Here is a 230686-nt window from a genome sequence, read left to right on the forward strand (position 1 = left end):
CCTGGAGGTCACCTACGCCAACGGTGACAAGGAGGTCCTGTACTTCCGGGACTTCAACTCGGGCGCGATGATCCAGAACATCGTGGACCGGGCCAAGAAGGCGGCCATCAAGAGCCTGCTCGACACCAAGCAGCCGGGCCTGTCGGTCCGCCACCTGCTGGACGCGATCGTGGACGAGTTCGCGGAGAACGAGGACCTCCCGAACACCACGAACCCGGACGACTGGGCGCGGATCTCGGGCAAGAAGGGCGAGCGGATCGTCTACATCCGCACGCTGGTGACCGGCAAGAACCAGGAGTCGGGTCGGGCGATCGACACCGCCACCAACACCGGTCAGTACCTGTAGGAGCACGACGGGTGGCCCGGAACCGGGCCACCCGTCGTGGTCAGCCGGCGGTGACCACGCCGGCCTCGTAGGCGGCGATGACAAGCTGGGCCCGGTCCCGGGCCTGGAGCTTGTGCAGCAGCCGGCCGATGTGCGTCTTCAACGTCCCCGTCGACACCCGCAGTTCGAGCATGATCTCGGCGTTGGACAACCCCTTGGCGATCAGCACGAGCACCTCGGCCTCCCGTCCGGTCAACCCCTCGACCCCGACCGGCCGGGGTCGGGACGTGCGGGCGAACTCGGTGATGAGCCGACGGGTCACCGACGGCGACAGCAACGCGTCCCCGGCCGCCACGACCCGGATCGCGGCCAGCAGGTCGGCGGGCGGCGTGTCCTTGAGCAGGAAACCGGACGCCCCGGCGCGTAACGCCGCGTAGACGTACTCGTCGACGTCGAACGTCGTCAGCACCAGCACCCGCGCGGCGGAGAACCCGGAGATCCGCCGGGTCGCCTCGATCCCGTCGACCCCCGGCATGCGGACGTCCATGAGCACCACGTCCGGCGCCTCGCGGCGGACGACCTCGACCGCCTCCGCCCCGTCGCCGGCCTCGCCGACGACGCGCAACCCCGGCGTGGAGTCGATCAGCACCCGGAAACTGCCGCGCAGCAACGCCTGGTCGTCCACTATCACCACGGAGGTGTCGGCCGAAGATTCCACGTACCGATGGTGGCAGGCCCCAGCGGAGTGGATCACGTCAGGACAGCGGAATGCGGGCCTTGACCGCGAACCCGCCGGCGGGGCGGCGGTCTGCCTCGAAGTCGCCGCCGTACATCGCCACGCGTTCCCGCATGCCCATCAGCCCGTGGCCGCCGCCCGCCCGCGCCGCGCGCGTCCCGTCGTCGACCACCTCGATCCCGACCTCGTCGTCGGTCACCGCGACCCGTACCGAACACCGGGCGGGCGCGGCGTGCTTGACGACGTTGGTCACCGACTCCTGCACGATCCGGAACACGGTCAGCCCCACTCCGTCCGGCAGTCCGCCGCCGGTCACCTCCAGCGTCACGTCGACGCCGGCGTCCGCCGCCCGCTCGACCAGGCCCGCCAGGTCCGCGAGACCCGGCATGGGCGCGGTCCCGGTCGCGTCGTCCGAGCGCAGCACGCCGAGCAGCCGCCGCATCTCCACGAGCGTGTCCCGGCTGGTGGCCTCGATCACCGCCAGCGCGTCGACCACCTCGTCCGGCCGGGTGCGGGCGACGTGCGCCGCCACGCCTGCCTTCACCGTGATCAGGCTGAGGCTGTGCGCCACGACGTCGTGCAGCTCACGGGCGATCCGCAGCCGCTCCTCGGTCACCGCCCGCGTGGCCCGTTCCGCCTCCTCCCGTGCCGCGAACGCACGGCGTGCCCGCGTGAACCGGCCCAGCGCCCAGGCCGCCGAACCGTAGAGGCCGACGAACGCCACCAACCCGATGTCGTCCGGCGTCGGCTGGGAGACCATCAGCGCCGCGCCGGACATCACCACCGTCGCCACCAGGGCGGTCACCGCGGGTCGGCGTGGCACCCACGCCCCCACCGCGTACAGGGCGAACGCCGTCGGGCTGTGCGGTTCGAGCGGCATCTCCAGCACGGTCGCCACGCACAGGGCCGTGACGACCACCGCCAGCACCGGCAGCGGGTACCGGCGGCGGACGGCGAGCGGCAGGCCGATCAAGGCGGCCAACGGGTAGCCGAACCACGGCGAGAGGGACGAGATCCCGGCGAAACTCGCGTAGACCGCGGTCGCGCAGAGCGCGAACGCGGTGTCCAGGACGACCGGGTACGCGTTCGGGAGAAGTCGGAACAGGCGGTTGGACACGTGCCGACGGTAGCCGGCGGGTCCCGCGTCGACATCGGACCCGGGTCCTATCCGGGACGGTGGCCGATTTGGTCCATTGTGGACGAATCCGGGGCGCGGGGTACCCGAGGATGCGGCCACGTTCCCCGACCGGTAGGGTCGAGGTGAAGGTCTTCCTTCAGGCAACTCTGTGCGTCGCATCCGTTCGCGCTGCGTCCAGGGACTCGGTCTCGACGCGCGGAGGTTCTGTTGCGGCTCGTCCTCGCCCTTCGGGAAGCGGCGGCGCGCGATGGATGAGCGTGGGGACGGGCGGGAACTCTCCGCACTCGTCCAGGCCGCGTTCCTCGCCGCCGCCAACGGCGATCCGCCCGGGATCGGCCACGACCCCCTCCGGCTGCTGTGCCGGACCTGCGTCGAACTGCTCCCGGTGGACGGCGCCTCGATCTCGGTGATGACCGGTGCCGCCGAGTGGGAGACGCTCTACGCCGGCGACGAGGTGTTGGCGCGCGCGGAAGCCTTCCAGTTCACCCTGGGCGAAGGGCCGTGCCTGGAGGCGTTCGAGCACCGCCGGCCCGTGCTGCTCCCCGACTTCGGTGTCGACGCCGCGCGGCGTTGGCCGGTGTTCGCGGCCCAGGTCGCCGCCGAGCCGATCGGCGGGTTCTTCGCGTTCCCGTTGCTCAGCGGCGCCCTCGGCATCGGGGTGATGGCGTTGTACCGCCACCACACCGGGTGGTTGGCCCCGGCGGAACTGGCCGTCGCGCTGCATCTCGTCGCCATGGCCACGGGCGTCGTGCTCGGCATGCGCCTGGACCGGCTCGACGCCGACTGGTGGGCCGCGCTGCCGCTGCACCGGGAGCAGGTGCACCAGGCCACCGGGATGCTCATCGCGGCGTTCGGCATACCGCCCGACGAGGCGTTCGCCCGGCTCCGCGCACACGCGTTCGCCACCGGGCGCCTGGTCGAGGAGATCGCGCGGGACCTCGTCGTCCGGCGGATCACGCCCGCGGACCTGGACCGGTGAAACCCCAGGACCGGCCCGTCCCGCCGCACCCGCGGACGGCGGCCGACGACCTACCCTGTGACCGGGAGAGAAGGGAGAACGAACCCATGTCGGGTTCTTCACCGTCCGCCAGCGAGCGGGAATCGCGGTTGGTGGGTGCCTTCGTGCAGCTTGCCGACACGCTGGTCGACGACTACGACATCGCCGACGTGCTCCACGACCTCGTGCGCCACTGCACCGACGTGCTCGGCGCGGCCGAGGCCGGACTCCTGCTGTCCGACCAGCACGGCACCCTGCGCGTGCTCGCGTCGTCGACGGAACGGACCCGACTCCTGGAACTCCTCCAGCTCCAGACCGACGAAGGACCGTGCCTGGACTGCGTCCGGTCGGGCCGACCGGTCGTCGTCCCCGACCTCGCGACCGCGTCGGCGCGCTGGCCGCGTTTCGTCCCGGCGGCACTGGGCGAGGGGTTCACGTCGGTCCAGGCGATCCCGATGCGGTTGCGCGGCCAGACCATCGGCGCGCTGAACCTGTTCGGCCGCGACGCCGGTCCGATGTCCGATCGGGACCTGAGGGTCGCGCGGGCGCTCGCCGACACCGCGACGATCGGCATCCTCCAGGAGCGGACGATCCGCCGGGGCGAGATCCTCACCGAACAGCTCCAGAGCGCGCTCAACAACCGGATCACCATCGAACAGGCCAAGGGCATCCTGTCGTACGCCGGGAACATCACGATGGACCGGGCCTTCGCGGTGTTGCGCGCCCACGGACACCGCAGCGGCGTGCCGCTCACCGAAGTCGCGCACCGGCTCGTGACCGGTCTCCTCAAACCCGCCGAGGTGCTCGCCGAGCGCCCGGACTGAGATCCGCCGTCCCGGTCGCCGCCGCATTCGGGTGAAGCGGATGTGCGCGTCGTCCGTGAGTGGGGAATAGTGATGTCCACGCCCCGGACCCCGGCGCCGGCACGTTCGGCGACAGCGACGGGGTGATCCACATCACGGAATTCTGCATCCGGTGTCATGGGTGCGCCGGCCGGCGGGCCGGTGCGCCGATGGAAAAGTGCTTTTCAGGGTATTTCGCGCCCTCTCTTTTTCCGTGGACGACCGGTTTCGGCGATTCACGCGAAAAGAGCAGTCTTCGGTCGGGTGCTGAGGGCAACCATTGTGGCCGCGGTGCCGGCGCGGCACTGTCGGACCGGACACGGTTCCCGTGTCGCGAGGCACCGGCAGGGGGTGCCTCGCCCGGCATGAGGGCGTCGGTGGTGGCGGCGCGATCCGAGGGGGTGCGCGACGCGCCTCGTGCGCCCTCATGCCACCCCCACCGTCGGCCCGGGGTTCCGCGATGACCGGAGAATCGGTTCCGCTGACCCCGGACCAGGCATGGCAACGCTGCGTGCGCCGCCGGGACCGGCTGCGCCGCACGGTCGAGCGTTTCGGTCTGACCGAGCACGCCGACGACGTGGTGCACGACGTCTTCGTCTCCGTGATGGGGAAGCCGGTTCTGCACCGGGACGGTTTCGACGCCCTGCTCGACACCGCGGTGTGGCGGCGCTGCCTGGCCGTCGCCCGCAAAGAGGACCGTCGGCGCCGACTCGTCCACGAGATCGGGTCGGTGCCGGTGGTCGGCGACCACTCCGATTCCGTGGTCGACCGCATCCATGCGGAATGGCTGTTGCGCGGTGGCGGTGTGCTCGTCCGATCCGAAGCGCGGCTGCTCGCGTTGACAGGGCTCGGCTACAGCCGCGGCGAGATCGCCCGTCGGGTCGGTCGACCGGTAGTGGAAATCGACCGCGTGATTCGCGCCCTTCGGCGGCGAATGCGTTACCGGTTGGGCGGGGGTGCGCGTTGACACCGTATTCACGCCCATTCGGCACCGATGTACGCCACCGCGGCGCGACACGCGTATCCGGCGGGCCCGAGTCACTCCGAGGCCGCTGATGTCCGACCGCGATCCCCTGCCACCGGAGGAACCATCCGGTCGACCATGGCAGACCTCCGGCCCGGTGGCCGAGGCGGACGTCGTGGCACTGCGGGACTTCACCCACGACCTGCGGGCCCTGGACCACCGGTACGGCGGTCTGAGGTCGTGCGCCGAGGTGACCGACCGACTCCCGTCGGCGCTGGCCCTGCTGTCCAGACCCGCGCACGACCGGATCGTCGTGCCACTGCGCACCGCGGTCGCCGACCTGTTCAACCTGGTCGCCTGGACCAGCTTCGACGTCGGCCGGGTCGGCGATTCGCTGGCGCACTTCGGGACAGCGTTGAAGCTGGCGTCCTCGATCGGCCACGACGCGCTCATGGCCAACATCTACTACCGCCTCGGCCGGGTGTGGCTGCACCACAACGCCCCCGGGCCCGCGCTGGCCGAGTTCCGGCTCGGCGAACGCGCGGCCCGCCGCGCCGGCTCGGCGCTCGCGCTGGCCGTGGTGAACGTGAACCAGGCATGGGCGTACGCGCACATGGGAATGGAGCACGAAGCCTTGGCGCTGTTGTCCGACGTGCCGACGACGTTCGCCCACGCGCAAGGGGAACCGGTGTCGGATTGGGCGGCGTTCTTCACACCCGCGGACCTGTCGGGCATGACCGGAGTGATCCACACCCAGCTCGGGCAGTCGGTCGATCCCCGCTTCGTCGAGCTCGCGGTGCCCGCGCTGGACTCCGCGTGGGAGTCTTACCCGGCGGAGATGGTGCGCAGTCGTGCGTTCTGCCTGGTGGCGCTCGCGACCTGCCACTTGCTCGACGACCAGGTCGACACCGCGATCGAGCTGGGCGGCCGGGCGGTTGCCCTCTGCGAGGGTTTGGAGTCCGCCCGCGTGGTCGAGCGACTGCGACCGTTGCGCAACGAGGCGCTACGCCGGCGGAACCGGACCGATGCCGCTGCGCTCGTGGAGCGCATCGGACGGCTTCGCGCCGTGGTGGTCGGGCTGCCGAGACCACCCGCCGGGCCCTGGATACGCACCAGACCCCGGCGGTGACCGGGCCGGTCCACCACTCGCGACGCCGCATGCCGTCCCCCGGCGGGGCACCGCGCACCCGAGAGAAGGACCGATGGACCACGACCTGGCGCAGGACACCTTCATCATGCTCGCCGACACCCTGGCGGCCGATTTCGACACCACCGTCGTGCTCGGACTGCTGGCCGAACGCTGTCGGGACCTGTTCGACGTCGCGGCGTGCGGACTCCTCCTGGCCGACGAGAACAACGACGCCGTCGACCTCGCCGCGGCGTCCGATCGGGACGCGCGCACACTGGAACAACTCCAACTCACCACCTGCCAGGGGCCGGCGCTCGACTGCTTCCGGGCCGGCAGCGTCGTGGTGTGCCACGACCTGGTGGACGCGTGGCAGCGGTGGCCGAGGTTCGCGCCCGTCGCCGTGGCCGACGGCTTCCGCGGCGCACACGTGCTGCCGTTGCGCCTGCGCGACCAGGTGCTCGGCACCCTGGGTCTGTACACGATGGTGCCCGGACCGCTGGAGCGGCGGGTGCTGGCCCTCGGGCAGGGGCTGGCCGACATGGCCGCGATCGGCCTGGTGAACTGGCGCATCCTGCGCGGGTACGAGACGACCGCCCGACAACTGCGGACCGCCCTCGACAGCCGCATCCTGATCGAGCAGGCCAAGGGCGTCCTCGCCGAACGGATGCGGATCGACGTCGACGCGGCGTTCGCGATCCTGCGCGCCCACGCCCGTGCCACCAACCGCAAGCTGGTGGACGCCGCGGCCGGCGTCGTCGACGGTTCCCTGCCCCTGCTCGGCGCCGTCGTCGAGCGGCGGGGGAACGACCCGTCCTGACCTCAGGCCGGGTCGTCGCGTTCGACGGTCAGGCGGACCTTGCCGGAGTCCAGGTCGACGGGACCGCGCGGCGGCGCGCCGTCCTCCTCGTCGTCGCGCAGCATCAGCGACATGCGGCGGTGGTCGATCTCCTGCTGCTTGGTCGCCTGGAAGATCAGCGTGAACTCGTCCATCGCCACCGACGACAGGACCGGGTGGCCCTTGCGCCGCCGCGCCCACTTCCACACCCGCTCGGCCACGGCGAACACGACCAGCCCGATCGCCAGGCCGGGGATCGTCATCGCGACGAGGAAACCCATCGGAACCACTCCCGGATCAACGCCCGGCCGTCCGGTACCACCGGCCAGTCCGGGTCCTCCACCCGTGCGCGCACCTCGTCGACGGTCAGCCACCCGCCCCACGCGACTTCCTCGGGCTGGAGGGTGAACGGACCGTCGGTGCGCACGACGTAAACGCTCGCGAAGTAGCGGATGGTTCCGTCCACGAAGGAATTCGTGAACAGCGGCACGGGTACCTCCCGCACGCCCAGCTCCTCGGCGAGTTCGCGTCGGGCGCACTCGTCCGGGGTCTCGCCGGCGGCCACCACGCCGCCGCACATGGGGTCGTAGAGGCCCGGGTAGACGTCCTTCGTGTCGGTGCGCCGGTGCACGAAGATCCGCCGGCCGTCCCGGGACAGCACGACGATCGCCGCGCACGCGTGCCACAGTCCCTCCGCGCGGACCCTGGCCCGCGACGCCGACCCGGCCGGGGTCCCGTCGGGGCCGAACAGCGCCACGTCCTCGCCGGTGTCTCCCACGGGGAGATCCTCCTCAGGTCGTACCCGCGGTGCTACCGCGGGGCGACGACCGCCGACGACCGCGCTCCCTAACTTCGGTGACCTCGTAGTCATCAGGAGGAGTCGTGCCCACATCCCTGCGGCTCGCGGTCGCCGAGTTCCGCGAGCGCCCCGGACGTTCGGTCCTGCCCGGGGTCGCCCTGGTCGTCGGCGTCGCCTGTCTGTCGGCGGCGCTGATGCTCAGCGACGCCATGGTCTCGGCGACCGCGCGGGGCGCCTCGACCGTGCCCGCCGGGGTGTCGACGGTGGTACGGCCGACATCCGACGGGGAGGTCGCCCTGGACGCCGCGGTCCTCGACCGGGTCGTCGCGGTGCCCGGCGTGCGCGACGTCGTCCCCGTGCGGCAGGTGCGGGCCGACCTGTTGCTCGACGGTGGCCGGGCCGGTGCCGGCCGGGCGGTCGCGGAGATCGAGTCCACGCGCGAGGACCTGCGCCGGGTCCCGATCGGCGAGGGCCGCGCACCCGGCGCGGACGGCGAGATCGCCGTCGACCGGGTCACCGCCTACCGCCACGGGCTGGCGCCGGGCGCGTCGGTGCGGGTGGCCGACGCCGAGGGGCGGCCGATCGACGTGGTCGTGCGGGGCGTGACCGTGCGCGGCGGCTTCGGGAACGAGCCGCTGATCGTGGTCGGCGAGGAGTTGGCCGCCAAGCTCGGCGGCCGGCCGGAGATCACGGCGCTGTACGTCTTCGGCGGGGACCGGGCGGCGGTCTCGGCGGCGGCCGGCGCGGGCATGCGGGCGCAGGCGGCGGCGGTCGTGTCCGCCGAGCGGCCCGGCAACGAGCTGATGATCGTGCTGCTGCCGTTCAGCATCCTGGCGTTGGCGACGTCGGTGTTCGTCGCCTCGGCGACCTACCGGGCGGTCTACCTCCAGCGGCAGCGGCACACCGCGCTGCTGCGCTGCCTCGGCGCGCACCGGGGGCCGCTGGTGTGGGCGAACCTGATCGAGGCCGTCCTGACCGGCGCGGTCGCCGGTGCCCTCGGCGGCGTGGCGGGCGGCAGCGTCGGGTGGCTGCTGGCCCGGCTGTTCGACGCCGCCGGGCTGTCGGAGGTGCTCGGCGCGGTGCGGCTGGACCCGCCGTTGCTGCCGACGGCCGGGCAGTTCGCGCTCGGTGTCGGCGTGGCGGCGGTGCTGAGCGGGTTCGCCGCGGTACGTCCGTCGTTCGCGGCGGTGCGGGTGGCGCCGCTGGCGGCCCTGCGCACGTCCGAGGGGCAGACGCCCGACCGTGCGGTGGTGCGGCGGCGGTACGTGTTCGGCGTCGTGGTCGTGGGGTTCGCGGCGGCGCTCGCGGCCCTCGGCCTGATGGCCGGTGGGATCGGCGCGGTCTTCCTGGTGCTCTTCTCCTGCATCGCGGCCGTCGGCGGGTTGTTCGGGGTGCTCGGGCCGGTGGTGGTGCCCGCGCTCGGACGGGTGTTCGGCGTACTGGCCGGCCGGATCGGCGGCGCGCAGTGGCGCCTCGCGGCGGCCGAGGTGCGGCGGGTGCCGCAGCGGTCGGCGTCGGTGGCCATGCCGCTGCTGCTCGCGGCGGCGATGGTGACCTTCTTCGCCGTGACGGTGGGTGCCGTGCGGACGGTGGAGGACAAGTTCGAGGACGAGCCCCGACCCGACGCCGTCGTGGTGGACGCCGGGCACCGGGTGGTCGACGCGGGCACCGTCGCGGCGGTGGACCGGCCCGAGGTGCGGTCGAGTCTGGTCGTGCACACCGCCGAGGGGAGCCGGCAGGTGCGGGGCGAGCCCGCGCCCTACCAGGTGCTGGGCGCGGACCCGGAGCGGCTGCGGGCGTGGCTGGCCGACCGGGGGACCGCGGTGCCCGGGTTCGGCGCCGGGTCGGTGCTGCTCTCGGAGTGGCTGGTCGAGGAGTTCGGCGCGCGGGTCGGGCAGCCCGTGACGCTCGACGGGGTGCCGGGCGGACCGGTGACCGGCACGTTCACCGGGACCATCCCGTTCGAGCTGCTCGACGGCGCCAACGCCGTGGTCGGCGCCACCGGGTTCGCGCCCGCGTCCAAGGTGCTGGTCACCCTGCGGGACGGCGCAGACCCGGCCGCCTTCCGGGCCGGGGTGCTCGACGCGCTGGGGTCGGCGCCGACCGTGCTCGTCCGGACCAGGGCCGACGTGACCGCGGAGAACCAGCGCATGATCGACATCGGCATCACCACGATGATGGTGCTGCTCGGCCTGTCGGTCGCCGTGGCGGTCACCGGCATCGGCACCGCGTTGACGATCTCCGTGCAGGAGCGGCGCAAGGAACTCGCGCTGCGGCGGGCGCTCGGGGTGACCAGGGGCGGGATCAAGCTCGGCGTGGTCGCCGAGGCCGTGCTGCTGTCGCTGGTCGGGGTGGTCGGCGGCGGGGTGTTCGGGTTCGCCTACGCCGAACTGACGCTGATGAGCCTCGGTGTGTTCGCCGTACCGTCGGTCGCGCTCGTCCCGCTGCTGGTCGGCGGGGTCGGCGTGGTGGTGCTGGCCGTGCTCTCGGCGTTCGGCCCGGCGAGCGGGGCGTCGCGCATCCGGCCCGCGGCGGGCCTGGCCTCGGGGTGAAACGGGCGCGGATCGGCACGGGTTGTCGGGGTCAGGTCCTAAGCTGCCAGGTATGCGGAGGATCATGGGAACCGAGGTCGAGTACGGCATCGCGGTGCCGGGTGACGCGACGGCCAATCCGGTGCTCACTTCGACACAGGTGGTGCTCGCGTACGCCGCCGCGGCCGACATCCCGCGCGCCCGGCGGGCCCGTTGGGACTACGAGGTCGAGTCGCCGTTGCGGGACGCGCGCGGGTTCGACCTCGGGCACCCGGGCGGCCACCCGGGCGGCGACGGGGACGTCGAGGACCTCGGCGCGGCCAACGTCATCCTCACCAACGGCGCCCGGCTCTATGTCGACCACGCCCACCCCGAGTACTCCGCGCCCGAGGTCACCAACGCCCGTGACGCGGTGATCTGGGACAAGGCGGGTGAGCGGGTGATGGAGGAGGCCGCCCTGCGCGCCGCCACCGTGCCCGGCCAGCCCCGCCTCCAGCTCTACAAGAACAACGTGGACGGCAAGGGCGCCAGCTACGGCACCCACGAGAACTACCTCATGAAGCGCGCCACGCCGTTCACCGCGGTGATCGCCGGGCTGACGCCGTTCTTCGTCTCGCGGCAGGTCGTCACCGGTTCCGGCCGGGTCGGCATCGGGCCGGCGGGCGAGGAGGCCGGGTTCCAGCTGTCCCAGCGGTCGGACTACATCGAGGTCGAGGTCGGCCTGGAGACCACGCTCAAGCGCGGGATCATCAACACCCGCGACGAGCCGCACGCCGACGCGGACAAGTACCGCCGGTTGCACGTGATCATCGGCGACGCCAACCTCGCCGAGTACTCCACCTACCTCAAGGTCGGCACGACCTCGCTGGTCCTCGACATGATCGAGGCCGGCCTGCGCTTCGACGACCTGCGGCTGCTCGAACCCGTCCGGTCCGTGCACCGGATCAGCCACGACCCGACCCTCAAGACCCGGGTCGAGCTGGCCGGCGGTCGGAAGTTCACCGGGCTCGACCTCCAGTACGCCTACTACGAGCGGGCCGCCGAGTTCGTCGACCGGGAGGGCGTCGGCGACCGGGAGGTGCTGCGCGTCTGGGGCGAGGTGCTCGACGCCCTGTCCCGCGACCCGCAGGAGTGCGCCGACCGGCTCGACTGGGTCGCCAAGCTGCGCCTGCTGGAGGGCTACCGGGCCCGGGACGGGCTGGCGTGGGGCTCGCCGCGGCTGTCCCTGGTCGACCTCCAGTACTCCGACGTCCGCCTCGACAAGGGCCTGTACAACCGGCTCGTCGCGCGCGGCTCCATGAAGCGGCTGGTGAGCGAGGAGGAGGTGCGCGCCGCGATCCTGGCCCCGCCGGAGGACACCCGCGCCTACTTCCGCGGCCGGTGCCTGGAGCGGTACCCCGCCGCGGTGGCCGCCGCGTCGTGGGACTCGGTGATCTTCGACCTGGGCCGCGAGTCGCTCGTGCGCATCCCGACGCTCGAACCGCTGCGCGGGACGAAGGCGCACGTCGGAGCCCTGCTCGAAGCCTCCGACACGGCCGAGCAGCTCGTCGAGGCGCTCACCAGGGGCTGATCGACGCACCCCGGACGGAAGGCGCTTTTCCGGCTTCCGGATGGGTAATGTTGCAGTGCAGGACCCGTGAAGACCGGGAGGTCGAGATGGCCCAGGAACAGGTTCAGCGCCAAGGCGGCGGTGACGGCGACGACAACGGCGACGGCGCGGCGGCGGGTCAGGAACGCCGGGAGAAGCTCGGCGAGGACGTCGACGCCATCCTCGACGAGATCGACGACGTGCTGGAAGAGAACGCCGAGGACTTCGTCCGCGCCTACGTGCAAAAGGGCGGCCAGTAGGCGGACGGTCGACGTCAGGCGGACACCGGCGGACAAGGGAGAAACACCGCGTATGGACCACAGCTCGACCGGGCGCTACCCGGCCGCGTCGCTGCCCCCGGCCTACCTCAGGCCGGGGTCGTCGTCGTTCACCGACTTCCTCCGCGCCCAGGCGCCCGAACTGCTGCCCTCGAACCGGAGTTTTCCCGAGGGCGCGGTCCAGGTGCCGCACGGCACCACCATCGTCGCCCTGACCTACCAGGGCGGCGTCGTGATCGCCGGCGACCGCCGCGCGACCACGGGCAACGTCATCGCCCAGCGTGACATGAAGAAGGTCTTCATCACCGACGACCACTCGGCCGTCGGCATCGCCGGTACCGCGGGCCTCGCCCTGGAGATCGTCCGCCTCTACGCGGTCGAGCTGCGGCACTACGAGAAGATCGAGGGTGTGTCGCTGTCGCTGGACGGCAAGGCCAACCGGCTCTCGGCGATGATCAAGGGCAACCTCGACGCCGCGCTCGCGGGCCTGGCCGTGGTCCCGCTGCTCGCCGGCTACGACGTCGACGCGCCCGACCCCGACCGCGCGGGCCGGATCGTCTCCTACGACGTCACCGGCGGCCGGTACGAGGACACGCAGGGCTACCAGGCGGTCGGCTCCGGCTCGCTGTTCGCCAAGTCCGCGCTCAAGAAGCTCTACGACCCCGACGCGGACCAGGACACGGCCGTGCGCACCGCCGTCGAGGCGCTCTACGACGCGGCCGACGACGACTCGGCCACCGGCGGCCCCGACGTGATCCGCCGCATCTACCCGCTGGTCGTGACGATCACCGCCGAGGGGGCGGCACACCTGCCGGAGGACCGCGCGGCCACCGTCGCCGAGGCGGTCGTCGAAGGCCGCCGGGTCTGAGGGCGCCCGTGCCGAACCCCATCCGCACCACCCAGGAGCCGCACCCGTGACGATGCCGTTGTACGCCTCACCGGAGCAGATCCTCCGCGACCGTTCCGAGTACGCCCGCAAGGGCATCGCGCGCGGGCGCAGCGTCGTCGTGCTCCGCTACGCCGACGGCGTCCTGTTCGTCGCGGAGAACCCGTCCAGCACCCTGCACAAGGTGTCCGAGATCTACGACCGTATCGGGTTCGCCGCGGTCGGCCGCTACAGCGAGTTCGAGAACCTGCGCCAGGCGGGCATCCGGTTCGCCGACGTCCGCGGCTACCAGAACGACCCGCGCGACGTGACCGGGCGGTCGCTGGCCAACGTGTACGCGCAGACCCTCGGCTCGATCTTCACCGAGCAGATCAAGCCGCTGGAGGTGGAGATCTGCGTGGCCGAGGTGGGCGTGCGCCCCGCGGACGACACGCTCTACCGGCTGACCTACGACGGCTCGATCGTCGAGGAGCCGCAGTACTCGGTCATGGGCGGCCAGGCCGACGCGACGTCGACCGCGCTCAAGGACGCGTACGCGGAGGGCCTCGACCTCGCCGACGCGGTCCGGGTCGCGGTGAAGGCGTTGAGCGCGGGCAGCACCAGCACCGGCAACGGCAAGGAGCTGCTCGGCTCGAACAAGCTGGAGGTGGCCGTCCTCGAACGGGACCGGCCGCGTCGGGCCTTCCGCCGCATCGGGGGCGACGCGCTGGCGTCGCTGGTGGCGCCCCCGGAAGCCGACGGGGAGGCCGCCGAGGAACCCGTGGCGGACAAGCCGGTGACGGACGTGAACCTGCCGCCCAACGACGACGAGAAGTGACCGAAGGGCCCCGGCGGACGACGCCGGGGCCCTCGTCGTCGAGGGGCTCAGTCGCGGTAGATCGCCAGCGCCGCCGGGCGCGACACGAAGTCGAACGAGGTACCGATCGGTCCGACCTCGCCGTCGGTCGCGATCGCCACCGGGCGGCCGAGCACGCGCACCCGCAGCCGCCGCACCTCCATGTGCCGGTAGGTGCGGCTGCGGTGCAACGACCCCAGCGCCGCGCCGACGAAGAACCGCAGCCGGGACAGCCGGGTGTCCGCCCGGATGAAGCGCACGTCCATCACGCCCGCGTCCAGCGCCGGGCGCACGGTCGGCGCGAACCCCTTGGGCCGGTACGGGCCGTTGCCCACGAACAGCATCCACACCAGGTGCGGTTCGTCGTTCAACTCCACCCGCAGCGGTTTCGCCGACCGCAGCACGCGGCCCAGTGCGATCGCCGCCGCCGGCCACTTGCCCCACCGGTTCCGCAACCGCTCGCGCAGCCGCACCATGTCCGGGTAGCCGCCCAGGCTCGCGGTGTTGACGAACCAGCGCGGGTCGGCGCCGTCCACCGACACGGTGGACAGGTCCACCAGCACGCCGTTGCCCTCGCCCACCGCGTGCGCGGTGTCGGCCAGGTCGAGGATGCCCACGTCCCGGGCGAAGTGGTTGAGCGTCCCGGCCGGGATCAGCACCAGCGGCAACCGGTGCTCGGCGGCCAGGGCGGACACCGCGGCCACCGACCCGTCCCCGCCCGCCACGCCGAGCGCGCGCGGCGAGTGGTCGGTCATGACCGTGTCCAGGTCGGCGATGTCCACGACCACGGCCTTGGGCAACTCCTCGCGGATCCGGTCGGCCGGGCTCGCGCCACCCGGAAGGGGTCCGCCCAGCCCCGAACCGGGGTTGACCACGACGACGAGCCCCTCGCCCTCCTCCAACGCCTCCAGGTGCGCGTGCTCCCGGGCCGACGCGGCGTCCTCGCGCCCGGCCGGCCACCAGCGCCTGGTCAGCAGGCCCGCGCCCACCCCCGCCAACGCGCCGACCGCCACGTCCGACGGCCAGTGCACGCCGGTGTGCACGCGCGAGTACGCCACCGCCGCCGCGATCGGCGCGATCACCAGCGCGGTCGCGGGCGACTCCAGCGCGATCGCCGTGGTGAACGCCGCCGCCGACGCCGCGTGCCCGGACGGGAACGACGACGACGTGGGCCGCTTGGCCAGCCGACGGGGCAGGTCGAGCAGCTCGGCGGCCGGTCGGCGGCGGGGGAACAGCGTCTTGCCCACGAGGTTCGCCCCGGCGCTGGCACCGGCGATCGCCGCGACCCCGCGCAGCGCCGCCCGGCGTGGCCGGCCCTTGCGCGCGGCGAGCAGCGCGGCGACGGCGAACCACAGCACGCTGTGGTTCGCGGCCTTGGACAGCCGCTTCATCCCCTCGTCGAGACCGGTGGGTCGGATCGCGGCCGAGCGCCGCATCAGGGCCTGGTCGAGTCGGTTCACCCGTCGGAGCACGTCGAGAACGTTATCCGGGAAAATCCCGCGCCGCCCGATTGGATCACTGAGGAAACCGCCGGATGCGCCTACTGTTGAGGGATGCAGCGGCGGATCTTCGGCATTGAGACTGAGTTCGGGGTGACCTGCACCTTCCATGGGCAGCGCAGGCTGTCCCCGGATGAGGTCGCGCGGTATCTGTTCCGCCGGGTCGTGTCGTGGGGCCGTTCGTCGAACGTGTTCCTGCGCAACGGCTCTCGGCTCTACCTCGACGTCGGCTCCCACCCCGAGTACGCGACCGCCGAGTGCGACGACCTCGCCCAACTCGTCACGCACGACAAGGCGGGGGAGCGCATCCTCGAGGACCTCCTGGTCGACGCCGAGCGCCGGCTGGCCGACGAGGGCATCGGCGGGGACATCTTCCTGTTCAAGAACAACACCGACTCCGCCGGCAACTCCTACGGCTGCCACGAGAACTACCTGGTGGCGCGGGCCGGCGAGTTCTCCCGGATCGCGGACGTGCTGCTGCCGTTCCTGGTCACCCGGCAGCTGATCTGCGGCGCGGGCAAGGTGCTCCAGACGCCGCGTGGCGCCGTGTACTGCCTGTCGCAGCGGGCCGAGCACATCTGGGAGGGCGTCTCCAGCGCCACGACCCGGTCGCGGCCGATCATCAACACCAGGGACGAGCCGCACGCCGATGCCGAGCGCTACCGCAGGCTGCACGTGATCGTCGGCGACTCGAACATGTCCGAGGTGACCACGCTGCTCAAGGTGGGCAGCGCGAACCTCGTGCTGGAGATGATCGAGCAGGGTGTGCAGTTCCGGGACTTCAGCCTGGACAACCCGATCCGCGCCATCCGCGAGATCAGCCACGACCTCACCGGTCGCCGCACCGTACGGCTGGCGGGCGGCAAGGAGGCGTCGGCCCTGGACATCCAGCGCGAGTACTACGAGCGCGCGGTGGAGCACGTGGCCAAGCGCACGCCGGACCCGATGGCCGACCGGGTGCTCGAACTGTGGGGCCGCACGCTCGACGCCGTCGCCGCCGAGGACCTGTCGAAGATCGACCGCGAGATCGACTGGGCGATCAAGCACCGGCTGATCGAGCGCTACCAGGCCAAGCACGACATGGACCTGTCGAACCCGCGCATCGCGCAGCTCGACCTCGCCTACCACGACATCCGACGCGGTCGGGGCATCTTCGACCTGCTCCAGCGCAAGGGCCAGGTCGACCGGGTCACCGACGACGGCGAGATCGAGGCCGCGAAGGACACGCCGCCGCAGACCACCCGGGCGAAGCTGCGGGGCGACTTCATCGCCGCCGCGCAGGCCGCCGGGCGTGACTTCACGGTCGACTGGGTGCACTTGAAGCTGAACGACCAGGCGCAGCGCACCGTCCTGTGCAAGGACCCGTTCCGCGCGGTGGACGAGCGTGTGGAGCGGTTGATCTCGTCCCTCTAGCGGTGTCGGTGGGAAAGGCTCTTCGTGAAGCTCACAGCTCATGAAGAGCCTTCTCCTCGCCGCGGCCCTGGTGGTCGCGGTCGTGTTCTCCGGGGTCGCACCCGCCACCGCGGGCCATGAACCGACCTGGCAGCTCAAGCCCACCGGCGTGACCGCCCAGTTCCGCGGCCTGTCCGCCGTGGACCACCGCGTCGCGTGGGTCGCGGGCAGCGAGGGCACGGTCCTGCGCACCACCGACGGCGGCGCCTCCTGGGCGTCGGTCGGCCCGCCCGACACGTCGACCCTGGAGTTCCGCGACGTCGAGGCGTTCGACGCGCGCACCGCCGTGGTGCTGTCGATCGGTCCGGGTGCCGCCTCGCGGATCTACCGGACGTCCGACGGCGGGAAGACCTGGGCGCTGACCTTCCAGAACGCCGAGCCGGCCGCGTTCTACGACTGCGTCGCGTTCTTCGACCGCTTCCGGGGCCTGGCGATGAGCGATCCGGTCGACGGGAAGTTCCGCGTCCAGCTCACGCGTGACGGCGGGCGCACGTGGCGGCAGGTGCCCGAGGAGAACTTCCCGCCCGCGCTGCCCGGCGAGGCCGGGTTCGCCGCGAGCGGCCAGTGCGTGGCCACGGCGGGTCGGTCCGACGCGTGGATCGCCACGGGCGGCGGCGCGAAGGCGCGCGTCCTGCACTCGGACGACGGCGGCCGGCACTGGACCGCGTCCGACACGCCCCTGTTCAGCTCGGTCTCGGCGGGTGTGTTCGCGGTGGCGTTCCGCACGCCCGATCAGGGTCTGGCCATCGGCGGCGACTACGCGAACCCGACCGGGCGGGTGGCCAACCTGGCGCTGAGCCGGGACGGCGGCGAGCGCTGGAAGGCTGTGGAGTCCGGGCCGGTCGGCTACCGGTCGGGGGTGGCGTGGCACCGCGGGTCGGTGATCGCGGTCGGGCCGAAGGGCAGCGACGTGAGCCGTGACGGCGGGCGGACGTGGCGGTCGATCGACTCCGGCAGCTTCGACACCGTGGACTGCGCGGACGTGTGCTGGGCGTCCGGTGAGAAGGGCCGGGTCGCGGTCCTGACCAGGGGCTGAGTTCTCCCACGACCGGGGTCGGCCGCCGCGCGGGCCATTGACAAAAATGTTTTGTACGTTCAAACTCGTTTTCGCGATGAGGGACGTCATCTACCTGGAGCGGATCGAGCAGGCCGAGGCACTGCTGAAGCCACAGCGCATCGAAGTGCTGCGGCAACTGGCACAGCCGAGGTCGTGCACCGAGGTCGCGACCGTGCTCGACCAGACCCCGCAGCGGGTCTACTACCACGTGAAACGCCTGGTGGAAGCCGGGTTGGCGACCCAGGTCGACGCCCGGCGGGTGCGCGGCGTGACCGAGGGCGTCTACCAGGCGGCGGCCCGGTCGTACTGGCTCTCGCCCGGACTGGTCGGCCGACTGGGACCGGACCGGGTCCGCGACGAGTTGAGCCTGGGACACCTGCTCGACCTGGCCGAGCGGGTCCAGTCCGACATCGCGGCCCTGGACCGCACCCGGCCGGAACTGCCGTCGCTGGGGGTGTCGGGGGAGATCAGGGTGCGTCCCGAGGCGCGCGCCGAGTTCTTCGCCGAGTTGAGATCGACGTTGCAAGACCTGTTCAGCCGTTACGGCGCCCCGGAAGGCGACGCCTTCCGCCTGGTCGTCGCCTGCTACCCGAAGGACGAGTCCGATGAGTGAGACCCTGACCCTGCGCATCCGCACCACCGCGTCGCCGGAGCGCGTGCACCAGGCGCTGACCACCGCCGCCGACCTGGAGGCCTGGCTGGCCGAGCACGCCTCCGCCGCGCCGTTCGGCTTCTGGGGTCGCTACACGCCCGAAGGCGACGCGCCGCACCAGGAGGTCGTGCACGTCGACGCCCGCACGCTGCGGTTCACGTGGAAGGTCGGCGGCGAGACGACCGACGTCGCGTTCTCCCTGACGCCGTGGGAGTCCGGCACGCTGATCACCCTGGAGCAGAGCCACTTCCCGGGCTGGGAGTCGGCCGTGGCCGAGGACTCGGTGCTCGGCCACCTCTACACCTACTGGACGCTCGGCCTGGCCAACCTCGTCGACCACGTCGAGGGTCGCCAGGTGGCCAACCGGATCGACTTCACCTCGGCCGAGATGCGGGGCACGGTCCACATCGCCGCCGAGCCCGAGGTCGTGGCTCGGTCGCTGGTCGACGCGGAGAGCTACGAGCGCTGGTTCGGCGCGCGCATCGACATCGAGGCGTGGGTCGGCGGCCGGGTCGCGATGGGCGGCCTCGACGCCAACCCGCACCCGGCCACGGTGCTGGTGTACGAGCCCGGCAAGCGGATGGACGTCGACTGGCACGGCATGGTGTCGGGCTGGGAGCTGGAGGGCACCGACGGCGGCACGCGACTGACGTTCGTGCAGAGCGGCTTCGACCCGGCGAACCCGCCGTACAGCGCGTGGGGCGGCTGGCTGGCCGGCGTCGTGGAGCTGCGCCGGTTCCACGAGCTGGCGGACTGGCGGCCGATGTGGCTCGCGCCCGACGTCCCCGGCCTGCCCGAGGGCATCCTCTCGCGCTGAGGTCCGGGTGGAAGGACCGTTCTGCCGGACTCGTGGCCGGGGAGGGCGTCGCGCCCGCCCCGACCGGGGATAGGGTTCTCCTGTGGCCACCGCACGTGCCGAGCGGCTCGTCAACCTGGTGCTGTGCCTGCTGTCGACCCGCCAGTACCTGACCGCCGAACGCATCCGCAGCATCGTCCCCGGCTATGCCGAGGCGGCGTCCGACGACGCCTTCTTCCGCATGTTCGAGCGCGACAAGACAGAACTGCGCGACCTCGGCGTGCCGCTGGAGGTCGGGAGGTCGGACGTCTTCGACGGCATCGACGGGTACCGGATCGCGCGCCGCGACTACGAACTCGGCGACATCGACCTCGAACCGGACGAGGCCGCGGCCGTGGCGCTGGCCGCGCGGCTGTGGGACTCGCCGCAGCTCACCGGCGCCGTGCACGGCGCGTTGCTCAAGCTGCGGGCCGCGGGCGTCGACGTGGACCAGGACGTGCGCGTCCCGGTCGAGCCCAAGGTCCGGGCCACCGAGCCCGCGTTCCCGCCGCTGCTCGCCGCCGTGCAGCAGGGCCGGGTCGTCGAGTTCGACTACCGCCGGCCGGTGCCCGCGGAGGTGCGGACCCGGACCGTCGAGCCGTGGGGCGTCGTGGCGTGGCGTGGCCGCTGGTACCTGGTCGCCCACGACCGGGACCGCGCCGCGCCGCGCTGCTTCCGGCTGTCGCGGATCGTCGGCGACGTGCGGCCGGTCGGCAAGGCCGGGGTGGTGCGCCGACCCGACGACGTCGACCTGCTCGGCTTCGTGGCGACCAACATCCGCCAGGCCGACCCCACGCCCGCCACCGCGCGGTTGTGGGTGGCCGAGGGCCGGGCGCACGGTCTGCGCCGGCGGGCCAAGCACGTCGGGCGGCGGGAGTTCGACGGGGAGTGGGGCGACCTGCTGGAGATCGCGCTGCGGTTCCCGGACTCGGCCGCGTCCTGGATCGCGGGCTTCGGCGCGGACGTCGTCGTCCTCGAACCCGAACTGCTGGCCAAGACCGTCCGGGAGAAGCTGCTCGGCGCGGTGCGCGGTGCGGGGGTGCGCGCGTGAACAACTCGTCGGCCAACGAGCGGCTGCCACGCCTGCTCGCCCTGGTGCCCTACCTGCTGGCCCGGCCCGGCATCCCGGTCGAGGAGGCGGCGGCGGACTTCGAGGTCACCCCGCGCCAACTGCGCAAGGACCTCGAACTGCTGTGGATGTGCGGCCTGCCCGGCTACGGTCCCGGCGACCTGATCGACCTGTCCTTCGAGGGCGACACGATCACGGTCGTCTTCGACGCGGGCATGAGCCGGCCGTTGCGGCTCACCGCCGCCGAGGCGACCGCGCTGCTGGTCGCGTTGCGCGCGCTCGGCGAGACGCCCGGCATCGCCGACCAGGCCGCCGTGCGCCGGGCCGTGGCCAAGATCGAGGCCGCGGTCGGCAAGGCCCAGCCCGCCGGCGTCGCGGTCGGCCTGGGCCTGCGGGAGGCACCGGAGACCACGCCCGTGCGCGACGCGGTGTCGGACGGGGTGAGACGCGGTCGCGCGCTGCGACTTCGGTACTACACACCGTCGCGCGACGAGATCACCGACCGGGTCGTGGACCCGATGCGGATGCTGCTGGTCGACGGGCGCAACTACCTGGAGGCGTGGTGCCGGACGGCCGACGACGTGCGGCTGTTCAGACTGGACCGGATCGACCGGGTGGTCGTGCTCGACGAGGCCGCCACGCCGCCATCCCACGCGACCCCGACTGATACGTCGGAGGGGTTGTTCCAGCCGGACTCGTCCCAGCGGACCGCCGTGCTCGTCCTGGAGCCGGACGGCCGCTGGATCGCCGAGTACTACCCGGTGGAGGACGTGACCGAGCTGGGAGAAGGCCGCATGCGGGTGCGGATGCGGTACGCCGACACCGCGTGGATGGTCCGCCTGCTTCTGGGCCACGGGGGCGAGGTGTCCGTGGAACGACCGGCCGAGCTGGTGGCCGCGGTGACCCGTCAAGCCGAAGCCGCATTGCGCCGGGCGGATCACCTTCCGGCAACCGGACCGCAGGGAGGGTGAGGTGTACTACCTGGCTACCGCACTGTCGGCTTTCGGAGTGGTGTTCTTCGCGGTCATCGTGGCCAAAATACGTGCACGACTGCGTGGCCTGCGGTCTCAAGCCGGGCGCACGTCCGCGCGGATGAAGGATCGGATCGGCTTGATTCGCGCGCGGTCGGCCGCTCTCAAGGTGGCACTCGCCCAACGTCGGACCCGTAACTCTTGACACCTGTTCGTCGGCCACCCGCGACGCGCTACTCTGGGAGGGCGCTCGTATTGCGCTGCTTGGCTCATGCGGTGGGCCATTCGGGCGGTCTTTCGAATTGGCAAAAAGTCTGGTCTTGCCTTGTGAGTTTCCGATCGATAGTTTCGTGCTGTACCACTTAGCGGTAGCCGGGGGGCGCCACAGGGGGATTGAAATTCACTGTAGTGCTTCCTGGCTTGTCAAGACCAAGTCGGAAACGGTGATCCGGGACGATTTCGTGCGGGCCGTTGTGCCGATGGTCGATAACTCAGGGGTGGAAATGAAAATCCTGTTAGGCCTATTATCTCGCATGGTCGCCATTCTGGCCGCAATGGCGTTCATGCTTTCGATTCCGGTTGCCGCTGCCAACGCCGCTGGCGGCGACTTCGTGGCGCAGGATGCGTCGGCTGTGCTGGATCGCTTGTCTGCAACGGGTCGGTTGACTGCGGGCGATCGGGACATCCTGCTCAAGTATCCGCGTTTGGCGGCGCAGGTGGAGGACCCTGACCAGGCGACTTCTGGGGGAAGTGTCAGGTTCGACGCCGAACGGGCCAAGCTCGTCGGTGCGCAGGGTTGCTGGATTAGCGACTGGTACCACCACGCGAAGACGGCCTTGGGCAACACCTTTTACAAGTTCCATCACCGTGCTGACTGGTGTCAGGACGGCAATCGGGTGCTCGGCGTCCACTATCGCAGCCATCATTTCAGTGAGGTCAGCGCGTTCGCTTACCCGCGCCATGTCGAAAGTGACTATGTAACTCCGACGCCTTCATGGGAAGTCAAGTCTCGCAAGAGTCATTTGGTCGACAACTGCATTCCGTTGAAGGGGTGCCTTTGGGCAAGTCATCCTTGGGTTGAGCACACCATGAGGGGTAATGCGGAAAATTGGTCGGCGGACGGCGAGCAATAATTTCGCAGGCTGAACTGTAGATGGTTGGCGCCGGGTAATCGACGGAGGTGTGCTTGCCGTCGATTACCCGGCGTGACGATGGGCCGAACAGTGTTCATGTCAGCTCGGGTGGATCATGGCGTTGTCGCGGGTACGCTCAGGGGGACACGGAAGCGGAGGGTGTACGAATGAACATGCCCGGAGCCACTGAGTTGATCATCATTGCGGTGGTGCTCATCCTGCTGTTCGGCGCGAAGAAGCTCCCTGACATGGCTCGCTCGATCGGCCGCTCGGCGAAGATCCTGAAGGCCGAGACCAAGGGTCTGCGTGATGGGGATGACCAGACGCAGCCCGCTTCACATCCGCCGGTCCAGGTCCAGCAGCTTCCGGCGGCGCAGCCGCAGGTCGCCCAGCAGCCCCCGGTCGTGCCGCAGGCGCAGGTCGCGCAGCCCATCGAGCAGAGCGCGCAGAACCTGCACAACAAGCAGCACTGACCACTCGCCACTAGACAAGGACGGTCCGCACGGTGGGGACAAGTCCGTCCCGGTGGTCGCAACGCCGGGAGCGCCGCAAGCTGACAAGCCGTCGGGGCAACCCCGACGGCACCATGTCGCTCAAGGAACACCTGTACGAACTGCGCCGCCGGCTCGGGATCGCGCTGGCGATCATCGCGGTCGGCGCGGTGTTCGGGTTCTTCTGGTGGGGCTGGCACATCTTCGGCCTGCCCAGCCTCGGCGACGTGGTCATCGCGCCGTACTGCGGCATCCCGGAGTCCGACCGGTTCAGCCAGGGGTCCTGCCAGCTCTTGCAGACCAAGGTCTTCGAGGGCTTCATGATCCAGCTCAAGGTCGGTGCCGCCGCGGGCATGGCGATCACCGCGCCCCTGTGGCTCTACCAGGTGTGGCGCTTCATCGCGCCGGGTCTGTACGCCAAGGAGCGGCGGTTCGCGCTGACCTTCGTCGGCGCGGCGTCCGTGCTGTTCGTGCTCGGCGCGGCCCTGGCGTTCTACATCGTGCCGCAGGGCCTGGTGGTGCTGGTCGGGTTCGGCGACAGCCAGTTCCTCACGGCGCTGTCCGGCGGCGACTACATCGACTTCGTGCTCGCGCTGCTGCTGATCTTCGGCGTGAGCTTCGAGCTGCCGCTGATCGTGGTGATGCTCAACCAGGTCGGCGTCGTCAGCTACGAGAAACTGGCCAAGTGGCGGCGCGGCATCGTGTTCGCGCTGTTCATCTTCGCGGCGATCGCGACGCCGGGCACCGACCCGATCTCGATGGTGGCGCTGGCGGTGGCGTTGACGCTGCTGTTCGAGCTGGCCATCCAGGTCGCGCGGGTGCACGACAGGCGCGCGGCCCGGCGGCGCAAGGCCGAGGGGCTCGACGACCTCGACGACGACGAGGCCGCGCCGTTCGACTACACGCCGACGCAGATCGAGGAGCCCGAGCCGCCGATCACGCCCACGCAGCCGCGTGAGCGCGTGCGCTACGACGACGCCACGTAAGCGTTCCGGTACGGACGGGGCGGCACCGGTCGGTGTCGCCCCGTTGTCGTATCGTGTGCCCCCGATCAGGGGAGACGCATGACGCACGCGGCACTGCTGGTCTGCCCGACGTCCGGCAGCGGTCGTGCGCGGCGGCTCGCCGGCACGGTCGCGGACCGGCTGCGCACCGCCGTGGACCGGCTCGACCCGCACGTGGCGTCGTCGGCCGAGGGCACCGCCGCACTCGCCCGCCGGGTGGTCGCCGAAGGCGTGGACGTGCTCGTGGTGCTCGGTGGCGACGGTGGCGCGCATCTGGCCGTGCAGGCGTGTGCGGGCACGGCGACGGCGTTGGCCGTGGTCCCGGCGGGCACCGGCGACGACCTGGCGCGGACGTTGGGGGTGCGGTCGGTCGAGGACGTGGTCACGGCCCTGCGCGCGGGTGCGCGACGCCCGTTCGACCTCGGCCGCCTCGACGACGGCCGGTGGTTCGCCACGGTCCTGTGCGCGGGTTTCGACTCGGCGGTCAACGAGCGGGCCAACGCGATGCGGTGGCCCGCCGGTCCGCGCCGCTACGACCTGGCGATCCTCGCCGAACTGGCCCGGCCGCGGCCGGCGCGGCTGGTCGTGGAGACGGGGGACCGGACCCTGGAGCTGGAGGCGTTGTCGGTCGCGGTGGGCAACACGGCGCACTACGGCGGCGGCATCCCGGTGTGCCCGGACGCGCGGGCCGACGACGGCCTGTTCGACGTGACCGTGGTGTCGGCCGTGCCGCGACGCACCCTGCTGCGGGTGCTGCCGACGTTGCGCTCGGGCCGGCACGTCGACCACCCGGCGGTGCGGACGCTGCGGGCCGCGGCCGTGCGCCTGGCGGGTCCGGACTGGACCGGCTACGCCGACGGCGAGCGCCTGCACCGGCTGCCGCTCGGCACGACGTGCGTGCCGGGTGCGTTGAGCATAGTCGGCTCTATTCCTTCAGTGTAGACGGAATACATAGCTCGACCTGGGGTTTTCCGGATCAGGAAGCCAAGGCGCCGGGAATCGGTGCGCGAACCCGGCCAAATGGGACCGCCGATTGTCGTACCCATGTGACAGCCTGGAAGGGTGTCAAGCGCTTCGCGGTCCCCGGCCGACGCCTACTCGGACGCCCGCCGTCGGCAGTCCCGGCCCCACCTCGCCGAGTTCCTCTCGGTGCTGTCCTTCGAACTCGACCCGTTCCAGCAGCGCGCGTGCGAGGCGCTGGCGGACGGGCACGGCGTGCTCGTGTGCGCGCCGACCGGCGCGGGCAAGACCATCGTCGGCGAGTTCGCCGTCCACCTGGCTCTTTCGGAGGGACGCAAGTGCTTCTACACCACGCCGATCAAGGCGCTGTCGAACCAGAAGTTCACCGACCTGGTCGCGCGCTACGGGGCTGACAAGGTCGGCCTGCTGACCGGCGACACGTCGGTCAACGGCGGCGCGCCGGTCGTGGTCATGACCACCGAGGTGCTGCGCAACATGCTGTACGCGGGCTCGTCCACGCTGGACAGCCTGGCGTACGTGGTGATGGACGAGATCCACTACCTGGCGGACCGGTTCCGCGGCCCGGTGTGGGAGGAGGTCATCCTCCACCTGCCGGAGTCCGTGCGGCTGGTCGGCCTGTCCGCGACGGTCAGCAACGCCGAGGAGTTCGGCGAGTGGCTGGTCGAGGTGCGCGGCGACACGACCGTGGTGGTGGACGAGCACCGACCGGTGCCGCTGTGGCAGCACATGCTGGCGGGCAACCGGCTGCTGGACCTGTTCGCGGGCGAGACGCCGGACGGGTCGACCCGGATCAACCCGCAGTTGCTGCGGCACACCGACGACCTCCAGCGCTACCACGTGCCGTGGAGCCGGGGTCGGGGTCCGCGCAACGGCGGCCGTCCACCGCGCGGCTCCGGGTTCAAGCCGCCTTCGCGGGTGGACATCGTGCAGCGGCTGGACCAGGCGGGGCTGCTGCCGGCGATCGACTTCGTGTTCAGCCGGGCGGGGTGCGACGCGGCCGTGGCGCAGTGCGTGCGCTCCGGGCTGCGGTTGAACTCGGCGGACGAGGTGGAGGAGATCCGCGAGGTCATCGAGTCCAAGACCCGGGACCTGCCGCAGGCGGACCTGATGGTGTTGGGCTACTGGGAGTGGCGGGAGGCCCTCGAGCGGGGTATCGCGAGTCACCACGCGGGTCTGCTGCCGGCGTTCAAGGAGACCGTGGAGGAGTTGTTCGTCCGGGGTCTGGTGAAGGTCGTGTTCGCGACCGAGACGTTGGCCCTGGGCATCAACATGCCGGCGCGCACGGTCGTGCTGGAGAAGCTGGTCAAGTACAACGGCGAGGCGCACGTCGACCTCACGCCGGGCGAGTACACGCAGTTGACGGGTCGGGCCGGGCGGCGGGGGATCGACGTCGAGGGTCACGCCGTGGTGCTGTGGCAGCCGGGCGTGGACCCGAAGGCGGTCGGCGGGTTGGCGTCGACGCGCACGTACCCGCTGCGGTCGTCGTTCCGGCCGGGCTACAACATGGCGGTCAACCTGGTGCACCGGTTGGGCGCGGCGGCGGCGCGGGACCTGTTGGAGCAGTCGTTCGCGCAGTTCCAGGCGGACCGCTCGGTGGTGGGCGTGGCGCGGCGGATCGAGCGCAACCGGGAGGCGTTGGGCGGGTACGCCGAGGCGATGTCGTGCCACCTGGGCGATTTTCCCGAGTACGCGTCGTTGCGGCGGCGGATCGGGGACCGCGAGAAGGCGTTGTCGCGGCAGAACACGTCGGCGACGCGGGCGGAGACGGCGTCGTCGTTGGAGAAGCTGCGCAAGGGCGACCTGATCGCGGTGCCGTCGGGCCGGCGGACGGGGTTGGCGGTGGTGATCGACCCGGGGTTGACGCCGTTGGGCGAGGCCAGGCCGTTGGTGGTGACCGAGGACCGGTGGTCGGGTCGGTTGTCGGCGGCGGACTTCCCGGTGCCGGTGGAGGTGTTGGGGCGGTTGCGGTTGCCGCGTCAGGTGGACGTGCGGTCGCCCCGGTCGCGGCGTGATCTGGCGTCCGCGGTGCGGGATTCGGGGGTGGTGGCGCCGCGGACGGTGCGGCGTCGGTCCAACCCGGACGACGACGCGGAGCTGGCGACGTTGCGGCGGGCGTTGCGGGCGCACCCGTGCCATGGGTGCGAGAAGCGCGAGGACCACGCGCGGTGGGGCGAGCGGTACCACCGGTTGCTGGGCGAGACCGAGCAGTTGGAGCGGAAGGTCGCGGCGACGACGCACTCGTTGGCCCGGGAGTTCGACCGCATCCGGGGTCTGTTGCGGGAGCGCGGCTACCTGCACGCCGCGGAGTCGGGTCCGGGCGGCGAGGTCACGGAGCACGGACTGCGGTTGACGCGGTTGTACAGCGAGTCGGACCTGTTGGCCGCGGAGTGCCTGCGGCACGGGGTGTGGCAGGGGTTGGACCCGGCCGAGTTGGCGGCGGTCGTGTCGGCGCTGGTGTACGAGGCGCGGCGGGACGGGCCGGTGGAGTCGCGGTTGCCGCCGGGCCGGGTGGCGGACGCGATGACGGCGACGGCGCGGTTGTGGGCCGAGTTGGAGGAGGACGAGCGGCGGCACCGGTTGGACCGGACGCGGCAGCCGGATCCGGGTTTCGCGTGGCCGGTGTTCCGGTGGGCGCGGGGCGAGTCGTTGGAGAAGGTGTTGTCGTCGGCGGAGGAGTACGGCACGGAGTTGGGCGCCGGTGATTTCGTGCGCTGGTGCCGGCAGGTGATCGACTTCCTGGACCAGATCCGGGACGTGGGCGGGAGCGGTGATCCGGTGGGCGCGGTGGCCCGTAAGGCGGTCGAGGCGTTGCGCCGGGGAGTCGTGGCCATGGCCACCGTTTGAGAAAGCTTCGCGGGGTGGCTGGGTGCGGTCGGCGGACCTGTGGTTTGATCGCGCCCGCAACCCTTGCACGCAGATTTGTCCAGACCGACCGTCGGAGGCCGAGCATGACCAGTCCGTACGGACCGTCCGGAGGGAACGACCCGCAGCAGCAGTGGGGCCAGCAGCCCTACCCCGGCGGGTACCCCGGCACTCCGTCGGGTGGTTTCCCCGCTCAGCAGCCCGGCTACGGGCAGCCCGACCCCAATGCCCAGCAGCAGGCGCAGTGGGGTCAGCAGCAGCCGGGGTACCCGCAGCCACAGCAGTTCCCGGGCGGCTACGACCCGAACCAGCAGCAGAACCCGTACGGGCAGCCCGATCCCAACGCGCAGCAGCAGTGGGGTCAGCAGCCGGGCCAGTACGGGCAGCAGCAGAACCCGTACGGCCAGCAGAATCCCTATGGTCAGCAGGGGTACGGGCAGCAGCCGCCGCGCAAGAAGTCCGGCGCCGTGGTGTGGGTGATCGTGGCGCTGGTGGTGTTGGTGGTGGCCGCGTTCGGCATCACCGGGTTCGTGACGCCGGGCTTCCTGAAGACGAAGGTGTTCGACAACGTCTCGGTGCAGAACGGTGTCGTCCAGATCCTGAAGGACGACTACAAGCTGTCGGACGTGGAGGGCGCGACGTGCCCGGCCGACCGTGAGGTGAAGCCGAACACCACGTTCGAGTGCACCGTGAAGGTCGGCGGCACGCAGAAGAAGGTGAAGATCACCGTCAAGACCGAGGACGGCGAGTACGAGGTCGGTCAGCCGGCCGGCTGAGTCGTCGTGGTGGAAGGGGTCGCGCCGGTCGGTGCGACCCCTTTTTCGTGCCCTGGTTTTTGGTGTGCGCCGACGGTGGCCGGCGGGGCAGGATGCGGTCGTGACCACTCACGACATCCGTGTTCTCGACGACGAATCCGACCACCGCGCCGCGCACACCCTGTTCCGCCGCACGTTGCACCGCGGTCCGGCGCCCGACGGCCCGTGGGCGTTCCTGCGTGACGCCTACGAGCCCGGCCGGGCGTTGGGTGCGTACGGGGACGGCGGGTTGGTGGGGACGGTGCAGTCGTTCCCGTCGTCGTTGGCGGTGCCCGGTGGTGCGGTGGTGCCGATGTCGGCGGTGAGCCGGGTCGGGGTGCGTGCGGACTGGACGCGGCGTGGCGTGCTGACGGCGTTGCAGCGGGTGCAGTTGCGGTCGTTCCGGGAGCGGGGTGACGTGGCGGCGACGTTGCGGGCGTCGGAGGCGGGGATCTACGGCCGGTACGGGTACGGCGTGGCGTCGCGGTTCCGGAAGGTCACGATCGACCGGCTGCGGATGGGGGCGTTGCCGAAGCCGACGGGCCGGGTGCGGTCCGTGTCGGCGGCGGACGGCACGGACGTGCTGCGCGAGATCTTCGAGCAGGTGTCGCCGGTGCGGCCGGGCACGATCGGCCGCTGGCCGGGGTGGTGGGCGCAGAACTACGCGCGGGTCGTGGGCACGGACGAGGAGCCACAGGTCGCGGTGCGGTCGGGGGAGTCGGGCGACGACGGGTACGTCGCGTACGTCGTGGACTCCGGCGGGCACGACGACGGCGAGGACCGGCCGGCGACGTTGACCGTGGCGGACCTGTGGGCGCGCACGCCCGAGGCGTGGGTGGACCTGTGGCTGTTCGTGCTGGGCGTGGACCTGGTGCGGACGGTGACGGCGGCGGACCGGCCGGTGGACGAGCCGTTGGAGTGGCTGGTGGGCGACCGGCGCGCGGTGCGGACGGTCGACGTGGTGGACGAGACCTGGTTGCGGTTGGTGGACGTGCCGGAGGCGTTGGCGCGGCGGACGTACGCGCCGGTCGACGACACGGTGGTGCTGGGGGTGCGGGACGCGTTCCTGCCGGAGAACGACGGCGCGTACGTGGTGGGCCGGTCCGGGGTGGAGCGGACGTCGGCCGCGCCGGAGCTGGTGCTGGACGTGGACCGGCTCGGGTCGGTGTACCTGGGCGACCTGTCGTTCGCGGACGCGGCGGCGGCGCGTCGGGTCGAGGTGGTCGACCCGACGGCGCCGGCGCGTGCCGACCGGTTGTTCGCGACGGCCGAGGTGCCGTGGTGCGGGACGTTCTTCTAGGCCCGTTCGAGGGCGTTGAGCAGCCTGGGCAGTGAGCTGCCCAGGCCCCAGCGCCGGCCGAGGTCGGCGACCCGGTCGGGGTCGACGGGTGCCGCGGGGACCTGGTCGGGGCGGTCCTGGACGATCGGGGCGTCGGTGGCGACGTTGACGACCGTGGGCGCCTTGGCCAGGTAGTCCTCGGCTTCGATCAGGGCGGTGCGGGCACGGGTGGTGAGCTTGCGGTCGCGGCCGTCGTGCACGGCGGCGAGGAGGGCGTCGAGCGAGCCGAACTCGGTGATGAGCTTGGCCGCGGTCTTCTCGCCGATGCCCGCCACGCCCGGCAGCCCGTCGGAGGGGTCGCCGCGCAGGAGGGCGAGCGCGGCGTAGGCGGCGCCGGTGTCGGTGGTGGGCAGGGCGTACTTGGCGGCGAGTTCGGCGGGGCCGAGCAGTTCGGCCTTGGCCCAGCCCCGGCCGAGGTAGAGGACCTTGACGGCGGTGGGTTCGTCGCGGACGACCTGGAACAGGTCGCGGTCGCCGGTGAGGACCTCGACCGGGTCGGTGCGCTCGCGGTGCGCGAGCGTGCCGATCACGTCGTCGGCCTCGTAGCCCGCCGCCTCGGCGGTGGCGATGCCGACGGCGTCGAGGACGTCGAGGATGATCGGGACCTGGGGGGTGAGGGTGTCCGGCACGTCCTCCTCGCCGTCCTGGTCCGCGGCGACGCGGTGGGCCTTGTAGGAGGGGAGCGCGGCGACGCGGAACTCCGGGCGCCAGTCGGCGTCGAGGCAGGCGACGACCCGGGACGCGTGCCGGTCGGCGACCACCTTGGTGATGGTGTCGAGGAAGCCGCGCACGGCGTTGACCGGTGTGCCGTCGGGCGCGGTCATCGAGTCGGGCAGCGCGTAGAACGCCCGGAAGTAGAGGCTGGCGGCGTCCATCAGGACGAGTGGACCACTCACCCCGGAGAGCTTGCCAGATCCCGTCCGCGAGTCCGCCGCTCAGGCACCCCGGAACACTCGCCCGGGCACCGCGAGTTATGCGTTCAGGCACCGCGAGTTGTGCGTTCGGACACCGCGAGTTGTGCGTTCGGGCAGTCTCGACCGGTCCGGAGGCCGAGTTTGTCCACAGGGGTGCCGGTTGTCCACAGGTCCGGGCCGCGTGGTGTCCGACCGCCGGACTCGCGACTACGCTTCGCGGACATGTCGACCCATGTTGGACCCATTGACGTGGAAGCACTCCGTGCTCGCCTGGGCCGGGCCACCGCCGCGGCCGCCGAAGCCGGAGTGGACGCCTTGCTGATCTCGCCCGGTTCCGACCTGCGCTACCTGCTCGGGATCGGCGGGTCGTCGTTCGAGCGGCTCACGTGCCTCGTGCTGCCGGTGGGGGGCACGCCCGTGCTGGTGCTGCCCAAGCTCGAGCAGCCCGGCTACGCGGCCGTGCCGGTGGGCGAGTTGGGCGTCGAGTTCGCGCCGTGGGTCGACGGCGAGGACCCGTACGCGTTGGTGCGCAAGGCGTTGAAGCGGACGGACCGCGTGGCGGTCGCGGACATGATGCCCGCGTTGCACAACCTGCGGCTGCGGGAGGCCGTCGGCGGCGACCAGGTGCTGGCCGGTCCGGTGCTGCGCGAGCTGCGGATGCGCAAGGACGCGGTCGAGGTGGCGGCGTTGCGGGACGCGGGCGCGGCGATCGACCGCGTGCACGCCCGCGTGGGCGAGTGGCTCAAGGTCGGGCGGACCGAGGCCGAGGTGGGTGCGGACATCGCGGCGGCGATCGTGGCGGAGGGCCACGAGCTGGCCGAGTTCGTGATCGTCGGCTCCGGGCCGAACGGCGCGTCGCCGCACCACAGCGTGTCCGACCGGGTGATCCGGGCCGGTGACGTGGTGGTCGTGGACATCGGCGGGCCGCTGGCGGGCTACAACTCCGACTCGACGCGCACGTACGTGTTGGGCGAGCCCGAGTTCGAGGACGTGCGCGAGACGTACGCGGTGCTGGAGGCCGCGCAGCGGGCGGCCGTCGAGGCGGTGCGGCCGGGTGTCACGTGTGCCGAGGTCGACGCGGTGGCCCGGCGGATCATCACCGAGGCCGGGTTCGGGGAGTACTTCATCCACCGCACGGGTCACGGCATCGGTCTGGACGTGCACGAGGAGCCCTACATCATGGGCGGCAACGACCTGCCGATCGAGCCGGGCATGGCGTTCAGCGTCGAGCCGGGCATCTACCTGCCGGGCCGGTGGGGCGCGCGGATCGAGGACATCGTGGTGGCGACCGAGGACGGCGTGGAGTCGTTCAACAACCGGCCGCACGACCTGGTGGTGCTGCCGGCGTGACGAACCTGGAGCCGACGGACCGGGCGATCCTGCGCGAGCTGGCCGCCGACGGCCGGTGCAGTTTCACCGATCTCGCCGAACGGGTGGGGTTGAGCGTGTCGGCGGTGCACCAGCGGGTGCGCCGGCTGGAGCAGCGCGGCGTGGTCAAGGGCTACGCCGCGCGGCTGGACGGCGACGAGATCGGGTTGCCGCTGACCGCGTTCATCTCGCTGACCCCGATCGACCCGGCGGCTCCGGACGACTACCCGAAGCGGCTGGAGCACCTGCCGCAGATCGAGGCGTGCTACTCGGTCGCGGGGGACGCCTCGTACGTCCTGCGCGTCCGGGTGGCCTCGCCGACGGGTCTGGAGGAGTTGCTCAGACAGATCCGGGAGGCGGCGAACGTGTCCACGCGCACCACCGTCGTGCTGTCCACACCGTACGAGGACCGCCCGCCCGCCGTGTGAGACCGGACCCGCGTGGCGGGTCCTGTTCGTCAGCGCGGTCGGCGTGCGGGTCGGCGTGCGGGTCGGCGTGCTCGACGGCGATGTGCGGCCGGCCGCGGCGGCGTCCTCCGGCGACGGGAAGTGGACACCGACCGGTGGTGGTCCGAGCACGGAGAGCCGAGCACGGAGAGCCGAGCACAGGGACCGACAGCGCGAGGGCTTGAGGACGTGCGGTCGGAGGACGTGGGGTCCGAGGGCAGGTGACGGAGTGCCGCCCGGCCCGGTGGTCCGGACCAGGTTTCGACCCGGTGGCAGAGGAAGCCGGACTTCACCGAGGTCGAATCCGGCGTGGTGGGCAGCGCCGAGGCCGGCGCTGCCGCGGTCGGACCGGATCGGCCTGTGCCGGACATGTCCGCACCCGAACGCACCCGGCCGTCGGCTACGACACCGGCTTCGCCATGCCCCTCGACTGGCGCACGCTCGTCCCGAGTCCCGAGTCCCGAGTCCCGAGTCCCGAGTCCCGAGTCCCGAGCCCGGTTCACCACCGTCCCGGCCGGCATCGGGTTCCGCCCGCCGGGCTGTCCGGCGTAGGTGTGAGCCGGTGGCGGGCGGTCGTCGCGCCGTCCGGTCGTGGGGCTGTCGTGTCGCGCCGGGTCCGATCGGCCTGGCCGCCGGGCGGTGTGGGACGGCGGCGGGTGCGTACGGTCGTGGACTGCCGATCCTTCGGCGGCTTGTCGGTGCGTCCGCTGTGGATCGTCGGTCGTGGCTCTACGGCTGTGGACGCATGCTCGCGGATACGGGGCTGGGGGGATGTCGGATCCGGGCGAGGGCCGGGTCTGGCAGTAATCGAGGGTGGCGTGTCGTTGCCGCCGGCGCGGCCGGGTCGGAGGGTGGAGGTCGTGGAACGCGAGGTGCTGGTCGTCGGCTACGAGGACGCCGTGCTCACGGACCTGGCCGGGCCCCTGGACGTGTTCGAGGGCGCCCGCCGGGTGCGGGGTGGCTACCGGGTGCGGACGGCGGCCGTGGGCGGCGGGTTCACCGCGTCCGGAGTACGGCTGCGGGTCGAGGACCTGCGGGACGTGGTCGGGCCGGTGGACACGGTGCTCGTCGTCGGCGGGCAGGGGTGTTGGGCGGCGGCGCGGGACCCGGAACTGCTGGGTCACCTGACCCGGATGGCGCGGGGCGCGCGGCGGGTGGCGTCGGTGTGCACGGGCACGTTCGTGCTCGCGGCGGCCGGGTTGCTCGACGGCGCGCGGGCGACGACGCACTGGGCCTACTGCGCCCGGCTGGCCGCCGAGTACCCGGCGGTGGAGGTGGTGCCGGACGCGATCTTCGTGCGCGACGGCCGGACCGCCACCTCGGCCGGGGTGACCGCGGGCATCGACCTGGCGCTCGCGCTGGTCGAGAGCGACCACGACGCGGCGTTGGCCCGGCTGATCGCCCGGTGGATGGTGGTGTTCCTCCGGCGTCCGGGCGGCCAGTCGCAGTTCAGCGTGCGGTCGGACGTGCCCGCGGTGCGCGACGGCGGGTTGCGGGCCGTGCTCGACGAGGTCGCCGCCGACCCGACCCGGTCGTGGACCGTGGACGGCATGGCCCGGCTGGCCGCGATGAGCCCGCGCCACTTCGCGCGGGGTCTTCCCGGACCGGGTCGGCCTGTCGCCCGCGCGCTACGTCGAACGCGTCCGCGTCGAGGCGGCGGCCACGCTGCTGGAGTCCGGCGACGCCGGGCTCGACGCGGTCGCCCGCCGGTGCGGTTTCGGGTCGGCCGAGACGCAGCGCCGCGCGTTCCTCCGGGTGCTCGGCATCACGCCGGGCGGGTACCGGGACCGGTTCCGCACCACGGGTGCGGCCTAGCCATGAGGGGGATCGAGTGGACCTGGCATTCGTGCTCTACCCGCGGATGACCGCGTTGGACCTGGTCGGGCCGTACGAGGTGCTCGCGCACCAGCCTGGCGTGACCGCGCACTTCGTCGCGGAGACGACGGAACCCGTCGTGACCGACGCGGGGCTGGTGATCGTGCCGACGACGACGTTCGCCGCACTCGACCGGGCCGACGTGATCGTCGTGCCGGGATCGAGCGACTACGAGGGCGTGCTCGCGGCCGGTGTGGTGGCGCGGTGGCTGCGGGAGGTGCACCCGAAGGCGACGTGGACGACGTCGGTGTGCACGGGGTCGACGTTGCTCGCGGACGCGGGTGTCCTCACCGGACGGCCGGCGACCACGCACTGGGCGGTGCGGGAGTTGTTGGGCCGGCTGGGCGCCGAAGTGCGGTCCGAACGCGTCGTGCGCGACGGCGACGTGATCACCGCCGCCGGGGTGTCGGCGGGCATCGACATGGCGTTGACGCTCGTCGGCCTGATCTGGGGCGATCGGGTCGCGATGGCGTCGCAGTTGGCCATCGAGTACGACCCGGAACCGCCCTACGACGCGGGGTCGCCCGAGTCGGCGCCGCCGGAGGTCGTCGCGGCGGTGCTCGGCAAGGTGTGAATTTCCGCCGCGCCCGGGATCGGTGGATACCCGGCGCGTGCCGTGCCGCTGCTTGTACCGTGACGCCCCCGGTCGACGGCACTTTTCGGCGGAGGAGCATTGGGCACGGGTTTCCGGGCGGCGTTCGCGGTGCCCGAGTTCCGGGTGTTGTGGTCGGCGGCGGCGCTGTCGACCATCGGTGATCAATTGGCCAGGGTCGCGCTGTCGGTCCTGGTGTTCGAGCGGACCGGTTCGGCGGCGTGGACCGCGTTGACGTACGCGCTGACGATGCTGCCCGCGTTGGTGTCCGGCGTGCTGCTGTCCGGGCTGGCCGACCGGTTCCCGCGGCGGACCGTCATGGTCGTGTCGGACGCGTTGCGCGCGGTGCTGCTGGGCGTGATGGCCGTGCCCGGCGTGCCCCTGTCGTTGGTCGCGGCGTTGCTCGTGGTGGCGCAGCTGGCCGAGGCGCCGTTCTCGGCCGCGCAGGGGGCGTTGCTGCCGACGGTGCTGGGCGACCGGTACGAGGCCGGGCAGTCGGTGCACCTGATCACCCACCAGTCCGGGCTGCTGCTGGGGTTCGTCGGCGGTGGCCTGGTGGTGGCGTGGCTGGGCACGTCGGGCGCGTTGGCCGTGGACGCGGCCACGTTCGCGGTGTCGGCTTTGGTGCTGCGGCTGGGGTTGGTCCACCGGCCGGTGTCGGGCGTGGTGAAGCGGACCCACGTGCGCATCCGCGAGGGCGCGGCGCTGGTGTGGCGCGACCGGCGGTTGCGGCTGCTGGTCACGTTGGGCTGGCTGGCGTTGTTCACGGTGGTGCCCGAAGGGCTGGCGGCGCCGTTCTCGGCCGAGTCCGGGATCGGTGTCGAGGGCGTGGGCCTGCTGCTCGCGGCCGACCCGGCGGGCATGGTGCTGGGGACCGTGCTGCTGCGGTTCCTGCCGACCGACCGGCGGGTGCGGTTGCTGGGGTTGCTGGCGGTGGCGACGGCGTTGCCGCTGGCCGGGTACCTGCTGGCGCCGCCGTTGGCGGGCGCGGTGGCGTTGCTGGCGCTCAGCGGGGTGTTCAGCGCCTACCAGGTGACGGCGGGGGCGACGTTCGTGCGGCTCGTGCCGGACGAACAACGCGGCCAGGCGTTGGGATTCGCGCGCAGCGGGCTGGTCGCGGCCCAGGGCGTCGGCGTGGCCGGCGGCGGGCTGCTGGCGACGGCGACCGGGTCGGCGGGGACGGCGATCGCGGTGTCCGGTGTGGTCGGTGCGGTGCTGGCGGCGTTGGTGACGCTCGCCTGGTCGCGGGTGTCGGTGCCGGCGGCCTGACCGGTGGCGGAAGCCCGAACGCGGGTTTCAGGGTGCCCGAACGCACATTTCGCGGTGTCTGAACGTACAACTCGTGGTGTCCGAACGTATAACTCGCGCGGGTGGGGTGGAGCGTCGGGCCGGTGCGGCCCGACGCTCGGTCCCGGGGTGGTCCGGTCGGCTGGTCACCAGATCTTGTCGCGCATGGGGACGCACCTCCTCTCGATGTGGCGGCGGTTCCGACGGGGGACGGTGAGGATGTACCAGATCTTGTCGCGCACCGTGGTCACCCCCTCCGGATGTGGGATACGCGATCAGGTGGCATTCCCGCAGGGGAACGCCCGATCTTGCCGCGCATCGTCGTCTACAGTGTGGTTTCCGTCACCCCGGTAGCGGCTGACAGCGGTGGAGGTCACAATTACTGTGACGCTCCGTCGGGGAGCGTGTGCTGTCCGGGGCGGACGGTCGTGAGGAACCTATGGGCGGATCGAGGTCGGCGTCGCCGGGTGACAGACACCTGCTGCGACTGCGCACCTTGTCCCGCCCTGCGCTCGTCTTCGTCCTGACCGTCGACCTGCTCGCCGTCGTCGCCATCGCGCTGTCCGCGACGCGTCCGGTGGGCGACGGTGCCTGGACCACCTTCGGCGTCCTCGCCGTCTCGGCCGCGCTGCACCTGCACTGTTCGCGGTGGATCGAACGCATCCGCCGCGACCACAGCCACCACCCGCACGTGGACCTGTGCAGCATCTGGATCCTGGCCGGCGCCCTGGCGCTGCCGCCGCTGCCGGCCGTGCTGCTGGTCGTGTTCATCTACCTGCACCGCTGGTGGCTGGTCGGCCGTTGGGACGCCTCCCGGCCGCCGCACCGCAACGTCTTCACCATGGCGATGATGGTGCTGGCCGCGCTCGCCGCGAACACCGTCGTCGGGCTGACCGGCCTGCGCGAGCACCTCGCCGCCCGCGCCCCGGAGGGCCCGCTCGACCTGGTCGGCCTGCTCGGCGCCGGGCTCGCGCAGTGGGCGGTCAACACGTTCCTGGTCGCCGCGGTCATCCTGCTCACCGTGCCCGTCCGGTCGCTGCGGAACGCGTTCGGCACGGCCGGGGACAACTTGCTGGAGGCCGCGCAGCTCGCCCTGGGCATGTTCGTCGCGCTCGCCGTCGCCTGGTGGCCCGGCTTCGCGGTGCCGATGGTCGTCGCGGCCGTCGCCCTGCACCGCACGGTACTGATCCACCAGCTCGAACTGGCCGCGCGCACCGACGCCAAGACCGGCCTGCTCAACGCCGAGGCGTGGCACCTCCAGGCCCGGGTCGAACTCGACCGCACCCGGCAGCGGCCCGGCGGCACCATGGGTCTGTTCATGGTGGACGTCGACCACTTCAAGGGCATCAACGACACCCACGGCCACCCGGCGGGCGACGTGGTGCTGCGGCGCATCGCCACCGCGCTCACCGCCGTGGTGCGCCGGGGCGACGCGGTCGGCCGGTTCGGCGGCGAGGAGTTCGCCGTGCTGCTGCCCGACATCGAACCGGCCGAGGCACTCGACGTCGCCGAACGCATCCGCGAGCAGGTCCACGGCCTGGTGATCGAGACCGGCGGCGGCACGGTCGCCGGCCTGACGGTCAGCATCGGCATCGCGGTGTACCCGTTCGTGCCCGAGGACACCATCGAGGGCATGCTCGCCGCCGCCGACTCCGCGCTCTACTCGGCCAAGCGGCTGGGGCGCGACCAGGTGCGGTTCGCGGGCACGCGGCGGCGCACGCCGTGGACCCCGGCGGCGCGCACCGAGGCGCCCGACCGCCTGACTTCTTGATCGACACAGCGTTTCGGTCCGCGAGTTCACCCACCAGGGTCTGTTTCGAGACCTGCGTGGCGTAAGTTCGGCCGGCCACCTCATCGAACGTCCGGCAAGGGTGTGAGTCCGTGGACCTCGGTGCCCCACATGGAATCCGGTTCCGCTTCGAGTCGGGGCTGCTGCGCGCGGTCCTGCTCGACGTGCACGGCAAGCCGCCGCTCGCCCTCGGCGAGCACCTGTCCGCCTCGGGCGGCGCCCGCGACCTCGTCGTGTCCCCGGGCGAGCCCGTGCCCGGCGACGGCGGTGTGCACGCCGTGCTCACCCTGCGGTTCGACCTGCCCGAACCGGCGCGCTGGCTGCTCACCGCCGACGCGCCCGCCGAGCGGGCCGGCGACGGCGTCGCGTTCACCGCGCCCGACGCGGTGCGGCTGTCCGTGTCGGCGACGCGACCGTGCGAGGTCGTCGAGAACGGCGTCGCGGTGGAACTCCCCGCCGGCGTGTCCGAAGTGGACATCACGGTCGCCAGCGCGCCCGTGTACCCGATCGCGGACACGGCCGTCGTCTGCCGCCCGGACCAGGTGCTCGAAGCCGCGGTCGTGCTCTCGTGCCTGCCCGGCGACCGGTTCACGCCGCTGCTGACCACCGACGACCGGGAGGCCGGCGACCTGGCCGTGGCGATGGGTGTGCGCCGCGTCGTCCACCTGACCGGTGGACCCGACCTCGTCGGCACCGAACGCCTCGACCTGCGCTGCGACGACCTGTCCGTGCTCACCAAGGCGGCCCGGGACCTGCTCGACGTGGACGGCCCCACGCTCGACGTCGCGCCCGACGCCGACCCGGCCACCGCGCTGCTCCTCGCCCGTCGGACCGGCGCCGTGCTGCGCGTCGTGGAAGGCGCGGCGCCCGTACCGGCCGTGCCCGACGCCGGGACCGACGAGGCCGTGCTCGTCGAGGACACCGGCACGACCGACGTCCTGGTCGCCGCCCTGTACGCGCACCACCGGGGCGCGCGGCTGGTCGTGACGCCGGTGCCCGACCTGACCGTGCTGCACGACCTGCTCGCGCACGACCACGCCGCCTACGACGACGCCTACCAACGCCACCTGGTCGACGCGGTCGCCGACGCCGTCACCGCGCAGGTGCCCGCGCACGTCGTGGACGCGGTCGGCGACCGGGCGCTCACCGCGTTCACCACCGGCCTGCCCTACCCGTTCGTGCGGACGTGGGACTCCGACTGGGCGCGCAAGCCCGTCGGGCACGTCCTGGACCGGGCCGCGCTGGTCGTGCTCACCGAGTTCCACGCCGCCGCCGGCCCCCGGCCCGCCGCCACGTTCGCCGTGGTGGTCGACGCCGACTGCGAGCCCGCCGCCGACCCCGGGACCGCCCACCACTTCACCCACCCGCTCGTGCTGACCCCGGACGAGGCCACGCCCGAGGCCCTGCGGTGGCTGACCACCGCGCTGCCGGTCGAACTCGTGCACCTGGGCCCCGACGCCGACGAGCCCGGCCCGCTCGGACACCGGCCCCTGGTGATCACGCGGGCCGCCCGGCCGTGGGCCGGCACCGGACGCCGCCGGTTGCGCGCGGGCGCGCGGGGCGCCGTCGTGGCCCTGTGGCCGGTGTCCGACGACCTGGCCGACGCGTTCGCCCGGGTCGTCGTCGACCGGCTCACCGCCGGTGAACAACCCGCCGCGCGGGCGGTCGTCGGCACGGGCACGCCCGGCGACGTCGAACGCGCCCACGTGTGCGTCGGCACGGTCGACACCCGGCTCGACCCGTGGCGCGACCGGTCGACCACCGCCGACGAGGCCGCGGCGGCGCACGGCGGACTTCTCGCCGCCGCGTTGCCCGACTGCCCCGACGGGCTGGTCCCCGTGCTGCGCCGGGAGCTGACCGTCGTGCGCGTCGCGGCCGAGGCGGGCGACGTCACCGGGTCGGTCGCCTACGTCGACCTGCTGCTCGCCGAGTCGGCGCACAGCGACGACGTCCCGGCCCTGATCGCCCGGCTGGACGCCGTGCTGCCCGACCTCGACCTGCCCGACGACGCCCTCGACCGCCGCCTGGCCCGGCGGCACGAACTGCTCGGCGCGTACTACGAGAGCCGGGGCGACGACGTGGCCGCCGCCGACGAGTACGAGCGCTGCACGGCCCGGGGCGGCGGGCCGCACGTCCTGGTCCGCGCCGCGCGGACCCTGGCCCGGTCGGGGGAGTCCGACCGGGCCCGGCACGCCGCCGCGCGGGCGCGGGCCGAGGGCGACCGGGCGACCGTGCTGGAGGCGACAGAGGTGCTGGGCGGCTTGAGCGAACGAGCGGACGACCACGACGAGTGGCTGCGGTACACGTCCGAGGGCCGGGAGCTGGCCGCCGAGGACGGCGACCGGGCCGCGCTCGCCCGCTTCACCTTCGACCGGTGCCGGGCGCTGCACCGCGGCGGCGACCTCGACGCGGCCATCGCCACCGGCGTCGAGGCGGCCGAGCTGTTCCGGGAACTGCGCGACGAGCACGCCGAGCTGGGCGTGCTGCGCGTGCTCGGGCTGTGCCACCAGGACCGCGGCGACCTGGACACCGCCGGCTACTACGCCTCGGCGGCCCTTGCCCAGGCCGAACGCCTCGGCGCGCACGTCGACGTCGCCGAACTCCACGGCGATCTCGGTCGCCTGTCCACCGCGCGCGGCGAGCACCCGCAGGCGTTGGAGCACTACCGGCACGCGGTCGAGAAGACCGTGGCGCACGGCGCGTGGGAACCGGCCGCCCGGCTGCTGCCCGACCTCGCGGTCGGCGCGGTGCGCGCGGCCGACACGCACGCGTTGTGGACCACGGCGTTGTGCGGCGGCCTGATCTGCGAGACCGCCGAACGCGACGTGTGGCAGTCGCTCGTGCCGCTGGTCGTCGACTCGCTCAAGCGCGCGATCGAGACCGGGCCGGTCGAGCTGACCCAGCGGGGCATGACCGACTTCGCGGGTGCGGTGACGACCGGTGAACGCGCGGACATGCCGGTCCAGGTCGGCATGCTCGCGGACGTCGTGGTCGTGCTGCTGGCCTGGCTGATGGACCGCGTGGACGACCACATCCTCGGGTTCGCCCACGAACTCGACCGCGACACCGGCGGCGTGCTCGACCTGGTCGGCTACGTGTCCGTGCCCTACCGGCAGCGGTTGCGGGGCTGAGCGGGGATCACCAGTGCCGGCCGGTGGCCAGGTCGGCGAGTTCCGGTCGGGACAGGTGGGCCACGCGGTAGCGCACGCCCTCGTCCGGTGCCTCGCCGGCGTACAGGGTGAAGCGGACCAGTTCCCAGCGGCTCGGGTCCACGGCCACCGCGACCGAGTGCACGTCCGGCGTGTGCTCGGCGGCGCGGGCCAGTGCCCGGTCCAGGGCCTCGGCCGGGTCGGCGTCGGGCGCCAGGGTGTCGACCACGCGGGTGGCCGCGGTGGGCGTGCCGTCGTGGGCCGGGCCGCGGTCGAAGCCGGCGCCGACCCAGTGCCGCACGACCGGACGGCCGAAGTCGGCGCTCAGGCCCCGGAAGCCCGCACCCCACAGGAACGAGTTCATGCCCTCGGCCGTGCGCCACAGGTAGAACGGCGCGTAGGCGTTGACCGGCGACCCGGCTTCGCGTTCCCGCACCAGGTACGCCTTGAGCGCCAGGCCCGGGAACGCGTCGAGCAGGTGCCCCTTCGTCGCGACGCGGTCGCGGATGATCCCCATGTCGTAGTCGGCGGGCAGGGTGATCTCGTACTGCATGGCGTGCATCGTTCCCCCATGTCCACAGTGGACGGCTAGCGCCCGGACAGCCGGGCGCCGATCTCCTTGACGGTACGCACGAGCAGGTCGATGTTGTCGGCGGTGGTGCGCCAGTTCACGATCGCGGGCCGCAGTGCCACCCGGCCCCGGTAGACCGTGGTGCCCGCGTACACGCGGCCGTCGTCGAGCAGTTCGGCGCCCAGGCGTCGGTTGAGGTCGTCCAGCTCCGGTTCGGACAGTCCCGCCGGTGCGTAGCGGAAGCACACCACGAAGACGGTGACCGGGGCGAGCGACTCCAGGTCGGGATCGGCCTCCACCGCGTCGCCCAGGCGGCGGGCCAGGTCCTGGTGGCGTTCGACCATGGCCCGGTGCCCGGCGCGGCCGTACGCGCGCAGCGTCGCCCAGATCGGGAACGCCCGCGCCCGCCGCGACGACTCGGGGCCGAGGTTGTTGTAGTTGACGAACTCGTCGTCGGGCTCGGGCAGGTAGGGCGCGTTCCAGCCGCCGAACGCCCGGCCGAGCAGCCCGGCCTCGCGGACGAACGCGAACCCGCTCTCGTACGGCACGTTGAGCCACTTGTGCCCGTCGGCGGCCACCGAGTCGGCGCGGTCGACGCCCGCGGTGAGGTGCGCGGTGCGCGGCGACAGCGCGGCGAACAGGCCGAACGCGCCGTCGACGTGCAGCCACGCGTCGTGCCGCGCGACCACGTCGGCGATCGCGTCGACCGGGTCGAAGTCGCCGGCGTTGACCTCGCCCGCGTTGGCGATCACCACGGCCGGGCCGGAGGTGCCCAACTCCCGGTCCAGTGCTTCGAGGTCGATGCGGCCCGCGTCGTCGCGGCTGAGCGTGCGCACGTGGTCACGGCCGACGCCCAGCAGTTGCAACGCCTTGCGGCTGCTCGCGTGCACGTAGCCGCTGGAGAACACGGGCATGCGCGGCAGTCCGGCCAGACCGTCGGCGGTCACGTCCACGCCGTGCTTGCGGCCCCAGTCGAAGCGGGCGCACGCCAGGCCGGTGAGGTTGGCGAACGTGGCGCTGGGCGTGAGCACGCCGCCGTGGGACGCCGGAAGTCCGAAAAGCTCCTTGAGCCACCGCAGGACCACGGTCTCCGCGCGGGTGGCCAGCGGCGAGGTCAACCACAGACCGGCCGGCTGGTCGAGCAGGGAGGTGATCCAGTCCGCCGCCTGGGCCGCCGGGGTCGCGCCGCCGACCACGAAGTGGAAGAAGCGCGGCCCGGACGAGTGCGTGGCGGCCTTGGTGCCGATGCGGAGCAGTTCGGCGACGGCGGTGAGGGTGCCGTCGCCGTCCTCGGGCAGCGGACCGTCGAGGTCGTCGAGGAGGTGTGCGTGCGTCGCGTCGCGCACCGGCAGGTGCGGCAGTGCGTCCAGGTAGGGCCGTGCGGCCCGGTCGACCATGCCCAACGCCTCGACGGCGTCGTCGGCGGCGTGCAGTGGATCACCCATCACCGCACGGTAATCCGTTGATCCGATCAGCGGAAGGCCGTTTCCGCCCACGCGTGTCCTCCGCTCAGGCACCCCGAGTTACGCGCTCAGGCATCCTGAAACACGCACTCGGGCACCAGGCGTCCGGGACTCGGACTCCCGATGCACGTCCGACACACGCGAATCTTGAGCACACGCTCGGGAAGCCGACCACGCACTCGGCCCGGCAGGACCGGGTGGCCGCCGAACACGGCCACCCGGTTCGCGTCAGCGCTGCTCGTCGCGCTCCCGGCGCACGGTGACCTTGCGGCCCTTCACGGTGGCGCCGCGCAGTGCGACGATCACCTGCTGGGCGGCGTTCTCGGGCACCTCCACCAGGGAGAAGCGGTCGGCGATCTCGATCGCGCCGATCTCGCGGCCGTTGAGCCGCGCCTCGCCGGCGATCGCGCCCACCAGGTCCTGGGGACGGATGCCGGCACTGCGGCCCGCGTTCACGAACAGCCTGGTCATGCCGGCCGTCGGCGGGCGGCTGCGGCGTTCCCGGCGGGGCGCGCCGTCGCCGCGGCGGTCGGTGCGCGGCGCCACCTCGGGGATCTCCTCCTCGTCGGAGGCCGCCCCGGTCGCCTCGTGGGCCAGTTTCACCGCCGCCAGGGCGATCTCCATGACGTCGAACTCGTCCGCGAGGGTCTCGACGACCACGCGGAAGCCCTCGAGTTCGTCCTCCAGCAGGCTCTCGTGCAGCGCCGCCCGGGTCAGCTCCAGCCGCCGCGCGCGCAGGTCCGCGATCGTCGGGACCTTCTCCATCTGGATGCGCTGCTTGGTCACGCGCTCGATGGTCTTGAGCATGCCGTGCTCACGCGGTTCGGCCAGCGTGATCGCGACGCCCTCACGCCCGGCCCGACCGACCCGGCCGATGCGGTGCACGTAGGACTCGGGCGCGGACGGGACGTTGTAGTTGACCACGTGGGTCAGCTGCTCGACGTCCAGGCCGCGCGCGGCGACGTCCGTGGCCACGAGCAGGTCCGCCGTGCCGTTGCGCAGGCGCGCCATGACGCGGTCGCGCTGCTCCTGGCTGATGCCGCCGTGCAGGGACTCCGCGCGGTAGCCGCGGCCGTTGAGCGTCTCGGTGAGCTGGTCGACCTCGTCGCGGGTGCGGCAGAAGACGATCGCCGCGGTCGGCGCCTCGACGTCGAGCACCCGGCCCAGCGCGGCGGGCTTGTGCGCGCGGGGGACGACGTAGGCGACCTGCCGCACGCGCGGTGCCTCGCCGGGCTCGGTCTGCTCACGGCTGATCGTGATGCGGACCGGGTCCTTGAGGTGCTGGTTGGCCAGGCGGTTGATGCGGGGCGGCATCGTGGCCGAGAACAGCACCGTCTGACGGGCCTCGGGCGCGTCGGCCAGGATCGCGTCGATGTCCTCGGCGAAGCCCATGTCGAGCATCTCGTCGGCCTCGTCCAGCACGACGATCTCGAGGTGGTCCAGGCTGAGCGTGCCCCGGTTGAGGTGGTCGATCGCCCGGCCGGGCGTGGCGACGACGACGTCGACGCCCTGCTCCAGCACGCGCAGCTGGCGGCCGATCGGCTGGCCGCCGTAGATCGGGAGCACGCGGGCGCCCAGCTCGCGGCCGTAGCGGTGGATGGCCTCGGACACCTGCACGGCCAGTTCACGGGTGGGGACGAGCACGAGCGCGAACGGCGCGCGTTCGGTGCGCTCGCCCTTCGCCATGCGCTCCAGGACGGGAAGGGCGAACGCGGCCGTCTTGCCGGTGCCGGTGGCGGCCTGGCCGAGCAGGTCACGTCCCTCGGACAACGGGGGGATGGCCTCGCTCTGGATGGGGGTCGGTTCCTCGTAGCCGAGTCCGGAGAGCGCCCGCAGTAGTTCCGGGCGTAGCCCGAGTTCGGCGAAGCTGGTCCGGTCATCGGGCGCGTCGGTCATGGGTCAAGTTTCGCTGATCGGCTCCGAACCGCTCGGCGAGGGGGTCTCGCAGGTCAGGAGAGGGCCTCGGCGCCGGTCACCAGCTTGAGGCAGAGATGGCGCAGCAGCACCACTTCCTCGTCCGTGAAGTCGCGGAACAACGCCGCCATGGCGACCTCCGACGGCTTGCGGAACGCCTCGACCCAGCCCCGGCCCGGGGGCGTGATCGCGACCCGGACGGCCCGCCGGTCGGCCGGGTCGGGGGACCGGCGGGCGAGCCCCTCGCGTTCGAGGGTGTCCACGAGGCCGGTCGCGTTGCGCGGGCTGATGCCGCCGGACGCGGCCAGGTCGCCGATGGTCAGGCCCGGCTCGCCGGCCACGCCCAGGCGGACGAGCAGGTCGAGGGCCGCCGGGCTCAGGCCCCGGCTCTCGGTGCCGCGCGACCGGAGTCGGTCGACGGCGTGCGCGGCCACGCGGACGGCGGCGGCGGCCTCGAACGGCGCGGTGTCGCCCGAGGTCAGGTGGGTCATGGCGGTGCGGGTGGCGGGGGAGAAGTAGTGGCCGTTCACATCGAAGGAGTTCATAGTGAAGCAGTACATTACTACGTACTTCCATAAATGGAAGGCCCCCGTCGCCGGGGGCCTTCCGCGCGATCACGCCAGGGCGTCGCGCAGCGACTTCGGGCGCATGTCGGTCCACACCTCGTCCACGTGCGCGGCGCACTCGTCCTTGGTGCCGGTCTTGCCGTCCGGCCGCCACCCGGCCGGCACCTCGTGCTCCGCCGGCCACAGCGAGTACTGACCCTCGTCGTTGACCAGGACCTGGTAGCGGATGTCGTCCCTCATTGCTGTCCCTTCTCGGGGTAGTGGCGCAGGGTCGGGCTGACCGTGACGTACGCCGTGACCAGGGCGATGCCCACCGTGCACACCACGACGGCGGGCACGGGGTCGAGCAGTTCGGTGAGCAGGCCGCCCAGCACCGGCCCGACGGCACCGGCGGTGCCGACCGCGACGGCCAGCACGCCGCTGAGCCGGCCGCGCAGTTCGTCGGGCGTGAGCAGGAGCTGGTGGGTGCCGATGGTGGTGTTCGCGGTGGGCACGAGCAGCGTCATGCCCGCGAACAGGACGCCCATGAGGTAGCCGTCGTCGATCAGCAACGCGACCGGGGTCAGCGCGGTGGCCACCCAGAACACGATCGCGATCGAGCGGTACGGGCCGAGCACGCGGTGCAGGCGCGGCGCGATCAGCGCGCCGACGACACCGCCGACGCCGAGCATCGACGCCATCACGCCGGTCTCGGTCGACGGCACGCCCCGCCCGGTCGCCAGCACGATCACCACCAGGTAGTACGCGCTGAAGAACAGGTTGAGCACGACCGCGCACAGCGTCGTCACCCGGATCTCGGGCCGGGACCACACCCAGCGCAGCCCCTCGCCGATCTCGCGGACCAGGTGCGTCTTCTCGGCGGTCTCGGGCTTCTCACGCGGCGGCAGCCGCAGGAACGCCAGCGCCACGAACGCCACGCAGTGCGTGACCAGGTCGAACAGGAACGGCAGCGCACGGCCCAGCGAGTACAGCAGGCCGCCCAGCGCCGACCCGCCCATCTGCCCCAGCGACGACCGGGCCGTGTTCATCGCCACGGCCGTCGCCAACTGGTGCTCGGGCACGATCCGGGGCAACGAGGCGTCCTCGGCCGGTTCGAACAGGGCACGCGCCGCGCCGAGCACCGCCGCGACCGCGACGAGGTGGACCACGGACGCGGTGTCCGTCCACAGCACGAACACCAGGCTCGCCAACGCCACGACCTGCGCCGCCTCGCAGGCGAGCATGATCCGCTTGCGGTTCCACCGGTCGACCAGGGCGCCGGCGGGCAGGCCGACGAGGAGCTGCGCGGCGGCGTCCACCGACAGCACCAGGCCGGACACGCCCGGCGACCCGGTCAGCGCCAACGCGAGCAGCGGCAGCACGAACAGGGTGGCGCCGAACCCGGCCTCGGCCAGCGCCTGCCCGCTCCACAGCAGCGTGTAGTCGCGGTTGCGCGCCAACGAGTCCTTCTTGGCCGCCACGTCGCTCATCGGCAGTCCTCCGCGATCGCCCGCAGCGCCGCCGCGAAGTCGTCCGCGACCGCCCGGATCTCGTCCTCGGGGTGCACGTCGGGGTGGAAGTACCAGGTGAAGCCGAGCCGTCCGCCGCCCGCCTCGCCGACGACGTCCACGAGGTGGTCGCCCACGTCGGCCGGGTCGTGGTCGCGGCCGACCGACGGCAGCACCGACCGGTAGAGCCCGAGGCCCGCTTCGTCGCCCGCGTCGAACTGGCCGAGGTAGTTGAACGACACGGCGGGCGTGCCGGTCGCCGGGACCCGGCCGTGCTGCCGCAACGCGCCGTAGCCGAACCCGTTGCCCGGCACGGCCCGCAGGCGCCGTCGCACGGCCTTGACGCGGTCCCGCCACGACCCGGCAGGCAGGGCCAGCACCACCGGGAACATGGTGGTGAACCAGCCGACCGTGCGGGACAGGTCGACGCCGTCGAACACGTCTTCGCGGCCGTGGCCCTCCAGGTCGACCGCCACCTCGTCGCGGCCGGTCCACCGGGTCAGCGCGTACGCCAGCGCGGTCAGCAGCACGTCGTTGATCCGCGTCCGGTAGGCCGCCGGGGCGCCGCGCAGCAACGCCTCGGTGTCCTCTTCGGACAGTTCCACGACGACGCCCTCGCTCGGCACCCGCGAACGCGGTGGCACCGGCAGGTCGAACGTCCAGTCCTCGATCTCGTCGTCGAACCCGCCGGCCTCGACGTGCGCCGCCAACGTCCGCGACCACTCCTGGTAGGACGTGGTCTTGGCGCCGAGGTCGGCGCCCCGGTAGGCGGTCTCCAGGTCGTCGAGCAGCACGCGCCACGACACGCCGTCCATCACGAGGTGGTGCGCGACCAGCAGCAACGCCGGCTTCGGGCCGGTGAACAGCACGGCCCGCAGCAGCGGTCCGGCGGCCAGGTCGAAGCCCGCGTGCACCTCGTCCGCGACCGCCTCCACGTCCGCGCCGGGCGGCCGGACGTCGAGCACGTCCACGGCGTCGGGTGCCGCGTGCTCCTGGTGCCAGCCCGACCCGTCACGGGTGAACCGCAGCCGCAGCGCGTCGTGGTGTCCGACGACGACCGCGAACGCCCGCCGCAACGCCGCCACGTCCACGTCCGGGTCCAGCTCGACCAGGTGGGACTGGTTGAAGTGGTGCGGGTTGTGCCGGTCGCCGTGCAGGAACCAGTGCTGGATCGGCGTGAGCGGCACCGACCCGGTGACCGCCTCCGTCGTCGACGCCGCCTCCTCGACCCGGACGTGCGGTGCGAGGTCGGCGATCGTCTGGAACCGGAACAGGTCCTTGGTGGTGAACCGGTGCCCGGCCTGCCGGGCGCGGGCGACGACCTGCATGCTCAGGATCGAGTCGCCGCCCAGCGCGAAGAAGTTGTCGTGCGTGCCGACGCGGGCCACGTTGAGCACGTCCGCCCACACCGCCGCCAACGCCTCCTCGGTCGGCCCCTCCGGCGCCACGTAGTCGGTCGACGCGCCCGCCGAGAAGTCCGGTTCGGGCAGCTTCGCCCGGTCCACCTTCCCGTTCGGGCTCATCGGCAGCCGCTCCAGTTCGACGACCGCCGACGGCACCAGGTAGTCGGGCATCGACTCGCCGAGGAACGCGCGCACGTCGTCGCCGCTGCCCACCACGTACGCGACGAGCCGCTTGTGCCCGTTGGCGTCCGCGCGGGCCACGACCACGGCTTCGCGCACTTCGGGGTGGCGCAGGATCGCGGTCTGCACCTCGCCGAGTTCGACGCGGAACCCGCGGATCTTGACCTGCTCGTCCGCGCGGCCCAGGAACTCCAGCTCGCCACCGGCGTTCCAGCGCACCACGTCGCCCGTCCGGTACATCCGGGAACCGTGCCCGGACGGGTCGGCCACGAACCGGGACGCGGTCAGGCCGGGCCGGTCGAGGTAGCCGCGGGCCAGGCCGACACCCGTCACGTACAGCTCGCCCGGCACGCCCGCCGGCACCGGCCGCAGCGACGCGTCCAGCACGTGCACCCGCGTGCCCGGCAGCGGGCGGCCGATCGGCGGCACGCCGCCCGGCACCAGCGGGCCGCTCCACGAGGTGACCACGGTCGACTCGGTCGGCCCGTAGGCGTTGACCATCCGCCGACCCGGCGCCCACCGCGCCACCAGGTCCGCCGGGCAGGCGTCGCCGCCCACCACGAGCGTCCGCAGCGTCGGCAGCCCGCCGTCCGGCACGGTCGCCAACGCCACCGGCGGGATCAGCGCGTGCGTCACGCCGTGCCGGGTGACGACCTCGGCGAGGTCGGCGCCGAGCAGCGGTCCCGGCGGCGGCACGACCAGGGCCGCGCCGGAGGGCACCGCCATGCACAGCTCCAGCACGGAGGCGTCGAAGCTCGGCGAGGAGAACTGGAGCACCCGGTCGCCCGGCCGCACCGCCAGGTGCGCCGCCTCGGCGGACGCGAACGTCGCCAGGCCCGCGTGCGTCACCACGACGCCCTTGGGTCGGCCGGTCGAGCCCGACGTGTAGATCACGTACGCCGGGTGCTCCGGCCGCACCGCCACGCGCGGGTCGTCGGCGGGCAGGTGCGCGACGTCCACCGGCCCGTCGACCACCAGCAGCGGTCGGGCGTCGGCGAGCATGAACGCGATCCGGTCGGCCGGGTAGTCCGGGTCGACCGGCAGGAACGCCGCGCCCGCCTTGAGCACGGCCAGTTCCGTCACGACCAGGTCCGCGGACCGGGGCAGCTTGACGGCCACGACCCGGTCCGGGCCGGCACCGGCCGCGACCAGGTGGTTGGCCAGCCGGTTGGCCGCCGCGTTCACCTCCGCGTAGGTCAACGAGGTCTCGCCGGTGATCGCGAGCGCGTCCGGCGTGCGCACGACCTGCGCCTCGAACAGCCGCGCGAGGGACACCGGCTCCTCGGCCGGGCCGCCGTCGCCCCACCGCCCGATCCGTGCCGCCTCGGTCTCCGGCAGCGCGCCAATCGTGCCCAGTGGACGTTCGGGGTCGGTGGCGACCGCGGCCAGCACGGCGGACAGGTGCGCGATCAGCCGGTCGATCGTCGACGCGTCGAACAGGTCGGTGTTGTACTCCACCGACCCGGCCAGGCCGTCGGGCGTCTCGGTGAACTCCACGGTCACGTCGAACGCGGTCGAGGTGACCGGTTCGGCGACGTCGGCCGCGTCCAGGTCGGCGAACCCGGTCGCGCCCGGCGCGTTCTGCAATGCCACCACGGCCTGGAACAGCGGGGTGCGGCTGGTGTCCCGGTCCGGGGCCACCGCGTCCACGACCCGTTCGAACGGCACGTCCTGGTGCGCGAACGCGTCGAGCGTCGTCCGCCGCACCCGGTCCAGGAACGCGGGGAACGTGAGCCCCGGGTCGATGCGCGCCCGCAACGCCAGCGTGTTCACGAACAACCCGACCACGTCGCCGAGTTCGGGCCGCTCGCGGCCGGACGCGACCGTGCCGATCGCGAAGTCGTCCTGCCCGGACCAGCGGTGGAACAGCAGTTGGCAGGCCGCGACCAGGGCGGTGAACAGGGTGCCGTCACCCGCGCGGGCCACCTCGCGCAGCCGGTCGGCCACGGCGGCCGGGACGGTGAACTCCGTCTGCGCGCCCGCCGAGGTCTGCACGGCCGGGCGCGGGCGGTCCGTCGGCAGCTCCAGCGCGGGCACGCCCGCCAGCTCCCGGCGCCAGAACTCCACCTGCCGGTCGAGCGGCTGTTCCCGTTGCCACGCCGCGAAATCCGCGTACCGGACCACGGGCTCGTCGAGCGTGCGCCCCTGGTAGAGCGCGGCCAGATCGGTCAGCAGCACACCGCCGGACCAGCCGTCGGTGACGATGTGGTGCAGCGTCAACGCCAGCACGTACCCGCCGTCGACCCGCGTCAGCGACGGCCGGAACAACGGACCCCCACCCAGGTCGAACGGCTCGACCGCCGGACGCGTGTCGTGCACCGGCAGCGCCACCTGGTACGGCTCGTGCACGACCACGGTCGGCAGGCCGTCGTCCGCCGGGAACGTGGTGCGCAACTGCTCGTGCCGGGCCACCAGCGCGGTCAGCGCCCGCTCCAGCCGGGGCACGTCCACCTCGCCGAGCAGCCGTACGGCCAATGCCGTCACGTACTCGGTGCCGCCGGGGGAGAACTGGTCGAGGAACCACAGCCGCTGCTGCGCGAACGACAGCACGGGCGCGCCCGCCGCGCGCGGGATCACGTCCCGGGACTCCGCGCCCAGGTGTCGGGCCAGTGCGGCCACGGTCGGGTGGTCGAACAGCGTGCGCGGCGACACGGCGAACCGGTCCCGCAGCCGCGACGCCACCCGGATGCTCAGGATCGAGTCGCCGCCCAGCGCGAAGAAGTTGTCCTCCGCGCCGACCTCGTCGAGTCCGAGCACGTCCCGCCACACGTCCGCGACCAGGCGTTCGGCCTCGGTCCGGGGCGCGGCGAACCCGGCGGCGGTGCGGTGCGGCGCGGGCAGCGCGGCCCGGTCCAGCTTGCCGTTCGCGTTGAGCGGCAGCCGGTCCAGCGTAACGAACGCGCTCGGCACCATGTGGTCCGGCAGCGTCCGTGCCGCGTGCGCCCGCAACTCCTCGGTCGGCACGTCGCCGACCACGTAGGCCACCAGGCGGTCGTCCCGCACGATCACGGCCGTGCGCGTGACGGCCGGGTGCGTGGCGAGCACGGCCTCGATCTCGCCCGGTTCGATCCGGAACCCGCGCACCTTGACCTGCTGGTCGGCCCGACCGAAGTACTCCAGCCGACCGGCCCGCCACCGGGCCAGGTCGCCGGTGCGGTACAGGCGCGCACCGGGTTCGCCGAACGGGTCGGCCACGAACCGGGACGCGGTCAGGCCGGGTCGGTCCAGGTAGCCGCGCGCCAGCCCGGCGCCCGCGACGTACATCTCGCCGACCACGCCCGGCGGGACCGGGTCGAGGTCCTCGTCCAGCACGTGCACCCGCAGGTCCGCGATCGGGACGCCGATCGTGCCGTCGGCGGTGGTGTGGGTGACGTGGACGGTGGTCTCGGTGATGCCGTACATGTTCACCAGCTCGCCGGTGCCCTGCCACGACGCGAGTTTGCGCACGTCGAGGGCCTCGCCGCCGAAGATCACGTAGCGGACCGCGATCTCCTCGTCCAGCAGCTCGTAGAACGCCGAGGGCGTCTGGTTGAGCACGGTCACGCCCTCGGCGCGCACCAGCGCGGCGAAGTCGCCGGGGGAGCGGGAGATCTCGAACGGCACGACGACCAGCCGGCCGCCGCGCAGCAGTGGACCCCACAGTTCCCAGACCGAGAAGTCGAACGCGTACGAGTGGAACAGCGTCCACACGTCGTCCGCGCCGAACCCGAACCGGTCGTCGGTCGCGGTCAGCAGCCGGATCACGTTGCCGTGCGGGATCACCACGCCCTTGGGGCGACCGGTCGACCCGGACGTGTAGATCACGTACGCCGGGTGCTCCGGCCGCACGTCCACGCACGGGTCGTGGCCGGGCAGGTCCTCGTCCGACACCGCGTCCAGTACCGTGTCCAGCACCGCGACCGGCCGGGCGTCCTCGACCATGCCCGCCACGCGGTCCGCCGGGTAGGCGGGGTCGATCGGCAGGTAGGCCGCGCCGGACTTGAGCACGCCGAGCACCGCCACGACGAGGTCGAGAGAGCGCGGGAACTTCAGTGCCACGAAGCGTTCCGGCCCGGCGCCCAGGGCGATCAGGTGGTGGGCGACCCGGTTGGCGCGCGCGTCCAGTTCGGCGTAGGTGAGGCTCGAACCGTCGCACGTCACCGCGACGGCGTCCGGCGTGGCGACGACCTGTTCGGCGAACCGGGCGGTGATCGTGCCGGTAGGGAACCCGCGCGGGGCGCCGTGCCACTCGGCCAGTTCCAGCAGGTCGTCCGGCGCGGTCCACGGCAGGTCGCCGACCGTGCGGCCCGGGTCGTCGCCGAGCGCGGTCAGCACCGTGCCCAGCCGGTCGACCAGGCGGCGCGCGGTGGACTCGTCGAACAGGCGCGGGTCGTAGGCGAGTTCGACGGCGAGCACGTCGTCCACGTGCGCCCGCACCGTGATCGGGTACGTCGTCGTGTCCAGGCCGTCGGCCTCGTGCACCCGCGGCGCACCCTCGGCCTCGGTGCCCACCGGGAAGTTCTCGAACGCGAGCAGGCTGTCGAACAGCGGCCCGCCCGCCGCCGACTGCACCCGGGCCAGCGACACGAAGTCGAACCGCCGCGACTCGGTCTGCCCCTCCTGCACGGAGCGCAACCACGGCAGGACCGGCGCGGTCAGGTCGACCGCGATCCGCGACGGCACCGTGTTGACGAACATGCCGACGACGTCCTCGACACCGGGCAGTTCGGCGGGCCGACCCGACACCGTGGTGCCGAACACCACGTCGTCCACGCCCGCGCACCGGGCGAGCAGCAACGCCCACGCGCCCTGCACCAGCGTGTTCACCGTCAGGCCGTGCTCGCGGGCCACGGCGTCGAGCCGGTCGACGGGCAGCGTCGTCGCCACGTGCGCGTCGGACTCCACGCGGTGCGCCTCGACCGGGGGCCGGTCGTAGGGCAGCGGCGTGGGACCGTCCACACCGGACAGAACCGACGCCCAGTGCGCCTCGGCGGCCGGGTGATCCTGCGTGGACAACCACTCCAGGTAGTCCCGGAACGGTCGCCGCGCGACCGGCGCCGCGCCCGCGTACTCGGCCAGCACGTCTCCGAACACCTGCGAGGTGCTCCACCCGTCCAGCAGCAGGTGGTGCGACGTCCACAGCAGGTCGACCTCGTCGTCGCCGAGTCGGTCGACCGTCAGCCGCATCAGCGGCGCGGTGGCCAGGTCGAGCCCGAGCGCCGCGTCCTGCTCGGGCCGCACCGGGCCGAACACCACCGGCAGGTCGACGGCCCGGTACACCACCTGCACCGGCTCGTCCACGCCTTCCCAGACGACACCCGTGCGCAGGATCGGCGTGCGCTCGACGACCCGGCGCCACGCGTCGGCCAGTCGCGCCGGATCGTCCACACCGGACAGTCGCACGCGGAGCTGGTTGAAGTACGCGGTGCCGTCGTCCACCAGGCTGTGGAACAGCATCCCGCTCTGGAGCGGGGTGAGCGGGAGGACGTCCTCGACCTCGGGCGCGGCGATCCGGTCGACCTGCTCCTGGGACAGCCGCACGAGCGGGAAGTCCGACGGCGTGCGGCCCCACGCGCCCCGGCAGTGGTCGACGATCGCGCGGACCGCGTCGAGCATCCGCTCGGCGAGCCGCCGGACGGCGTCCTCGTCGTGCGTGACCGTCGAGTACTCCCAGTCGACGACCAGTTCGCCCGCCGCCACGGCCGCGGTGATGTCGACCAGGTGCGACCGGACCGTGTCACCGGGGACCTCGCCGCCGAGGTCGAGATCCCCGTCCGCGGTGTCCCACTGGCCCAGGTAGTTGAAGCACACCCGCGGCAACGCGCCCGTCGGGCCCCGGTCGTACTGGCGCAGGGCCTCGTAGCCCACGCCCTGGTGCGGCACGCCCCGCAGCCGCTCCTTCACCGCCTTCAGGGACTCGCCCCAGTCGCCGGTCACGTCCAGCGCGACCGGGAACTGCGCGGTGAACCAGCCGACCGTGCGCGTGACGTCCAGGTCCGCGAACAGCTCCTCGCGGCCGTGGCGTTCCAGCGTGACCAGCAGACTGCCGTCGAACGCCGCCGTCAACGCGGTCAGCAGCACGTCGTCGATCCGCGTCCGGTACGCCTCGGGCACGTCGCGCAGCAACGCGCCGGTCGTCTCCCGGTCCAGCCGCACGGACACGCTGCGTGCCGAGTGCGCCGGAGTCGGCACCGGCTCCTCGGTCGGCACGGCCGTCCAGTACGGGACCGCGTCGTCGAACGCACCCGCGAGCACGTGCCCGTCCATCCGCCGCGCCCACGCGCCGAACGGCGTCGACTTCGGCCCGAGCCGCCCGCCGCCGAGCACGGTCTCCAGGTCCGCCAACACGATCCGCCACGACACCGCGTCCACCACCAGGTGGTGCGCGGTCAGGAACAGCGTGCCGTCGTCGAACAGCACCGCCCGCAGCGACGGGCCGTGCGCCAGGTCCAGGCTCTCCCGCGCCCGACGGGTCTCCGCGGCGAAGTCGTCGGTGGCCACCCGCAGGACGTCCGCGTTCTCGCCGACCTCCTGCGCCCAGTGCCCGTCGACCCGGACGAACCGGGTGCGCAGGGCGTCGTGGTGGGCCAGCACGGCGGACAACGCCCGTCGCACCGCGTCGGCGTCCGCCGACACGCGCGTGGTCACCGACATCGTGAAGTGCGACAACGGGCCGTGCTCGGCGAAGAACCAGCGCTGGATCGGCGTGAGCGGCACCGGACCGGTGACCGTCTCCACGGCCAGGGCGGTCTCGGTCGTCACCACCGGCACCAGGTCCGCGACCGTCTGCCGGAGGAAGACGTCCTTGGACGTCAACCGGTACCCGGCGGCCCGTGCCCGCGACACCACCTGCATGCTCAGGATCGAGTCGCCGCCGAGCGCGAAGAAGTTGTCCCGCGCGCCCACCCGCCCGACGCCGAGCACCTCGGCCCAGATCGCGGCCAGGTCGGCGGCGACGCCCGGTTCCGGTGCCACGTATCCGGATTCGGCGAACGTGGGCGCGGGCAGCGACCGCCGGTCCACCTTGCCCGCCGGGGTCGTCGGCAGCGCGTCCAGCGTCACGAACGCCGAGGGCACGAGGTGGTCGGGCAGCCGGTCCTTGAGCCACGCGGCCAGGTCGGTCGCCGTTCCGACGGTGTAGGCGACGAGCCGGTTGTGGCCGTTGTGCTCGCGTGCGACCACGGCGGCCTTGCGCACGTCCGGGTGGTCGAGCAGCACGGCCTCGACCTCGCCCGGCTCGACCCGGAAGCCGCGGATCTTGACCTGGTCGTCGGTGCGGCCCAGGTACTCCAGGACGCCGTCGACCCAGCGCACCCGGTCGCCCGTGCGGTACATGCGCGCACCGGTGCCGAACGGGTTCGCCACGAACCGGGACGCGGTCAGGCCGGGCCGGTCGAGGTAGCCGCGCGCCACCTGCGGTCCGGCGATGAACAGCTCGCCCGGCACGCCCTCGGGCACCGGCTGGAGGCCGGGGTCCAGCACGTACGCGGTCAGGTTGCGCAGCGGGCGGCCGATCACCGGCCGGTCGCCCTCGACCCGGCACGACACCGCGTCCACGGTCGTCTCGGTCGGCCCGTAGAAGTTGTACGCGGTGGTCCGGCTCGCGGCCAGGTCCCGCCACAGCGGTTCCGGCAGTGCCTCGCCGCCCAGCATCAGCACGCGCGGCACGTGGTCGCCGGCGAGCAACCCGGCCGGGACGAGCTGGCGCACGTACGACGGGGTCAGGTCCAGGAAGTCGATCCGGTGCCGGCGCACGTAGTCGACCAGCGCGGCCGGTTCGAGCCGCACGTCGTCGGGCAGGACGTGCAGCTCGTGCCCGTCCGCCATCAGCAGCGGACCCTCCCACGACGTGTCGAACGAGAACACCGCCGACAGCGCCACCCGCAGGTGCTCGCCGGCGAAGTCGTGGCGGTGGTTGTGCAGCAGGTTGACCAGCTGCCGGTGCTCGACCACGACGCCCTTGGGCGTGCCGGTGGAACCGGACGTGTGGATCACGTAGGCCGCGTGGTCGGGCCGCACGGGCACGTTCGGCGCGGTCGCCGGGTACGAGGACAGGTCCGGCACCGCGTCGAGCACCACGGTCGGCCGGGTGTCGGCGAGCAGGAACGAGATGCGCTCGGCCGGCAGGTCCCGGTCGATCGGCACGTACACCGCACCCGCCTTGTGCACGGCCAGGATCGCCGTGACCACGTCGGCGCTCCGCGGCAGCCGCACGGCCACCACGCGTTCGGTCCGCGCGCCCGCGGTCATCAGGTGGTGGGCCAACCGGTTGGACCGCTCGTCGAGTTCGGCGAACGTGTACCGGTCGTCGCCGCACACCAGCGCGGTCGCGTCGGGCGTGCGGCCGACCTGCGCGGCGAACAGCGCGGGGAACGTCGTCGACGGCACGTCCAGCGGCTCGCCGTGCGGGTCGGGCGCCTGACCGAGCGGGAACGCCGACAGCGGCCGGTCCGGTGTGGCCGTGGCGTGGTCGAGCACCTCGACCAGGTGCCGGGTCAGCCGGTCGACGGTGGCCGCGTCGACCAGGTCGGTGCTGTACTCGACCGCGCCGCGCAGCTCGCCGTCCTCCTCACCGAACTCGAACGTCAGGTCGCAGGTCGACGTCAGCAGCGGTGTGGACAGCTCCTCGACCGCCAGGCCCGGCAGCGACGGCAGGTCGCCGCCGGTGTCGCGGACCAGCACCATCACGTCGAACAGCGCGTTGCGGCTCGGATCGCGGTCCGGGCGCACGGCCTCCACGACGCGTTCGAACGGCACGTCCTGGTGCGCGAACCCGTGCCGCACCGCCGACCGCACCTCGGCCAGCACCTCGTCGAACGGCCGGTGTACGTCCACAGTGGACCGCAGCACGACCGTGTTGACGAACAGGCCCACCACGTCGTCGAGTTCGGCCCGGCCGCGTCCGGACACGGCCGTGCCCACCGCGATGTCGTCCTGACCGGTGTAGCGGGCCAGCAGCACCTTCGTGGCCGCCAAGAGCACGGTGAACAGCGTGTCGCCGTGTCGTCGGGCCGCTGCCCTCGCCGCCTCGGCCACCCGTGCCGGGACGGTGAAGGTGTGCGACGCGCCTTCACCCGTGCGCACGGGCGGACGCGGCCGGTCGGTCGGCAGTTCCAGCGGTGCCACGCCACGCAGCCGCGCGGCGACCTCGTCCACGGGCGGCTCGGACTGCCAGGCGCTGTAGTCGACGTACTGCACGGACAACGGTCGCGGCTCACGCCCCGCGTACAGGTCGGCGAGGTCGCGGGCGAGCACATCGGTCGACCAGCCGTCGGTCACGATGTGGTGCAGCGTCAACACGAACACGTGGTCGTCGTCGGCCACCCGGGCCAGGCGGGCCCGCACCAGCGGACCGGTGCGCAGGTCGAACGGCGTGCGTGCCTCCTCGTCGAGCACCTCGGCCCAGGGCCGGTCCTCGACGGCCAGGGCCACGGCGAACGGCTCGTGCGGCACCTGGACGCCGTCGTCGAACGTGGTGCGCAACGCCTCGTGCCGGGCGACCAGGCCGGACACCGCGTGCCGCAGCCGGTCCACGTCCAGGGCACCGCGCAGCCGCCACGCGGTCGGCGTGACGTACTCGGTGCCGTCGGGCTCGAACTGGTCCAGGAACCACAACCGGCGCTGCGCCGGGGACTGCGGGTGGGTGCCGGTGCGCGGCACCACGGGAATGGCGTCGGCCTCGTCCTCGCCCGTGATCGCCGCGGCCAGGCCCGCGATCGTGGGGTGCTCGAACACCGCACGCGGCGACAACTGGACGCCGAACGCGGCCCGCAGCGCGGACGTGACCCGGATGCTGCGGATCGAGTCGCCGCCCAGGGCGAAGAAGTCGTCCGTCACGCCGATGTCGCAGGCCCGGCCCAGGACCTCGGCCCAGACGGCGGCGATCCGGCGTTCGGCGTCCGTGCCCGGCGCCACGTGCCCGCCGGAGAAGTCCGGCGCGGGCAGCGCCCTGCGGTCGAGCTTCCCGCTGGGGGACAACGGGAACGCGTCGAGCACCACGACCGCCTGGGGCACCAGGTAGTGCGGCAGGGTCTCGGCCAGCGTCGCGCGGGGGTCGGCCCGCGGCTCGCCCGTGACGTAGCCGACGAGCCGGTCGTCGCGCACCACCACGACGGCCTCGCGCACACCGGGCACGCGGGTCAGCGCGTTCTCGACCTCGCCGGGTTCGATCCGGAAGCCGCGGATCTTGACCTGGTCGTCGGTGCGGCCCAGGTACTCCAGGACGCCGTCGACCCAGCGCACCCGGTCGCCCGTGCGGTACATCCGGGAACCGTGCCCGAACGGGTTCGCCACGAACCGGGACGCGGTCAGGCCGGGCCGGTCGAGGTAGCCGCGCGCCACCTGGGCACCGGCCAGGTACAGCTCGCCGGGCACACCCGGCGGCACCGGCCGCAGGTCCGCGTCCAGCACGTAGGCGCGCAGGTTGTGCAGGGGACGGCCGATCGCCGGGCGGTCGCCGGCGATCCCACCCGCCACCGAGTCGACCGTGACCTCGGTCGGGCCGTAGTAGTTCAGGCCGCGCACCGGCGACTCGGCGATCTCGGCCCACAGCCGTGCGTCCGTGGCCTCGCCGCCGAGCATGAGCGTGCCCAGACCGGACGTGAGCAGCCCGGCGGGGATGAGCTGGCGGGCGTAGGACGGCGTGAGGTCGAGCATGTCGATCCCGTGCCGGGACACGTAGGCGACCAGGGCCTCCGGGTCGAGCCGCAGTTCCTCGTCCACGACGTGCAGTTCGTGCCCGAAGGCCAGGAACAGCAGGCCCTCCCACGACGTGTCGAACGAGAACGTCGCGGTGACCGCGAACCGCATCCGCCCCGACATGAAGTCGGTGCTGTTGGCGTGCAGGAGGTTGGCGAGCTGCCGGTGCTCGACGACGACGCCCTTGGGCGTGCCGGTCGAACCGGACGTGTGGATCACGTACGCGGCCTGCTCCGGCCGGACGCGGACCTCGAAGGCGTCGGGCAGTCCGGTCAGGTCCGGGATCGTGTCGAGCACGAACGCGGGCTTCGCGTCGGACAGCAGGAACGCGATCCGGTCGGCGGGCAGGGTCGGGTCGACCGGCAGGTACACCGCACCCGACTTCAGCACGGCCAGCACCGCGACCACCAGGTCGGCCGACCGCGGCAGCCGCACCGCGACGATGCGTTCGGGACCGGCACCGTGGGCGACCAGGTGGTGCGCCAGGCGGTTCGAGCGCGCGTCGACCTCGGCGAAGGTGAGTTCCCCGTCGCGGAACACCACCGCGGTGGCGTCGGGCGTGGCGCGCACGGACGCGGCGAACACGTCCGGGAACAGCGTGTCCGGGAACTCGCGGTCGGTGCGGTTCCACTCGACCAGCACGCGGTCGCGGTCCTGCGCCGACAGCCACGGCAGGTCCACCACGCGGGTGGTCGGGTCGGTGCCGATCGCGGCCACCAGGTCGCGCAGCCGGCCCGCGAGCCGCCGGGCGGTCGCGGCGTCGAACAGCTCCGGGTCGTAGCCCAGGTCCAGGTCGACCCGGTCGCCGACGGACGCGGTGAGCGTCAGCGGGAACGTGGTGTCGTCGACCGCGTCCACCTCGGCCACGCGCGGACCCGTGCCGTCCGGGTCGAACGGGTAGTTCTCGAACACCACGACGCTGTCGAACAGCTTCGTCCCGGCCCACGCCTGGAGGTCGGCCAACGCCACGTGGTCGTAGCGCCGCGACTCGCTCTGCGCCTCCTGGAAGGCCCGCAGCCACGCGCCGACCTCGGCGTCCGGGTCGACGACCGCGCGCGTCGGCACGGTGTTGATCAGCATGCCGACCATCGACTCGACACCGGCCAACTCGGCGGGTCGGCCGGAGACCGTGCTGCCGAACACCACGTCGCGCACGCCCGCGTGCCGGGCCAGCAGCAACGCCCACGCGCCCTGCACCACGGTGTTGGCGGTCAGCCCGGCCCGCCGCGTGGAGTCGCCGAGCGCGACGGAGACCTTGATCGACGCCGTCGACGCCGAGCGGTGCGCCCGCGTGGGCTGCCGGTCGCAGGGCAGTGGCGTCGGTCCGTCCACATCGGACAGCACGGTGCGCCAGTGCGCCTCGGCCTCGGCCCGGTCCTGCGCGGCCAGCCACTCCAGGTAGTCGCGGAACGGCCGTCGGGTCGGTACGCGCGCGGGCGTGCCCGTGGTGATCGCCCGGTAGTGCGCGAGCACCTCGGCGAACACCTGGCCGATGCTCCAGCCGTCGAGCAGCACGTGGTGCGACGACCACACCAGTTCGGCCCGGTCGTCGGACAGCGGCGTGACCGACACCCGCAGCAGCGGTGCCACGCCCAGGTCGACCGGGCCGTCCTCGGGCACGGTCACCGCGCGCCGGATCACCAGCACCGGCCGGTCGACGCCCTCCCACACCACGGCGCCGCGCAGCACGGGCGTGCGGTCCACGACCCGCTGCCACGCGGCCCGCAGCGCGTGCGGGTCGGTGACGCCGTCGAGCACCAGGCGCGTGCGGTCCACGTACGCACCGGGCTCGACCAGGCTGTGGAACACCATGCCGGTCTGCAACGGGGTGAGCGGCAGGACGTCCTCGACCTCGGGCGTGACGATCCGGTCGACCTGGTCCTGGGTCAGCGCGGCGAGCGGGAAGTCCGACGGCGTGCGGCCCCATGCGTCGCGGCAGTGGTCCACGATCGCGCGGACCGCGTCGAGCAGGCCGTCCGCGAGCCGCCGCACGGTGTCGGCGGTGTGCAGGTTGGTCGAGTACTCCCAGGTGAACGCCAGTTCGCCGGACTCGACCAGGCCGGTCACGTCCAGCACGTGCGGACGCGTGCCCGTCGGGGAGACGTCCGTGCCCGAGGTGGTCCCGGTCGGCCGGAGCAGTCCGCCGGAACCGACCTCGAATCGGCCGTGGTAGTTGAACGACACCGGTGGCGGCGGCGTGCCGATGTCCAGTGCCTCGAAGCCCAAGCCCCGGTGCGGTACGGCCCGCAGCGTCTCCTTGACCGCCTTGAGGGTCGTGCCCCAGTCGTCGGTCACGGTCAACGCCACCGGGTACTGCGTGGTGAACCAGCCGACCGTGCGCGACAGGTCGACGCCGTCGACGAGTTCCTCGCGGCCGTGACCCTCCAGCGTGACGCCGACCTCGGGCGACCCGGTCCAGTCCGCGAGGGTCCGGCCCAGCGCGGCGAGCAGCACGTCGTCCGCCCGCGTCCGGTACGCCTCGGGCACGTCGCGCAGGAACGCGTCCGTGGTCGCCCTGTCCAGCCGTACGGTCACCGACGCGGTGGACGCGGCCGTGTTCGCGCCGTCGAGGTCGACGGGCAGCGGCGCGGCCGGGGGCAGCGCCCGCCAGTACTCGGCGGCGGCGTCCAGCGCACCCGACGCCACATGCTCGGCGAGTCGGTGCGACCACTGGGTGAACGGCGTGCCGACCGGGTCGAGCCGCAGTCCCCGGTACGCCTTCTCCAGGTCCTCCACCAGGATGCGCAGCGAGACGCCGTCCACCACGAGGTGGTGCGCGACCACGAGCAGCTGTCGGCCGCCGACCAGGATCACCCGCAGCAGCGGCCCTTCGGCCGGGTCCATGCCCCGGCGGATCGCATCGGCGTCCACAGTGGACTCGACGGTGAACGCGTCCGCCGCGGTCGCGACGGGCTCCTGCGTCCAACGTCCGTCGACCAGGCGGAAGCGCAGCCGCAACGCCTCGTGGTGGGCGACGAGCGTGCCCACCGCCGCGCGCAACGCGTCGACGTCCACATCCTCGGGAAGGTCGAACAGCAGCGACATCGTGTAGTGCGGCTGCGACCCGTACTCGCGGAAGAACCACCGCTGGATCGGTGTGAGCGGTGCCGGGCCGGTGATCAGGCGGACCGGTTCGGCGGTCGCCTCGGTCGTGGTGACGGTCGCCAGTTCCGCGATGGTCTGGTGTCGGAACACGTCCCGCGACGTCAGCCGGTACCCGGCGGCCCGCGCCCGCGACACCAGCTGGATCGACAGGATCGAGTCGCCGCCCAGCGAGAAGAAGTTGTCGTGGACGCCGACGCGGTCCACGCCGAGCACGTCGGCCCACAGCCGGGCCAGGTCCAGCTCGACGGCGGTGGCGGGGGCGACGAAGTCGGAGTCGCCGACGACCTCGGGCGCGGGCAGGGCCTTGCGGTCCACCTTGCCGTTGGGCGTCAGCGGGATCCGGTCCAGCTCCACGAACGCGGCCGGGATCTGGTACTCGGGCAGCAGGTCCTTGAGCTGGTCGCGGAACCGCACCGGGGCGCCGGCGACCACGTAGGCGACCAGTCGGGTGTGCCCGGAATCGGTGCGCGCGACGACGGTGGCCTCGTGGACGTCCGGGTGCCGCAGCAGGGCGGCCTCGACCTCGCCGGGTTCGATCCGGAAGCCGCGGATCTTGACCTGGTCGTCGGTGCGGCCCAGGTACTCCAGGACGCCGTCGACCCAGCGGACGCGGTCGCCCGTGCGGTACATGCGCGACCCCGACCCGTGGGGGTCGGCGAGGAACCGGGACGCGGTCAGCCCGGGCCGGCCCAGGTAGCCGCGCGTGACCTGCGGACCGGCCAGGAACAGCTCGCCCGGCACGCCCGCCGGCACCGGCCGCAGCCCCTCGTCCAGCACGTACGCGGTCAGGTTGCGCAACGGGCGGCCGATCACCGGCCGGTCGCCCTCGACCCGGCACGACACCGAGTCGACCGTGACCTCGGTCGGACCGTAGAAGTTGTAGGCGGCGGTGCGACTCGCGACCAGGTCACGCCACAGCGACGCGCCCAGCGCCTCACCGCCGACCATCAGCACGCGCGGTACGTGGTCGCCGTCGAGCAACCCGGCGGGCAGCAGCTGCCGTACGTAGGACGGCGTGATGTCCAGGAAGTCGATCCGGTGCCGCCGCACGTAGTCCACGAGCGCGGCCGGTTCGAGGCGGACGTCGTCGACGAGCACGTGCAGCTCGTGGCCGTGGGCCAGGAACACCGGCCCCTCCCACGACGTGTCGAAGGAGAACACGGCCGTGAGCCCGAACCGGGAGGGTTCGCCGGGGAACTCGGCGCCGTGGTTGTGCACCAGGTGCGTGAGCTGCCGGTGCTCGACCACGACGCCCTTGGGCAGGCCGGTCGACCCGGACGTGTAGATCACGTACGCGGCCTGGTCCGGACGCGGGGCCGGGGGAGCGGTGTCCGGAAGCCCTTCGGTGTCGGGGAGTCCGGTGAGGACGAGCACCGCGCCGGAGTCCTCGACCAGGTGCCGACGGCGGGCCTCGGGCAAGGTCGGGTCGACGGGCAGGTAGACGCCGCCCGCCTTCAGCACGGCGAGCGCGGCCACGACCGCGTCCACGCCGCGCGGCAACGACAGCGCCACCACGCGTTCGGCGCCCACGCCGTCGGCGATCAGCCGGTGCGCGACCCGGTTGGCGAGGGCGTCCACCTCGGCGAACGTGAGCCGGTCGTCCGCGCAGACCAGCGCGGTCGCGTCGGGCGTGCGGGCGACCTGCTCGGCGAACAGCTCGGGGTAGGTCCTGTCCGACACGGCCAGCGGCTCGCCGTGCGGGTCGGGCTCGTCGGCCAGCAGCAGCGGCACGTCGGCGACCGGGCGGTCCGGGTCGGCGACGACACCCTCGACCAGCCGGGCGAAGTGGCGGGTGAGGCGTTCGACCGTGGCGTGGTCGAACAGGTCGGTGCTGTATTCGACCAGGCCGTGCAGGCCGCCGTCGGTCTCGGTGAAGTCGATCGACAGGTCGAAGTTCGCGACCTGTCGGGTGAGCGGTTCCTCGGCGACCTCCAGACCCGGCAGGTCGGCGGGCGAGCCGGGCGCGTTCTGCAGCACCACCATGACGTCGAACAGCGGGCTGCGGCTCGGGTCGCGCTCGACGCCCAGCGCCTCGACCACGCGGTCGAACGGCGCGTCGTCGTGGGCGTACGCGTCCAGCGCGGTGTCCTTGGCCCTCGCCAGCTGGTCGGCGAACGAGCCGTGCACGTCCACAGTGGACCGGAGCACGATCGTGCCGACGAAGAAGCCGACCAGCCCGGCCAGTTCGGGTCGGTTGCGGCCGGTCGTCACGGTGCCCAGCGCGATGTCGTCCTGGCCGGAGTAGCGGGCCAGCAGCAGCTGCGTGGCCGCGATCAACGCGGTGAACAGCGTGGCCTCGTGCGCCCGTGCGACCTCGGCGAGTCGGGTGGAGACCTCCCGGGACAGCGTGAACTCCACGGTGGCGCCCCGCGAGGTCCGTTCGGCCGGACGCGGCCGGTCGGTGGGCAGCTCCACCGGCGTGACGCCGGCGAGCTTGGCCTTCCAGTGCTCCAGGTCCACGGGCCGGTTCCGTTGCCACACCGAGAAGTCGGCGTACCGCAATGGGAGCGGCGTGAGCGTTCCGCCCCGGTAGAGCGTGCCCAGCTCACCGGCCAGCACGCCCAGCGACCAGCCGTCCACCACGATGTGGTGCGAGGCCAGCAGGAGCACGTGGTCGTCGGTGCCGCGCCGGACCAGCAGCGCCCGGAACAGCGGGCCGTGCCGCAGGTCGAACGGCCGGGTCACCTCGGCGTCGAGCAGACCCGGCGTCTCGTCGACCAGCGGCACGTCGACGTCGGCGGCGTCGTGCACCACCTGTACCGGTTCGCCGTCGACCAGGTCGAACGTCGTGCGCAGCGATTCGTGCCGGCGCACCAGGCCGCGTACGGCCGCGACCAGCGCGGGCAGGTCCAGGGCACCGCGCAGGCGCAGGGCCAGCGCGCTGTTGTACTCGGTGCTGCCGGGCGAGAACTGGTCGAGGAACCACAGCCGGCGCTGGCCGTGCGACAGCGGCGGCGGGGTGTCGCGGGGTGCCGGGGGGATGACGTCCGCGCGGACGGCCCGGCCGGCGAGGCGTTCGCGCAGCTTCTCCCGCAGGTGCGCGGGCAGCGCGGAGGCCCGGTCGTGCTTGGAGGTGGTCATGGTGGGTTCACGCTTCCCGGTCGGCGAGGGCTTCGAGGTCCGCCAGCACCAGTTCCTCGACCAGGTCGGCCAGACCGGTCACGGTGCGGGCGGTGAGGACGTCACGCGGCGACAGGTCGACGTCGAACATCGCCTTGGTGCGCGCGGTGATGCGCAGACTGCGGATGGAGTCCCCGCCGAGGGCGAAGAAGCTGTCCTCGACGCCGACCCGGTCGACGTCGAGCACCTCGGCCCAGATGTCCGCGATGGCCTGCTCGGTCTCGGTGCGCGGTGCGACGTACTCGGCGGAGGTGACCGCGTCGCGCTCGGGCGCGGGGAGCGCGACGCGGTCGAGCTTGCCGTTGGCGTTCAACGGCAGCGCCTCCAGGGCGACGAACGCCGCCGGGACCATGTGGTCGGGCAGGACCCCGGTCGCGTGATCGCGGAGTTCCGAAACGGTGACGTGGTGTTCCGGGACGTAGTAGGCGACCAGGCGGTGCTCGTGCACCAGTACAACGACGTCTGCAAGCGACGGATGCGCGTGCATCGCGGCTTCTACTTCACCGAGTTCGATCCGGAACCCGCGGACCTTCACCTGGTGGTCCGAACGGCCGAAGTAGCGCAGCCGTCCGGAGTCCCACTTCGCGAGGTCGCCCGTGCGGTACATCCGGGAACCGTCGGCGGCGAACGGGTCGGCGACGAACCGGGACGCGGTCAGGCCGGGTCGGTCCAGGTAGCCGCGCGCCAGCCCGGCGCCCGCGACGTACATCTCGCCGACCACGCCCGGCGGGACCGGGTCGAGGTCCTCGTCCAGCACGTGCACCCGCAGGTCCGCGATCGGGACGCCGATCGTGCCGTCGGCGGTGGTGTGGGTGACGTGGACGGTGGTCTCGGTGATGCCGTACATGTTGACCAGCTCGCCGGTGCCCTGCCACGACGCGAGTTTGCGCACGTCGAGGGCCTCGCCGCCGAAGATCACGTAGCGGACCGCGATCCGTTCGCCCAGGAGTTGGTAGAACGCCGAGGGCGTCTGGTTGAGCACGGTCACGCCCTCGTCGCGCACCAACGCGGCGAAGTCCGCGGGCGACCGCGAGATCTCGAACGGCACGACGACCAGCCGACCGCCGTGCAGCAGTGGACCCCACAGCTCCCACACCGAGAAGTCGAACGCGTACGAGTGGAACAGCGTCCACACGTCGTCCGGACCGAACCCGAAGCGCGCGTCCGTCGCCGTGAACAACCGGATCACGTTGCCATGCGGCACCACGACGCCCTTGGGTTTGCCAGTCGACCCCGAGGTGTAGATGACGTATGCGGCGTGCTCCGGACGGAGCACGACCTCTGGTGCCGTGGCAGGCAGTTCCGCCAGGTCCGGCAGCGCGTCGAGCACCACGACCGGCCGGGCATCCGCCACCATCACCGCGATGCGCTCGGCCGGGTAGTCCGGGTCGACCGGCAGGTAGGCCGCGCCCGACTTGAGCACGCCCAGCACCGCCACCACGAGGTCGAGCGAACGCGGGAACCTCAGTGCCACCAGGCTTTCCGGCCCGGCACCCCGGGCGATCAGGTGGTGGGCGAGCCGGTTGGCACGGGCGTCCAGTTCCGCGTAGGTGAGGCTCGACCCCTGGCAGGTCACGGCGACCGCGTCCGGCGTGCGGGCGGCCTGCCCGGCGAACCGCGCGGTGATCGTGCCGGTGGCGAACTCGCCGCCGCGACCGGTCCAGTCGGCGATCCGGGCCCGCTCGACCTCCGTCGTCCACGGCACCCGCGACAGCGGCCGGTCCGGGTCCGCGACCAGGCCGCCGAGCAGGGTGCGCAGCCGTTCGCCGAGCACGCGCACCGTGGCCGCGTCGAACAGGTCCGGCTCGTAGCCCAGCACGACGCCCAGCCGGTTCTCCGGGTACACGGTCGCCGACAGGGGAAAGCTCGTCGTCTCGACCGCCTGGAGTTCGCGCAGACCCATGCCGTCGGACAGGTCCGTCGGGTAGTTCTCGAACACCACGACGCTGTCGAACAGGTTCGTGCCGCCCTCGACGCCGCTCCAGCCCGACAGCCGGGTCAGCGGCACGTGCTCGAACGCGCGGGCCTCCACCTGCGCGGCCTGGAGCGCGCGCAGCCACTCGGCGACCGGTGCGGTGCCGTCGATCCCGACCCGCACGGGCAGGGTGTTGATGAAGATGCCGGTGATCGCGTCCACGCCCGGCAGGTCGGCGGGCCGACCCGAGACCGTGGCGCCGAAGCACACGTCGCGGCGACCGCTCGACCGGCCCAGCAGCAACGCCCACGCGCCCTGCACGATCGCGCTCGGGGTGACCCGGTGCCGGCGGGCGAACTCGTAGAGCCGCGCCGACTCGGCCTCGTCCAGTTCGATGCCGTGCCGGTGCGCGGACGACGCCGCGTGCAGGTCGCCCTGGCGGTCCAGCGGCAGGGGTGTCGGCGAGTCGAACGTGCCGAGCACGTCCCGCCAGTACCGCTCGGCGGCCCGGTCGTCCTGCCGGTCGAGCCACGCCACGTAGTCCCGGAACGGCGGGCGCTCCAGCGCGAGGTCGGGCGCGAGCACGTCCGACAGGACGTGGAACACGCTCCACCCGTCGAGCAGCACGTGGTGGAACGTCCACAGCACACGGACCGAGTCCGGCGACAGCCGGATGATCGCCACCCGCATCAGCGGTGCCACGCCGAGGTCGAGCCCCTGGTCGCGGTCGTCGGCCAGCAGCCGTTCCCAGCGCTCGGCGCGTTCCCGGTCGCCCATGCCGCTCCAGTCCAGGAACGTGAAGGGCACCCGCGCGTGGGCGTGCACGACCTGGAGCGGCTGCGGCACGTCGTCCCAGAGCACGGAGGAGCGCAGCACGGGCGTGCGGTCCACGACGTCCTGCCAGGCACGCGCGAACGCCGCCGAGTCCGGCACGCCGTCCACGACGAAGCTCGTCTGCTGGAAGTACAGGCCCTGCCGGGCCAGGCCGTGGAAGACCATGCCCGCCTGCATGGGCGTGAGCGGGTAGGCGTCCTCGCCGGTGATCCGGTCGACCTGCTCCTGCGTCAACGCGACGAGCGGGAAGTCCGACGGCGTCCGCCCACCCGCGCCGGGGGACGCGCAGTGGTCGGCGATGCCGCGCAACGCGTCCGCGAACCCTTCGACCAGCACCCGGATCGTGGCCTCGGCGTGCGCGTTGTCGCTGTAGTGGAAGGAGAACTCCAACCGGTCGTCCTGTACCTTGCCGACGACGTCGAGCAGGTGCGGGCGCGGCGCGGCCGGGTCGGCGGACAGGTCGAGGTCGCGCTGCCCGGCGGCGAACCGGCCCAGGTAGTTGAAGCCCACCCGCGGGTCCGCGGCGATGTCCGCGCCGGCGAGGTGCCGCAGCGCGCCGTAGCCGATGCCCTTGCGCGGCACGGCCCGGAGCTGTTCCTTGACCGCCTTGAGGGTCGTGCCCCAGTCGGCGTCCGGCAGGTCGAGCGCGACCGGGAACAGGGTGGTGAACCAGCCGACCGTGCGCGAGGTGTCCAGGTCGTCGAACAGCTCCTCCCGGCCGTGGCCCTCCAGGTCCACCAGCACGCGTGAGCGGCCCGTCCAATCCGCCAGCACGCGGCCGAGCGCGGCCAGCAGCACGTCGTTGACCTGCGTGCGGTAGACCGGCGGCACGTCGCGCAGCAACGCTGTGGTCTCGGCGGCGGTCAACCGGACGGTCACCACGCGTTCGGACGCGGTGTCGTCCGGGCCGTGCCGGTCCACGGGCAGGTCCGCGTCGCCCCGCACCGAACGCCAGTGCGCCAGCTCGTCGTCGAACCCGCCGGCGGCGGTGTGCGCGTGCAGTCGCCGTGCCCAGTCGCGGAAGGACGTCGTCTTCCGTCCGATGTGGATGGTCTTGCCGGACGCGGCCTGGCCGTAGGCGGTCTTCAGGTCCTCGGCCAGCACGCGCCACGACACGCCGTCGACCACGAGGTGGTGCGCGGCCAGCCGGACCCGTCGCGCGTCGAGCACCTCGGCCCGCAGCAGCGGACCCGTCGACAGGTCGAACTCCTTGACGCCCGACAGGTCCACGTCCGTCACCGGGGCGTTGTGCTGGCGGTGCGGCGTGAAGCGCATACGCAGCGCGTCGTGGTGCGCGACCAACGCGTTCAACGCGGTGCGCAGGGCGGCCGGGTCGACGTCGTGCCCGAACTCCACCACGAGCGACTGGTCGAAGTGCCCGGGTCGCACGGTGTGGCGGTCGAGGAACCAGTGCTGGATGGGCGTGAGCGGCGCGTCGCCGGTCACCTCGCCCTGGTGCGTGACGGGCGGCGCGTCGCGGGTCACGTGCGGGGCCAGCGCGGCGATCGTCTGGTGGGCGAACACGTCGCGCGAAGTCAGGACCAGGCCCGCGGCACGCGCCTTCGTGACCACCTGGATGGCCAGGATCGAGTCGCCGCCCAGGGCCAGGAAGTTGTCCCGCACGCCCACCCGGCGGGCGCCGAGCACCTCGGCGAACACGTCGGCCAGCACCGCCTCCACCGGCGTGCGCGGTGCCACGTGGCGGACCGCGGTCTCGGCGGGCGGCGTCGGCAGCGCGGACCGGTCCAGCTCCGCGACTCCGACGTACGAGGTCGGCACGCAGTGCGCGGGCAGCACCTGCTCCAGGAAACCGCGCAGCGCGGCCGGGTTCGCCGCCGGTGCGACGTAGGCGACCAGCCGGCCGTCCACGGCGACCACGGCCGCGTCGGTCACGTCGTCGTGCCGCCGCAACACCTCCTCGACCTCGTCGGGGTCGACCCGCAGGCCGCGCACGCGCACCGCGTCGTCCGGCGGGAAGTCCAGCCCGGCCAGGTCGCGCAACGGCCGGTCGGGGTGCTCGACCACGCGTTCCAGCAGCGCGCGCAGGTCCGTCGACAGGCCCTGGATCGTCGCCTCGTCGAACAGGTCGCGGTTGTACTCCACGGTGAGCGTGAGGTCGTCGCCGCGCGGCCAGAACTCCACCACGAGGTCGAACCGGGCGTTGGGGCGCGGCAGGTCGTACTCGGACAGCGCCAGGTCGCCGAAGGACGTCCGGCGCACGAGCGGTTCGTGCAATGCCACCGCGGCCTGGACCAGCGGCGACCGGCTCGGGTCCGGCGCGGTGCGCAGGGCCGCCACGATCCGCTCGAACGGGACGCGGTCGTGCGCGAACGCGTCCAGCGCGGTGGTGCGGACGTCGTCGAGGAAGGCGCTGAACGGCAGCTCGGGGTCCACCCACGAGCGCAGGACCAGGGTGCGGACGAAGAAGCCCACGGTCCGGTCGAGGTCCGCGCGGTCGCGGCCGGAGGCCACCGTGCCCACCGCGATGTCCCGCTGGTGGCTGCGCGCGGACAGCAGCACCTGCACGGCCGCCGTCAGCGTCATGAACAGCGTGGCGTCGTGCGCGCGGCCGACGCCGGTCAGCCGGTCCACCAGGTCGGCGGGCAGCGGCGTGCGCAGCACCGCGCCGGCCGTGGTGCGCAGCGCCGGCCGGGGCCGGTCGGTGGGCAGGTCCAGGGCTTCGACGCCGGACAGCCGCGCCACCCAGTGGTCGAGCCCGTCGACCGGACGGGCCGCGTCCCACGCCGCGAAGTCCGGGTACTGCACGGTCGGCTCGGGCGGCGCGACCCCCGCGTAGCGGTCGGCCAGCTCCTCGACCAGCACGCCGACCGACCAGCCGTCGGTGACGATGTGGTGCTGGTTGAGCACGAGCACGTGGTCGTCCACGCCCAGCGGCACCAGCAGCGCCCGGGTCAGCGGACCGGTGCGCAGGTCGAACGGCTCGGCCAGCGCGGCTTCCGGCTCGGTGGTCAGGTTCAGCGGGATCGTGCCGGTCGACGCGACGACCTGGACCGGTTCGCCGTCCACCACGTCGAACGTCGTGCGCAACGCGTCGTGCCGGTCCGCCACCGCGTCCAGCGCCGCCGCCAGCCGGTCGAGGTCCAGTCGGCCGGTCAGGCGCAGCCCGGCGGCCGTGTTCTGCTCGGCCGTGCCGTCCAACGAGAACAGCCGGCGTTGCGCGGGCGACAACGGCAGGACGCCGTCGCGGGACACCGCCGGGATCGGGGCGGGCGGCGCGTCCGGGACGTGCTCGGCCAGCGCGGCGACCGTGCGCGACTCGAACAGCGTGCGCACCGGCAGCCCGCCGAGGCGGCCGAGCACGCGGACCGCGCGGATCGAGTCGCCGCCCAGCGCGAAGAAGTCGTCGTGCGCGCCGACGGGCACGGTCACGCCGAGCACGTCGGCGAACACGGCCGCGACCCGCCGCTCGGTCTCGGTGCGCGGTGCCACGAAGCCCTCGGGCACGTCGCCGACGACCGGCGCGGGCAACGCGGACCGGTCGAGCTTCCCGTTGGGGCTCGACGGGAAGCGGTCGAGCGCGACGAACGCGGCGGGCACCATGTAGTTCGGCAGCCGCTCGGCCAGGAACTCCCGCAGGCCATCGGTGCGTCCGACGACGTAGGCGACGAGCCGCTTGGGCTCGTCGCGCGGCACCACGACCACCTGTGCCACGCCCTCGTGCGTGCCCAGCAGCGCCTCGATCTCGCCCGGCTCGACCCGGAACCCGCGGATCTTGACCTGGTGGTCGGCCCGGCCGACGAACTCCAGGTCGCCGTCGTCGCGCACCCGCACCACGTCGCCCGTGCGGTACATGCGCGCGCCCGGCGTGCCGAACGGGTCGGCGACGAACCGGGTCGCGGTCAGCCCCGGCCGCCCCAGGTAGCCGCGTGCCAGCCCCACGCCCGTGACGTACAGCTCGCCCTCGGCGCACGGCCGCAGGTCCGCGTCCAGCACCCGCACCTCGGTGCCCGGGATCGGCCGTCCGATCGGCGGCGTGCCGCCGGGTTCGAGCGCGCCGCTCCAGCTCGTGACCACAGTGGACTCGGTCGGGCCGTAGGCGTTGACCATCCGCCGACCCGGCGCCCACCGCGCCACGAGGTCGGGCGCGCACGCGTCACCGCCGACCACCAGCGTCCGGAAGTCCGGCAGCGGTCGGTGCGGCACGGTCGCCAACGCCACCGGCGGGATCAGCGCGTGCGTGACCCGCTGCTGCTCCAGCACGTCCGCGAGCTGCTCGCCGAGCAGCGGTCCCGGCGGCGGCACGACCAGGGCCGCGCCCGTCGGCAACGCCATGCACAGCTCCAACACCGACGCGTCGAAGCTCGGCGACGAGAACTGGAGCACCCGGTCGCCCGGCCGCACGTCGAGGTGCTCGGCCTCGGCCCGCGCGAACGCGGGCAGGCCCCGGTGCGTGACCACGACGCCCTTGGGTTTGCCCGTCGACCCGGAGGTGTAGATCACGTAGGCCGGGTCGTCGGGCCGGATCGCCACCTCCGGCGCGTGCTCGGGGTACGCCGAGGTGTCCAGCGGCCCGTCGACCACCAGCAGCGGAGCGGCGTCCGCGAGCATGAACGCGATCCGCTCGGCCGGGTAGGCCGGGTCGACGGGCAGGTACGCGGCGCCGGTCTTGAGCACCGCGAGCTGCGCGACGACGATCTCCACGGAGCGGGGCAGCGCGAGCGCGATCACGCGTTCGCGCCGCGCACCCCGGTCGATCAACAGGTGGGCCAGGCGGTTGGACCGCGCGTCGAGTTCGCGGTAGTCCACTGTCTCGTCGGGGGACACGATGGCGGGCGCACCGGGTGTGCGGCGCACCCGTTCTGCCACGAGGGCGGGCAGGTCGAGGGCGTGCGTCATCGCGAGAGGCGCCTTTCGGAATGTCGCGCGGGGGAACCGTTACCCGCGTAAGGGTGAGTTCAAACCGAACTTGTCAAGCCATTTCCCGGACTTGCCTGCGGGCGAGCCTGCCGCCGATCTGAATCCATTCGATCCCGCCGCCCCGCGGGTCCCGGAGGAAACGCCCGGTCTGGCTGGTGTCGCCCGTGTCGGAATCCCGCATGGCGAACACGAGGTTGTCGAACAGCGACAGGTCCGCGAACGGCTCGCCGTCGACTGTGAGTTCCAGCACCTCTTCGCCCGCGGGTCGGACGCGGTATTCCGTATCGCCGTTTCGAAAGTGCCCGGCGCAGTCCCTCGGCGGGGGGATGGGCAGCGCCATTCCGCGCAACGGGTCGTAATCCGCGACCGGCAGCCCGGCGTCGGACAAATCGCCGACCAGGTCGCGCCACAGCGCGAACCCGGTGCTGCCGGTCGTCGTCAGCGCGACCACCGTGCCGCTTTCCGGGTCGATTCGCAGGTGGCACGAGGTGCCGTCGGCGGTGCCGTCGTGGCCGACCCACGTCGAGCCGTCCCGCTCGTAGAGCGCCAGGCCCAGACCCCAGCCGTCGGCCATGCCGAACGGCTCGGCGTCGTCGACCGGCGTGCGCATGAGCGCGAGGTCGGACGCGGACACCAGGTGCGGTTCCCCGCCCGCGAGCATGCGCCCGAAGGCGACGAGGTCCGAGGCCGAAGCCGCGAGCGCGCCCGCGGGCGCGTCCACGACGGCCAGCGACTGGCGGACCGGCACCACGCGCCCGGTGGCCGCGTTGACCGCGTGGCCGGAGGCGATCGACCGGTCGGTGTCCCGGCCCACGGTGAAGTGCGCGCGCAGGCCGAGTGGTCGCAGCAGCACCTCTTCCATGGCCTCCCACCAGGTCATCCCCGTCGCGATCTCGATCAGGTGGCCGACCAGGACGTAGCCGATGTTGGAGTAGGAGAACCCGGCGCCGGGCCGGTGCAGCGGGTCGAGTGAGCGGACGGTCTCGCGCACGTAGCGGCGCAGCGACGTCGCCCGCACGTCCTCCTGGTCCGAGGGGAGGCCGCCGGTGTGGCTGAGCAGGTGGCGCAGGGTCAGCGCGTCCGGCGCCTCGGGCAGGTGGTCGCCCAGCGGCGCGTCGAGTTCGAGGTCGCCGTCGGAGACCAGGGCCATGGCGACGGTCGCCGTGCAGGTCTTGGTGATCGAACCGATCGGGACCGCGGCCCCCGGTGTGAGGTTCACCTCTCGATGCCACGTCTCCCCGGCGTGGCTGACCGCGAGCTGGGCGCCGGGCACCCGGTGGTCGTGCGCGAGCGCGCTTAATCGTCGGGAGATCAGGTCGGTGTCCATCGCATCCTTCTAGGAACAGGCCAATCGGCCGGTGACCAACGTTGGCTGCCGCGTCTTGATCGGCGCGACCGCCGAACGGAGCATTTATCAGGTATTCATTCCCCGATTTTCCGACGCGTACACCCGACGTTATCGGGGTTGGTGTGAGGTTCACTCGAACGGAGTGGTTTGGACCACTTTGTTCCGTAAACCGACCAGGGGATATGAGAGTTATTCGTGGTCGCGTGTCAAGTGTGATCCAGGTCCTTCGGCGTGTCCGGAATGTGGCCCACGAGAACGTTTCCCTGCTCTCTTCGGAGTCATTTTCAAGAAATTCTCCGGTGCCCCGTAACCAAACATGTGAACGCTCGTTTGGCGATCAGGAGGAGTGGGGAAACCGGTGTGGTCGGCGAACCTGTGACCGGTAGGGGGGACGGTGTCCGTACCGTCGGCGCATGAGATCGCTCGGCAGGTTCCTCGGTGGCACGGTGGCGATCGCGGCCATCGCGGGTCTGGTCCTGCTCGGGGTGCGCGGCTGCGGCGCGTACCTGCGGGCCGAGGCCGTGACCGTGATCCGGTACCTGCACGCGCTGGGCGCGGGCGACACCGCCACCGTCTGCGACCTCGTCGTGGAGGAGGCGCGGGTCAAGCTCCTGCGGCTCGCGCGCGCCGACTCGTGCGAGGAGGCGGCGGCCCGGCTCACCGCGGCACTCGCTCCGGAGGTCCGCGCGGAACTCCTGCGCGACGATCCGGGGATCTACTCCATCGTGGTCTCCGGCGACCGCACGGAGATCAGCCTGGGCGCGGGGCCGTTCGACGTGCACGATTTCGTGCTGTACGAACGGGACGGTCGCGAGAAGATCACCGACTGGGGCTTCGAGGCCCGCCGGCTGTCCTAGTTCTCGTCGCGGTGGACCTTCAGGTGCAGCGACTCCATGCGCTCGTCGAGTTCGGCGGCGATCGCGGCCGTGGTGGTCAACTCCTCGACGAAGCCCGCGGGCACGTGGTCGTCGTACTTGTAGTAGAGCTTGTGCTCCAACGTGGCCCAGAAGTCCATGGCGATGGTGCGCAGCTGCACCTCGACCTTGACGTGCTCGACGCGGTCGGACAGGAACACCGGGATGCGCACGATGAGGTGCAGGCTGCGGTAGCCGTTGGGCTTGGGCGCCGCGATGTAGTCCTTCGTGAGCAGGATCTCCACGTCGCTCTGCCGGGCCAGCATGTCCCGCACCCGGTACACGTCGGAGACGAACGGGCACACCACGCGCACGCCCGCCACGTCGTCGAGGTGCTCGGCGGCCAGCGCCAGGTCGGGCTCGAGTCCCTTGCGCCGCAACTTGTCCAGGATCGCGTCGGGTCGCTTCACGCGCTGGGTGATGTGCTCGATGGGGTCGTGGCGGTGGACGAGGTCGAACTCCTCGCTGAGGATGCGCAGCTTCGTCATCAGCTCCTCGACCGCGAACTTGTACACGACGAGGGAGCGCCTCAGCAGGTCGTCGGCGACCCCGGTCTCCATGATCCGAGGATACCGGTGCGCACGTGGGCTAAGCTGCGATCCGTGACCTTCTCGCCGCCGCGCGCCTGATCCGGGCGCAGCCGCTTTCTCATCCCGTACCGCGTTGCGCCCGTTCGCGTCCTCGTCACCTCTTCGCGAACCGGAGAACCCGTGTCGTCCCACGGCATCGCACGCCCGAGCTTCGTCCAAGGTCCCCTCCCCATCCTGGCCGCGTGCCTGCTGTGGGGGTCCACCGGCACCGTGAGCGCCTTCGCGCCCACGACCGCGCCACGCGTGGCGATCGGCGCCGCGGCGTTGGCCGTCGGCGGCGTCCTGCTGTTCCTTACTTCGCCCGGCACGCGAGAGGTGTTGCGCGACGCCGACCGCCGGCTGTTGGCGGTGGGCGCGGTCACCGTGGCGGGCTACGCGTCGGCCTTCTACCCCGCCGTGGCGCGGACCGGCGTCGCGGTGTCGACCACGATCGCCTTGGCCACCGCGCCGATCCTGCTGGGCGCCCGCGCCCGGCCGGTCGTCACAGCGGTGGCGGTGGTGGGATGCGCGACGCTGGTCCTGGGCGCGGGCGGTGCCCGGCTGGATCTCCTCGGCGTCGTACTGGCATTGGTCGCCGGGCTGTCCTACGCGGTCTACCCCGTGGCCACGGGGAAGCTGATCGCCCAAGGGTTCCCGGCCCGTGCCGTCGTGGGCACGATGTTCGGCGGCGCGGCCCTGGTGGTCTGGCCGATCCCCGTGGTCCTGGGCCTGTCGTGGCTGACCACGCCCGGCGGCCTGGCCGTGGTGGCACACCTGGCGATCGTCACCACGTTCACCGCGTACCTGCTGTTCGCCCTGGGCCTGCGGCACACCTCGGCCGCCGCCGCGACGACCCTGACACTGGCCGAACCCGCCGTCGCCGCCCTGCTGGGCGTCGTCGTCCTCGACGAACACCTGCCGCCGATCTCGTGGCTGGGCATGGCGGTCCTCACCGCGGCCCTGTTCGCCCTGACCCGCGAGTCCTCCACCCGGACACCCTGAAACACGCACTCAGCTTGTCTTTTAACCTGTTCGGCGGGGTTTGGTGCCCTTCTTGTGGTGGGCCGGTCGGGTATGTGCCCGTCCAGTGGCCAGGACGAGTCCGACGTCGAAGCGCGGTGCGGTGGCGCGGTTCTTCGAGCCGGGAGGTCGTCCCGGTCCGGGGCGGACCGGTTTCGGTGCAGCCGCTGGGCGGGCGATCTTCATGTGGAGGTTGCGGAACCCGCGCCGGACGCGGGTCGGGGTGAGCCTGGCGGGTTCGGCGGGTCGTTCCCAGGGGTGGCGCAGGTCGGCGACCAGCGGGCGGGCCAGGCGCAGTTGTGCGTGGACGGCCAGGATCAGCCAGGTCCAGCGGTCGGCGGCCTCGGGATCGCGCAGCCTGGGTCTGGTCCAGCCGAGCGTCTGCTTGAGCAGACGGAAGGTGTGCTCGATGTCGAAGCGCCGCAGGAACGCCCGCCACCAGCGGTCGACCTCGACCGGGCCGGAGTCGGGATCGGAACACCACAGCCAGACCGGTTTGTTCACCCCGCCGGAGGGCAGGCGCTCCACCGTCAGTCGGATCACGGTGCCCTCGACGATCGGCAGCGGTCCACTGTGGTCGATCCAGGCGGCCCGGCGGGTCAGTCGCGGGTGCAGCCGGTTCCAGGCCTGTGCGGTGGCGGTGCCGTAGAGACGGGTGTCGGTGCGGGTCAGCACGTCCTCGGCGCCCCAGGTGGCGGGGTCGCCGAAGACGAACTCGCCGCCGTGCTTGCGAAACCGTCCGCCCAGAGGGTTGTGGACCCGGGGCGGGCCCGGGCGGCGCAGCACCCGGTCCGACCGCATCCGTCCCAGCACCCGCACCGGCAGGTCCTCGAGCAGACGGGCGATGCGGGGCGCGTCGTAACCGGCGTCGAACACCACCAGGATCTCCGGATCACCCCGGCGCCACTGGTCGGCGGCGATGAGCCGTTGGACCACTCCGCGGACCTGGGCGGCGGTCACCGCGGCGAGGTCCGCGCCGGGCGGCAGCCGGACCGCGTCCAGCAGCGCGGTCCACGACGTGCCGCCGGTCTCCAGCGCGGCCACGAACGAGTACGGCCATCCCGGGATCATGCGGTGCTCGCCTCTGCCGCGTCCGTAGACGTGGCAGAACGTGCGGTCCGGGCAGGTCGCGCCGTCCGGCCGCAACCACGGCGAGACGTCGACCGCGAGCACCAGGCGGCCGTCCGCGGCCCGCGGCAACGGCGTCCCGGCCAGCGCGTCGCGTAGCCGGTCGACCTCGATGCGGCCGTTGTTGACCGCGTCGTAGAGGCCACCGTGCCCACGCCGGTGTTCGGGCGCCAACGACAACCCCACCAGGGTCCGCACCGGTCCGTCGGCGCACAGCACGGCGTCGGCCAGCTCGAACAACCCGTCCGCCCGACGGGTCAGACACCGGTGGAACTCCCGCCGGAACCCGGACAACGCCCCGAGCGCCGATCTGGGGTCGAGATGGTGCACACTGATCACGCAGCCCTTTGGTCGATCGTCCTTCTGTCGCAAGAGCGATGATCGACCAAGGGCTGCTTCTGTGATCAACCGGGGTGTCCGTCAACCGCCCGGGACCTCAAAAGACAAGCTCAGGCACCCTGAAACACGCACTCGGACACCCCGACCGTGTGCTCGGGCGCCCGTCGACTACTCGGGCCGACGCTCGGTCGAGCCGCCGAGGCTGTGCAGGATGCGCTGGATGACCTCGGGGTCCACGGCGGGCTCGTCCCCCATCGCCTCGGCGGCGGGGGAGCGGCGCGGCTCGCGGCGGGGCAACGGCACCGCGGCGGCGTTCATGCCCGACGGCAGGGGCAGTTCGCACCACGCCAGGTGGCCGCCGGCGGTGAGGGCCACCAGCCCCGCCCGACCGCCGGTCAACTCCGGCGGCAGCGCCACGCGGCCACCCTCGACCTCCACCGCGAGGTGGCCGCCGGACAGCCGCAGGCGGATCAGCAGGAGACCGGGCTTCTTCGGGTCGGCGACGTCCACGGCCGCGCCCACGAGCCGACGGGCGGTCTGGGCCGCCTCGTCCTGCATGGTGCGCAGACGCCACTCGCCGAGCGAGAACCGCACGAACAGGTCCGCGACGTTGATCGCGGTGGGCAACGCGACGAGTCGGAGGTCGTCGACCTGCTCGGTCTGACCGTTCACGCGAATCCTCCTCGCCGAAGTCCGGTACGCGTTGCCGCCAGATGGTGCCATGCGCGGTCCGGACGTCACCCACGTGGTCTAGGCAATGTGAGCGCAGGGTGGTCCCCGGCCTGCTGTGCCTTCAGTGTCAACCGAAGTCAGCCCATCGGTCACGACCGGCATACGTCCGGGTGGGACGGGTGATCAGACGTGGACTCGAAGTACGCCGAACGTACTCGTATGCGACTTCGTATGGAATATCCGCCCCACCTGATCCAGCGATGACTTCGCGCAGCGTAGACAACGCGAAGGGTCCGCCGACACTGTCGGCGGACCCTTCGCGTGGACGACCTCAGCCCTCCTGGAGGGTGGCCTCGATCTCCAGCAGGATCGTGATCTTGTCGCCGACGACGGCGCCGGCCGGGCCGCCGGTCACGCCGAAGTCGCGCCGGTTGATCTCGGTGCTCGCGGAGAAGCCCGCGACCTTGCCGCCCTGCATGCCGTCGCCGAACCCGTTGGGCTCCAGCTCCAGCGTCACGGTCTTGGTCACGCCGCGCAGCGTCAGGTCGCCGTCCACGAGGAACCCGCCGTCGACCGCGCGCACGCCGGTGGACACGAAGGTCAGCTCCGGGTGGTTGTCGGCGTCGAGGAAGTCGTCGCCGCGGACGTGGGCGTCGCGCTGGCCGTTGCGGGTGTCGACCGACGCCGTCTCGATCGTGGCGGTGACGGTGGACGTCAACGGGTCCGCGCCGGTCACGATCGTGCCCTCGAAGGCCGAGAAGTGGCCGCGGACTTTCGACACGCCCAGGTGGCGGACGACGAAGGAGACGTCGGAGTGCACCGGGTCGATCACCCACGTGCCCGCGATGTAGCCGGGGATCTGGTCGGTCAGGGTGCTCATGGTGGTCTGCTCCCGGGTCGTTTGGTTGAACTCTCAATCGAAGATAGCGCATCTTGGTTGAGTTCTCAACAATGCCCGTATGATGGGCGCATGAGCGAAGTGCGCTGGTTGAGCGAGGATGAGCAGCGGGTCTGGCGGTCCTTCATGACCGCCGTGACCAGGTTCACCGAGCACCTGGACCGCCAGCTCCAGCGCGACTCCCGGATGCCGGTCGCGTACTACGAGATCCTCGTCGCCCTCTCCGAGGCGCCGGGCCGGGCGCTGCGGATGAGCGAGCTGGCCGCCCTGTGCCACTCGTCGCGCAGCCGCCTGTCCCATGCCGTGGCCAAGCTGGAGAAGGAGGGCTGGGTGACGCGCCGCGCGTGCCCGTCCGACCGGCGCGGCTCGATCGCGGAGCTGACCTCCGAGGGCTTCGCCGTGCTGGAGGCCGCCGCGCCCGGACACGTCACGGCCGTGCGGGAGCACCTGTTCGACGTGCTGAGCGTCGAGCAGCTCGAAGCGTTGGACGGGATCAGTCGGGCGATTTCGGTCGGCCTGCGGGCGGAGTGCGCGTCGGCCAAGGCCGAACTCGGAGAGTTCTGATCAAGTCACTCGTCCGGGCGACAGGTCCGCCGTCGAACGGAGGTGGTGCGCCCGTCCGGGCCGGCGCAGGCTGCGGGGATGGCCGACGAACCCGACGCGACCGCGGTCTTCCGCGCCGCCCGTGACCTGTTGCTCGCCACGTCCGACGACCACGACGCCGCGTGCGCCGCCTTCGAATGGCCGTTGCTCGAACGCTTCAACTGGGCGCTCGACTGGTTCGACGTGATCGCGCGCGACAACGACCGCACCGCGCTGTGGATCGTCGCCGAGGACGGCACGGAGGGTCGCTGGTCGTTCGCCGAACTGGCCCGCCGCTCCGACCGTCTCGCCAACCACCTGCGGGCGCACGGCGTGCGCCGGGGCGACCGGGTGCTGCTGATGCTGGGCAACCGGGTCGAGCTGTGGGAGACGCTGCTGGCCGCCCTGAAGCTGGGGGCCGTGGTGATCCCGGCGACGACCCTGCTGGGCACGGCCGACCTGGTGGACCGGGTCACGCGCGGCCGGGTGCGTCACGTCGTCACGTCCGAGCCCGCGAAGTTCGCCGACGTGCCGGGCGGGTACACCCGGATCGTCGTCGGCGACCCCGTGCCCGGGTGGGTCGACCACGCCGCGGCGGCGGACGCCCCCGACCTGTTCGTGCCCGACGGCGAGACCCGTGCGGACGACACCGTGCTGCTGTACTTCACGTCCGGCACGACCGCACGTCCCAAGCTGGTGGAGCACACGCACGCGTCGTACCCGGTGGGACACCTGTCCACGATGTACTGGATCGGCCTCGAACCGGGCGACGTGCACCTGAACGTCTCGTCGCCGGGCTGGGCCAAGCACGCGTGGAGCAACGTGTTCGCGCCGTGGAACGCCGAGGCGACCGTGTTCGTCGTGGACTACGCCCGGTTCGACGCCGAGCGGCTGCTGGCCGAGATCGACCGCTGCGGCATCACGAGCTTCTGCGCGCCGCCGACCGTGTGGCGGATGCTGATCCAGGCCGACCTCGGCACCGTGCGCACGCCGCCGCGCAAGGTGGTCGGCGCGGGCGAACCGCTCAACCCCGAGGTGATCGAGCGGGTCGGGCGGGCGTGGGGCGTGACGATCCGGGACGGGTTCGGCCAGACCGAGACGACGGTCCAGATCGCGAACACGCCGGGCCTGCCGGTCAAACCGGGCTCGATGGGCCGGCCGGTGCCCGGCTACCCGGTCGTCCTGCTCGACCCGGTGACCGGCGAGCCGGCCCGCGAGGGCGAGATCTGCCTGGACCTGTCCAGGCGCCCGCTGGGCCTGATGGTCGGCTACCACGGCGACGAGGAGCGCACGGCCGAGGTCATGCGCGCCGGCCATTACCACACCGGCGACGTGGGTTCGGTGGACGACGACGGCTACATCACGTACGTGGGGCGCACCGACGACGTCTTCAAGGCGTCGGACTACCGCATCTCGCCGTTCGAGTTGGAGAGCGTGCTGCTGGAGCACGAGGCGGTGGCGGAGGCGGCCGTGGTGCCGGCGCCCGACCCGGTGCGGTCGGCGGTGCCGAAGGCGTTCGTGGTGCTCGCGCGGGGGTTCGCGGCGGACGCGGGTACCGCGTTCGCGATCCTGAGGCACGCGCGCGAACACCTGGCGCCGTACCAGCGGGTGCGGCGACTGGAGTTCGCGGAACTGCCGAAGACGGTGTCCGGCAAGATCCGTCGGGTCGACCTGCGGGGTAGGCCGACCGGCGGACCGGGGGAGTTCCGCGAGGAGGACTTCCCCGACCTGCGTGGCTGACGGTCTGCCGGTCCTGGCGTCAGGAGTCGGCGTCGGGCTTGCGTCGACGGCCGCCGGTGCGGACGGGCGGTGTCGGGTCGGCGGGCCGCTCGGCGGGCTTGGCCGTCGTCGGTTCAGCGGAGACCGGCTCGTCGACGAGCAGGAGCGCGGCCAGCTCGTCGTAGATCGGTGTGCTGCTCATGGGCGTTCTCGTACCCCTTTCGATCAGTTCCTACACCGCCGTCGACAACGCTGTCACGCCCGTGGTGGCGGCGGTCGTGGCATTGTCCCCTCAAACCATTCCACGCTCGCACGCATATCCCTATTCCCCACCGTTCGGGTGAGTCGGCACCCGGCGAAACGGCTGGTGGGCGGATCATGGGACCGCCAGGAGCGGTGCGGCCGACACGCCGGTGGCGCACGCCACAACGCTTGCACTTCCGATAGATGGATGTCCTAGTAATCTGTGGTCACATCCGCGATGTCGAAGGAGCCGTCGTGAGCGCACCCAGCACGCTGCACAAGCCGGTGCACCCGGTCCGGTTCGTGACCGCGGCGAGCCTGTTCGACGGGCACGACGCCGCCATCAACATCATGCGCCGCATCCTCCAGACCCAGGGCGTCGAGGTCGTGCACCTGGGCCACAACCGCTCGGTACGCGAGGTCGTGGCCGCCGCCGTGCAGGAGGACGTGCAGGGCATCGCGATCAGCGCCTACCAGGGCGGGCACGTCGAGTACTTCTCCTACCTCGTCGAACTGCTGAACGAGCGCGGCGCCGGGCACATCAGGGTCTACGGCGGCGGTGGCGGCGTCATCGTGCCCGAGGAGATCGAGCTGCTGCACTCGCGCGGCGTGGCCCGCATCTTCTCGCCCGCCGACGGGCAGAAGCTGGGCCTCGCCCGCATGATCAACACCATGGTCGAGGAGTGCGACGTCGACCTCGCCGAGCGCCTGCCCGACTCGTGGGACGGCCTGCTCGCGGGCGGCGAGGACGACCTGTCCCGGGCCATCACCCTCATCGAGGCCGGCCGGCTGCCCGACGACGTGCGCGCCCGCCTGGTCAAGGCGGCCGACGCGCGGGCCGTCCCGGTCCTGGGCATCACCGGCACCGGCGGCTCGGGCAAGTCCTCGCTCACCGACGAGCTGGTCCGCCGGTTCCGGCTCGACCAGCAGGACAAGCTGCGCATCGCCGTGCTCGCCATCGACCCCACGCGGCGGCGCGGCGGCGGCGCCCTGCTCGGCGACCGCATCCGGATGAACTGCCTGGAGGGCGACCGGGTGTTCTTCCGGTCGCTGGCCACCCGACGGGCGGGCACCGAGGTGCCCGACGGCCTGTCCGACGCGATCCTCGCCTGCAAGGCCGCCGGGTTCGACCTGGTCGTCGTCGAGACGCCCGGCATCGGTCAGGGCGACGCCGCGATCGTGCCCTACGTCGACCACTCGCTGTACGTGATGACGCCGGAGTTCGGCGCCGCGTCCCAGCTCGAGAAGATCGACATGCTCGACTACGCGGACGCCGTGGCGATCAACAAGTTCGAACGCCGGGGCGCCGAGGACGCGCGTCGTGACGTGGCACGCCAGCTCGTGCGCAACCGTGAGGCGTTCGGGTCCTCCTGGGAGGACATGCCGGTGTTCGGCACGAGCGCGGCGACGTTCAACGACGACGGTGTGACCGCGCTCTACCAGCACCTGCGCGACGCGCTCGGCGCACGTGGCCTGGGCCTGGCCGAAGGCACGCTGCCGGTCGTCGAGGGTCGCGTGTCCACGGCGGCGGCCACGGTCGTGCCCGCGTCCAAGGCCCGCTACCTGGCCGAGATCGCCGAGACCGTGCGCGGCTACCACCGGGCCACCGAGACCCACGTCGACGCCGTCCGCCGGGTCGCGCACCTGGCCGCCGCGCGCGAGGAGCTGGAACGCGCCGGCCTCGACACGGCCGACCTGACCACCGTGCTGGAGTCCGCCCGTCGGCACGTGGACGGGATCGCGGCCGAGCTGCTGGCGGCGTGGCCGCGCGTGGTCGAGGACTACAGCGGCGACGAACTCGTGGTGCGGGTGCGGGACAAGGAGATCCACACGCGACTCACGCGGGAGACGTTGTCCGGCAACAAGATCCGGCGCGTGTCGTTGCCCGGGTTCGACGACGACGGCACGTTGCTGCGGTTCCTGCGCAAGGAGAACCTGCCGGGGTACTTCCCTTACACGGCAGGCGTCTTCCCGTTCAAGCGCGACGGCGAGGACCCGGCGCGCATGTTCGCCGGCGAGGGGGACGCGTTCCGCACCAACCGGCGGTTCAAGTACCTGTCGTCCGGGTCCGAGGCCACTCGACTGTCCACGGCGTTCGACTCGGTGACGCTCTACGGCCGCGACCCCGACACCCCGCCGGACGTCTACGGCAAGGTGGGCACGTCCGGCGTGTCGATCGCGACGCTGGACGACATGAAGGCGCTCTACGACGGGTTCGACCTGACCGCGCCGACCACGTCCGTGTCGATGACGATCAACGGCCCGGCGCCGACGATCCTGGCGTTCTTCCTCAACACCGTGATCGACCAGCGGGTCGACCGGTTCCGCGCGGACGAGGGGCGCGAACCCACCGCCGAGGAGGCCGCGGACCTGGCCGCGTGGGCGTTGGCGAACGTGCGCGGCACGGTGCAGGCCGACATCCTCAAGGAGGACCAGGGCCAGAACACGTGCATCTTCTCCACCGAGTTCTCGCTGCGGATGATGGCCGACATCCAGGAGTGGTTCATCGGGCGCAAGGTGCGCAACTTCTACTCGGTGTCGATCTCCGGCTACCACATCGCCGAGGCCGGGGCGAACCCGATCAGCCAGCTCGCGTTCACGCTGGCCAACGGGTTCACCTACGTCGAGTCGTACCTCGCGCGCGGCATGTCGATCGACGACTTCGCGCCGAACCTGTCGTTCTTCTTCTCCAACGGCATGGACGCCGAGTACAGCGTGATCGGCCGGGTGGCGCGGCGGATCTGGGCCGTGGCCATGCGCGAGCGGTACGGCGCCAACGACCGGTCGCAGAAGTTCAAGTACCACGTGCAGACGTCCGGTCGTTCGCTGCACGCGCAGGAGATGGACTTCAACGACATCCGTACGACGCTCCAGGCGTTGTGCGCGCTGTACGACAACTGCAACTCCTTGCACACCAACGCCTACGACGAGGCGATCACCACGCCGACCGAGTCGTCCGTGCGGCGGGCCATGGCCATCCAGTTGATCATCAACAAGGAGTGGGGCCTGTCCATGAACGAGAACCCGCTCCAGGGTTCGTTCGTGGTCGACGAGCTGACCGACCTGGTCGAGGAGGCCGTGCTGCTGGAGTTCGACCGGCTGTCCGAGCGCGGTGGCGTGCTCGGTGCGATGGAGACCGGCTACCAGCGCGGGCGCATCCAGGACGAGTCGATGCTGTACGAGCAGCGCAAGCACGACGGGACGTTGCCGCTGATCGGCGTGAACACGTTCCTGCCCGCCGACGGGTCGCGGGAGCAGGTGACGATCGAGCTGGCGCGGGCGACCGAGGACGAGAAGCGGTCTCAGGTGGAGCGCACGCGGGCGTTCGCGGCGGCGCACGCGACCGAGGCCGAGCCCGCGTTGCGGCGGCTCAAGGAGGCGGCGCAGGCGGGCGAGAACGTGTTCGCCGTGCTGATGGACGCGGCGCGGGTGTGCACGCTGGGCCAGGTCACCGAGGCGTTCTTCGAGGTGGGCGGCCAGTACCGGCGCAACGTGTAGGCATCGGGTGCCGGTGACCGCCGTGCGGTGGTCACCGGCCCTCCAGGGTGTCCGAGTGCGTGTTTCGCGGTGTCCGGGTGGAGGACTCGCGAAATCGGTGGCGTGCCGTGGGATTCTGCCTGTCATGGGCGGATTCGAGGACCTGGTCGCGGAAGCCGACGCGGCCGACGTCACCGGGTGGGACTTCTCCTGGCTCGACGGCCGGGCCACCGAGGACCGGCCGCCCTGGGGCTACCAGCGGCTGATGGGCGAACGGGTCGGCCGCGCGGACGTGAGCCTGGACCTGCAGACCGGTGGCGGGGAGGTCCTGGCGGGCATCCCCCAGCGCGCGGCCAAGGCCATGGTCGCGACCGAGTCGTGGCCGCCGAACCTGGCCGTGGCGCAGGAGAACCTGCGGGACAAGGGCGTCGTCGTGGTGGCCGACGCCGGCGGGCCCGTGCTGCCGTTCGCCGACGGCACGTTCGACCTGGTCACCAGTCGCCACCCGGTGGGCGTCCACTGGGCGGCGATCGCCCGGGTGCTCGCACCGGGCGGCACCTACTTCTCCCAGCAGGTCGGTCCGGACAGCGGCCACGAGGTCTACGACTTCTTCCTCGGCCCGCGGCCCCCGGGCGAGAGCGGCCGGGAGGCGGACCTCGCGCGTGCCGGTGCGGAGGCGGCCGGGCTGGAGGTGGTCGACCTGCGGACCGCCGAGCTGCGGATGGAGTTCTTCGACGTCGGCGCGGTGGTCTACTTCCTGCGCAAGGTGATCTGGTTCGTGCCGGACTTCACCGTGGAGAGGTACCGGGACCGGTTGCGGGAGCTGCACGAGCGGATCCGGGCCGACGGCTCGTTCGTGGCCTGGTCCCGCCGGTTCCTCATCGAGGCGCGGCGGTGATCCGGGCGTGGCGACTCGCCTCGGACGGACGCGCCTGACAGGGTGATCCGATGCTGAATCAGGTGGCGGACGGCGTCTGGGTCCGGCAGAGCGAGTGGGTCTGGAGCAACGCCGTCGTGGTGCGCGGCGACGACGGGCTGGTGGTCGTCGACCCCGGCATCGGCGGCGCCGATCTGGCGGAGTTGGCCGACGACGTGGACCGCCTCGGGATCCCGGTGGTCGCCGGCTTCTGCACCCATCCGCACTGGGACCACCTGCTGTGGCACTCCCGGTTCGGCGACGTGCCGCGCTACGCGACCGCCGCGTGCGCCCAATCCGCCGGCGAGGTGCGGGAACGAGCGCGGGCGATGGCCGAGCAGAGCGCGTCGGGCGTGCCCCTCGACCTGGTCGGGCTGCTCACCCCGCTGCCCGCGGCCGGGGGAGTGCTGCCGGGCGAGGTCGTCGAGCACGACGCGCACGCCGTCGGCCACGCCGCCCTGCTGCTCGCCGACCGCGGCGTCCTGATCGCGGGCGACATGCTCTCCGACGTCCTGATCCCGCTGTTCGACCCGCGCCGCACCGGCCAGCCGGCCGCGTACGCGACGGCACTCGACCGGCTGGGCGAGGCCGCCCGGCACGTCGACGTCGTGATCCCCGGGCACGGTGCCGTCGCCGTCGGCCCCGAGGTGGCGGCCCGGCTCGAAGCCGACCGCGCCTACCTCGACGCCGTGCTGGCCGGCGGGGATCCGGCCGACGCGCGGCTCGAACAGGACTGGCTCGCCGGTCCGCACCAGGCGAACCTGGCTCAGGTCCGGGGCTGACCCTTCGCCTCGTGGATGGCCGTGATCGCGGCCAGGGGGTCCGGCACGGTGATGGTCACGCTCCGACCGTTGTGCAGCGTGAGCCGCAGCGCGGGGCCGGTCCGGACGGTGTAGAAGGTGCGGCGGGGCGTCCACCAGTAGCCGAAGGACACGCGCGACAGCGTCGGCTTCAGGTCGATCACCTCGGCCCGGTCGACGTCCGCCAGGCGGTAGGTGCGGCGCGGCCGGCCGAGCACCCCGCAGCGCACCGTGATCCCGTTGGGGCCCGCGGCCGTCCGGACGTTCAACCCGGTCAGCACGAGGACGAGCAGCGCGCCGGCGGCCACCGCGAGCGGGATCGCGGGGCCGGCCGGGTCGAGCCGGTCGCCGCGCGACAGGGTCCCCAGGAGCAGCAGCGGCACCAGCAGGGCGGTGCCGAGGACCACGACCAACGGCCAGTTCGTCACCCGGCCGGTGTAGATCGAGTACCGGCCGGTCGGTGGGGATGCCGCCATGGGGCACCGTCCTTTCGTCGTCACATCAGCTTGTCGACCAGGCGGACCAGGTCCCGGCGCCCGAGACCGTGGTCGCGGGCGAGGGCCACGAGGGTCCGGGCGGCCTCGACGACCGGCGCCGGTTCCGTCGCGGCGGACGCGACCCGTGCGCCGCGACCCCGGCGGAACTCCAGGACGCCGTCGTCGCGCAGCTTCCGGTAGGCGGCCAGCACCGTGTTGCGGTCGACCGACAGCGCTTCCGCCAGTTCCGCGGCCGGGGGCAGTTGCTCGCCGACGACGAGTTCGCCCGAGGCCACGCCCTGCCGTACGCACGCCGCGATCTGGAGCGGCAACGCCTCCCGTGAGGAGTGATCGACTGACCATCGCATAGTGCTAGTATTATTAGCATCAAATGGGGTGGGGTCAACGCCGCCGGGTCCATGGTGTCGACTACGGCGGTGAGCGGAACCGCGTTGACCGTCCTGACCCCGTACACCGCCGAACGCGTCGAGCCGATCGTCGTGGCGGCGATGACGGCCGAAGGGATGGCCCCGGACGCGGGTTGTCCGGAGTACTGGCGCCCGGCCGACGGACTGCCTTACGGCTACACCCTGTACCCGCCCGACTTCGAGAACGACCCGGCGGAGGTCGAAGTCGTCGAGCGGGCCGCCGGGCGGACGATGCTCTGCGACGTCGGGCTGCACATCTTCGTCAGCGACGTCGCGGGTCGGCCGCTGCTGGGCCGCCTGGCACAGCGCGTCGCACGAGAGGCCGAGGGCTGGGTACTCGTCGAGTTCCGGACGCCGCCCGCCGCCGACTTGATCGGGTACCTCGAGGGCAAGGGGCGCTGTGTCCGCGTCGAGGGCCATGTCCACCTCGACGCGTCGGCGATGGCCGCGTGGTACGCCCACCCGGCCTTCCACGTCATCAAGTAGGCCGTTCCGCCTTGCGGAGTCTGGCCCGCAGCGCGCGGCGTGCGACCGGGCCGAGGTCGTCGACCACCTCGACGAGGACGGCGAGCCGGTCGAGGGCGTCCAGGGCGGCGAGGGCACCGGCCGGGTCGACCCCCTCGTACAGCTCCAGCCCGACGAACCCGGCGCTCACCGCACGGGCCAGACCCGCCGTGTCGATCCACTCGGCCACCGGCGAGTCGGCCAGCAGCCGGTCCAGGGCCTGCTCGATCGGGGTGATCCACAGGTTCAGTGCCGCCGCCGCGGCCTCGGCCAGGTCGGAGTCGGCCTGGGCGCCGGCGAGGATCTGGGCCAGCACCGTGACGTTGCCCTCGGCGCGCTCCGCGGTGTGCAGCGTGCGGCCGAGCGCGAGCAGACCCCGCAGGTCGGTGATCCGGTCGAGGCGTTCGGCGAACGGCGCGACCCGGGCCCGCGTCGCGGCGAGGCACGCGGCCCGGATCAGGTCGTGGACGCCGTCGAAGTGGTAGAAGACCAGCGCCTGGTTCACGCCGGCGGACGCCGCGATGGTCCGCGCCGAGGTGCCGGCGTAGCCGTGCGTGCGGATCGTCGCGATCGCGCCGTCGATCAGGCGTTGTCTGGTGTCGGCCACGGCGTCACCGTAGAGGCTCGCAGTGGTCGACGAGCGCCGCGCCCGGGTGGGGCAGGCGTCGCGGCTGACCGTCGGGTCGGTATTCGAAGTGCCACCACTCGTTGTCGTACACCCGGTACAGGTGGTGTCGCCACCCGTGCTCCTCCAGCCAGCGCGCGCCTTCGACCGGTCGCACGTCGAGCGCGGTTCCGGCGACGTGCCGGGACTCGTGCGCCGGCAGGACCCGTGACCTGGCCGCCGCGGGCGAGCCGGTGCGGCGGACCTCGGCGGCGAACAGGCGGTCCTGTCGCGCGCCGTCCCGGTGTCCGGAGGTGAGGCCGATCAGTTCGCCGTGCCGCCACAACGCCTGTGTGCGTGCGGCCGTGAACGCCGCACGGGTCGCCGGGGTCAGGCCGGTGAGGTCCTCGGACGGGAAGCGTGCCGCCAGTGCCCATTGGCAGGCCGTGTGCACGGCGCGACGTGGCGTGACCAGGTAGGCCGCCGGCACCAGTGCGACGGCCAGCAGGCGGGTGATCGTCTCGTACCAGTGGTCGCGGTGTCGCACGGAGTCCCCCAGACGTTCTTGAGCGATCGCTCAAAACCGAGGGTAGCCGAGGGTTGAGCGGTCGCTCAAGAGGTGATCTTCGACCTACTGGACTCCGGACGGCACGGTGGTCCTGCCCGGGGCAGGGAAAGCTGGGCGAGCGTCATCGACGCGCGGGAGACCGACGTCGGAACCTTGAGGTCGGCTCGGGGGAACCGCGCCGGGGTCTGGCGGCCCTGACCCGTCGGCGCGCATCGCGCGAGGGGCGTCGAAGCGGTAGCGCAAGCAGCAGGTCCCGACACCGGTGCGGGTGTCGGGACCTGTCCGAGTGCGTATTTCGGGGGGCCGAACGCGTATTTCGGGGTGTCCGAGTGGAGGACTCGCGGGTCAGGCGTGGGCGCGGGCCGACGAGCGCAGGGCCACGGCGGCGCGTTCGAGGTGGCCGAGGACGCCGGACGGCAGGTCCTGGTGCTTGCCCAGGAACTCGTAGACCATCACCTGCATCGGCGCGGACTCCTCGGGTTCCACGACGGCCAGCACCTTGAACGCGGTGCCCGGCGGGAACAGCACGCGCCGCTGGACCACGCTGCCGAACGAGTCCACCACGTTGACCTGCTTGCCGGTCGTCGACCAGATCAGGAACTCCGCGCGGCCGTCCACCGGCACGCCCGGACCCGAGACCGTGTCCAGTACGCCGTGCTCCACGAGGATGTCCCCGGTGCGGAAGCGCTGCGCGTCACCCCAGCACACGGTCACGCCCTGGTGCACGGGAAGTCTTCGCAGCCCCGACACCACTCCCGCCGCGTAAGGCCGCAGGCGTCCGAGCCGTCCCGTGCGGAACGTCTCGACCATGACCTCCTCGTCCTGCTGCAGGAACGCCGACACGGCCGCGAGATCGGTCACCACGGCCTCGAACGCCTCGCCGTTCTCGGGCCGCTCCTCCAGGTGCCGGCACGCCACGGCCGCGTGCTCGCCGTAGCGCTCGCCGAGCATGCGGCGCAACGCGTCGCGTTCCTGCTCGGTGCTGTGGTGGTCCGACGGCACGAACTCGTCGCCCGGCCGCTCGCCCCACACGGGCATCGGCGACGGGGACAGCGGGCCGTCCACGCTCAGCGCGATCGGCTCCTCGGCCGGAGGTTCCTCCGGGGCGGGAGTCGAGACCGGGAGGGCAGCCGCGACCGGGGTGGGAGGCGCAGCCGGGACCGGAGAAGGAGTCGGGACCGGAGAGGGAGTCGGGACCGGTGGGAGAGTGGCCACGGGAGGGGGAGTGAAGGAGGGGACGGGAGTGGGCGTGAAGGAGGGCGGCGGGGGGAGTTCTTCCTCGAACTCGGGCTCGGGTTCCTCGGTGGCCACCGGGGGGCTGGGCAGTGGCGTCGGGTCGCAGAAGACGACCTTCAGCAGCCGGCGCACCTCCGGCTCCAGGCGTTCCACCAGGGACGCGCCCGCCACCGCGACCGCGCCGGCCGTCGTGCGGCCGGGCGTGCCCACGGTCAGCCGGGCCCACTCCGGGTCGACGGGCAGCGCGCGCACCTCGGAACCGTTGTCCTCGGCCTCGCGCACCCACAGTCCGGACGGCACGACCTCCAGCACCACGCCGCCGCCGAGGTCGAACACCCCGGGGCCGCGCTCGACCAGGCCCTGCACGGGCGTGCGGTACCCGGACACGACCGGGCCCTCGCCGGGGGAGTGGCGTACCTCGGTCACGTACGGCCGCCACGTCTGCTGTCCGGACGGGTTCACCGCGACCACGGCCGCGCCGGTCCGCGTCGACCCGATCGGCAGGCCGGTGTACAGCGAGATCGGCTCGCCCAGCCGGTCGGCGACCGCCTGCGCCTCGTCCTCGCCGCCGTACCAGACCATCCGCACGCGCGAGCGCGCCACGGCCGGCAGCCCGCCGAGCAGGCGGCACACCTCGTCCACCGGGATCTGCGGCTGGCCGGGGCCGCCGACGACCACGGTCAGCACGTTGTCGCGGCACGGCAGGTTCACGACCGCGCGCCCGTCCCAGTCGCCGCGCTGGGCGCGCAGCCACAGGCCGGCGGGCACGGGTTCGGACAGGCCGACGTCGCCGGTGGGCCACGGGACGTTCGGGTCGACCGCCTCCCACTGCGGCACCGGGAACCGGCGGCCCAGCGGCATCGGCGAGGCGCCGGGCTGGAACCGCAGCCACGCGCCGTACCCGCCGTTGCCGGACACGAACACGGCGCCGGGCACGGTGGTCACCACGCCGTCCGGCGCGACGACTTCCGTCTGGAGTTGTTCGGCCAGCCACTGCGCGGGCGCGGTCGGCCGCATGCTGCCGGAGAACGAGGACATCAGCCGGATCGGTCCCCGACCCTGCACGGCGGCGGCCACGGCCGGCCAGAAGGCGGCCTCGTCGCCGGGCGCGTCCACCACGACCACGGTGCGGCCGGGGTCGGCGGGCAGGGTGCGGGCCAGGTTCGCGGCCCGGGTGCCCACGCCCGACGGCGGTCCGACGACCATCGTCGGGCCGGCGAACGACACCGTGAACTGCGGCGGCGCGGGCGTCGGCTCCCGGTCGACCACCACCGGCTGCTCTGGTTCGCGGGGAACCGGTTGCTTCGGAGCGGCACGTCGGAACATCAAGGCGCCCGTTCACCTCCAGGCACGATCGGCGCGGAACGCCCGCACTCTACGCGGACCGGGGGTGGCGTAGGCCAGGAAGAGCGGAAAATTACTGGTCAGACCGGTTGCAAGGTCCACAGTGGAATAGCGGCGCTGCACTCACGCGTCGTGACGGCGGGCTCGTGGCCGACCGCGTACGGTGACTGTCACGACGGGCGGAAGCCGCCGGTGGGCGGGCGGTATTGTCGATCATGGCGGCCGGGGGTGGCCGGGCCGGACGCGCGCGGCAGCCGCAGTGCGCGCGGAATCGTCGGACCCGGAAGTTACCCTCCAATATCGTGAACCGCCGCACGCACGCAACGACCTGGGGAGAACGACCCGGTGACCGCTGAGATCCTGTACGGGGCCGACGACCTGACCCACCTCGAAGGTCTGGAAGCGGTTCGCAAGCGTCCCGGCATGTACATCGGCTCGACCGACAGCAGGGGCGTCAACCACCTCTTCACCGAGATCGTCGACAACTCGACCGACGAGGGCGTCGCGGGCCACGCCGCACGGGTGGTCGTCACGCTCCACGCCGACGGCAGCGTCCAGGTCGACGACGACGGCCGCGGCATCCCCACGGGCGTGCACGCCAAATCGGGACTGTCCGGTATCGAACTGGTGCTGACGCGACTGCACGCGGGCGGCAAGTTCGGCGGCTCCGGCTACAAGACCTCGGGCGGCCTGCACGGCGTCGGCGCCTCGGCGGTCAACGCGTTGTCGCACCGGTTCGACGTCGTGGTGCGCCGCGAGGGCAAGACGCACGAGATGTCGTTCGCGCACGGCGTTCCCGGCGTGTTCGACGGTCCGGGTCCGAAGGCCGCGTTCACCCGCGAATCGGGCCTGCGCGTCACCGGCCGCACCCGCAAGAGCGGAACGTCCATCCGGTACTGGCACGACGCCCGCTACTTCGAGAACGGCGCCGCGCTCGACGTCGAGGCGGTGCGCGCGAAACTGCGCAACACGGCGTTCCTGGTGCCGGGCGTGACGTACGTGCTCAAGACGCCCGAGGGCGAGGAGACCTTCCACTACCCGGGCGGTCTGTCCGACATGGTCGACTTCCTGGCGCCGTCGGGCGACAAGCCGGTGTCCGGCACGATCCTCGTGACGGGCGAGGGCGTCTACCACGAGAACGCCGCCGACGAGAACGGCGTGATGCGGTCGAAGGTGGAGCGCCACGCCGAGGTCGAGATCGCGCTGCGCTGGGGCACGGGCTACGAGCGCACCGTCGAGTGCTTCACCAACACGATCCGCAACATGCACGGCGGTACGCACCGTCGTGGCTACGAGCGTGCGGTGCTCAAGGCGGTGCAGGAGGCGATCGGCCGGACCCGGGGACTGTTGAAGCCCAAGGAGGATCCGCCGACGTTGGAGGACGTGCTGGAGGGCATGACCGCCGTCGTGCACGTCCGCGTGCCCGAGCCGCAGTTCACGTCCCAGACGAAGGACGAACTGTCCACGGCGGGCATCACGCGCGTGGTGCTGGGCATCGTCGAGAAGCACATCAAGGCGTGGACGGAGGACCGCCGCACCAAGGGCGAGGCCAAGATCGTCCTCCAGAAGGTGGTCGACGCCTCCCGCGTCCGCCTGACCCAGAAGCAGCAGAAGGACGCCGCCCGCCGCAAGACCGCGCTGGAGGGCGCGGCCATGCCGCCGAAGCTGGTGGACTGCCGGACGACCGGTGTGCTGCGCAGCGAACTTTTCCTCGTGGAGGGCGACAGTGCCCTCGGCTGCTTCACCGGCGACACCATGGTCGCCGTCGCACCCGGCCTGGCGATGTCGTTCGCGGACCTGGCCGAGGACTGGCAGCGTGGCGTGAACCACTACGGGTACACGACGAACCAGGACGGGCGAGTCCACGTCGTACCGCTGATCGAACCACGCCTGACCAAGCGCGACGCGCCGTTGGTGCGGGTCGCGCTCGACAACGGTGAACAGGTGCGCTGCACCCCCGACCACCTGTTCCGGCTGCGCGATGGTTCGTATCGCCGTGCGGACGCCCTCGTGCCCGGCGATTCGCTGATGCCGCTGTACCGCGCGTTCCCGGACGGTGGTGAGCGGGTCTGGCTGAACGACCGCGCGGTGTGGGTCCCCACGCGCCGCCTCGACCCGCGGGCGGAACCCGAGGACGCGCCCGACGGGCACGGGCACCCCGGCCGGCGGCCGGCCGTCGAGCGGCTTCCCCGCGCGGTGCGCGACGATCGTCGCATCGACACCGACCGGTCCGGTGCGTCCTCGCCGGATCATGGTTCCCCCGTCGTCGACGAGCCGGCCGCGCCGGTGAACCACTCCGTGGTGTCGGTCGAGCCGCTGGCCGAGACGGCGGACGTCTACGACCTTACGGTGGACGGCTACCACAACTTCGCGCTCGAAGCCGGAGTGTTCGTGCACAACAGCGCGCGCATGGCCCGGGTCTCCGAGTACCAGGCGCTGCTCCCCTTGCGGGGCAAGATCCTGAACGTGCAGAAGGCCAGCCTGGCCGACACGTTGCGCAACGTGGAGATCGCCTCGATCGTGCAGGTGCTCGGCGCCGGCACCGGGCGGACGTTCGACCTCTCCTCGATGCGCTACGGGCGCGTCATCCTCATGGCCGACGCCGACGTGGACGGGTCGCACATCCGGACGTTGTTGATCACCCTGTTCGCCAAGTACATGCGACCGGTGATCGAGGACGGGCGGCTGTACGCGGCCATGCCGCCGCTGCACAAGGTCGTCACCAAGGGCCGCAACGGCGAGACGCGGTTCACCTTCACCCAGCGCGAGATGGAGCAGACCGTCGCGCGCCTGGAGAAGGCGGGCAAGACGGTCGTCAAACCCGTGCCCCGGTTCAAGGGGCTGGGCGAGATGGACGCCGAGGAGCTGTGGGACACCACGATGAACCCGGCGACGCGGTCGGTGCGCCGCATCACCCTGCTGGACGTGGAGGCCGCCGAGGCCGCGTTGGAACTGCTGATGGGTGAGAAGGTCGAGCCGCGCCGGGCGTGGCTCGTCGAGTCGGCCAACCGGGTCGACCAGTCCGCGATCGACGTCTGAGGCCAGGAGAGACAGTGGCACGCCGCAAGACCCCGACGACCCGGGTCGACCCGTCCGCCTTCGACCGCGCCGGCGCCCAGGTGTTCGACAACTCGCTCACCACCGAGATCGAGGACTCCTACCTGGAGTACGCGTACTCGGTGATCCACTCGCGCGCCCTGCCCGACGCGCGCGACGGCCTCAAGCCGGTGCACCGCCGCATCCTGTTCTCGATGAACGAGCAGGGGCACCGGCCCACGAGCCCGTACGTCAAGTCCTCGCGCGTGGTCGGCGACTGCTTCGTGCGCGGCGCGCTGGTGTCGACGCCGCTGGGCCTGCGGCCGATCGAGGAGATCGAGGTCGGGGACCGCGTCCTCGACGGCACCGGCCGCGAGGTCGACGTCGTCGAGGTCTACGAGAACCCCGCCTCCGAGCTGGTGCGGGTCACGTGGACCAACGGCCGCAGCATGCTCGTCACGCCCGGCCAGCGGTTCCGGACCGGGCCGGACGAGTGGACGGCCGCCCGCGACCTGGAAGGCCGGGAGACCCTGCGGTTCGGCGACGAGCGGCACGCGGGCCTGTTGGCGGACGGCGGCGACGCGCGCGGCTACGTGCTGGGCCTGGTCGCGGCGGCGGGCGTGCCCGACTACGGCGGCCTGCGGCTGGAGTCGGCCGATCCCGACCCGGTCGACGCCGCGCACGGCTGGGCGATCGAGACCGGCGTCGGCGTCGACCGGGACAAGGTCGAGGGCGGCGACGGTCGTGACCGGCACATCCTCGTGTTCGCCGAGGACCCGCGCCGCGACGGCGTGCACCGCACCCGTGCGGACTGGGCTCCCTACCTCGCGGGCCTGTTCGACGGCGCGGGCACCGCGCACGGCGACCGGATCACGTTCGCCGATGCCACCGACGAGGTGTACGCGATGCTCGCCGACTCGGGCATCCGCACCCGGATCGGCGACGGCATCGAGGTGGTCGGCCGGGACGCCGCCGCGCTCGCCGTGGCACTGCTGCGCTGGTCGCGGTCGCGGATCAAGCAGGACGCGCTGGTCCGGGTGATCCGCCGGGCGCGCGGCGCGGGCGACGCCGACGCGGTCACGGTGGCGTCGGTCGTCGAGGCCGAGCCCGACACCACGTTCGACCTCCAGGTCGGCACCGCCGAGCACGCGTTCGTGGTCGACGGCCTGGTCGTGCACAACTGCATGGGCAAGTACCACCCGCACGGCGACACCGCGATCTACGACGCGATGGTGCGCCTGGCCCAGGACTTCTCGCTCAACGCGCCGCTGGTCGACGGGCACGGCAACTTCGGCTCGCCCGACGACGGCCCGGCCGCGAGCCGCTACACCGAGGCCCGGATGTCGCCGGCGGCGATGCTGCTGGTCGGCGAACTCGACGAGGAGACGGTCGACTTCCGGCCCAACTACGACGGGTCGTTGCAGGAGCCGAGCGTGCTGCCGGCGGCCTTCCCGAACCTGTTGGTCAACGGCACGTCCGGCATCGCGGTCGGCATGGCCACGAACATGATCCCGCACAACCTGGGCGAGATCGTGGCCGCCGCGCGTCACCTGGTCACGCACCCGGACGCGCCGCTGGACAAGCTGATGGAGTTCGTGCCCGGCCCGGACCTGCCGACGGGCGGTGTGCTGCTCGGCCTGGACGAGGTGCGCAAGGCGTACGAGACCGGCCGCGGCGTGGTGCGCATGCGTGCCCGCGTGGAGACCGGTCCGTTGGAGGGCAGTCGGGGGCGGCAGGCGATCACGCTCACCGAGCTGCCCTACGGCGTCGGCCCGGAGAAGATCATCGAGAAGATCACCGACGAGGTCACCAAGTCCAAGCGGCTCACCGGCATCGCGGACGTCAAGGACCTCACCGACCGGGAGAACGGCACCCGGGTCGTGATCGAGTGCAAGGTGGGCGTGAACCCGCAGGCGCTGCTGGCCGACCTGTACCGGCTCACGCCCATGGAGCAGTCGTTCGGCATCAACAACCTGGTGCTGGTCGACGGGCAGCCGCGCACGCTGGGGCTCAAGGCCCTGCTGGAGGTGTTCCTCCAGCACCGCTACGAGGTCGTCACGCGTCGCACCCGGTACCGCCGGCGCAAGCGCGAGGACCGGCTGCACCTGGTCGAGGGCCTGCTCCGGGCGTTGCTGGACATCGACAAGGTGATCAAGCTGATCCGGGGCAGCGAGAACGCGCAGGCCGCCAAGGAGGGCCTGATGACGCGGTTCAGGCTGTCGGAGATCCAGGCCGCCTACATCCTCGACACGCCGCTGCGCCGGTTGACCCGGTACGACTCGCTGGAGCTGGAGGCCGAGCAGGACCGGCTGCGGGCCGAGATCGCCGAGCTGTCGTTGATCCTCGACGACGAGAAGGTGCTCAAGAAGGTCGTCTCCGGCGAGCTGGGCAAGATCGCCAAGGACCTGACGGCCGAGCGCCGGACCGTGCTGCTCGACGGCGACCTGAAGGAGGTGCTGGCGGCGTCGAAGCCCGCCGGTCCGCTGGAGGTCGCCGACGACCCGTGCCAGGTGGTGCTGTCGGCGACCGGGCTCGTGGCGCGCACGGCGGCGGAGTCCGAGGAGGCGTCGGAGGCGCGTCGGCGCAACGGTCGGGCCAAGCACGACGCGGTGGCCGCGATCGTCCACACCACCGCGCGCGGCCAGGTGCTGCTGGTGACCAACCGGGGCCGGGCGGTGAAGACGGACGTGCTGCCGCTGCCCGTGCTGCCCGAGCAGGGCGGCACGGTCTCGCTCAGCGGTGGCATGGCCGCCGGCGAGCTGCTCGACCTGGCCAAGGGCGAGAAGGTGATCGGCATCGCGCCGCTCGACCCCGGCGGGTCGCCGGGGCTGGCGGTGGGCACGCGCCAGGGCGTGGTGAAGGTGTGCGCGCCCGAGTGGCCGGTGCGGTCCGACGAGTTCGAGGTGATCACGCTCAAGGACGGCGACGAGGTGGTCGGCGCGACCTGGCTGGGGAGCGCGGACGAGACGTTGGTGTTCGTGTCCTCGGAGGCGTCGCTGCTGCGGTACTCGGCCGGGCTGGTCCGGCCGCAGGGGCTCAAGGGCGGCGGCATGGCCGGCATCAACCTGGGCGCCGGGCAGCGCGTGGTGTTCTTCGGCGCGGTGCGCACGGACGACGACGAGCACGGCGAGCCGCTGGTGGTGACGTCGACCGGGCAGAGCGTCAAGGTGACGCCGTTCTCCGCGTACCCGGCGAAGGGCCGGGCGACCGGCGGGGTGCGGGCGCACCGCTTCCTCAAGGGCGAGGCCGAACTGCTGCTGGCCTGGGTCGGGCCGCGTCCCGCGGGGTCGTCGGACACCGGCGCGGCGGTCGAGCTGCCCGCGGTCGACGAGCGCCGGGACGGTTCGGGGCATGCCCATCCGGGCCCGGACGTGGTCGGTCACCTGGTCGAACGCGGCTGATCCTCCTTCCGCACCAACGCTCCCCGTCCGGTCCGCCGGGCGGGGAGTCGTCGTCGCGGGCCCGAGACCGCAGATTTCGGGGTTGATAATCGTTCTCAATAGAGCCAGGATAGGGGCCTTCACCAGGGACGACCGAAAGGTGATCATGATCAACCCAGGAGTGGCCTCGGTCACGTTCCGCGGCCGTCCGGTCGGGGAGGTGGCGGCCCTCGCGGCGGACGCGGGGCTGTCGCTCGTCGAGTGGGCGGGCGACGTCCACGTCCCGGCCGGGGACCTCTACGCCGCCGTGCGCGCTGCCGAGGCGACCCGTGCGCATGGACTGGCCGTCGGCACCTACGGCTCCTACTACAAGGCGGGACAGGGTGAGGACGTCACGCCCGTCCTCGACTCCGCGCAGGAACTGGGCGCGCCCCGGGTCCGGGTGTGGGGCGGCGTCAAGGGATCCGCCGACACCACGCCCGCCGAACGCGCCGCCGTCACCGACGACCTGCGCCGCTGCGTCGACCTGGCCGCCGAACGCGGCCTCGCGGTCCTGGTGGAGCACCACGTCGAGTCGCTCACCGACACGCTCGACTCGGCCCGGCGCCTGCTCGCCGACGTGCCCGCGCTCGTGCCGCACTGGCAGCCGCGCGAATCGCCCGACGTCGAGGAGTGCCTCGCCGAGGTGCGGGCCCTGCGGCCGGTGTCCGTGCACGCGTTCTCCTGGGGCGACGACGGGTTCACCGAACGCCTCCCGCTCGGCGCGCGGGAAGACCTGTGGCGCCCGCTGCTGTCCGGGTACGAGGGCGACGTCCTGCTGGAGTTCGTGCCCGACGACTCGCCCGAGGCGTTCCGCCGCGACGCCGCGACCCTGCTGGCCTGGTCGGAGGACGCCCGATGAGAAGAACCGCCGCCCTGCTCGCCCTGCTCGCGCTCGCGGGGTGCTCCACCGCGCCGGCCGTCCCGGCCGCGGGCCCGCCGACCTCGGTGGCCGTCGAGGTCCAGCCGCTCAAGGCCGCGCTGAAGATCACCGACCCGCACGGCGTCGAGGTGTCGCTCACCAAGCCCGCCGAACGCATCGTGTGCCTGAACGGGCTCTGTGATGACATCGTTGTCGACCTCGGTCTCACCCCGGTCGGCACGAGCAACCCGACCTTGGTCTCCCATCCCGCGCTGCTCGGCGACAAGGGCAAGGACGTGCCCGTCGTGCCCGGCACGTTCGGCGCCGAGGACGTCGAGTACATCGCGGGCCTTCGGCCCGACCTGGTGATCGGCCTGCCGGGCGTGCACGACTCGCTGCGGCCCGCGATCGAGAAGTTCGCTCCACTGTGGACGGCCGAGCCCGCCACCTGGGAGGAGTCCGTCGGCTACCTGCGCGCGCTGGGCGCGTTGACCGGGCTCACCGACCCGGCGGTCGGGGCCGAGAAGGCGTTCCGCACCAAGCTCGCCGCGTCGATCGGCAAGACCCACGCCGACGGCCGGTCCGCGAAGAAGGTCCTGCTCATGTACGGCAGTGTCGACGCCATCGGCGTGGACACCACGTCCTCGCTGAAGGGCGACCTGCTCGGCCGGCTGTTCACCTATCCCTTCCCGGCCAAGGGGACCGACGTCGACACGGCGTCCAACTACAGCGTCGAGGAGCTGCTCGCCCAGCAGCCCGACGTGGTCTTCGTGTACTCGCTGTTGTTCTCCGCGGAAGACCGAACGCTCAGCGCCCAGCTCGCGGACAACCCGGTGTGGCAGCAGATCCCGGCCGTCCGGGCGAACGCGGTCCACGAGACGCACGCCAAGCTCTGGGGCTCCGGACGTGGTCTGCGCAGCCTCACCGCGGTGATCGACGAGGCCCTGGCGAAGGTCCCCGCTTGAGGGTGCTCTTAGTGCTGGGCGTCGGCGTGGTGGTCGCGGCGCTCATGGTGGGGCAACCGTTCGTGCTCGTCCCGGAGACCGTGCTGGAGCAGGTCGTCGTGTGGCGGCTGCGGGCGCCGCGCCTGGTGCTCGGCCTGCTGGCCGGCGGGTGCCTGGGCGTCGCGGGCCTGCTGCTCCAGGAGTCGCTGCGCAACCCGCTGGCCGTGCCGGAACTGCTCGGCGTGTCCAGTGGGGCCTCGGCCGCCGTGGCGTCGTGCGTCGCGTTCGGCATCGCGGTGCCGGGCGCTCCGCTCACGCCCGCGTTGGTCGGTGCGGCGATCGGCGGCGGCGTCACGTTGCTGGCCGTGCGCGGGGCGTCGAGCCCGGCGGCGGTGCTGCTGATCGGCGCTGCGGTGAGTTCCGCGTGCCAGGCGCTGATGCTGGCCTCGACCGCGATCGCCGACTCGCGCGAGCAGGGCGTGCTCGTCCGCTACCTGCTGGGCTCGCTGACCGGCACCACCTGGCCGGTGCTCGGGCCGGTCGCGATCGGTCTCGCGGTCGCGATCCCCGCCGTGGTCCTGGTGTGGCCGCGCGTGCGGCTGCTGCGGCTGGGCGACGACGAGGCGCACTCGGCGGGCCTGGACCCCGGGCGGACCAGGGTCCTGGTGCTGGCGGCGGCGTCGCTGCTGGTGGCCGTGGTGGTCGGCCCGGCCGGGCCGATCGCGTGGGTCGGCTTCTTCGCGCCCCGCCTGGCCCGCCGGCTGGGCGCGGACTCGGTCCTGGCGACGGCGCTCGTCGGCGCGGTGCTCGTGGCGGGCGCCGACGTGCTCGCCCGCACCGTCCTGTACCCGGTGGAGCTGCCGGTGGGCGGGCTGACCGCGTTCGCGGCCGTGGCGCTGGGTCTGCTCACGGGGAGGTCGGCATGGTCTTCGCGCGGGTGAGCGGGATTCTCGTCGCCGTCGCCGTGCTGGCCTTCCTCCAGCTCTCGGTGGGGTCCACCGCGGTCCCGCTGTTCGGCGGCGACGACCACGCGCGGGCCGTGCTGTGGGAACTGCGGGCACCCCGGGTGCTGGTCGGCCTGTGCGCCGGTGCGTGCCTGGGACTCGCGGGCACGTTGTTGCAGGCGGCCGTGCGCAACCCGTTGGCCTCGCCCGAGATCACCGGCGTCGGGTCCGGCGCGGTGCTCGGCGCGGTGGCCGCCTCGGTGTCCGGGTTCACGCAGCCGCTCGCGGTGGCGTTCGCCGCCCTGCTCGGCGGTGTCGTGGGCGGCGGCGTGCTGTGGGTGGTGGCCGGGCGGTCCGGCGACGTGGCCGTGCGCGGCGTGATCGTGTCCGCGGTGCTGGTCGGCACGACGCTCGTGCTGCTCACCGCCCGCCCGCAGCTCGCGGGCGCGGTGTCGCGGTGGCTGCTCGGCTCGCTGGTGGGCCGCACGTGGGAGCACGTGGCGCCGCTGTGGCCGGTGGTCGTGCTGGTCGTGGTGGTCGGCACGCTGCTCGGCGGCGTGCTCGACGTGCTCGCCGTCGACGACGACCACGCGCACGGCGTCGGCCTGGCGGTCGTCCCGTGGCGCAGCACGGTGCTGGTGCTCGCCGCCGTGGCCACGTCCGCCTCGGTGGCCGCGATCGGGGCGACGGCGTTCGTCGGCCTGCTCGCACCCCACCTCGCGCGGTGGCTCGTGGGTCCGGTGCACCGGGTGGCGGTGCCCGTCTCCGCGTTGGCCGGTGCGGGCACGGTGGCGGCGGCCGACGCGGTGGGACAACTCGTGCACGTGCCGGCGGGCGCCATCACCGCCGTGATCGGGTCGGGCGTGCTGATCGCCGTGGCCCGGAGGACAGGAGGGTGATGCCGCTTCAAGCCAGTGGCGTGCACGTGCGGTTCGGGACGAACGTCGTGCTCGCCGGGGTGGATTTCGGTGCCGTGGAAGGGGAGTGGGTCAGCCTGCTCGGGCGCAACGGCAGCGGCAAGACCACGCTGCTGCGGGTGCTCGCGGGGCTGCTCGAACCCGATCGGGGGACCGTGTCCCTGCACGGCGAACCGCTGGGTTCGTTGTCCCGCAGGCAGATCGCGCGGCGGATGGCGTTGTTGCCGCAGTCCGGTGGACAGGTGCGCGGGCTGACCGTGCGCCAGTTCGTGCGCCAGGGTCGTTACGCGGCAAGGGGTGCGCTGGGCATGCTCGGCGACTCCGACGACGACCAGGTGCGCGAGGCGATGCGGGCGACCGGCGTCGCCGAGTGGGCGGACGTGCCGCTCGACCGGTTGTCCGGCGGGCAGCGCCAACGCGTCCGGCTCGCGCTCGCGTTGGCCCAGGACGCACCCGTGCTGCTGCTCGACGAGCCGACGACCTACCTGGACGTCCGGCACCAGATCGACGTGTTGGAGCTGGTCCGCGCCCTGCAACGGGAACGCGGACTGACCGTCGTGGCGGTGCTGCACGACCTCGGCCAGGCGGCCCGGTATTCCGATCGCGTGGTGGCGTTGCGCGACGGCGTGGTTCACGCGGACGGGCGACCGTCCGATGTGGTCGATGCCCGCTTTCTCCAGGACGTGTACGGAGTGTCGGGCGAAGTGTGGTGGATCACCACCAACGGGCTATTGAAAATGGTTGTCGTTCCAGACTAGCTTGAGGGAGGTCGATCTTCGGCCACCCGGAATCCGCACAACAGAGAGGACGTCCCATGGACGGGATCTTCGTGAACGTCGAGGAAGAGCGTCAGCTGCCGCACAACTCCGCCACCCACAGCAACGCGCTGGTGGAGAACCCCTTCGAGGGCGACGACGAGTGACCGGCTCCGGGGCCGCTCCGGCGGCCCCGGGCCTCTTCCCCCGACGGAGGCAAGCGTGGAAACCCTGAAGCCCGGGACGGCCCTGTTCGCCGGACCCTCCAGCGCCGTCCTGCGCGACGCGGCCGGCGAGCTGTTCTCGATCGCGCTGCCGGAGGAGGCCGTCGCCGGCGTCCGGGCCGCGCTCACCGCCGCCGACGCCCCCGAACCCGCCGAACTCGCCGCGTTCGCCCACGCCGGACACCTCGGCCGGCGCACCGGGTGGCCCGCCGGGCGCCGCGTGGTCGCCGTCCTCGGCGGCGACGCGTTCGCCGCGACGCTGGCCGCCGCCGGCGCCGAACCCGTCCGGGCCGAGCCGGACCTGGACTCCCTGGTGGACCTCATGCCCGCCGCCGTGTGCGCGTGGCACGACGGCCCAGCGCCGTCGTCCTGGCTGGAACTGGACGCCCTGGCCGCGCACGGCATCGCGTTCCAGCGGATCAGCCGCGAGGGCCGGCACGTGCTGTTCGAACCCGTCGCCGTGCCGCACCGGGACGTGCGGGCCAGACGGTTGGCCGCCGCCGGTTCCGGGCACCCGCACCTGGCCGCGTACTGGGCGGGCGACGACGTCGTGCTCGGCGAGGAGACCCCCGACGCGGCCGAACTGATGCTGATCGCCGCGTTGGCCGCCAAAGACCTCGCCGCCTGGGCGGCGGGTCGCGTACCGGCCACGGGATCGTTGCTGCCCAAGGCGATCCCGCCCGCGCGTCGGCTGCGCGTGCTCGACCTGGACTCGGGTGCGATCGCCGACCACCCGGTGCTCCCGGTGCCCGCCAGTGCGCCGTGAGAGCGCAGTGCGTCGGGACTTCGCGGAGGATTTCACGGTGGACGGGCTCGCGCACACGCTCGTCCCGGCCGCCGGGGACGCGCCCGTCGTGCTGCTGCGCACCCCGTACGGTCGGCACCACCACCTGGCCGAAGCCCACGCGTGGGCGGAACGCGGGTTCTCCTGCGTGATCGGCGATGTGCGCGGACGACACGGCTCGACCGGGGAGTTCCGACCGTACCGCCACGAAACCGACGACGGCGCGTCGGTCGTGGACCACCTGGCCCGCCTGGGTTTCGGACGCGTGCTCGCGGCCGGTGCCTCCTACGCCGCGCACTGCGCCGTGACCGCCGCGATCGCCCGCCCCGACGCGGTGGTCGGCGTGCTGGCCGCCGTGCCCGCGCTGGGCCTGGGCGAGACCGCCCGCGAACCCGGCGGCGCGGCCCGGCTGGCGTGCCGCGTCGGCTGGTGGGGCGAGCACGTGTCGCCGCCGGCGCGGGAGGTCGACCTGGGGACCGTGCCCGTGATCGACGCGCTCACCGGGTGGTCGGACCTGTGGCACGCCCCGGAGCGCACCGCCCTGTGGCGGGACCTGGCCGGGCTGACCATGCCGCTGCTGGCGGTGGGCGGCCTGCGCGACCCGTTCGCCGCCGACACCGAACGCCTTGCCGCCGCGTGGGGCGGACCGACCCGGCTCGTGCTCGGACCGTGGGGCCATGCCCTCGACGTCGGCGGCACGCTGGGCGGACGCCGGATCGGCGCCCTCTACCTGGCCTGGGCGCGGCGACTGGCCGACCAGCGGGGCGACCGGGCGTTCGTGCACACGGCCGGCTGGCGCCGCCACGTGCCCGCCACGCTGCGCCGGGAGCTGGCGGTGCGGTCGGGGGAGTTCGTGGCCGACCCCGCCGACCCGTTCCGCTCGGTGCCGCCGGACGCGGCCGTCGCGCCGGCGTCGCGGTCGGCGGCCGAGTTGACCACGCCCGCGCTGCCCGCCGGGGAACTGCGCGGTTCCGCACGGGTGACGCTCGACGTCGTCGCGGACGCACCCGACGCGGACTGGGTCGTGCGCCTGTCGCTCGACGGCGTCCACCTCGTACACGGCATCCGCCGGGTCCGCCACGAACCCGGCGTGCCCGCGACCGTCGCGGTCGACCTGCCGCCCCTGGGCCGGGTCCTGGCCGAGGGCGCCCGACTGCGCGTGGAGGTGGCCGGCCACCACTGGCCCCGCCACGCCCGCAACCCGCACACCGGCGAGGACCCGGTGACCGCCCGCCGCCTGCTGCCCGGCCGCCGCCGCGTCCTCGCGGGCCGCGTCGACCTGCCGTGGCACCCCGTCGGTGCCGACGTGCCGCTGCTGGAGGAGATATGAGCACAGACCTGCTGGTGGACCCGCTGACCGGACTGGTGCGCCGGTTCGTCGACGTGGCGCCCGTGCCCGGCGTGCCGCGCCGCTACCGTGCCGTCACCGCCGAGGTCGCCGACGCCCGCCGCCTGGGCGCGTGGCCGGCCGACCGCGTCAGCCTCGGCACGACCTTCGGCGACGTGGACGCGGCGCGGGCCGCCGCGCTGGGCGAGGCCGTGGAACGCTACTGCGGCAACCGGATCGCGCCCGGCCTGCGGTACGCCACGGCCGCCGCCCTGCGCGGCGAACGCCACTGGGGACCGGACGAGCTGTCGTTCTTCGCGCCGTGGCAACACGAAACGCCGGGGTTCCCGTACCGGCCGTTCACCGCCGACCAGGAGATCGCGTGGGTGCCGGCCGAGGAGGACGGCGAACCCTGCCTGCTGCCCGCGTCGTGGGTGTACCTGAACTACCACTCGGGTGCGCGGCGGCGCGAACCCCGGCTGCACCACCTCAACTACGCGGGCATCGCGACCGGCGTGTCCGCCGAGGACGCCACGACGCGCGGCCTGCTCGAACTCGTCGAGCGCGACGCCCTGGAACGGTGGTGGCACCAGGGCACGCCGACCACCGGCATCCGGGTCGCCGACGTGCCGGGCCTGGCCGCCGAACTCGCCGGCTGCCCGCTGGAGGTGCACCTGGTCGAGCTGCCGACGCCGCACCCGGTGTCGTGCGTGGCGGCGGTCGTCGTCGACCCGGCGACCGGGATCGTCGCGGGCGGGGGAGCGGCCCGGTTCGACCCGGTCGACGCGTGCGCCAAGGCGACGCTGGAAGCCGTGCACACGTGGGTCTTCACGCAGGGCCTGCTCGACCCGGACGGCTGGGTGTTCCGGTCGATCGACGCCGGTCTGCTGGCCCGGGGCCTCTACCTCGACCACCGCCCGGACCGGCGCTACCGGGACGACGCGGGCGAAGGGTACGCGAACGTGCGCGATCTCGGTGCCCAGGTCCAGGTCTGGCTCGACCCGCGTGTCCAGGACGGGTTGCTGCACCGCTTCACCGCACCCGACCGGTTCGTGACGCCCGAACCCGGCGGCACGCTCGCCGACCTGCGCGCGAGCCTGGCCGCCTCCGGCGTGCGCGTGGCGACCGCGGACCTGACCACGCCGGACGTCGCCGAGGCCGGGCTGAGCGTGATCCGGGTGTGCGCGCTGGGGCTGATCCCCAACGCACCGGCCGCGTTCCGCTACCGGGGACTGGCCGGGTGGGACGACCACGACGCGTTCGTTTCCGACCCGCCGCCGTTCCTGTGATCGTCCTGCCCGAACCCGGCGACGTGCCCATGCCGCTGGGCGAGGCCTTGCGGACGCGTCGGTCCCGGTACTCCTACGCGCCGTTGGCACCGGACCTGCTGAGCACGCTGCTGCACAACGCGTTGGGCGTGCAACGGCACCAGGAATCACACGTCCTGGGCATGGCGCCCAACGCGGGCGGACTGCCGTCGCTGCGTGTCCACGTCGTGCACGACGGCGAGGTGTACGAGTACCTGCGTGGCCCGCACGACCTGGTGGCACGGGGGAAATCCGACCTGACCGGCGTGTTCGCGCAGGAGGAGTTCGCCCGCCGCGCACACACCGTGATCGTCCTTTCCGGACACTTGGGGCCGGGTTTGGCGAAGTACGGGGAACGCCACCACCGCACGGTCCACCTCGACGCGGGCGTCGCGGTGCAGAACCTCTACCTCGTCGCGACCGCGTTGGGGCTCAACGGGTGCGCGGTCGCGGGCTTCGCCGACGCGGCCGTGGCCGCACTTGTCGGGGCGCCGTACCCGTTGGCGCTGTTCGTGGTCGGCGCCACACCGAGGAATGGTCATAAGAACCGGCCATAAGACATTCCCCCGGGTGGTGATCACGCTTTACCGTGTCAGAGGTGAGCAGCGAGGGGGACGCCGCCCCCGTTCGGCCGTTCGCCGACGCGCTGAGGGCGGCCATCGCGGCCCGGGGGATCGGACTCGAACGAATCCGTGAATACCTGGCCGACCACGGGGTGACGGTCAGCGTCGCGACGTTGAGCTACTGGCAGTCCGGCCGCAGCAGGCCGGAGAGACGGTCGTCGCTGGCCGCGATCGGGCATCTCGAGGAGGTGCTGCTGCTGCCGCCCGGCCACCTGTCCAACCTGCTGGGGCCGCCGCGGCCGAGAGGCCGCTGGCTCAACCGGCTGCCCCGGGCCGCGCCGCCGGTGGGCGCGTTGTTCCCGCAGCCCGCGCGGGTCGAGGACGCGGCGGGCGAGGTGCGCTGGGACGACCGGCTCACCCGGCTCAGCCGCCACGACCTCGTCCTGGTCGGACCGGACCGGTGCGAGCAGTCGGTGCGCACCCGGCACGTGCTGCGGGCCGACGCGGACGGCGCGGACCGGTGGGTGCTCGTAACCGAGGCGTCCGACGGGTCGTTACCGCTGGTCAAGCCGTTGTGGCACTGTGATCTCGGCCGGGTGGTCGTGCGGCCGTCCGCCGGGCTCGTGGTGGCGGAACTGCTCTTCGACCGGGCGTTGCGGCGCGGCGAGCACATCGTGATCGAGCACGAGTTGATCACGCCGGTCCCGCGCCCGGTGGCGACCGCGCACACCCGGACGTTCCGCCACCCGGTGCGGGAGTACGTGCTGGAGATCGCGTTCGACCCGGCCGCCGTGCCCGCCTGCTGCGAGCGGTTCCAGCGCGCGGGCGACGGCCCGGAACGGGTGGTGACCGCCGCGCCCGGGTCGGACGGCTCGCTGCTGGCCGTGCAGCTCGACGTCGAGCCGGGTCAGAGCGGGTTTCGCTGGAGGTGGTCCTGAGTTTGGTGGTCCTGCTCGCGGGCGGCCCGGCGCAGTGTCGGCGTCGCCCACGCCAGCACCACCCCGACGAGCAGCACGCCCACGCCCGCCGCCAGCCCGACGCGGGGTCCCGCCGCCACGGCCACCGTTCCGGCCAGCGCCGCGCCGGCGGGCTGGCCCAGGCCCCACGACACCATCCGGGCGGTGGTGTTCACCCGGGACTGCATGTCCTCCGGGCACAGCCGCTGGCGGTAGGTGACCGCGTTGATCACGACGGTCGAGTGCGCCGCGCCCCACGCCGCGGCGGCGAGTCCGGCGACGACCCACTGCGTCGTGCCCACCGTCAGCAGTGCGCAGGCCAGCGACACCGGGAGCGCTCCCAGAGCCAGCCGCGCACCGCCCCACCGGCGGGTGAGCGTCGGGACCAGGCGTGACGAGAGCAGGGCGCCCACGCCCCAGCAGCTGAACAGCACGGCCAACCGCAGGTCGCCGCCTGCCGACACGTGCAGGACCTGGTCCGCCCACGGCACGAGCACGGCCACGTAGGCGCCCGCCGCGGCCGAGGGCAGCGCGCCGACGAGGGTGAGCGTGCGGATCACCGGGTGGCCCCACACGAACCGCAGGCCGCCGCCGATGTCGCGGATCAGCGACGCCTGTGCGGGACGCGGTCCGGACAGCGCACCGGCCACGCCCCGGATCAGCAGCGCCGAGCCGAGTGCGGTCACGGCGTTGACCGCGATCAGCCCGGCGGGCGCGACCACGGCCACGAGCAGACCCGCCGCCGGGGGCACGACCAGTTCGGCCAGCGTGGTGCGGCCGAAGAGCTTGGCGTAGGCGTCGGTGATCCGGTCGCGGCCCACGAGCGTGGGCAGGGCGCCGAAGTTGGCCGCGTCGAAGAACACGAACGCGGTCTGCGCGGCGAACGCCACGGCCACCACGTGCGGCGCGGTGAGGACGTCCAGCCACCAGGCGAGCGGCAGGGTCAGCAGGGCGACCGCGACCACGAGGTCGGCGCCCACCATGAGGGTCCGCCGGTCGACCCGGTCCGCGAGCGCACCCGCGACCAGTCCGAACAGCAGGTAGGGCAGGGCTTCGGCCATGGCGACCGCCGAGGTCCACCCGGCCGATCCGGTGAGCCGGTAGACGAGGACGGGCAGGGCGACGAGCGAGACCAGCCCGCCGGTCACGGACAGCAGTCGGGCGGCGAGGTACCGCTCCAGGGCGGCAGGGGGAGGGGTCACCGAACCATGATAATGAAAGCCGTATTCGTTTGTACTCCCGGTGTCATCGTCGGTACGGACCGTGTGTGGCCGACGCCACCCCGTGCGCGGAACATCCGGGCGGCGGGTACGGTTGAGGTAGTTGCAAGCTCAACTACCTGGACGAGGAGCGGTCATGCAGTTCGGTGTCTTCACCGTCGGCGACGTGACGCCCGACCCCACCACGGGGCGGACGCCGACCGAGGCCGAGCGCATCAAGGCCATGGTCACGATCGCGCTCAAGGCCGAAGAGGTCGGCCTGGACGTGTTCGCGACCGGCGAGCACCACAACCCGCCGTTCGTGCCGTCGTCGCCGACCACCATGCTCGGCTACATCGCGGCCCGCACCGAGCGGCTGATCCTCTCCACCTCGACCACGCTGATCACCACCAACGACCCGGTGAAGATCGCCGAGGACTACGCGATGCTCCAGCACCTCGCGGACGGTCGGGTGGACCTCGTGCTGGGTCGTGGGAACACAGGCCCGGTATATCCGTGGTTCGGCTTCGACATCCGTGACGGCATCTCGCTTGCCGTCGAGCACTACGCGCTCCTGCACCGCTTGTGGCGCGAAGACGTGGTCGACTGGGAAGGCCGGCACCGCACGCCGCTCCAGGGCTTCACGTCCACGCCGCGCCCGCTCGACGCCGTGCCGCCGTTCGTCTGGCACGGCTCGATCCGCAGCCCGGAGATCGCCGAGCAGGCCGCGTACTACGGCGACGGCTTCTTCGCCAACAACATCTTCTGGCCCAAGGAGCACTACCAGCGGCTGATCAGCCTGTACCGGGAGCGGTTCGAGCACTACGGCCACGGCGCCGCGCACCAGGCGTTCGTCGGGCTCGGCGGGCAGTTCTTCATGCGCCGCAACTCGCAGGACGCGGTGCGCGAGTTCCGCCCGTACTTCGACAACGCGCCCGTGTACGGCCACGGCCCGTCGTTGGAGGACTTCACCGCGCAGACGCCGCTGACCGTGGGCAGCCCGCGGGAGGTCGTGGAGAAGACGCTGACCTTCCGCGAGCACTTCGGCCACTACCAGCGGCAGCTTTTCCTCCTCGACCACGCCGGGCTGCCGCTCAAGACCGTGCTGGAGCAGCTCGACCTGCTCGGCGAGATCCTGCCCGACCTGCGGCGCGGGTTCGCCGAGGGCCGACCGGCCGACGTGCCCGAGGCGCCGACCCACGCGAGCCTGCTCGCGTCCGCGACGAAGGAGACCGTGCGATGACGCCGAGACTCGCGATCGTGTCGGCGGGCCTGTCCGACCCGTCGTCCTCGCACCTGCTCGCGTCCCGGCTGGGCGACGCGGTCGCCGCCGTGCTGCCGGTCGCGACCACGACCGTGCACCTGCGCGACCACGCCCGCGACATCGCGGACAACCTGGTCACCGGGTTCCCGAGCGCCCGGCTGGCGGCGGCGGTCGCGGACGTGACCGGCGCGGACGGGCTGGTGGTCGTCACGCCGACGTTCAACGCCTCCTACAGCGGGCTGTTCAAGTCGTTCGTGGACGTGCTCGAGCCGGAGTCGTTGGCGGGCAGGCCCGTGCTGATCGGGGCGACCGGCGGCACCGAGCGGCACTCGCTCGTGCTCGACCACGCGTTGCGCCCGCTGTTCGCCTACCTGCGGGCCGTGGTCGTGCCGACCGGCGTCTACGCGGCGTCGTCGGACTGGGGCAGCGCGCACGGGCTGTCCGGGCGGATCGACCGGGCGGCGGGCGAACTGGCCGCGCTGCTGGGCGGTCCGGCCCTCGCCCGGCCCGGCGAGCGGTTCGTGCCGTTCGAGGAGCTGCTCGGGGGCTAGGAAATCGAGCGGCGTCGAAGGGGTCGGCGTGCCTAGGGTGGCGGTCATGACGACCGCCACCCTCGACGTCTCCGCCCGCAACACCGCCTCGTTCTGGGAGGCGCTCGCGTGGGCGCGGGGTGGCGAGGTCGTGCGGCGGCCGGGGTTCGCGGCCACCTCGTGGTCGGGGCTGTCGCGGATCGTCGTCCTGCGACCCGAGCTGTCCCCGGACGACCGCGCCGAGTTGGAACGACTGCTCGCCGCCGCCGAGGGTGCCGTGCGGGTGCAGGACGTCTACCGCACGCTCGACCTCTCGGACCTGGGCTACGAGTCGCGGTCGTTGCCGTTGATGGTGCGTGACCCCGCGCCGCTGCCCACGCCGTCGGTGGAGATCACCCGCGTGGCCACGGCCGCCGACCTCGCGGTCGCCGAACGGGTGATCATCGAGGGCTTCCCGGTCCCGGAGCGGCCCGGTCTGCTGCTGCCGGGGCCGTTGCTGGAAAGGCCGGACGTGGACGTGCTGATCGCGTGGCGCGACGGGGAGGCGGCGGGTGCGTGCTTCGTCGTCGACGACGGCGTCGCCGGGCTGTACTGGATGACGACCTCGCCCGCGCACCGGTCGCGCGGCGTGGGCCGGGCGTTGATGTACGCCGTGCTCGACCGGCCCGCACCGGTCGTGCTCACCGCGTCGAAAGCGGGTCGTCCGCTCTACGAGTCACTCGGCTTCCGCACGGTCGGAGATGCCGCGTGGTGGGGTGACGAACCCGTCGCATAGGGCTATTCCGGCCTTTTGTCCAATCAAATGGATCGACCATTGGGCGGGCCGCGCGATTGCGGAATGGTATTGGGTTCACCCGTACGTCACCCGATGGTCGGTTCCACGCTGTGGGACGTGACTACCCCCTGGTCAGGGTGCCCGTCCGGGGTGTGGGAGACTCACCGCCATGGCTCCTCTTCGCTTCGCCCTGCCCAACAAGGGCTCATTGAGTGCTCCCGCGGCGCAAATGCTGGCCGAAGCGGGGTACCGGGTCCATCGGTCGGGTCGGGAACTGATCGTCGCGGACCCCGCCAATGACGTCCAGTTCTTTTTCCTCCGTCCGCGTGACATCGCCGTGTACGTCGGAGAAGGGTCTTTGGACGTCGGCATCACCGGGCGTGATCTGCTGCATGATTCCGTCGTTTCCGCGAAGGAGATCCTCCCGCTCGGTTTCGGGCGCGCGTCGTTCTACTACGCGTCCAAGCCCGGCGAGATCAGCGGTCTGGCCGAGCTGGAGGGGCGACGCGTCGCGACCAGCTACCCGAACCTGGTCGACGCGCACCTGGCCGAGGTGGGCGTCAAGGCGCACCTGGTGCGGCTGGACGGTGCCGTGGAGACCGCCGTCGAACTCGGCGTGGCCGACGCGATCGCGGACGTGGTGGAAACCGGCATCACGCTGAAGACCTCGGGGCTGGAGACGTTCGGCAAGCCGATACTGAAGTCGGAGGCGGTGCTCATCCAGTCCGAGCGGGTCACCGAGGGGTCGGACGCCGCGGCGGCGGTCGAGATCCTGCACCGGCGGCTCCAGGGCGTGCTGATCGCCCGGCGCTACGTGATCCTCGACTTCGACTGCCCGGTCAGCGCGCAGGAGGAGGCGTTCCGGCTCGTGCCCGGCATCGAGTCGCCGACCGTGTCGCCGCTGGCCCGCGAGGGCTGGGTCGCGGTGCGGTCGCTCGTGCCGCGCGACGAGGCCCCGTTCGTGATGGACGAGCTGTGGCGCGTGGGCGCCCGCGCGATCCTGGTCAGCTCGCTGGACACCTGCCGCATCTGACCCGTTCTCGCAGGCAGGCCGGTCGGACCTCGGTCCGGCCGGCCTTTCTTGTCCCGATCGTATGCGTATGAGGTACGCTAATTTGCGTAGTAGATACGCATAGGAGGTTCGACGTGATCGTCGAAGTGCGGGGCCTGCGCAAGGCGTACGGCCCGAAGTCGGTGCTCGCGGGCATCGACCTGGACGTCGCGGAAGGGACGGTGTTCGCCCTGCTCGGCCCCAACGGCGCGGGCAAGACGACCACCGTGCGCATCCTGTCCACCCTGGTCCGGCCCGACGCGGGCACGGTGCGCGTGGCCGGCCACGACGTCGTGCGCGACCCGGTCGCCGTGCGCCGGTCGATCAGCCTCACCGGCCAGTACGCCGCCGTCGACGACGGCCAGACCGCGCGCGAGAACCTGTTCGTCGTCGGCCGCCTGCTGCACCTGGGCCGGTCCGCCGCCCGGCACCGGGCCGCCGAACTGCTCGCCCGGTTCGACCTGCTCGACGCCGCCGACCGGCGCGTGGGCACCTACTCGGGCGGCATGCGGCGGCGGCTCGACCTGGCCATGGGACTGGTCGGCCGGCCGCGCGTGGTGTTCCTCGACGAACCGACCACGGGTCTGGACCCGACCGGCCGCACGACCATGTGGGCCGCCGTGCGCGAACTCGTCGCCACCGGCACCACGATCGTCCTCACCACCCAGTACCTGGAGGAGGCGGACCGGCTCGCGGACCGGATCTCGGTCGTCGACGGCGGCGTGGTCGTCGCGGCCGGCACCGCCGACGAACTCAAGGCCCGGGTCGGCGGCGACCGCCTCGACCTGGAGTTCGCCGACCCGCACACCCGCGACGCCGCCCGCCGCGTGCTCGGCGGCCGACCCGACCCCGACCGGCCCGCCCTCGGCCTGCTCTCCGACGGCAGCGCCGGCCACCTGCACCACGTGCTGGACACCTTGCGCGCCAACGCGATCGACCCGGTGCGCGTGACCTCCCACCGCCCGACCCTCGACGACGTGTTCCGCGCCGTCACCACGCGAGAGGAAGTGGCCGCGTGAGCCACGCGCTGACCGAGTCGGCCACGATGGTCGGCCGCGGCATCCGGCTGAGCCGGCGCAACGTCGACACGCTCGTCATGGCCCTGATGCTGCCGCTGGTCATGATGGCGCTGTTCGTCTACGTGTTCGGCGGCGCCATCGCCGCCGACGGCCGGTACATCGACTACGTCGTGCCGGGGATCATCCTGCTGTGCGTGGGTTTCGGCGCGTCGTCCACGGCGTTGTCCGTCGTGGACGACCTGCGCGGCGGCATGATCGACCGGTTGCGGTCCATGCCGATCCACGCGTTCGCCGTGCTGACCGGGCACGTGGTGGCCAGCGTGGTGCGCAACGCGTTGGCGACCACGATCGTCGTGCTCGCCGCGGTGGCCATGGGGTTCCGGCCGTCGGCGACCCCGCTGGAGTGGCTCGCGGTCGCCGGTCTGCTGCTGCTCTACGTGGCGGCGATCTCGTGGCTGGCGGCGGCGATGGGCGTCGTGGCGAAGACGCCGGAAGCGGCCGGTGCGCTCAACTTCCTGATGCTGTTCCTGCCGTACCTGAGCAGCGCGTTCGTGCCGACCGACACGATGCCCGCCGTACTGCGGGCGATCAGCGAGAACCAGCCCGTGACGCCGTTGATCGAGACCGTGCGCGGACTGCTGACCGGCACGGCGATCGGATCGCACGGCGTCATCGCCTTGGCATGGTCGGCGGGGTTGTTGATCGCGTCGACCACGGTGGCGGTCATGCTGTACCGGCGGAAGGTCGACGGCGGGTGAGTCCGGCCCCGCCGATCGCGACCCGGATCCGGTCCGCGCACGTCGACACGCACCACCGTGCGCTCCTTCAGGGGTCCCGGGTCAGCAGGTCCTTGCCCACCAGTCGGCCGTCGGCGAAGCACACCCGGTACAGGTCGAGACGGCGGCCGTCGAACGGGTTCGGGTGCGTGCTGTAGTACGAGCACGTCCAGTCCGGCGGCGGTGCCTCGACCGGCGGGCCGTCCACGCGGGTCCGGTCGGGCAGCAGGGGGAGGACGTCGGCCTGGGCCGCGCCCACCCGCAGCCGGTCGTAGACGGCGGGGCGAAGGGTGGACGTGACCGCGTCGAAGACCATGTAGCCCAGCGCGAGCACGGCCGCGCCACCCACCACGGCGACCGTGACCAGCGTGACGTGCCGCGCACTGTGCCGGACCCGGGTGGCCGCGCTCGACCGGGTGGGTTCGGTGGCGACGGGGCGCTCGGGCAGGTGCGCGTGGACCGCGAAACCCTCGCCCTGCGGACCCGCGTCGAACCGGCCCCCGACGAGCGAGACGCGTTCGGTGAGGCCGACCAGTCCCAGCCGGCTGCCGGTGTGCGTCGGCTTCGCCGCCGGCGGACCGTTGGCGACGACGAGCGTGATGCCGTCGTCGCGGGTGAGCGTGATCCGCACCTTCGAACCGGGGGCGTGCTTCATCGCGTTGGTGAGCGACTCGGCGAGGACCCGGTGCACGGTGCGGTCGATGACCGGGTCGACGCCGGCGAGATCGGCGGTGTCGGCGTCGACGTCGAGACCGGTGGCGCGGGCGGCGTCGACGACCGCCTGGACGGACTCGTCCGGGCTCCGGGACTCGGGACCGCGCAGGAGGCGCACGGTGTCGGCCAGGCGTTCGGCCGCGGCCGTGACCCCGGCCCGGGCCTCGTGGGCGGCGCGACGCTGGTCGTCGGGGAGGGTGGGGGAGACCTCCAACGCGCCGACGAGCAGCGCGGCGCGGGCGAGTTCGTGGCCGACCAGGTCGTGCATCTCGGCGGCGAGCCGGGCGCGTTCGCGGTCACGGGCGCGGACCACGTCGCGTTCGAGCCGCTCGGCCCGGTCCCAGCCGGCCTCGACCATGGCCGCGAACAGCCGGCGGTGCCGGCCGAACGCCCAGGGCACCGCGCCCGCCACCGCGATGCCCGCGAGCGTGAGGACGACGGTGTCCGGGGTTCCGGTGACCACCGCGCCCGCGATCGCGCCGACCAGACCGGAGCCGACGAGGGCCACGACGGCGGCGCGGGCGTGCCCGACGTGGCGGCCGGCGACGTAGGCGGTGAGCACGAGCGCGGGGGAGAGCGCGGCGAGCGGAACGGAGTTGTCGGAGCCCAGGCGCGACAGGACGCCCACCTGCCACGCGGCGGCGGCGAGCACGATCCCGGCGGGGTGGCGTCGTGCGGCGACCAGGGCGACGGCCACGGCCGTCCCGTACCCGACCACCTCCACGACCGAGAACCGGTCGACCCAGGAGGTCACGCCGGCCCACAGGACGGGCAGCAGCGCGCAGACCAGGCGGATCGCGGTGGTCATCGGGGTCCGGCTCCGAGCAGCGTCCTGCCCGGCGTGCCGGACCGCAGTCGGGCGACCACCGGCGCGGCCCGCCGGGCGGCCATCGGGAGGAAGGTCACGACCAGAGCGCCCAGGAGCAGACCGGCGGCCACGTCGTGCGGGTAGTGCACGCCCACGAAGACGCGCGACGCGGCCGTGAACACGGCACACGCCAACGCGATCCGGCGCAGCACGCGTCCGGCGACGAGCGCCAAGGCGACGGCGGCCGAGCCCGCGATCACCGAATGGCTACTGGGGAACGACCAGTCGTCCGGCGCCGGGCACGGTGCGATGCCCGCGGTGGTGTGGCAAGGGCGTTCCTCCCGGAACAGCAGCTTGATCACCTCGCCGACCAGGCCGGCGACCACGGTGGCGGCCGGTGCGAGCAGTGCCTTGGCCATCCGTTCGGCACCGGCCGTGCGGGCACGCCACCAGGACACGAGGAACAGGACGGCGAAGACGCCGAGGACGGCGTCGGTGGCGATCACGCCGAACGTCCGGACGAAGGGCGGGCTGTCCGTGGCCACGCCGACCACGAACAGGAAGAGCCCGAGGTGGGGATCGACCATGTCGTCGAGGTTACGAAGATCGCGCGGCCGGCGTCGGCCACCACCCGGACCCGACTGTCGTCAGGGGTCGGTACCTGCCTGGAGGACGCGCGGATCGAACGCGCGCCGGGACGTCCGCCCGGACCACGGATTAATCATCCGGTGCCTTGCCTGCTCGGCCAGTCCTCCGGCTTTCGAGTATGTCGACCCGTTGTCGGTCGTAATCATTTCCCTGAAATGGCGTAGAAAATCGAAGCCGCCCTGACCGGACTACCGGTGGGCGGCTCCCTGGTGGTTGTGACCTGCGAGGATCACGGCGAGGAGCCTGGTGTGCGAAAGTCGTGCCGACCCAATTTCGGGAGCGGCGCAAGGAGTTGGATCCCCGCGGTCCGGCGTCCGTGCCCCATGGCTTCTCCCCAAGTCGGTGTTCCCCTTCATCATTCCGTACGGGGGCCGGCCGGTCAATCATTTTGGGATTCCGTATCGGACCGCGGTCCGACCCCGGGTTTCGGACTCCGGTCCGATCCCCCGGCCCGCCTCCCGGACCAGACTTCCCCTCATGACCGCGTCGATCCAGTCCCCGTCCCTGTCCACCGCCGGCCCCGCCTCCGGCTCCACCTGGTTCCCCGGCCCGGTGCTCGGCGGCCTGTCCCTGACCGTCGCCCCGCTCCTGCTGCTGGCCGCGACCCTGCTGCGCTCCCCGTTCGACTTCTTCTACAAGCAGCAGCTCGCCGCGTTCGGGTCGGACCCGACCCTCATGGTCACGGCGTACACCCTGTTCCTGGCCGGCACCGTGGCCCTGTGGCCGGGCATCGTCAGCCTGGTCCGGTCGATCGCCCACACCCGCCCGACGTTGGCGAGGTGGGCGGGCGGGCTGGTCGTGACGGGCCTGCTGGCGCGCACCTTCCACGCCGGGGTCGACCAGGCCGCCTTCAGCCTGGCACGCCACCGGGGAGTGGAGTTCGCGACCGCGCAGGTGGGTCTGGCCTACCAGGACGAGCACCTGTTCAGCTACCTGTCGTTCACGATCATGTTCGGCTGGTTCGTGCTCGCGTTCGCGGTGTACCGCAGCGGCCACTTCACCGGTGTGGTCGGCAAGATCCGCGCGGTGGCACTGGCCACCATGGGCCTGTTGCCGTTGGGCGTGCTGAAGGGCACCGAACTGCTGTCGATCGTGGGGACGGTCGGCCTCTGCGTCGCCCTGCTGCCCGAAGGCGTCCGGTTGCTGAGGACCGTTTCCCGGCCCACTCCTCGGGCCGCCGCCATGGCGGCGCTCACCGTCGTGGGGTTGGCGGCCTTCGCCTACCTCAGCACGCAGGGCTGACCGGCCTCGGTCACCCGCCACCCCGCGCCAGTCGTGACGACTGTTCCGAGACCCCGGTGAACCGAATGAAAACCGCCCCGACAGCCGCTAGAGTCCCAGGTCGCGAAGCCTCTTCCCCGCGCACGCGGGGGTGTTCCGACCAGGACGCCGATCTCGGCCAGCCGTGAGAGCTCTTCCCCGCGCACGCGGGGGTGTTCCCCGGGACATCGCGGCCTGCCTCGCAGGCGCGGTCTCTTCCCCGCGCACGCGGGGGTGTTCCGGACCTCGGCCCCGCGGCCACCAACGAGGAGACCTCTTCCCCGCGCACGCGGGGGTGTTCCCTGGACGATCCGGACGGGGATTCCGCCTCGGTCCTCTTCCCCGCGCACGCGGGGGTGTTCCCCCCGGTGGTGCAGCCGCCGTCCGTGGCTGGTGCTCTTCCCCGCGCACGCGGGGGTGTTCCGCCGACGGGCGAGACCATCGTTCCGAGCCGCAGCTCTTCCCCGCGCACGCGGGGGTGTTCCAGCTGCGCTCGCCGCGCGGCAGGCTCCAGGAGGCTCTTCCCCGCGCACGCGGGGGTGTTCCGTGAGGTCGGCACAGCACCAGGGCCGTCTCACCCTCTTCCCCGCGCAGGCGGGGGTGTTCCTCCTGGCTGTTGCAGATCCACGCCAGCACGGCGCTCTCCCCCGCGCACGCGGGGGTGTTCCCAGACCACCCGTGACCACCGCCAACGTCAGCCGCTCTTCCCCGCGCACGCGGGGGTGTTCCGCTCACGGCAGACCAGACTCACCCGTCTGGTCGCTCTTCCCCGCGCACGCGGGGGTGTTCCGACCACCGTCCGCGTCGAGTCGCTGGACCGGACCTCCTCCCCGCGTATGCGGGAGTGTTCCGGGGACACGGCGCCGGGAGTCCACGCCGAGCGGCTCTTTCCCGCGTATGCGGGGGCGGCCCTCGTCGGGGGCCGCCCCCGCGGCGTATCAGGTAGTGGCCACCAGGAGCGACTGGCCCGGCGAGGTGCTCAACGGGTGCACGGTGGGCTCCGTGAAGCCCGCCTTCGTCAGCCACGACGTGATCTCCGAAGCCGGGTACACCTGTCCGCCCTGACCGTGGAACAGGTTCAGGCTGAACACCCGCGCGAAGGCGTCCGACCCGGCGTCCGGGACGTGGTGGTCGTGTTCCAGCAGGACGACCCGCCCGCCCGGCCGCAGGGCCTTCGCCACGCGTGCCAACAACGTCACGTTCGCGTCCGGAGCACGGCCGTGGACGACGTTGAACAACAGCACGGTGTCGTACCCGCCACCCAGGTCGACCTCGTCGTAGTCGCCCGCCGCGAAACCGATCCGGTCGGTCAGGCCCGCCGCCGCGACGGCTGCCCGGCCCACCTCCACCGCGTCGGGCAGGTCGACCACGGTGGCCGTCAGGTCCGGGTTGCCCGCGCAGAAGCGGATGGCGTACTTGGCGTGCCCGCCACCGACGTCCAGCAGGGTCACCCCGGGGGTGATCAGGGTCGTCACCTCCGGGGCGATGGCGTCCGCGTGCGTGGACAGCATCGCCTGGAACCGGTGCAGGGTCTCGGGGTTCTCCACCAGCCAGCGGTAGAAGTCCAGGGCCGGTCGTCCCGTTCGGACGGACTCCGTCAGGTCCGTCCACGACGAGAACAGGACGGTGCTCCAGAACCGGTCCACCTCGGCGTACGGGCCGGTCAGCCAGCGGGTGGTCGACGGGCTGTTCGCGTAGCCGGGTTCCAGGTGCCCCAACGTCACCAGCACGTCGGCCAGCAGTCCGGTGCCGCGCGGGTCGGTGCCCAGGCGGGCGGCCAGGTCGTCGGCGTCGAGCGGTCCCTCGGTCAACGCCGCGAACAGGCCCAGTTCCAACGCCGTGGCCACGGCCCGGTAGCCCGCGGTGGACAGCATGTCGTGGAACGACGCGGGCCCGTCGTCGGACGGTCGGTGCAGTGGCATGTCAAACCCTCTCCGGCATGGCTCCGGCGGTGATCAGGTGGTCTACGTGGCGGCCCAGCATCTCCGCGTCGGCCGGGGGGAACTCGACGCCGTGGGCCGCCGCCGCGGTGAACGTCCGGGTGCAGTCGAACACCGGGTGCGCCCGGCGGCGGCCGGACAGGCCGTACGCCAACGGGCCGAACGCGGTCTCCGGGTGGTCGAGCATCAACGTCCGCCACTGTTCGAACGGCAGGACGCGGGTGGGGTAGCCGCGCTCGGTCAGCACCCCGCCCAGGTCGGCGTAGGTGAAGCCGTCCGACCGGTAGTAGTGGTAGTCCGTCGCGACGGAGTCCAGGGACAGCGCCGCCACCGCCGCGCCGACCCGGTCCACGGGCAGCATGTCCAGCACGTCGCCCGAGTCCGGCACCGCGCCCAGTTGCGCGCACGCCGCGATCTGCCGGCTCAGGTACGACGCGGTCTGCGCCCGGCCCGTCCGCACGTCGCCGCCGATCGCGGCGATGCGGTGGATCGACACCGGCACGCCCCGGTCGCGCGCGAGCACGGCCATCCGGTCGGCCACCCACTTCGTGGTGTTGTAGCCGGTGTCCAGGCCGGTCGGGTCGTCGCACCGCACCGCCTCGGTGACCGGCCGCCGGTCGTACGCGGTGCCGAGGAACACGCCCAGGGTCGACGTGAGGTGCAACGGCTTGGTGCGGTGCCGGGTGACCAGGCGCAGGATGTCGATCGTGCTGCCCACGTGCGACGGCATCATCCACCGGTACGTCAGCACGAAGTTCATCACCGCGCCGTTGTGGTAGACGGCGTCCATCGACCGGGCCAGGAGGTCGAATTCGTCCTCGGTCAACCCCATCAGCGGACGCGACAGGTCGCCCACCACGGGCACGATCCGCGCCAGGTGCCCGGCCGGCACGTCCACCCCGGCCCGCCGGAAGTTCGCCACGATCCGGTCCAGCGCCAGGTCGGGCGTCTCGGCGCGGACCAGGCAGTGCACCTCGTACGACGACCGCGCGAGCAGTTCCGACAGCAGGTAGGCGCCCAGGAACCCGGTCGAGCCGGTGAGGAACACCCGGGACACCGCGTCCACGGTCGTCGCGGCGGGCACGATGTCGGCCGGCGGTTCGGCGTCCGCGTGCATCTGCTCGGCCGTCGGCAACCCGCTGCGGAACGTGTACGTGTCGTCGTGCGCCCGCTCGACGACCTCGGCCAGTTCGGCGAGGTCCGCGGTGGCGAACAACGCCCGCAGCGGCACGGTCACCCCCAGCAGCGACCGCACCCGGCCGAGCACGGCCGCCGCCACCAGCGAATGCCCGCCCAGCCCGAAGAACGTGTCCCGACGCCCCACGACCGGCACGCCGAGCACCTCGGACCAGACCTCGGCCAGGACCCGTTCGACGTCCGTGCGCGGCGCCTCGTACTCGACGCCCGGCGTGGGATCGGGCAGCGCGGCGAAGTCCACCTTGCCGTGCCGGGTCAACGGCAGTCCGTCCAGCACCACCACGGCGCCGGGCAGCATCGCCGCCGGCAGGCGGTCCGCGCAGAACGCCCGCACCCCGGCCGGGTCGACCGCGCCGACCACGTACCCGACGAGCACGTCACCGCGCACGGTCACCGCCGCTTCGGTCACGTCCGGGTGTGCCAGCAGCGCGGCCCGCACCTCGCCCGGTTCGATCCGGTGCCCGCGCAGCTTGACCTGGTCGTCCACCCGGCCGAGGAATTCGAGGTTCCCGTCCGGCAGCGACCGGACCAGGTCGCCGGTCCGGTACACGCGACCACCCGGCACGACGGGGTCGGGCAGGTACGCCGCCGCCGTGCGCGCCGGATCGTCCCGGTAGCCCCACGCCGGTGCCACGCCGCCGACGTGGAGCTGGCCGGGGACGCCGAGCGGGACGGGCCGCAGGCGGGCGTCGAGCACGTAGGCCCGCACGCCGGGCAGCGGTCGCCCGATCGGCAGGGTCGCCGATCGACTGTCCACTTCGGACGCTTCGACGGTGGTGAACGTCGTGGCGCACACCGTCGTCTCGGTCGGCCCGTAGTGGTTCACCAGCCGTACCCGGCCGCCGGTGATCCGGGCGAACGCCGCGACGGTGGCCACCGGCACGGCCTCGCCGCCGAACATGACCAGTCCGAGTGGACCGGTGGACACGTCGACCACGCCGTCCAGGTCGGCCACCCACCGCTTGAGCAGCGCCGCCGGCGCGTCGACGGCCGTGATCCCGTGGTCCGCGCACAGGCGCAGCAGGCCGGGGCCGTCGATCGCGGCGGGTTCCGGGTGCACGACGATCGCCGCGCCCACGCTCCACGCCGGGAACACGTCGCCCACGGACGCGTCGAAGCTCAGCGGCGGGATCATCAGGATGCGGTGCCCCGCGGCGAATCCGTGCACCGCCACGAAGGAGTCCGTCAGGTGGGCCAGGCTCGCGTGCCCCACTTCGACGCCCTTAGGCGTGCCGGTCGACCCGGACGTGTGGATCACGTAGGCCAGGTCGCCACGTGTCACCTCGAAACCTTCGGCCTCGCCTGACCACGACGTGAGCACGACACCCCCGTACGGCCCCAGGTCGACCTCGGCGGGGGCGAGCACGACCGGTGCCCCGCAGGACTCCAGCAGCCCGGCGAGGCGGGCCGGCGGGTGTGCCGGGTCGAGCGGCACGTAAGCGCCGCCCGCCTTGAGCACGCCGAGCAGTCCGCTCAGCCCTTCGACACCGGCCCGTGCCGCCAGCCCCACCGGCACGGACGGTCCGACGCCGTGCGAGCGCAGCAGGTTCGCGACGTGGTCGGCCCGCCGGTCGAGTTCGGCGAACGTGATCTCCGCGCCGGAACCGAGGTCCAGCACGGCGGTGGTGTCCGGGTGGTTCGCGACGGCCGCCGCGATCCGGGTGAGGACGTCGTCGACCGGGGCGACCGGCACGCCGTGCAGGGCCTCGGCGGCGGCGTGGTCGGCCGGGGGAGTGGTGTCCAGTGTGGACAGTCGGGCCGCCGGGTCGCGGACCAGTGCCGACAGCGTGACCAGCACCTGGTCGGCGAGTCGGGCCGCGGTGTCGGGCGAGAACAGGTCCGTGCGGTAGTCCAGGTCCACCGGCCAGTCGCCGTCGGTCTCCCGCACGTGCAGGGTCAGGTCGAACCGGCTGGTCCCGCGCGTGACCGGCAGCGTCGTGGCGGGCAGTCCCGCCCACGTGCCGCCGCCCGAGCCCCGGTTGAGCACGAGCATCACCTGGAACAGCGGGTGGTGGGCGGGGTCGCGGCGGGGCGCCACCCGGGCGGTCACCTCGTCGAAGCTCACCCCGGCGTGGTCCAGTGCCTCGACGGCGGTGGTCCGCGTGCGGGCCAGCAGTTCCGCCACGGTCGGGTCGCCGGACAGGTCCACGCGCAACGCCGTCGTCGTCACGAACATGCCCACGGCGCGTTCCAACGCCGGGAACGGCCGGTCGGTCGTCGGCGAGCCGATCACCACGTCGTCCGTGCCCGACCGCCGCGACAACACCACCGCGAACGCGGCCAGCAGCCCGGCGAACGTCGTCGCGCCCTGCTCCCGCGTCACCTCGGTCAGCCGCGCGGCGAGCGCGGCGGGCACGGTGAACCGGTGGCTGTCGCCCGCGATCGACCGGTGCGGCGTGCGCGGCCGGTCGCCCGCCAGGTCCAGCACGGGGGGCGCGTCGGCCAGCCGGGACGCCCAGTGGTCGAGCATCCGCGCGCGGTCGCCCTCGGCCAGCCGACCGGCCTGCCAGTGCACGAAGTCGGGGAACTGGCCGACCGGCGCGAACGACGTCCCGCCCTGGTAGGCCGCGCCGATCTCCTCCGCGACGACGGCCAGCGACACGTCGTCGCACACGATGTGGTGCGCGCTGAGCACGACGGCGGTCACGTCATCGGAACGGAACACCCGCACCCGGAACAGCGGTGCCGCACCCAGGTCGAACGGGGTGTCCACTTCGGACCGGACCGCGTCGTCGAGCGACTCGACGTCCGTGCACGTCACCGAAGCCGTCGCAGGGACGATCTCCTGCGCCGGCACGCCGTCCACCTCGACGACCCGCGTGCGCAGCGCCTCGTGCCGGTCGACCACGACCGCCACGGCGTCGCGCAGCCGTTCGACGTCGAGCGTGCCGGTCACGCGGATCGCCGCGTACATCACGTAGGCGCCGGAGTCGTCGCCGAGCTGCCCGGCCAGCCACAGGCCGCGCTGGTTGCCCGACAGCGGCACGTCCGCACCCCCGGGCCGCCGCGGCAGCCCGGCCGACCGCAGCCCTTGGCGGGCCATCAACTTCGCCAGCAGGCGCTCGCGCTGGTCGTCGGTCACGATGCGGTCCTTTCCAGGGGGGACGCGGCGTCGGGCAGGTCGTCGACGGCGCGCAGTCGCGGGCGCGACCACGCGACGGCGGCCAGGGCGAGCATCAGCACGCCGACCACCAGGAACACCAGGGCGATGCCGCGACCGGGCCCGGTGCCGATCAGCGCGCCGACGGTGCCCGCGAGCGCGCCGTCGCCGGTCATCAGCGGTTCGGCGATGCCGTCCGACAGCGGCCCGATCAGCAGGTAGGCGACGGGCATGGCGGCCGTGCTCAACGTCCGCACCCCGGCCAGTACGCGCCCGAGCACGGCCGGGTCGACCTTCGTCTGCACCAGCGTCACGCAGCACGTGTTCATCAGCGGCAACGTCGCGAGGAACGCGGGCGCCACGAACCCGATCAGCCACGGCGAGGGCGCCAGGCTGTGCAGCACGAGGAAGACGCCGCCGAGCCCGAGCCCGAGGTAGATGCCGTGCACGCGCCGTTTCGGCCCGCCCCACGCGCCCATCGCCAGGCCGCCCAGGAACAGACCGCTGCCGCCGGCCGCCATCAGCACGCCCAGCGTCGCCGGTGTCGCGAACGACAGGATCAGCGGCTGCACCAGCCCACCCGCCACGGCGAACAGGAAGTTCCACACCCCGAACACCGCGCACAGCGCGAGCAGGCCCGGCGCCGACCGCAGCCACCGCAGTCCGGCGCCGACACCCCGGTCCCGGCCCGCCGCGCCGGCCGGTCGCACGGCCTCCTCGGGCAGCCGGGCCAGCAGCAGCGACCCGACCGCGAACACCATCGACACCACGTCGATCAGCAGCACGCCGCGCAGCCCCACCAGGCCCAGCAGCGCGCCCGCGACCAGCGGTGCCGCGATCTGCACACCTTGCGTGAGCTGCATCAGCCCGTTGACGCGCCCCAACTGGTCCTTGGGCACCAGCGCGGGCACCAGGGCGCTGTAGGCGATGACGTGGAACGAGTTCAACGTCGCGGTCAGCGCGGCGGCCAGGTAGATCTGCCACGTCGCCAACGAGTCCAGGCTCACGGCCGTGAACAGCAGCGACGTCACCAGCCCGGCGCCGCCGTCGGCCACCAGCATGATCACCCGGCGGTCGACGCGGTCGGCCAGTACCCCGGCCCACGGCGCGAGCAGGATGCCCGGCAGGATCGCGCAGAACTGGATCAGCGCGAACTTCGTCACCGAGCCGGTCTCCAGGTAGACCCACACGCCGAGCACGAACGTGCTCAGCGCCGAGCCGATCACCGACACCAACTGACCCGCCCACACGACGGCGAAACGGCGCAGTCCGGTCACGCGTCCTCCTCCAGCAACGCCGCGATCTCCTCGTCGGACAGGCCCGCGAGCCGCACGCGCAGCTCGGCGACGGCCGCGACCTGGCCCGGCTCGTCCTCCAGTTCCCGCACCGCGGTCGCCAGCCCGGCGACCGTCGGCGCGGCGAACAACCGGCCGATCGGCACCGACACCGAGAACGCGCCGTGCACCCGGGCCAACGCCTTCGCGGCCAGCAGCGAGTGCCCGCCCAGTGCGAAGAAGTCGTCGTGCACACCCAGCTCGGTCACGCCCAGCACCTCGCGCCAGATCTCCGCGACCACCTCCTCGACCGGCTCGCGCGGTGCCACGCGGTCGACGTGCGAGGTCCACGACGGTTCGGGCAGGGCTTTGCGGTCGACCTTGCCGTTGGGCGTCAAGGGCAACGCGTCGAGCACCACGGCCGTCGCGGGCAGCATGTAGTCCGGCAACCGTTCGGCCAGCGCGGTCCGGGCCCGCGGCCAGGTGTCGGTGCCGACCAGGTAGGCCACGAGCCGCTCGTCGCGCGCCACCACGACCGCCTCGCGCACGTAGTCGAGGTCACGCAGCGCGGCCTCGATCTCGCCGAGTTCGATCCGGAACCCGCGCACCTTCACCTGGTGGTCGGCCCGGCCGAGGAACTCCAGCGTGCCGTCGCCGCGCTGGCGCACCAGGTCGCCGGTGGCGTACAGGCGGCCGGGCGTGGCCGCGAACGGGTCGGGCACGAACCGGGACGCGGTCAGCTCCGGGCGGCCCCGGTAGCCGACCGCCACGCCGGCGCCGCCGATGTACAGCTCGCCGACGACACCGGGCGGCACGGGTTCCATGCGCGCGTCCAGCACGTAGAGCCGGGTGTTGCCGATCGGCGGCCCGATCACGACCGGCGCGGGGGAGGGTTCGACCGGACCGGCGGCCGACCAGACCGTGGTCTCGGTCGGCCCGTACACGTTCCACAGCAGCGCGGAGTCGGTGATCAGCTCGTCGGCCAGGTCGCGGGGCAGCGCCTCGCCGCCGCACACCCGCGTGGTCACCGTCTCCGGCACGCCGCCCGCCGCCAGCAGCAGCCGCCACGTGGCGGGCGTCGCCTGGAGCATGGTCACCCCGCGCGTGGTCAGCAGGTCCCGCAACGCGGGGCCGTCGCCCGCGTCCGGTACGACCAGCACCTCGGCGCCGGACACCAGCGGCAGCAGCAGTTCGAGCACGGAGATGTCGAACGACAGCGTGGTCACGGCCGCCAGCCGGTCGCCGGGCGCGGGCGCCAGCAGGTCGCGGAACGACACCAGCAGGTTCACCACGGCCCGGTGCGGCACCTCGACGCCCTTGGGCCGCCCGGTGGACCCGGACGTGTAGATCACGTAGGCCAGGTCGCCCGGCACGACCTCCGTCAGCGGCTCCGCGTCGTCGGTCGGCGCGGCCACCCGGCCGGTGAACCCGAACGTGTCGCCGTCGGTGATCAGCAGGTCGGCGCCGGAGTCGGCCAGCATCAGCGCCAGCCGGTCGGCCGGCCACGACGGGTCCAGCGGCAGGTAGGCCGCGCCCGCGCGCCACACGCCCAGCACGGCCGCGACCAGGTCGGGCGTGCGGGGCAGGCACAGCGCGACCAGTCGGCTGCCGCGCACCAGGCCGGCGATCCGGGCCGCCCGCGCGTCCAGTTCCCGGTAGGTCAGCGCGCCGTCGACGCCGGACACGGCCACCGCGTCCGGGTCGCCCGAGATCAGGTCCAGGGCGGACGCGGCCTCGGGCAGCGCGAGGTCGGTGGCGTTCCAGCCTTCGAGGACCTCCCACCGCCGCACGCCGCTGAGCGCGTCCAGGTCGCCGATCCGCCGGTGCGGCTCCCGCGCGGCGGCCGTGAGCAGCGCGACGAACCGGTCGGTGAACTCCACGACCGTGGCCTCGTCGAACAGGTCCGTGCTGTACTCGACGCCCAGGGCCAGGCCGCCCGCGCGGTACTCGGCGGCGATCGTGAGGTCGAACTTCGACACGCCGGGGTCGGGCGCGAGGCCGGTGATCTCCAGTCCGGGCAGGGAGATCGTGGTCGGCGGCGTGTTCTGGAGGATGAGCTGGGCCTGGTGCAGCGGCGCGTGGCCGAGTGCGCGGTGCGGGCTCAGGTGCTCCACCACCCGGTCGAACGGCAGGTCGGCGTGCGCCAGACCCTCCACAGTGGACTCACGGACGCGGCCGAGCAGCTCGGCGAACGTCGGGTCGCCGCCCACGTGCGCGCGCAACGCCAACGAGTTCACGAAGAACCCGACCAGGTGCTCCAGGTCCGGGTGCGCGCGACCGGCGACCGGCGTGCCGACCACCACGTCGTCCTGACCCGCCAACCGGCCCAGCCGCGCGGCGAAACCGGCCAGCAGCACCATGAACAGCGTGGCGCCGTGCGCCCGGCCGACCTCCTCCCACGCCGACAGCGTCTCGGGCGGCACGGTCGCCGTGTACAGCGCGCCCCGGTAGGTCGCCACCGCCGGGCGCGGCCGGTCCGTGGGCAGGGTGAGCAGCTCCGGCGCGCCGGCCAGGTGGTCGGCCCAGTACGCGAGGTGGTCCTGCGCGTGCGCGGTGACCTGGTCGCGTTGCCACACCGCGAAGTCCGGGTAGCCCAGCCGCAGCGGCGGCAGCGCCTCGCCCCGGCCCGCGTACGCCTCGCCCAGGTCGTGCAGCAGCACGGCCAGCGACCACGCGTCGGAGACGATGTGGTGCAGGGTCAGCACCAGCACGTGGTCGTCCTCGGCGAACCGGCCCAGGTCCGCCACGAACAGCGGCCCCCGGTGCAGGTCGAACCCGACCGCGCCGCGTTCGTCCGCGAACCGCTGCGCCCGCGCGTCCCGGTCGTCGGCCGGCAGGTCGACCAGGTTCAGCGTCGCGGCGCCGGTGGGCGCCACGAGCTGGACCGGTTCGCCGCCCGAGTCCGGGAACGTCGTGCGCAACGCCGCGTGCCGCCGCACCAGCAGGTCCAGCGCGGACCGCAGCGCGTCGACGTCGAGCGGGCCGCGCAGCCGGACCGCGATCGGCACGTTGTACACGGCCGTGCCCGGTGCGAACCGGTCGAGGAACCACAGCCGCTGCTGGCCGAACGACAGCGGGTACGGGGTGGGCGTGGACGCGCGGGCACGCAGCCGTTCGGCGAGCAGCGCCCGCTTGCGTGCGGCTGGGTCGGTCATGGGTCAGCTCCCGGACGTGGCGAGGCGGTCGGCGGCGGCGCTCACGTCGCCGCGCAGGTGGCCCGGCACCCGGTCGCCGAAGCGCTGGAGGTAGGCGGCCACGGTCGCGTCGTCGTCGCGCAGGAACGGGAAGTCGGTCGGGACCATGTGCCGGACCGCGAGCAGCGGCACCGGGCTGCGCAGCGGCCGGAACGCCGGGTTCCACAGGCCCGCCTTGTCGGGGGGACCGGGGTGGAACTCGCCGATCATCAGCCCCTGCTGGGTGTAGTCGGGCTTGAGCAGCTCCTGGGTGCGGTCGACCACGGTGTGGTCGGCCAGGTCCGGGAACAGCACCAGGATCGTCTTGAACTGCGCGGCCGGGCCCGCGGTGGGCGCCAGGTCGACGAACCAGTCCCGGTAGTGCAGCAGCAGCTCGGCCAGCTCGTCGGGACCGTGCGGCACACCGGGGTGCACCGAGATCCAGAACAGCCCGCGCTGCAACGAGGTGTCGGTGAACGGGCACACCGCGCCGCGCCGCCCCAGCTCGGGGTGCGGTCCGACGAGGTACTCGCCCGCCCAGTCGAACACCGCGCGCAACGCGGGACCGTAGGCCGCCACCCCGTCGGGCAACGGACCGCGGAAATCGGCCGTCTCCACGAGCGGGTGGGTCGCGCCTGTCGGGTGGAACAGCATCAACTCACCTTCCTTCCGGCTCGGGACCGGTGTGCCAGCCCCGCGAGGACCGCGCCGGTGAGCGCGGCGGTGACACCGCCCAACAGGCGGTCCTGGCGCCGGACCCGGGCCAGTGCCTCGCCGTACGGAGTGGTGGTATGGGAAACCAGGGTGTAGAGCGGGACCCACGCGCGTGGGAACCACCTGTGCAGCAACAGATCGGCCTTGCGCCGGGCCAGGAACAGCGGCGAGCGCACGCGGTCGCGAAGCTCGACGAAGTTGCGTTTGGACAGTTCCGCCAGCACGTCGGTGTGCGGACGGCGGAAGCGCTCGAACGCCGCCAACGCGGCGGGCAGGTCGTCGGGGTGCGCGGCCAGGCAGCGGTCCAGGACCGAGCAGTCCTCGAACGCGGCGTTCATGCCCTGCCCGTAGAACGGGTACACCGCGTGGGCCGCGTCGCCGAGCAGGACCGTGCCGCGCCCGTCGTCGGTGGCCGTGTGCCACGGCGACGCGCGGATCGTGACCAGGCTCGCGGGCGGGTGGTCCAGGAACTGCTCCACCACGTCCGGGATGAGCGCGGGCACGTCCGGGAACCGGTCCGCGAAGAACGCGCGCACCCGCTCGGGCGTGTCCAGACCCGCGAACCCGGCCGGGCCCTCGAACGGCAGGAAGATCGTCGCGGTGAGCGTGCCGTCCGCGTTGGGGTGGGCCACGATCAGCCCGTCGTCGCCCGGCCACACGTGCAGGGCATAGGGGTCGGTACGCGGCTTTCCGCCGTCGTCCAACGGGATGAGCAGCTCCCGGTAGCCCCACTCCAGGTATTCCTGGTGCAGGTCCATCCGCAGCCCGCGGGCGAGCTGCGCGCGCACCGCGGAGAACGCGCCGTCCGCGCCCACGACCAGGTCGGCCGCGTGCTCCTCGCCGGCGATCACCGAGGGGACGGTGCGGTCGACGGCCGTGACCCGGTGCCCCCAGCGGAAGTCGACGCCCAGCCGTTCGGCCTCGTCGATCAGCGCCACGTTGAGGTCGTGCCGCAGCACCGAGTGCAGCACCTGGTCCTCTTCGGTGCCGTAGGGCTGGAAGCGCAGCGTGCCGTCCGGTGCGTGCACGACCCGACCGCGCATCGGCACGGTCGCCGGCTTGAGCCGGTCGAGCAGGCCGACCTCGCGCAACGCCACGATGCCGCGCTGGGACAGGCCGAGGTTGATCGACCGGCCCTCCTCGCGCACGCCCGGCGTGCGCGGGTCGCCCCGCCGTTCGAGCACCCGGACGGCGAAGCCCCGCCGGGCCAGGTACACCGACATCAGCGAGCCGGACAGCCCGGCGCCGACCACGACCGCCGTGCGGCTCACAGGACGTCCTCGCCGTCGGACAGGGTGCCCAGGAGCCGGTCGATCTCGGCGTCGGACAGGTCGTCGAGCTGGTCCAGCAGCGGCACCGGTCCCCGGGCCAGGTGGTCGTCGGCGCCCCGGACCGCGACGCTCAGACCGGCGATCGTGGGCGCGGCGAACAGCGCGGCCAACGGCACCTGCGCGGACAGGGTGGTGCGGACCCGGGCCAGCATCTGGGTCGCGGTCAGCGAGTGTCCGCCCAGCGCGAAGAAGTTGTCGTGCACGCCCAGCGGCACGTCCTCCGGGATGCTCAGCACCGCGCGCCAGATCACGGCCATGCTCGCCTCGGTCTCGTCGCGCGGCTCGACCCGGTCCGCCGACGCGGTGTGCCACGTCGGCTCGGGCAGCGCGGACCGGTCGACCTTGCCGGTGCCCGTGCGCGGGACGGACTCCAGGTCCACCACCGACGCCGGGAGCATGTACTCGGGCAGGTGCGCGGCCAGGTGCTCGCGCACGTCGGCCGGCGCGGCCGGGACGACGTAGGCGACCAGTCGCACGTCGGAGGCGTTCGCCGACCACGCGACCACGACCGCGTCGGCCACGTCCGGGTGCGCCCGGAGCACGGCCTCGACCTCGCCCGGCTCGATCCGGTAGCCGCGGATCTTGAGCTGCCGGTCGGCGCGGCCCAGGAACTCCAACCCGCCGTCCACCCGCCGCCGGACCAGGTCGCCCGTGGCGTACAGGCGCCCGCCGGTGCCGAAGGGGTCGGGCACGAACTTCGCGGCGGTCAGGTCCGGACGCCCGTGGTAGCCGCGGGCCACGCCCGCGCCGCCGATGTGCAGTTCGCCGATCACGCCCGGCGGCACCGGCCGCAGCGCGCGGTCGAGCACGTGCAGCGTCGTGCCCGCGATCGCCGGCCCCAGCCGCACCGGGTGCGGTGCGCGGGCGACCACGCCGACCGCCGAGTACACGGTCGTCTCGGTCGGGCCGTAGCCGTCGATCACCGTCGCGCCGCCGGACTGGAGTTCGTCCGCGAGGTCGCGGGTCATGGCCTCGCCGCCGCTGATCCGCAGCCGCACCCGGTCGGGCACGCCGCCCGCCGCCACGACCATGCGCCAGCTCGCCGGGCCACCCTGTACGACGGTCGCGCCCGACTCGTCGATCCGGGCGCGCAGCAACGCGCCGTCGGCGACCTCGTCCGCGTCGAGCACGGTCAGCGGCACGCCGCGCAGCAGCGGCACGAACATCTCCACGGTCGACACGTCGAACGCGGGCGTGGTGATCGACGCGAGCAGGTCGTCGGACCCGAGGTCGAGGACGTCGTCCATGGCCGACAGCAACGCGCCCAGGCCGCCCTGCGTCACGCGGACGCCCTTGGGCGTGCCGGTCGACCCCGACGTGTAGAGGACATAGGCGAGCATGCCGGGGTGCTGCGGCACGGCCTGGGGCGGCGTGTCCGGAAACTCGTGCACGGCACGGGAATCGACCGTGGTCCACGGGCCGCCGACCGCCACCGAGCCGTCCGTGACCAGCACGGGCGTGCCCGCGTCGGTGGCCATCGAGGTCAACCGGTGCACCGGCCACGACGGGTCCAGCGGCAGGTAACCGGCACCGGCCTTCCACGCGGCCAGCACGCCGACCAGCGTGGCCGCGCCGCGGTCCAGGCACAGCGCCACGGGCTCGTCGGGCCGGGCGCCCGCCGCGAGCAGGGCGTGCGCCAGCCGGTTCGCGGCCCGGTCCAGCTCGCCGCAGGTCAGTTCGCCCGCGAGGGCGACCGCGTCCGGGTGGGCGGCCACCGCGTCGAGCACCAGTCCGGCGGCGGTGTCCGAAGTGGACCGGACGAGGGGGAGTTCGGCGACCGGGGTGTCCGCGTCGGCGTCGAGCACGGCCGTGAAAGCGTCGTGCAGGGCCACGACCGAGGCCCGGTCGAACAGCTCGGCGTCGTACTGCCAGCGCGCGAACCAGTCCTCGCCCGCGCGTTCCACGGTCAGCGACAGGTCGAACTTGGCGCCGCCGTTGTGCACGGGCTCGGGGCCGAACCGCACGTCGCCCGCGGTCCGGACGCCGGGGACCGGCTCGACCGCGAACAGCACCTGCACCAACGGCGAGTGCGCGAGCGAGCGCGGCACGTCGGCGAGTTCCACGATCCGCTCGAACGGCAGGTCCTGGTGCGCCACCGCGGCCACGGTCTCGCGCTCGGCCGCCGTGACCGCGTCGCGCACGGTCGTGTCCTCGTCGAAGGTCGCGCGCAGCGGCACCGTGTTGGCCACGAACCCGACCAGGCCCTCGGTCTCCGGCCTGGTCCGCGCGGCGACCGGCGTGGCCACCAGGAGGTCGGCCTGCCCGGTCACCCGGTGCAGCACGCAGCCGAACAGGGCGAGCAGCCGTGCGAACGAGCCGTCGCCGACCCGGATCCGGGCCCGCAACTCGGCGCCCCGACCCGTCGGCCGCTCGGGGCGCGGGCGGTCGGTGGGCAGCGCGAGCACGGTCGGCACGTCGCGCAGCCGTTCGCGCCAGTACCCGTCGTCGAAGCTCTGTTCCTGTTGCCACAGCGCGTAATCCGGGTAGCCGATGGGCGGCTCGGGCAGGTCCTCGCCCGCGTACCGGCGGGCCAGCTCGTCGAACAGCACCGCGCACGACCAGCCGTCGGCGATTGCGTGGTGCAGTACGAGCACCAGCACGTGCCGGTCCGCCGTGAGTCGCAGCAGCACCGCCCGGAACAGCGGCCCGGTCTCCAGGTCGAACGCGACCCGGACCTGGTCGCGCACCCGCGCCGCGACCTCGGTGGCGGCCACGTCGACGACCGGCAGCTCCACCGGGACGGTCGACGCCACGACCTGCTCGGGCACGCCGTCGGGCGCGACCAGCGTGGTGCGCAACGCCTCGTGCCGGTCCACGACGTCGGCGAGCGCGGACCGCAGCCGGTCGACGTCGAGCGGACCGTCGACCGCGACCCGCCAGCCGATGTTGTACACCGGGCTGCCCGGCAGCAGCTGGTCGAGCAGCCACAGCCGGCGCTGCCCCGACGACGCCGGGAATCTGAACACCTCGGGCACGCTCACCGTGCTCCCTCCTCGAAGTGGCGCCACCCGCGCCGGTCGACCGCGACGACCCGGAACTCGGCGGTGTGCCGGTTGCCCGCGGCGTCGGTCAGCCACAGGTGGTCCGGGTCGGGCAACATCTCGCCCACGGTCATGGGCGCGTCCGGCCGTTCCCGGTCGAGCGCGCGCACGGCGTGCGCGAACAGCTCCACCGAGGGCGGGCTCGCCAAGTCGACGTAGAACGGCTTGTGCTCCACCGGGCTCTTCACGAACACGTAGCGCGGCATGGCGTTGGCGATGCGCCACGCCTGCGCGTCCAGGAACCGGGTGGGCTCGTCCGGGCCGAACGCGAACCGCGCGTCGGCGGACTTGAGCCGCCACGTCTCGCGGGCCACCACGAGCCGGTCCAGGGACACGCGCGGGGTGTGCGCACCGGCGGGCAACAGGCGGAAGTGCTGCACGAGCTGGGCCATGATCTGCTCGTTGAGCAGCTCGACCAGGTCGTGGTCCACGCGGCCGGACCGGTCGCGCACGACGAGCCGGCCGCCGTCCTCGACGATGACGCACTCGCCGACCGGCACCGCGCCCAGCAGGTCCGGCCCGCACGCGTCGTGGCCGAACGCGATCCGCAGGTCCCGGGGCAGGACCAGGGCGTCGGCCAGGCGTTGCGGCGTGCCGCCCTCCTCGCGGGTGGTCGACAGCACGACCCGGGGTCCGCCCAGGTCTGCCGCCATGGAGTCGCGCAGTTGCACCGGGTCCGGGTGCTGCGACACGAACAGCGCCGCCCGCATGGTGTTGACGCCGGGGTGCACCTCGCCGAGCACCCAGTGGTAGTCCCCGGCGCGGACGGCGGCGGCGTCCTTCGCCGCGATCAACACGTCCGGGCTGTGCTGCACGGCGCCGCGCCAGCCCGGCCGGGCGGTCGCGAACGCCTTGCGCACCGCGTCCCGCACCTGGTCGACCTCGTAGTGGACACGGCTCTCGTCCGGGTCGTGCGCACCCAACGCGTCCGCCCACTTGCGTTGAAGGGCGGTGACAAGCCGGGCGATGAGCCGTTCGTCGAGCCGGAAGATGGTGTCGTTGGCCCACAGCCAGAAGTCGGCGAGCCGCACGGTCGGATCTCCGGTCGCCTCGACCCGGCGGCGGTAGACCTCGCGCAACGCCTTCCCGTACAGCGCCGCACCGGCGGCGGTGAACCAGCGCGCGGCCTCCAGCACCAGGTCCAGGCCGGGCGAGAGGGTGTCCAGCAGCGCGGGGGAGAGGGTGACGTCCAGGTCGCGGCGGCACTCCTCGTGCACCACGGTCCGCCCGGCGTAGAACAGGCCGGGCCGGCGGACGGCGGCCGTGCCGGTGATGGCGGTGAACTTCTCCTGGAGCGCGCCGATCGCGTGGACCAGGCGGTCCGGGTCGCCCACCGCGTCGGCCACCTCGCCCCGGCCGCGCTCGACCTCGTCGAGGGTCGCGGCGATCCGGTCGCGGACGGCCGGGTCGTCGATCCGCTCGACCTGGCGGCGCAGTTCGCGCTCGGGCACCAGCGCGCTCGGCGCGACCTCGAACGTCCACGCGATCCGCCGGGCCTTGCGCAGTCGGTCGAGCACCCCGAACACATCGTCCACATCGGACAGCCCGGCCGCGATGTCGACCGCCCGCCGGTGCCCGTCGCACGCGGCCAGCACGCGGGCCTCGGCGTCGTCCAGCACGACCGGCGCGGTCATCGGCACGTGCAGGACGTTGCCCACGACGTCCACGAACGGCATCCGGCGCGGCGCGGCCCACGGCCGGACCTCGTCGGTGGTCAGCACTTCGGCCAACTCCTGGACGGCCCAGTTCTCCAGGTACACGGTGCGCCGGTCGACCAGGCCGGCGCCGGGCACCGAGGTGAGCGCGGCCGGCGCGTCGTCCCGCACGTAGGCCCAGCCGACCGGGCCGAAGAAGCCGATGGTGTCGTTCTTCGCGCAGTACCGCTGGAGGTAGGCCACGACGGTGTGCTCCCACCGCCGGTAGTCGACGTTGCGCGCGGCGGCGGGGGAGGCGGCGCGCAGGGCGTCGACCGCGGTGACCAGCGCGCGCGGGTTCTGCCAGGCCACGGCCTCGCGGAACCGGGCGTCGCCGGCCACGCCGCGCAGGATCCCGGCGACCTCGACGCGGGCGTGCTCGAACCGCCCGGCGTAGTCGGCCTCGGCTTCGGCGACCCGCTCGGCCGCCCGCGCCGCGAGCGTCAACGCCGCCACCGCGTCGGCCGGACCGGCGACGAGTCCGCGGGCCTCGGCGAACCGGCCCTTGCGCACCAGGCGGCCGACCCGCCGGAGGGTGGCACGCTCGTCACCGCTCGCCGCGTCCTCCACGGCGCGCAACGCCCGGAACGCCGCCCACCGTGCTTCGCCGAGGGCTTCCCGTGCCGCGTGCACGTCGTCGGCGGCACGTGCGGCGGCGGGACTGCCCAACGCCACCAACGGCTCGATCCCGAACCCGGTACCCCGCAGCTCGACCCACCGCCACACCGCCCAGTCGCCGCCGGACGAGACGAGGTGGTCGGGCAGCCGGCCGACCATGTCCCGGTTGTGCCCGGTCGGGTCGGTGTGCCCGATCTGTGCCGCAGACCGTGTGTCGGAGCGGGCAGGGGACTGACCGGCGTCCGGGGCCGTGCGGCCCGGTGATGCCACTTCGGTGCTCGCGGTGGCAGTCGGCGGGATGCGGGTCGGAACCGGATCGCCCGCGCGCGCACCGGTCGCGGTGCCCGCCGCCGTCGGGTTCGGTGCCGTCACGCCGGTCTTGTCGGCGGCGGTCGGAAGCAGGTCGTCCGCGTTCAGGTCGATCACCCCCGCTCCGGCTTTCTTGTCGGTGGGTGCCGAATCGTCGGCAGTGCGGCTGGTCGGTGTCGTCGCGGGACCGGCTTCGGTCCTTTCGGCGACGGCCTGGGTCGGCGCCGCGCCGCCCGCGGACCCGAAGGCCGTGGCGGGCACCGGCGGGCGGGTGTGCGCGGTCGCCGGGCGGGTCTGGGCGGTGCCGCCGGGGCGGGTGTCGGCCGGTGCGCGCGTCGGCACGCGGTAGGACGAGCGGTCGCGGCGGGTGATCGGCGGGGTGGTCGTCGTGCCCGCGCGGTCGACCGCCTCGGCGCACGCGGCCAACGTGCGGGCCCGGTGCAGCTCGGCGATCGGCACCTCGACGCCGAACTCCTCGCGGACCCGGAACGCCAGCCGCACGGCCAGCAGCGAGTTGCCGCCGACGGCGAAGAAGTCGTCTTCCGCGTGCACCCGCCCGACGCCGAGCAGCATGCGCCACAACCCGGCCAGCCGGGTCTGCGTACCGGGCGCGGGCGCGGTGCCGGTCCGGACGTCCGTGCCACCGGCCGCCGGCAGCGCCGCGCGGTCGACCTTGCCGCTGCTGTTGAGCGGCAACGCGTCCAGCACCACGTACCGGGCCGGGCACAGGTAGGCGGGCAGGTGGTCGGCGGCGTGCTCGCGCAGCCCGTCCGCCGACCCGACCACGTACGCCACGAGGTGGCGCGTGTCGTCGTCGCCCGCCGGCACCACCGCGACCGCCGACACGCCCGCGTGCCGCCGCAGCACGGCCTCGACCTCGGCGGGTTCGACCAGGAACCCGCGCACCTTCACCTGCCGGTCGACCCGGCCGAGGAACTCCAGCACGCCGTCGGGCCGCCACCGCGCGCGGTCGCCCGTGCGGTACAGCCGCCGCCCGGCCGCGCCGAACGGGTCGGGTACGAACTTGGCCGCGGTCAGCGCGGGTTCGCCCTGGTAGCCCCGGGCCAGTCCGGCGCCGCCCGTGTACAGCTCGCCCGGCACGCCGACCGGCGCCGGGCGCATGTCGTCGTCGAGCACGTACGCCGTGGTCCGCTGGATCGGCGTGCCGATCGGCACGGTCGCGCCGACCTCGTCGGGCGAGGTCATCACGTGGCACGTGGTGAACGTGGTGTTCTCGGTCGGCCCGTAGCCGTTGACCACGGGCTTCCCGTCCCGTGCCGCCAACGCGGCCCGCACGGCGTCCGGCGCCAGCACGTCGCCGCCCGCCAGCAGGTGGTCGACGGACGTGAGCAGCGCCGGGTCGAGCTGGTGGAACAGCCCGGCGGTCAGCCACAGCACGGACACGTCGTGCTCGCGCAGCAGCGGGCCCAGCACGGCCGGGTCGGGCGGCCCCTCGGGCGCGGGCACCACGCGACCGCCGGTCAGCAGCGCGCCCCACACCTCCAGCGTGGTCAGGTCGAACGCGGTCGCGGACAGGTGCAGGAACGTCCGCCCCGGACCGAACGTCGCGAAGCTCGGGTCGCTCACCAGCCGCACCACGCCCCGGTGCGGCACGGCGACGCCCTTGGGCCGGCCGGTCGACCCCGACGTGTGGTTGACGTAGGCCAGGCCGTCCGGGTGCACGCGCACGTCCGGCGCGGTGTCCGGCAGTCGGTCGTCCACTTCGGACAGTAGGACGACGGTCGCGGGCAGGTCGAGCGGCCGGTCCGCCACCACGAGCGACGCGCCCGCCGCCCGCAACGCCGCCGCGTCGCGGGCCGCCGGGTTGCCCGGGTGCAGCGGCAGGTACGCGGCGCCCGCCTTGAGCACGGCGAGCAGCGTGACGACCAGGTCCGCGCCGCGCGGCAGGGCGACGCCCACCGGCCGGTCGGGACGGGCGCCGCGGGCCACCAGCAGGTGTGCCAGGCGGTTCGCGCGCCGGTCGAGTTCCGCGTAGGAGAGCCAGCCCGACGGCGTGAGCACCGCGTCCGCGTCGGGCCGCAGGCGGACCTGCTCGGCGAACAGGTCCGGGATCGTGGCGTCCGCCGGGTACGGCACGGCGGTGTCGTTCCACCCGGCCAGGTCCAGGCCGCGGGGTTCGCCGACCGCGCGCACGGGCCGGTCGGGGTCCCGTGCCAGACCGGTGAGCAGGTCGCGCACGTGCCCGAGCAGCACGTCCGGCGCCCAGTCCGGGAACCGCGCCGCGTCGTGGATCAGCCGCAGGCTCAACCGGGGTTCGGCGAACGCGTAGAGCGTCACCGCGTAGCCGGGCGTGCGCAGGATCTCGACGTGCCGGTCGGAGGGCGTGGTCGCCCGGTCCGCGAGCACGGTGTTGATCTCGCGGTGTTCGAACAGCACGAGGCTGCGCACCCGCCCGGCCTCGGGCACCGGGCCGAGCTGGTGGTCGCGGGCGGCGACGGACCGTGCCCGCACGGCACCCAGCCAGGTGCGGACGGAGGCGTCCCGGTCGACCGGCAGGCGCAGCGGCGTCGTGGCGATGAGCAGGCCGATCATGTCCGCCGCGCCCTCGACCGTGCCGTGCCGGGCCGCGCGGGTCACCGCGAACGCGGACTCGTCGTCGCCGGAGTGCGCGGCCAGCAGCAGGCTCCACGCGGCGAGCACGACCGTGTTGACGGTGACGCCGGTGGTCGCGGCGAGCGCACGCACCGACGTGGTTTCCTCGTCGGACAGCTCCAACGCGGCCGTGGCCATGCGGACCGGGCCGGACGCGGCGTGCTCCAACGGCAGCGGGCCGGTGTCGGGCAGGTCGGCGAGTTCCGTGCGCCAGAACCGTTCGTCGGCCTCGGTCGGGCGTGCCGCGTGCCACCGGGCGTAGTCGGCGAAGTCGGGGCGGTCCGGGAGGACCGCCGCCGGGCCGCCCAGCCGGGCCGCGTAGTCGTCGTCGATCTCGGCCAGCAGCATCGCCAGCGACCGGCCGTCGAGGATCGCGTGGTGGAACGTCACCACGACGACGCCGCCGGGCAGCGCGACGACCCGCAGTGCCGGACCGGACACCGGGTCGACGCCGCGTCGCCGGTCCTCGCGCAGGAACGCGGCCACGTCGGAGACCGTGTCGTCGTTGCCGACCGGCACGTCCGCCGCCGGGGTCAGGACCTGGTCGGCGCCGCCGTCCGGGCGCCACCGCAGCCGCGTGCGCAGCACCGGGTGCCGGTCGACCGCCGCGCGCCACGCCGCGAGGTAGGCGTCCCGGTCGTACTCCGCCGACCACCGCAGGACGCACTGGACGACATCCGTCCCGGCCTCCGGATCGCGCAGTCCGGCGGCCACCATGCCACTTTGCAGCGGCAGGGCCGGAACGCTTCCCGGTTCCGCGTGCACGACAGACCTCCCCGATTGTTGCGAGCATGCGCCGGTAGGCCGCGAAACAATTCACGGCCGGTTCACGGCAGGACGTCGACGCCCGGAAGATCGGGCGGGAAATAGATCGGCGGACTCAGCCGCCGTGGGCGCGCAGGTGTTCGCGGACGCTGCGCGGACGCGCGTCGGTCCACACGCGACCGATGTGCTCCAGGCACTCTTCCCTGGTACCGCGCGTGCCTTCGGCCCGCCAGCCCAGGGGGAGATCGCGGTCGGCGAACCAGACCGAGTACTGCTCCTCGTCGTTCAAGACGACCAGAAATTCCGGTGAATCCACCATGCTTCGGAGTCCTTCGCGGATCGCGGCGTATTGCCTGCGGGGCACGCTACGCGGCGGATGTCCGTTTTCGGAATCCACTGAACGGGGCAAGGGCGATATCGTTGTCGATGGCGGTCCATCCGGTCCGCTAATGGCTCGGCCGCGCACCGGCGGTGCGCGGCCGTCTGTTTCGACAAAGCTTATGGGTCTCGATAGGAATTCCGGATGGCGGGCTCAGTCCCGCAGTGAGCCGAGCAGGCGCCAGGTCCGTTCCTGGTCCCCGGGCCCGCCCAGGTTCGTGTTCGCCGCGACGACCTCGGTCGCGCCGGCCTCGAAGTAGCGGCGCACCTGGTCGGCGACGGTCTTCTCGTCGCCGATGACCGCCAGGTCCGCCGCGCGCTCGACGGCACCGAGTCCGAGCACCCGCTGGTAGGACGGGACGGTCTCGTAGAGCGCGAGGTCGGCGGCGGCACGTTCGCGCGCGCCCTCGACGTCGTCGGTCACCACGATCGGGACGAGCGCGATGACCCGTCGATCGGCGCCGCCCGAACCCGCGCGCAGGTCCGCGACGATCGTCTCCAGGGCCTTCGGGTTCGCGAGGTAGGGCTGGATGCCGTCGGACAGTTCGCCCGCCACCCGCACGGCCTTCGGTCCCATCACGGCCACGACCACCGACGGCGGCTCGGCGCCCGGCAAGGCCGCCGGGAAGGGCGTGCGCGCGACGACCGTCTCGCCCGCGAAGTCGACCGTGCCGGTCTTGAACAGCGTGTCGAACACCGTGAGGTACTCGCGCAGCCTCAACGCGGGACGTTCGTGCTTCACGCCGAACACGGGCTCGACGAAGTCCTTGGCGCCTAACGCGATGCCGAAGGTGAACCTGTTGTGCGTGGCGGCCTGCGCGGTCTGCGCCGCGGCGGCCAGCGGGAGCGGGTGGCGGCCGTAGATCGGGACCGCGCTGGTGCCCAGCCGCAGCTCCGGCACCCGCGTGCCGACGACGGCGGCGAGGGCGATGGCGTCGTAGTGGAAGATCTGGGCGAACCAGCCGGACTCGAGGCCGGCGTCCGCCGCCAGGCGGGCCTGCGCCACGACGTCGTCGACGTAGTTCGTGCTGTCGGGTCCCGCACCGAGGACCGTGCCGATGGTCATGATCGCGGTAACCGGCCGGTGACGGACCGCATTCCCCGTTCCGGGATGCGGGATGCGGACCGGTGCGCGGTCGTGGTCTGGTGGGGGACGACTTCGCGGAAAGGACTCGTGTCATGACCAGAGCTGTCGTGCTGTCCGGATACGGCGGCCCCGAGGTGCTCGTCGAGGCCGACGTGCCGACCCCGTCCCCCGGTCCGGGGCAGGTGCTGATCGCGGTGCGCGCGATCGGTCTGAACCCCTTCGACGTCAAGGTGCGCTCGGGGGCGTTCCGCGACGTCATGCCCCTCGACCTGCCCGCCGTGCTCGGCCTGGAGGCGGCGGGCGTCGTCGTCGAGTCCACAGTGGACGATTTCGCCGTCGGCGACGAGGTGTTCGGCCTGGTGGACGGCGGCGCCTACGCCGAACGTGCACTGGCCACCGCCGTGGCGCGCAAACCCGTCGGGCTGGACTGGAGCCTGGCCGCCGCGCTGCCGGTCGCCGTGGAGGTCACGGGCCGCGTGCTGCGTGCGCTGGACGTGGCGCAGGGGGAGACCGTGCTGGTCAACGGCGCGGCGGGCGCGGTCGGCACGATCGCGGTGCAGATGTCGGTTGCCCGAGGCGCGCGGGTCGTCGGCACCGCGGGCGACGCGAACCAGGACCACCTCCGGTCGCTGGGCGCGACGCCGGTCCGTTACGGCGCCGGACTGGTGGACCGGGTCCGGGAGATCTCGCCGGGCGGCGTGGACGCCGTGTTCGACGTCGCCGGCCGGGGTGCCCTGCCCGACTCGATCGCCCTGGCCGGCGGTCCCGACCGGGTGGTGACCATCGCCGACCCGGAGGCGGAACGCCACGGGGTGCGGTTCTCCGGCGGGGCGGAGCCCGATCCGGGCGAGTTCGCCGCCGTGGCCGAGGCCGTGGCGGCGGGCCGGTTCACCGTCACGATCGACCGCACGTTCCCGTTGTCCGAGGCCGCCGCCGCACATGCCTGGCTGGAGGCGGGGCACACGCGGGGCAAGTCGATCCTCCTGCCCTGACGCTTGGTGATCGCCTCGCCCGTCCGGCGCACGCGTTCGTCCACTCGGGCCGGTCGCGGAGGCATAGGGGTGGGTGCGGCAAGATGGGTGCGCACACGTTCGACGGTCGCCCGTCCGGGTATCCAAGGGTCTCGACGTGCGCGGAGGGACGGGAGCGTTTCGGTGGTCGACCGCACGGTCGCCGGCAGGTACCGGCTGACGGAGAAGCTCGGCGCGGGTGGCATGGGCGTCGTGTGGCGTGCCGAGGACACCCGGCTCCGGCGCATCGTCGCCGTCAAGGAACTCTTGGCGCGCAACGGTTTCGATGAGGAGTCGACCCGACGGGCGGTGCGCGAGGCCCGCATCGCGGCCCGCCTCCAGCACTCCAACGTGATCGCCCTCTACGACGTGGTCGAGGACGAGGGCCACCCGTGGCTGGTCATGGAGTACCTGCCGGCCAAGAGCCTGTCGGCGGTGATCTCCGAACGCGGCACGCTGCCCGCCGACGAGGTCCGCCGCATCGCCGTCCAACTCGCCGAAGGGCTCGCCGCCGCCCACAAGGCCGGTGTCGTGCACCGCGACGTCAAGCCCGGCAACGTCCTGGTCACCGAGTTCGGCACGGTCAAGGTCACCGACTTCGGCACGTCCCGGGCCGCCGACGAGGCGACCGTGACCTCGTCGGGCCTGCTCGTCGGCACGCCCGCCTACCTGGCGCCCGAGGTGGCCCAGGGCTCGCCGGCTGACTTCCCGGCCGACGTGTTCGGGCTCGGTGCCACGCTTTACGCGGCGCTGGAGGGCAGTCCGCCGTTCGGCGAGGACACCAACGCCATCGCGTTGCTGCACCGGGCCGCGGCGGGGACCTTTCCGGCGCCGGAGAACGCCGGTGCGCTCGAACCCGTGCTGCTGCGCCTGCTCGACGCGGACCCCGGGGCCCGGCCGACGATGGCCGAGGCGGCGCGCATGCTCCAGGAGATCTCGGTCGAGCCTGTGACCGTCCTGGCCTCGCCGACGCCCGTGGAAGCCGAGCCGACCCGCGTCGTGCCGCCGGCCAAGGCGACCACCGAGTTGCCGGAGCCCGAACCCGAGTCGGAACCGGAACCCGAGCCGGTCGTCGAGGAGGAGGACCCGCAGCGCAAGCGGTTCGCCCTGGTCGCCGTCGTGCTGATCATGGTCGTGGTGGGCACGGTCGCGTTCCTGATCACCCGTAGCCGGGGCAAGGACGACAAGGCCGCGGACACCACCACGACGACGACCGGGCAGACGGTCGCCACGTCCGCCCCGCCGACGTCGGACGCCGGACAGCCGCCCCCGCAGGGCGAGACTCCCGTGACGAGCACGACCTCGGAGGCACCGCCGCCGACGACCGTCCCGCCGGCCGCCGTCACGCCAGACAAAGCGCTCGTCGACTACTACGCCCTGTTGCCCGGCAACATCGACGCGGCGTTCCCCACGCTCACCGAGTCGTTCCGCAACGGGCGCGGCGTCGACTACGACTACTACCGGAACTTCTGGGCCGGATACAGCGCGGTCTCGCTCTCGAACGTCCAGGTGGTCGGCGAGAACCAGGTGTCCGCCACCGTCAACTACACCGACCTCAGCGGCGCGCAGAAGTCCGAGAACAACCTCTTCACGCTGGTCAAGTCCGGCGACAAGTGGCTGATCGACAACCAGGTCGGGATCTGACCCCGACTCGTCCGGCCGTCACTCCTCCGGGTGGATGGCGGGCTTGCGCAGCTTGTTGGACAGCACGGCCGCCTGCGTGCGGCGCTCCAGGCCGAGCTTCGCCAGCAGGTGCGAGACGTAGTTCTTGACCGTCTTCTCGGCCAGGAACATCTTCTCGGCGATCTGCCGGTTGGTCAGCCCCTGCCCGATGTGGTCGAGCACCACGCGTTCCTGGTCGGTCAGCACCCGGAGCGGGTCGCCCTGCTCGCGTTCGCGGCGGATGCGGTCGAGCAGCGCGGCGGTCGACCGGGCGTCCAGCAGCGATCCGCCGGCCGCGACCGTGCGCACGGCGTTGTGCAGGTCGTTGCCCAGGATGCGCTTGAGCACGAACCCGGACGCGCCCGCCATGATCGCGTCGAACAGGGCCTCGTCGTCGGTGAACGAGGTGAGCATCAGGCAGTGCAGCTCGGGCATCAGCGACCGCAGCTCCCGGCACAGCTCGATGCCGTTGCCGTCGGGCAGTCGCACGTCCAGCACGGCCACGTCGGCGCCGCTGCCCGGCACCCGGGCCAACGCCTCGGCGACCGAGCCCGCCTCGCCGACGACCTCCAGGTCGTCGCCGCTGTTGAGCAGTTCCCTCACGCCGATCCGCACGACCTCGTGGTCGTCGACCAGGAACACGCGTGCCACTCGTCCCGCCTCTCATCGCCGTCCGTCCCGACCCTGGGGCACGACGGGCCCGCGCCCCAGGGCCGAAGGTCCCGTCCGTCCCAGGATGCGGGGTCCGGACGGGCGACGCACGATCGGGACTTTCGACCGCGTTCTTGCGGACCGGCCCTGCCTAACGTCGAGGACGACGGTTTCGCCGACTATGGGAGTTTCGCGATGGGTGCGCCGATCTTGGTGGGAGTCGACGGCTCGGAATCGGCGCTGGACGCCGTGCGCTGGGCGGCGGCCGAGGCCGCGCGACGGGGTGTCGGCCTGGACCTGGTGCACGTGTACCCGACGCCCGTGCGCGGCTATCCGCAGGTCGTGCTGACCGGCGGCGAGGTGCGGCGCGCGTTGGAGGAAGCCGGTCGCGAGCACCTGGAACGCGCGCGGGCACTGGTCGCCGACGTGCCGGTGACCGTCGAGGTCGTGCCCGGCGACGCGGCGGCCACGCTGGTCGGGCGGTCGGCCGCCGCGTCCTGCGTCGTGGTCGGTTCGCGCGGGCTCGGCGGGTTCACCGGTCTGCTGATCGGGTCCGTCGCCGTGGCGCTGGCCGCGCACGCCCGGTGCCCGGTGGTGGTCGTGCGCGGGACCGAGGCGGTGGACGGGCCCGTGGTCGTGGGCGTCGACGGTTCGCCGACGGCCGAGGCCGCGGTGGCATACGCGTTCGAGGAGGCTTCGCTTCGTGGTGTCGGACTGGTCGCGGTGTTGGCGTGGACGGACGCGTTGGTCGACGGTCCGCTGGGCGAGCGCTTCGGCGCCGACTGGGCGGCCGTCGAGGCGGGCGAGCACCGGGTGCTCGCCGAACGCCTGGCCGGGTGGGGCGCGAAGTACCCGGACGTGGCCGTGACCCGTGCGGTGGTACGGGAACTGCCGGTGCGCGCGTTGCTCGACCACGCGGCCGGCGCGTCGCTGCTGGTGGCCGGCACTCGCGGTCGGGGCGGGTTCGCGGGACTGCTGCTCGGCTCGACCAGCCAGGCCCTGATCCACCACGCGCCGTGCCCGTTGGCGGTCGTCCGGCCGGCCGCGGAGTAGCCGCGACTGCTCCACGCGGGTGGCGTTCCGAGGGCGGACGCCACTGTGCGGTGGCTCGGGCGGCCTCGCGCGCGGTCGGCAGCGGAGCGGCGACTCCGCAGGGTCCAAAGTCCCGACCCGGCCGGGGCCGCGGCCACTCATCGGGGACCGTCCGGTCGGGAAGGCTCGTCCCGGTACGGGAAGTGGCTGGGTGAGTCGGGAGGTGGACATGGGCAAGCGTCCGGTCGTGGTCGGTGTCGACGGAACGGTCGCCGGGGTGCGCGCGTTGGCGTGGGCGATGGACCAGGCCCTGGAGCGTGACGTTCCGCTGCACGTGGTGAACGCGTGGCAGCAGAACACGGTCCCGGCCCGGGAACGCTCCCGTGAACTGGTCGACGACGCCCTGGTCACCGCCGCCACCGGCAGGCTGCGCCACCCCCAGATCATCCGCCGCTGCCTGCCCGGCCCGGCGGCCGAGGTGCTGGTCGAGGCGGCCCGCTCGGCGACGCTGCTGGTGCTCGCCGCACACGACAGACCCACGACCGGCCTGGGCCGGGTCAGTGCGCACTGCGTGCTGCACGCTTCGGTTCCGGTCGTGGTGCTGCACGAGGAGACTGCCGACTGAGGTGGCCCGGGATGCGCCGAGCGGATCCCGCGCCCTGCCCGCACCGGCCGATGTGCGGAGAGTGACGGGCTGACAGCATCAGGTCATGATGAAGAGCCTGATCGTCGCCGCCCTGCTGGCCACCCTGGTGCCCGCGCCTCCGGCTTCCGCCGCCGCGTACACGGTTCCGCGTTCGGCGACGGCCTCCGGACGCGGGACGTCGGAGGCCAACGCCGAGGCGAGAGCCCGCTACAACGCCCGGGTCGCGGTCCTGGCCGTAGGTGTGGACTGCGTCGACTGGACCAGTCAGTTGGTCGTGCCCACCGAGCGCACCCGCCAGAACGAGTGGACCGCGTTGGTGGCGGTCGACGCGCTGTGCGTGGCGTGAGCCGCTGCGTTCGGCGGCAGGGCACCGCGCCGAGCGGATTCCGCGCCCTGCCCGCACCGGCCGATGTGCGGAGGGTGACGGACTGACAGCATCGGGTCATGAGACGCATTCTGGCTCTCGCGGCGGCAAGCGCCGCGATGATCACCCTTCTGGTCCCCGTGTCGCAGGCTTCCGCCGCGGCGTACACGGTTCCTCGCTCGGCCGGCGCCGGCGGGACCGCGTCGACTCAGGACTTCGCCGTGGCGTTGGCCCGCCAGAACGCCCGCAACCGGGTGCTGGCCGTGGGCGTGGACTGCATCGACTGGAACTACCGGACCGTCATGGTCGAACGCGGCGCGGGTCCGAACACCTACATCGCGGTGGTCGAGGCGAAGGCCCTCTGCGTGAGCTGACGGCCGGATTCCGCGCGGCGCGGGGCTTTCGCGCACCGGGATGACGCTGCCGGCCAGACCCGACTTCGACCACACTCGGCCCGGACCGCACTCGGCCTCGCTCGGCCAGACCGGTCCAGACCAGACCAGACCAGACCCGAACCTGCCCGACCCGATCTTGCCCGTGCCCGGCAGGCCCGAACTCGGCCGAGACTGTGTCAGGCCAAGCCTGTGCCGATACCCGACGAGGTACGCGCCAGCCGGACCTGTGCCGGCGAGGCCCGTGTCCGGCAAGGTCCGCGTTCGATGCGGACCTGTGCCGGACACGGGCCTCACTCCGCTACGCGGGCTGCGTTCGAGTCGGGGTTCCGCGTTGGTTTGCTTTGCCTGCCACGCCTGGCTTGTCGGCCGTGCCCGACGCACCGCGCGGGTTCGATTCGGCTGCCGGTTCTGATTCGCCTGTCGCGCCAGGCTGGTGGGCCGCATCCGACTCCGGATCACGTCCGACGCGGACGGCGCCGGTTCTCCCCGACCTGGTGTGCGTCGGCCCGCAAAAAGGAATTCGCTGCGCACCAAAGGAATCCGGGGCGGGTCAGCGTCGCGGGCGGATCGCGTGCGCCGCCTCGGCCAGGCGGCGCACGCCTTCGGCCAGGATCTCGGGACCGGCCGCGCCGTAGGTCAGGCGCAGGTGCGGGCCGGGCGGGTCGCCCGCGTGCCAGGGGCGGCCCGGTGACACGACCACGCCGTTGGCGATCGCGGCCGAGGTGACCTCCAGGTCGTCCCAGTCCTCGGGCAGGCGGACCCACACGTGCAGACCGCCCTTGGGCACGGTCACCGGCACGACCTCCGGCAGGTGCGTGGCCAGCGCGGCGAGCAGGGTGTCGCGGCGCGTGCGCAACGCGATGCGCAGCGCGGCCAGGTGGCGACGCCAGGCCGGCGACGACAGGACGTCCAGCGCCGCCTCCTGGAGCGGCCCGGCGACGAAGAAGTCGTCCATCACCCGTGCCGTGCGCAGCCGTGCACCGGCCGCGCCCCGCGCGCCGATGCCCGCCAGGCGCAGACCCGGCGCGGCCGACTTCGTCAACGACCGCAGGTGGATCACGTGCCCGTGCACGTCGTCCGCCGCGAGCGGAGACGGCGGGGTGCCGTCGATGGCCAGATCGCGGGCGTAGTCGTCCTCCAACAGGAACGCCCCCGCACCGCTCAACACCGACAGCACCTCGGCCCGGCGGTGGACGGCGAGCGTCGCGCCGTGCGGGTTCGCGAACAGCGGCTGGCAGTAGAACAACCGCGCCCCGGTCCGCGCGAACGCGGCGGCCAACAGCTCCGGCCGCACCCCGTCGGCGTCGGTCGGCACGCCCACCACGCGCAGGCCCGCCGCCCGCGCCGTCGCGATCGCGCCCAGGTACGTCGGCGCCTCGACCAGCAGCGTGTCACCGGGCACGGTCAACGCCCGCAGCGCCGTCGACAGCGCCGCCTGTCCACCCGGACACACCACCATGTCGCCCGCCCGGAACGCGCCACCGGCCTCACGGGCGAACCACGCCCGCAGGTCGTCCCGCCCCTCGACCGGCCCACGCGCCCACGCGTCCGGCCGACGGGCGGCACGGGCCAGCGCGGCACCGAGCGCGGCCGTGGGCTGGAGGCCGGGGTCCAGGTACCCGCCGGACAGCGGCACCGCTTCCGGGCGCGGCACGGCGAGCAACTCGGGCAGCGCCTCGTCGCCCGGCGGCTTCGCGCCCAGCGCCACGGACTGCCACTGGAGGTCGGGCGTCGGGTGCACGGCCGTCGGGGTCGACGCGGCGAAGGTCCCCTTGCCGGGCCGCACCTCGACGATGCCTTCCGCGACCAGGCGGCGCAGGGCGTTCTGCACGGTCACCGGCGACACGTGCAGTTCCCCCATGACCGCCCGCACCGACGGCAACCGACCACCCGGCGGCGTGGTGTGCGCTGCGGCACGGAGCAGCCGGATAACACCAGCCTCGGCGTTATCATCATCCATGACGGCACAGGATAACGTTACTCGGTCCGGACGGATAACGGCCGCGACACTGCTCGGCCTGCTCGGCATCACCGCCTTCAGCTTGTCGTTGCCCAGCACCAGATTCGCGGTGGACGGGCTGTCACCGTGGTTCGTCGCGTTCGGCCGCGCCGTCGGCGCCGGTGTGCTCGCCGCCGCCTACCTGGCCGCCGTCCGCGCACCCCGACCGACACCGGCGCAGTGGCGGCGGCTCGCGATCGTGGCGTTCGGCGTCGTGATCGGGTTCCCGCTGTGCACCTCCATCGCCCTCACCCAGGCGACGGCGGCGCACGGCGCGATCGTGATCGCCCTCCTGCCCGCCGTGACGGCCGTGTTCGGCGTGCTGCGCGGCGGCGAACGCCCGTCACCCCGCTTCTGGCTGTCGGCCGGCGCCGGGCTCGCGGCGGTGCTGGTGTTCATCGCCGTGTCGGGTGGAGCCCAGGGCGGCTTCCGGAGCGCCGACCTGTGGTTCCTCGCCGCCGTGCTCGTGTGCGGACTCGCCTACGCCGAAGGCGGCGTGCTGGCCCGTGAACTCGGCGGCGCCCGGACGATCTGCTGGGCGCTGATCCTCTCCCTTCCGGTCACCGTTCCGCTGTCACTGGTCGCCACCGACGGCCTCGCCACCGCTCCCGCGCACGCGTGGTGGGGATTCGCCTACGTCACCGTGATCTCCATGTTCCTCGGGTTCTTCGCCTGGTACGCCGCGCTGGCCCGGGGCGGGGTCGCCCGAGTCGCCCAGGTCCAGGCCCTGCAACCGGTGCTCACGCTGGTGTGGTCGGCGGTGCTGCTGGACGAGCACGTCGACCCGCTGAGCGTGGGCGTCGGTCTGGTGGTCCTGGCCTGCGTGGTCGCGACGCAACGCACGCGGTGAGCCATGACGGGACCTCGCGGTCGGCGGCGGGGCACCGCCGCCGACCGGCACACCCAAACCGCCGGCCCGCGAACCGCCGGTCCGCACATGGTCGGCCGACCCGTGCACCGCCGATGGTCGGCAGGCGGTGTTCGCCGCCGGTCGTGACAGTGAGCAGGGTTTGCCGTGGCCGTGCCGGTGGAGACCGCGCGTGTCAACTGGCACCCGCCGCGCGGGCCTCCTGCTCGACCTTCTCCCGGTAGGAGACCCACCACGACTCCTCGTGCGTCGCCATGTTGTCGGTGCCCTGGCGGTGCCCGACGAAGCCGTCGATCAGTTCCCGGACGATGTCGGCGTGACCCGCGTGCCGGTGCGTCTCCGCGATCACATGGGACAGGATGCGGTGCAGTGTGACCTGACGCTTGTCCTCGGCCCACCAAGGCACTGTGCCCGGCGCGTCGAGTGGCAGGCTCTCGATCGTCTCGTCGGAGTGGGCCCACACCTCCTTGTACAGACCGACGATGTGCTCGCGGGACTCGTCGGCCTTGGCGTACATGTCGATGTTCAGCTCGGTCTCGTCGGTCATCCACGGTTCCTCGCGCGGGAACGGGCGGCCGAACGTGGCGCCGAAGTAGCCGGACTCGACCAGGGCCAGGTGCTTGACCAGACCGAGCAGGTTGGTGCCGGTCGGGGTGAGCGGGCGGCGGACGTCGTACTCGGACAGGCCGTCGAGCTTCCACAGGATCGCCTCGCGTCCGACTCGGAGGTAGTTGTGCAGGTCTTCCTTGGGGGTCGTCATGGGAGGCATCGTGCCCGCGGGGTCCGACAATTCCGGGGCCGGGTGGGGCAGGTGGTCGGCGATTACCACGAAAAGGTGATGGGCGCCCGTCCTCCCACCATCCGAGCACGCCGTGCGGGCCGCGCCGGGAGCGGCATCCTGACCGGCATGACCACCGACGTTGCCCTCAACAGGGTAGACATCGCCGCCGTCGGCGCCCTCGTCTCCGCCGTCCGCGACGACCCGAGCCGGGCCGCCACCACCTGGGCCGCCCACGTCCGCTGGCAGGGCGGCTTCACCTCCGAGTCCAAGGTGCGCGGCTTCGACCCCGTGCCGTCCGACGAACCCGCCGCGCTGGGCGGCGGCGACACCGCGCCCAACCCGGTGGAGCAGTTGCTCGGCGCGCTGGGCAACTGCCTCGCGGTCGGCTACGCGGCCAACGCCACCGTCGCCGGCATCGCGCTGGACAGCCTGGAGATCGACGTGAAGGGCGACGTCGACCTGCACGTGTTCCTGGGCCTGGCCGAGGGACACGCCGGTTTCGACTCGATCACCGCCCGCGTGCGGATCAAGTCGGGCGCACCGCAGGCCGACCTGGAAGCCCTGCACGCCAAGGTGATCGCGTCGTCCCCGGTCGGTCACACGCTGGGCGCGGCGGTCCCGGTGACGATCGAACTCGCCTGAGTGCCCTTCCGCCCGTGGCACCATCTGTGGCCGGGCGGAAGGAGCGGGTGTGGAGAACCGCAACGACATCTCGGGCGTCGTCAACGGGCCGGCCGTGCAGGTCGGGGTCAACTACGGCGGGGTGAACTACCACGTTGCGGCCGAGGCTCCCCGCGTCGACCTGCCCAGACCGTCCGGGTGGGCCGACGCGCCCGAGCTGCCCGACGACGTGCGGGCGTTGCTCCGCGCCCAGATCAGCATGGCGCAGACCATGCCTTACAAGCTGCCGGGCGCACGCAGGCCGTCGTTGGCGACCGTATATGTGCGGCAAGAACTCGGCGGCGTCGTCGAGGAACCCGACCAACACCGGCCGGCCCCGGCCCTGGACCACCGGGGCCGGTTGATCGAGCCGCCCCGGCGTCCGGTCGCCCGCACCACCGTCCGGCCCCCGTCGCGCGCCGTGCGGGAGGCGTTGGACGACCACGACCACCTGATCGTCACCGGCGGTCCGGGGCAGGGGAAGTCGACGCTGTCGCTGCGCCTGGCCGCCGACATCGCCAAACACTGGGCCACGCGCGCCGAACCGCCGTTGTCCGAGCCGGTCGTGCCGTTACGCCTCCCGGCACGCTTATTGGCCCCGCGAGTGGGAATGCCGTTCGCCGACGCGCTGGCCGAAGCGGCGGGGGAGGAGTACGGCAGCCTGCTCCCGCACCGCCTCGACCCGCGCGTCCTGGTCGAACCCGTCATGGGCTGCCGTTGGCTGTTGTTGGTGGACGGCTTGGACGAGGTGGCCGACGCCGGAACCCGCGACCGGCTCGTGACCGTGCTGGCGCATCGCACGACCCACCGCGTGGTGCTCACCACCCGGCCGATCGGCGGGGCCGCTTTGGCTCCGCTGCACGAGATCGGGGCGCAACGGTACGAGCTGCAACCGTTCGACGAGGCCGCGTTGACGCGCTTCGCCGACAACTGGTTCGGGCACGGGGAGCGGTTCGTGCGGCAGGTGCGCGAGGCGCACTTGGACGAGTTGGTGCGGGTTCCGTTGCTCGCGACGATCGCGGGGATCATCTTCGAGCAGCGCGCGGACCACCCGTTGCCGGACAACCAGTACGAGCTGTACGAGGCATATCTCAAGTACCTGCGTGACCGTCCACTCGCGCCCAGCCGGTTCGACTCGATTCGTGATTCCTTGTTGGAGCACCTGGGTTGTGTGCGGTTGGAGGCGGACACGTCCCTGATCGCGGCGGCGCGCGATCGGGTGGGAGAGGAGGAGGGACTCGGCGAGTACCTGACGTCGGTCGGCCCGCTCACGCCGCGTGGCGACGACGTGAGCTTCCTGCACCACTCGTTCGCGGAGCACTTGGCGGCCAAGGCGAAGGCTCGCATCCTGCCCCCGGAGTTCGACCCGGCCCACGAAGACTTCGTACGCCTTGTCCACACCGCGAGGTCGGAGGAACGAGGTCGGCACGCCCGTATGGTGCTGCTCCACTACTGCCACCTCCACCTCGACCAGGCAGACGGGGTCGTGCGTTGGCTACATCAAGGGGACGATGTCCAGCAGTTGATTGCCGCGCAACTGCTGGCATGGCATGTGCCCGTCGCCCAGTCCACGCTGGAGGAGTTCCTGGCGACGGTTCGGGCTTGGGCGGCGACTACAAGCAGTACGGCCCTCAAGATCCTCGCCCAGGCGAGCCGGGCCCACCATCCTGGCCTGGTCGCCTGGCTGACCGCGTTGGCTTCGGATGCCGCGTTGCCATGGGCATCTCGGATCGAAGCCGCAGCGGCGCTTGCGATCAGGATTCGCGAACAGGGCGTTTCCGATGCGGCGGAGGTGCTGTCCACTGCCGCGGAGGACAGATCAGTCTCATTGCGAGATCGCCTCAGTGCCGCCGAAGCGCTGTCCCAGTGTGGCCCGGACGAGCGTGCGGTCGCGCTCCGGAGTCTGCGCGCGACGCTGACCGCACCGGGTGCCGAAGGCACTGTCCTCCGTGACACGGCGCTGGTTCTGGTCGGCCTCGGGGTCGAGCACAGAACGGAGGCGGTCGAGGCATTGCTCGTCGCGCTGGAGGATCCCTGCGCGGCAGACGAGGACAAGGTCGCTATCGCCACCGGCCTTTCGGAGGTGTCGGTCGAGCACCAGGCGCTCTGTGCGGAGGTGTTCGTCGTCGCCATGGTGAGTGACGGTTGGCAGGTTTCCCGGAACGCCGCCGCCGCGCTTGCCGACCAAGGCTCTCGGAGAGTGGGCGAAGCCGCCGAGTTGCTCAGCGGGAGAATCGCCGATCGCGCGCTCGACACGACCGCGAGGATACGCGCGGCCGAGGCGTTGGCGGCGATGGGACCGCAGTACCGGCGGCCTGCCGGGCAAGCTCTTCTCAAGATCGCGAACGACACCGGACATTCGGCCTACGACAGGGTTCAGGCGGCCTCGCTTCTGTCCGGACTGGGCGTGGAGTTCCACGTCGGGGTGGTCCGGACGCTGCGTGAAGTGATAGCCGTTCGACATCTGGCGCCGTTCTACCGCAGACAGGCTGCCGAGTACTTGGCGGAACTGGGGCCCGAGTACCACACCGAGGCAGCGCGTGCGTTCGAAGAGCAGTCGCGGAATCCGCATCAGCGGCTCGCGGTGCTCGAAAGCCTGGCGCAACTGGGAGGAGTCCACCGGGAGGTGGCCGTGACCACCCTTCGGAAGTATGTCGCGGATAGGGACCGCCCTCCACGTGAGCGGGTGCATGCGGCTCGCGTGCTGGTGAGGCTGAGCACGGACCACCACGACGAACTTGGCGGGCACATGGTCGAGGTCGCGGCGGAGACCGACGAGGTCAACTCGGCCACGTGGGCATGGCGCGTGCTCGAAGATCTCGGCCTCGTGCACCGGGACAGCCCGGGCGACGACTTGGTGACGGCGATCCGGCACGGTGGCACGCGCGTTCGTCGAATTGCCATGGCGGGTTTGCGCATAGCCGACGGAGAACGCGCGGCGCAGGCACTTCTCACCACCCTTCGAATCGGCTTGACGGACCCTCGCGTGCGGACGGTCGTCGACATGGAGATCGTCCGCACGGGACGGCGGTACCACGATGCCGTGGTGGTGGCCCTATCCGGCCTGTACCGGTCAGGAATGCTGCCGTTCGACTATGCCTCCAGATGCGCTTTGCTGCTCGTGGATGCGGGGGAGCGTCCTCGTGCCAGATTCCTGGAACTGGTGCGTTGTGTCGTCGCAGATCCGGACGTGCCGGACGATGATCTGCTGGTCGCACTCACCGGGCTGAAGGACTCGGCCGATCCGGAGGACCGTCCGGCACTCGAAGCGATCATGATGGACGGCGTGCTGTCCCGGTCGATCCGCATTCGTGCCGCGTCGGCCCTGTGCGAAGCCGATCGGTCGCTGTTCACCGAGGCTGTCGCCTTAGCCGCTGCGTTCGGCCGGCACATGCCGCATTTCGACTGGGCAATCGACTTCCACGAGCGGGGAGCGGGCCTCGTCGAGCTGCTGATGCCGGTGGTCGTCGACGTCGACTGTCGCGGTGTCTGTCGCGAGAGAGCGACAATGGTCCTATCGGAACGGCATCCAGAGCAACGAGGGCGGGTGTCGGCGTTCGTACAGGGGCGGATGCTCGACGACTTCCTGGGTGTATCGGAACGTACGAAAGCGTGTGCTGCGGCCACCTTGGACGAAGAGGTCGCCCATTGTCGAGAGGTGTTCGACGACGGCAAGGCGGCACTGAAAGATCGTGCCGAGGCGGCGAGCCGCCTCGTCGAACTGGGCGAGGTGGACGGGGACGACGCGATCGCCTTTCTTCGTCGTGTCGCGGCGGACCGCCGCTCCACAATGGAGGAACGGCGTGCTGTTCTCCGGCGATTGGAGTGGCTCAGCCCGCCGATGTCTGTGATATCGGCGCTTCGAGAAGCTTTGGACAACCGTCCGGACGAGGTCGCGGTGGAAGACCGAATGGTTTCCCTGGGCCGCCGGGTGCACTGGATGGACGATGGCGAGGCACTGATCCGCGACGTACTCGACGGTGCCGAGACGGATCTGGCCGAGCGGGTGAAGGCGGCTGTCGAGTTGGCCAGGCTGCGACCGGCGTTGGTCCAGGACGCCGCAGAATCGTTGTGGCGGCTGCGTCCGAGTCCGAGGGCTTATCGGGCGCTCGCGGAGTTCGGGCGGCGTCGTCGGCATGAAGTGGTCGCGGAGTTGATCGCCATGGCGCTGGACGAAGGCCGGAGGTGGCAGGCCAGGCGCGAAGCGGCCTTGTTGGTCGTCGAGATCATGTCCGAACCGGACGATGCGGTGGTGGAGTTCCTGAACGGACGACTTGACGAGCGGTCGCTGTCCGATCGGGATCGTCGGCGGATTGCGCGGGGACTGCTGCGGCTCGATGTGCTCAGGGGCGTCAGGGATAGCGAGTCCGCGCGGGCCTCGGCGAGGTGGCGGGCGGCGATGGACATGTACGAGTACGACGTCGCGGATCGGGCAGCCGGGGCGAAAGTGTTGCGGGACATAGCGAATGATCCGCTGTGCCGTCCGGCCCTCAGGTGGCGGGCTGCCCGAGGGCTGGCCACTTTCGGGGTTCGTGGGCAGGAATGGGGATCAGAGGCGCTTGAGGCGTTGATGGGCGACGAAACCTTGAGCGTCCGGGTCAGGGCATCCGCCGCCCAGGCCCTGGGGTTGGCGCGGCCCGACCTGAGGATCAAGGTGCGGAAGTTCCTGTGGAAGTTGGCCATCGGCACGGAATCGGCGGTGCGGCTGCACGTGCTCCTGGCCCGGCTGGAGATCGACCTGGCCGACGTTTCCGTCGAATTGCGGACACTGTCGCGGGACGGGTCGGTCGCGGCCAACGTCCGGGCGCGGGCGGCCTGGGCGGCGGCCCAGGCCCAGTGGGGGCTGCGCGACTCGGCGGCGGTCGTGCTGAAGGAGATCGCGTTCGACCGTGCGGTCGCCCGGCACGTCCGCGTCAAGGCGGCGCGGTGGTTGGCGTTCGTCAGTGCCGTGTGCCGCCCGGAAGCGCGAGCACTCCTCGCCGAATTGCGGTCCGCTAGGCCGTAAGGGTGGTTTCCCGGGTCTTCGGGAAACATCCTCGTGGATTCCGCCATCCGATACCGTGCGCGGTCGCTCGGTCGTATCGGATCGGCTCTTCGGCGCATTGCCCGGGAAACCGGGATCAGTACTGTGGAACCGTGTCCGCTCGGCGTTCCGCTGCGATTGTGGTCGTTTTCCTGTTGATCTCGTTGTCCGGTCTGGCCGGTTGCTCCCGGGAGTCTCCTCCGGTCGTCCCCGGCGGTTTTGTCTACCAGTTGCAGGGATACCAGGACGAGCGCTTGGGCGAGTTGGCCGGCACGTCCGCCCGCTACGCCGTGGTGGACCTCGCGCGCGATGCCGGGGAATCCTACTTCTCGGCCGAGGAGATCGGTGCGCTCAAAGGTTCCGGGAAGATCGTGCTCGCCTACTTCGAGATCGGATCGATCGAGGACTTCCGCCCGGACTTCGCCTCGACCGGCGCGGGGCTGACCCTCAACGAGTGGGAGACCTGGCCCGGCGAGTTCTTCGTCCGCTACTGGGAAGAGCGCTGGTGGGAGCTGGGGATCAAGCCCCGGCTCGACCGGGCGCTGCAGGCCGGCTTCGACGGTGTCTACCTGGACACCCCGCTGGCCTACGAGGAGATCGACCTCGCGCTCGTGCCGGGTCTGGACCGGGAGGTGCTCGGCCGGCGGATGGTCGACCTGATCATGCGCATCAGTTCCTACGCCAAGGGCGCGCGGTCGGACTTCCGGGTCTACCCGCAGAATTCGCCCGAACTCGTCCGGTATTCCGGTTTCCTGGACGCGGTCGACGGCATCGGGATCGAGGAGCTTTTCTTCGAGGCCACCGACGAGCCGTGCACGGCCGACTACTGCGCCACCAACCTCGCGGCGACGCGCGAAGTGAGACGGGCCGGCAAGACCGTCTTGGCGGTTGACTACGCGGTCCGCCCCGACAACATGGCCGAGGCGTGTCGTCGATATCGAGAGGAAGGGTTCGAGGGGTACGTCGCGGTGCGCGCGCTGGACCGGATCAGCGCGCAGTGCCGGTGAACGAGAGTGGCAAGCACTAGCAAGGAGTCGATGGTGACGGAAGAATTACCGGAACTGCGTCGGGTCGGGATCATCGGAATGGGGTACGTCGGCCTCACGCTGGCCGCCGCCATGGCCGATCGGGGCTATGAGGTGCACGGCGTGGACACGCAGTCCGCCGTGCTCGACTCGCTGTCCCGGGGCCGCCCGCACATCTTCGAGCCCGGCGTCGAGGAGGTGTTCGGCGAGTGGGTCGGCCGGCGGATCTTCCTCTCGCCCGACCTGCCGGACGGCGGTGTGGACGCGGCGATCATCTGCGTGTCCACGCCGGTGAACGAAGGCGACCACGAGCCGTACCTGGGCAACCTGGCCGCCGCCGCGGAGCACATCGCCAAGCGCTGCTCGCCGGACACCCTGATCGTGGTCCGCAGCACGGTCCCGGTCGGCGCGACCCGCGCGGTCGTGCTGCCCCGGCTGCTCGACGCGTGGGGCTCGGCCCGCGTGGTCATGGCGCCCGAACGCACCATCCAGGGCCAGGCGCTGCGCGAACTGGTCGAACTGCCGCAGGTCGTCGGCGGCCTCGACGACGAAAGCCTGGAACTGGGCCTGAAGCTGTTCGGCGGCCTGTCCAAGCAGTTGGTGCCGGTGTCCAACCTGGAGACCGCCGAACTGGTCAAGCTCACGAACAACTGCCACACCGACGTGATCTACTCGTTCGGCAACGAGGTCGCCCGGCTCACCGAGAGCCTCGGCCTCGACCCGCTCGAGGTGATCCGCGCGACCAACCTGGACTACCCGCGCCCGGACATCGCCAAGCCCGGCTACGTCGGTGGCGGCTGCCTGTCCAAGGACCCGTACATCATGCTGGCCGGTGCCGAGCGCAGCGGCTACGAGCTGCCGCTGATCCGCGCGGCCCGGCGCATCAACGAGGACCTGCCGGTGCACGTCGCCGAACGCCTGGTCGACCTGCTCGGCGACCCGGCGGGCCGGACCGTGTTCGTGCTCGGCTGGGCCTACAAGGGCTGGCCGCCCACCGACGACATGCGCGGCACGCCGATCGCGTCGATGACGCCGATCTTCGAGGCCGCGGGCGTCAAGGTCGTCGGCCACGACCCGCTGGTGACCGCCGACGTGATCAAGCGCTACGGCGGCGAGCCGGTCGACCTGGAGACCGGGTTCGCACAGGCGGATGCGGTGCTCGTGATCACCGACCACCCGCAGTACCGGGCGCTCGACGTCGACGCGCTGCTCACGGGATCGGCGGTGAAGCTGGTCTACGACTCGTGGCGCGTGCTCGACGGCGACAAGGTGGAGGGTCACGGTATCCGCTACACGGGCCTGGGCTTCGAGCCCGCGGCGGAGCCGGAGGTGGCGCGGTGAAGCACCTCGTTCTCGGCGGCGCCGGGTTCATCGGCCTGCACCTGACCCGGCGGCTGCTGGCCGACGGGCACGACGTGACCATCGTGGACGACTTCTCGCGCGGCAAGGACGACCCGGAGCTGGCCGAACTCAGCGTCCCGGTCGTGCACGCCGACCTGACCGACCCGCACTCGCTGGACGAACTGCCGCACGACGCCGACCACGTGCACCTGCTCGCCGCGGTGGTGGGCGTGCGCAACGTGGAACGCGACCCCGCGAAGGTGGTCCGGGTCAACACCCTGGCCGTGCTGAACACGCTGGACTGGATCGAGCCGCACCAGCGCCTGTTCTTCGCGTCCACGAGCGAGGCCTACGCGGGCGGTGTCCACACCGGACTCGTGCCGGTGCCGACGCCGGAGTCCGTGCCGCTGGTCATCGAGGACATCACCGCGCCCCGGTTCGCCTACGCGGTGAGCAAGTCGCTGGGCGAGGCCGCGGTCGTGCACACCGGACGCGCCAAGGGCGTGCGGGTCGTCGTCGGCCGGTTCCACAACGTGTACGGCGCGCGCATGGGCGCCGACCACGTCGTGCCGGAGCTGTCGCTGCGCGCGATCCGGGGCGAGGACCCGTTCCGGGTCTACGGTTCCGACCAGTTCCGGGCGTTCTGCCACGTGGACGACGCGGTCGACGCGATCGCGCGCCTGGTCGATGCCGACGACGCGGCCGGGCGGATCGTGCACATCGGCGACGACACCGCCGAGACCAACATCGGTGATCTCACGCGGCTCATCCTGGACATCGCGGAGCACAAGCCGGAGTTGGAACGCGTGCCCGCGCCGCCCGGTTCGGTCGCCCGTCGCTGCCCGGACCTGACGCTGCTGCGGTCGCTGACCGGCTACGAGCCCAAGGTGTCGCTGGAGGAAGGCGTCCGGCGGACCTTCGAGTGGTACCGGGACAACTGGGCGTAAGGCCCAGGAACGAAAAGGGGGAGGCACCGGCCCGTGTCTCCCCCTTTTCCCTTCTCCGGTCAGGATTCCGACCAGATGCCCGTGACGGATTCCGCGAGCGGGCGCCGCGGACTCCAGTCGAGCACCCCGGTGGTCCGGGTCAGGTCGGCGGCGATCCAGTCGACCCCGCCGGACCGGTTCGGCGGCGGATCGGACTCGACGACCCGACCGGTGAAGCCCGCCGCTTCGACGAGGAGCTTCACCGCGTCCCGGACGGTGACCGCGACGCCGCTGCCCACGTTGAGCACCGACTCGCCGGCCAGGTCCGGCACGAGCGCGGCCGAGGCGACCGCGTCGGCGACGTCGGCCACGTCCACGAAGTCGCGGTACGCGCCGAGCGGGCCGAGCACGACGTCCCCACCGTCCACAAGGGATTTCCGCAGCGACGCCGCCGCGCGCCCGAGCACCGTGCCCTCGGGCATCCCGGCGCCGATCGGGTTGAACACGCGCAACGCCACCGCGTCCACCCGGCCCGAGGCCACGGCCGCGCGCACCAGTCCGGTGCTCGCCAGCTTCGTGATCCCGTAAGGCGCCACGGGGTTGGTCGGCGCGTCCTCCGCCACCGGCACCCCTTCGGTCACCACGCCGTACTCGGCCGCCGAACCGAGCACGACCAGTCGCGTGCCGCGGTCGGACACCGCGTCGAGCAGGTGCGCGGTCGCGGTGACGTTCGCCGCGACCAGGTCGGCGGCGCTCCCGTCGAGCCGCCCCGCGCAGTTGACCACGACGTCGGGCGCGACCTGCTCGAGCAGGTCGGCCAACGCCGAGGACCCGCCCGAGACCAGGTCGTGCACGACCCAGTCCGGTCCCGCCGCGCGCCGTCCGGCCCGCACGACCACCGCGTCGCGCGCGCCGAGCACGTCCGCCACCGCACCGCCGAGGTAGCCGGACGCGCCGAACAGCAGCACCTTCACCGGACTCACCCGATCACGTCCAGCGGTGCCGGCACGGGCCGGCGTCCGGTGGGCAGCAGCGCCGATCTGACCTCCTCGAAGCACCGGTTGGCCTCGTCGTAGTCGTCGGGGCGGCCGATGTCGAGCCAGTAGCCGTCGAAGTCGAACGCGGCCGGCTCCTCGCCGCGCGAGAGCAGGTCGAGCACGAGCTGGTCGAGCCCGAACGGCACGTTGCGCGGGTAGGGCGTGAGCGTCTTGCGCGCCATGGCGTAGACGCCCATGCTCACGCCGTAGGACAGGACCGGCTTCTCCACGAAGTCGATGATCCGGCCGCCGTCGTCGGTGGCCAGCGTGCCGAAGTCGATCTTGACCTTCCGCTGGTAGGTCGCGACGGTCAGCGGTGCCTTGCTCGTCACGTGGTGTTCGAGCAACGCCGTGTAGTCCAGGTCGGTGAGCACGTCCCCGTTCATCACCAGGAAGTGCTCGGGCAGCTGGTCGACGAAGTTGAGCAGCGGGCCGATGGTGGACAGCGGCGCCTTCTCCTCCGCGTAGTCCACCTTGATCTCCCACTTCGACCCGTCGCCGACGAAGGCCCGGATCAACGACCCGAGGTGGCCGATCGCCAGCGTCGCGCGGTCGAAGCCGTAGGCGCGCAGCTGTTGCAGGATGATGTCCAGGATCGCGTACTCCTCGCCGATGGGGACGAGGGGCTTGGGGAGTGCCGTGGTGTACGGCCGGAGTCGCACACCCCGACCGCCCGCGAGTATCACCGCATGCATCCGGGATTTCCCTTTCTGTTCATCGGTAGTGTCGGACTTGTCCGACGCCCCGGCGGAGGGCCGTCAGCAGGAGGACCGACAGCGCGATGCCGGTGGCCAGGAACACCCGCGGCAGGCTGTCGGTGGTGAGTGGGTCCGCGACCAGTTCGGCGGTCGTCACGCAGCCGAGCGACGCACCGCCGAGCAACGCGGGCGCGAGCACCGCGCCGCCGGTCCGGACCAGGACGAAACCGAGGAAGAACACGCCGCCGAGCACCACGTGCCCGTCGACCAGGAACGCGCCGGCCGAGGTCAGCACGCCCAGCGACCGCAGTACCGCCAACAGGACCAGTGCGAGCGCGCCGAGCGCGACCAGGCACGTGGCCAGCTCGCGCAGCAGCGCCCGCCACATCCGCTCGTGGAACTCGCCGGGCCGCAACGGCTCCCGCAGGAGTCCGTCGGCGTGCTCGAACAACCGGTTGGCGCGCAACTCCACCACGCCCATGCCGAGTACCAAAGGCGCCGCGGCCACCGCGAGATCCAGCGCGCCGAGAACGTAGCGCGCGTCGACGTACAGCACCAGTGCCGCGCACATCGTGGCATAGGCCAGGCCGGGCAGGGAGTTCTTCACCAGCACCCTGGGTTCGGGCAGGCGCACGCCGTCCGCGTCGCGGTGCGCGCGTCCCGAGCGGCGGGCGGATTCCATGCCGAGCACGACGGACACGCAGCCCAGCGCCAGCACGGGCCACGCGAACCGCTCGTCGCTCAACGCCAGGTAGCCCAGCCCGCCGATCCCGGCCGGGAGCATGGCGTAGGCGAGGACCCGCTCGCGGCGGTGGAACAGCAGCACACCCACGATCTGCTGCACGGCCAACTGCGCGAGCACGAACAGCGGCACGCCCAGGCCGCCGCCGAACAGCAGCAGCGGCAACGACAGCAGTGTGCCGACGCCCAGTCCCAGCCAACCCAGGTGCAGGAACGTCCGGGTGGCCGACCCGCGGGCGTCCAGCCCGACCAGTTGGTACGCCACGAAACTCGCGCCCGCGCCCCACACCCACCCGAACGCGGTCGCGAACACCAGCGCCCGCACCGCGACCGCCGAGCCCAGCACCTCGAACGCCGCCGGGTAGGCCAGCGTCGGCAGCAGGTACAGCGGTCCGTGCAGCAGGTCGATCCGGGTGCGCCGGTCGGCGGGCGGCGCGGGCGGGTCGTCCTCCCGGCCGGGCAGCAGCGGGAACACCCGGCGGGCCAACGCGAACACGTCGGCCTCGCCGTAGTCGTCCGCCGCCGCCTGGTCGGTCACGCCCTGGCTCTCCAGCACGGCGGCGACCTGGAGTTCGTCCACCGGGTCGGGCAGGATCGGCGACACCCGGTCGACGAGGTCGGCGATCGTCACGACGGACCGCCCAGGAGTACGAGTTCGGCGTACCGCGCCTGGTAGCTGTCGTTCCAGCGTTGCAGGGTGAAGTACTCCATCACCCGCTGCCGGGCCAGCTTGCCCAGTTCGCGGCGCAGCGAGTCGTCCTTGAGCAGCCGCAGGCACGCCCGCGCCACGGCCTCGTGGTCGCGCGGCGGCACGACGATCCCGGCGTCCTCCACGGCCTCGGACACGCCGCCGACGTTCGTGCACACCGTGGTGCGACCGGTCGACATGGCCTCGACGACGGTGAACGGGAACCCTTCCGACACGCTCGTCAACGCCACGATATGACCCGCGTGGTAGGCGTCGACCTGGTTGGGCACCCGGCCCTCGAAGACCGCCGCGCCGGTGAGCCCGAGTTCCTCGACGAGCTGCACGCAGCCCGCGTGGTACGCCTTGTTGGCGGCGGGCACCGGGCCGAACATGCGTAATCGGGCCTCGGGGAGTTCCTTGTGCACCAACTGGAACGACCGGACCAGCGTGTGGATGTCCTTGAGCGGGTCGATCCGGCCGACGAACACGATCGTCGGCACGTCCGGTTCCCCCTCGGCGAGCGGGAAGTCCTCCGGGTCGATGCCGTTGTACATGGTGCTCATCCGCTTCTCGTCGGCGCCGTTGCGCAGCTGCCACCTGCGGTTGTAGCTGGAGTGCGGCGTCAACATGTCGCACAGCCGGTAGGCCGCGCACGCGAGCGCCCGGTGGAAACCCATGAGCACCCGGCGGACCGGTCGCGACATCGTCTCGTTGATCATTCCCAGGTACCGCTCGCGCAGGTACACCCCGTGCTCGGACATGATCACGGGGGTGCCGTACGCCCACTTGCCGGCGAACGCGACCAGCGCGCTCAGCCCGTTCATCGCCAGGTGGCACACGTCGGCCTTGACCGGCGGGTGCGACAACGGCCGCAGCATGTGCTCGAGCAGGTCGGTCGCGGTGATCGCGTCGCGCAGCGACAACCGCATGCCGTACCCCTCCTCGACCACGTCGATCAACCGGTCCACGGCCTCGTTCGACGACAACGCCGTGGAGACGTCCCACGACTGGGCGTCGTCGAAGAGCCGGCGCAGCGCGGCCAGGAACGCCGCCGGGCTGTCGTCGGTGTGCGGGATGAACGAGCGGAGCAGCGCTTCGTGCGTCGCGGCGAACCCGGGAGGTGTGCGTCGGGCACGCCGCGGCGGTCTGCCCCACAGCGGGATGCTCACCACCTCCACGAGGTTGTCCGGGTAGGTCCACGTCGGGCGCTCCCGACCGTCGACGGTCAGCGCCACGGCGGTGAACTCGTGCTCGGGCATGCCGCGCACGAGCTGGTCGCTCCACAGGCTCACGCCGCCGGAGTGGAACGGGTAGGTGCCCTCGGAGATCAACGCGATCCGCAGCGGCTTGCCGTCGGTGGTCGCGGTGACCGGTGCGACCGCTTTCTGCCTCGGTGTGGTCATGGGCGTGGTCTCGCCATCACGACGGCCGGCTCGCTGCCGGTCAGCCCGAGCTTGGCCACGGTGTCCGTGCCGTAGGTCTCGCCGTCGTCGCCGGACACCTGGTCGGCGTCGTCGGCGTCGCGCAGCTCGACCCCGGTCAGGAACAGCGACCCGCCGGAGCCGGGGGAGTAGGTGATCGCGCCGGTGCTCCGGTCCCACACCGCGTCGTGCCCGGAAGCCAGTTCGGCGAAGTGCGCGGTGCGGTCCCGCACGTACCCGGCCAGGGACAGCCAGTCCGGGCTCTTGAGCGGCACCCGGTAGTACTTGGCGTACTTGGCCACGGTCGCGGTGATCCAGTCGAAGCCGAGGCTGTGGCCGGGCGCGTACTCGCGGAAGTTGCCCTGGTGCAACGTGTGCGCGTAGACGGACCCGCCCAGCAGGTGCCCGGACGCGACCCTGGCCTCCTCCTCGACGAACTCGTCGTAGGTGACGTCGTGGTCGGCGTGGTCGGCGGCGGTGCCGTTGCGGCCGTACTCGGCGTTGTACTGGCTTACCTGCTCGTCGGGCTCCGTGGCCTCGAACGCGACGCTCACCGGCCAGTCCGGCACGACCAGCAGCTCGGGCCGCAGCGGGTGATAGGTCCCGCAGTTGGCGCACGTGGGTCGGTGGCTGGCGAAGGACATGTTGCCCTGGAGGTACTTGATGCCCACGTCGCGTGCGGCGTCGAGCAGGTCCTGGTTCGACCCGGTCAGGCCGAAGTCGGTCGGCGGGTCCAGCGAGTTGGGCGTCGGGTTGTACACGCCCAGTCCGGAGTACTCCGGGGTCTTGAGCACGCACGACGGGACCGGGAGCCCGGCCGCCGCGGCGAAGTCGAGGTTGCGGCTGATCTCGGTGCGGTTGACGTCGTAGGCCGTCCGGTTCATCTGGGGGTGGGTGGCGGTGTGGTTGATCCAGCGGAATTCGTTCACCATGGCCTTGGAACAGCTGCTCAACGTGTCGGGCGCGTCGTCGTCGCACGTCGCCTCGGCCGACGGTTTGAGCTTGCTGCCGTTGAACGGGAGGTTGAGCGTGAACTGCGCGGCCACCGGGTGGTCGGCGCGCAGGCGGCGTTGCGCCTCGACGGCGGCCAGCACGTCCCGACCGGTCATCCGGTACTGGCCGGCGGTGCCGTCGGCGCGGCGGCGCAGGGTGGCGTTGAACCAGTCGTCCACGTCGACCACGAACCAGTGCCGGCGCTCGCCGAGGAACACGCCCCGGTTCGCCCACCGCACCAGGCCGTAGCCGATCATCGTCGTCGACGCGGTCTCGGCACCGGTGGAGAACGTCAACGCCACGCGTTCGCGGCCGTCCGGTGCGCGGCTGCGCACCGCGACCACACCGTCCGGAGTGGACAGTATGGGTTCGGCGGCGCAATCCGGTGCCAGATCGGCGCGGTACAGGTAGGAGTGCGTCAGCGGCACGCCCGGTTCGGTGCGCAGGTCGTCGAACAGGTCGACGCCCGGACCGGTGATGGTCAGCGGCACGGCCATCGGTCCGACGTCCAGTTCGTCGCGCTGCCGCAGGCAGTAGTCCTCGGGCGTGCTGCCGGGCGCGGTGTTGAGGGCCACCTGGCGTACCCGGTATCGGCGTTCGTAGTCCCAGAGGGCTTCCCACTGGGCGCCGTCGAGCGCGCTGTTGTACACACCCGTGCCGTCGTCGTGCAGCAACGCGCCGTTGGACAACAGCACCGCGCTGTAGCGACCGGTGCCGTCGGCGCGGACCAGGCGGTCCGGCGTGACGGGCTCGGTGCCGGCGTACAGCACGTCGTAGGGGGTGCCGATGACGTCGAGCACCGACTTCCAGGCGGTCAGACCGAAGTCGTCGGGGCCGGTCGCGAGCACGAGCTGGCGCAGCGCGACCCGGTCCCCGAGTACCGCCCCGCCCGCCGGCGGGCGGGCGGGGCGGACCGGCACCTGGTGCTTGCGGGCGACCGGGAAGGGCGCGGCGGCGGCGCCGCTCCCCGGTTCGACCACATCGGTGCCGGCCGGTCCGGACGGGCTCGCCACGGTGAACGCCGCCAGTGCCAGTGCGACGACCACCAGGACGGGCATCCGCCCGCGTCGGCCGAACTCGGACATTCTCATGGGCGTGGCGTCGCCGTTCCCGTGATCGCGCCGCCGGCCTTGACCGGGATTTGCACAATGTTGTCGGAGCCGTACCGGTCGACGGTTCCGGTGACGCCGGTCACACCGGTGAGGAACAGCGAGCCGGTCGTCGCCGCGGTGTAGGTGACCTTCCCGGTCGATTTGTCCCAGACCGGATCACGGCCGGCCGCGGTCTCCGAGAAGTGAGCGTTGCGCGCCTTTACGTAGGTCGACAGCGCGGGCCAATCCGGATTCCGCAGCGGCACCTTGAACTTCGCGGTGTATTTCGCCACCACGAGCTGGAGCCAGTCGAACGTCAGGCTCTTGCCGACCGAGTACTGGCGCAGGTTGCCCTGGTGCAGCGTGTGCGCGTACGCCGAGCCGCTCGTCAAGTGCGAGAGCGTCACGTTGGATTCGTATTCGAGCTGCTCCGCGTAGGTCAGGTTGCGCGGGAACTGCGGGATCCGGCCGTTGGGCCCGTACAGCTGGTTGTAGAACAACGCCTGCTCGGCGGGCGCGGTGGCCTGGTAGCCGATGTTCGTCGGCCAGTCCGGCACCACCAGGATCTCCTTGCGCAGCGGGTGGTAGATGCCGCAGTTGAAACAGGACGGCTGGTGGCTGGTGAACGACATGTTGCCGTGCACGTAGCGAACGCCCAGGCCGTAGGCCGCGTCGAGCAGTGCCTTGTTCGACTTGGCCAGCCCGAAGTCGGTCGGGGGATCGGTGTCGGGCGCGTTGGGGTCGGGGTTGTACACGCCGAGACCGGAGTACGCGGGGGTCTTGAGGATCTCGGTCGGCACGGTCAGCCCGGCGTCCCGGCCGACCTCCAGGTTCTCGGAGATCTCCTGCCGGTTGACCGCGGCGCTGGTGAAGTTCATCTCCGGGTGGGTCAGCGTGTGGTTCACCCAGCGGAAGTTGCGCTTCAAGCACAGCGAGTAGCTGGTCAGCGAGTCGGACGTGTTCGACGTACTGCACTGCGAAGGCGCCTCGGGGTCGAGGTCGCCGCCGTTGTAGGGGAGGTTGAGCGTGAAGCCGGCCGCGGCCGGGAACTGCGTGCGCAGCGACTTCTGCTGGTTGTCGATGCCGCTCACCTCGGGCCCGGTGAGCCGGAAACCGGGGTCGGTCTCCACGTGGCCGTCGGGGTAGAGGTGGTCGCTGGAGTTGAACCAGTCGTCGACGTCGACGTTGATCCAGTGCCGCAGCTCGCCGCTGAACACGCCGCGCGTGGCCCACCGGACCAGGCCGTAGCCCAGCAGGCCGACCTGTTGCAGGCTCTCGTGCGAGGAGAACGTCAGGCCCGCGCGTTCACGGCCGTCGGTCGAGGTGCTGGTCACGCCGAGCACCCGGTCGCCGACGGTCAGCAGCGGCTGCGCGGAGCAGCCCGCGGCCACCGTCGTGCGGTACACGTACGAGTCGGTGATCGGGATCTGCGCGTCGGCCTTGAGGTAGTCGAACACCTGGGCGCCGGCGGTGGTCAGCTTCGCCGTGAAGGCACCGCCGCCCTCCTCGCCCGCGCGCAGGCAGTAGTCCTCGGGGAACGTGCCGTAGGACGTGTACAGCGACGCCTGACGCACCTTGTACGTGCTCTCGTAGGCCCACAGCGCCTGCCACTCGGCGGCGTCCAGGCCCGAGACGTAGTTGCCGGAGCCGTCCGGGTAGAGCAGCGCGTTGTCGGTCAGCAGGATCGCGTTGTAGCGGCCGGTGCCGTCGGGCAGGACGAGCCGGCCCGCGGTGAGCTGTTCGGTCTTCGCGTACAGCACGTCGTACGGCGAGCCGATCCGGCCCAGGACGGTCTTCCAGGTGGGCAGACCGAAGTCGTCCTTGTCCAGGGCGATGACCAGCGGTCGCAGCGCGACCTTGTCCGTGGCCGCGAGGGGGGCGGCGGCCTTCGGGGTGACGGAGCCGGTGAGTCTGGCCAGACGTGGCGGCGCGGGCGGCGTGGGGAGCTTGACCTGCCCGCGTATGTGCCCGTGGTGCGGGTGCGCGCTGTGCGCACCCGCTGCCGGCGCGGCCGGCAGCAATGCCGTCGCCGCGCCGGCCAGTGGCACCAGTAATGCGGCGAGCCACTTCCGGCGCGAACGGGATGTCGTCATGGTGCGACCCTTCAAAAATCGGATGAAACCGTATATTTGCGGCTTCCACGACCGGTTCACGGGCGTGCGGGGGCACCTTCGGAGGTGCCGGAACCTGAAGATCGGCGAATCTGCCGGGCTATTACCGACCGGCCGGTCGGCGGCCGGTTGTGGTGGCTGTCGGAATGTTCGGGGTCCGCGCGCTCGAAGACCTCCCTTCCGTGCGGCTGGTCGGGGTGCCATCTGGGAACGTATGGGTAATCGCCGTGGGTCGGTACCGCACTTCGTGTTATTGGGGATTCTTTTCCAGGAGCAACGCGGGGGACTGAACGGACTATCGGACGTCCTATTTGCGGGGTTCGCTCGTATGGTCGGACCTGCCAAGGCGCACGTTTGCGGTCGAACATACGGGGAAGTTGTCGGGGGTGGTGACGGCGGCCGACGTGGTGTTTTCGTCAAACGGGTTGGAATTAACTCGGATCTCCGAAGAGTCGAATATCCCCCGCGTGCGTACAATGGCAGACAATCGTCGTGAGCCATTCGCCAAATGAGACCGCGAATGCCTCGATACGTTCGTCGGTACGACAGTGGCAAACTTTCAGCGGGTGTTGCGGCGATCGGTGCAGGGCGTGGCCCGCGCGGGCGGGCCGTCCGGACGTCCGGTCGCGGACCCGGGTGGACGCGTGCCGTCGGATCGGCTGGTCGAGCGGCCCTTTACCGTCCATTGTGGATTCAACCGGTCGCCCTGTCGGCGGTAGTGGGGGGCCTGCGGCGACCGCTAGCTTGCGGACACGCCCGACGAGCGCCCGCGGCACGGCCGTGCCCGGCGTCGGACCGGCCCTCCGGGTGTCGCCGAGGGCGTCGTCCCCGGGGCTTCTCCCCTCCCGTACCCGTTACCAGGGGTTCACTGTGGACATCTCCTTGTCGATCGCGCACGCCGCCGTGGTCCTGCTCGTCGTCGTGGGACTCGCCGCCCTCGGCCGAAGGCTGGCCGCATTTGTGCGCCAACCACCCGTCGTCGGCGAGATCGTCGTCGGCCTGGCCGCCGGGCCGGTGCTCGTCGCCCTCGTCGGCCGCGACGTGTTCGCCGTCCTCCTGCCCGTCGACGTGCGCGACGTGCTGAAGGTCGTCGCCGAGGCCGCGCTCGTGCTGTACCTGGTCGGCTTCACCCGCGAACTGCGGATCGGGCCGGCCGCGCCGGACCGACGATCGGCCGTGCTCGTCTCGTTCGGCGCGTTGGTGCCACCTCTGCTATGCGGTGTCGGCTACGCGCTGTGGCTGGGCACCGACGAGGCGCTGCGCGGCCGAGCACCGGCGCCCGCGTTCGTCGTCTGCGTCGCGGTGACGCTGGCGATCACCGCGGTGCCCGTCCTCGCCCGGCTGCTGACCGAACGTCGACTGCTCGACACGCCCGAGGGTGGCCTGTCGATGACCGCGGCGGTGGTCGTCGACTGCGTCGGCTGGCTCCTGCTGTCCCTCGCGGTCGCGTTGAGCCGGGGCGAGCGCGGCTTCTTCCTCGTCGCCATGGCGGTCTTCGGCGGCGGGCTCGTGGCGTCGGTCGTGATCCGGCTCGTGCTGCGCGGCGGCGTCGCGACCCGGCTCTGCGGACGCTGGCCCCGCGTGGCCGCGCTCGCCCTCGGCGTGCTCGCGCTCGTCGTCGGTTTCGGCGTGCACGGGCTCGGGCTCACCGCCGTGTTCGGTGCCGTGCTGGTCGGCCTCGCGGTGCCCGGCGGCCGGGACTGGGACGTGCCGGTGCGCACCGTGACCCGCGTCGGCGGCCCGCTGCTGCCGGTCTTCTTCACCAGCGCCGGCCTGACCGCGCTCACCGGCACGCTCGGCTCGCTGCCGGTTCCGGCCACTCTCCTGGCCCTGGGACTGGCATTCGTGGGCAAGATCGGCGGCGGCTACCTCGGCACCCGGATGGCGGGTCGCGACCACCGGCTCTCGGTCCGGGTCGGCATCCTGCTCGACACCAGGGGTCTCACCGAGTTGGTCGTGCTCCAGGTCGGTCACCAAGCGGGAATCCTCACCCCTCCGGTCTTCCTGGCACTACTCGTGATGGCGGTTGTGACGACTGCGCTGACCGGACCCCTGCTTTCCCTGGTCGACCGCGTCCCGTTCCGCGTAGGCGGTATTTCCGGAAAACGTGACGGGCTTCCGGGCTAGTCCGTTCCCGTGAATCGGAACGCCGACCCCTTGCCGGTCGTCTGCGCCGATCAATACGGTGAACATGCAATCGGGAGGAATATTCCGCCCGACGTCACAAAGATCCACTACCGGGTGGACGCGCCGCCGACGCTTTTCGGTCTCCTTCTCCCCGTCGAATCTGTATCTGGTCATGTGGGGGCATCATGGGATGGAAGTTCGTCGAACCGTCGAAAGATCCCCGACGGCCATTACGGATATACCGGGCGACCACCGCCGAGCACCTCGACCGGGTGGACCTGCTGTGGAAAGAGGTCTACGGCCGGGAATGCGGCTGGCTGGCGGCCGGCGCGGGCACGCCGCGCACCGACGGTTTCCACCCGCACTCCGTCTACCTCCTGGCGGATGTCGACGGCGAGACCGTCGGCACCATGCGCCTGGTCCGCGACAGCCCCGAACAGGGCCTGCCGGTGGGTCGCTTCCTGCCCGTCGCCGACCTCAAGGGACCGGTCACGCTGGAGTGCCAGCGCCTCATGGTGCTCGCCGAACACCGCCGCAGGCGGTGGCCGGAGCTGCCGTTCGGGGTGCTCGCGGCCCTGATCAAGGCATGCCTGCACTGGTGCGTGCGCACCGACGTGACCCACGTGCTCGCCGACGTCTTCCTGGACACGGCGACCACGCCGATGGCGCCGCTGGTCGAACTCGGCTTCGCCGAGACCGGCCGCACGTTCGTCGACACCGAGCTGCACGAGCCGAGCAAGAGCACCGTGCTGGTGATGCGGATCAACGAGTTGGTGTCCCGTTCGTTCCGCGCGGACAACCCGTTCTACCGCTACCTCATGGATTTCGACCCGATCATCGACCTGACCCCTCTCGGAACGGCGGACCATGAGCACTGACCACGAGACCCCCCACCACGGCGGCCCGGAGAACGGACATTTCGACGTCATCGTGATCGGCGGCGGGCCCGGTGGCTCGATGGCCTCGACCCTGCTGGCGGATTCCGGCAAACGGGTCGTGCTGTTCGAGGCTACGGAATTCCCGCGCTACCACATCGGCGAGTCGCTGCTGTCGGGCACGGCCGACCTGTTGAAGAAGATCGGCGCGCTGGAGAAACTCGAACGCGACGGCTACATCAAGAAGTACGGCGTCGAATGGGTGTGGGGCGAACACCGCCAACCCTGGAAGGTCTACTTCAAGGACGCGCTCGCCATGCCGTACGACTACGGCTACCAGGTCGAGCGCGGCGCGTTCGACAAGATGCTGCTCGACAACGCCCGCGAGCACGGCGTCGACGCCCGCGAACGGCACCGCGTGACCGACTTCGGCCGCGAGCCCGACGGCACCTCCTGGGTCGCCTACCGCGCCGCCGACGGCGCCGAGGGCCGGGTCACCGCACGCTGGATCGTCGACGCCTCCGGACAGGGCGGCACGGTCACCAAACGCCTGCACGAGCGCTCGTGGGACCCGTACCTCAAGAACATGGCGGTGTGGACGTACTGGCGCGACGCCAAGCGACCCGAGGGCATCGACCACGGCAACACGTTCCTGCCCACGTTCGGCGACGGCTGGTGGTGGTTCATCCCGCTGCGCGACGGCATCACCAGCGTCGGCGTGGTCGTCGACCGCGAGACGATGCGCACCCGCCAGGAGTCGGACCTGGAGGCGTACTACCTCGAAGCCGTCGCGCGCACGCCGGAGATCGCCGACCGGCTCGCGAATGCCGAGCGCACCGACGAACTGCACATCCAACGCGACTGGTCCTACATCTACGACAAGTTCGCCGGCGACGGCTACATCGCGGTCGGCGACGCGGCGTGCTTCATCGACCCGCTGTTCTCCACCGGCGTGCACCTGGCCATGCTCGCGGGCTTCCTGGCCGCGGTGACCGTGAACACGGTGCTGGACAAACCGGAACTCGACCGCGCCGAGGTGCTGGCGTTCTACGAGAAGAACTACCGCGCCGAGTTCGCCCGGCTGCGCGCCCAGGTGTACTTCCTCTACGGCGGGCACGGCGGCACCAAGGACTCCTACTTCTGGCACGCCCGCAGCCAGTTCGACGTGCCCGGCATCGCGCCCGAGAAGGCGTTCATCTCGCTGATCGCGGGTGCGTTCACCCACCGCTCCTGGTACCGCCGGTTCCTGGAGCAGCTCGACGTGCCCGCCGAGCTGAAATCCACGGTGGAGGGGATCTTCGACGGCAAGTCGCTGGGCACCGGCGTCGACCCGGACGCGCCGCTGGTCCGCCGGGACGGCCTCGCGGTCGTCGACGACCTGGCCGTGGACGGCGCGTACCTGCGCCGCTCGCAGTCGCTGGTGTCGCCCGACGGCGCCGTGGTGCCGCTGACCGACCGGCTCACCGCGCTGCTGGACAGCGCCGACGGCACCCGCGGCGGCAACGAACTCGCCGACGCGCTGGTCAGCCGGGGCGTGCCGGCGGACGTGGCCCAGTCGGCGGTGCACGAGGCGTTGAGCTACGGCATCCTCGCGGCGCCGGCCGCCGACACGTCCACCCGGACCTGACATGGCGTTCATCGACCTGGTGTCCGACGACGCCGACAAGCCCGCCGAGGTCGAGGCGGTCTTCGCCGCGGCCCGTGAGGGCTACGGCTTCGTGCCCAACGTCCTGCGCGCCCTGGCCCACTGCCCGGACCTGCTCACCACGTTCGCGCCCTTCTGGGCGCAGGTCTACCGGTCGCCGACGATCGGCGGACGCCTGCGCGCGCTGTCCGCGCTGGGCACCGCGCAGGCCCAGTCCTGCACCTACTGCGTCGCGCACATGTCCGCGTCCGCCCGCCGCGTCGGCATGTCCGAGCAGGAGGTCTCGGCGGTCGGGGACCCGCACGTGGAGCAGCGGGTCTTCCACGACGAACGGGAGACGCTGGTCCTGGAGGTCGCCGCCGCGCTGACCCGCGACCCGGACGGCGTGACCGACGACCTGCGCGCCCGGCTGCGCCGCCACCTCACCGACGCGGAGATCGTCAATGTGGTCGTCGCGATCGGGCTCTACAACCTCACCAGCCGGTTCCTGAAGGCCCTCGACGTCGAGGTCGAGGACGTCTTCACCGCCACGCCGACGACGGGACGTTAGGCGATGACCACAGCGACAAGTCCGGCGTCCACCGACTCCGGGCGCACCCTCAAGGACGAGATCATCGAGCGGTACGGCGAGCCCGCGTGGCACGTCATCCTCACGATCTACGTGAACTTCTACTACTCGGAACTGGAGATCATCGACCTGTGCGGCCGGTGGATCCCGATCCGGGGTGACCTGCGCGAGAAGAACTACCTGCTGCGGCACGCCGCCGACGAGGTCGTGCACGCCCGCCTGTTCCAGGAGGGCGTGGAGAAGCTCGGCCAGCCGTGGGACGGCTTCGACCACGACGCGTACCGGATCCCGGACATCGACGCGCGGTTCGACAAGCTCTACGTCAGCGACGACGAGCTGGAGGTCCTCATCGGCCTCAACCTGTACGCGGAAGGCGTGCTGGCCATGGAGGAACTCGCCCAGCTCGCGCGCAACAAGCCCGAGTACTTCTACCAGTTCGGCCGGATCGAACGCGAGGAACGCCGCCATGTCGCGTTCGGCGTCACCGTCGCGAAACGCCTGGTGGCCGAGAGCGAGGAGAACCGGCAGCGGGCCCTGGCGCACCGCCGCTGGTACCGCGAGCACCTCGAGAACTACCTGAGCGGCCAGCTCAAGGACTCCATCCAGTGGGGCATCGAGGCCGGTTTCGTGGGCGACGACTACATCCAGCGCACCCGGCAGCGCTTCGACGACGTGTTTGCCAAGATCGGCCTTGGGGAGGACTGACATGACCACCCGCTACGAGACGGCCACCGCCGAGGTCGCCGCCGAACTCGCCCTGGTCGAGGAGCACCCGTTCGTCCGGACGATCCTCGACGGCAAGCTCACCAAGCCGGTGTACGCCGCGTACCTGCGCGAGTCGTACCACCTGGTGCACGAGACCCCGTTCTTCCTGTCCGCCGCCGCCTCCTACAGCCGCGACGAGGGCTGGCTCCAGGACTGGTTCCTGGACCTGGCCATCGACGAGCGCCACCACGACCGGCTGTGCGTGCACGACCTGCGCAACCTCGGCCTGGAACCGGCGGACTTCCTCGGCTCCCGGCCGGGCCTGGGCACCTGGACCATGGTGAGCCAGAACCACTACCTGGCCACGAAGAAGGATCCGGCGGGCATCATCGGGTTCGCCGCCGCCACCGAGGGGCTCGGCGCCGAACTCGCGCCCAAGGCCGCGAAGGCGCTCGTGCAGTACCCGTTCACGCACGACGCGCTGTCGTTCCTCAAGGTGCACTCCACCGAGGACGTGGAGCACATCGAAGAGGTCAAGAAGGCGTTCGAGCGCGTGGCGGAGTCCGACGAGCGCTACGAGCTGATGGTGGAGATCTGGAAGTTCACGCTGCGCGCCTACGCCCAGTTGTTCACCGACTCCGTCGAGCGCGGCGAACACGACGCGCAACTCGCGGCCCTGCTGGGCGAACCCGCCACGACGGCCGCGGGCGAGTAGCCGATGACCGACCAGGTGTGCCGACTCGCCGCCATCGTGCGCGCGCTGCCGGGGCACGGGGAGAGCACCCTCGTCGCGCGTCGCGACGGGGTGCTCGCCACCCGGTCCTACGCGGACTGCCACCGCGACGCCGTGCGCGTCGCGCGTGCCCTGGTCGCCCGGGGCGTGCGGCCGGGCGACACGGTCGCGGTGCACGGCGTGACGTCCTACGAGTGGGTGCTGGCCGACCTCGCCTGCGTGCTGGCGGGCGCGATCTCCGTCGCGCTCTACCCGAGCGCGCCGCCGGATCGGGTCCTGGCCGCCGCGCGCGAGGCCCGGTGCCGGGTGCTGTTCACCGACCAGCCCGCCCTGGCCGACGTGGCGGTCGAGTTCGACGTGATCGCACTCGATCCCTCCACAATGGACTCGCTCGGCGGCGACGCGGTCCTGCCCGAGCGCCCCGACGGGCCGTTCACCGTGGTGTCCACGAGCGGCACGCTGTCCGAGCCCAAGCTGTTCGGCGTCCACTCCCGACCGCTGCTCCACACGATGGAGCGCTTCGCCGAGCTGTACGGGATCGACGGCCGTGACCGGTTGCTGCTGTACCTGCCGCTGTCCCACCTGCCGCAGCGCATGATGCTGTACTGGGGACTGTCGGTGGGGTTGGACTTCGTGCTCTCCGACCCGGTGCACATGGTCGCCGACACCGGTCGGACCCGGCCGACGCTGAGCGTGGGCGTGCCGCGGTCGTTGGAGCACCTGCACGGCCGGGCCACCAAGGCGATCGCGGGCGGTACCGAGTCGGCCAGGGCGTACGCCACGCTGTTCGGCGACCGGCTCAAGGCGTTGTTCGTGGGCAGCGCGCCCAGCGACCCGGCCGTGCTCACGGACCTGCGCGAGGCGGGCGTGCCGGTGTACGAGGTGTACGGCACGACCGAACTGGGCATGATCGGCCTCAACCGGCCGGACGCGAACCGGCCCGGCACCGTCGGCAAGCCGATCCCGTGGGGCGCGGTGCGGCTGGACAAGGCCACGCGTGAGGTCCTGGTCCGGACGCCGACGCCGTTCCGCTACGGCGAACTCGTGGACGGCAAGGTCGTGCCGGTCGTGCGCGATCCCGAGGAATGGGTGTCGACCGGTGACGTCGGCTCGTTCGACGGTGACGGTTTCCTGACGCTGCTGGGCCGGTTGCGGGACTTCGTGCCGTTGCGCAGCGGCGAGAAGGTGTTCGTCAAGCCGATCGAGGACGCGCTGTGCCGGCGGACCGGCGCGACGCACGCGGTCCTGGTGCTGGTGGACGGCACGCGCCTGCACGCGCTGCTGTTCTTCACCCCCGAGTCGCTCCGTGACCCGGACGCGCTCGCGTCGGACGTGACGACGGTGAACAAGACCTTGCACCGCTGGGAACGCGTGCGTGCGTTCGCGGTCGTCGGGCGGCTGCCCACGGCCGAGGAGGGCTGCGTCACCGAGACCACCAAGCTGCGCCGGCACCGGATCGAGGAGGTCCACGGCCGGCACGCCGCGTGGACACCCCTACCGTGAAGGCGGACGACGATGCCGAGTGACCGCGTTCCCGTCGACCGGGGCGAGATCGCCTACCGGCTCCAGGGCCAGGGGCCGCCGCTGGTGCTGCTGTCGACCCTGTCGGGCACCTGGGTGCGCCAGGTTCCCGTGCTGCGGCGGCATTTCACCCTGCTCACCTACGACCTGCGCGGGTTCGGCGACTCGCCCTCGGCCGACGGGTTCCCGGACAACGCCGGGCACGCCGACGACCTGGCCCGGTTGCTCGACGCGCTCGGGTTCCCCACCGCCGCGGTCGTCGGCCTGTCGCACGGCGGGTTGGTGGCGCAGCACTTCGCGGGTCGGCACGGCGACCGGCTGTCCGGGCTGGGACTGGTGTCCACGATCGCCGCGCCGCGTCGGTCGACGGTGCTGTTCCTGCGGATGCTCAAGGGTTTCCTCGATCGCGACGACGTCGCGGGCTTCTGGGAGGTGCTGCGGTCGTTCCTGTTCTCGGCGGCGAACTTCGACAAGCTGCTCGCACGGGAGGGGGCGCTGCGCGAGGCGATGTTCAACCAGTACACGGCCGGTGCGTTGCTGAGCATCTACGGGCAGGCGCTGACGCACGACGCCACGGGGTGGCTGGGCGGCGTGGACTGCCCGACGCTGGTCGTCGGCGGGCGGGAGGACATGCTGTTCCCGCCCTGGCAGACCGAGGAACTGGCCGCCCTGGTGCCGGGATCGAAGCTGGTGCTGCTGCCCGCCGCCCACGTGCCGCCGGTCGAGGTGCCGGCCGACTTCAACCACCTGGTGGTCGACTTCTTCGGCGGTGCCCCGTGAGCGGTGATCCGCCGGAGCCGGTCGTCCCGCCGCCGCCCCGGTGCGGCCGGCGGACGTTCCCGGACCGGGACCGGCTCGACGCGCTGGAGGCGCGCATGGCCGAACTGCTCGACGACGAGCCCGAGGGCGGTGGGCGGTGACCGCGGACGTCCTGGTCGAACTGCCCGACGCCGACGTCCACGTCGAGGTGCTCGGCGTCGACGGCCCGCCGGTCGTGCTGGTGCACGGGTTCCTCACCTCGTCGTACACCTGGCGGCACGTCGCGCCGCTGTTGGCCTCCGGGTTCCGGGTGTACCTGGTCGACCTGCCCGCCTGCGGGCGGTCGCCCGTGCCCCGGAGTCGGGAGTGGGACGCGCGTCGGTGCGTGGCGCTGCTCGGCGGCGTGCTCGACCACCTGGGCGTGGAACGGCCTGTCCTGGCGGGCAGCCAGATGGGCGGCTCGCTGGTCGCCTGGTTCACGGCGCTGCACCCCGAGCGGGTCGGGCGGCTGGTGGTGATGGCGGCGGGCGCGCTCGGCGAGGCGCGGTCGAACCTGCTGCTGTACCGGCTGCTGGCCAACCCGCTCGTGGGACCGGTGCTGGCGCGGGCGTTCCCGCGCACCGCGTTCGGCGACAAGTGGCGGGACGCGCACGGCCCTGGCTTCACCCCCGAGGTCGATGCCGTCGACCGCTACCACCGGCAGTTGCGGGAGCGGGGGAGTGCGATCGCGGCGTTCGGGTTGGGCTTCCGACGGGACTACGGCGCGGAGTTCGACCGGCTGGCGCCGCTGCTGGCGGGGTGCGCCGTGCCCACGCTTCTGCTCTTCGGGCAGGACGACCCGCTGGTGCCGCCGTCGACCGGACGGCGGTTCCGGGAGCTGTTGGCGGACGCGGAACTCGTGCTGCTGCCCGGCTGCGGCGACTTCCCCCAGGAGGAACGCGCGGAGGAAGTCGCCGTGGCGGTCGTCAGGTTCCTGACGCGGTAGACCGCAGCGCGGCGACCAGGTCGTCGTAGCGCCGCTGCGCGTCCTCCCGTGACCCGCCGACCGCGACCACGCCGAGCTTGCCGTGGTCGGGCAGCGCGCCGAGGTTGTAGTAGAACGTGCCCGTGCCCGCCGCCGGGTCGAAGGCCAGGCCGTGCTCGCGCGCGACCCGGACCAGGTCCGCGCAGGTCAGGGTGCGGAACGCCGCGTCGTGCACGCGGTCGCTGGTCACGTAGCAGCGCGGCCGGCCGTCGGCGGCCAGGTAGTGCCCGCTCTCGGCGTCGTAGTGGCCGGCGAGCAGGCCGTGGGTGAACATGAACGGCGCCGTCGCGCCGCCCATGCGCAGGTTGATCTCCAACGCGTAGACGCGGTCCGGCTCGGCCTCGTCCACGACGAAGTCGACGCTGAGCTGGCCGACGACGCCGTGCCGGGCCAGTTCCCGCCCGGCGCGCAGGGCCAGGTCGTGCACGGCCGTCCGGTACAGGTCGCTGGCCGGGAACGCACAGCCGACGAACGTCTGCCCGGCCGGTCCGCCGAGTACCTGGTCGTGGGTCGAGAGCACCCGCACGCCGCCCGCCGGGGTCAGTTCGAGCTGCGCCGACGGCGAATGCGGTACCTGTGCGTCCAGGAAGCACTCGACGACGCCGCCCATCGCGGCGAACTTGTCGCGGAAGCCCTCCCAGGAATCGCCCGGCGCGCTGATCCGGGTCGCCAGCCGGGCGGCGATCCACGAATTCAGGTCCCCGTCCGGTGCGCCGTCGTAGGAGAACGTGGCGTTGCCCGCGCCCGCGAAACTGTCGTTGAGTTTGACGACGGCTTTGCGGATTTCCGGATTCTCCTGCTTCAACCGCGCCAGCGCGTCGACGAGTTCCCGTTCGGACGAGAGATCCTCGAATCCGGGCAGCACCGGCAGTCCGGCCTCGCGCAGCAATCGGCGGCCCCGGCTTTTCGTGCCCAGCGGCGCGAGTTCCGGATCGCACGCGTAGAGCGGGATGTCCAGCCGCAGGGCGAGTTCGCGTTCCACCGCGGTGCTCGTGAACACCACGAGGTACGCGCGGTCCGGATCGGGGATCGCGGCCCGGACCGCGGCCAGCGCGCCGGGGTGCGCCAGCAGTTTGGCGGTGAGCGGGACGGGGGAGTCGTCGCCGCAGTCGAGCAGGGTCAACCGCTGCCGGGCGGTCTCGTCGAGACCGGGTACCAGGCCCAGCGCGTACTCGACCAGGGCCGCGTCGACGGCCCGGCTCGTGGCGTACACCAGGCGCACCCGCGGGTCGCGCAGGAGTTGGAATTGGAACAGCAGTCGCTGTTCGAAATGCACCGCGCCGGGGATCTTGCGCAGTTCGTCGTGGTGCAGGGTCAGGCTGGGCACCACGACGACGGTCAGCGGATCATTCGATCCATCGTCGAACAATGCGCCGAGCCGTTGTTGGAGGCGGGGGAAGTCGGACGTTTTCGGGGGGTCGAGTATCACGCGGGCCAGGGTAGCGGAGCGAGGTTGCCCGACCCGATGCCCGGAAAGGCGATCGGACTAAGCCGAAATGATGAGAACTGCTCGGCGCAGGTGACGATCCGTAGTCCATGAGCGGGTCACATGCCATGAATACTTCCCTCATGGCATGTGACCGCGAAAGTGTCGTATTACCTGTGCACCGGGTGGACGAAGTGCTTGACCTCCTGGAACTCCTCCAGGCCGCGCGCACCGTTGAGCCGGCCCAGCCCGCTCTGCTTGAACCCGCCCTCCTCGAACTGGTCGTGCACGACCGCCCACGTGTTGGTCCACACCGTGCCGACGTCCAGGTCACGGCCGACCCGCAGCGGGCGGTCCACGTCCGTCGTCCACACGCTCGCGGCCAGGCCGTACTCGGTGGCGTTGGCGCGCGCGATCGCGTCCGCCTCGTCGTCGAACACCTCGAACGTGGCCACCGGGCCGAACACCTCGCGCTGCACGATCGACGCGGCCGTGTCGCCGACCTCGACCAGGCTGGGCCGGAAGAACGCGCCGCCCGCCAGCTCCGGCTCGGTCGGGATGCCGCCGCGCACCAACACGGTCGCGTACGACTCGGCGTCCGCCACGATCCCGTCCACGCGCCGGGCGGCGGCCACGTCGACCATCGGCCCCATCTCGCTGGCCGGGTCGTCGCCCGGTCCGACGCGCACCGAACCCAGCGACTCGACCAGCGCCGCGCGCAGCCGGTCGGCGATGCCGCGCTGGGCCAGGACCCGGCTGCCCGCCATGCAGAACTGGCCGGTGAACGTCGTCACGGCCTTGGTCAGCGCGGGCACCACGCGGTCGAGGTCCGCGTCGTCGAACACGATCATGGGCGTCTTGCCGCCCAGTTCCAGCGACAGCGGCTTGAGCGTGCGCGCGGCGGCGGTCATGATCTCGCGGCCCACGGTCGTACTGCCGGTGTAGCTGACCACGTCCACGCGCGGATCGGACACCAGCAGCGGCGCGCCCTCGTTGCCGGACTCGGTGAACGCGTTGAGCACGCCCGGCGGCAGCGACTCCGTCGCCGCGATCACCTCGTACAGCAGGCCGTTCACGAGCGCGGTCTGCGCGGGCATCTTCATCGCCACGGTGCACCCGGCCGCGAGCGCCGGCGCGAACGAGCGCACCGCGAGCACCACCGGCGCGTTCCACGGCACGATCACCCCGGCCACCCCGGCGGGCTGGCGCACCGTCAGCGAGTACAGGTCGGGCTTGACCTCGGCGGACCGGCCGGTGTCGGTCAGCGCCAGCGCGGCGGCGTACCGCAGCTTCGGCACGGCCATGTCGACCTCGAACGCGGCCTCGGCCAGGATCTTGCCGTTCTCCCGCGCGAGCAGCGTGACGAACTCGTCGCGCCGGGCCTGGAGGCGGTCGGCCAGTTCCAGCAGGGCACGGGCGCGCAGGTCGCGGTCGCGGGCCCACGACGTCGTGGTGAACGCGGTCCGCGCCGCGGCGATCGCGGCGTCGGCCTCGGCCGCGCCGCCGTCCGCGAAGACGCCGAGCACCTCGCCGGTCGCCGGCGCGAGCGAGTCCCGGGGGTTGCGGTCCACCCACTTCCCGTCGATCAGGTTGCGCGCGGCAGGGCGTGACGGCATGGCGTCTCCTCTCGGCGTGCTCTCCGGTGAGCGCTGCCCACGATGCCGCCGGGCGGGTGTGGCGACTAGCACAACAACGCACACCTGGGCGAACAGGCTGCCTCGCCGTGAGAAACGACACGATCTTGTCCGGTAACGCGGCGTCGGATGAATTCGGGTGCGCCGCCGATTGTCATCACGATAGGATCGCAGCACGTCAGGGCCGGTGCGGTAATCGGTGTGCGGCCTTTTCCGCGCTCTCCCGCGCACGGGTGACGGTCGACCCGCGGTGGTATTTTCCGATTTCCGTCGAGGGGATCAGGGGGTGTTCCGGTGGCGCGCGGTCTGCTGCTGCTCGACGTCGACGGTCCGCTCAACCCGTACGCGGCCCGCCGGCACCGCCGTCCGGCCGGCTTCACCACCCACCGGCTCACCTCGACCGGCCACTGGTACACCGGGCGCGAGGCACGGCGGCACAAGGGACTGCGGGTCTGGCTCAACCCCGACCACGGCGCCCTGCTGCGTGCCCTGGCCGAGCGCGCCGACCTCGAACCGGTGTGGGCGACCACCTGGGCGCACCAGGCCAACACCCGGATCGCGCCCGTGATCGGCCTGCCGGAACTGCCCGTGATCGAGTTCTCCGAACGCGACCTCGACCCGCTGCACGGCTGGCGCGACGGCGGCTCGTGGAAGTGGTCGGCGGTGGCCCGGTACGCGGGCGACCGGCCGCTGGCGTGGCTCGACGACGAACTCGACGACCGCTACCCGCGCGCCCGCGCGCGGTTCGAGGCGGCCCGTGCGGCGACGCCCACGCTGCTGTGCGACGTGGACCCGCGCGTCGGCTTGCGCGAGGAGCACGCCGAACAGGTCGAGAAGTGGGCCGCCGGCCTGTGAAGGCCATCCGCACGATGAGGTGACGTCCGGTTGCGACGGTCGGTGCGCCGCGCAGCATGAGGCCCATGAACCTTGTCAAAGCTCTGTCCGGCGCCGCGGCCATGTCCGCCGCGATCGTCCTGTTCGCCGCCGGGCCCGCGTCCGCCGCGCCGGTCGACGTGATCAAGCTCCAGTGCGACGGCGACACCTACAAGTGCACGGCCAAGCTGAAGTTCGGCGACAACCGGTGGATCGCGGACTGGAACGTCGACGTGTTCCACGAGGAGGGCGAGACCCGGTCACCCGTGGACGTGACGAAACTCCAGTGCGACGGCGACACCTACACCTGTACCGCGAAGCTGAAGTTCGGCGACGGGCGGTGGATAGCCCGGTGGCCGGCGGTCATCCGGCACACCGCCCTGGCGGAGAACCGCGCGCCGGTCGACGTGACCCGGCTGCGCTGCGACGGCGACACCTACCAGTGCACGGCGAACCTGGACTTCGGCGACGACCAGTGGGTCGCCCGGTGGGACGTGGACGTGCTGCACACGTGAGGCGACAGCGGTGGTCCGGCGGGTTCGGGCCGGACCACCGCGTCCCCGGTCAGACCGGGATCGAGCCCGAGTGCAGCAGCAGGTCGGCCGGACCGGTGTTGGTGCCGGTGACGACGCCCGGCGTCGCGTTGGCCTTCAGCGCGGCGGCCACCTCCACCGCCGAGTCACCGGGGAACCGGTGTCGCCACAGCGCGGCGACCCCGGCCGCGTGCGCCGCGGCGGACGACCCGCTGATCGTGGAGTAGGCGGTGTCGCTCGTGTTCCACGCCGACGTGATGTTCGCGCCGGGCGCCCAGACGTCGATGCAGGGACCGTAGTTGGAGAACGACGTCTTCACGTCGTTGATGTCCACCGCGCCGACCGTGGTCGCGTCGGCGACCCCACCGGGCGAGGAGTTGCAGGCGTTGGTGTTCGAAGCGCCCGCGATGACCGAGTAGTGCACGCCGGCCGCGATGGACGCCGTGACGGCGTCGTTGAACGCCTTGTTGGTCGGCCCGCCGATGACCGCCACGGCGACGGCCTTCTTGCCACTGGCCAGCGCGTCCTCGGTCAACCAGTCGATGCCGCCGATGACCTGGCTGTAGGAAGCCGAACCCTGGCAGTTGGCGACCCGCACGGACACCAGCGTGACGTCCTTGGCCACGCCCGTGGTGCGCCCGCCGATGACGCCGGCGACGTGCGTGCCCAGGCCGTGGCAGTCGTCGCCGGGCGGCGTGACACCGCCGACGAGGTCGGTGCCGGGCACGGCCGCGCCGTCGAACTCCTGGTGCGTGTAACGGATCCCGGTACCCAGGACGTAGGCCCGCACGCTCGACGCCGTGTTGGCGTGGAAGTACTTCTTGTCCAGCGGACGGGACCGCTGGTCGATCCGGTCGAGCCCCCAGTTCGGCGGGTCGGTCTGCACGCCCAGGCCCTGTGCGGTGACGGCGGGCGCGGGCGCGGCCTCGGCGTCCCGGCCGCCGAGGTCGACCTGGTGGTCCTGCACGACGTAGGCGACGCGCGGATCACGCGCGAGTCTCCGCGCACCGGACAGGTCCGTGCGCACGGCGAACCCCGATAACGCCCGCCCGTAGGTGTACGTGACCTTGGCGTCGCGTCCGAGCAGGGAGTCGGCGGCCGTCAGGTCCCGCTTCTGCTTGAGCACCACGATGTAGCTGCCCGCGATGGCGGCCGGGTGACCGACCCCCAGCACCGTCCCGGCGGCCTGCGCCGACCCGGGCACCGCCACGACGGTGGCCGCCAACGCGGCCGTCACCGCCGCGATCCGATACCTCATCAGTTCTCCTCCATGGCAGGGATACCGGGCAAAAGCCCGATTCCTCACCACAGCACACCCCCTACCCGCTCGAAAGACCCGATCAGTCCACGCCGATCGACCCCCGTGCCGCCGGGTCGCCGACCGGAACGCGGTGGCCCCGGCGACCGGGGCGATGGCGTCGTGCTCGTGCCCGGTCGCGGACCGGGCCGGTGCCGGACCCCGCGGCCTAAGCCTTCGGCTGGGTCAGGTACACCGGACCGGTCGTCAGCGTGTCCGAGCGCGGACCGGACTTCAGCACCGGGATCGGCTTGCCGATCGGCCACCGGTCGTTCGGCGGGTTCTCCGCGAAGTAGATCTCGCCGCTCGCGCCGGGCACGAGATCGGTCGTCGACGAGTACAGGTGCTGGCCGACATCCTCGTTCTTGAGCCGTTGCCCCTCGACGGCCTCGATCGACCGCGCCGCGCGCCGGGCCGCCCACACGGTCGCCGCGACGGCGTCGTGGTGCATGATCGCGTAGCCGTCGCGCAGGTCGTCCTCGGCGAACCCGAGTCCGGCGAACCACGTGCGGAACTCGCCGAAGTGCTTCGGCGTACCGGGTTCGCCGGCCAGCCACGCCCGGGTGTCGGTCGCGGCGGCGTTGAGCAGAATGGCGTTCGCTTCGTCGAGGGCCTGCGGTTCGATGCTGATGCCGGTGGCGCCGGTGGCGACGATCAGCGGGTCGTCCGGTTCCCGGCAGCCGGTGCGCAGGGCCAACGCCTGCATCAGGTCGTCGATGTCGCGGCCACGCCCGGCGAAGAACAGGACGTCGGGCTTGGCGGCGCACACGTCCTGGACCAGTTCGGAGAGCAGCAGCGGGGTGCCGTTGGGCGACGCGCTGCCGTTGAACCCGCCACTGCGCCCCTTCAGCCCGTACTCCTCGCCGAACGTGGTGGTGAACGCGGCCCGCAGGCTCTGCACGTACTTGTCCTGGTTGCGGTCGAACAGCAGGTAGCCGGTGCGCTTCGCGGGCTCCGTCCTTTTCGGACTGCCGTCGAGGAAGGCCTTGAGCGCCAACGTGTACTGCGCGTTGGACGGCGTGGTCTTGAACAGCAGCGGCGAGGTCATGTCGTCCGCGGTGAGGACCGCGCCGACGGCGGGGATCTGGAGCCTGCCCAGTTCGTCGGCGGCCTGCTTGGTCGCGTCGATGCTGATGCCCATCCCGGTCACCGCGACGAGCGGGTGGTCGCCGCCGCGCAGCGCGCCGAGCTGCCGGACGACCGGTGCCCAGTGCTCCTGGTCGCGGCCCTCGTTGGCCAGCACCAACTGCACCTGCGGGGTCGGGTCGCCCAGGACGCTGCGCCCCTGGTTGGCCTGGCGCTGCGCGGCGTACGCGCCTTGCAAGGCGTGCAGGACCTCGTTGTCCCGCATGGCACTGCCCTCACGGGACGTCATCGGCATCAGCACGGCGATCCGCACGTACGGCGTGCCGCCGGTCCGCCCCGCCTGGTCGTGCACCCGCTGGTTCTCCTTGACCACGGCGGTGATCACGGCGTTCACCCGCTCGTCGGTCGAGCCGAACGCGTGGTCCTCCTCGACGATCCAGCCGATGCACTGGTCGCCCGCGAGCGACAGCGCGTACCCCTCGCCCTCGGTCGAGTCGAGACCGTGGCACCGCGCCCCCCGCGCGTCGAGCCACCGCGAGCCGAGCCACCCGCCGACGCCGAGCACCAGCAGCACCGCGACGAGCAGCGCGGTCAGCCGGACCCGGCGTCGACGGAGTCCGCGCGGGGTGTCCCTCGGGGTAAAGGTCACGGTCCCTCCTTCGGCGTGCGGCGGCCGGACCGGCGCCACTGCCGGCCGAGCTGTTCGTGGTGGTGGACCCGGTCGACGAGGTCGAGCAGCCCCTCCTGGTCCTCGGCCCGGTCGCCGACCCGGCGGGCGAGGTCGCGGTAGGCGCCCGCGATCCGCCAGTGCAGGACGCCCCGACCGACTCCGCACACCGGGTCGGTCACGATGCGCAGCGCGGTGACCAGCACCCGCACCGGGTCGCCCGGCGCGGGGTCGGCCGACGCGCCCGGCGGTCGCGGCGCGGTCACCACGGCGTCGAGCAGGGCCAGCCAGTCGGTGAGGCGGTCGGTGTCCAGCCGGTCGTCGAGCACGGCCACCACGTGGTCGGCGTCGTCGGCCGCGAGGGCGTGGTGCAGCCGGCCGGCCAGGTCGCCGCGCTGCTCGGCGGACAACCGGAGGCCGCGGTGCACCGCGCGCCGACCGTCCGGGTGGTCGTCGGGACGGCGGGCGAGCCGGCGCAGGAGCAGCAGTCGCAACAGCGTGGTGTGCGTGTCGGCGGTCCACATCCCGGCGGGCAGCACGTCGTCGAACCGGTCCACCAGCGGCATGGCCTCGGCGTGGTCGCGGGCGGCCGAGCACGTGACCAGCACGTCGAGTGCCGCGTCGTCGACGTCGCCGAGCAGCAGCGCGCCCAGCCGCTCCTCGACGCCGGAGCGCAGGAGCTTTTCGGGGTCGACGACCGTGGTGCCCTCGGCCGCGACCGCGTCGAGCACCAGGTGCGTGCCGCCGGGGTGGCCGCCGGTGAGCTGGTGCAGCACGGACGCCAGGGTGCGGTGGCCCTGGCCGTCGATGCCCAGCCCGCGCACGGTCTCGTACACCTCGTCCGGCGACAGCGGCGGCAGCACACGGCGCAGCCACACCACCCGCCGGTCCTCGGGCAGCGGGGTGTCGTGCGCGGTCAGGGTGTGGACGGTCGCGCGTTCCACCTTCGACAGTGCCGAGAGCAGCCCGCCCCGGCTGGCGGCCACGACCGCGAGCGGCGTGTCCGGCACGACGCCGCGTGCGACCTGCCGCCGGCGGGCGGCGTGCAGCGCGTCGACCAGCGCCCGGCCGAGCCCGGTGTCCGCGCCGTCGAGCAGCAGCAGGCAGTTCATCGTCCATTCGGAGCTGTGGCGCCCGGTGCGGAAGTCGTCGCGCAGGTCGGCGACGAACGCGTCCACGAGCAGGTCCTCGGCGTCGCGCCGGTCGGCGCGGTTGAGTTCGACCAGGACCTCGACGGGGTCGCGGTCGAGGCCGCGGTCCTGGTCGCCGTACCACGTGACGTGCCGGCCCAGCGCGGTGCCGCGGGTCGCGGTCCACGTGCTGAGCCGGTCGACGACGAACCCGACGGCGCCGGTCACCACGCCCGCGCCCGGCGCGCCGCCGGGCACGAACGCGAGCGCGTCCTGGGCGACCTCGCCGAGCGCCTGCTTCAGGGTGGTCAGGCCGCGCCGCTCCTTGAGCATCTCGGTGACCTGGCGGGCCGCCGCGCGCGGGTCGACGCCGTCGAGCGCCAGGGCGCGGGCGAGCATGCCGACGACCAGGCGGTCGAAGCGCAGGGACCCGTAGAGGCGGCACTGGCGGGACAGTCCGAACGCGATCGCGGCCAGCACGCGCGGCAGCGGCTCGTCGTCCAGTTCGGCCTCGAGCGCGGCCAGGTCCAGCCGCACGGACGGCACGGTGCCCAGGGAGCGCTCGTCGAGGTCGCGCAGCAGGTCGGTCTTGCCCGCCGCCGCGGCACCCTCGTAGACGAGCACCGGCGGCCACGTCGGGCTGCCGGGATCGCGGTCGAGCAGGCGACCGACCAGGCGTACCTCGGCCATGCGGCCGGCGAACGAACGTGTCACGCCCACCCCTCACGACCGGCCTACGATTCCCCCCGCATGGTGTTCGCCCGCCGGTCGGCCGACGTTACCGTTGTCGGGGTGGGCCTTTTCCGCATTGATGCGGTCAGGAATATTCCTATGTCGGTTTCGATTGGAATAATGGTCCAAACCGGGTCGGTGGCACTGCTAATTTCGGCAGGGAGTCGCCCGCCCCGGGTGACGGGGAAGACGAGGGGAATCGGTGATCAATCGTCCGCGGTGCGGCCGTCCGACGCGATCGGGCGCACCCTGCGAACTCGTGGTTCGTCGGTCGGTGGCCCTGGACGCGTACGCGCCCGCGTGCCGCAAGCACATGACAGCCGCCGAGCGCGAGGAGGACGACACCAACCCGCTCTGGTCGGACGAGGGGCAGGTGCGGTGGCTGCTCGCGCGCCGGCCCGAGGGCGGCGAGCTGCTGACCACGGCCGCGATCGCGGAACAGCTCAAACTCCAGCCCGGCACGGTGTCGCGGGCGCTGGAGCGGCTGCGCGCGCGGGGCGCGGTCGTCGCGGGCAGCGAGGGCGAGCGCGACGCGTGGGCCGATCCGGTGCTGTTCGAGCGGTGGCGGGAGCGGGTGCACCGGGAGGACGCCAGGGTGCGGGCCGAGCTGGAGGTCGTGCGGGCCAGGGTCGAGAAGCGCAACGACGCGCTCGGCTCGATCGCCTCGCGGTTGCGCGAAGTGGTCGCCGGACGCGATGTCGGCGTTTCGCTGGTCGGCGGGACCCCGCAATTGTCGGAGGTGCCGGCGGAACACGCGCTGGTCCTCTCGGTGGACGACCCGGAGGTCGCCGAGTGGCTGGTGGACCGCCTCGCCGGCAAGCCGGAATAAATAACTCCCGGTATTCGGCGAACCGAGCGTCGGTCACATTTGGTGGCGACACTTTGGTCCACTGTGGACGAATACTTTGAGGGGGGAGAACTTCGTCCGGGATTCACCTGAATGAGAGCTAGGACGTGTCACTCTGCCTGGGGTGGTCGGCACATGACCACTCTGCGTGGCGGCCCTGCCATGCCACCCCGGGGAGAGGACTCTCGATCGTGCGAAATCGACGCTGGACACACGCGGCGGCCCTGGTCGCCGCCGTGCTCGCCGTCGCGGCGGCCCTGCTCGCCCCGACCGCGAACGGTGCCGCGCCGCTGACCGTGGCGCAGGCGGTCGCCGCGCAGAACGGTGCGTCGGCGACCGTGCGCGGCTACGTCGTCGGGCAGCCGACCGCGACCACCACGGTGATCCGCTCCGGCTTCCCGAACGATTACGCGCTGGCGCTGGCCGACACGCCGACCCAGACCGACACCACGCGCATGCTCTACGTGCAGATCACGTCGTCGTTCCGCGCGGCGTGGGGGCTGAAGACCAACCCGGGCCTGCTCGGCGCGCGGCTCGACGTGACCGGTCCGCTCGGCGCGTACTTCTCGCACCCCGGCCTGACCTCGCCCACGGCGTTCGCCCGTGTCGGCGGCACGACCACGACCCCGCCGACCACCCCGCCGACGACCACGACCGGCGGTGGCGGCGGTTACGACGACACCTACTACCGCACCGCGCTCGGCAAGAGCGGCCCCGCCTTGAAGAGCGCGCTCAACGTGATCATCCGCACCAACACGAAGATCTCCTACGACGCGGTGTGGAACGCGCTCAAGGTCACCGACCAGGACCCGGGCAACCCCGCCAACGTCATCCTGCTCTACAGCGGCCGTTCGCAGAGCAAGTCCACCAACGGCGGCGGCGTGAACGACTGGAACCGCGAGCACGTCTGGGCCAAGTCCCACGGCGACTTCGGCACCGCCACCGGTCCCGGCACCGACCTGCACCACCTGCGTCCCGAGGACGTCTCGGTCAACTCCGAGCGGGGCAACAAGGACTTCGACAACGGCGGTTCGGCGGTGGCCGAGGCGCCGGGCAACCGCACCGATGCGGACTCGTGGGAACCGCGCGACGCGGCGAAGGGCGACGTCGCCCGGATGATCTTCTACATGGCCGTGCGGTACGAGGGCAACGACGGCTACGTGGACCTGGAACTCAACGACAGCGTCTCCAACGGCAGCGCACCGTACCTGGGTCGCCGTTCGGTGCTGCTCCAGTGGAACCTCCAGGACCCGCCGGACGCGTTCGAGCGCGATCGCAACCAGAAGATCTACGACCAGTTCCAGCACAACCGCAACCCGTTCGTCGACCACCCGGAGTGGGCGACGTCGATCTGGGGCTGACACCGGGCCGCCGGACGGCACCGGGATTCCCGGTGCCGTCCGGGACCGGCTACTTCGGGTCCTCGTCGCGCAGCGCCTTCTCGACGTCGGCGATCGCGGCGACGAACGCGACCATCGAGTCGCGGCACACCTTGAGGTCCGGGGTGGCCTTCACGTCGCCGCAGCCTTCCCGGTCCCAGCGGTCGTAGGGCGCGTTCGACGAGTCGATCGCGGCCATCGTCAGCGGGTACTCGCCCGGCGGTCGTTCGACGAGGTCGGTGAGCAGGTCGCGCTTGAGCCCGAGGATCACCAGCGCGAACTCCAAGCAGGCCAACGAGTGCCCGTCCGCCGGCGGGCACTCCTCGTCGACGCCGTCGCGGATCTTGGCGAACGTCCCCGAGTAGCGCGGGTACAGCGCGTCGCCTCTCGGCGCGGCCGACGAGGTCCCGGCCGCCGCGGACGATGCCGAGGTGGGGGCGTCGGACGTGGTCGCGGTCGTGCCGCAGCCCGCGAGGACCGATAAGACGAGCAGCACCGCAGCGGCGCGGGACATCGGATCTCCTTCTCTGCCGGGGAAACCCGGACCGTAGCGGACCCGCCGTCGGCGCCGGGCGGCTTCGCCGACGCGATCACCCGTTCGTCACGCCGGGTGCGCGGCGATCAGCAGTACCGCGTCGAGCACCCGGAACCAGTCCGCCTCGGAGGGCTCGTCGAGCACGTGCCCGAGCCGGCGGCACGCGCCGAGCAGGTGCGTCGCCACGGCCGTGACGTCCTGGCCGCGGTGTTCCGCCAACGCCGCGACGGCCGACTTGAACCGCCGGCTCCGCCCCAGTTTCGCCAGATCCGGCGGCAACGGTCCCTCCTCGCCCGCCACGCCGTCGAAGCCGATCACGAGGTCACGCCCGAGCGCGGTGGCCAGCCTGGACAACGCGCTCATCGTCGGGTTTCCCCGGCCGTTCTCCAAGTTCGCGATGTAGGGCACGGACAGCCCGGCGTCGGCCGCGACCGACGCGACCGTGCGACCGGCGGCCAGCCTCAGGGCGCGCAGCTGTGACCCGATGGCCTCGTGCGGCACGATCGGCTCCTATCTTGACAGAACACTCGAACTCTCGGTCTTATTCTCACAAGAGTACCGCCGAGGGGGTGGCGATGGGGAGAGCTTTACGGGTCCGCGATTTCCGCTTGCTGTGGGGTGCCCGGACGATCAGCGCGCTGGGGTCGTGGCTGCTGGTGGTCGCGGTGCCGGCGCACGTCCTCGCGCTGACCGGCTCGATCACCGCGACCGGGTTCGTGCTGGTCGCGGAGTACCTGCCCGCGTTGGTCCTCGGGCCGATCGCGGGTGTGCTGGTCGACCGGTGGGACCGGCGGTCGGTCATGGTCGCCGCCGACGCGTTCCGCGCCGCCGCGGTCGGCGCGCTGGTCTTCGCCGACGACGCCCTGTGGGTCGTCTACGCGGCACTGCTCGCCGAGAGCGTCGGCACGGTCCTGTTCCGCCCGGCCACGCAGGCCCACCTGCCCGCCGTCGTCGGCACCGGTCCGGCGCTCGCCGACGCCAACGCGCTGACCGCGTTCACCGACGGCACGGTCCGCCTGGTCGCGCCGCCGCTGGGCGCCGTGGTCCTCGCCGCCGCCGGCTTCTCCACGCTCGTGCTGATCGACGTGGCGACCTACGCGGTGTCGGCGGCCCTGGTCGTGCTGACGGCGAAAGGTGTTCCGGGACAACGTTTTCGTAAGGTGTCCGACGTGGTCGTGGACCTTGTCGAGGGGGTGAAGGCGTTGCGCCGCAGCGACACCGCACGCGTCCTCCTGCGGGTGTCCACGCTCTTCCTCGCGGCGAACGCGGCGCTCAGCGCGGTGCTCGTGCCCTACGGGGTGCGCGAGTTCGGCGACGGTACCCACGTCGGGTACCTGGTCTCGGCGTTGGGCGCGGGTTTCCTCGTCGGCGCGTGGCTGGTGCGGTTCGCGGACGGGCGGCTCGGGTGGCGGTGGCAGCTCGGCATCGCGCACGGCGCGACCGCAGCGGGGTTCGTCGTCCTGTTCGCCGGGCCGGCGTTCGAGGTCGCGCTCGGCGCGGCGGCACTGGTCGGCACGGCCGGGTCGGCGGCGCTGATCGTGCCCCAGACCACGCTCCAGCGCGCGGTGCCCGGTGCCCTGCTTGGCCGCATCGGTGCGGTTTTCGTCACCGCCGAGGCCGCCGCGACACTGCTCGGCGCGCTCGCCGGTCCGGTGGTCGTGGCGCACCGGTCGGCCTGGACGCTTGCCGTGGCAACGGGAATCGTGATCCTTTCGGGGGTTGTCACCGGCTTGGTGGAGCGGTCGCGGTGAGCCCGGTACGTGCCGTGTGACCAGGCACGGGCGGTCGTGGAACGCGGTTGGGCCGGGTGGGTGCACGTGCGGTCGCACGTGAGCGCGATGTGATCGCCGGTCCTAGACTGCGGGGCGTGAGCCGCAAGCCGCCGGTAGTGGTGCCCTCGCAGACCCGCAACGGGTCCGCGACGGCGGGGAGCACGCGTCCGGCTCCCGAAGTCCTCGAAGTCCTCTGCTCCGCCGTCGACGGCGCGCTGGCCATGCTCGGCGCCGACGCGCCGCCCGGCCCGGTGCTCGAGTCGATGCTGACCGCGTTCACCGAGCGCGTGGCGCCGGTCCGCGAGCGGATCGCGGACTCGCCGGACGGCTCGCTGCGCATCGTCCAGTGCTACCTGGGCAACGCGTTCGCGCACGCGGTCGAGGGCGACGTGGCGGCCACCCGATCCGCCCTGATCGCGGCGCGGGTCGCGCTCGCGCGGTTCTTCGACGACGAGCCGGACACCGAACGCCGCTGGTTCGGCTAGGTCCACTGTGGACGGTTCGGGGTGCTTCGGCATCCCTTCGGTCCGCCCTGTGGTGACCCGATCACGGGATGTGTGCGCGGTTTGAGATGATCCCCCGGATCGACGTGGTGGGGCAGACTGGGGGCACACGTGCGGTTCGAGGACAGGGTCGTGCTGGTCACGGGTGCCGGATCGGGCATCGGGCGCGCGGTCGCCGTGGGGTTCGGTGCCGAGGGCGCGCACGTCGTGCTGGCCGGTCGGGACGTGGAACGGCTCGCCGAGGTGGCCGACGCCGTCGGGGAGGCCGGCGGCACCGCGTTGCCCGTGCCGACCGACGTGTCCGACTCGCATTCGGTCGACGCGCTCTTCCGCGAGGTCGACGCCGAGTACGGCATCCTGCACTCGGCGGCCAACTGCGCGGGCGTGTGGGAGACCGGCTGCGCGGCCGACATGTCCGACATCGTGTGGGACCGGGTGATCGGCACCAACTTGACCGGGTTGTGGCGCTGCCTGCGCGGCGAGGTCCGGCTGATGGTCGAGGGCGGCGCGATCGTCAACGTCGCGTCGGTCGTCGGCCGGCACCACTCGGTGCCCGGCGCGGCGGCGTACGCCGCGTCGAAGGCCGGTGTCGAGGCGCTCTCGCGTACCGCCGCCCGCGAGTACATCGGCCGGGGTATCCGCATCAACACGGTCAGCCCCGGCCGGATCGACACGCTGCACCTGGCCGGCGCCGACCACGGCTTCGGCTCGTGCCCGCCGATCGGTCGGGTCGGCGGGTTGGCCGAGGCGGCGAACGCCGTCCTGTTCGCGTGCTCCGACGAGTCGTCGTACTTCGTCGGGCACGACTTCGTGCTGGACGGCGGCGTGACCGCCTGAGTCCACAGTGGACTTAGACCCGGGTGAACGAGGCCCGGAAGCCCTGTGGCACCAGGAGGTTGTGGAACTCGGGTGCGCAGGCCGCGGCGTCCGGGGCGGCTACCCGGTAGTTCCGGGTCAGCCAGAACGCGCCCAGGGTCAGCTGGATCATGCCGAGCTGCGTGCCGACGCACACCCGGGGTCCGGCACCGAACGGCAGGTACGCGTGCTTGCGCGGGGTCTCGCCGCGCAGCCAGCGGTCCGGGTCGGCCCGGTCCGGGTCCGGCCACCACCGGGGATCGCGGTGCAGCAGGAACGGGCTGAACATGGCCGCGTCCCGGGTGCTCAACCGCCAGTCGCCCAGCGTGGTCGGCCGGACCGCCGTGCGACCCATGAGCCACGTCGGCGGCCACAGCCGCAACACTTCGCGGATCACCGCCTCGGTCTGGGGCAGCGCCGACAGCGGCGGTTCGTCGTCACCGTCCCAGGCGGACGATTCGGCGGCCACCCGGTCCCACAGGTCGGGGTGGGTGACCAGGGTGTGGATCGTCCAGGTCATCGACGCGGCCGGTACGCCGTACGCGGCCAGCAGGATGCCCCGGATCAGCCGCTGCACCTGGAGTTCCCTCATCTCCGGTTCGCGGGCGGCGAGCAGCACGTCGAGCAGGTCACGCGGCTGGTCCGGCGGGTGTGGGGTCCGTCGGCGGTGGATCCGCGTGGTGATGGCGTCGAGCGTGGCGTCGCGCGCCCGGCGGAACCGCCGGATGGCGCGGGAGGGGAACCACTCCGGGAAGAGCTGCGAACTGCCGGACAGCGGTTCGATCGCGGCGGTGTTCTCGGCCACGACCTCCGCGATGCCGTCGGCGTCCGGGCCAAGGCAGAAGTCCGCCGCGGCCCGGCCGGAGTACGTCTCCATCAGGGGCATGACGTCGACCGCGCGTCCCCCGGTGTCGTCCAACGTCCTCTCGAACAACGCGCGCAGCCGGGCCGTGTGCGCGATCACGGTGGCCCGGTTCAGGCCACGCCACCCGGCACGTCTCGCGGTCATCCACGCCCGCGCGGTCTCCGCGTCCGTGCGGGCCTCGAACCTGGTGGCGACGGCGGAACTCGCGCTGGAGAAGTCGTCGTTCGTCCGGATCAGCAGTTCGTGTACGAGGTCCGGGTCGCGGACCACGATCGTGCGCTCGTCGAAGGAGAACACGTCGCCGTACCGCTCGTGCCCTGCGCGCAGGAAGCCCATGCGGTCGCGGTCGTAGTCGAGGGTGTTGCCGACGAGCCACCGGCCCTTCGGTCCCGGTGGGCGGACTTCCGTGCTGGTCAAGAGTTCCTCCCCCAGAACCCGAAAACTCGGCGACCCGAAAACTCGGCGACCCGAAGGCGCGGCGACCCGAAGGCGCGGCGACCCGAAGGCGCGGCGACCCGAAGGCGCGGCGACCCGAAGGCGCGGCGACCCGAAGGCGCGGCGGCGGGGCGCCGGGGCGGGCGCTGACGGCCCGCCCCGGCTTCGGTTCAGTTCGCGATGTCCCAGTACGTGTAGAACCCGCCCATGCGGGTCGAACCGAGCACGCGGGCGGCGAGGTGGCGAAGGTGCTTCATGGTTTCCCTCCGGTGATCCAGGGCTTGTGGCCCAAGGACGTTGCCCCTTCGATCATGCACACCCGCACCCGGAATGTGAATAACGCGATCGGAGTAGTGCTCGTCAATTCCACACAAGTCCGCGCTGGTCGTCCATAAAGGACTGCTGAAAACCCCTTGTCGGGGAACGTTCTCAGAAGCGGAACACCCAGCCCGTGTCCGCGTCCAGCGTGCAGGCGTTGGAGAACTCGGCCGTCCACCTGACGGAATTGCCCTGGTAGGTGCCCTCCGCGGTCGCCTCGACAGGGTCGTACTCCAGGGTGCACGGGTGCTGGTCGCCGGGCAGGTTGTCGAAGTCGCCGCCGGCCATGTCGAGGTCCGCGCAGGCGGACTCGGCGTGCGGGTGCAGTGCCCGGTTCGGCGGACAGTCCAGGCTCACGCCGCGTCCCCACGTGCCGTCGGGGTCGGAGATCACGAGGTACAGGCCGGTCTGTTCCGTCGCGCCCGCGGGTGCGGCCGTCGCGACGACGAGGGCCGCGGCCGAGAGTGCGGTGCCGATGATTCGCATGACATCCCTTCCGTTGGTCCACAAAGGATCATCGTCGGGGTGCCCGCCGTGCCCCGCCTCAGTCGCGACGCGCCGCACGTCCACTCGGACGTGTGCCGGTCGGCACCCGGCGGACTTAGGCCACGGAGGGTAGTGATTTGGTGCCTACAGGTGACTGCGGAGCGGTCCGCTGCCTTGCGAGACTGGGCCGGGGGCGTGCACAGAGAGGACCACCGATGAGGCTCCCGCGTGGCACAGTCGTCTGCGTCGCGGCACTGCTCGTCCTCGGCCCGTCCGGGGTCGCGGTCGCGGAACCGTTCCCCACGACGCTCGGGCTGCCCGACGGCTTCCGACCCGAGGGCATCGCGGTCGACGCCGAGTACGCGTACTTCGGGTCGATGGGCACCGGCGCCATCCGCCGGGTGCGGCTCGCCGACGGCACCTCCACGCAGCTCACGCCGGGTGCCGCCGGCACGGCGGCGCTCGGGCTCAAGGTCGACGGGCGCGGCAGGCTGTTCGTCGCCGGCGGTGGCGGCGGCGACGCGCGCGTGCTCGACACCGCGACCGGGCGGACCATCGCCACGTTCCGGCTCGCCACGCGGTCGACCTTCGTCAACGACGTCGTGCTCACGCCCGAGGCGGCGTGGTTCACCGACTCGACCACGGCGGTGATCCACAGGCTGCCGTTCGGCGCGGACGGCACCCTGCCCGCCAAGGCCCAGGCCGTCCGGCTCTCCGGCGACATCCGGTACACGTCGGGCACCAACGCCAACGGCATCGAGACCAGCCCGGACGGGAAGTCGCTGATCATCGCGCAGCACAACACCGGCCGGTTGTTCCGGGTCGACCCGGCCACCGGTGCGACCAGGGAGATCCAGGTCGCCGGGGGACCGTTGGCCGACACCGACGGGCTGGTGCGCGACGGCGAGACGCTGTACGTGGTGGAGAACCGGTCCAACCGGGTCGCGGTCGTGAAGCTCGACGCTCCCGGCACGCGCGGCGCCTTGGTGAAGCGGGTGACCGACCCGAGGTTCGACGTGCCCACGACGGCGGCGCTGTACCGTGACCGGCTCTACCTGCCGAACGGCCGGTTCACCACGACGCCGATGCCGGATACCCCCTATACGGCGAACGCCATCCCGAAGCCTTGACGGTGCGCGACCGGTCCTGTCGGTGCTGCTCCGATCGGCCGGTTCGCATTGGGCGCGGTGATATCGGACATCGGCGTCGCCAATGGGTTCCGGGGGTCGGCAGTCCGTTGTTCCGCCAGTTCAGTCGGGCAGGGAACGCCCAGTTCACGGTGTGCCCGCGGACCGTCGACCGGGCTGTTGGACCGTCCGGGTCGGCGGCGTCGCACGAACGAGTGGTGCTTCGGCCGAACTGCGGTCCCGGACCGTGAGAGGGGTATTTACCCGCCTCGGATCTGCTCTGATCGGCGTGGTGCCCGCACCGGGGTGCCAGGGGTGAAGGGACTGGGGATGGGCATCGCTGTCCGCGGTTCGTCGGCCGCGCCCGCCGACGTCGACCGGTTCCGCAGGCTGCTGACGGCGGTCCGCGGTGCGGGGGTCACCGTGGTCGGGGCCACCGGCACCGGCCGTGAGGAGGTCGTCGACGCGTGCACGGCGGCGGCGCGGGAACTCGGCGTCCCGGTGTTACGCGGGCGAGTCGTGGCCGGCACGCCCTACAGCGGGTTCGCGGAGGCGTTCGGGCAGTGCGACGTGGGCCCGCTGACCGACTTCGGCCGCCATGCCGCCCTGCTGCTGAGAGGCCTGTTCCGCGCCATGGCCACCCCCGGCTGGGCCACCGAGGCGCTGGGCCTGGCCGACACCGAGCACACCCGCCTGCACCGGGCGGTCGGCGCCGTGCTGGACGCGGCCACCGGGCCCGACGGCCTGGTCCTGGTCCTGCGCGACGCCCACCTGCTCGACGACGACGCGTTGGCGTTGCTCGACCACCTGACCGCCGAATCCCGGCGCTCCCGGGTCCTGGTCCTGCTGTCCCACGCCCCCGACGAACGCCTGGCCGGCCTGACCGGGCCGCCACGACCCACCGCCGAGGTGGTCCGCCTGCCCGTGGACCGGGCCACCCCCACCCGCCGGGAGCGGACCGTGCTGGCCGCGCTGGCGGAGGGGCTGACGGCCGACGCGATCGCCCGCCGGCTCGACATCTCGCCCCGCACGGTCCACCGCCACCTCCAGCACCTGTACCGGAAACTCGGCACGACCGACCGGTTGGCGACCGTGCTGCGGGCCCAGGAACTGGGCCTGCTGCCCTGAGCCGACCCCGTCCCGAGTGCACATTTCGTGGTGCCTGAACGCACAACTCGCGGTGTCTGAACGCATGACTCGCGGGTCAGCGTCGGAGGAGGACCGCGAACCCGGCGACGGTGGGGTGGTCGAAGACGGCGCTGAGCGGGACGTCCACCCCGAACCGGCGGCGGACACGGGACACGATCCGGTTGGCCAGCAGGGAGTGGCCGCCCAGGTCGAAGAAGTCGTCGTGCCGCCCGACCTCCGTCAGGGCCAGGATCTCGCGCCAGATCTCGGCGAGCGCGGCCTCGTCGGCGGACAGGCCGGCCGACGACGAGGGCGTGGTGCCGAGGTCGGGGGACGGCAGGGCGGCGCGGTCCACCTTGCCGTTCACCGTCAAGGGCAACGTCGACACCGTGATCCACACGTCCGGCACCAGGTAGTCCGGCAGCACGGAACCGATGCGCGCGCGGACGCCCGCCGCGGTCTCGGCGACCACGTACGCGATCAGCCGTCGGGTGTCGGCGGTGTCGCCGTCGAGCACCACCGCGGCGTCGCGCACGTCCGGGTCGGCGCGCAGGGCCAGCTCGACCTCGGCGGGCTCCACGCGGTAGCCGCGCTTCTTCACCTGCCGGTCGATCCGGCCCAGGAACTCCAGTACACCGTCCTCACGCACCCGCACCAGATCCCCGGTGGCGTACAGGCGTTCGCCGGGCACGTCAGGGTCCGGGACGAAGCGCGACGCGGTCAGCGCCGGGTCCAGGTAGCCCCGGGCCAGCCCCGGACCACCGGCGTAGAGCTGGCCGGTGGTCGCCGGGGACAGCGACTCGTCCAGCACGACCACGCGGGTCCGCGCGAGCGGTCGACCGATCGGCACGGGCACGTCCGGCGACTGGTCCGGGCCGACCTCGTGGAAGGTGGTGAACGTGGTCATCTCGGTCGGCCCGTAGCCGTTGACCAGGCGCACGCCCGGCAACGCGGTCACGAACCGGTGCGCGTGGTCGGACGAGAGCACGTCGCCGCCGACCACGACCTGCCGCACGCCCGCCAGGTCGGCCAGGCGCTCGTCGACCATCAGGTGGAAGAGCCCGGTCGGGAAGAACACCGTGGTGATCCCGTGGGACCTGATCAGGTCCGCGATCTCGCCGACGGAAGGCCGTCCGGCCGGTGCCACGACCAGTCGGCCGCCGTTGGCCAACGCGCCCCACAGGTCGAACGTGGACGCGTCGAACGACGGCGAGGACAGGTGCAGCACCACCTCGTCGGGACCCAGCCGCACCACGCCGGGATCGCGCACGAGCCGCACGATCCCCCGGTGCCGCACCGCCACGCCCTTGGGCACGCCGGTCGAGCCCGAGGTGAACATCGTGTACGCGACGTCGTCCGGGCGCACCGCCACCACCGGCGGGTCGACCACCGGCAGCGGGTCCTCGACCCGCACGACCCGGCCCGGGTACGCGGACAACCGGTCGGCGAGCGTCGCGTCGGTGATCACGACCGGCGCCCGCACGGCGTCGAGCATCACCGAGACGCGGGCGGCCGGGTAGTCCGGGTCCAGCGGCACGTACCCGCCACCGGCCTTGAGCACCGCCAGGACCGCGACCACGAGGTCCACGGACCGGGGCAGGAACACGCCGACACCGTCGCCGACCCGCACCCCCAGGTCGACCAGCCGGGCCGCGAGCAGCCCGGCCCGGCGGTCCAGGTCGCGGTAGGTCGACGTCACCGGTCCGCCCACCACCGCGACCCGGTCGGGGTCCTGGGCCGTGACCAGCTCGTGCACGATCTCGCTCATCGGTCCTCCTCGACCGGCGGAAGGGCGGTGATCACGTCGGTGACCAGGAACCCGTAGCCGGTGCCGGACAGCCACGCGTCCGACACCCGCGCGTACGGCGGTTCGTCCGAGGACTCGACCTGGTCCCACAGGGCGTTCAAGCGCAGCCGCGCGTCCGTGCACGCGATGTCGGCCAGGTCGAACGCGTCCCGCCGGGACGCGGCACGGGCCAGCACGATCGCGATCCGCAGCAGCTCGTTGCCGATCCCGCCGACCAGGACCACCGTGTGCTCGCGGGCCAGCAGGTCCTCCTGCGTGTAGGTGCTCGTCAGCCGACGGCACAGGTCGCCGAACCGGGCCGCCTCGGCGTGCAGGAACGTGAGGTGCTCACGGCACCGGGGCGGCAGCGACGCGTCGTCGACGCGCTCGGCCGAGGCGATCGGGCCCTCCTCGGCGTAGAACGCGGACAGCCCGCCCTCGGCGCTCCAGAAGTCCAGCAGGAAGTCCACCCCGCCGGCGATCCGCAGGCCCCGCGCGTCGCGCAGGAACCGTTCCACCGGCAGTGCGGTGGTGCCGCGCCGGGCTTTGCTGCGCGCGGTCTCGAAGCCCTCGCCGCCCAGCAGCGCCATGGTCCGGTCGATCACGTGCCAGCACGTCACGCTGGTCAGGTTCTTGGCGGACGTGAGGTCCGCGCCGGTGTCGACGCGGTCGCGGGCCAGCAGCCCCCACTCGATCACGGCCTCGATGGTGAACACGTCCGCCGCCGTGCGCGCCACGGTCCGCTGGATCTCCTCGTAGGAGGCGAGCGGCTTGTCGTCCATCACGCGCCGGTTCACGAACTCGCGCGACCACTCCAGGCACAGCTTGGCGATGGCCAGCGACGGCGACGCGATGATCAACGTCCGGGCGAGCGTGGCGAGCCGCGCGATCTCGGGGGCGTAGCGCCACTCGTCGGTCGAGGCGGGCAGCAGGTTCTCGGCGGGCACGCGCACGTTGTCGAACCGCAGCACGCCGATGGGAGCGCCGCGCAGGCCCAGGAACTCGTTGGTGCCCACCACCGAGAAGCCCGGCGTGGACGTGTCGACGAAGAACAGCCGGATCTGCTCGACCCCGTCGGTGGTCACGACCGCCGACACGTCCAGCAGTTCGGCCAGCGGCCCGTTGCCGGTGAAGATCTTCTCGCCGTTGATCAGGTAGGCGGCGCCGCCCTCGACCGGCGTGGCGGTGGTGTGCCGGCGGTGGTTGGCCGCGCCGTTGACCTCGGTGTCCGCGCTGCCGGACACGATGCCCGCGCGCACCTTGTCGACGATCAGCTCGCGCAGCGGCCCGGCCGGCACGATCGGCAGGTACGACCCGGACCCGAACCCGTTGGCGATGGCCAGGCTCCACGCCACGGCCGGCGACCAGCTCGCGGCCGTCGACACCACGCGCAACGCGTTGAGCGGCGACAACGCCAGGCCGCCCAGCGACGGGTCGAGCAGCAGCCGGTAGAAACCGCCGTCCTGCAACGCGTCGGTCAGCCCGTCGGGCAAGCGCGCGGTGTCGTCGAGCACCGTCGGGTCGACCCGGTCGACGAGCAGTTCGGTGATCGCGGCCACGGCCTGGTCGCCGATCGCCCGGTCGTCGGGGTCCTGCTCGGGGAACGGGCTCAGCAGGTCCCAGCGCACCCGCCCGGCGTAGAGGTCATCGAGCACCGACCGCGTCGAGGTCCGCGGCGAGGAAACGGAGGATGTCATCGTGCTGCTCCCGGAAGTAGAAGTGGCCTCCTGCGAACACCCGGAGCCGGAACGGCCCGGTCGTGCACCCCGCCCACGCCGCGACGTCGTCGGCGGCGACCTCGTCGTCGGCACCGGCGAACGCGGTGATCGGGCAGTCCAGCGGCGGGGCGGTGGTGCGGCCGTAGGTCGAGACGATCCCCAGGTCGCCGCGCAGGCCGCCCAGGACCAGCGACCGCCACTCGGCGTCCTCGTGGATCTCGGCGGGCAGCGGCCCGTGCTCGGCCTCGACCGCCGCGATCAAGGACGCGTCGTCGAGCGCGTGCGGCCGGGGCACCGTGCGGTGCGGCGCCTCGTGCGCGGACGCGTAGAGGTGGCGCGGTCCCTCCCGGCCCGCCGCGCGCAGGGCCAGGGCGACCTCGTACGCGACGACCGCGCCGAGGCTGTGCCCGAAGAACGCGAACGGTCCGGTGAACGCGGCCTCGGCGACGACGGCCGCCACCAGGTCGGACATCCGCGTGTACGCGTCCTCCTCGACCCGCCCGCCCCGGCCCGGCGCCTGCACCCCGACGACCTCCACCCGCGGCAGGTCGTCGGCCCACAGCAGGTACTCGCCCGCCGACCCGCCGCTGTGCGGGAACACGTACAGCCGCAGCGGCGCGTCCGGTCGCTTGTGCCTGCGCGGCAACCACTTGCTCATCCCGCGCTCCCGTCGATGAGGCGTGCCAGGGCGGCGGCGGTCGACGCGCGGAAGACCTGTCGCACGCCGATCTCCGCGCCCAGGTCGCGGCGGATCAGCCCGACCACGCGGGCCGCGAGCATGGAATCGCCGCCCAGGTCGAAGAAGTCGTCCTCGAGGTCGACGGTGCGCAGGCCGAGGATCGTGCCGAACGCCGCCGCGACCGCGCTTTCCGTGGGGGTGGCCGTAGTGGTCGACCCGACCTCGACGACGTGCTCGGGCTCGTCGTCGACGTCGAGCCGGAACCGCCGGCCCTGGAACGGGTAGGTGGGCACCGGCACCCGACGTCGGGGCGTGCCGTGCACCGCGGCCCAGTCGACCGGGACACCGGCCTGCCACAGCGTGCCCAGCGCGGACATGAGCACGGCCGGTCCGGGCGTCTCGTCCGCCGGGTGCGGCATGGTCGGCACCACGGCCCGGTCGCCGACCCGCGTCGGGTGGCGGCGGGCCAGGCCGGTCAGCGTGCGGCCCGGTCCGATCTCGACCAGCACGCTGTCGTCGTGCCGCAGCAGGGTGTCCAGCGTGTCCGCGAACCGCACGGCCTCGCGCAGGTGCGCGCTCCAGAACGCCGGGTCGATCGCCTCGTCCGCGCCGACGAACCGGCCGGTGCGGTCGGAGATCCACGGGATCGCCGGTGGCCGCAGGTGCACCTTGGCGACCCGCTTCTCGTAGTCCGCCAGCACCGGGTCGACGAGCTTGGAGTGCGCGGCCGTGCTGATCCGCAGCGGTCGGGCCTCGACGCCGTCGGCGAGCAGCCGCCGGCGGACCGCGTCGACCGCCGGTGCCGGTCCGGACACCACGCACTGGTCGAAGCTGTTCAACGCGGCCAGGGACAACTCGTCGCCGAGCAGGCCGAGCACGTCGCGTTCGGGCAGCGACACGGCCAGCATGGCGCCGTCCGGGACGGCGCCGAGCAGCCGACCGCGTTCCAGCACCAGCGCCATCGCGTCCGGCAGGGACAGCACGCCCGCGATCGCCGCCGCCGCGTACGCGCCCAGGCTGTGCCCGGCCACCACCTTCGGCGTGATCCCCCACGAGATCAGCAACTTCGCCAGGGCGTACTCCACGCCGAACACGGCGGGCTGTCCGATGTCCATTGTGGACAGCAGGTCGGCCGGGTCGCCCTCGAACACCACCGTGCGCAGGTCGACGTCCAGCTCCGGCCGGGCCAGTTCCGCGCACCGGTCGAACTCGGCCCGGAACACCGGCTCGTCGCGGTACAGCCCGCGTGCCATGCCGACGTGCTGCCCGCCCTGACCGGGGAACAGGAACGCGACGCCGCCCGTCGGTGCGACCGGTCCGGACGACCACGTGATCGGCTCGCCGTCGTGGACCACGCCGAACGCCCGGTGCTCGAAGACCCGTCGTCCGGTCTGCAACGTCCACGCCGTGTCGGCGTCGTGCGCGCGGGTGTCGAGCCGGGCGACCGCGGCGGCCAACGCCTCGGGCGTCCGCGCCGAGACCGGCAGCACCTGGTAGGGGCGACCGGGTGTGGTGGCCTGGACGGGTGCCTCCTCCAGCACGACGTGCGCGTTGGTCCCGCCGATGCCCAGCGAGTTCACGCCCGCCCGCCGGGGTTCGGTGCCGCGTGGCCACGGCGTGGCCGTCCCGCGCACCACGAACGGGCTCGACCCGAAGTCGATCAACGGGTTCGGCGCGCGGAAGTGCGCGGTCGCGGGAATGGACTCCTCGCGTAGCGCCAGGACGGTCTTGATCAGCCCGATGACCCCGGCCGCCGCGTCGGTGTGCCCGATCGACGACTTGACCGAGCCGAGCACGCAGTACCCGGTCTCGTCCGCGCCGAACGCCTTGGTCAGCGCGGCCACCTCGATCGGGTCGCCGACCGGGGTGCCGGTGCCGTGCGCCTCGACGTAGCCGATCGAGCGGGCGTCCACATCGGACACCAGGTGTGCGGCCCGGATCGCCGCGGCCTGTCCGTCCACGCTCGGCGCGGTGAACCCGACCTTGCCGAACCCGTCGTTGGTGACCGCCGAGCCGAGGATCACCGCGTGCACGGTGTCGCCGTCGGCCAGGGCGTCCTCCAGGCGCTTGAGCGCCACGATCCCGGCGCCGTCGCTGGGGACCGTGCCGCGCGCGTCCGCGTCGAACGCCCGGCAGAACCCGTCCGGCGCGATGATCCCGTCCTCGGTCTCGTCGACCGGGAACGGCACGTGCAGCGTGATCCCGCCCGCCAGCGCCAGGTCGCACTCGCCCGCCAACAGGGACTGCACGGCCGTGTGCACGGCGACCAACGACGTCGAGCACGCGGTCTGCACGGTCACCGCCGGACCGGTCAGCCCGAGCTTGTAGGCCACCCGGCTGGTCAGGAAGTCGAACCCGGCCGCGATCCGGATCTGCAGCTCGGACACCTCGGGGAACCGGTGCCGGTGCTGCCGCAGCAGTTCCGCGTACCCGGTGTCGCCGCTGCCCGCGTACACCCCGACCACGCCGGGGTAGGTCGCCGGGTCGCAGCCCGCGTGCTCCAGCGCCTCCCAGGCGCACTGCAGGAACACCCGCTGCTGCGGGTCGATCAGCAGGGCCTCGCCGGGCGCGTAGCCGAAGAACGCGGCGTCGAACAGGTCGCCGTCGGCGACGAGCCCGTGCGCCGGGCCCCGGTCGCGGGTCAGCGGGTCGACGCCGTCGGCCAGCAGTCGCCAGAAACCGTCCACATCGGACGCACCGGGGAATCGGCCGGCCATGCCCACCACGGCGATGCGCGTGTCGCTCACGACGCCACCGCCTCGGGCTCGTCGGCGGACGGGTTCTCCATCAGCGCACGGACCGGGGACAGCAGCGGTGGCAGGATCGACAGCGCGCACACCCCGGCGGCCAGCCACAGCACGCCGCGCAGGCCCAGCGGCGCCACCAGCAGACCGCCGACGGCCGCGCCGAGCGGGAGCGTGCCCCACTCGATGAACCGCAGCGTCGCGTTCATCCGGCCCAGCAGGCGCTCGGGCGTGGCGAGCTGGCGCAGGGTCGTGCCGACCACGTTGTAGACGACGACGCCCAGGTAGACCACGAACAGCCCGACGCCGAACGACACCGCGCCGGTCGACAGCGGCAGGATCGCCGCGCCGATCGTGAACAGCGCGATCGAGCCCAGCAGCAGGGGGCCGGGCGGGAACCGCTCGCCGAGCTTGCCGCAGACCAGCGCGCCGACCAGGCCGCCCGCGTTGCCCACGGCCAGCACCACGCCGATCGCGGTGGCGCCGAGCTTCAGGTCGTCCGCCGCGTACACGACCTGGAGCGCGAGCACCGCCGCGAACGCGAGGTTGGCCAGCGCGTCGCACCACGCCAACGGGCGCAGCAACCGGTGCGAGAGCACGAACCGCAGGCCCTCGCCGATCTCCTGCCGCAGGCCCTGCCGCTCCTCGGGCGGCGTGACCACGTCACGGCCCTTGACGAACAGCAGCAGCACGAACGACACGACGTAGCTCACCGCGTCCAGCAGTACGGCGACCGGCGCGGTCAGGAACTGCACCAGCACGCCGCCGGCCGTCGGACCGGCGAGCTGGCTCGCCGACCGCGACACCTCGATCTTGGCGTTGGCGTCGGCCAACTGCCGCTCGTCGACCAGGCCCGGCAGGTAGGAGCCCTGGGCCACGTCGAAGAACAGCGTGCCCAGGCCGACGACGAACGCCACCGCGAACACCAACGGCAGGGACAGGAAATCCCACACCCACGCGACCGGCACGAGCAGCAGGGCCACGGCCCGCGCGGCATCCGACACCAGCAGCACCAGCCGCTTGCTCAGCCGCTCGACCAGGGCGCCCGCCGGCAGGCCCAGCAGCAGCACGGGCACGAACTCGATCGCGTAGAGCAGGCTCACCTCCAGCGCGGAGGCGTCCAGCAGCAGCAACGCGACCAGCGGGAACGCCAGGACGGTCACCTGGGTGCCGACCAGGCTCAGCGTCTGGGCCAACCACAGGTTCCGGAAGTTCCCCTGTCGCCACAGGCTCGTCATCACGCGCTCCTCAGGCTCAGCGGGCGCAGGTCGGTCCACACCTCGCGGATGTGGTCCAGGCAGCGTTCCTTCGACCCGGACACGCCGACCGCGGTCCAGCCGGGCGGCAGCTCGCGGCCCTCCGGCCACAGCGAGTACTGCTCCTCGGCGTTGCGCACGACCGCGTAGCGGCGGTCGTCGTCCTCGAACATGACGTTTCCCTTTCCCGGCAGGAGGTTCAGCGACGGGCGCGACGCACGCGGGCGCGGCCCGCGAGCAGCCGGTCGGCCCGGAGGTCGGTCTCGGTGCCCGTGGTCGGGCCGGTGGCGACGTGCGCGGCGAGCGCGGCCACGGTCGGGTGCTCGTAGAGCGCGACCATGGACAGCCCGTAGTCGTCGCGCAGTCTGGAGTGGACGGACGCCAGCGTCAGCGACGTGCCGCCCAGCTCGAAGAAGTTGTCGTGCACGCCGACGCGGTCCAGCCGCAACACCTCGCGCCACACTGCCGCGATCCGGTGCTCGGCCGGCGTGCTCGCCTCGACCGGCGCGGACACCGGCAGGGCCGGTTCGGGCAGCGCCCGTTCGTCGACCTTCCCGTTGGCGTTCAACGGGATCACCGGCAGGCCGACGAACGCGGCGGGCACCAGGTGCACCGGCAGTCGGCCCGCCACGTGCTCGCGCAGGCCCGCCGGCACGGTCGCGGGCACGACGTAGGCGACCAGCCGGTCCTCGCGCACGACCACGACCGCGTCGGTCACGTCCGGGTGCGCGGTCAGCGCGGCTCCCACGTGGCCCGGCTCGATCCGGTAGCCCCGCACCTTGACCTGCTTGTCCAGGCGGCCCAGCACTTCGAGCCGCCCGTCGGTCCGCCACCGCGCCCGGTCGCCGGACCGGTGCAGCCGCGCGCCGGGCTTCGGCGAGAACGGGTGCGGCACGAACTTCCCGGCGGTCAGGTCGGCCCGGCCGAGGTAGCCCCGCGCGAGACAGTCGCCGCCCAGGTAGAGCTGACCGGGCACGCCCACCGGTACCGGCTCCAGCTCGTCGTCGAGCACGTACGCCTCGACACCGGCCAGCGGCACGCCGATGGGCACGGTGGCGCCCTCGACCGGCTCGTCCAGCCAGGTCGCGGTGGCGTTCACCGTCGACTCCGTCAGGCCGTAGATGTTGACCAGCGGGATGCCCACGTCCCGCTGCCAGTCCCGCAGCGTGCCCGCGTCGACCGGCTCGGCGCCGATCGACACCAGCCGCACGGTCTCGCCGGGGTGCACGCCGTCCTGCCGGGCCTTGGCCGCCCACTGCCGCCAGTAGCTGGAGGTGAGGATGGTGAACGTGATGCGCTCGGTGCGCGCCAGTTCCGGCAGCGCCTCGGGACCGGGCGGCGGGTCGGGGGTGAGCACGACGCAGCCGCCTGCCGCCCACGTCGGGTACAGCTCCTCGGCGTGGATGTCGAAGCCGACGTTGGCGAACTGGAGCACGCGATCGGCGGCCGTGAGCGAGTAGTGGTCGACCATGGTCGTGGCCACGTTCGCCAACGCCCGGTGCGTGACCGCGACGCCCTTCGGTTCGCCGGTCGAGCCGGACGTGAACAGCACGTACACCAGGTCGTCCGGCTTGGCCCGCCGGGGCTGTGGCGAGATCGGCGCCGAGGCCGACGGGTCGACCACGTGCACGCCGTCGAGCCGGTGCGCCAGCCTCGGGTCGGCGACCACGTGCCGCACGCGTGCGGTGTCGAGCACGCGCTTGAGGTAGGCGGGCGGGTGCGTCGGGCTCAACGGCAGGTAGGCGCCGTCGGCCTTCAGGATCGCGAGCAGGGTCGTGACCAGCGCCAGGCCGCGCGGCAGCAGCACGCCGACCACCTCGTCCGGGCCGACGCCCAGCGACCGCAGGTGGGCGGCCAGGCCCTCGGCGCGGGCGTCCAGGTCCGCGTACGAGGTCTCGGCGCCGTCGAGGCTGACCGCCGGCGCGTCCGGCGTCGCGGCGGCGGAGCGGGCGAACAGCTCGTGGACGAACGACTCGGGCGCCCGCGCCGGAGAGGTCTCGCTCCAGACGTGCAGGAGCTTGTCCCGCTCGTGGCGGTCCAGCAGCGGCAATGAGCGCACGGGGGTGTCCGGGTCCGCGATGCCGGCGGCGAGCAGGTGCGTGAACCACTGCCCGAAGCGCTCCACAGTGGACTCGTCGAACAGCTCGGTGCTGTAGGTCAGCACGCCGAGGAAGTGCTCGCCGTCGGACGCGCGCTGGATCATCAGGTCGAGGTCGAACTTCGCGCTCGTGGGCAGCGGCAGGCGCAGTTCCGCCGTGAGCCCGGCGAACCGGGGCGTGGCGAACGGTTCCAGCTCGGCGCTGAACGCGGTCTGCACCAGCGGCGTGTGCCCGGGGTCACGGCTGGGCCGGACCCGCTCCACGATCCGGTCGAACGGCACGCCCGGGTGCGCGAGCACCGCGAACACCTCGTCGCGGGCCCGGCGGACCACGTCGCCGAACGTCGGGTCGCCGCCCAGGTCCACCCGCAGCGGCGCGGTGTCGACGAAGTAGCCGATCAGCTCCTCGAACTCGGGCACCTCGCGGTCGGACACCGGCGTGCCGACCAGCAGCTCGCGTACCCCCGACACCCGGCCCAGCACGGTCGAGTACGTGGCGAGCAGGACCATGAACGGGCTGGTCCGGCGGGTGCGGGCGAACGCGGCCAGGTCCGCGACCAGGCCCGCGTCCAGCGTGAACACGTGCGTGGCGCCGGCCGTGCCCCGGACCGCCGGACGCGGCCGGTCGGTCGGCGGCGTGAGCAGGTCCGGTGCCCCGGCCAGGTGCTCGACCCACCAGTCCTCGTCGGTTTCGCGTTCGCGCTGCCACCGGACGTAGTCGCCGAACCCCGCCGGCGGTGCCGGCGGCTCCTCGCCCGCGTAGCCGCGTGCCAGCTCGTCGAACAGCACGTGCACCGACCGGCCGTCGCACACGATGTGGTGCACGGCCAGGCCCAGCAGGTGCCGCTCCGGCGCGATCCGGACCAGCACGGCCCGGATCAGCGGACCGGCGGCCAGGTCGAACGGCTCCTCGGCCCAGGCGTCGACCAGCGCCTCGGCGTCGTCGGACGCGACGATCGGCAGCGGCACGTCGAGGGTGTCGGCGACCACCCGCACCGGACCGTCGTCGGTCGCCCGGAACGTCGTGCGCAGCGCGTCGTGCCGGGCGACGACGCCGGACAGCGCGCGGTGCAGCGCGGCCACGTCCAGCGGGCCGGTGAGCCGCACCGAGCACCAGACGTTGTAGACGGAGCTGCCGGGGTGCAGACCGTCCAGCAGCCACAGACCGCGTTGCGCGGCGGTGGCGGGTTGTTCGGCGCTCACTCGCTCGTTTCCTTCCTGCCGACCGGAGAAGGCCGCGAGAAGTCGCGGCGGGAACCGATGATGTGGTGCCGGCCGGGCCGGGGGAGTCCGGGCAGCCCGGGGTGCCGGGCGGTTGCGCGACCGGGCCCGGATTTGTTAATCGCGCGCCGTGCGAACGGCCACGCGCGCGGGGAGTACTGCGTAGTTGTGCCCATACCCGGTCGTTCCGGTCCTGCGCAGACTCTGTTGCGGCCGGAGGGACGACCGGCCGATTCGAAGTCTTTGGGGAGGACTGCGAAGTGCTGACGATCCAGGGCCCGGTCGAACGCGGCCGGGCACCGCGACAGGTCGACGTACCGGACGGGCACAGCGCGGCTTTCGGCGGCTGCGGCTGCGATTCCTGCGCGTTCGACATCAGGCTTCCCGGTGCGGTGGCACCGGACTTCCGCGGCGAACTCGACGCGGACCGCACGACGTGGTGGGTGACCAACACCGGCGACCGCGAGCCGCTGCTGGTCGCCGATGTCGACCATCCCGACGAAACGGTCGCGGTGCGGCCGGGCGAGCGCGTGCCGTTCGCGTTCGACATGGCGCTGATCCGGCCCTCGACCGGACCGCTGTCGGTCACGGTGTTCGCCACGCTCGCCCGGTCGCGGCGGGCGGCGGCCCGGCCGTGCCCGGGCCTGGACCCGGTGGCCGTGCCGCACCTCGACCGGACGTCGCGCTACTACGCGGTGTTGGCCGAGCTGTGCGGGACCGGGCCCATGCCCACGTCCGCCGGGATCGCCGCCCGGCTGGGCATGAGCCCGCGCGCGGTCGACGCGCACATCGACTACCTGATCGACAAGTTGGGGATCCCGGCACCGGCGATCCGCAGCACGGGCTGGAAGCGGACGGCGTTGGTCGCGCACGTCCGCCGGGCGGGTGCGGCGTGACGCTTCCCTTGATCCATGAGGCGTTCCGGGCCGTCGCCGGCCGTCGGCCCGACGCGGTCGCGGTGGTGCACGGCGACGTCCGCGTGACCTACCGGGAGTTGGACGCGTGGTCGGACCGGCTGTCGGTGGGGTTGGTGTGCGGACCGGGGTCGGTGGTGCCGGTGGTGCTGCCGCCCGGACCGGAACTCGTGGCCGTGCTGCTGGCCGTGCTCAAGCGCGGCGCGGCCTACGCGGTCCTCGACCCGGCCTGGCCGGACGAGCGGCTGCGGCGGGTCGCGGAGCTGCTGCCCGGACAGGTCGCGGCGACCCCGCACCCGGCGTTCCCCGCGCGGGTGGCCGGACCGGCGTTGTTCTCCGGGGACGCGGCGATGGTGTTCTTCACGTCCGGGAGTACGGGCGAACCCAAGGCGGTCCTGTCCCCGCACCGGGGGACCACGCGGCTGTTCGACGGGTGCACGTTCGCCGAGTTCGACGAGTCGACGGTGATGAACGTGTCGGCGGCGTTGCCGTGGGACGCGTTCGCGCTGGAGTTGTGGGGCGTGTTGACCACGGGCGGCACGGCGGTCTTGGCCGACGAGCGGCCGTTGATGCCCGCGGGGCTGCGTGCGGCTGTTTCCGTGCGTGGGGTGAACACGGTGTTCCTTACGACGTCGTTGTTCCACTTGATCGTGGAGGAGGATGTCGAGGCGTTCGCCGGGCTGCGGACGGTGATGGTCGGGGGTGAGCGGCTCTCGCCTTCGCACGCGGCGCGGTTTCTTGAGGAGCACCCGGACGTCCGGCTGGTCAACGGGTACGGGCCGGTGGAGAGCACGGTGTTCGTGCTGAGCCACGACGTGCGTGTGGCGGATGTGGCGGACGAGGTGCCGTTGGGTCGGCCTGTGCCGCACACCTCCGTGGTCGTGCTGCGTGACGGCCGGGTGTGCGCGCCGGGCGAGGTCGGCGAGCTGTGCGTGGCGGGGGAGGGGCTCGCGTCCGGGTACCTCGGCGACGACGCGCTGACCGCCGCGAAGTTCGTGGTCGTCGACCTGCCCGGCGGGCCGACCCGGGTCTACCGGACCGGTGACCTGGGCAGTGTCGGCGTGGACGGGCTGTTCCGGTTCCACGGGCGGGCGGACCGGCAGGTCAAGGTGCGCGGGCACCGGGTCGAACCGACCGGGATCGAGCACCTGGCGGTCGTGGCGGGGGTGCGGCGGGCCGTGGTGGTGCCCGTGCGCGACGAGACGGGCGCGTGCGTGGCGTTGGCGTTGTTCCACACCGGGCACGTGCCGGGACTGGTCGACCGGTTGCGGGCCGACCTGCCCGCGTACTCGGTGCCGGACCACGTGGTCGAGGTCGAGGCTTTTCCCTTGCTGGGCAACGGGAAGACCGATACCCGGGCGTTGCTGGACCTGCTGCCGCGTGCGGAGCCGGGTGGGGACGGGTCCGATGCGGTGGTGGCCGAGTTCGCGTCCGTGTTGGGAGTGGCGGTCGACCGGGACGCGTCCTTCTTCGAGTCGGGTGGGACGTCCTTGGCCGCGATCCGGTTGTGCACGCGGTTGGGGCGGCGGTTCGGGCGTCCGGTGCCGGTGTCGCGGTTGGTGCGGACGCCGACCGCGGCGGGGATCGCCGCGTGGTTGGCGTCGGAGCCGGTGTCGGAGTCGGGTGTCGTGGACGTGGCCGAGTTGACGCCGATGCAGCACGGGTTTTTGGTGCGGCACCTGGTGTCCGGCGCCGATCCGGAGAACCACTGCCCGCTGGTGTGGCGGATCACCGGGGCGTTGGACGCGGACGCGTTGGTCGCCGCGGTGTCGGCGACGCATCGGGCGCACGGATATTTGAGCGGTCGGTACACGGCCGACGAGGAAGCCGTGGTGGTGCCGGGAAATCGGGAAGTCGAGTTCGTCTTCTCCCCGGACCTGGACGTGGAGTTGCGGCGGCCGTTGCGCCTTGCGGACGGGGTGGTGTGGCGGGCGGTGCTGACGTCCGTGGGGCCGTCGGAGTGGTTGTTCGGGGTGGTCGTGCACCACGTGGCGTTCGACGGGTGGTCGCAGCACCTGCTGGCGCGGTCGCTGTCGGCGGGGTATCGAGGGGGTGTGGTCGACGCCGGGCCTTCGCCGATCGAGGCCGTCTCGGCGTCGCGTGCGCTGGTCGACGACCTGCCCGGTCAGCGGGAGTACTGGCGGGAGGCGTTGCGGGACCTGCCGTCGTTGGTGTTGCCGCCGGGGGGTGATCCGGGGCCGGATCTGGTGGCGGTGCCGCTGTCCGGTGCCGCGGTGGAGCGGTTTTCGCGGGGGCGGTTGCCGGTGGTGGTGGACGCGGTCGCACGGGCGTTGGCGGCGCACACCGGTCAGCGTGACTTCGGCATCGGCGTGCCGGTGGCCCATCGGAGCAGTGACGTGTTGTCGCGGGTGATCGGGTGCCTGGTGGACATGGTGTGCGTGCGGGTGGGAGGCGATCCGGTGGCCGCGGTGGAGGCGGCGTTGGCGCATGCCGACGTGCCGGTCGCGGAGGTGTCGCGGCTGGTGCGTCGGGGCCGTGATCCGCTGTACCGGGTGATCGTGGTGGCGCAGGACTCGCCGCCGGCGGAGTTGGACCTGCCGGGGTGCGTGGTGACCCGGGAGGGCGGGCACGACCTCGGGTGGCCGATGGCGGATCTTTTGGTGGAGCTGGACGTGGCCGACGGGGTGTTGCGGGTGAGTCGTTCTCCCCTGGCCGTGTCTTCGTCCACTGTGGACGCCGTGGTGAAGGGGGTCGTGGCTTTTCTGGAGGCGTGAAGGGGTGCGGAGCCGCCCGGCTCCGCACCCCTCCCGGTTCAGGCGGTCGCGCCGCCGTCGAGCACCAGGTCGTGGCCGACCGTGAACGCCGACGCGGGCGAGGCCAGCCACAGCACGGCGGCGGCCACCTCGTCGGTGGCGCCGACCCGGCCCAGGGGGATGGCCCCGGCCAGGCGGTCGTCGCGGTCGGCGTCGGATTCGCCCGGTCGGCGGGACATCGAGGTGGCCGTGGCGCCGGGGCTGACCGCGTTGATCCGGATGCCGTCGGCGACGTGGTCGAGGGCGGCGGTGCGGGTCAGGGCGCTCACGGCGGCTTTCGACGCGGCGTAGGCGGCCAGGCCCGGTCGGCGGCTGTGGGCGCCGATGTTGGAGGCGACGTTGACGATCGTGCCGCCGCCGTTCGTCCGCATGTAGGCGATCTCGTGTTTCATGCAGAGCCAGGTGCCCATGAGGTTGATGTCCATGACCTCGGTGAAGGCTTTCCGGTCGAGGTCGGCGGTGGGGATGCCCGCCGGGCCGAGGACGCCCGCGTTGTTGACCGCCACGTGCAGTCCGCCGTGTCGGGCGGTCGTGGTGGTGATCAGGTCTGCCACCTGTGCCTCGTCGGTGACGTCGGTGGTGAGCCAGTCGGCCTGGCCGCCGGTCGCCTTGATGTTGTCGGCGGTCTCCTTCAGGGCCCGGTCGTCGCGTCCGGTGATCATCACGGTGGCGCCCTGGAGGGCGAGCTGTCGTGCCACGGCTCTGCCGATGCCCGATCCGCCGCCGGTGACCAGGGCGACCTTGCCGGTGAACATACTAGACTGTCCGTTCTGTTTGGATGAGTTTGAGGAACGTGTCCACGGCCGTGCGGACCGTTTTGCCGTCGCCCTTGCCCAGTACTCGCAGGCCCTGGAGGAAGGCGAGCACCAGGCAGGCCCGGCCGTCGGCGTCCTCGTGGCCGGCCCGGGTGAAGGCCAGGGTCAGGGCGGTGCGCAGGGTGTGCCAGCTCTTCTCGACCAGTGCTGTGACCCGGTGGTCGTCGGGTAGCAGCTCCGTCGCGGCGCTGACGACCAGGCAGCTGGTGCGGCTTTCCCTGGCGTATCTGAGGATGAGATGCTTGACCGCTTCGTCGGGGTCGCCTTGGGCGAGGTCCGCGATGATCGTGGCGTCGGTGTCGGCGACGTAGCGGTCCAGTGCCGCGAGGTAGAGGTCGTGTTTGCTGCCGAAGGTGCTGTAGAGGCTGGCTTTGGCCACGCCGAGCCGGTCGACCAGGTCCGCCACCGAGGTGCCTTCGTAGCCGTGGTCGCGGAACACCTCGACGGCGATCGCGCAGACCTCGTCGGGGTCGAACTCCTTCCTTCTGCCCATGTCTCCACCCTACCCCTTTCAAGACCACCCGTTCCAAAACCCCGCGAGTTATACGTTCAGACACCGTGAGTTGTGCATTCGGGCACCGCGAGTTGTGGGTCCGGGTGGCCGGGCGTGCTGCCGGTGGGCCGGTCCGGGTCGATGCCCTGGGTCAGGGGGTGCAGGTGGTTCGTTTGCAGACCTCGCGGACCTTGTCGTAGAAGTGGTCGTCCACCGGTGTGTAGCCGTAGGCGTCGGCGTCGCCCAAGGGGCACTCGCCCTGGCAGAAGCCGTTGGCGCGTAGGTAGTCCGCGTTCGCCTTTTCGCGGATCGCGCGGGACATGGTGTCGCGCAGGGTGTCCGGCAGGCGGTCCGAGATGCCGATCGGGGCGCCGGGGATGAGGTCCGAGCGCCAGATCGTGACGATCTGGCCGGCCTTGATCTGGCCTCGTTCCACGAGGTGGCGGTCGACCATCTCGTCGAACGCGAAGCCTGCCGCGCAGTCGCCGTTCGCCACGGCCAGTACCGATGCCTCGTGGCTGCCCACGAACACCGGCTCCACGTCGGTGGTGGGGGAGATGCCCAAACCCTGTAGTTCGGCTGCCGGGTACAGGTAGCCGGACGTCGAGCCCTGGTCCACGAAGCACACCTTGCGGCCACGGAGGTCTGCCATCGTGTGCACCTCGGAACCCGCTCTGGTGAAGCCGTGGGCGCGGAATCCCGGCGTCTTCCCTTTCTCCTTCGTCTGCGCGGCCACGGCCGTGATCGGGGCGCCGCGTTCCTTCGCCAGCACGTACGACAACGGGCCGAAGGCGGCGATGTCGATGTCCCCGTCACGCACGCCCTCGATCAGGGCGTCGTACGACGTCGTGTCCTGGATGCGGATCTCACGCCCGGTCTCGCGGCGGAGCATGTCGATGATCGGCTGGAACGCCTGCAACACCGTCATCGAGCTGCCGGTCGGGATGCCGGAGAACACCAGCGGGTCCTCGACCGTCGGCGGCGGTGGGGTGTGGGCCTGGCACGCCGCCAGGAGGACGAACAGCAGCACCACGCGTCGCATCCGGGCTCCTAAGCGGGACAGGTTTCGCGGTAGTCGAGGTCCGGCACGTACTGGCGCCACTCGTCGCGGTCGAGGCCGCCGCCCGCCGCGCACGCCTTCGCCGCCACGTCGTCGAACGGACTCAGATCCCACAGCAGGGTGGTGCCGTCGGAGCCGCTCGTGGCCAACACCTTGCCCGACGGGGCGAACGCCACGGCGTTCACGGCCATCGAGTGGCCCGCCAACGCCCGGCCGAGGCGGCGGGGTCGGTTCGGGTCGCTGATGTCCCACAGGATCACCGTGCCGTCCGAACCACCCGCCGCCAGGACGCCGCCGTCGGGGGAGAACGCCAGTGATGTCACGGGCTTGCTCGGTTCCGTCGGGGGCTGGCCCAGGCGTCGGGGTTTGTCGGGATCGGTGACGTCCCACAGGATCGTGGTCCCGTCGGTGCCCCCGGCCGCGACGATCGCGCCGTCGGCGCGGAACGCCACCGCGTTGATCGCGCTGCGGTGCCCGGTGAGCGGACGGCCGTGCGGCCTGGGTTTCGCGGGATCGGTGATGTCCCACAGCAGCACCGTGTTGTCCGTGCCCGGCGTGGCGTCGACGGTGCCGTGCACGGCCAGCGAGTACGTGCGGCCGGGTCCGGGCGCGCGGTCGCGGCCGAGTTGGCGCGGCTGGTGTGGGTCGCGGACGTCCCAGCGCAGGCGCACGCCGTCCGAGCCGGTCGTGACGAGTTCGTCGCCCTCGAACACCGTGGACTTCACGAGTTTCCCGTGCCCGGTCAAGGGATCGCCGATGCGCTTCGGGAGTTCGGTGAGATCCCACAGGATCGCGCCGCCGCCCACGCCGCTGGTCACGAGCGTCGTGCCGCCCGCCGGGAACGCGACCGACGTGACGTGACTGCGGTGGCCCACCAACGGCTCGCCGATCATCTTCGGGGCGGTCGGGTCGCGCAGGTCCCACAGCACGGCCGCGCCGTCCTCGCTGCCGGTCGCCAGCGTGTCCGTGCCCGGTGCGAACGCCACGGACGTGACCTTCGCGGAGTGCGCGGCCAGCGGGTCGCCGACCTGGCGGGGCGTGCCGGTCACGTCCCACACGTTCACCGTGCCGTCCGAACGGGCGGTGACCAGGGCGCCGGACTTCGGTGCGAACGCGATCGACGTGACCGAACGCCGCGTCTGGTCGGTGAGCGGCTCGCCCTCGCGCCGGGGCGTGCCCGGGTCGGACAGGTCCCACAGCACCACCGTGCCGTCGTCGCCGCTGGTCGCCAGCACGCCGTTCGGCGCGAACGCGGCGGAGGAGATGCGTGTGTCGTGCCCGACGGGCGACGCGCCGCGCACCGGGTGCTCGGGGTCGGTCAGGTCCCACAGGGTGGCTGAACCGTCGGACTTGCCGATGGCCAACGTGCGGCCGTCGGCGGTGAACGCGACGGCGGTCACGGGACCGGCCTCGGTGATCCGGTCGAACTCACGCGGGTTCGCGGGCGTCGACAGGTCCCACAACGTCACGACGCCGTCCGAGCCGCCGACCGCGAGCACGCCCGCGCCGACGGCCAGCGACGTGACGGCCTTGCTGCCGACCTGGGGCGCGGCGTCGAGGCGGCGCGGTGCGCGGACGTCGGCCAGGTCCCAGAGCGTGACGCGGCCGGTGGACGTGCCGGTGATCAGCGTGCGGCCGTCGGTGGAGAACGCGGACGCGGACAGGCCGTCGGTCTCCGGGCCGGTGAGCGACCCCGCGTAGCGCGTGGTGATCAAGGTGTTGACCAGGCCCGCGTTCGTCTCGGCGCTGGGTCGCAGGCGGTGCGCGGCGATGCCCAGCCGCAACGCGAGTCGTGGCGAGCCGTCCCGGGCCGCTTCCGCCTGGGCGACCAGGGCGCGTGCGGTGGCGGTGTCGCGTTCGTGCCGGGCGCTGCCCCACTGCACGCCCGCCAGCGCGGTCGCGCCCAACGCCAGCGCGAGCAGGACGGACAGGACGAGCAGCGAGCGTCGCCGTCGCCGGTTGCCCTGACGTTTCAGGGTGTCCAGGCGGGCGCGGGTGGCGGCGAGGAACGCGCGGGAGTCGTCGTCCAACGCGGGCGGGTCGGGGGTGAGGGCTTCCTCGGCGACATCCAGCCTGCCCTGCTCCCAGAGGAACGACTCGGCACGGTCGCGCTCCACCCACTCGGCGGCGGCACGCTCGACCCGGCCCACCGCGCGCAGCACCGCGGCCCGCTCGTCGATCGCCTTGATCAGCGGCGGCCACTTGGTCAGCAGCGCTTCGTGCGCGACGCCGATCCGGTTGCCGGTCGTGGTGAGCAGCCGTTGGTCGACGAACACCTCGAACGCCGCGCGCAGCGGTTCGGAGAGCTTGCGGCGGTCGACGCGTCGGGCGAGCCGGTTGACGCCGTCGAACGTGACCAGCCGGACCAGGCCGGTCAGGACCTCGTCCGCGTCCAGACCGCTGCGGGCGACCGCGTCGGCGAGTACCTGGTCGGCGTGCTTGCTGAGCGCGCCGTGGACGCCGTCCATGTCCCGGTAGCGGGTGGCGGACAGGCGGTCGCCGCGGGTCAGGTCGAGCGCGAGCTGCTGGAGCGTGAACGCCAGCAGGGGCAGTGCCTCGCCGGTGGCAGTGTCCGTGACCAGGCGGAACACCAGTCCCGGGTCGACCTTGAGCCCGGCCGCGCGGACCGGCTCGGTGATCACCGCGCTGAGCTTGTCCGGGGACAGCGGCTCCAGCAGCGTGGTCTCGATCGGCAGGCCGGCCAGGGCGGGGAGCGTGCGCAGGTCGTCCTGGAACTCGGAACGCAACGTCGCGACCACGCGGACCGGACCGCGCACCGCTTCTCGGAGGAGGGCGCCGAAGGTGGCACGGTCCTCCTCGCCGGCGCGCGTGAAAAGCTCTTCGGCCTGGTCGACGGCGATCAGCACACGGTCGCCCTGGGCGAGGTCCTCGGCGATGGTCCGCAGGCCGTCCGGCTTGGCGAGTCGTTGGCGGATGTCGGCGCGCGTCCAGCCGCGGTCGAGGCGGTGGGCGACGGCGGCGAGCGTGGCGGCGAGTTCGTGCAACGGGTCGTCGCCGGGGAGCAGCGGTGGGATGACGAGCCAGCCGTCCTCGCGTTCGAGGAGGGGGAGGAGGCCGGCTCGCAGGAGTGAGGATTTGCCGCAGCCCGATGGGCCGACGACGGCCGTGAGCCGGCCTCGGGCCCCGGCGCGCAGGAGTCCGGCGAGCTTGCGCGTCTCGTCCGAGCGGCCGAAGAAGACCGTGCTCAGCGCGGAGGGGAATGGAGCGAGGCCGGGAAACGGGTTGTCGCCGTCGCGCCACTGCGTCGGGCCGCCGAGGTCGAGGTCGCGCAGTGCGCGGCCCAGTTGTTCGCGGACGACGTTGGCACCGGCCTGGCGGTCGGTGTACTGGAGGTGCTCCATGAGCGGGTGCTTCACGCCGGGCTGGGCCTGGATCGGGAGCAGCAGGCAGCCGAGCGAGTCGGCGATGCCGACCTCGGCCGCGCACCAGTTGGACTCGACGAACGCCTCGGTGACCACGCAGACCACGGCGTCGGCACCGCGCAGTTCCCGGTAGAGGCGCTGTTTCCAGTCCTCGCCGACCGGGATGCCCCCGCCGAGGTCCGCGGCGAGGAACGGCTCGTGCCGGTCGTCTCTCAGCCAGTCACAGACCTCGACCGCGATCGCCAGGTCTTTGTTGGCGTGGCTGATGAACACCCGCGCCACACGATTCTCCCCTCGACGGCGTGCCCGGATGCTACGCCAGGTGATCGGATGGTGACGGCAGGTTCGCCACTTCGTTGTGTCGCCGGTTCGGCTGCGCGTGCCGTCGTGACGGCGACAACCCCCGCTCGCGCGGGAAGGCCAGCGGTCGGGTACGAGTAGTGGGTCGTCCGAGGGAACACCCCGCTCGCGCGGGGAAGACGACGCCCGGGTGAGCAGCCACGGATAGGGCTGCGGATCACCCCCCGCGCGCGGGGGAAGACAAGAAGATCTCGCTGTCGCGCCTGCTCCAGTGGGGAACACCCCCGCTCGCGCGGGGAAGACCAGAACACGATCAGGAGGCCGCGTCCATGGCTGGGAACACCCCCGCTCGCGCTGGGAAGACTCTTCTTCCAGCCACGGGCTCCAGTACACGGGTGGAACACCCCCGCTCGCGCGGGGAAGACGGGCGCAGCGACTACGAGGGCGTGCTCTAACTGGGAACACCCCCGCTCGCGCGGGGAAGACCTGTCCGGCAACTGGCCGACGCTGCCCCGGTGGGGAACACCCCCGCTCGCGCGGGGAAGACGCGGTGAAGACGCGCAGCTCGTCGCCGTCGAGCGGAACACCCCCGCTCGCGCGGGGAAGACGGCCAGATCGAGCAGGGCATCGCCGACGACGCGGGAACACCCCCGCTCGCGCGGGGAAGACCCCGGCCAGCACCTCACGGGTGGCCGGGTCGCGGGAACACCCCCGCTCGCGCGGGGAAGACCGGATCGACACGGTCAACGCGCTGCGCCTGGCGGGAACACCCCCGCTCGCGCGGGGAAGACGGCGCGATCACCGACCCGGCGTTCTTTCCGTTCGGAACACCCCCGCTCGCGCGGGGAAGACCCGTGTTGTGGTCGGGTGCGGTACCCGGGAGCAGGAACACCCCCCGCTCGCGCGGGGAAGACGTCGTCGAGCTTGAGCCACAGGCGTGCGGCGAGGGAACACCCCCGCTCGCGCGGGGAAGACGCGGCTGATCGGCCGGCCCAGCTCACGCAGCAGGGAACACCCCCGCTCGCGCGGGGAAGACCTGCGGGCCGCGCTGATCTCCTACGCGCACCTGGGAACACCCCCGCTCGCGCGGGGAAGACCGTGGCCGTGGCGGCACCAACACCATGGCCAACGGAACACCCCCGCTCGCGCGGGGAAGACTGACAGTTCCACACCGACGAAAGACCGTCCTGAGGAACACCCCCGCTCGCGCGGGGAAGACCTCGACGCGAAGATCCACGCGCACGGCCCCGGAGGAACACCCCCGCTCGCGCGGGGAAGACTGGGACCTCGCGATCCAGGCCCACCAGCACAACGGAACACCCCCGCTCGCGCGGGGAAGACGCTTGGCAGAGCAGCTACGTCACCTTCGCCGACGGAACACCCCCGCTCGCGCGGGGAAGACGGGCGCATCTTGATCGTTCCGTCCTCGTCGCCCGGAACACCCCCGCTCGCGCGGGGAAGACCGAAGACCTTGTTGGTCATCGTGACCGTCCTCCGGAACACCCCCGCTCGCGCGGGGAAGACCTGTGGGGTTACGCGAATCCGGCGCTCGGCGAGGGAACACCCCCGCTCGCGCGGGGAAGACCGGCATGTTCTTCAAGCCGCTCGGAGAAGACGGGGAACACCCCCGCTCGCGCGGGGAAGACCGCCGCGAAGTTCGACGCGGCCAGCGCCGGGCGGGAACACCCCCGCTCGCGCGGGGAAGACTCCGGTCCGACCTGCGGAAACGTGTTGGTGGGGGGAACACCCCCGCTCGCGCGGGGAAGACCGCGACCGACTTGCCGCCGAGCCACCCACCGACGGAACACCCCCGCTCGCGCGGGGAAGACCTGCCCCGCCACTCGCTCACCGTGGCCACGCCGGGAACACCCCCGCTCGCGCGGGGAAGACGCTCGGCCTCGACGCAGAACTACGCAAACCTCGGGAACACCCCCGCTCGCGCGGGGAAGACACTTGTTGACCTGGAGGTCTATGTGGCTACTGGCTGGTATTCGTTCGGTTTGTGTCGGTCGTGGTTCGTAGGTACGTGAGCGAGGCTTGCATTGCTCCGAAGGGATGAGGGTCGCTGTGTCCGCCGCACCCTGAGCCGAAGATCGGCCAAGGCGCTCGCTTCATCGGCGGTTGCCAAATCGGCGTCGTCGGCCCGCAGTGCTCCACGAAGTGCTCGGCGTCGTCGTGGTTTCAGAGTCCGATGGGGGCGTCGAAGGACGAAGCATGAGTTGGATTCCATCGAAGTCGACGGGATGCCAGTCGTGGTGGTGGACTTTGAAGTCCAGTCCCTGTTCGTTGTCGGCCCGGTGGACCATGATCGCCCGTCCGGTGCGCACGAGTTCGACGACCCGCGACCACATGAGGTCGCGGACGCGGGCCGTGACGTTGCCGACGAAGACGCCGGGCGAGATTTCCAGCAGCCAGCGGGTCAGGTGGCCTCTCAGTCCCACGGGGCAGGCCGCTACGACGATCACGGTCACAGGAAGTCCTCGTCGTCGTAGTTGGTTCCGCCCGCGACTGCCCGCCCGCTGTCGTCCCACAGCAGTACGACGTTCGACGCCGTCTCGTCGTAAGTGTCGAAGGCGTCCGGGCCGTAGATCGTGGTGACGTCCTCCTCGGCGAGTAGCGTCTTGATATCGCGGACGCAGGTGTCGAGGAACGTGCCGTCCTTCATGCGATCACGAACCGCACGTCGGGTCTCGGTGCCGATGTCGGCGACGTCGCGGGCGGCGATGTCGAAAGCGACCGGGATGGTGATATCGGCCTTGTAGAGGTCGGCGATGTCGTAGACGAACGACTTGTCGTGTCCTGTGTGGACGAATCCCAGACCGGGTGCGCAGCCCAGGGCCACGATCACCGCGTGCACCACTCCGTACAGGCTGGTGTTGGCGGCCGACAGCGCCTTGTTGACCGGGGTTCCGCTGTCGAAGTCGCTGGGGTCATAGTCGCGGCGTTGCCACTCCACGCCGGTGCGTTGAGCGTGCAGGCGGTAGAGCTTGCGGACGCGGGCGCCTTCCTTGCCGCGCAGTTGCTGCATGGTCAGATCGGTGGTGTCCTCGTCGGGAAAACGCAGCGCGTACATCTGCCGTGCCACCCGTAACCTGGTGCGCTTGTTGGACACCAGCGCGGCCTGGGCTTCGAGGAGTCTCGACGAGCGGGACAGGCCTCGGCCGTGGGCGTAGTAGCGCACGCCGTACTCGCCGACCCACACCGCCGTGGAACCGCTTTCCGCCAACAACACCATCGCCTGCTGGCTCACCGTGGTTCCGGGGCCGAGTAGCAACGCGCCGAGGGTGGCGGCCGGGATGTGCACGGTGCCACGCTTGTCCGTCGCGGTGATCGCGTTGTCGTCGCGGTGCACGACGCTGTGTTCCAGGTACAGGAACGAAACCCGGTCCTGGGCCCGCACCAGGTGTGAGATCGGTACCGGTGGTAAGCCGGGGACGTCAGGCACGGCGGACCGGTGCCAGCGTGAGCAGTCCGCAGCCGTAGCCCTTCGCCGGGCCGATGCCGTTGATCAGCGCCGCCCGCAGCGCGACCGGGTCCGTGATCCGCAGGATGCCCTCGAACACGGCGGTGGCCAGCGTGACATCACGACCTTGGCGGGCGAACGTGGACAGGTCACGGTCGCGGACGGCGACGTCGGGTTCGTCCTGTTCGCCGTGCGGCACGACGAAGCCGTGGCGTTCGGCGCGGTCCAGCAGCCACTGGGTCTGCTGGGACACGGTGACGTGCCCGAACCGCTGGGACTTGGTCGACGTCGCGTCCTTGCGGCGGCTCTGCGCGGGGTTGGCCCGCAGCCGGAACGCCCACTGCTGCCCGACGTCGAGCGTGTCGAGAAGCGCGCCGTAATCGCGGGTGTCCCAGCCGCTCGTGGTCGGCCACCCGACCTGCTCCACCAGGTGGGTCAGGTCGGGGCGGTGCGGGCTGACGAGGTAGAGCAGAACACGGTGCTGGTGGCGGTCCACGCGCCACAGCACGCGGCCGTCCTCGGCGGTGGGAAGCGAACCCGGGAACGCGGCCATGACGGCGCCGTGGATCTTCTGCGGGGAGGCGAGCATTGCCCGTGCCGCACGCCGGGCCGGGTTGATCTCGAAACGGGTCAGGTGCATCAGGCGAGTCCTTCGAATGCCGCCATCGGGCAGTGCGGGTCCGACGCCGGGTCCGGCAGGGCAGGCTTGTAGGCGGGGTTGGCGATCGTCACCGGCCGGTGGCGGACCGAGCGCCACCCGTACCGGCGATGCCTGGGGTCGAAGCTGATCGGCTCGTCCTGGACGAGTTCGACACCGGGCTCGTCCTCCGTGCAGTCGACCACCGTGTCCAGCGTGACGTCGGCGTGGCGGTGTCGCTCCTGCACCCAGGGCGAGGCCATCCACGGCGTGCCGGCGAGTCGCTCCGCGACGGTGCCGTCCGCCAGGTCGTGCAGCAGTTTGCCCGCTGGCGGGCAGGAACGCCGTCCGAGGTAGAGCGGGAAGACGGGGGCACGCAACGCATCCCGCAACCCCACCAACAGGGCCTCGTCGCCTTCGATGGCGACGGCGAACACCGCGTCCGCGAGGTAGAACCGGTAGGACAGCGGCATCGCGTTCTTGCCGTCCCGGGTCCGCGCCGTCTGGAAGTCACGCTCCAAGCTGCCCACCTGGTCCACCCGCACCCCGATGCGCAACCCGAGAAGCTCCTCCAACGGGTCGGTGCGGCGCAGGCCCTTGGCTGCGGCGAGCAGCCCGAGCACGCCGCTGCGGCTGGGCGCGCGGTCCGTGTTGCGGCGGACGAACCGGCTGCCGGTGCCCCAGGATTGCAGCGGAGCGCCCAGGCGCAGCAACAGCGTCGTCACGCCCGCTCCGCCAGGCGAGCGGACACCAACTGCCCCAGCGCTTCCACCGTCGGTCCGAGCGTGGTGCGCTCCGCGATCTCGGCCAGCGGCGCGACCTTCCGGTCACCCGCGCCGAACACCCACGCCGCCACGGGGGTCTCGTCGAACCCCTCGTGCAGCTCGCGGGCGTGTGCGGCGAGCCTGGTGGCGGCCTGGACGATCCGGCCGCCTTCGGCGTCGTCCGGAATGGCTTCCTCGAACGCGCCCACCAGGTTGATCGACTGGGACTCGCGGGCGACGACGAGGACGACGTCGGGCAGGGTGCGGTTGGCGAACGTGTTCTGCTTGCCGGTGGGCATGCTGGTGACGAACGCGCGGACGAACGCCTCGGCCGCGCGCCGGGTCGCCTCGTCGTCGCCGAGGTTGTCGCGCAGCCGGTCCACGTCGAGGGTCGCGTAGCGGTAGAGGGTGGAGGAGTTGAACTCGACCGTGCCGATCATTCCCGCGCCGGCGTCCTCCTCGTCGTCGCGCTTCTTGTGGTCGTCCACGGCGGTGAAGTAGTCGTACTCGTTCGAGACCGCGTGGACGCTCAATGCGTGGGCGACCTGGGCCGCCGCGTCGACGTTGAGATCGGTGGCGTCGGCGACCATGCGACCGAACAGGGACACGTCCACCGAGTGCGCCTCGTCCGCCCTAGCACGGACGTCCGCCTTCGCGATGTCGAGCTTGCCGTCCTCACCGGCGGCCACCGCGGCCTCGATCGCCAACTCGGCCAGCGAGGCGATCTGGCGGTTGCTGAGGAACAGCAGATAGCCGGATTCCTGCAACGCCTCCTTCTTGCGCGGCTGACTGATCTTGATCCCGGCCGCGGTGAGCACCGCCTCGGCGAGTTTCACGGACCGGTCCACCAGCTCGGGCACCTGGTCGGTGATGGCCTCCGACAGCAGTTCGACGACGCGTTTGGTGCGCACACCCAGTTCGTCGGTGTCCAGCAGATGGTCGAACGCGTCACGGGTGGCGCGTTTCCACGATTGGCTCGACACCCGCGCCCGCCGTCGCCCGCCGTACATGGCGGTCTTAGGGCTACCCGTGTCGTCCCTGTTGATGTTGCTGGGCGGGACGGTCTGGATGACGTGGATGTCGAGAATGGTACGAGGCATGGACGCTGTTCCTTCGTGACGGGTTCAGGACTGCGCGGAGTCGGGGGCCATTTTCGGGGTGCGGTAGAACTCGCGGCCCCACCTCAGCGGGATGGCCGACGCTCCACCGTGTTGCCACCACGTCAGCTCGTCCGCGAGCAGCCCGTAGTCGAGCGGGATTCCGTTCGTGCGCAACAACTGGACGGCTCCCCGCAGGTGGTGCACCACTTCGTCGAAGCTCGCCGAGGTGCTCAGGGCCTGGAAGCGACGCACGATCGGGGGGAGAGGTTCGCCGAACTCGCCGGGGTGCAGCAGACGTAGCGACTTGCCGAGGCCGTAGCCGCGACGATTCATCTGTTTGGCACGGTGGGATTGCTGGTGCAGTGCATACAGGGTGAAGGCGATGTGCGCCGCGTTCTCCTGGGTCGTCGGGTCGTTGCCGGCGTCCTCGCCGGCGAACTTGTCCGACTCCGTGTACAGCAGGAGATCCGGAACAGTGCCTGCCCGCTTTCCGACACCCCGACGAAGTCTCGCCAGGGCCGCGACCGCCGCGGACCGATTGGCCAGGTAGTCGCGCTGCCAGATCTGGATGCGTTCGTGAACCTCGATGCCGACCGGCGTCAGCTCGCGTCGGCGGAGGGTCTCCGCGGGTGGCTTTCCTTCTTCGGCCGTGGTGGTCATGACCCGGCTTCCCCTTCCTGTTCGGAGGTCCGGTGCAGCGCCTTGCCCAAGTCGCCGAAGAACCAACCTTGCGCGAGCGGTGAGTTCACGAATCGTTTCTCGTTGCCGACACGGCCTTTGAGTGCCTTCGCGGGCGCTGCGGCGAGGAGGTTCCGCACGAGGGGCAGCAGTCCGGCCCGTGCCCGGTCGTGCCAAGCGGTTTCGGCATCCGTGGCCACCGTGTCGGCGCCCAGCGTCTCCAGCCATGCGCGGAACAACGGGTCCAGGAGGGCGTAGGCGGACTCGGTCGCCCTGGTGCGGGGACCCTCCAGTTCGTCCTTGCCGCACCCGGCCGCGTCGGCCAGCCGCTCGGCCAGCTTGCCCACGGCCCACGCCGCCTTCTCCGCGGCCTGGACGCACCGCACCGCCATGTCGGGCAACTCCGCGACACCCCGGCCGAGCAGGACGGCCTTCATCGACAAGGCGTCGTCCACCACTTCGTCGGTCACCGAGTTGTTGCTGCCGTAGGTCATGCCGATCGTACGCAGTCGTACCGGGTACGCCTCGCCGATGACCCCGCGTACTTCGGCGACCCATTCGAGGATATCCGGCGTCAGGTAGGCCGCGGCCTCGTTGCTCTGGGGCTTGGCCGCGCCGGGGAGGAGCGACTGCAAGCCCCGCCACACCGCACGTTGCGGCTCATGGGTCTTGGGCATGTAGACCACGCCCGAACGCAGCTTCGCCTCTTGTGCTTTACTGCGGCGCCACGCGGTGTGCGACTCGAAGATGTTCTTGTTCTGCGGCGTGATGCGGTCACCGTTGCAGATCAGCACGCTCGTCACGTGCGCGTCGTCGTGGACCAGGCGGACGCGCCTGCTCTGCCAGGTGTAGAGGTCCAACGGTCCGGTGGGCGGTCGGCCTCCCTCCATGTCCTCGGCCGGCCCTGCCGGTGGCCGCCGCCACGCGGGCACGTCCTGGTCGGGATCACGTTGCTGCATCAGACCGTGCTCGTAGGGCATCAGGTTGAGCAGCAACGTCTCCCGCAGCGTGCGCCCTTCCGGCAGCACGGCGCCGAGATTGCCCGACCACCCCGTTCCGATCGGATAACCCCTGCCACCCTTGACGCGCGGGTCGCCCACGGCGCCCGACTTGATCCCGGACGGGTCGAACGCGTGACAATGGACCACCCAGCGGGCCGCCTCGGCGAAGGACAGCACCAACGGTCGACCCATCCGGGTGGAGAAGAACGGCGCGTTGTTGGGCACGTCCGCGATCAGCCTGGACAGATCGGTCGTCTCGTCCTTGGCCGTGCGCAGCCCGGCGACCTGGAGGAACGGCGTCTCGGGGTGGAACAGGTCGAATCGTCCACGGTGCTCCGCGAGGTAGTCCGCGATCGTGTCGATCGGCAGCCGCGGTGCGGTCCACAGTTCTTCCCAGGCGTCCATGTCCTCGGGCCCCCGCAGCGCGTCGTGCAGCACCGCGAGCAGCAACCTGGTCGACGCGAACACCTGGGTCGGGACATCACCGGCCAGGACCGCCAGATCGTGCGCCCGCGCGAAGACCTCGGTCAACGACAGCTCGACCGGCTCGCCGTCGAGGGTGCGTGCGATCAGCCACGGCTGGTCCACGAGGTCGAACGCGACCCGGTCACCGGCGCTCATGCACAAGCCCCCTGCGCGGGTCGTAGCGCACGTGGAAGCCGACGTCACCGTGTCCGATGTCGGCTTCGCCGTTCACGTCCAGGACGAGCACGAGTTGTCCTTTCAGCAGAGGGGAGGAGTGGAAGGACGGGAAGCAATTCTTCTCCAACGCGGAGATCACCGCCAAGTCGACCCCCGGGTTGCTCAGCGCGCGAGGCAGCCGCAACGAGCACGCGGCGACGACTCGTTCCTGAGGCGGCTCGATCGGAAGGTCGGTCGGCACCGGGTCGCCGCCGCCACGATCGATCCACTGTGGTGTGTGCAGGCCGCCGTGGCGATCCTGTTGCACGACGAGGACTTCCAGGGACTCGCCGCCGTCGCGGACCTGGGCCAACCCTTCGCGACCGTCGTCGGCGTCCCCGACACCGGCCCGGACCCAGCCGATCAACGACTTGCGCGAGGAACCGACCTTGTCCAGCAGGAACGTCCGGGCCGCCGCGACCCGTCGCACTTCATCGTCGTCCGCACGCTTTTTCGCCCGTGCCAAGGCTGACTGCCAGGATTCCGGGCCGACCGGGTCCTCGTCGTACGCTCGCTGTACCAGTGGCGCGATGTCCTGGGGCAGCGCGACCTTGTCGCGTTCGACGATCAATGCCACCGAGCGCAGCAGCAGGTGTTCCCCGTAGACGGCACGTGACCCGGCCACCGCGCGCACGGGCTCAGCCGCCCAATCCTCCACGCCCACCACCGCGCATCTGGCCGTGGTGACGGGTTCAGGACGCTTCCGGGGATGCCGGTGCAGTCGGCCGAGTCGTTGCAGGACCAGGTCCATCGGCGCCAGATCGGTGACCATGAGGTCGAAGTCGACGTCCAGCGACTGCTCGACCACCTGCGACGCCACCACGATGTGGAGCGCAGGCCGTTCGCCCTCGCGTCCGAAGCGCCGCAACAGTTCGCGGTCGATCCGCGCCCGGTCGCAGGACAGGAACTGCGAGTGGTTCACCGTGACGTGCTCGACGCCGAACTCCTGCTCCAAGCGCTCTGCCGTCGCCTGGACCCTGCCCACCGTGTTACGCACCACCACCGCGCAGCCACCTTCGCGCAGGTGTTCACGCAGGAACGTCACGACCTGCTCGATGTCGTCGGAAAGCCGGTCCAACGCGACCGTGGTGCCGTTTCCGGGGAGCGGCAACACCTTCGGGGCCGTACCGCCCGAAGCCAGGATCAACGGGTAGCCGTCCACGGCGGGGGCCGGCGTGCCGTCGTAGGCCGCAACCAGCCGCACCCGGCGCGCGGCGGGCAACGTGGCCGACAGCAACACGACCGGAACGCCATACGCGCCCAGCCAGTGCAGCACCCGTTCCAGGTACTGGGACATGTACACGTCGTAGGCGTGCACCTCGTCGATCACCACGACCTTGCCCGCCAGCGCCAGGTGTCGCAGCATCAGGTGTCTGCTCTTCAACCCGGCGAACAGCACCTGGTCGATCGTGCCCACCACGAACGACGCCAAGACGCCCTTCTTGCGACCACTGAGCCATCGGTGCGCCACCACCGCCGACTCGTCGTGCTCGCCGTCTTCGCCGACCGAGGTGAACCATCCGTCACGCACCAGGCCCGTGAACGTGTCGTTCAAGGAAGCCTTGCCGTGCGCCAATGTCACGCTCACCGACCCGTCGCGACCGGGCAACGCCTCGACCCACGACCGGACCCGGTCGAACATCGCGTCGGTCGTGGCCTGCGTCGGCAACGCCATGAACACACCGTCGGCGCCTGAGCGTGCCGCCAGCTCTTCGGC

At 72.3% G+C, this 230686-nt stretch carries 166 protein-coding genes, 1 tRNA gene, 2 pseudogenes and 2 CRISPR repeat arrays (2 of these 171 cut by a window edge); of the genes and pseudogenes, 93 read left to right on the forward strand and 76 right to left on the reverse strand.

The window, feature by feature from the left end; genetic code table 11:
- Window positions 1-346 carry the final stretch of a proteasome ATPase gene (gene arc, locus F4559_RS11555; RefSeq protein ID WP_184668294.1) on the forward strand. 1457 nt of this gene lie to the left of the window's left edge, so 346 of the gene's 1803 nt are visible here — the last part of the coding sequence; its start codon lies off the left edge, out of view; its stop codon occupies window positions 344-346.
- Window positions 347-386: 40 nt separating this feature from the next.
- Here the strand turns inward: arc and F4559_RS11560 are convergent, their stop codons facing one another.
- Window positions 387-1043: a response regulator gene (locus F4559_RS11560; protein WP_184668296.1), complete on the reverse strand. Its 657-nt coding sequence runs from the start codon at window positions 1041-1043 to the stop codon at window positions 387-389.
- Between the two features lie 37 nt (window positions 1044-1080).
- A complete protein-coding gene (locus F4559_RS11565; RefSeq protein WP_312865595.1) occupies window positions 1081-2178 on the reverse strand; it encodes a sensor histidine kinase in 1098 nt (365 codons plus the stop codon).
- 268 nt (window positions 2179-2446) lie between these two features.
- Between F4559_RS11565 and F4559_RS11570 the strand changes: the two genes are divergently transcribed.
- From F4559_RS11570 to F4559_RS11590, 5 genes are all read left to right on the forward strand, one after another.
- Complete coding sequence (locus tag F4559_RS11570) at window positions 2447-3178, forward strand: GAF and ANTAR domain-containing protein (protein WP_184668301.1); 732 nt, start codon at window positions 2447-2449, stop codon at window positions 3176-3178.
- 143 nt (window positions 3179-3321) lie between these two features.
- Window positions 3322-4020: a GAF and ANTAR domain-containing protein gene (locus F4559_RS11575; RefSeq protein WP_312865596.1), complete on the forward strand. Its 699-nt coding sequence runs from the start codon at window positions 3322-3324 to the stop codon at window positions 4018-4020.
- 478 nt (window positions 4021-4498) lie between these two features.
- Window positions 4499-5005, forward strand: a complete 507-nt coding sequence (locus F4559_RS11580) for an RNA polymerase sigma factor (protein WP_184668306.1) — start codon at window positions 4499-4501, stop codon at window positions 5003-5005.
- Between the two features lie 88 nt (window positions 5006-5093).
- Complete coding sequence (locus tag F4559_RS11585; protein WP_486374940.1) at window positions 5094-6131, forward strand: NsdA family TPR-like regulatory protein; 1038 nt, start codon at window positions 5094-5096, stop codon at window positions 6129-6131.
- Between the two features lie 73 nt (window positions 6132-6204).
- Window positions 6205-6948: a GAF and ANTAR domain-containing protein gene (locus F4559_RS11590; RefSeq protein WP_184668310.1), complete on the forward strand. Its 744-nt coding sequence runs from the start codon at window positions 6205-6207 to the stop codon at window positions 6946-6948.
- 2 nt (window positions 6949-6950) lie between these two features.
- Here F4559_RS11590 and F4559_RS11595 read toward each other — a convergent pair whose 3' ends face one another.
- Together F4559_RS11595 and F4559_RS11600 are read right to left on the reverse strand one after the other, a co-directional pair.
- Complete coding sequence (locus F4559_RS11595) at window positions 6951-7247, reverse strand: DUF6191 domain-containing protein (RefSeq protein WP_184668311.1); 297 nt, start codon at window positions 7245-7247, stop codon at window positions 6951-6953.
- Window positions 7226-7744 carry an NUDIX hydrolase gene (locus F4559_RS11600; RefSeq protein ID WP_312865597.1) on the reverse strand — a complete coding sequence of 173 codons (519 nt, stop codon included), beginning with the start codon at window positions 7742-7744 and terminating at the stop codon, window positions 7226-7228. The genes F4559_RS11595 and F4559_RS11600 overlap by 22 nt, the downstream gene beginning before the upstream one ends.
- Before the next feature lie 104 nt (window positions 7745-7848).
- Between F4559_RS11600 and F4559_RS11605 the strand changes: the two genes are divergently transcribed.
- The 5 genes from F4559_RS11605 to prcA all read left to right on the forward strand — a co-directional run bounded on the left by F4559_RS11605 (window position 7849) and on the right by prcA (window position 13865).
- Window positions 7849-10317: an FtsX-like permease family protein gene (locus F4559_RS11605; protein ID WP_184668313.1), complete on the forward strand. Its 2469-nt coding sequence runs from the start codon at window positions 7849-7851 to the stop codon at window positions 10315-10317.
- Window positions 10318-10369: 52 nt separating this feature from the next.
- Entirely contained in the window at window positions 10370-11866 is a 1497-nt protein-coding gene (dop, locus tag F4559_RS11610; RefSeq protein ID WP_184668314.1) for a depupylase/deamidase Dop, read from the forward strand.
- 86 nt (window positions 11867-11952) lie between these two features.
- The gene (locus tag F4559_RS11615; protein WP_184668316.1) at window positions 11953-12144 is read left to right on the forward strand and encodes a ubiquitin-like protein Pup; all 192 of its coding nucleotides are present in this window, start codon (window positions 11953-11955) and stop codon (window positions 12142-12144) included.
- Window positions 12145-12196: 52 nt separating this feature from the next.
- The gene (gene prcB / locus F4559_RS11620) at window positions 12197-13030 is read left to right on the forward strand and encodes a proteasome subunit beta (protein WP_184668318.1); all 834 of its coding nucleotides are present in this window, start codon (window positions 12197-12199) and stop codon (window positions 13028-13030) included.
- Between the two features lie 46 nt (window positions 13031-13076).
- Complete coding sequence (gene prcA / locus F4559_RS11625) at window positions 13077-13865, forward strand: proteasome subunit alpha (protein WP_184668320.1); 789 nt, start codon at window positions 13077-13079, stop codon at window positions 13863-13865.
- 47 nt (window positions 13866-13912) lie between these two features.
- Here prcA and F4559_RS11630 read toward each other — a convergent pair whose 3' ends face one another.
- A complete protein-coding gene (locus F4559_RS11630; RefSeq protein WP_184675685.1) occupies window positions 13913-15319 on the reverse strand; it encodes a bifunctional phosphatase PAP2/diacylglycerol kinase family protein in 1407 nt (468 codons plus the stop codon).
- 117 nt (window positions 15320-15436) lie between these two features.
- Between F4559_RS11630 and pafA the strand changes: the two genes are divergently transcribed.
- The 14 genes from pafA to F4559_RS11700 all read left to right on the forward strand — a co-directional run bounded on the left by pafA (window position 15437) and on the right by F4559_RS11700 (window position 29983).
- A complete protein-coding gene (gene pafA / locus F4559_RS11635) occupies window positions 15437-16795 on the forward strand; it encodes a Pup--protein ligase (protein ID WP_184668322.1) in 1359 nt (452 codons plus the stop codon).
- 40 nt (window positions 16796-16835) lie between these two features.
- The gene (locus F4559_RS11640) at window positions 16836-17870 is read left to right on the forward strand and encodes a WD40/YVTN/BNR-like repeat-containing protein (protein WP_184668325.1); all 1035 of its coding nucleotides are present in this window, start codon (window positions 16836-16838) and stop codon (window positions 17868-17870) included.
- Between the two features lie 76 nt (window positions 17871-17946).
- Window positions 17947-18504 carry a winged helix-turn-helix domain-containing protein gene (locus F4559_RS11645; RefSeq protein WP_184668327.1) on the forward strand — a complete coding sequence of 186 codons (558 nt, stop codon included), beginning with the start codon at window positions 17947-17949 and terminating at the stop codon, window positions 18502-18504.
- Window positions 18497-19360 (forward strand): SRPBCC family protein, encoded by an 864-nt coding sequence (locus F4559_RS11650; protein WP_184668329.1) that lies wholly within the window; start codon window positions 18497-18499, stop codon window positions 19358-19360. Before F4559_RS11645 ends, F4559_RS11650 begins: the two co-directional genes overlap by 8 nt.
- An 82-nt stretch (window positions 19361-19442) precedes the next feature.
- Window positions 19443-20429: a helix-turn-helix transcriptional regulator gene (locus F4559_RS11655; protein ID WP_184668331.1), complete on the forward strand. Its 987-nt coding sequence runs from the start codon at window positions 19443-19445 to the stop codon at window positions 20427-20429.
- Window positions 20426-21418: a helix-turn-helix transcriptional regulator gene (locus tag F4559_RS11660; protein WP_184668333.1), complete on the forward strand. Its 993-nt coding sequence runs from the start codon at window positions 20426-20428 to the stop codon at window positions 21416-21418. Before F4559_RS11655 ends, F4559_RS11660 begins: the two co-directional genes overlap by 4 nt.
- 1 nt (window position 21419) lies before the next feature.
- Window positions 21420-21623, forward strand: a complete 204-nt coding sequence (locus F4559_RS11665) for a bacteriophage holin (protein ID WP_184668335.1) — start codon at window positions 21420-21422, stop codon at window positions 21621-21623.
- Between the two features lie 145 nt (window positions 21624-21768).
- Window positions 21769-22551 (forward strand): hypothetical protein, encoded by a 783-nt coding sequence (locus F4559_RS11670; RefSeq protein WP_184668338.1) that lies wholly within the window; start codon window positions 21769-21771, stop codon window positions 22549-22551.
- 167 nt (window positions 22552-22718) lie between these two features.
- Window positions 22719-23024 (forward strand): Sec-independent protein translocase subunit TatA, encoded by a 306-nt coding sequence (gene tatA, locus F4559_RS11675; RefSeq protein WP_246445153.1) that lies wholly within the window; start codon window positions 22719-22721, stop codon window positions 23022-23024.
- A gap of 32 nt (window positions 23025-23056) precedes the next feature.
- Window positions 23057-24028 (forward strand): twin-arginine translocase subunit TatC, encoded by a 972-nt coding sequence (gene tatC, locus F4559_RS11680; RefSeq protein ID WP_376774633.1) that lies wholly within the window; start codon window positions 23057-23059, stop codon window positions 24026-24028.
- A 78-nt stretch (window positions 24029-24106) separates the two neighbouring features.
- Entirely contained in the window at window positions 24107-24988 is an 882-nt protein-coding gene (locus F4559_RS11685) for a diacylglycerol/lipid kinase family protein (protein ID WP_184668340.1), read from the forward strand.
- A gap of 120 nt (window positions 24989-25108) precedes the next feature.
- Window positions 25109-27871: a DEAD/DEAH box helicase gene (locus F4559_RS11690; protein ID WP_184668342.1), complete on the forward strand. Its 2763-nt coding sequence runs from the start codon at window positions 25109-25111 to the stop codon at window positions 27869-27871.
- A gap of 104 nt (window positions 27872-27975) precedes the next feature.
- Window positions 27976-28665: a DUF4333 domain-containing protein gene (locus F4559_RS11695; RefSeq protein ID WP_184668344.1), complete on the forward strand. Its 690-nt coding sequence runs from the start codon at window positions 27976-27978 to the stop codon at window positions 28663-28665.
- Between the two features lie 100 nt (window positions 28666-28765).
- The gene (locus tag F4559_RS11700) at window positions 28766-29983 is read left to right on the forward strand and encodes a GNAT family N-acetyltransferase (protein ID WP_184668346.1); all 1218 of its coding nucleotides are present in this window, start codon (window positions 28766-28768) and stop codon (window positions 29981-29983) included.
- Here F4559_RS11700 and F4559_RS11705 read toward each other — a convergent pair.
- Complete coding sequence (locus F4559_RS11705; protein ID WP_184668347.1) at window positions 29980-30918, reverse strand: 5'-3' exonuclease; 939 nt, start codon at window positions 30916-30918, stop codon at window positions 29980-29982. The two genes, F4559_RS11700 and F4559_RS11705, sit on opposite strands and share 4 nt — an antisense overlap.
- A gap of 240 nt (window positions 30919-31158) precedes the next feature.
- Between F4559_RS11705 and F4559_RS11710 the strand changes: the two genes are divergently transcribed.
- The 7 genes and pseudogenes from F4559_RS11710 to F4559_RS11740 all read left to right on the forward strand — a co-directional run bounded on the left by F4559_RS11710 (window position 31159) and on the right by F4559_RS11740 (window position 41424).
- A complete protein-coding gene (locus tag F4559_RS11710; RefSeq protein ID WP_184668349.1) occupies window positions 31159-32286 on the forward strand; it encodes a M24 family metallopeptidase in 1128 nt (375 codons plus the stop codon).
- On the forward strand, window positions 32283-32732 hold the full coding sequence (locus F4559_RS11715; RefSeq protein ID WP_184668352.1) for an Lrp/AsnC family transcriptional regulator: 450 nt from the start codon (window positions 32283-32285) through the stop codon (window positions 32730-32732). The genes F4559_RS11710 and F4559_RS11715 overlap by 4 nt, the downstream gene beginning before the upstream one ends.
- Before the next feature lie 878 nt (window positions 32733-33610).
- Window positions 33611-34565: pseudogene (locus tag F4559_RS36890) on the forward strand (GlxA family transcriptional regulator).
- A gap of 16 nt (window positions 34566-34581) precedes the next feature.
- Window positions 34582-35199 (forward strand): DJ-1/PfpI family protein, encoded by a 618-nt coding sequence (locus tag F4559_RS11725; protein WP_184668354.1) that lies wholly within the window; start codon window positions 34582-34584, stop codon window positions 35197-35199.
- 99 nt (window positions 35200-35298) lie between these two features.
- Entirely contained in the window at window positions 35299-36486 is a 1188-nt protein-coding gene (locus F4559_RS11730; RefSeq protein ID WP_184668356.1) for an MFS transporter, read from the forward strand.
- Window positions 36487-36943: 457 nt separating this feature from the next.
- Complete coding sequence (locus tag F4559_RS11735) at window positions 36944-38275, forward strand: GGDEF domain-containing protein (RefSeq protein ID WP_184668357.1); 1332 nt, start codon at window positions 36944-36946, stop codon at window positions 38273-38275.
- Window positions 38276-38385: 110 nt separating this feature from the next.
- Window positions 38386-41424, forward strand: a complete 3039-nt coding sequence (locus tag F4559_RS11740) for a tetratricopeptide repeat protein (RefSeq protein ID WP_184668358.1) — start codon at window positions 38386-38388, stop codon at window positions 41422-41424.
- 7 nt (window positions 41425-41431) lie between these two features.
- On the opposite strand, the gene F4559_RS11745 is transcribed toward F4559_RS11740, so the two are convergent.
- From F4559_RS11745 to F4559_RS11785, 9 genes and pseudogenes are all read right to left on the reverse strand, one after another.
- The gene (locus F4559_RS11745; protein WP_246445157.1) at window positions 41432-41995 is read right to left on the reverse strand and encodes a DUF4865 family protein; all 564 of its coding nucleotides are present in this window, start codon (window positions 41993-41995) and stop codon (window positions 41432-41434) included.
- Between the two features lie 35 nt (window positions 41996-42030).
- The gene (locus F4559_RS11750; RefSeq protein WP_184668360.1) at window positions 42031-43458 is read right to left on the reverse strand and encodes a pyridoxal phosphate-dependent decarboxylase family protein; all 1428 of its coding nucleotides are present in this window, start codon (window positions 43456-43458) and stop codon (window positions 42031-42033) included.
- A gap of 246 nt (window positions 43459-43704) precedes the next feature.
- Entirely contained in the window at window positions 43705-45372 is a 1668-nt protein-coding gene (locus F4559_RS11755; RefSeq protein WP_184668361.1) for a DEAD/DEAH box helicase, read from the reverse strand.
- Window positions 45373-45425: 53 nt separating this feature from the next.
- Window positions 45426-45935, reverse strand: coding sequence for a MarR family winged helix-turn-helix transcriptional regulator (locus tag F4559_RS11760; protein ID WP_246445160.1), 510 nt, complete (start codon window positions 45933-45935; stop codon window positions 45426-45428).
- A gap of 69 nt (window positions 45936-46004) precedes the next feature.
- Entirely contained in the window at window positions 46005-46196 is a 192-nt protein-coding gene (locus F4559_RS11765; protein WP_184668363.1) for an MbtH family protein, read from the reverse strand.
- Window positions 46193-47425, reverse strand: a complete 1233-nt coding sequence (locus F4559_RS11770) for an MFS transporter (protein ID WP_184668365.1) — start codon at window positions 47423-47425, stop codon at window positions 46193-46195. Before F4559_RS11770 ends, F4559_RS11765 begins: the two co-directional genes overlap by 4 nt.
- Window positions 47422-65889 carry a non-ribosomal peptide synthase/polyketide synthase gene (locus F4559_RS11775; RefSeq protein WP_184668367.1) on the reverse strand — a complete coding sequence of 6156 codons (18468 nt, stop codon included), beginning with the start codon at window positions 65887-65889 and terminating at the stop codon, window positions 47422-47424. Before F4559_RS11775 ends, F4559_RS11770 begins: the two co-directional genes overlap by 4 nt.
- 7 nt (window positions 65890-65896) lie before the next feature.
- A pseudogene (locus F4559_RS11780) lies at window positions 65897-73516 on the reverse strand (amino acid adenylation domain-containing protein); the annotation flags it as partial.
- Window positions 73517-73607: 91 nt separating this feature from the next.
- Window positions 73608-74882, reverse strand: a complete 1275-nt coding sequence (locus tag F4559_RS11785) for a serine hydrolase domain-containing protein (RefSeq protein ID WP_184668372.1) — start codon at window positions 74880-74882, stop codon at window positions 73608-73610.
- Between the two features lie 434 nt (window positions 74883-75316).
- Between F4559_RS11785 and F4559_RS11790 the strand changes: the two genes are divergently transcribed.
- On the forward strand, window positions 75317-75760 hold the full coding sequence (locus F4559_RS11790) for a hypothetical protein (RefSeq protein ID WP_184668374.1): 444 nt from the start codon (window positions 75317-75319) through the stop codon (window positions 75758-75760).
- On the opposite strand, the gene F4559_RS11795 is transcribed toward F4559_RS11790, so the two are convergent.
- Entirely contained in the window at window positions 75757-76377 is a 621-nt protein-coding gene (locus F4559_RS11795; protein ID WP_184668376.1) for a GTP pyrophosphokinase, read from the reverse strand. The two genes, F4559_RS11790 and F4559_RS11795, sit on opposite strands and share 4 nt — an antisense overlap.
- Before the next feature lie 240 nt (window positions 76378-76617).
- Between F4559_RS11795 and F4559_RS11800 the strand changes: the two genes are divergently transcribed.
- Window positions 76618-77388: an EamA family transporter gene (locus F4559_RS11800; RefSeq protein WP_312865598.1), complete on the forward strand. Its 771-nt coding sequence runs from the start codon at window positions 76618-76620 to the stop codon at window positions 77386-77388.
- A 21-nt stretch (window positions 77389-77409) separates the two neighbouring features.
- Here F4559_RS11800 and F4559_RS11805 read toward each other — a convergent pair whose 3' ends face one another.
- The 3 genes from F4559_RS11805 to F4559_RS11815 all read right to left on the reverse strand — a co-directional run bounded on the left by F4559_RS11805 (window position 77410) and on the right by F4559_RS11815 (window position 80425).
- Window positions 77410-78873, reverse strand: a complete 1464-nt coding sequence (locus tag F4559_RS11805) for an NF041680 family putative transposase (RefSeq protein ID WP_312865599.1) — start codon at window positions 78871-78873, stop codon at window positions 77410-77412.
- 168 nt (window positions 78874-79041) lie between these two features.
- Window positions 79042-79545, reverse strand: coding sequence for an ATP-binding protein (locus F4559_RS11810; protein ID WP_184668381.1), 504 nt, complete (start codon window positions 79543-79545; stop codon window positions 79042-79044).
- Window positions 79546-79876: 331 nt separating this feature from the next.
- Complete coding sequence (locus F4559_RS11815; RefSeq protein WP_184668382.1) at window positions 79877-80425, reverse strand: YceI family protein; 549 nt, start codon at window positions 80423-80425, stop codon at window positions 79877-79879.
- 90 nt (window positions 80426-80515) lie between these two features.
- Between F4559_RS11815 and F4559_RS11820 the strand changes: the two genes are divergently transcribed.
- Window positions 80516-81007 (forward strand): MarR family winged helix-turn-helix transcriptional regulator, encoded by a 492-nt coding sequence (locus F4559_RS11820; RefSeq protein WP_184668383.1) that lies wholly within the window; start codon window positions 80516-80518, stop codon window positions 81005-81007.
- Between the two features lie 78 nt (window positions 81008-81085).
- The gene (locus F4559_RS11825) at window positions 81086-82765 is read left to right on the forward strand and encodes an AMP-binding protein (RefSeq protein WP_184668384.1); all 1680 of its coding nucleotides are present in this window, start codon (window positions 81086-81088) and stop codon (window positions 82763-82765) included.
- Between the two features lie 19 nt (window positions 82766-82784).
- Here F4559_RS11825 and F4559_RS11830 read toward each other — a convergent pair whose 3' ends face one another.
- On the reverse strand, window positions 82785-82946 hold the full coding sequence (locus F4559_RS11830) for a hypothetical protein (protein WP_184668385.1): 162 nt from the start codon (window positions 82944-82946) through the stop codon (window positions 82785-82787).
- Window positions 82947-83242: 296 nt separating this feature from the next.
- Here F4559_RS11830 and icmF point away from each other — a divergent pair, with 296 nt between their 5' ends.
- From icmF to F4559_RS11845, 3 genes are all read left to right on the forward strand, one after another.
- Window positions 83243-86485 (forward strand): fused isobutyryl-CoA mutase/GTPase IcmF, encoded by a 3243-nt coding sequence (icmF, locus tag F4559_RS11835; protein WP_184668386.1) that lies wholly within the window; start codon window positions 83243-83245, stop codon window positions 86483-86485.
- A gap of 124 nt (window positions 86486-86609) precedes the next feature.
- Entirely contained in the window at window positions 86610-87362 is a 753-nt protein-coding gene (locus F4559_RS11840; RefSeq protein ID WP_184668387.1) for a class I SAM-dependent methyltransferase, read from the forward strand.
- A gap of 50 nt (window positions 87363-87412) precedes the next feature.
- Window positions 87413-88162, forward strand: coding sequence for an MBL fold metallo-hydrolase (locus tag F4559_RS11845; RefSeq protein ID WP_184668389.1), 750 nt, complete (start codon window positions 87413-87415; stop codon window positions 88160-88162).
- Here F4559_RS11845 and F4559_RS11850 read toward each other — a convergent pair.
- Together F4559_RS11850 and F4559_RS11855 are read right to left on the reverse strand one after the other, a co-directional pair.
- Entirely contained in the window at window positions 88147-88656 is a 510-nt protein-coding gene (locus F4559_RS11850; protein ID WP_184668390.1) for a hypothetical protein, read from the reverse strand. The two genes, F4559_RS11845 and F4559_RS11850, sit on opposite strands and share 16 nt — an antisense overlap.
- Before the next feature lie 20 nt (window positions 88657-88676).
- Window positions 88677-89024, reverse strand: a complete 348-nt coding sequence (locus F4559_RS11855) for a GntR family transcriptional regulator (RefSeq protein WP_184668391.1) — start codon at window positions 89022-89024, stop codon at window positions 88677-88679.
- Window positions 89025-89093: 69 nt separating this feature from the next.
- On the opposite strand from F4559_RS11855, the gene F4559_RS11860 reads away from it, so the two are divergent.
- Window positions 89094-89570: a hypothetical protein gene (locus tag F4559_RS11860; RefSeq protein WP_184668393.1), complete on the forward strand. Its 477-nt coding sequence runs from the start codon at window positions 89094-89096 to the stop codon at window positions 89568-89570.
- Here the strand turns inward: F4559_RS11860 and F4559_RS11865 are convergent.
- From F4559_RS11865 to F4559_RS34900, 3 genes are all read right to left on the reverse strand, one after another.
- Window positions 89563-90195 carry a TetR/AcrR family transcriptional regulator gene (locus tag F4559_RS11865; protein ID WP_184668395.1) on the reverse strand — a complete coding sequence of 211 codons (633 nt, stop codon included), beginning with the start codon at window positions 90193-90195 and terminating at the stop codon, window positions 89563-89565. The genes F4559_RS11860 and F4559_RS11865 overlap by 8 nt on opposite strands.
- A 4-nt stretch (window positions 90196-90199) precedes the next feature.
- Window positions 90200-90739 carry a M15 family metallopeptidase domain-containing protein gene (locus F4559_RS11870; RefSeq protein WP_184668397.1) on the reverse strand — a complete coding sequence of 180 codons (540 nt, stop codon included), beginning with the start codon at window positions 90737-90739 and terminating at the stop codon, window positions 90200-90202.
- A gap of 366 nt (window positions 90740-91105) precedes the next feature.
- Window positions 91106-93265: a hypothetical protein gene (locus tag F4559_RS34900; RefSeq protein WP_312865600.1), complete on the reverse strand. Its 2160-nt coding sequence runs from the start codon at window positions 93263-93265 to the stop codon at window positions 91106-91108.
- A 420-nt stretch (window positions 93266-93685) separates the two neighbouring features.
- Between F4559_RS34900 and F4559_RS36895 the strand changes: the two genes are divergently transcribed.
- The 13 genes from F4559_RS36895 to F4559_RS11940 all read left to right on the forward strand — a co-directional run bounded on the left by F4559_RS36895 (window position 93686) and on the right by F4559_RS11940 (window position 109360).
- A complete protein-coding gene (locus tag F4559_RS36895; RefSeq protein WP_184668398.1) occupies window positions 93686-96379 on the forward strand; it encodes an ATP-binding protein in 2694 nt (897 codons plus the stop codon).
- A gap of 14 nt (window positions 96380-96393) precedes the next feature.
- The gene (locus F4559_RS11890) at window positions 96394-99777 is read left to right on the forward strand and encodes a DNA topoisomerase (ATP-hydrolyzing) (protein ID WP_184668400.1); all 3384 of its coding nucleotides are present in this window, start codon (window positions 96394-96396) and stop codon (window positions 99775-99777) included.
- Between the two features lie 145 nt (window positions 99778-99922).
- Window positions 99923-100657, forward strand: coding sequence for a sugar phosphate isomerase/epimerase family protein (locus tag F4559_RS11895; RefSeq protein ID WP_184668401.1), 735 nt, complete (start codon window positions 99923-99925; stop codon window positions 100655-100657).
- Window positions 100654-101622, forward strand: a complete 969-nt coding sequence (locus tag F4559_RS11900; RefSeq protein WP_184668403.1) for an ABC transporter substrate-binding protein — start codon at window positions 100654-100656, stop codon at window positions 101620-101622. The genes F4559_RS11895 and F4559_RS11900 overlap by 4 nt, the downstream gene beginning before the upstream one ends.
- A 2-nt stretch (window positions 101623-101624) precedes the next feature.
- Window positions 101625-102542 carry a FecCD family ABC transporter permease gene (locus tag F4559_RS11905; RefSeq protein WP_312865991.1) on the forward strand — a complete coding sequence of 306 codons (918 nt, stop codon included), beginning with the start codon at window positions 101625-101627 and terminating at the stop codon, window positions 102540-102542.
- Window positions 102524-103444, forward strand: coding sequence for a FecCD family ABC transporter permease (locus F4559_RS11910; protein ID WP_184668406.1), 921 nt, complete (start codon window positions 102524-102526; stop codon window positions 103442-103444). The genes F4559_RS11905 and F4559_RS11910 overlap by 19 nt, the downstream gene beginning before the upstream one ends.
- Window positions 103444-104220 carry an ABC transporter ATP-binding protein gene (locus F4559_RS11915; RefSeq protein WP_184668408.1) on the forward strand — a complete coding sequence of 259 codons (777 nt, stop codon included), beginning with the start codon at window positions 103444-103446 and terminating at the stop codon, window positions 104218-104220. Before F4559_RS11910 ends, F4559_RS11915 begins: the two co-directional genes overlap by 1 nt.
- A 56-nt stretch (window positions 104221-104276) precedes the next feature.
- Window positions 104277-104384: a streptamidine family RiPP gene (gene amiA / locus F4559_RS34905; RefSeq protein WP_246445163.1), complete on the forward strand. Its 108-nt coding sequence runs from the start codon at window positions 104277-104279 to the stop codon at window positions 104382-104384.
- 55 nt (window positions 104385-104439) lie between these two features.
- The gene (locus F4559_RS11920; RefSeq protein ID WP_184668410.1) at window positions 104440-105207 is read left to right on the forward strand and encodes a hypothetical protein; all 768 of its coding nucleotides are present in this window, start codon (window positions 104440-104442) and stop codon (window positions 105205-105207) included.
- Window positions 105208-105244: 37 nt separating this feature from the next.
- Window positions 105245-106555 carry a CocE/NonD family hydrolase gene (locus tag F4559_RS36285; protein WP_184668412.1) on the forward strand — a complete coding sequence of 437 codons (1311 nt, stop codon included), beginning with the start codon at window positions 105245-105247 and terminating at the stop codon, window positions 106553-106555.
- Window positions 106552-107841, forward strand: a complete 1290-nt coding sequence (locus F4559_RS11930) for a YcaO-like family protein (protein WP_184668414.1) — start codon at window positions 106552-106554, stop codon at window positions 107839-107841. Before F4559_RS36285 ends, F4559_RS11930 begins: the two co-directional genes overlap by 4 nt.
- Window positions 107838-108416, forward strand: coding sequence for a nitroreductase family protein (locus tag F4559_RS11935; protein WP_184668416.1), 579 nt, complete (start codon window positions 107838-107840; stop codon window positions 108414-108416). Before F4559_RS11930 ends, F4559_RS11935 begins: the two co-directional genes overlap by 4 nt.
- Window positions 108417-108457: 41 nt before the next feature.
- Window positions 108458-109360 (forward strand): XRE family transcriptional regulator, encoded by a 903-nt coding sequence (locus F4559_RS11940; protein ID WP_184668418.1) that lies wholly within the window; start codon window positions 108458-108460, stop codon window positions 109358-109360.
- Here the strand turns inward: F4559_RS11940 and F4559_RS11945 are convergent.
- Window positions 109330-110580, reverse strand: a complete 1251-nt coding sequence (locus F4559_RS11945) for an MFS transporter (protein ID WP_184668419.1) — start codon at window positions 110578-110580, stop codon at window positions 109330-109332. The genes F4559_RS11940 and F4559_RS11945 overlap by 31 nt on opposite strands.
- Window positions 110581-110734: 154 nt before the next feature.
- Here F4559_RS11945 and F4559_RS11950 point away from each other — a divergent pair, with 154 nt between their 5' ends.
- The 6 genes from F4559_RS11950 (at window position 110735) to F4559_RS11975 (ending at window position 115974) form a co-directional block, all read left to right on the forward strand.
- The gene (locus tag F4559_RS11950; protein WP_184668421.1) at window positions 110735-111820 is read left to right on the forward strand and encodes an LLM class flavin-dependent oxidoreductase; all 1086 of its coding nucleotides are present in this window, start codon (window positions 110735-110737) and stop codon (window positions 111818-111820) included.
- Window positions 111817-112392, forward strand: coding sequence for an FMN reductase (locus F4559_RS11955; protein WP_184668423.1), 576 nt, complete (start codon window positions 111817-111819; stop codon window positions 112390-112392). The genes F4559_RS11950 and F4559_RS11955 overlap by 4 nt, the downstream gene beginning before the upstream one ends.
- 46 nt (window positions 112393-112438) lie before the next feature.
- The gene (locus tag F4559_RS11960; RefSeq protein ID WP_184668425.1) at window positions 112439-113146 is read left to right on the forward strand and encodes a GNAT family N-acetyltransferase; all 708 of its coding nucleotides are present in this window, start codon (window positions 112439-112441) and stop codon (window positions 113144-113146) included.
- Window positions 113147-113315: 169 nt separating this feature from the next.
- On the forward strand, window positions 113316-114179 hold the full coding sequence (hisG, locus tag F4559_RS11965; RefSeq protein ID WP_184668427.1) for an ATP phosphoribosyltransferase: 864 nt from the start codon (window positions 113316-113318) through the stop codon (window positions 114177-114179).
- A 113-nt stretch (window positions 114180-114292) separates the two neighbouring features.
- Window positions 114293-115216, forward strand: coding sequence for an efflux ABC transporter ATPase subunit, DrrA-related (locus F4559_RS11970; RefSeq protein ID WP_184668429.1), 924 nt, complete (start codon window positions 114293-114295; stop codon window positions 115214-115216).
- Window positions 115213-115974: an ABC transporter permease gene (locus F4559_RS11975; RefSeq protein WP_312865601.1), complete on the forward strand. Its 762-nt coding sequence runs from the start codon at window positions 115213-115215 to the stop codon at window positions 115972-115974. The genes F4559_RS11970 and F4559_RS11975 overlap by 4 nt, the downstream gene beginning before the upstream one ends.
- Before the next feature lie 67 nt (window positions 115975-116041).
- On the opposite strand, the gene F4559_RS11980 is transcribed toward F4559_RS11975, so the two are convergent.
- From F4559_RS11980 to F4559_RS11990, 3 genes are all read right to left on the reverse strand, one after another.
- Window positions 116042-117514, reverse strand: a complete 1473-nt coding sequence (locus tag F4559_RS11980) for a sensor histidine kinase (RefSeq protein ID WP_184668431.1) — start codon at window positions 117512-117514, stop codon at window positions 116042-116044.
- Window positions 117511-118101, reverse strand: a complete 591-nt coding sequence (locus F4559_RS11985) for a phosphatase PAP2 family protein (protein WP_184668433.1) — start codon at window positions 118099-118101, stop codon at window positions 117511-117513. The genes F4559_RS11980 and F4559_RS11985 overlap by 4 nt, the downstream gene beginning before the upstream one ends.
- Before the next feature lie 79 nt (window positions 118102-118180).
- Window positions 118181-118269, reverse strand: a tRNA-Asn gene (locus tag F4559_RS11990).
- Window positions 118270-118639: 370 nt separating this feature from the next.
- Here F4559_RS11990 and F4559_RS11995 point away from each other — a divergent pair.
- Window positions 118640-119404 carry a hypothetical protein gene (locus F4559_RS11995; protein WP_246445164.1) on the forward strand — a complete coding sequence of 255 codons (765 nt, stop codon included), beginning with the start codon at window positions 118640-118642 and terminating at the stop codon, window positions 119402-119404.
- Window positions 119405-119513: 109 nt separating this feature from the next.
- Window positions 119514-120273: direct repeats of the CRISPR family, unit length 28 nt; unit sequence CTCTTCCCCGCGCACGCGGGGGTGTTCC.
- 87 nt (window positions 120274-120360) lie between these two features.
- Here F4559_RS11995 and F4559_RS12000 read toward each other — a convergent pair.
- The 10 genes from F4559_RS12000 to F4559_RS12045 form a co-directional block, all read right to left on the reverse strand.
- Window positions 120361-121344: a methyltransferase gene (locus F4559_RS12000; RefSeq protein WP_184668434.1), complete on the reverse strand. Its 984-nt coding sequence runs from the start codon at window positions 121342-121344 to the stop codon at window positions 120361-120363.
- 1 nt (window position 121345) lies between these two features.
- Complete coding sequence (locus tag F4559_RS12005; RefSeq protein ID WP_184668435.1) at window positions 121346-125641, reverse strand: non-ribosomal peptide synthetase; 4296 nt, start codon at window positions 125639-125641, stop codon at window positions 121346-121348.
- Window positions 125638-126936, reverse strand: a complete 1299-nt coding sequence (locus F4559_RS12010) for an MFS transporter (protein WP_312865603.1) — start codon at window positions 126934-126936, stop codon at window positions 125638-125640. The genes F4559_RS12005 and F4559_RS12010 overlap by 4 nt, the downstream gene beginning before the upstream one ends.
- Complete coding sequence (locus F4559_RS12015; RefSeq protein ID WP_184668436.1) at window positions 126933-130088, reverse strand: non-ribosomal peptide synthetase; 3156 nt, start codon at window positions 130086-130088, stop codon at window positions 126933-126935. The genes F4559_RS12010 and F4559_RS12015 overlap by 4 nt, the downstream gene beginning before the upstream one ends.
- Window positions 130089-130091: 3 nt before the next feature.
- Window positions 130092-130760, reverse strand: coding sequence for a DUF6875 domain-containing protein (locus F4559_RS12020; protein ID WP_184668437.1), 669 nt, complete (start codon window positions 130758-130760; stop codon window positions 130092-130094).
- Window positions 130760-132091 (reverse strand): FAD-dependent oxidoreductase, encoded by a 1332-nt coding sequence (locus tag F4559_RS12025; protein ID WP_312865604.1) that lies wholly within the window; start codon window positions 132089-132091, stop codon window positions 130760-130762. The genes F4559_RS12020 and F4559_RS12025 overlap by 1 nt, the downstream gene beginning before the upstream one ends.
- A complete protein-coding gene (locus F4559_RS12030) occupies window positions 132088-135132 on the reverse strand; it encodes a non-ribosomal peptide synthetase (protein WP_221447207.1) in 3045 nt (1014 codons plus the stop codon). The genes F4559_RS12025 and F4559_RS12030 overlap by 4 nt, the downstream gene beginning before the upstream one ends.
- Entirely contained in the window at window positions 135129-141191 is a 6063-nt protein-coding gene (locus F4559_RS12035; protein ID WP_184668438.1) for a non-ribosomal peptide synthetase, read from the reverse strand. The genes F4559_RS12030 and F4559_RS12035 overlap by 4 nt, the downstream gene beginning before the upstream one ends.
- 115 nt (window positions 141192-141306) lie before the next feature.
- Window positions 141307-141510: an MbtH family protein gene (locus F4559_RS12040; RefSeq protein WP_184668440.1), complete on the reverse strand. Its 204-nt coding sequence runs from the start codon at window positions 141508-141510 to the stop codon at window positions 141307-141309.
- A 213-nt stretch (window positions 141511-141723) separates the two neighbouring features.
- Entirely contained in the window at window positions 141724-142635 is a 912-nt protein-coding gene (locus tag F4559_RS12045) for a TIGR03564 family F420-dependent LLM class oxidoreductase (protein ID WP_184668442.1), read from the reverse strand.
- 113 nt (window positions 142636-142748) lie between these two features.
- Here F4559_RS12045 and F4559_RS12050 point away from each other — a divergent pair, with 113 nt between their 5' ends.
- Window positions 142749-143648 (forward strand): NADP-dependent oxidoreductase, encoded by a 900-nt coding sequence (locus tag F4559_RS12050; protein WP_184668444.1) that lies wholly within the window; start codon window positions 142749-142751, stop codon window positions 143646-143648.
- A gap of 162 nt (window positions 143649-143810) precedes the next feature.
- Window positions 143811-145310 carry a serine/threonine-protein kinase gene (locus tag F4559_RS12055; RefSeq protein WP_312865605.1) on the forward strand — a complete coding sequence of 500 codons (1500 nt, stop codon included), beginning with the start codon at window positions 143811-143813 and terminating at the stop codon, window positions 145308-145310.
- 18 nt (window positions 145311-145328) lie between these two features.
- Here the strand turns inward: F4559_RS12055 and F4559_RS12060 are convergent, their stop codons facing one another.
- Entirely contained in the window at window positions 145329-145979 is a 651-nt protein-coding gene (locus F4559_RS12060; RefSeq protein WP_184668446.1) for a response regulator transcription factor, read from the reverse strand.
- A gap of 195 nt (window positions 145980-146174) precedes the next feature.
- On the opposite strand from F4559_RS12060, the gene F4559_RS12065 reads away from it, so the two are divergent.
- The 4 genes from F4559_RS12065 (at window position 146175) to F4559_RS12080 (ending at window position 148395) form a co-directional block, all read left to right on the forward strand.
- Complete coding sequence (locus tag F4559_RS12065) at window positions 146175-147032, forward strand: universal stress protein (RefSeq protein ID WP_184668448.1); 858 nt, start codon at window positions 146175-146177, stop codon at window positions 147030-147032.
- Window positions 147033-147240: 208 nt separating this feature from the next.
- Window positions 147241-147636: a universal stress protein gene (locus tag F4559_RS12070; RefSeq protein ID WP_184668450.1), complete on the forward strand. Its 396-nt coding sequence runs from the start codon at window positions 147241-147243 to the stop codon at window positions 147634-147636.
- An 85-nt stretch (window positions 147637-147721) separates the two neighbouring features.
- Complete coding sequence (locus F4559_RS12075) at window positions 147722-148003, forward strand: hypothetical protein (RefSeq protein ID WP_246445166.1); 282 nt, start codon at window positions 147722-147724, stop codon at window positions 148001-148003.
- A 98-nt stretch (window positions 148004-148101) separates the two neighbouring features.
- A complete protein-coding gene (locus F4559_RS12080) occupies window positions 148102-148395 on the forward strand; it encodes a hypothetical protein (RefSeq protein WP_184668452.1) in 294 nt (97 codons plus the stop codon).
- 571 nt (window positions 148396-148966) lie between these two features.
- On the opposite strand, the gene F4559_RS12085 is transcribed toward F4559_RS12080, so the two are convergent.
- Window positions 148967-150376 (reverse strand): aminotransferase-like domain-containing protein, encoded by a 1410-nt coding sequence (locus tag F4559_RS12085; RefSeq protein WP_184668454.1) that lies wholly within the window; start codon window positions 150374-150376, stop codon window positions 148967-148969.
- Between F4559_RS12085 and F4559_RS12090 the strand changes: the two genes are divergently transcribed.
- Window positions 150375-151265: a DMT family transporter gene (locus F4559_RS12090; RefSeq protein WP_184668456.1), complete on the forward strand. Its 891-nt coding sequence runs from the start codon at window positions 150375-150377 to the stop codon at window positions 151263-151265. The genes F4559_RS12085 and F4559_RS12090 overlap by 2 nt on opposite strands.
- A gap of 193 nt (window positions 151266-151458) precedes the next feature.
- Here F4559_RS12090 and F4559_RS12095 read toward each other — a convergent pair whose 3' ends face one another.
- A complete protein-coding gene (locus tag F4559_RS12095; RefSeq protein ID WP_184668459.1) occupies window positions 151459-152043 on the reverse strand; it encodes a DinB family protein in 585 nt (194 codons plus the stop codon).
- A gap of 147 nt (window positions 152044-152190) precedes the next feature.
- On the opposite strand from F4559_RS12095, the gene F4559_RS12100 reads away from it, so the two are divergent.
- From F4559_RS12100 to F4559_RS12120, 5 genes are all read left to right on the forward strand, one after another.
- Window positions 152191-152706: an OsmC family protein gene (locus tag F4559_RS12100; RefSeq protein ID WP_184668461.1), complete on the forward strand. Its 516-nt coding sequence runs from the start codon at window positions 152191-152193 to the stop codon at window positions 152704-152706.
- 49 nt (window positions 152707-152755) lie between these two features.
- On the forward strand, window positions 152756-157729 hold the full coding sequence (locus tag F4559_RS12105; RefSeq protein WP_184668462.1) for an NACHT domain-containing protein: 4974 nt from the start codon (window positions 152756-152758) through the stop codon (window positions 157727-157729).
- A gap of 158 nt (window positions 157730-157887) precedes the next feature.
- Window positions 157888-158754 (forward strand): glycoside hydrolase family 191 protein, encoded by an 867-nt coding sequence (locus F4559_RS12110; protein ID WP_312865606.1) that lies wholly within the window; start codon window positions 157888-157890, stop codon window positions 158752-158754.
- Between the two features lie 33 nt (window positions 158755-158787).
- Window positions 158788-160113, forward strand: a complete 1326-nt coding sequence (locus F4559_RS12115) for a nucleotide sugar dehydrogenase (protein WP_312865607.1) — start codon at window positions 158788-158790, stop codon at window positions 160111-160113.
- Window positions 160110-161060 (forward strand): NAD-dependent epimerase/dehydratase family protein, encoded by a 951-nt coding sequence (locus tag F4559_RS12120; protein ID WP_184668465.1) that lies wholly within the window; start codon window positions 160110-160112, stop codon window positions 161058-161060. Before F4559_RS12115 ends, F4559_RS12120 begins: the two co-directional genes overlap by 4 nt.
- A 59-nt stretch (window positions 161061-161119) precedes the next feature.
- Here F4559_RS12120 and F4559_RS12125 read toward each other — a convergent pair whose 3' ends face one another.
- Genes F4559_RS12125 through F4559_RS34910 form a run of 6 tightly spaced genes read right to left on the reverse strand, consistent with a single transcriptional unit; the run spans window position 161120 to window position 169801 of the window.
- Window positions 161120-162022, reverse strand: a complete 903-nt coding sequence (locus tag F4559_RS12125) for an NAD-dependent epimerase/dehydratase family protein (protein WP_184668466.1) — start codon at window positions 162020-162022, stop codon at window positions 161120-161122.
- Window positions 162019-162771 (reverse strand): nucleotidyltransferase family protein, encoded by a 753-nt coding sequence (locus F4559_RS12130; RefSeq protein ID WP_184668468.1) that lies wholly within the window; start codon window positions 162769-162771, stop codon window positions 162019-162021. Before F4559_RS12130 ends, F4559_RS12125 begins: the two co-directional genes overlap by 4 nt.
- A gap of 19 nt (window positions 162772-162790) precedes the next feature.
- Window positions 162791-164146, reverse strand: coding sequence for a hypothetical protein (locus F4559_RS12135; RefSeq protein WP_184668470.1), 1356 nt, complete (start codon window positions 164144-164146; stop codon window positions 162791-162793).
- Entirely contained in the window at window positions 164143-165606 is a 1464-nt protein-coding gene (gene pelF, locus F4559_RS12140; protein ID WP_184668472.1) for a GT4 family glycosyltransferase PelF, read from the reverse strand. The genes F4559_RS12135 and pelF overlap by 4 nt, the downstream gene beginning before the upstream one ends.
- Window positions 165603-167708, reverse strand: a complete 2106-nt coding sequence (locus F4559_RS12145) for an Agd3-related carbohydrate-binding protein (RefSeq protein ID WP_184668474.1) — start codon at window positions 167706-167708, stop codon at window positions 165603-165605. Before F4559_RS12145 ends, pelF begins: the two co-directional genes overlap by 4 nt.
- Window positions 167705-169801: an Agd3-related carbohydrate-binding protein gene (locus F4559_RS34910; RefSeq protein ID WP_184668476.1), complete on the reverse strand. Its 2097-nt coding sequence runs from the start codon at window positions 169799-169801 to the stop codon at window positions 167705-167707. The genes F4559_RS12145 and F4559_RS34910 overlap by 4 nt, the downstream gene beginning before the upstream one ends.
- A gap of 888 nt (window positions 169802-170689) precedes the next feature.
- Here F4559_RS34910 and F4559_RS12155 point away from each other — a divergent pair.
- The 10 genes from F4559_RS12155 (at window position 170690) to F4559_RS12200 (ending at window position 179737) form a co-directional block, all read left to right on the forward strand.
- On the forward strand, window positions 170690-171946 hold the full coding sequence (locus tag F4559_RS12155; RefSeq protein ID WP_184668478.1) for a cation:proton antiporter: 1257 nt from the start codon (window positions 170690-170692) through the stop codon (window positions 171944-171946).
- A 185-nt stretch (window positions 171947-172131) separates the two neighbouring features.
- Window positions 172132-172824 (forward strand): N-acyl amino acid synthase FeeM domain-containing protein, encoded by a 693-nt coding sequence (locus F4559_RS12160; RefSeq protein WP_184668481.1) that lies wholly within the window; start codon window positions 172132-172134, stop codon window positions 172822-172824.
- On the forward strand, window positions 172814-174448 hold the full coding sequence (locus F4559_RS12165) for an NAD(P)/FAD-dependent oxidoreductase (RefSeq protein WP_184668483.1): 1635 nt from the start codon (window positions 172814-172816) through the stop codon (window positions 174446-174448). Before F4559_RS12160 ends, F4559_RS12165 begins: the two co-directional genes overlap by 11 nt.
- A 1-nt stretch (window position 174449) precedes the next feature.
- Window positions 174450-175016, forward strand: coding sequence for a carboxymuconolactone decarboxylase family protein (locus F4559_RS12170; protein WP_184668485.1), 567 nt, complete (start codon window positions 174450-174452; stop codon window positions 175014-175016).
- 3 nt (window positions 175017-175019) lie between these two features.
- Window positions 175020-175739, forward strand: a complete 720-nt coding sequence (locus F4559_RS12175; protein WP_184668487.1) for a ferritin family protein — start codon at window positions 175020-175022, stop codon at window positions 175737-175739.
- Window position 175740: 1 nt separating this feature from the next.
- Entirely contained in the window at window positions 175741-176454 is a 714-nt protein-coding gene (locus tag F4559_RS12180) for an iron-containing redox enzyme family protein (protein WP_184668489.1), read from the forward strand.
- A 3-nt stretch (window positions 176455-176457) separates the two neighbouring features.
- A complete protein-coding gene (locus F4559_RS12185) occupies window positions 176458-177975 on the forward strand; it encodes an AMP-binding protein (protein ID WP_184668491.1) in 1518 nt (505 codons plus the stop codon).
- A gap of 12 nt (window positions 177976-177987) precedes the next feature.
- Window positions 177988-178773, forward strand: coding sequence for an alpha/beta fold hydrolase (locus F4559_RS12190; RefSeq protein WP_184668493.1), 786 nt, complete (start codon window positions 177988-177990; stop codon window positions 178771-178773).
- The gene (locus F4559_RS12195; RefSeq protein ID WP_184668495.1) at window positions 178770-178913 is read left to right on the forward strand and encodes a hypothetical protein; all 144 of its coding nucleotides are present in this window, start codon (window positions 178770-178772) and stop codon (window positions 178911-178913) included. Before F4559_RS12190 ends, F4559_RS12195 begins: the two co-directional genes overlap by 4 nt.
- Entirely contained in the window at window positions 178910-179737 is an 828-nt protein-coding gene (locus F4559_RS12200; protein WP_184668497.1) for an alpha/beta fold hydrolase, read from the forward strand. The genes F4559_RS12195 and F4559_RS12200 overlap by 4 nt, the downstream gene beginning before the upstream one ends.
- On the opposite strand, the gene F4559_RS36290 is transcribed toward F4559_RS12200, so the two are convergent.
- Complete coding sequence (locus tag F4559_RS36290) at window positions 179718-181205, reverse strand: peptide ligase PGM1-related protein (RefSeq protein WP_184668499.1); 1488 nt, start codon at window positions 181203-181205, stop codon at window positions 179718-179720. The two genes, F4559_RS12200 and F4559_RS36290, sit on opposite strands and share 20 nt — an antisense overlap.
- Before the next feature lie 167 nt (window positions 181206-181372).
- The gene (locus tag F4559_RS12210) at window positions 181373-182818 is read right to left on the reverse strand and encodes an aldehyde dehydrogenase family protein (protein WP_184668501.1); all 1446 of its coding nucleotides are present in this window, start codon (window positions 182816-182818) and stop codon (window positions 181373-181375) included.
- A gap of 312 nt (window positions 182819-183130) precedes the next feature.
- Here F4559_RS12210 and F4559_RS12215 point away from each other — a divergent pair, with 312 nt between their 5' ends.
- Both F4559_RS12215 and F4559_RS12220 read left to right on the forward strand, forming a co-directional pair.
- Window positions 183131-183691, forward strand: coding sequence for an HAD domain-containing protein (locus tag F4559_RS12215; RefSeq protein ID WP_184668503.1), 561 nt, complete (start codon window positions 183131-183133; stop codon window positions 183689-183691).
- Between the two features lie 65 nt (window positions 183692-183756).
- Complete coding sequence (locus F4559_RS12220) at window positions 183757-184224, forward strand: hypothetical protein (RefSeq protein ID WP_221447208.1); 468 nt, start codon at window positions 183757-183759, stop codon at window positions 184222-184224.
- Between the two features lie 49 nt (window positions 184225-184273).
- Here F4559_RS12220 and F4559_RS12225 read toward each other — a convergent pair whose 3' ends face one another.
- From F4559_RS12225 to F4559_RS12235, 3 genes are all read right to left on the reverse strand, one after another.
- Window positions 184274-185500 carry a S8 family peptidase gene (locus F4559_RS12225; protein WP_184668505.1) on the reverse strand — a complete coding sequence of 409 codons (1227 nt, stop codon included), beginning with the start codon at window positions 185498-185500 and terminating at the stop codon, window positions 184274-184276.
- A 208-nt stretch (window positions 185501-185708) separates the two neighbouring features.
- The gene (locus tag F4559_RS12230) at window positions 185709-187274 is read right to left on the reverse strand and encodes an ABC transporter substrate-binding protein (RefSeq protein WP_184668507.1); all 1566 of its coding nucleotides are present in this window, start codon (window positions 187272-187274) and stop codon (window positions 185709-185711) included.
- Window positions 187271-189136, reverse strand: a complete 1866-nt coding sequence (locus F4559_RS12235) for a hypothetical protein (RefSeq protein ID WP_184668509.1) — start codon at window positions 189134-189136, stop codon at window positions 187271-187273. Before F4559_RS12235 ends, F4559_RS12230 begins: the two co-directional genes overlap by 4 nt.
- 277 nt (window positions 189137-189413) lie before the next feature.
- Between F4559_RS12235 and F4559_RS12240 the strand changes: the two genes are divergently transcribed.
- Both F4559_RS12240 and F4559_RS36705 read left to right on the forward strand, forming a co-directional pair.
- Window positions 189414-189983, forward strand: coding sequence for a MarR family transcriptional regulator (locus F4559_RS12240; RefSeq protein WP_184668511.1), 570 nt, complete (start codon window positions 189414-189416; stop codon window positions 189981-189983).
- Between the two features lie 314 nt (window positions 189984-190297).
- Window positions 190298-191362: an endonuclease gene (locus F4559_RS36705; RefSeq protein ID WP_376774714.1), complete on the forward strand. Its 1065-nt coding sequence runs from the start codon at window positions 190298-190300 to the stop codon at window positions 191360-191362.
- A gap of 49 nt (window positions 191363-191411) precedes the next feature.
- Here F4559_RS36705 and F4559_RS12250 read toward each other — a convergent pair whose 3' ends face one another.
- Window positions 191412-191894, reverse strand: coding sequence for a hypothetical protein (locus F4559_RS12250; RefSeq protein WP_184668513.1), 483 nt, complete (start codon window positions 191892-191894; stop codon window positions 191412-191414).
- An 87-nt stretch (window positions 191895-191981) separates the two neighbouring features.
- Window positions 191982-192416, reverse strand: a complete 435-nt coding sequence (gene relB / locus F4559_RS12255; RefSeq protein WP_184668515.1) for a type II toxin-antitoxin system RelB family anti-toxin — start codon at window positions 192414-192416, stop codon at window positions 191982-191984.
- Between the two features lie 74 nt (window positions 192417-192490).
- Here relB and F4559_RS12260 point away from each other — a divergent pair, with 74 nt between their 5' ends.
- From F4559_RS12260 to F4559_RS12270, 3 genes are all read left to right on the forward strand, one after another.
- Entirely contained in the window at window positions 192491-193666 is a 1176-nt protein-coding gene (locus F4559_RS12260; RefSeq protein WP_184668517.1) for an MFS transporter, read from the forward strand.
- 116 nt (window positions 193667-193782) lie between these two features.
- The gene (locus F4559_RS12265) at window positions 193783-194172 is read left to right on the forward strand and encodes a hypothetical protein (RefSeq protein WP_184668519.1); all 390 of its coding nucleotides are present in this window, start codon (window positions 193783-193785) and stop codon (window positions 194170-194172) included.
- 129 nt (window positions 194173-194301) lie between these two features.
- Window positions 194302-195027 carry an SDR family NAD(P)-dependent oxidoreductase gene (locus tag F4559_RS12270; RefSeq protein ID WP_312865609.1) on the forward strand — a complete coding sequence of 242 codons (726 nt, stop codon included), beginning with the start codon at window positions 194302-194304 and terminating at the stop codon, window positions 195025-195027.
- Between the two features lie 13 nt (window positions 195028-195040).
- Here the strand turns inward: F4559_RS12270 and F4559_RS12275 are convergent, their stop codons facing one another.
- Window positions 195041-196327, reverse strand: coding sequence for a cytochrome P450 (locus F4559_RS12275; protein WP_246445168.1), 1287 nt, complete (start codon window positions 196325-196327; stop codon window positions 195041-195043).
- Between the two features lie 447 nt (window positions 196328-196774).
- Window positions 196775-197149: an SSI family serine proteinase inhibitor gene (locus tag F4559_RS12280; protein ID WP_184668521.1), complete on the reverse strand. Its 375-nt coding sequence runs from the start codon at window positions 197147-197149 to the stop codon at window positions 196775-196777.
- Between the two features lie 215 nt (window positions 197150-197364).
- On the opposite strand from F4559_RS12280, the gene F4559_RS12285 reads away from it, so the two are divergent.
- Both F4559_RS12285 and F4559_RS34340 read left to right on the forward strand, forming a co-directional pair.
- Window positions 197365-198279 (forward strand): Vgb family protein, encoded by a 915-nt coding sequence (locus tag F4559_RS12285; protein WP_184668523.1) that lies wholly within the window; start codon window positions 197365-197367, stop codon window positions 198277-198279.
- A 327-nt stretch (window positions 198280-198606) separates the two neighbouring features.
- Window positions 198607-199404 (forward strand): LuxR C-terminal-related transcriptional regulator, encoded by a 798-nt coding sequence (locus F4559_RS34340; RefSeq protein ID WP_221447209.1) that lies wholly within the window; start codon window positions 198607-198609, stop codon window positions 199402-199404.
- Between the two features lie 76 nt (window positions 199405-199480).
- Here the strand turns inward: F4559_RS34340 and F4559_RS12295 are convergent, their stop codons facing one another.
- Genes F4559_RS12295 through F4559_RS36295 form a run of 7 tightly spaced genes read right to left on the reverse strand, consistent with a single transcriptional unit; the run spans window position 199481 to window position 210888 of the window.
- A complete protein-coding gene (locus F4559_RS12295) occupies window positions 199481-201172 on the reverse strand; it encodes a non-ribosomal peptide synthetase (protein ID WP_184668524.1) in 1692 nt (563 codons plus the stop codon).
- On the reverse strand, window positions 201169-202887 hold the full coding sequence (locus F4559_RS12300; protein WP_184668526.1) for an acyl-CoA dehydrogenase family protein: 1719 nt from the start codon (window positions 202885-202887) through the stop codon (window positions 201169-201171). The genes F4559_RS12295 and F4559_RS12300 overlap by 4 nt, the downstream gene beginning before the upstream one ends.
- Window positions 202835-203566 (reverse strand): thioesterase II family protein, encoded by a 732-nt coding sequence (locus tag F4559_RS12305; protein ID WP_184668528.1) that lies wholly within the window; start codon window positions 203564-203566, stop codon window positions 202835-202837. Before F4559_RS12305 ends, F4559_RS12300 begins: the two co-directional genes overlap by 53 nt.
- Window positions 203563-206334 carry a type I polyketide synthase gene (locus F4559_RS12310; protein WP_221447210.1) on the reverse strand — a complete coding sequence of 924 codons (2772 nt, stop codon included), beginning with the start codon at window positions 206332-206334 and terminating at the stop codon, window positions 203563-203565. The genes F4559_RS12305 and F4559_RS12310 overlap by 4 nt, the downstream gene beginning before the upstream one ends.
- Window positions 206331-207569 carry an MFS transporter gene (locus F4559_RS12315; protein WP_184668531.1) on the reverse strand — a complete coding sequence of 413 codons (1239 nt, stop codon included), beginning with the start codon at window positions 207567-207569 and terminating at the stop codon, window positions 206331-206333. Before F4559_RS12315 ends, F4559_RS12310 begins: the two co-directional genes overlap by 4 nt.
- On the reverse strand, window positions 207569-207760 hold the full coding sequence (locus tag F4559_RS12320) for an MbtH family protein (protein ID WP_184668533.1): 192 nt from the start codon (window positions 207758-207760) through the stop codon (window positions 207569-207571). Before F4559_RS12320 ends, F4559_RS12315 begins: the two co-directional genes overlap by 1 nt.
- 26 nt (window positions 207761-207786) lie before the next feature.
- Complete coding sequence (locus F4559_RS36295) at window positions 207787-210888, reverse strand: non-ribosomal peptide synthetase (protein WP_184668534.1); 3102 nt, start codon at window positions 210886-210888, stop codon at window positions 207787-207789.
- A gap of 278 nt (window positions 210889-211166) precedes the next feature.
- Here F4559_RS36295 and F4559_RS12330 point away from each other — a divergent pair, with 278 nt between their 5' ends.
- Both F4559_RS12330 and F4559_RS12335 read left to right on the forward strand, forming a co-directional pair.
- Window positions 211167-211802, forward strand: coding sequence for a helix-turn-helix domain-containing protein (locus F4559_RS12330; protein ID WP_184668535.1), 636 nt, complete (start codon window positions 211167-211169; stop codon window positions 211800-211802).
- Entirely contained in the window at window positions 211799-214555 is a 2757-nt protein-coding gene (locus tag F4559_RS12335) for an AMP-binding protein (RefSeq protein ID WP_184668536.1), read from the forward strand. Before F4559_RS12330 ends, F4559_RS12335 begins: the two co-directional genes overlap by 4 nt.
- Before the next feature lie 38 nt (window positions 214556-214593).
- On the opposite strand, the gene F4559_RS12340 is transcribed toward F4559_RS12335, so the two are convergent.
- The 12 genes from F4559_RS12340 to cas3 form a co-directional block, all read right to left on the reverse strand.
- Window positions 214594-215349, reverse strand: coding sequence for an SDR family NAD(P)-dependent oxidoreductase (locus tag F4559_RS12340; RefSeq protein WP_184668537.1), 756 nt, complete (start codon window positions 215347-215349; stop codon window positions 214594-214596).
- A 1-nt stretch (window position 215350) separates the two neighbouring features.
- The gene (locus F4559_RS12345; RefSeq protein ID WP_184668538.1) at window positions 215351-215902 is read right to left on the reverse strand and encodes a TetR/AcrR family transcriptional regulator; all 552 of its coding nucleotides are present in this window, start codon (window positions 215900-215902) and stop codon (window positions 215351-215353) included.
- Window positions 215903-216053: 151 nt separating this feature from the next.
- Window positions 216054-216944, reverse strand: coding sequence for a phosphate/phosphite/phosphonate ABC transporter substrate-binding protein (locus F4559_RS12350; RefSeq protein WP_184668539.1), 891 nt, complete (start codon window positions 216942-216944; stop codon window positions 216054-216056).
- Window positions 216945-216952: 8 nt separating this feature from the next.
- Window positions 216953-220627, reverse strand: coding sequence for an nSTAND1 domain-containing NTPase (locus F4559_RS12355; RefSeq protein WP_184668541.1), 3675 nt, complete (start codon window positions 220625-220627; stop codon window positions 216953-216955).
- A 293-nt stretch (window positions 220628-220920) separates the two neighbouring features.
- Window positions 220921-222596: a CRISPR direct-repeat array (repeat unit 28 nt; unit sequence GGAACACCCCCGCTCGCGCGGGGAAGAC).
- A 160-nt stretch (window positions 222597-222756) separates the two neighbouring features.
- Window positions 222757-223116, reverse strand: a complete 360-nt coding sequence (cas2e, locus tag F4559_RS12360; RefSeq protein ID WP_184668543.1) for a type I-E CRISPR-associated endoribonuclease Cas2e — start codon at window positions 223114-223116, stop codon at window positions 222757-222759.
- Window positions 223113-224090, reverse strand: coding sequence for a type I-E CRISPR-associated endonuclease Cas1e (gene cas1e, locus F4559_RS12365; protein WP_184668545.1), 978 nt, complete (start codon window positions 224088-224090; stop codon window positions 223113-223115). The genes cas2e and cas1e overlap by 4 nt, the downstream gene beginning before the upstream one ends.
- Entirely contained in the window at window positions 224083-224748 is a 666-nt protein-coding gene (gene cas6e / locus F4559_RS12370; protein ID WP_184668547.1) for a type I-E CRISPR-associated protein Cas6/Cse3/CasE, read from the reverse strand. The genes cas1e and cas6e overlap by 8 nt, the downstream gene beginning before the upstream one ends.
- On the reverse strand, window positions 224748-225470 hold the full coding sequence (gene cas5e / locus F4559_RS12375; RefSeq protein ID WP_184668549.1) for a type I-E CRISPR-associated protein Cas5/CasD: 723 nt from the start codon (window positions 225468-225470) through the stop codon (window positions 224748-224750). Before cas5e ends, cas6e begins: the two co-directional genes overlap by 1 nt.
- Window positions 225467-226609, reverse strand: a complete 1143-nt coding sequence (gene cas7e, locus F4559_RS12380; RefSeq protein ID WP_184668551.1) for a type I-E CRISPR-associated protein Cas7/Cse4/CasC — start codon at window positions 226607-226609, stop codon at window positions 225467-225469. The genes cas5e and cas7e overlap by 4 nt, the downstream gene beginning before the upstream one ends.
- Before the next feature lie 24 nt (window positions 226610-226633).
- Entirely contained in the window at window positions 226634-227269 is a 636-nt protein-coding gene (gene casB / locus F4559_RS12385) for a type I-E CRISPR-associated protein Cse2/CasB (RefSeq protein WP_184668553.1), read from the reverse strand.
- Window positions 227266-228909 carry a type I-E CRISPR-associated protein Cse1/CasA gene (gene casA / locus F4559_RS12390; RefSeq protein ID WP_184668554.1) on the reverse strand — a complete coding sequence of 548 codons (1644 nt, stop codon included), beginning with the start codon at window positions 228907-228909 and terminating at the stop codon, window positions 227266-227268. Before casA ends, casB begins: the two co-directional genes overlap by 4 nt.
- On the reverse strand, window positions 228896-230686 hold the 3' portion of the coding sequence (cas3, locus tag F4559_RS12395; RefSeq protein ID WP_246445171.1) for a CRISPR-associated helicase Cas3'. It continues 945 nt past the right edge of the window; only the last 1791 of its 2736 coding nucleotides appear in the window; the start codon falls outside the window, past its right edge — the gene reads right to left on this strand; its stop codon occupies window positions 228896-228898. The genes casA and cas3 overlap by 14 nt, the downstream gene beginning before the upstream one ends.

Origin of the sequence: Saccharothrix violaceirubra (assembly GCF_014203755.1) — a bacterium.
In the GTDB taxonomy this organism is placed as follows: Bacteria; Actinomycetota; Actinomycetes; order Mycobacteriales; family Pseudonocardiaceae; genus Actinosynnema; species Actinosynnema violaceirubrum.

Bases quoted from the DNA above. Each gene is read 5' to 3' on its own strand.
- F4559_RS11570 (WP_184668301.1), top strand. From the start codon at position 2,447: ATGGATGAGCGTGGGGACGGGCGGGAACTCTCCGCACTCGTCCAGGCC.
- F4559_RS11580 (WP_184668306.1), top strand. From the start codon at position 4,499: ATGACCGGAGAATCGGTTCCGCTGACCCCGGACCAGGCATGGCAACGC.
- F4559_RS11585 (WP_486374940.1), top strand. From the start codon at position 5,094: ATGTCCGACCGCGATCCCCTGCCACCGGAGGAACCATCCGGTCGACCA.
- F4559_RS11590 (WP_184668310.1), top strand. From the start codon at position 6,205: ATGGACCACGACCTGGCGCAGGACACCTTCATCATGCTCGCCGACACC.
- F4559_RS11595 (WP_184668311.1), bottom strand. From the start codon at position 7,247: ATGGGTTTCCTCGTCGCGATGACGATCCCCGGCCTGGCGATCGGGCTG.
- dop (WP_184668314.1), top strand. From the start codon at position 10,370: ATGCGGAGGATCATGGGAACCGAGGTCGAGTACGGCATCGCGGTGCCG.
- F4559_RS11615 (WP_184668316.1), top strand. From the start codon at position 11,953: ATGGCCCAGGAACAGGTTCAGCGCCAAGGCGGCGGTGACGGCGACGAC.
- prcB (WP_184668318.1), top strand. From the start codon at position 12,197: ATGGACCACAGCTCGACCGGGCGCTACCCGGCCGCGTCGCTGCCCCCG.
- F4559_RS11630 (WP_184675685.1), bottom strand. From the start codon at position 15,319: ATGCGGCGCTCGGCCGCGATCCGACCCACCGGTCTCGACGAGGGGATG.
- pafA (WP_184668322.1), top strand. From the start codon at position 15,437: ATGCAGCGGCGGATCTTCGGCATTGAGACTGAGTTCGGGGTGACCTGC.
- F4559_RS11640 (WP_184668325.1), top strand. From the start codon at position 16,836: ATGAAGAGCCTTCTCCTCGCCGCGGCCCTGGTGGTCGCGGTCGTGTTC.
- F4559_RS11645 (WP_184668327.1), top strand. From the start codon at position 17,947: ATGAGGGACGTCATCTACCTGGAGCGGATCGAGCAGGCCGAGGCACTG.
- F4559_RS11650 (WP_184668329.1), top strand. From the start codon at position 18,497: ATGAGTGAGACCCTGACCCTGCGCATCCGCACCACCGCGTCGCCGGAG.
- tatA (WP_246445153.1), top strand. From the start codon at position 22,719: ATGAACATGCCCGGAGCCACTGAGTTGATCATCATTGCGGTGGTGCTC.
- F4559_RS11685 (WP_184668340.1), top strand. From the start codon at position 24,107: ATGACGCACGCGGCACTGCTGGTCTGCCCGACGTCCGGCAGCGGTCGT.
- F4559_RS11695 (WP_184668344.1), top strand. From the start codon at position 27,976: ATGACCAGTCCGTACGGACCGTCCGGAGGGAACGACCCGCAGCAGCAG.
- F4559_RS11710 (WP_184668349.1), top strand. From the start codon at position 31,159: ATGTCGACCCATGTTGGACCCATTGACGTGGAAGCACTCCGTGCTCGC.
- F4559_RS11735 (WP_184668357.1), top strand. From the start codon at position 36,944: ATGGGCGGATCGAGGTCGGCGTCGCCGGGTGACAGACACCTGCTGCGA.
- F4559_RS11745 (WP_246445157.1), bottom strand. From the start codon at position 41,995: ATGCAGTACGAGATCACCCTGCCCGCCGACTACGACATGGGGATCATC.
- F4559_RS11750 (WP_184668360.1), bottom strand. From the start codon at position 43,458: ATGGGTGATCCACTGCACGCCGCCGACGACGCCGTCGAGGCGTTGGGC.
- F4559_RS11755 (WP_184668361.1), bottom strand. From the start codon at position 45,372: ATGACCGACGCGCCCGATGACCGGACCAGCTTCGCCGAACTCGGGCTA.
- F4559_RS11760 (WP_246445160.1), bottom strand. From the start codon at position 45,935: ATGAACTCCTTCGATGTGAACGGCCACTACTTCTCCCCCGCCACCCGC.
- F4559_RS11765 (WP_184668363.1), bottom strand. From the start codon at position 46,196: ATGAGGGACGACATCCGCTACCAGGTCCTGGTCAACGACGAGGGTCAG.
- F4559_RS11770 (WP_184668365.1), bottom strand. From the start codon at position 47,425: ATGAGCGACGTGGCGGCCAAGAAGGACTCGTTGGCGCGCAACCGCGAC.
- F4559_RS11775 (WP_184668367.1), bottom strand. From the start codon at position 65,889: ATGACCACCTCCAAGCACGACCGGGCCTCCGCGCTGCCCGCGCACCTG.
- F4559_RS11785 (WP_184668372.1), bottom strand. From the start codon at position 74,882: ATGGACACCGACCTGATCTCCCGACGATTAAGCGCGCTCGCGCACGAC.
- F4559_RS11790 (WP_184668374.1), top strand. From the start codon at position 75,317: ATGAGATCGCTCGGCAGGTTCCTCGGTGGCACGGTGGCGATCGCGGCC.
- F4559_RS11795 (WP_184668376.1), bottom strand. From the start codon at position 76,377: ATGGAGACCGGGGTCGCCGACGACCTGCTGAGGCGCTCCCTCGTCGTG.
- F4559_RS11815 (WP_184668382.1), bottom strand. From the start codon at position 80,425: ATGAGCACCCTGACCGACCAGATCCCCGGCTACATCGCGGGCACGTGG.
- F4559_RS11820 (WP_184668383.1), top strand. From the start codon at position 80,516: ATGAGCGAAGTGCGCTGGTTGAGCGAGGATGAGCAGCGGGTCTGGCGG.
- F4559_RS11825 (WP_184668384.1), top strand. From the start codon at position 81,086: ATGGCCGACGAACCCGACGCGACCGCGGTCTTCCGCGCCGCCCGTGAC.
- F4559_RS11830 (WP_184668385.1), bottom strand. From the start codon at position 82,946: ATGAGCAGCACACCGATCTACGACGAGCTGGCCGCGCTCCTGCTCGTC.
- F4559_RS11840 (WP_184668387.1), top strand. From the start codon at position 86,610: ATGGGCGGATTCGAGGACCTGGTCGCGGAAGCCGACGCGGCCGACGTC.
- F4559_RS11845 (WP_184668389.1), top strand. From the start codon at position 87,413: ATGCTGAATCAGGTGGCGGACGGCGTCTGGGTCCGGCAGAGCGAGTGG.
- F4559_RS11850 (WP_184668390.1), bottom strand. From the start codon at position 88,656: ATGGCGGCATCCCCACCGACCGGCCGGTACTCGATCTACACCGGCCGG.
- F4559_RS11855 (WP_184668391.1), bottom strand. From the start codon at position 89,024: ATGCGATGGTCAGTCGATCACTCCTCACGGGAGGCGTTGCCGCTCCAG.
- F4559_RS11895 (WP_184668401.1), top strand. From the start codon at position 99,923: ATGATCAACCCAGGAGTGGCCTCGGTCACGTTCCGCGGCCGTCCGGTC.
- F4559_RS11900 (WP_184668403.1), top strand. From the start codon at position 100,654: ATGAGAAGAACCGCCGCCCTGCTCGCCCTGCTCGCGCTCGCGGGGTGC.
- F4559_RS11910 (WP_184668406.1), top strand. From the start codon at position 102,524: ATGGTCTTCGCGCGGGTGAGCGGGATTCTCGTCGCCGTCGCCGTGCTG.
- F4559_RS11915 (WP_184668408.1), top strand. From the start codon at position 103,444: ATGCCGCTTCAAGCCAGTGGCGTGCACGTGCGGTTCGGGACGAACGTC.
- amiA (WP_246445163.1), top strand. From the start codon at position 104,277: ATGGACGGGATCTTCGTGAACGTCGAGGAAGAGCGTCAGCTGCCGCAC.
- F4559_RS11930 (WP_184668414.1), top strand. From the start codon at position 106,552: ATGAGCACAGACCTGCTGGTGGACCCGCTGACCGGACTGGTGCGCCGG.
- F4559_RS11950 (WP_184668421.1), top strand. From the start codon at position 110,735: ATGCAGTTCGGTGTCTTCACCGTCGGCGACGTGACGCCCGACCCCACC.
- F4559_RS11955 (WP_184668423.1), top strand. From the start codon at position 111,817: ATGACGCCGAGACTCGCGATCGTGTCGGCGGGCCTGTCCGACCCGTCG.
- F4559_RS11960 (WP_184668425.1), top strand. From the start codon at position 112,439: ATGACGACCGCCACCCTCGACGTCTCCGCCCGCAACACCGCCTCGTTC.
- hisG (WP_184668427.1), top strand. From the start codon at position 113,316: ATGGCTCCTCTTCGCTTCGCCCTGCCCAACAAGGGCTCATTGAGTGCT.
- F4559_RS11980 (WP_184668431.1), bottom strand. From the start codon at position 117,514: ATGACCACCGCGATCCGCCTGGTCTGCGCGCTGCTGCCCGTCCTGTGG.
- F4559_RS11985 (WP_184668433.1), bottom strand. From the start codon at position 118,101: ATGGTCGATCCCCACCTCGGGCTCTTCCTGTTCGTGGTCGGCGTGGCC.
- F4559_RS11995 (WP_246445164.1), top strand. From the start codon at position 118,640: ATGACCGCGTCGATCCAGTCCCCGTCCCTGTCCACCGCCGGCCCCGCC.
- F4559_RS12000 (WP_184668434.1), bottom strand. From the start codon at position 121,344: ATGCCACTGCACCGACCGTCCGACGACGGGCCCGCGTCGTTCCACGAC.
- F4559_RS12015 (WP_184668436.1), bottom strand. From the start codon at position 130,088: ATGACCGACCCAGCCGCACGCAAGCGGGCGCTGCTCGCCGAACGGCTG.
- F4559_RS12020 (WP_184668437.1), bottom strand. From the start codon at position 130,760: ATGCTGTTCCACCCGACAGGCGCGACCCACCCGCTCGTGGAGACGGCC.
- F4559_RS12040 (WP_184668440.1), bottom strand. From the start codon at position 141,510: ATGGTGGATTCACCGGAATTTCTGGTCGTCTTGAACGACGAGGAGCAG.
- F4559_RS12045 (WP_184668442.1), bottom strand. From the start codon at position 142,635: ATGACCATCGGCACGGTCCTCGGTGCGGGACCCGACAGCACGAACTAC.
- F4559_RS12050 (WP_184668444.1), top strand. From the start codon at position 142,749: ATGACCAGAGCTGTCGTGCTGTCCGGATACGGCGGCCCCGAGGTGCTC.
- F4559_RS12065 (WP_184668448.1), top strand. From the start codon at position 146,175: ATGGGTGCGCCGATCTTGGTGGGAGTCGACGGCTCGGAATCGGCGCTG.
- F4559_RS12070 (WP_184668450.1), top strand. From the start codon at position 147,241: ATGGGCAAGCGTCCGGTCGTGGTCGGTGTCGACGGAACGGTCGCCGGG.
- F4559_RS12075 (WP_246445166.1), top strand. From the start codon at position 147,722: ATGATGAAGAGCCTGATCGTCGCCGCCCTGCTGGCCACCCTGGTGCCC.
- F4559_RS12080 (WP_184668452.1), top strand. From the start codon at position 148,102: ATGAGACGCATTCTGGCTCTCGCGGCGGCAAGCGCCGCGATGATCACC.
- F4559_RS12090 (WP_184668456.1), top strand. From the start codon at position 150,375: ATGACGGCACAGGATAACGTTACTCGGTCCGGACGGATAACGGCCGCG.
- F4559_RS12085 (WP_184668454.1), bottom strand. From the start codon at position 150,376: ATGGATGATGATAACGCCGAGGCTGGTGTTATCCGGCTGCTCCGTGCC.
- F4559_RS12095 (WP_184668459.1), bottom strand. From the start codon at position 152,043: ATGACGACCCCCAAGGAAGACCTGCACAACTACCTCCGAGTCGGACGC.
- F4559_RS12100 (WP_184668461.1), top strand. From the start codon at position 152,191: ATGACCACCGACGTTGCCCTCAACAGGGTAGACATCGCCGCCGTCGGC.
- F4559_RS12130 (WP_184668468.1), bottom strand. From the start codon at position 162,771: ATGCATGCGGTGATACTCGCGGGCGGTCGGGGTGTGCGACTCCGGCCG.
- pelF (WP_184668472.1), bottom strand. From the start codon at position 165,606: ATGACCACACCGAGGCAGAAAGCGGTCGCACCGGTCACCGCGACCACC.
- F4559_RS12145 (WP_184668474.1), bottom strand. From the start codon at position 167,708: ATGAGAATGTCCGAGTTCGGCCGACGCGGGCGGATGCCCGTCCTGGTG.
- F4559_RS34910 (WP_184668476.1), bottom strand. From the start codon at position 169,801: ATGACGACATCCCGTTCGCGCCGGAAGTGGCTCGCCGCATTACTGGTG.
- F4559_RS12160 (WP_184668481.1), top strand. From the start codon at position 172,132: ATGGGATGGAAGTTCGTCGAACCGTCGAAAGATCCCCGACGGCCATTA.
- F4559_RS12165 (WP_184668483.1), top strand. From the start codon at position 172,814: ATGAGCACTGACCACGAGACCCCCCACCACGGCGGCCCGGAGAACGGA.
- F4559_RS12170 (WP_184668485.1), top strand. From the start codon at position 174,450: ATGGCGTTCATCGACCTGGTGTCCGACGACGCCGACAAGCCCGCCGAG.
- F4559_RS12175 (WP_184668487.1), top strand. From the start codon at position 175,020: ATGACCACAGCGACAAGTCCGGCGTCCACCGACTCCGGGCGCACCCTC.
- F4559_RS12180 (WP_184668489.1), top strand. From the start codon at position 175,741: ATGACCACCCGCTACGAGACGGCCACCGCCGAGGTCGCCGCCGAACTC.
- F4559_RS12185 (WP_184668491.1), top strand. From the start codon at position 176,458: ATGACCGACCAGGTGTGCCGACTCGCCGCCATCGTGCGCGCGCTGCCG.
- F4559_RS12190 (WP_184668493.1), top strand. From the start codon at position 177,988: ATGCCGAGTGACCGCGTTCCCGTCGACCGGGGCGAGATCGCCTACCGG.
- F4559_RS12210 (WP_184668501.1), bottom strand. From the start codon at position 182,818: ATGCCGTCACGCCCTGCCGCGCGCAACCTGATCGACGGGAAGTGGGTG.
- F4559_RS12220 (WP_221447208.1), top strand. From the start codon at position 183,757: ATGAACCTTGTCAAAGCTCTGTCCGGCGCCGCGGCCATGTCCGCCGCG.
- F4559_RS12225 (WP_184668505.1), bottom strand. From the start codon at position 185,500: ATGAGGTATCGGATCGCGGCGGTGACGGCCGCGTTGGCGGCCACCGTC.
- F4559_RS12250 (WP_184668513.1), bottom strand. From the start codon at position 191,894: ATGTCCCGCGCCGCTGCGGTGCTGCTCGTCTTATCGGTCCTCGCGGGC.
- F4559_RS12260 (WP_184668517.1), top strand. From the start codon at position 192,491: ATGGGGAGAGCTTTACGGGTCCGCGATTTCCGCTTGCTGTGGGGTGCC.
- F4559_RS12280 (WP_184668521.1), bottom strand. From the start codon at position 197,149: ATGCGAATCATCGGCACCGCACTCTCGGCCGCGGCCCTCGTCGTCGCG.
- F4559_RS12285 (WP_184668523.1), top strand. From the start codon at position 197,365: ATGAGGCTCCCGCGTGGCACAGTCGTCTGCGTCGCGGCACTGCTCGTC.
- F4559_RS34340 (WP_221447209.1), top strand. From the start codon at position 198,607: ATGGGCATCGCTGTCCGCGGTTCGTCGGCCGCGCCCGCCGACGTCGAC.
- F4559_RS12295 (WP_184668524.1), bottom strand. From the start codon at position 201,172: ATGAGCGAGATCGTGCACGAGCTGGTCACGGCCCAGGACCCCGACCGG.
- F4559_RS12300 (WP_184668526.1), bottom strand. From the start codon at position 202,887: ATGACATCCTCCGTTTCCTCGCCGCGGACCTCGACGCGGTCGGTGCTC.
- F4559_RS12305 (WP_184668528.1), bottom strand. From the start codon at position 203,566: ATGAGCAAGTGGTTGCCGCGCAGGCACAAGCGACCGGACGCGCCGCTG.
- F4559_RS12315 (WP_184668531.1), bottom strand. From the start codon at position 207,569: ATGACGAGCCTGTGGCGACAGGGGAACTTCCGGAACCTGTGGTTGGCC.
- F4559_RS12320 (WP_184668533.1), bottom strand. From the start codon at position 207,760: ATGTTCGAGGACGACGACCGCCGCTACGCGGTCGTGCGCAACGCCGAG.
- F4559_RS12340 (WP_184668537.1), bottom strand. From the start codon at position 215,349: ATGTTCACCGGCAAGGTCGCCCTGGTCACCGGCGGCGGATCGGGCATC.
- F4559_RS12345 (WP_184668538.1), bottom strand. From the start codon at position 215,902: ATGGGCAGAAGGAAGGAGTTCGACCCCGACGAGGTCTGCGCGATCGCC.
- F4559_RS12350 (WP_184668539.1), bottom strand. From the start codon at position 216,944: ATGCGACGCGTGGTGCTGCTGTTCGTCCTCCTGGCGGCGTGCCAGGCC.
- cas6e (WP_184668547.1), bottom strand. From the start codon at position 224,748: ATGCACCTGACCCGTTTCGAGATCAACCCGGCCCGGCGTGCGGCACGG.
- cas7e (WP_184668551.1), bottom strand. From the start codon at position 226,609: ATGCCTCGTACCATTCTCGACATCCACGTCATCCAGACCGTCCCGCCC.
- casB (WP_184668553.1), bottom strand. From the start codon at position 227,269: ATGACCACCACGGCCGAAGAAGGAAAGCCACCCGCGGAGACCCTCCGC.
- casA (WP_184668554.1), bottom strand. From the start codon at position 228,909: ATGAGCGCCGGTGACCGGGTCGCGTTCGACCTCGTGGACCAGCCGTGG.